This window comes from Vibrio sp. WZ-1 (genome assembly GCF_052037695.1).
Taxonomy (GTDB): Bacteria; Pseudomonadota; Gammaproteobacteria; order Enterobacterales; family Vibrionaceae; genus Vibrio.
Window position 1 is genome coordinate 1 of sequence record NZ_JBQEQR010000080.1, and the last position, 230,686, is coordinate 230,686.

At 44.6% G+C, this 230,686-nt stretch carries 197 protein-coding genes, 4 tRNA genes, 1 other RNA gene, 2 pseudogenes and 1 riboswitch (1 of these 205 cut by a window edge); of the genes and pseudogenes, 76 read left to right on the forward strand and 128 right to left on the reverse strand.

The window, feature by feature from the left end; genetic code table 11:
- The 3 genes from ACTS60_RS16635 to ACTS60_RS16645 all read left to right on the forward strand — a co-directional run.
- Nucleotides 1–252, forward strand: a 252-nt coding sequence (locus tag ACTS60_RS16635) for a hypothetical protein (RefSeq protein WP_440889166.1), incomplete at its 5' end; no start/stop codon positions are given.
- Nucleotides 253–300: 48 nt separating this feature from the next.
- Nucleotides 301–597, forward strand: a complete 297-nt coding sequence (locus ACTS60_RS16640; protein WP_440889167.1) for a YciI family protein — start codon at nucleotides 301–303, stop codon at nucleotides 595–597.
- Nucleotides 598–600: 3 nt separating this feature from the next.
- On the forward strand, nucleotides 601–1,002 hold the full coding sequence (locus tag ACTS60_RS16645; RefSeq protein WP_440889168.1) for a GspS/AspS pilotin family protein: 402 nt from the start codon (nucleotides 601–603) through the stop codon (nucleotides 1,000–1,002).
- A 100-nt stretch (nucleotides 1,003–1,102) separates the two neighbouring features.
- Here ACTS60_RS16645 and metE read toward each other — a convergent pair whose 3' ends face one another.
- Nucleotides 1,103–3,385, reverse strand: a complete 2,283-nt coding sequence (gene metE / locus ACTS60_RS16650) for a 5-methyltetrahydropteroyltriglutamate--homocysteine S-methyltransferase (protein ID WP_440889169.1) — start codon at nucleotides 3,383–3,385, stop codon at nucleotides 1,103–1,105.
- A 264-nt stretch (nucleotides 3,386–3,649) separates the two neighbouring features.
- Here metE and metR point away from each other — a divergent pair, with 264 nt between their 5' ends.
- Nucleotides 3,650–4,561 (forward strand): HTH-type transcriptional regulator MetR, encoded by a 912-nt coding sequence (metR, locus tag ACTS60_RS16655; protein ID WP_440889170.1) that lies wholly within the window; start codon nucleotides 3,650–3,652, stop codon nucleotides 4,559–4,561.
- 22 nt (nucleotides 4,562–4,583) lie between these two features.
- Here metR and ACTS60_RS16660 read toward each other — a convergent pair whose 3' ends face one another.
- From ACTS60_RS16660 to ACTS60_RS16670, 3 genes are all read right to left on the reverse strand, one after another.
- Nucleotides 4,584–4,784: a DUF4250 domain-containing protein gene (locus ACTS60_RS16660; RefSeq protein WP_440889171.1), complete on the reverse strand. Its 201-nt coding sequence runs from the start codon at nucleotides 4,782–4,784 to the stop codon at nucleotides 4,584–4,586.
- Between the two features lie 183 nt (nucleotides 4,785–4,967).
- Nucleotides 4,968–5,678: a hypothetical protein gene (locus ACTS60_RS16665; protein ID WP_440889172.1), complete on the reverse strand. Its 711-nt coding sequence runs from the start codon at nucleotides 5,676–5,678 to the stop codon at nucleotides 4,968–4,970.
- A 71-nt stretch (nucleotides 5,679–5,749) separates the two neighbouring features.
- Nucleotides 5,750–8,206, reverse strand: coding sequence for an EAL domain-containing protein (locus ACTS60_RS16670; RefSeq protein ID WP_440889173.1), 2,457 nt, complete (start codon nucleotides 8,204–8,206; stop codon nucleotides 5,750–5,752).
- Between the two features lie 282 nt (nucleotides 8,207–8,488).
- Between ACTS60_RS16670 and ACTS60_RS16675 the strand changes: the two genes are divergently transcribed.
- Entirely contained in the window at nucleotides 8,489–10,864 is a 2,376-nt protein-coding gene (locus ACTS60_RS16675; protein ID WP_440889174.1) for a YgiQ family radical SAM protein, read from the forward strand.
- 86 nt (nucleotides 10,865–10,950) lie between these two features.
- Here the strand turns inward: ACTS60_RS16675 and ACTS60_RS16680 are convergent, their stop codons facing one another.
- The 7 genes from ACTS60_RS16680 to ACTS60_RS16710 form a co-directional block, all read right to left on the reverse strand.
- Nucleotides 10,951–12,273 (reverse strand): CoA-disulfide reductase, encoded by a 1,323-nt coding sequence (locus ACTS60_RS16680; protein ID WP_440889175.1) that lies wholly within the window; start codon nucleotides 12,271–12,273, stop codon nucleotides 10,951–10,953.
- Between the two features lie 76 nt (nucleotides 12,274–12,349).
- Nucleotides 12,350–13,756, reverse strand: coding sequence for a cation:dicarboxylate symporter family transporter (locus ACTS60_RS16685; RefSeq protein WP_440889176.1), 1,407 nt, complete (start codon nucleotides 13,754–13,756; stop codon nucleotides 12,350–12,352).
- A 40-nt stretch (nucleotides 13,757–13,796) separates the two neighbouring features.
- Nucleotides 13,797–14,180: a RidA family protein gene (locus ACTS60_RS16690; RefSeq protein ID WP_440889177.1), complete on the reverse strand. Its 384-nt coding sequence runs from the start codon at nucleotides 14,178–14,180 to the stop codon at nucleotides 13,797–13,799.
- Nucleotides 14,181–14,204: 24 nt separating this feature from the next.
- Nucleotides 14,205–14,873: a helix-turn-helix transcriptional regulator gene (locus tag ACTS60_RS16695; RefSeq protein WP_440889178.1), complete on the reverse strand. Its 669-nt coding sequence runs from the start codon at nucleotides 14,871–14,873 to the stop codon at nucleotides 14,205–14,207.
- 495 nt (nucleotides 14,874–15,368) lie between these two features.
- Complete coding sequence (locus tag ACTS60_RS16700; RefSeq protein ID WP_440889179.1) at nucleotides 15,369–15,752, reverse strand: GtrA family protein; 384 nt, start codon at nucleotides 15,750–15,752, stop codon at nucleotides 15,369–15,371.
- A complete protein-coding gene (locus ACTS60_RS16705; protein WP_440889180.1) occupies nucleotides 15,745–17,163 on the reverse strand; it encodes an ArnT family glycosyltransferase in 1,419 nt (472 codons plus the stop codon). The genes ACTS60_RS16700 and ACTS60_RS16705 overlap by 8 nt, the downstream gene beginning before the upstream one ends.
- A gap of 2 nt (nucleotides 17,164–17,165) precedes the next feature.
- Nucleotides 17,166–18,206 carry a glycosyltransferase family 2 protein gene (locus tag ACTS60_RS16710; protein WP_440889181.1) on the reverse strand — a complete coding sequence of 347 codons (1,041 nt, stop codon included), beginning with the start codon at nucleotides 18,204–18,206 and terminating at the stop codon, nucleotides 17,166–17,168.
- Between the two features lie 152 nt (nucleotides 18,207–18,358).
- Here ACTS60_RS16710 and ACTS60_RS16715 point away from each other — a divergent pair, with 152 nt between their 5' ends.
- The 3 genes from ACTS60_RS16715 to ACTS60_RS16725 all read left to right on the forward strand — a co-directional run bounded on the left by ACTS60_RS16715 (nucleotide 18,359) and on the right by ACTS60_RS16725 (nucleotide 21,314).
- Entirely contained in the window at nucleotides 18,359–19,036 is a 678-nt protein-coding gene (locus ACTS60_RS16715) for a response regulator transcription factor (protein ID WP_440889182.1), read from the forward strand.
- The gene (locus tag ACTS60_RS16720) at nucleotides 19,033–20,310 is read left to right on the forward strand and encodes a sensor histidine kinase (RefSeq protein WP_440889183.1); all 1,278 of its coding nucleotides are present in this window, start codon (nucleotides 19,033–19,035) and stop codon (nucleotides 20,308–20,310) included. Before ACTS60_RS16715 ends, ACTS60_RS16720 begins: the two co-directional genes overlap by 4 nt.
- Before the next feature lie 107 nt (nucleotides 20,311–20,417).
- Nucleotides 20,418–21,314, forward strand: a complete 897-nt coding sequence (locus ACTS60_RS16725; RefSeq protein WP_440889184.1) for a 1-aminocyclopropane-1-carboxylate deaminase/D-cysteine desulfhydrase — start codon at nucleotides 20,418–20,420, stop codon at nucleotides 21,312–21,314.
- 19 nt (nucleotides 21,315–21,333) lie between these two features.
- Here ACTS60_RS16725 and ACTS60_RS16730 read toward each other — a convergent pair whose 3' ends face one another.
- Both ACTS60_RS16730 and ACTS60_RS16735 read right to left on the reverse strand, forming a co-directional pair.
- A complete protein-coding gene (locus ACTS60_RS16730; RefSeq protein ID WP_440889185.1) occupies nucleotides 21,334–21,876 on the reverse strand; it encodes a hydrolase in 543 nt (180 codons plus the stop codon).
- A gap of 129 nt (nucleotides 21,877–22,005) precedes the next feature.
- Nucleotides 22,006–22,866 carry a LysR family transcriptional regulator gene (locus tag ACTS60_RS16735; protein ID WP_440889186.1) on the reverse strand — a complete coding sequence of 287 codons (861 nt, stop codon included), beginning with the start codon at nucleotides 22,864–22,866 and terminating at the stop codon, nucleotides 22,006–22,008.
- Nucleotides 22,867–22,980: 114 nt separating this feature from the next.
- On the opposite strand from ACTS60_RS16735, the gene ACTS60_RS16740 reads away from it, so the two are divergent.
- The 7 genes from ACTS60_RS16740 to ACTS60_RS16770 all read left to right on the forward strand — a co-directional run bounded on the left by ACTS60_RS16740 (nucleotide 22,981) and on the right by ACTS60_RS16770 (nucleotide 31,720).
- Complete coding sequence (locus tag ACTS60_RS16740; protein ID WP_440889187.1) at nucleotides 22,981–24,045, forward strand: HlyD family secretion protein; 1,065 nt, start codon at nucleotides 22,981–22,983, stop codon at nucleotides 24,043–24,045.
- A gap of 9 nt (nucleotides 24,046–24,054) precedes the next feature.
- Entirely contained in the window at nucleotides 24,055–25,071 is a 1,017-nt protein-coding gene (locus ACTS60_RS16745) for a DUF2955 domain-containing protein (RefSeq protein WP_138956379.1), read from the forward strand.
- 518 nt (nucleotides 25,072–25,589) lie between these two features.
- Nucleotides 25,590–26,564, forward strand: coding sequence for an autoinducer 2 ABC transporter substrate-binding protein (locus ACTS60_RS16750; protein ID WP_010447437.1), 975 nt, complete (start codon nucleotides 25,590–25,592; stop codon nucleotides 26,562–26,564).
- Between the two features lie 62 nt (nucleotides 26,565–26,626).
- Complete coding sequence (locus ACTS60_RS16755) at nucleotides 26,627–28,120, forward strand: sugar ABC transporter ATP-binding protein (RefSeq protein ID WP_440889188.1); 1,494 nt, start codon at nucleotides 26,627–26,629, stop codon at nucleotides 28,118–28,120.
- Nucleotides 28,113–29,111: an ABC transporter permease gene (locus ACTS60_RS16760; RefSeq protein WP_002162592.1), complete on the forward strand. Its 999-nt coding sequence runs from the start codon at nucleotides 28,113–28,115 to the stop codon at nucleotides 29,109–29,111. Before ACTS60_RS16755 ends, ACTS60_RS16760 begins: the two co-directional genes overlap by 8 nt.
- Before the next feature lie 3 nt (nucleotides 29,112–29,114).
- Nucleotides 29,115–30,074, forward strand: a complete 960-nt coding sequence (locus ACTS60_RS16765) for an ABC transporter permease (protein WP_440889189.1) — start codon at nucleotides 29,115–29,117, stop codon at nucleotides 30,072–30,074.
- Nucleotides 30,075–30,085: 11 nt separating this feature from the next.
- Nucleotides 30,086–31,720 (forward strand): FGGY-family carbohydrate kinase, encoded by a 1,635-nt coding sequence (locus tag ACTS60_RS16770; RefSeq protein ID WP_010447431.1) that lies wholly within the window; start codon nucleotides 30,086–30,088, stop codon nucleotides 31,718–31,720.
- Between the two features lie 77 nt (nucleotides 31,721–31,797).
- Here the strand turns inward: ACTS60_RS16770 and ACTS60_RS16775 are convergent, their stop codons facing one another.
- The 4 genes from ACTS60_RS16775 to ACTS60_RS16790 all read right to left on the reverse strand — a co-directional run bounded on the left by ACTS60_RS16775 (nucleotide 31,798) and on the right by ACTS60_RS16790 (nucleotide 34,327).
- Nucleotides 31,798–32,145, reverse strand: coding sequence for an SH3 domain-containing protein (locus ACTS60_RS16775; protein WP_440889190.1), 348 nt, complete (start codon nucleotides 32,143–32,145; stop codon nucleotides 31,798–31,800).
- 53 nt (nucleotides 32,146–32,198) lie between these two features.
- Entirely contained in the window at nucleotides 32,199–32,615 is a 417-nt protein-coding gene (locus tag ACTS60_RS16780) for a GNAT family N-acetyltransferase (RefSeq protein WP_171053759.1), read from the reverse strand.
- 297 nt (nucleotides 32,616–32,912) lie between these two features.
- A complete protein-coding gene (locus tag ACTS60_RS16785; RefSeq protein ID WP_252041888.1) occupies nucleotides 32,913–33,266 on the reverse strand; it encodes a hypothetical protein in 354 nt (117 codons plus the stop codon).
- Between the two features lie 587 nt (nucleotides 33,267–33,853).
- The gene (locus ACTS60_RS16790) at nucleotides 33,854–34,327 is read right to left on the reverse strand and encodes a MarR family winged helix-turn-helix transcriptional regulator (protein ID WP_440889191.1); all 474 of its coding nucleotides are present in this window, start codon (nucleotides 34,325–34,327) and stop codon (nucleotides 33,854–33,856) included.
- Nucleotides 34,328–34,793: 466 nt separating this feature from the next.
- Here ACTS60_RS16790 and ACTS60_RS16795 point away from each other — a divergent pair, with 466 nt between their 5' ends.
- Nucleotides 34,794–35,684: a DMT family transporter gene (locus ACTS60_RS16795; protein ID WP_440889192.1), complete on the forward strand. Its 891-nt coding sequence runs from the start codon at nucleotides 34,794–34,796 to the stop codon at nucleotides 35,682–35,684.
- Nucleotides 35,685–36,321: 637 nt separating this feature from the next.
- On the opposite strand, the gene ACTS60_RS16800 is transcribed toward ACTS60_RS16795, so the two are convergent.
- The 4 genes from ACTS60_RS16800 to ACTS60_RS16815 all read right to left on the reverse strand — a co-directional run bounded on the left by ACTS60_RS16800 (nucleotide 36,322) and on the right by ACTS60_RS16815 (nucleotide 41,873).
- The gene (locus ACTS60_RS16800; protein ID WP_440889193.1) at nucleotides 36,322–37,350 is read right to left on the reverse strand and encodes a methionine synthase; all 1,029 of its coding nucleotides are present in this window, start codon (nucleotides 37,348–37,350) and stop codon (nucleotides 36,322–36,324) included.
- A gap of 30 nt (nucleotides 37,351–37,380) precedes the next feature.
- On the reverse strand, nucleotides 37,381–38,355 hold the full coding sequence (locus ACTS60_RS16805) for a DUF1852 domain-containing protein (RefSeq protein WP_440889194.1): 975 nt from the start codon (nucleotides 38,353–38,355) through the stop codon (nucleotides 37,381–37,383).
- Between the two features lie 607 nt (nucleotides 38,356–38,962).
- Entirely contained in the window at nucleotides 38,963–39,637 is a 675-nt protein-coding gene (locus tag ACTS60_RS16810; protein WP_440889195.1) for a DUF2290 domain-containing protein, read from the reverse strand.
- Entirely contained in the window at nucleotides 39,630–41,873 is a 2,244-nt protein-coding gene (locus ACTS60_RS16815; RefSeq protein WP_440889196.1) for a DEAD/DEAH box helicase, read from the reverse strand. Before ACTS60_RS16815 ends, ACTS60_RS16810 begins: the two co-directional genes overlap by 8 nt.
- A 457-nt stretch (nucleotides 41,874–42,330) precedes the next feature.
- Here ACTS60_RS16815 and ACTS60_RS16820 point away from each other — a divergent pair, with 457 nt between their 5' ends.
- On the forward strand, nucleotides 42,331–42,945 hold the full coding sequence (locus tag ACTS60_RS16820; RefSeq protein ID WP_010447410.1) for a 3'-5' exonuclease: 615 nt from the start codon (nucleotides 42,331–42,333) through the stop codon (nucleotides 42,943–42,945).
- 55 nt (nucleotides 42,946–43,000) lie between these two features.
- Here ACTS60_RS16820 and ACTS60_RS16825 read toward each other — a convergent pair whose 3' ends face one another.
- The 12 genes and pseudogenes from ACTS60_RS16825 to ACTS60_RS16880 form a co-directional block, all read right to left on the reverse strand.
- On the reverse strand, nucleotides 43,001–43,693 hold the full coding sequence (locus tag ACTS60_RS16825) for an ABC transporter ATP-binding protein (RefSeq protein WP_039842270.1): 693 nt from the start codon (nucleotides 43,691–43,693) through the stop codon (nucleotides 43,001–43,003).
- A 22-nt stretch (nucleotides 43,694–43,715) separates the two neighbouring features.
- Nucleotides 43,716–44,999, reverse strand: a complete 1,284-nt coding sequence (locus ACTS60_RS16830; protein ID WP_440889197.1) for an ABC transporter permease — start codon at nucleotides 44,997–44,999, stop codon at nucleotides 43,716–43,718.
- A gap of 2 nt (nucleotides 45,000–45,001) precedes the next feature.
- On the reverse strand, nucleotides 45,002–46,216 hold the full coding sequence (locus ACTS60_RS16835; protein ID WP_440889198.1) for an ABC transporter permease: 1,215 nt from the start codon (nucleotides 46,214–46,216) through the stop codon (nucleotides 45,002–45,004).
- Complete coding sequence (locus ACTS60_RS16840) at nucleotides 46,213–47,484, reverse strand: TolC family protein (protein WP_440889199.1); 1,272 nt, start codon at nucleotides 47,482–47,484, stop codon at nucleotides 46,213–46,215. Before ACTS60_RS16840 ends, ACTS60_RS16835 begins: the two co-directional genes overlap by 4 nt.
- Complete coding sequence (locus ACTS60_RS16845) at nucleotides 47,477–48,613, reverse strand: efflux RND transporter periplasmic adaptor subunit (RefSeq protein WP_440889200.1); 1,137 nt, start codon at nucleotides 48,611–48,613, stop codon at nucleotides 47,477–47,479. Before ACTS60_RS16845 ends, ACTS60_RS16840 begins: the two co-directional genes overlap by 8 nt.
- Nucleotides 48,614–49,061: 448 nt before the next feature.
- Nucleotides 49,062–49,910 (reverse strand): MBL fold metallo-hydrolase, encoded by an 849-nt coding sequence (locus tag ACTS60_RS16850; protein ID WP_440889201.1) that lies wholly within the window; start codon nucleotides 49,908–49,910, stop codon nucleotides 49,062–49,064.
- A gap of 262 nt (nucleotides 49,911–50,172) precedes the next feature.
- A complete protein-coding gene (locus tag ACTS60_RS16855) occupies nucleotides 50,173–50,697 on the reverse strand; it encodes a GNAT family N-acetyltransferase (protein ID WP_440889202.1) in 525 nt (174 codons plus the stop codon).
- Nucleotides 50,694–51,128, reverse strand: coding sequence for a GNAT family N-acetyltransferase (locus tag ACTS60_RS16860; protein WP_440889203.1), 435 nt, complete (start codon nucleotides 51,126–51,128; stop codon nucleotides 50,694–50,696). The genes ACTS60_RS16855 and ACTS60_RS16860 overlap by 4 nt, the downstream gene beginning before the upstream one ends.
- Before the next feature lie 17 nt (nucleotides 51,129–51,145).
- Nucleotides 51,146–51,902, reverse strand: a pseudogene (locus ACTS60_RS16865) (class I SAM-dependent methyltransferase).
- 113 nt (nucleotides 51,903–52,015) lie between these two features.
- Nucleotides 52,016–52,528: a protein disulfide oxidoreductase gene (locus ACTS60_RS16870; protein WP_038889907.1), complete on the reverse strand. Its 513-nt coding sequence runs from the start codon at nucleotides 52,526–52,528 to the stop codon at nucleotides 52,016–52,018.
- The gene (locus tag ACTS60_RS16875) at nucleotides 52,525–54,636 is read right to left on the reverse strand and encodes a protein-disulfide reductase DsbD family protein (protein WP_440889204.1); all 2,112 of its coding nucleotides are present in this window, start codon (nucleotides 54,634–54,636) and stop codon (nucleotides 52,525–52,527) included. Before ACTS60_RS16875 ends, ACTS60_RS16870 begins: the two co-directional genes overlap by 4 nt.
- Before the next feature lie 61 nt (nucleotides 54,637–54,697).
- Nucleotides 54,698–55,096 carry a hypothetical protein gene (locus ACTS60_RS16880; protein WP_440889205.1) on the reverse strand — a complete coding sequence of 133 codons (399 nt, stop codon included), beginning with the start codon at nucleotides 55,094–55,096 and terminating at the stop codon, nucleotides 54,698–54,700.
- A gap of 139 nt (nucleotides 55,097–55,235) precedes the next feature.
- On the opposite strand from ACTS60_RS16880, the gene ACTS60_RS16885 reads away from it, so the two are divergent.
- The 4 genes from ACTS60_RS16885 to ACTS60_RS16900 all read left to right on the forward strand — a co-directional run bounded on the left by ACTS60_RS16885 (nucleotide 55,236) and on the right by ACTS60_RS16900 (nucleotide 59,774).
- On the forward strand, nucleotides 55,236–56,135 hold the full coding sequence (locus tag ACTS60_RS16885; protein WP_440889206.1) for a LysR substrate-binding domain-containing protein: 900 nt from the start codon (nucleotides 55,236–55,238) through the stop codon (nucleotides 56,133–56,135).
- A gap of 99 nt (nucleotides 56,136–56,234) precedes the next feature.
- Complete coding sequence (locus ACTS60_RS16890) at nucleotides 56,235–57,566, forward strand: PqiA/YebS family transporter subunit (protein ID WP_440889207.1); 1,332 nt, start codon at nucleotides 56,235–56,237, stop codon at nucleotides 57,564–57,566.
- Entirely contained in the window at nucleotides 57,559–59,205 is a 1,647-nt protein-coding gene (gene pqiB / locus ACTS60_RS16895) for an intermembrane transport protein PqiB (protein WP_440889208.1), read from the forward strand. Before ACTS60_RS16890 ends, pqiB begins: the two co-directional genes overlap by 8 nt.
- Nucleotides 59,205–59,774 (forward strand): PqiC family protein, encoded by a 570-nt coding sequence (locus ACTS60_RS16900; RefSeq protein ID WP_440889209.1) that lies wholly within the window; start codon nucleotides 59,205–59,207, stop codon nucleotides 59,772–59,774. Before pqiB ends, ACTS60_RS16900 begins: the two co-directional genes overlap by 1 nt.
- Before the next feature lie 61 nt (nucleotides 59,775–59,835).
- Here the strand turns inward: ACTS60_RS16900 and ACTS60_RS16905 are convergent, their stop codons facing one another.
- From ACTS60_RS16905 to ACTS60_RS16935, 7 genes and pseudogenes are all read right to left on the reverse strand, one after another.
- Nucleotides 59,836–61,464: a HAMP domain-containing methyl-accepting chemotaxis protein gene (locus ACTS60_RS16905; protein ID WP_440889210.1), complete on the reverse strand. Its 1,629-nt coding sequence runs from the start codon at nucleotides 61,462–61,464 to the stop codon at nucleotides 59,836–59,838.
- 640 nt (nucleotides 61,465–62,104) lie between these two features.
- Nucleotides 62,105–62,557: a MarR family winged helix-turn-helix transcriptional regulator gene (locus tag ACTS60_RS16910; RefSeq protein ID WP_440889368.1), complete on the reverse strand. Its 453-nt coding sequence runs from the start codon at nucleotides 62,555–62,557 to the stop codon at nucleotides 62,105–62,107.
- A gap of 624 nt (nucleotides 62,558–63,181) precedes the next feature.
- Entirely contained in the window at nucleotides 63,182–66,343 is a 3,162-nt protein-coding gene (locus ACTS60_RS16915) for an efflux RND transporter permease subunit (protein ID WP_440889211.1), read from the reverse strand.
- A 2-nt stretch (nucleotides 66,344–66,345) separates the two neighbouring features.
- Nucleotides 66,346–67,482 carry an efflux RND transporter periplasmic adaptor subunit gene (locus ACTS60_RS16920; protein WP_440889212.1) on the reverse strand — a complete coding sequence of 379 codons (1,137 nt, stop codon included), beginning with the start codon at nucleotides 67,480–67,482 and terminating at the stop codon, nucleotides 66,346–66,348.
- Nucleotides 67,483–67,818: 336 nt separating this feature from the next.
- Nucleotides 67,819–69,456 carry a methyl-accepting chemotaxis protein gene (locus ACTS60_RS16925; RefSeq protein ID WP_440889213.1) on the reverse strand — a complete coding sequence of 546 codons (1,638 nt, stop codon included), beginning with the start codon at nucleotides 69,454–69,456 and terminating at the stop codon, nucleotides 67,819–67,821.
- A gap of 367 nt (nucleotides 69,457–69,823) precedes the next feature.
- Complete coding sequence (locus ACTS60_RS16930; protein WP_440889214.1) at nucleotides 69,824–70,159, reverse strand: zinc ribbon domain-containing protein YjdM; 336 nt, start codon at nucleotides 70,157–70,159, stop codon at nucleotides 69,824–69,826.
- Between the two features lie 51 nt (nucleotides 70,160–70,210).
- Nucleotides 70,211–70,453 (reverse strand): annotated as a pseudogene (locus tag ACTS60_RS16935) (carboxymuconolactone decarboxylase family protein); the annotation flags it as partial.
- Between the two features lie 272 nt (nucleotides 70,454–70,725).
- Here ACTS60_RS16935 and ACTS60_RS16940 point away from each other — a divergent pair.
- Nucleotides 70,726–71,364 (forward strand): glutathione S-transferase family protein, encoded by a 639-nt coding sequence (locus tag ACTS60_RS16940; RefSeq protein ID WP_440889215.1) that lies wholly within the window; start codon nucleotides 70,726–70,728, stop codon nucleotides 71,362–71,364.
- 215 nt (nucleotides 71,365–71,579) lie between these two features.
- On the opposite strand, the gene ACTS60_RS16945 is transcribed toward ACTS60_RS16940, so the two are convergent.
- The 8 genes from ACTS60_RS16945 to ACTS60_RS16980 form a co-directional block, all read right to left on the reverse strand.
- Entirely contained in the window at nucleotides 71,580–72,176 is a 597-nt protein-coding gene (locus ACTS60_RS16945) for a dTMP kinase (RefSeq protein WP_440889216.1), read from the reverse strand.
- A gap of 146 nt (nucleotides 72,177–72,322) precedes the next feature.
- Nucleotides 72,323–73,189: a viperin family antiviral radical SAM protein gene (locus ACTS60_RS16950; protein ID WP_440889217.1), complete on the reverse strand. Its 867-nt coding sequence runs from the start codon at nucleotides 73,187–73,189 to the stop codon at nucleotides 72,323–72,325.
- Between the two features lie 63 nt (nucleotides 73,190–73,252).
- Complete coding sequence (locus tag ACTS60_RS16955; protein ID WP_440889218.1) at nucleotides 73,253–73,954, reverse strand: hypothetical protein; 702 nt, start codon at nucleotides 73,952–73,954, stop codon at nucleotides 73,253–73,255.
- Nucleotides 73,945–74,298, reverse strand: a complete 354-nt coding sequence (locus tag ACTS60_RS16960; protein ID WP_440889219.1) for a hypothetical protein — start codon at nucleotides 74,296–74,298, stop codon at nucleotides 73,945–73,947. Before ACTS60_RS16960 ends, ACTS60_RS16955 begins: the two co-directional genes overlap by 10 nt.
- Nucleotides 74,295–74,786: a hypothetical protein gene (locus tag ACTS60_RS16965; protein ID WP_440889220.1), complete on the reverse strand. Its 492-nt coding sequence runs from the start codon at nucleotides 74,784–74,786 to the stop codon at nucleotides 74,295–74,297. Before ACTS60_RS16965 ends, ACTS60_RS16960 begins: the two co-directional genes overlap by 4 nt.
- Nucleotides 74,787–75,029: 243 nt before the next feature.
- A tRNA-Ser gene (locus ACTS60_RS16970) sits at nucleotides 75,030–75,117 on the reverse strand.
- 144 nt (nucleotides 75,118–75,261) lie between these two features.
- Nucleotides 75,262–75,711, reverse strand: a complete 450-nt coding sequence (locus ACTS60_RS16975) for an L-alanine exporter AlaE (protein ID WP_440889221.1) — start codon at nucleotides 75,709–75,711, stop codon at nucleotides 75,262–75,264.
- 379 nt (nucleotides 75,712–76,090) lie between these two features.
- Nucleotides 76,091–78,511: an ATP-binding protein gene (locus tag ACTS60_RS16980; protein ID WP_440889222.1), complete on the reverse strand. Its 2,421-nt coding sequence runs from the start codon at nucleotides 78,509–78,511 to the stop codon at nucleotides 76,091–76,093.
- 53 nt (nucleotides 78,512–78,564) lie between these two features.
- Here ACTS60_RS16980 and ACTS60_RS16985 point away from each other — a divergent pair, with 53 nt between their 5' ends.
- The gene (locus ACTS60_RS16985) at nucleotides 78,565–79,176 is read left to right on the forward strand and encodes a YecA/YgfB family protein (protein ID WP_440889223.1); all 612 of its coding nucleotides are present in this window, start codon (nucleotides 78,565–78,567) and stop codon (nucleotides 79,174–79,176) included.
- Nucleotides 79,177–79,500: 324 nt separating this feature from the next.
- On the opposite strand, the gene ACTS60_RS16990 is transcribed toward ACTS60_RS16985, so the two are convergent.
- The 18 genes from ACTS60_RS16990 to aspS all read right to left on the reverse strand — a co-directional run bounded on the left by ACTS60_RS16990 (nucleotide 79,501) and on the right by aspS (nucleotide 97,273).
- Nucleotides 79,501–80,544 carry a potassium channel family protein gene (locus ACTS60_RS16990; RefSeq protein WP_440889224.1) on the reverse strand — a complete coding sequence of 348 codons (1,044 nt, stop codon included), beginning with the start codon at nucleotides 80,542–80,544 and terminating at the stop codon, nucleotides 79,501–79,503.
- 398 nt (nucleotides 80,545–80,942) lie between these two features.
- Nucleotides 80,943–82,004, reverse strand: coding sequence for a quinolinate synthase NadA (gene nadA, locus ACTS60_RS16995; RefSeq protein WP_010447305.1), 1,062 nt, complete (start codon nucleotides 82,002–82,004; stop codon nucleotides 80,943–80,945).
- A gap of 164 nt (nucleotides 82,005–82,168) precedes the next feature.
- Entirely contained in the window at nucleotides 82,169–82,933 is a 765-nt protein-coding gene (gene ybgF, locus ACTS60_RS17000) for a tol-pal system protein YbgF (protein ID WP_045388130.1), read from the reverse strand.
- Nucleotides 82,934–82,948: 15 nt separating this feature from the next.
- Complete coding sequence (gene pal / locus ACTS60_RS17005) at nucleotides 82,949–83,467, reverse strand: peptidoglycan-associated lipoprotein Pal (RefSeq protein WP_010447301.1); 519 nt, start codon at nucleotides 83,465–83,467, stop codon at nucleotides 82,949–82,951.
- Between the two features lie 30 nt (nucleotides 83,468–83,497).
- Complete coding sequence (tolB, locus tag ACTS60_RS17010; RefSeq protein ID WP_081641217.1) at nucleotides 83,498–84,850, reverse strand: Tol-Pal system beta propeller repeat protein TolB; 1,353 nt, start codon at nucleotides 84,848–84,850, stop codon at nucleotides 83,498–83,500.
- A gap of 12 nt (nucleotides 84,851–84,862) precedes the next feature.
- On the reverse strand, nucleotides 84,863–85,930 hold the full coding sequence (tolA, locus tag ACTS60_RS17015) for a cell envelope integrity protein TolA (protein ID WP_440889225.1): 1,068 nt from the start codon (nucleotides 85,928–85,930) through the stop codon (nucleotides 84,863–84,865).
- 13 nt (nucleotides 85,931–85,943) lie between these two features.
- A complete protein-coding gene (gene tolR / locus ACTS60_RS17020) occupies nucleotides 85,944–86,387 on the reverse strand; it encodes a protein TolR (RefSeq protein ID WP_038885846.1) in 444 nt (147 codons plus the stop codon).
- Between the two features lie 3 nt (nucleotides 86,388–86,390).
- Nucleotides 86,391–87,089, reverse strand: a complete 699-nt coding sequence (gene tolQ, locus ACTS60_RS17025) for a protein TolQ (RefSeq protein WP_010447293.1) — start codon at nucleotides 87,087–87,089, stop codon at nucleotides 86,391–86,393.
- The gene (gene ybgC / locus ACTS60_RS17030) at nucleotides 87,079–87,498 is read right to left on the reverse strand and encodes a tol-pal system-associated acyl-CoA thioesterase (protein ID WP_010447291.1); all 420 of its coding nucleotides are present in this window, start codon (nucleotides 87,496–87,498) and stop codon (nucleotides 87,079–87,081) included. Before ybgC ends, tolQ begins: the two co-directional genes overlap by 11 nt.
- Before the next feature lie 172 nt (nucleotides 87,499–87,670).
- A complete protein-coding gene (gene ybgE / locus ACTS60_RS17035) occupies nucleotides 87,671–87,973 on the reverse strand; it encodes a cyd operon protein YbgE (protein ID WP_010447290.1) in 303 nt (100 codons plus the stop codon).
- The gene (gene cydX / locus ACTS60_RS17040; protein WP_000270285.1) at nucleotides 87,966–88,073 is read right to left on the reverse strand and encodes a cytochrome bd-I oxidase subunit CydX; all 108 of its coding nucleotides are present in this window, start codon (nucleotides 88,071–88,073) and stop codon (nucleotides 87,966–87,968) included. The genes ybgE and cydX overlap by 8 nt, the downstream gene beginning before the upstream one ends.
- Before the next feature lie 12 nt (nucleotides 88,074–88,085).
- Nucleotides 88,086–89,222 carry a cytochrome d ubiquinol oxidase subunit II gene (gene cydB, locus ACTS60_RS17045; protein WP_010447280.1) on the reverse strand — a complete coding sequence of 379 codons (1,137 nt, stop codon included), beginning with the start codon at nucleotides 89,220–89,222 and terminating at the stop codon, nucleotides 88,086–88,088.
- 17 nt (nucleotides 89,223–89,239) lie between these two features.
- A complete protein-coding gene (cydA, locus tag ACTS60_RS17050) occupies nucleotides 89,240–90,826 on the reverse strand; it encodes a cytochrome ubiquinol oxidase subunit I (protein WP_010447279.1) in 1,587 nt (528 codons plus the stop codon).
- Nucleotides 90,827–91,287: 461 nt separating this feature from the next.
- On the reverse strand, nucleotides 91,288–92,292 hold the full coding sequence (gene ruvB / locus ACTS60_RS17055; protein ID WP_440889226.1) for a Holliday junction branch migration DNA helicase RuvB: 1,005 nt from the start codon (nucleotides 92,290–92,292) through the stop codon (nucleotides 91,288–91,290).
- A gap of 21 nt (nucleotides 92,293–92,313) precedes the next feature.
- Nucleotides 92,314–92,928, reverse strand: a complete 615-nt coding sequence (gene ruvA, locus ACTS60_RS17060; RefSeq protein WP_440889227.1) for a Holliday junction branch migration protein RuvA — start codon at nucleotides 92,926–92,928, stop codon at nucleotides 92,314–92,316.
- 78 nt (nucleotides 92,929–93,006) lie between these two features.
- The gene (locus ACTS60_RS17065; protein ID WP_440889228.1) at nucleotides 93,007–94,458 is read right to left on the reverse strand and encodes a methyl-accepting chemotaxis protein; all 1,452 of its coding nucleotides are present in this window, start codon (nucleotides 94,456–94,458) and stop codon (nucleotides 93,007–93,009) included.
- A 117-nt stretch (nucleotides 94,459–94,575) separates the two neighbouring features.
- The gene (gene ruvC / locus ACTS60_RS17070; RefSeq protein ID WP_071235695.1) at nucleotides 94,576–95,097 is read right to left on the reverse strand and encodes a crossover junction endodeoxyribonuclease RuvC; all 522 of its coding nucleotides are present in this window, start codon (nucleotides 95,095–95,097) and stop codon (nucleotides 94,576–94,578) included.
- Between the two features lie 397 nt (nucleotides 95,098–95,494).
- Complete coding sequence (gene aspS / locus ACTS60_RS17075; RefSeq protein ID WP_038885842.1) at nucleotides 95,495–97,273, reverse strand: aspartate--tRNA ligase; 1,779 nt, start codon at nucleotides 97,271–97,273, stop codon at nucleotides 95,495–95,497.
- Nucleotides 97,274–97,545: 272 nt separating this feature from the next.
- Here aspS and ACTS60_RS17080 point away from each other — a divergent pair, with 272 nt between their 5' ends.
- From ACTS60_RS17080 to ACTS60_RS17110, 7 genes are all read left to right on the forward strand, one after another.
- Complete coding sequence (locus ACTS60_RS17080) at nucleotides 97,546–98,412, forward strand: DUF72 domain-containing protein (protein ID WP_440889229.1); 867 nt, start codon at nucleotides 97,546–97,548, stop codon at nucleotides 98,410–98,412.
- Nucleotides 98,413–98,516: 104 nt separating this feature from the next.
- Complete coding sequence (gene cmoA / locus ACTS60_RS17085; RefSeq protein ID WP_440889230.1) at nucleotides 98,517–99,254, forward strand: carboxy-S-adenosyl-L-methionine synthase CmoA; 738 nt, start codon at nucleotides 98,517–98,519, stop codon at nucleotides 99,252–99,254.
- Nucleotides 99,255–99,323: 69 nt separating this feature from the next.
- The gene (gene cmoB, locus ACTS60_RS17090) at nucleotides 99,324–100,295 is read left to right on the forward strand and encodes a tRNA 5-methoxyuridine(34)/uridine 5-oxyacetic acid(34) synthase CmoB (RefSeq protein ID WP_440889231.1); all 972 of its coding nucleotides are present in this window, start codon (nucleotides 99,324–99,326) and stop codon (nucleotides 100,293–100,295) included.
- A gap of 221 nt (nucleotides 100,296–100,516) precedes the next feature.
- Nucleotides 100,517–101,263: an ATP-dependent zinc protease family protein gene (locus ACTS60_RS17095; protein ID WP_440889232.1), complete on the forward strand. Its 747-nt coding sequence runs from the start codon at nucleotides 100,517–100,519 to the stop codon at nucleotides 101,261–101,263.
- 11 nt (nucleotides 101,264–101,274) lie between these two features.
- Complete coding sequence (locus tag ACTS60_RS17100) at nucleotides 101,275–102,780, forward strand: inactive transglutaminase family protein (RefSeq protein ID WP_440889233.1); 1,506 nt, start codon at nucleotides 101,275–101,277, stop codon at nucleotides 102,778–102,780.
- A 3-nt stretch (nucleotides 102,781–102,783) separates the two neighbouring features.
- Nucleotides 102,784–103,752 carry an alpha-L-glutamate ligase-like protein gene (locus ACTS60_RS17105; protein ID WP_440889234.1) on the forward strand — a complete coding sequence of 323 codons (969 nt, stop codon included), beginning with the start codon at nucleotides 102,784–102,786 and terminating at the stop codon, nucleotides 103,750–103,752.
- 195 nt (nucleotides 103,753–103,947) lie between these two features.
- Entirely contained in the window at nucleotides 103,948–104,097 is a 150-nt protein-coding gene (locus ACTS60_RS17110) for a hypothetical protein (RefSeq protein ID WP_088881076.1), read from the forward strand.
- A 117-nt stretch (nucleotides 104,098–104,214) separates the two neighbouring features.
- Here ACTS60_RS17110 and mukB read toward each other — a convergent pair whose 3' ends face one another.
- The 4 genes from mukB to cmoM are packed head-to-tail and all read right to left on the reverse strand — an operon-like array spanning nucleotide 104,215 to nucleotide 111,517.
- The gene (mukB, locus tag ACTS60_RS17115) at nucleotides 104,215–108,678 is read right to left on the reverse strand and encodes a chromosome partition protein MukB (RefSeq protein WP_440889369.1); all 4,464 of its coding nucleotides are present in this window, start codon (nucleotides 108,676–108,678) and stop codon (nucleotides 104,215–104,217) included.
- Nucleotides 108,679–108,680: 2 nt separating this feature from the next.
- Nucleotides 108,681–109,406, reverse strand: coding sequence for a chromosome partition protein MukE (gene mukE / locus ACTS60_RS17120; RefSeq protein ID WP_005532796.1), 726 nt, complete (start codon nucleotides 109,404–109,406; stop codon nucleotides 108,681–108,683).
- The gene (mukF, locus tag ACTS60_RS17125; RefSeq protein WP_088881080.1) at nucleotides 109,387–110,724 is read right to left on the reverse strand and encodes a chromosome partition protein MukF; all 1,338 of its coding nucleotides are present in this window, start codon (nucleotides 110,722–110,724) and stop codon (nucleotides 109,387–109,389) included. The genes mukE and mukF overlap by 20 nt, the downstream gene beginning before the upstream one ends.
- Nucleotides 110,717–111,517 carry a tRNA uridine 5-oxyacetic acid(34) methyltransferase CmoM gene (gene cmoM / locus ACTS60_RS17130; RefSeq protein ID WP_440889235.1) on the reverse strand — a complete coding sequence of 267 codons (801 nt, stop codon included), beginning with the start codon at nucleotides 111,515–111,517 and terminating at the stop codon, nucleotides 110,717–110,719. Before cmoM ends, mukF begins: the two co-directional genes overlap by 8 nt.
- Before the next feature lie 114 nt (nucleotides 111,518–111,631).
- On the opposite strand from cmoM, the gene elyC reads away from it, so the two are divergent.
- Nucleotides 111,632–112,417 carry an envelope biogenesis factor ElyC gene (gene elyC, locus ACTS60_RS17135; protein WP_440889236.1) on the forward strand — a complete coding sequence of 262 codons (786 nt, stop codon included), beginning with the start codon at nucleotides 111,632–111,634 and terminating at the stop codon, nucleotides 112,415–112,417.
- Nucleotides 112,418–112,504: 87 nt separating this feature from the next.
- On the opposite strand, the gene torR is transcribed toward elyC, so the two are convergent.
- Nucleotides 112,505–113,218: a two-component system response regulator TorR gene (gene torR, locus ACTS60_RS17140; protein WP_440889237.1), complete on the reverse strand. Its 714-nt coding sequence runs from the start codon at nucleotides 113,216–113,218 to the stop codon at nucleotides 112,505–112,507.
- 232 nt (nucleotides 113,219–113,450) lie between these two features.
- Between torR and torD the strand changes: the two genes are divergently transcribed.
- The 5 genes from torD to ACTS60_RS17165 all read left to right on the forward strand — a co-directional run bounded on the left by torD (nucleotide 113,451) and on the right by ACTS60_RS17165 (nucleotide 117,744).
- Nucleotides 113,451–114,098 carry a molecular chaperone TorD gene (torD, locus tag ACTS60_RS17145; protein WP_440889238.1) on the forward strand — a complete coding sequence of 216 codons (648 nt, stop codon included), beginning with the start codon at nucleotides 113,451–113,453 and terminating at the stop codon, nucleotides 114,096–114,098.
- Between the two features lie 447 nt (nucleotides 114,099–114,545).
- Nucleotides 114,546–115,550, forward strand: coding sequence for an HTH-type transcriptional repressor PurR (purR, locus tag ACTS60_RS17150; protein ID WP_440889239.1), 1,005 nt, complete (start codon nucleotides 114,546–114,548; stop codon nucleotides 115,548–115,550).
- A 271-nt stretch (nucleotides 115,551–115,821) separates the two neighbouring features.
- Nucleotides 115,822–115,912: riboswitch (cyclic di-GMP riboswitch) on the forward strand.
- A gap of 116 nt (nucleotides 115,913–116,028) precedes the next feature.
- On the forward strand, nucleotides 116,029–116,619 hold the full coding sequence (locus ACTS60_RS17155; RefSeq protein WP_010447229.1) for a TfoX/Sxy family DNA transformation protein: 591 nt from the start codon (nucleotides 116,029–116,031) through the stop codon (nucleotides 116,617–116,619).
- Between the two features lie 115 nt (nucleotides 116,620–116,734).
- Nucleotides 116,735–117,430, forward strand: coding sequence for a TVP38/TMEM64 family protein (locus ACTS60_RS17160; protein ID WP_440889240.1), 696 nt, complete (start codon nucleotides 116,735–116,737; stop codon nucleotides 117,428–117,430).
- Nucleotides 117,427–117,744, forward strand: a complete 318-nt coding sequence (locus ACTS60_RS17165; protein ID WP_440889241.1) for a putative signal transducing protein — start codon at nucleotides 117,427–117,429, stop codon at nucleotides 117,742–117,744. Before ACTS60_RS17160 ends, ACTS60_RS17165 begins: the two co-directional genes overlap by 4 nt.
- Before the next feature lie 32 nt (nucleotides 117,745–117,776).
- Here the strand turns inward: ACTS60_RS17165 and ACTS60_RS17170 are convergent, their stop codons facing one another.
- The 4 genes from ACTS60_RS17170 to topA form a co-directional block, all read right to left on the reverse strand.
- Complete coding sequence (locus ACTS60_RS17170; protein WP_440889242.1) at nucleotides 117,777–118,580, reverse strand: alpha/beta fold hydrolase; 804 nt, start codon at nucleotides 118,578–118,580, stop codon at nucleotides 117,777–117,779.
- A 121-nt stretch (nucleotides 118,581–118,701) separates the two neighbouring features.
- Nucleotides 118,702–120,159, reverse strand: a complete 1,458-nt coding sequence (gene glgA, locus ACTS60_RS17175; RefSeq protein ID WP_440889243.1) for a glycogen synthase GlgA — start codon at nucleotides 120,157–120,159, stop codon at nucleotides 118,702–118,704.
- Nucleotides 120,149–121,366 (reverse strand): glucose-1-phosphate adenylyltransferase, encoded by a 1,218-nt coding sequence (gene glgC / locus ACTS60_RS17180; protein WP_440889244.1) that lies wholly within the window; start codon nucleotides 121,364–121,366, stop codon nucleotides 120,149–120,151. Before glgC ends, glgA begins: the two co-directional genes overlap by 11 nt.
- 486 nt (nucleotides 121,367–121,852) lie before the next feature.
- Nucleotides 121,853–124,480 (reverse strand): type I DNA topoisomerase, encoded by a 2,628-nt coding sequence (topA, locus tag ACTS60_RS17185; RefSeq protein ID WP_440889245.1) that lies wholly within the window; start codon nucleotides 124,478–124,480, stop codon nucleotides 121,853–121,855.
- A gap of 479 nt (nucleotides 124,481–124,959) precedes the next feature.
- On the opposite strand from topA, the gene ACTS60_RS17190 reads away from it, so the two are divergent.
- On the forward strand, nucleotides 124,960–125,208 hold the full coding sequence (locus ACTS60_RS17190) for a YciN family protein (RefSeq protein WP_010447215.1): 249 nt from the start codon (nucleotides 124,960–124,962) through the stop codon (nucleotides 125,206–125,208).
- A gap of 64 nt (nucleotides 125,209–125,272) precedes the next feature.
- Here the strand turns inward: ACTS60_RS17190 and aroA are convergent, their stop codons facing one another.
- Entirely contained in the window at nucleotides 125,273–126,553 is a 1,281-nt protein-coding gene (aroA, locus tag ACTS60_RS17195; RefSeq protein ID WP_440889246.1) for a 3-phosphoshikimate 1-carboxyvinyltransferase, read from the reverse strand.
- Nucleotides 126,554–126,714: 161 nt separating this feature from the next.
- Nucleotides 126,715–127,191, reverse strand: a complete 477-nt coding sequence (locus tag ACTS60_RS17200) for a glycine zipper 2TM domain-containing protein (RefSeq protein ID WP_440889247.1) — start codon at nucleotides 127,189–127,191, stop codon at nucleotides 126,715–126,717.
- 41 nt (nucleotides 127,192–127,232) lie between these two features.
- Here ACTS60_RS17200 and aat point away from each other — a divergent pair, with 41 nt between their 5' ends.
- From aat to infA, 3 genes are all read left to right on the forward strand, one after another.
- Nucleotides 127,233–127,943 (forward strand): leucyl/phenylalanyl-tRNA--protein transferase, encoded by a 711-nt coding sequence (gene aat / locus ACTS60_RS17205; RefSeq protein WP_440889248.1) that lies wholly within the window; start codon nucleotides 127,233–127,235, stop codon nucleotides 127,941–127,943.
- Complete coding sequence (locus ACTS60_RS17210) at nucleotides 127,940–128,641, forward strand: arginyltransferase (RefSeq protein ID WP_440889249.1); 702 nt, start codon at nucleotides 127,940–127,942, stop codon at nucleotides 128,639–128,641. The genes aat and ACTS60_RS17210 overlap by 4 nt, the downstream gene beginning before the upstream one ends.
- Nucleotides 128,642–128,721: 80 nt before the next feature.
- Nucleotides 128,722–128,940, forward strand: a complete 219-nt coding sequence (gene infA / locus ACTS60_RS17215) for a translation initiation factor IF-1 (protein WP_001040192.1) — start codon at nucleotides 128,722–128,724, stop codon at nucleotides 128,938–128,940.
- A gap of 59 nt (nucleotides 128,941–128,999) precedes the next feature.
- Here the strand turns inward: infA and ACTS60_RS17220 are convergent, their stop codons facing one another.
- The 3 genes from ACTS60_RS17220 to clpS form a co-directional block, all read right to left on the reverse strand.
- Complete coding sequence (locus tag ACTS60_RS17220) at nucleotides 129,000–130,037, reverse strand: serine hydrolase domain-containing protein (protein WP_440889250.1); 1,038 nt, start codon at nucleotides 130,035–130,037, stop codon at nucleotides 129,000–129,002.
- A 129-nt stretch (nucleotides 130,038–130,166) separates the two neighbouring features.
- Nucleotides 130,167–132,437 (reverse strand): ATP-dependent Clp protease ATP-binding subunit ClpA, encoded by a 2,271-nt coding sequence (gene clpA / locus ACTS60_RS17225; RefSeq protein WP_440889251.1) that lies wholly within the window; start codon nucleotides 132,435–132,437, stop codon nucleotides 130,167–130,169.
- A gap of 48 nt (nucleotides 132,438–132,485) precedes the next feature.
- On the reverse strand, nucleotides 132,486–132,806 hold the full coding sequence (gene clpS, locus ACTS60_RS17230; RefSeq protein WP_010447208.1) for an ATP-dependent Clp protease adapter ClpS: 321 nt from the start codon (nucleotides 132,804–132,806) through the stop codon (nucleotides 132,486–132,488).
- A gap of 699 nt (nucleotides 132,807–133,505) precedes the next feature.
- Here clpS and cspD point away from each other — a divergent pair.
- Complete coding sequence (cspD, locus tag ACTS60_RS17235; RefSeq protein WP_010447207.1) at nucleotides 133,506–133,724, forward strand: cold shock domain-containing protein CspD; 219 nt, start codon at nucleotides 133,506–133,508, stop codon at nucleotides 133,722–133,724.
- A gap of 148 nt (nucleotides 133,725–133,872) precedes the next feature.
- Here cspD and ACTS60_RS17240 read toward each other — a convergent pair whose 3' ends face one another.
- Nucleotides 133,873–136,098: an NADP-dependent isocitrate dehydrogenase gene (locus tag ACTS60_RS17240; protein ID WP_440889252.1), complete on the reverse strand. Its 2,226-nt coding sequence runs from the start codon at nucleotides 136,096–136,098 to the stop codon at nucleotides 133,873–133,875.
- Between the two features lie 371 nt (nucleotides 136,099–136,469).
- Here ACTS60_RS17240 and ACTS60_RS17245 point away from each other — a divergent pair, with 371 nt between their 5' ends.
- Nucleotides 136,470–137,174 carry a pseudouridine synthase gene (locus ACTS60_RS17245; RefSeq protein WP_440889253.1) on the forward strand — a complete coding sequence of 235 codons (705 nt, stop codon included), beginning with the start codon at nucleotides 136,470–136,472 and terminating at the stop codon, nucleotides 137,172–137,174.
- 70 nt (nucleotides 137,175–137,244) lie between these two features.
- On the opposite strand, the gene ACTS60_RS17250 is transcribed toward ACTS60_RS17245, so the two are convergent.
- The gene (locus ACTS60_RS17250) at nucleotides 137,245–137,922 is read right to left on the reverse strand and encodes a DUF2057 family protein (RefSeq protein WP_440889254.1); all 678 of its coding nucleotides are present in this window, start codon (nucleotides 137,920–137,922) and stop codon (nucleotides 137,245–137,247) included.
- Nucleotides 137,923–137,997: 75 nt separating this feature from the next.
- Nucleotides 137,998–139,029, reverse strand: coding sequence for a porin (locus ACTS60_RS17255; RefSeq protein ID WP_440889255.1), 1,032 nt, complete (start codon nucleotides 139,027–139,029; stop codon nucleotides 137,998–138,000).
- 515 nt (nucleotides 139,030–139,544) lie between these two features.
- Here ACTS60_RS17255 and dinG point away from each other — a divergent pair.
- From dinG to xthA, 5 genes are all read left to right on the forward strand, one after another.
- Nucleotides 139,545–141,620, forward strand: coding sequence for an ATP-dependent DNA helicase DinG (gene dinG / locus ACTS60_RS17260; protein WP_440889256.1), 2,076 nt, complete (start codon nucleotides 139,545–139,547; stop codon nucleotides 141,618–141,620).
- Nucleotides 141,621–141,634: 14 nt separating this feature from the next.
- Nucleotides 141,635–142,420: a sulfite exporter TauE/SafE family protein gene (locus tag ACTS60_RS17265; RefSeq protein ID WP_440889257.1), complete on the forward strand. Its 786-nt coding sequence runs from the start codon at nucleotides 141,635–141,637 to the stop codon at nucleotides 142,418–142,420.
- Nucleotides 142,417–142,962 (forward strand): primosomal replication protein, encoded by a 546-nt coding sequence (locus ACTS60_RS17270; RefSeq protein WP_182025699.1) that lies wholly within the window; start codon nucleotides 142,417–142,419, stop codon nucleotides 142,960–142,962. The genes ACTS60_RS17265 and ACTS60_RS17270 overlap by 4 nt, the downstream gene beginning before the upstream one ends.
- The gene (gene rsmS / locus ACTS60_RS17275; RefSeq protein WP_038887825.1) at nucleotides 142,962–143,126 is read left to right on the forward strand and encodes a pleiotropic regulatory protein RsmS; all 165 of its coding nucleotides are present in this window, start codon (nucleotides 142,962–142,964) and stop codon (nucleotides 143,124–143,126) included. Before ACTS60_RS17270 ends, rsmS begins: the two co-directional genes overlap by 1 nt.
- Nucleotides 143,127–143,242: 116 nt before the next feature.
- Nucleotides 143,243–144,049, forward strand: a complete 807-nt coding sequence (gene xthA, locus ACTS60_RS17280) for an exodeoxyribonuclease III (protein WP_440889258.1) — start codon at nucleotides 143,243–143,245, stop codon at nucleotides 144,047–144,049.
- 83 nt (nucleotides 144,050–144,132) lie between these two features.
- Here the strand turns inward: xthA and ACTS60_RS17285 are convergent, their stop codons facing one another.
- The 5 genes from ACTS60_RS17285 to ACTS60_RS17305 form a co-directional block, all read right to left on the reverse strand.
- Complete coding sequence (locus ACTS60_RS17285) at nucleotides 144,133–144,810, reverse strand: ABC transporter permease (RefSeq protein ID WP_440889259.1); 678 nt, start codon at nucleotides 144,808–144,810, stop codon at nucleotides 144,133–144,135.
- Nucleotides 144,811–144,813: 3 nt separating this feature from the next.
- Complete coding sequence (locus ACTS60_RS17290; RefSeq protein ID WP_440889260.1) at nucleotides 144,814–145,554, reverse strand: ABC transporter permease; 741 nt, start codon at nucleotides 145,552–145,554, stop codon at nucleotides 144,814–144,816.
- 81 nt (nucleotides 145,555–145,635) lie between these two features.
- The gene (locus ACTS60_RS17295; RefSeq protein ID WP_440889261.1) at nucleotides 145,636–146,406 is read right to left on the reverse strand and encodes an ABC transporter substrate-binding protein; all 771 of its coding nucleotides are present in this window, start codon (nucleotides 146,404–146,406) and stop codon (nucleotides 145,636–145,638) included.
- A gap of 79 nt (nucleotides 146,407–146,485) precedes the next feature.
- Nucleotides 146,486–147,256, reverse strand: coding sequence for an ABC transporter ATP-binding protein (locus ACTS60_RS17300; RefSeq protein WP_208443921.1), 771 nt, complete (start codon nucleotides 147,254–147,256; stop codon nucleotides 146,486–146,488).
- 238 nt (nucleotides 147,257–147,494) lie between these two features.
- The gene (locus ACTS60_RS17305; protein ID WP_440889262.1) at nucleotides 147,495–148,961 is read right to left on the reverse strand and encodes a 54K polar flagellar sheath protein A; all 1,467 of its coding nucleotides are present in this window, start codon (nucleotides 148,959–148,961) and stop codon (nucleotides 147,495–147,497) included.
- Nucleotides 148,962–149,419: 458 nt separating this feature from the next.
- Here ACTS60_RS17305 and ACTS60_RS17310 point away from each other — a divergent pair, with 458 nt between their 5' ends.
- The 9 genes from ACTS60_RS17310 to ACTS60_RS17350 all read left to right on the forward strand — a co-directional run bounded on the left by ACTS60_RS17310 (nucleotide 149,420) and on the right by ACTS60_RS17350 (nucleotide 162,384).
- Nucleotides 149,420–150,967, forward strand: coding sequence for a DUF3360 family protein (locus ACTS60_RS17310; protein ID WP_010447182.1), 1,548 nt, complete (start codon nucleotides 149,420–149,422; stop codon nucleotides 150,965–150,967).
- Nucleotides 150,968–151,273: 306 nt separating this feature from the next.
- Nucleotides 151,274–153,550 (forward strand): formate C-acetyltransferase, encoded by a 2,277-nt coding sequence (gene pflB / locus ACTS60_RS17315; protein ID WP_440889263.1) that lies wholly within the window; start codon nucleotides 151,274–151,276, stop codon nucleotides 153,548–153,550.
- Between the two features lie 151 nt (nucleotides 153,551–153,701).
- Nucleotides 153,702–154,679, forward strand: a complete 978-nt coding sequence (locus ACTS60_RS17320; RefSeq protein ID WP_440889264.1) for a lipid A deacylase LpxR family protein — start codon at nucleotides 153,702–153,704, stop codon at nucleotides 154,677–154,679.
- Between the two features lie 145 nt (nucleotides 154,680–154,824).
- Nucleotides 154,825–155,565 (forward strand): pyruvate formate lyase 1-activating protein, encoded by a 741-nt coding sequence (gene pflA, locus ACTS60_RS17325; protein WP_440889265.1) that lies wholly within the window; start codon nucleotides 154,825–154,827, stop codon nucleotides 155,563–155,565.
- A gap of 185 nt (nucleotides 155,566–155,750) precedes the next feature.
- Nucleotides 155,751–156,416, forward strand: a complete 666-nt coding sequence (locus ACTS60_RS17330; protein WP_440889266.1) for an energy-coupling factor ABC transporter permease — start codon at nucleotides 155,751–155,753, stop codon at nucleotides 156,414–156,416.
- A 157-nt stretch (nucleotides 156,417–156,573) separates the two neighbouring features.
- Nucleotides 156,574–157,074 (forward strand): YfbU family protein, encoded by a 501-nt coding sequence (locus ACTS60_RS17335; protein WP_440889267.1) that lies wholly within the window; start codon nucleotides 156,574–156,576, stop codon nucleotides 157,072–157,074.
- A 487-nt stretch (nucleotides 157,075–157,561) separates the two neighbouring features.
- The gene (locus tag ACTS60_RS17340) at nucleotides 157,562–159,496 is read left to right on the forward strand and encodes a PrkA family serine protein kinase (protein ID WP_440889268.1); all 1,935 of its coding nucleotides are present in this window, start codon (nucleotides 157,562–157,564) and stop codon (nucleotides 159,494–159,496) included.
- 45 nt (nucleotides 159,497–159,541) lie between these two features.
- Nucleotides 159,542–160,813, forward strand: coding sequence for a YeaH/YhbH family protein (locus tag ACTS60_RS17345; protein WP_440889269.1), 1,272 nt, complete (start codon nucleotides 159,542–159,544; stop codon nucleotides 160,811–160,813).
- 11 nt (nucleotides 160,814–160,824) lie between these two features.
- Nucleotides 160,825–162,384, forward strand: a complete 1,560-nt coding sequence (locus tag ACTS60_RS17350; protein WP_440889270.1) for a SpoVR family protein — start codon at nucleotides 160,825–160,827, stop codon at nucleotides 162,382–162,384.
- A 77-nt stretch (nucleotides 162,385–162,461) separates the two neighbouring features.
- Here ACTS60_RS17350 and kdsB read toward each other — a convergent pair whose 3' ends face one another.
- Genes kdsB through ACTS60_RS17375 form a run of 5 tightly spaced genes read right to left on the reverse strand, consistent with a single transcriptional unit; the run spans nucleotide 162,462 to nucleotide 168,428 of the window.
- Entirely contained in the window at nucleotides 162,462–163,220 is a 759-nt protein-coding gene (kdsB, locus tag ACTS60_RS17355; protein WP_440889271.1) for a 3-deoxy-manno-octulosonate cytidylyltransferase, read from the reverse strand.
- Nucleotides 163,220–163,399 carry a Trm112 family protein gene (locus tag ACTS60_RS17360; RefSeq protein ID WP_005378451.1) on the reverse strand — a complete coding sequence of 60 codons (180 nt, stop codon included), beginning with the start codon at nucleotides 163,397–163,399 and terminating at the stop codon, nucleotides 163,220–163,222. The genes kdsB and ACTS60_RS17360 overlap by 1 nt, the downstream gene beginning before the upstream one ends.
- Complete coding sequence (lpxK, locus tag ACTS60_RS17365) at nucleotides 163,380–164,387, reverse strand: tetraacyldisaccharide 4'-kinase (RefSeq protein ID WP_440889272.1); 1,008 nt, start codon at nucleotides 164,385–164,387, stop codon at nucleotides 163,380–163,382. The genes ACTS60_RS17360 and lpxK overlap by 20 nt, the downstream gene beginning before the upstream one ends.
- A 5-nt stretch (nucleotides 164,388–164,392) precedes the next feature.
- Nucleotides 164,393–166,141, reverse strand: a complete 1,749-nt coding sequence (msbA, locus tag ACTS60_RS17370) for a lipid A ABC transporter ATP-binding protein/permease MsbA (RefSeq protein ID WP_440889273.1) — start codon at nucleotides 166,139–166,141, stop codon at nucleotides 164,393–164,395.
- Nucleotides 166,142–166,172: 31 nt separating this feature from the next.
- Nucleotides 166,173–168,428 carry a DNA internalization-related competence protein ComEC/Rec2 gene (locus tag ACTS60_RS17375; RefSeq protein ID WP_440889274.1) on the reverse strand — a complete coding sequence of 752 codons (2,256 nt, stop codon included), beginning with the start codon at nucleotides 168,426–168,428 and terminating at the stop codon, nucleotides 166,173–166,175.
- An 8-nt stretch (nucleotides 168,429–168,436) separates the two neighbouring features.
- On the opposite strand from ACTS60_RS17375, the gene ACTS60_RS17380 reads away from it, so the two are divergent.
- Nucleotides 168,437–168,946 (forward strand): DUF2062 domain-containing protein, encoded by a 510-nt coding sequence (locus tag ACTS60_RS17380; RefSeq protein ID WP_440889275.1) that lies wholly within the window; start codon nucleotides 168,437–168,439, stop codon nucleotides 168,944–168,946.
- A 200-nt stretch (nucleotides 168,947–169,146) separates the two neighbouring features.
- Here the strand turns inward: ACTS60_RS17380 and lolE are convergent, their stop codons facing one another.
- Genes lolE through lolC form a run of 3 tightly spaced genes read right to left on the reverse strand, consistent with a single transcriptional unit; the run spans nucleotide 169,147 to nucleotide 172,302 of the window.
- Nucleotides 169,147–170,391, reverse strand: coding sequence for a lipoprotein-releasing ABC transporter permease subunit LolE (gene lolE, locus ACTS60_RS17385; RefSeq protein WP_440889276.1), 1,245 nt, complete (start codon nucleotides 170,389–170,391; stop codon nucleotides 169,147–169,149).
- 2 nt (nucleotides 170,392–170,393) lie between these two features.
- Nucleotides 170,394–171,101, reverse strand: coding sequence for a lipoprotein-releasing ABC transporter ATP-binding protein LolD (gene lolD / locus ACTS60_RS17390; RefSeq protein WP_440889277.1), 708 nt, complete (start codon nucleotides 171,099–171,101; stop codon nucleotides 170,394–170,396).
- Entirely contained in the window at nucleotides 171,094–172,302 is a 1,209-nt protein-coding gene (gene lolC, locus ACTS60_RS17395; protein ID WP_440889278.1) for a lipoprotein-releasing ABC transporter permease subunit LolC, read from the reverse strand. Before lolC ends, lolD begins: the two co-directional genes overlap by 8 nt.
- Nucleotides 172,303–172,567: 265 nt before the next feature.
- On the opposite strand from lolC, the gene ACTS60_RS17400 reads away from it, so the two are divergent.
- The 4 genes from ACTS60_RS17400 to ACTS60_RS17415 all read left to right on the forward strand — a co-directional run bounded on the left by ACTS60_RS17400 (nucleotide 172,568) and on the right by ACTS60_RS17415 (nucleotide 178,008).
- Nucleotides 172,568–173,137 (forward strand): PilZ domain-containing protein, encoded by a 570-nt coding sequence (locus ACTS60_RS17400; protein WP_440889279.1) that lies wholly within the window; start codon nucleotides 172,568–172,570, stop codon nucleotides 173,135–173,137.
- Between the two features lie 5 nt (nucleotides 173,138–173,142).
- Nucleotides 173,143–176,604: a transcription-repair coupling factor gene (gene mfd, locus ACTS60_RS17405; protein WP_440889280.1), complete on the forward strand. Its 3,462-nt coding sequence runs from the start codon at nucleotides 173,143–173,145 to the stop codon at nucleotides 176,602–176,604.
- 7 nt (nucleotides 176,605–176,611) lie between these two features.
- Nucleotides 176,612–177,382 (forward strand): peptidoglycan binding protein CsiV, encoded by a 771-nt coding sequence (locus tag ACTS60_RS17410; protein ID WP_440889281.1) that lies wholly within the window; start codon nucleotides 176,612–176,614, stop codon nucleotides 177,380–177,382.
- A 77-nt stretch (nucleotides 177,383–177,459) separates the two neighbouring features.
- On the forward strand, nucleotides 177,460–178,008 hold the full coding sequence (locus ACTS60_RS17415) for a GNAT family N-acetyltransferase (protein WP_440889282.1): 549 nt from the start codon (nucleotides 177,460–177,462) through the stop codon (nucleotides 178,006–178,008).
- Between the two features lie 86 nt (nucleotides 178,009–178,094).
- On the opposite strand, the gene ACTS60_RS17420 is transcribed toward ACTS60_RS17415, so the two are convergent.
- The 7 genes from ACTS60_RS17420 to hinT form a co-directional block, all read right to left on the reverse strand.
- Complete coding sequence (locus ACTS60_RS17420) at nucleotides 178,095–179,384, reverse strand: NAD(P)/FAD-dependent oxidoreductase (RefSeq protein WP_440889283.1); 1,290 nt, start codon at nucleotides 179,382–179,384, stop codon at nucleotides 178,095–178,097.
- Between the two features lie 516 nt (nucleotides 179,385–179,900).
- Nucleotides 179,901–180,440 carry an alpha/beta hydrolase YcfP gene (ycfP, locus tag ACTS60_RS17425; RefSeq protein ID WP_440889284.1) on the reverse strand — a complete coding sequence of 180 codons (540 nt, stop codon included), beginning with the start codon at nucleotides 180,438–180,440 and terminating at the stop codon, nucleotides 179,901–179,903.
- A gap of 78 nt (nucleotides 180,441–180,518) precedes the next feature.
- On the reverse strand, nucleotides 180,519–181,397 hold the full coding sequence (thiK, locus tag ACTS60_RS17430; protein ID WP_440889285.1) for a thiamine kinase: 879 nt from the start codon (nucleotides 181,395–181,397) through the stop codon (nucleotides 180,519–180,521).
- A gap of 63 nt (nucleotides 181,398–181,460) precedes the next feature.
- Nucleotides 181,461–182,051, reverse strand: coding sequence for a penicillin-binding protein activator LpoB (lpoB, locus tag ACTS60_RS17435; RefSeq protein ID WP_440889286.1), 591 nt, complete (start codon nucleotides 182,049–182,051; stop codon nucleotides 181,461–181,463).
- Nucleotides 182,052–182,115: 64 nt separating this feature from the next.
- A complete protein-coding gene (locus ACTS60_RS17440; RefSeq protein WP_440889287.1) occupies nucleotides 182,116–182,508 on the reverse strand; it encodes a YcfL family protein in 393 nt (130 codons plus the stop codon).
- The gene (locus ACTS60_RS17445; protein ID WP_440889288.1) at nucleotides 182,508–183,902 is read right to left on the reverse strand and encodes a COG3014 family protein; all 1,395 of its coding nucleotides are present in this window, start codon (nucleotides 183,900–183,902) and stop codon (nucleotides 182,508–182,510) included. Before ACTS60_RS17445 ends, ACTS60_RS17440 begins: the two co-directional genes overlap by 1 nt.
- Before the next feature lie 66 nt (nucleotides 183,903–183,968).
- Nucleotides 183,969–184,319, reverse strand: coding sequence for a purine nucleoside phosphoramidase (gene hinT / locus ACTS60_RS17450; RefSeq protein WP_440889289.1), 351 nt, complete (start codon nucleotides 184,317–184,319; stop codon nucleotides 183,969–183,971).
- A gap of 232 nt (nucleotides 184,320–184,551) precedes the next feature.
- On the opposite strand from hinT, the gene ACTS60_RS17455 reads away from it, so the two are divergent.
- Together ACTS60_RS17455 and ACTS60_RS17460 are read left to right on the forward strand one after the other, a co-directional pair.
- Nucleotides 184,552–186,543 carry a methyl-accepting chemotaxis protein gene (locus ACTS60_RS17455; RefSeq protein ID WP_440889290.1) on the forward strand — a complete coding sequence of 664 codons (1,992 nt, stop codon included), beginning with the start codon at nucleotides 184,552–184,554 and terminating at the stop codon, nucleotides 186,541–186,543.
- 166 nt (nucleotides 186,544–186,709) lie between these two features.
- Nucleotides 186,710–187,870 (forward strand): DUF1887 family protein, encoded by a 1,161-nt coding sequence (locus ACTS60_RS17460; RefSeq protein ID WP_440889291.1) that lies wholly within the window; start codon nucleotides 186,710–186,712, stop codon nucleotides 187,868–187,870.
- Nucleotides 187,871–188,024: 154 nt separating this feature from the next.
- Here ACTS60_RS17460 and udp read toward each other — a convergent pair whose 3' ends face one another.
- From udp to ACTS60_RS17485, 5 genes are all read right to left on the reverse strand, one after another.
- Nucleotides 188,025–188,783, reverse strand: coding sequence for a uridine phosphorylase (gene udp, locus ACTS60_RS17465; RefSeq protein ID WP_010447108.1), 759 nt, complete (start codon nucleotides 188,781–188,783; stop codon nucleotides 188,025–188,027).
- Nucleotides 188,784–189,089: 306 nt separating this feature from the next.
- A complete protein-coding gene (locus tag ACTS60_RS17470) occupies nucleotides 189,090–191,396 on the reverse strand; it encodes a zinc/cadmium/mercury/lead-transporting ATPase (protein WP_440889292.1) in 2,307 nt (768 codons plus the stop codon).
- A gap of 100 nt (nucleotides 191,397–191,496) precedes the next feature.
- Nucleotides 191,497–192,948 carry an MATE family efflux transporter gene (locus ACTS60_RS17475; protein ID WP_440889293.1) on the reverse strand — a complete coding sequence of 484 codons (1,452 nt, stop codon included), beginning with the start codon at nucleotides 192,946–192,948 and terminating at the stop codon, nucleotides 191,497–191,499.
- Between the two features lie 62 nt (nucleotides 192,949–193,010).
- Nucleotides 193,011–193,430 (reverse strand): CBS domain-containing protein, encoded by a 420-nt coding sequence (locus ACTS60_RS17480; RefSeq protein ID WP_440889294.1) that lies wholly within the window; start codon nucleotides 193,428–193,430, stop codon nucleotides 193,011–193,013.
- Between the two features lie 343 nt (nucleotides 193,431–193,773).
- A complete protein-coding gene (locus ACTS60_RS17485; protein WP_440889295.1) occupies nucleotides 193,774–195,393 on the reverse strand; it encodes an NAD(P)/FAD-dependent oxidoreductase in 1,620 nt (539 codons plus the stop codon).
- Between the two features lie 233 nt (nucleotides 195,394–195,626).
- On the opposite strand from ACTS60_RS17485, the gene fdxA reads away from it, so the two are divergent.
- The gene (gene fdxA, locus ACTS60_RS17490; protein ID WP_005431654.1) at nucleotides 195,627–195,950 is read left to right on the forward strand and encodes a ferredoxin FdxA; all 324 of its coding nucleotides are present in this window, start codon (nucleotides 195,627–195,629) and stop codon (nucleotides 195,948–195,950) included.
- 242 nt (nucleotides 195,951–196,192) lie between these two features.
- Here fdxA and ACTS60_RS17495 read toward each other — a convergent pair whose 3' ends face one another.
- The 4 genes from ACTS60_RS17495 to ACTS60_RS17510 form a co-directional block, all read right to left on the reverse strand.
- On the reverse strand, nucleotides 196,193–196,927 hold the full coding sequence (locus ACTS60_RS17495; protein WP_440889296.1) for an RNA methyltransferase: 735 nt from the start codon (nucleotides 196,925–196,927) through the stop codon (nucleotides 196,193–196,195).
- Between the two features lie 123 nt (nucleotides 196,928–197,050).
- Nucleotides 197,051–197,147, reverse strand: an RNA gene (gene ffs, locus ACTS60_RS17500) — signal recognition particle sRNA small type.
- Nucleotides 197,148–197,282: 135 nt separating this feature from the next.
- Nucleotides 197,283–199,289, reverse strand: coding sequence for a GGDEF domain-containing protein (locus tag ACTS60_RS17505; protein WP_440889297.1), 2,007 nt, complete (start codon nucleotides 199,287–199,289; stop codon nucleotides 197,283–197,285).
- Between the two features lie 166 nt (nucleotides 199,290–199,455).
- Nucleotides 199,456–200,199, reverse strand: coding sequence for a hypothetical protein (locus ACTS60_RS17510; protein ID WP_440889298.1), 744 nt, complete (start codon nucleotides 200,197–200,199; stop codon nucleotides 199,456–199,458).
- Between the two features lie 271 nt (nucleotides 200,200–200,470).
- On the opposite strand from ACTS60_RS17510, the gene ACTS60_RS17515 reads away from it, so the two are divergent.
- Nucleotides 200,471–200,773 carry a DNA base-flipping protein gene (locus tag ACTS60_RS17515; RefSeq protein ID WP_440889299.1) on the forward strand — a complete coding sequence of 101 codons (303 nt, stop codon included), beginning with the start codon at nucleotides 200,471–200,473 and terminating at the stop codon, nucleotides 200,771–200,773.
- Nucleotides 200,774–200,803: 30 nt separating this feature from the next.
- Here ACTS60_RS17515 and ACTS60_RS17520 read toward each other — a convergent pair whose 3' ends face one another.
- Nucleotides 200,804–201,238, reverse strand: coding sequence for a YbaY family lipoprotein (locus ACTS60_RS17520; protein ID WP_440889300.1), 435 nt, complete (start codon nucleotides 201,236–201,238; stop codon nucleotides 200,804–200,806).
- A gap of 168 nt (nucleotides 201,239–201,406) precedes the next feature.
- On the opposite strand from ACTS60_RS17520, the gene tesB reads away from it, so the two are divergent.
- The gene (tesB, locus tag ACTS60_RS17525) at nucleotides 201,407–202,267 is read left to right on the forward strand and encodes an acyl-CoA thioesterase II (RefSeq protein ID WP_440889301.1); all 861 of its coding nucleotides are present in this window, start codon (nucleotides 201,407–201,409) and stop codon (nucleotides 202,265–202,267) included.
- 317 nt (nucleotides 202,268–202,584) lie between these two features.
- Here tesB and ACTS60_RS17530 read toward each other — a convergent pair whose 3' ends face one another.
- Nucleotides 202,585–205,635 carry a cadherin repeat domain-containing protein gene (locus ACTS60_RS17530; protein ID WP_440889302.1) on the reverse strand — a complete coding sequence of 1,017 codons (3,051 nt, stop codon included), beginning with the start codon at nucleotides 205,633–205,635 and terminating at the stop codon, nucleotides 202,585–202,587.
- 413 nt (nucleotides 205,636–206,048) lie between these two features.
- Nucleotides 206,049–206,519 (reverse strand): Lrp/AsnC family transcriptional regulator, encoded by a 471-nt coding sequence (locus ACTS60_RS17535; protein WP_440889303.1) that lies wholly within the window; start codon nucleotides 206,517–206,519, stop codon nucleotides 206,049–206,051.
- 143 nt (nucleotides 206,520–206,662) lie between these two features.
- Between ACTS60_RS17535 and ACTS60_RS17540 the strand changes: the two genes are divergently transcribed.
- Nucleotides 206,663–207,757 (forward strand): PLP-dependent cysteine synthase family protein, encoded by a 1,095-nt coding sequence (locus tag ACTS60_RS17540; protein WP_038882747.1) that lies wholly within the window; start codon nucleotides 206,663–206,665, stop codon nucleotides 207,755–207,757.
- 73 nt (nucleotides 207,758–207,830) lie between these two features.
- Here the strand turns inward: ACTS60_RS17540 and ACTS60_RS17545 are convergent, their stop codons facing one another.
- Nucleotides 207,831–208,148 carry a DUF1244 domain-containing protein gene (locus ACTS60_RS17545; RefSeq protein ID WP_252041775.1) on the reverse strand — a complete coding sequence of 106 codons (318 nt, stop codon included), beginning with the start codon at nucleotides 208,146–208,148 and terminating at the stop codon, nucleotides 207,831–207,833.
- Nucleotides 208,149–208,281: 133 nt separating this feature from the next.
- On the opposite strand from ACTS60_RS17545, the gene ACTS60_RS17550 reads away from it, so the two are divergent.
- Nucleotides 208,282–208,857 carry a porin family protein gene (locus ACTS60_RS17550; RefSeq protein WP_440889304.1) on the forward strand — a complete coding sequence of 192 codons (576 nt, stop codon included), beginning with the start codon at nucleotides 208,282–208,284 and terminating at the stop codon, nucleotides 208,855–208,857.
- 62 nt (nucleotides 208,858–208,919) lie between these two features.
- On the opposite strand, the gene ACTS60_RS17555 is transcribed toward ACTS60_RS17550, so the two are convergent.
- The 3 genes from ACTS60_RS17555 to ACTS60_RS17565 form a co-directional block, all read right to left on the reverse strand.
- Complete coding sequence (locus tag ACTS60_RS17555; protein WP_440889305.1) at nucleotides 208,920–209,102, reverse strand: type II secretion system protein; 183 nt, start codon at nucleotides 209,100–209,102, stop codon at nucleotides 208,920–208,922.
- A 225-nt stretch (nucleotides 209,103–209,327) separates the two neighbouring features.
- Nucleotides 209,328–212,441 carry a multidrug efflux RND transporter permease subunit VmeF gene (vmeF, locus tag ACTS60_RS17560; protein WP_440889306.1) on the reverse strand — a complete coding sequence of 1,038 codons (3,114 nt, stop codon included), beginning with the start codon at nucleotides 212,439–212,441 and terminating at the stop codon, nucleotides 209,328–209,330.
- Entirely contained in the window at nucleotides 212,441–213,538 is a 1,098-nt protein-coding gene (locus ACTS60_RS17565; protein WP_440889307.1) for an efflux RND transporter periplasmic adaptor subunit, read from the reverse strand. The genes vmeF and ACTS60_RS17565 overlap by 1 nt, the downstream gene beginning before the upstream one ends.
- A 282-nt stretch (nucleotides 213,539–213,820) precedes the next feature.
- Between ACTS60_RS17565 and ACTS60_RS17570 the strand changes: the two genes are divergently transcribed.
- From ACTS60_RS17570 to ACTS60_RS17580, 3 genes are all read left to right on the forward strand, one after another.
- Nucleotides 213,821–213,905 (forward strand) — tRNA-Tyr (locus tag ACTS60_RS17570).
- A 100-nt stretch (nucleotides 213,906–214,005) separates the two neighbouring features.
- Nucleotides 214,006–214,090, forward strand: a tRNA-Tyr gene (locus tag ACTS60_RS17575).
- A gap of 84 nt (nucleotides 214,091–214,174) precedes the next feature.
- Nucleotides 214,175–214,259: transfer RNA gene (locus ACTS60_RS17580), tRNA-Tyr, on the forward strand.
- A 558-nt stretch (nucleotides 214,260–214,817) separates the two neighbouring features.
- On the opposite strand, the gene ACTS60_RS17585 is transcribed toward ACTS60_RS17580, so the two are convergent.
- Nucleotides 214,818–215,690, reverse strand: coding sequence for a Tim44 domain-containing protein (locus ACTS60_RS17585; protein ID WP_440889308.1), 873 nt, complete (start codon nucleotides 215,688–215,690; stop codon nucleotides 214,818–214,820).
- Nucleotides 215,691–215,949: 259 nt separating this feature from the next.
- On the opposite strand from ACTS60_RS17585, the gene ACTS60_RS17590 reads away from it, so the two are divergent.
- From ACTS60_RS17590 to ACTS60_RS17600, 3 genes are all read left to right on the forward strand, one after another.
- Complete coding sequence (locus ACTS60_RS17590) at nucleotides 215,950–216,540, forward strand: TetR/AcrR family transcriptional regulator (protein ID WP_440889309.1); 591 nt, start codon at nucleotides 215,950–215,952, stop codon at nucleotides 216,538–216,540.
- 13 nt (nucleotides 216,541–216,553) lie between these two features.
- Nucleotides 216,554–218,428 (forward strand): MFS transporter, encoded by a 1,875-nt coding sequence (locus ACTS60_RS17595; RefSeq protein WP_440889310.1) that lies wholly within the window; start codon nucleotides 216,554–216,556, stop codon nucleotides 218,426–218,428.
- Nucleotides 218,429–218,588: 160 nt separating this feature from the next.
- A complete protein-coding gene (locus tag ACTS60_RS17600; RefSeq protein ID WP_440889370.1) occupies nucleotides 218,589–219,494 on the forward strand; it encodes a YeiH family protein in 906 nt (301 codons plus the stop codon).
- On the opposite strand, the gene ACTS60_RS17605 is transcribed toward ACTS60_RS17600, so the two are convergent.
- A complete protein-coding gene (locus tag ACTS60_RS17605) occupies nucleotides 219,480–219,680 on the reverse strand; it encodes a hypothetical protein (protein ID WP_440889311.1) in 201 nt (66 codons plus the stop codon). The two genes, ACTS60_RS17600 and ACTS60_RS17605, sit on opposite strands and share 15 nt — an antisense overlap.
- Before the next feature lie 96 nt (nucleotides 219,681–219,776).
- Nucleotides 219,777–220,658 (reverse strand): LysR substrate-binding domain-containing protein, encoded by an 882-nt coding sequence (locus ACTS60_RS17610; protein ID WP_440889312.1) that lies wholly within the window; start codon nucleotides 220,656–220,658, stop codon nucleotides 219,777–219,779.
- Nucleotides 220,659–220,814: 156 nt separating this feature from the next.
- Here ACTS60_RS17610 and nagE point away from each other — a divergent pair, with 156 nt between their 5' ends.
- A complete protein-coding gene (nagE, locus tag ACTS60_RS17615) occupies nucleotides 220,815–222,269 on the forward strand; it encodes an N-acetylglucosamine-specific PTS transporter subunit IIBC (protein ID WP_282065811.1) in 1,455 nt (484 codons plus the stop codon).
- A gap of 50 nt (nucleotides 222,270–222,319) precedes the next feature.
- Here nagE and menE read toward each other — a convergent pair whose 3' ends face one another.
- The 6 genes from menE to ACTS60_RS17645 form a co-directional block, all read right to left on the reverse strand.
- Nucleotides 222,320–223,753 carry an o-succinylbenzoate--CoA ligase gene (gene menE, locus ACTS60_RS17620; protein ID WP_440889313.1) on the reverse strand — a complete coding sequence of 478 codons (1,434 nt, stop codon included), beginning with the start codon at nucleotides 223,751–223,753 and terminating at the stop codon, nucleotides 222,320–222,322.
- Nucleotides 223,738–224,727: an o-succinylbenzoate synthase gene (gene menC, locus ACTS60_RS17625; RefSeq protein ID WP_440889314.1), complete on the reverse strand. Its 990-nt coding sequence runs from the start codon at nucleotides 224,725–224,727 to the stop codon at nucleotides 223,738–223,740. The genes menE and menC overlap by 16 nt, the downstream gene beginning before the upstream one ends.
- Nucleotides 224,728–224,856: 129 nt before the next feature.
- Nucleotides 224,857–225,723 carry a 1,4-dihydroxy-2-naphthoyl-CoA synthase gene (gene menB, locus ACTS60_RS17630; protein ID WP_038887944.1) on the reverse strand — a complete coding sequence of 289 codons (867 nt, stop codon included), beginning with the start codon at nucleotides 225,721–225,723 and terminating at the stop codon, nucleotides 224,857–224,859.
- A 26-nt stretch (nucleotides 225,724–225,749) separates the two neighbouring features.
- The gene (gene menH, locus ACTS60_RS17635; protein WP_440889315.1) at nucleotides 225,750–226,544 is read right to left on the reverse strand and encodes a 2-succinyl-6-hydroxy-2,4-cyclohexadiene-1-carboxylate synthase; all 795 of its coding nucleotides are present in this window, start codon (nucleotides 226,542–226,544) and stop codon (nucleotides 225,750–225,752) included.
- Entirely contained in the window at nucleotides 226,531–228,237 is a 1,707-nt protein-coding gene (menD, locus tag ACTS60_RS17640) for a 2-succinyl-5-enolpyruvyl-6-hydroxy-3-cyclohexene-1-carboxylic-acid synthase (RefSeq protein WP_440889316.1), read from the reverse strand. Before menD ends, menH begins: the two co-directional genes overlap by 14 nt.
- Nucleotides 228,234–229,541, reverse strand: coding sequence for an isochorismate synthase (locus ACTS60_RS17645; protein ID WP_440889317.1), 1,308 nt, complete (start codon nucleotides 229,539–229,541; stop codon nucleotides 228,234–228,236). The genes menD and ACTS60_RS17645 overlap by 4 nt, the downstream gene beginning before the upstream one ends.
- A gap of 216 nt (nucleotides 229,542–229,757) precedes the next feature.
- On the opposite strand from ACTS60_RS17645, the gene ACTS60_RS17650 reads away from it, so the two are divergent.
- Nucleotides 229,758–230,686 carry the 5' portion of a pyridoxal phosphate-dependent aminotransferase gene (locus tag ACTS60_RS17650; RefSeq protein WP_440889318.1) on the forward strand. 286 nt of this gene lie beyond the right edge of the window, so 929 of the gene's 1,215 nt are visible here — the first part of the coding sequence; its start codon is at nucleotides 229,758–229,760; its stop codon lies beyond the right edge, outside the window.

Consider the following 230,686-nt stretch of genomic DNA (forward strand, 5'->3'; position numbering starts at 1 on the left):
ATTCTAAGCAAAATCCTCTCAACAAAGAGTAAAACGCTTTTAGCCGAACCCTTTGGGCAGCGTTTGTGGCTCCTTTCTACTGCGTTATCGGCTTATCAGGTAGGGCAACTACATTTCAAAGCCTCTGCCTTGTATAAAGAACCCACAAACTGCTGCAAAAATCAGCTCAAAAGGTCAACAGACCCTAATCTATCGCACCTAAATGCTAGGAATAACTTCACAGTTTCTCATGTAAACTTGTTCGTGGTATAAAAAAGGCGTTAAATTAATACTTTACCCTACCAATTAAGGAACTATGCTATGTGGTATGTCATCTTTTCTCAGGATATTGAGAATTCGTTGGAAAAACGTCTAAGCGTTCGCCCTCAACACCTTGAGCGCTTACAGCAATTACAAGACGAAGGTCGCCTACTAACAGCAGGTCCAATGCCAGCGATCGATTCTGATAATCCAGGTGATACGGGCTTTACCGGCTCAACCGTGATAGCGGAATTTGCTTGTTTGGAAGATGCCAAAGCATGGGCAGATGCCGATCCTTACATCACGGCAGGCGTTTACGCAAACGTGATTGTAAAACCATTTAAGAAAGTTTTTTAAGTTATGAAAAAATTACTGTGTCTCTTCCTCGTATTTGGTGCGTTAGCTGGCTGTTCATCCAACGATGATCAACAACGTCAGCTTGAGCTAATGGCATCTAACCGTGCAGGCGTTCTTTCTGCCGGTCTGCCACTTGAGTATGGTCCGCTTAAGATATTGCGTGTGTCATCCAATAAAAATGTGGTTGAGATGATGATGATCTATAACGATGATGCGCTAGGCGCTAAACCGTTAAATCAAGTACTCAACACAAGTATCTACACATACTGCAACACGCCTGCAGTACGTAAACAAATCGATATGGGTTTGATGTACCGTATTAAGATTCGCAATTCTCGCGGTCAATTGATAGCAGATGAATTGGTATCAGAGCAAAAATGTACTGCGACTCAAACGCCACAGTAATTACAGCATTGGTATTCTGAATACCAATCAGAATGAACGAAACAAAAGCGAGGGCAAACGTCCTCGCTTTTTGCTTCTCTACAATGCCTAGGCAAATGATTTATGCTAATTCAGCACGCAACTTCTTAGTTGCTGACACTAGATTGGCCAATGCCGCTTCAGTTTCTGCCCAGTTACGAGTTTTCAGTCCACAGTCTGGGTTCACCCACAAACGCTGTGCGGGGATTTTTTCCGCAGCTTTCTTGATCAGGCCTTCAATCCAATCTTCTGTTGGGATGTTTGGTGAGTGAATATCATAAACGCCAGGACCAATTTCATTTGGATAGTTGAAATCTTCAAACGCTTTCAATAACTCCATATTCGAGCGAGAGGTTTCAATGGTGATAACATCTGCATCCAGCGCTGCTACCGAATCTATGATTTCGTTGAACTCACTGTAACACATGTGCGTATGTATCTGCGTTTCTGGCTTCGCAATGGCAGCAGAGATCTTAAAGGCATCAACAGCCCAGTTAAGGTATTCTTTGTGGTCCCGCTTTTTCAGTGGTAACCCTTCACGAATCGCAGGTTCATCAATTTGAATGATGTTGATACCAGCATCTTGTAAATCTGACACCTCATCTCGCAGCGCGAGAGCAAGCTGGTCAGCAATCTCTTTACGAGTAATGTCTTCGCGTGGGAATGTCCAACACAAAATCGTTACTGGGCCAGTCAGCATGCCTTTCATTTGTTTACTTGTTAATGACTGCGCATACGTCGACCACTCAACGGTAATTGGCTTCTCACGTTCTATGTCTGCGACCACAATTGCTGGCTTTACACATCGGGAACCATAGCTTTGCACCCAACCAAACTTGGTGGTTTGGAAACCTGCTAAGTTTTCTGCAAAATACTCCACCATATCGTTACGTTCAGCCTCACCATGTACCAATACATCGAGGTCCAGTGCTTCCTGTCTTTTCACAGCGTCAGCAATATGACCTTTGAGCGCTTGATGGTACTCTGTCTCAGAAAGCTGCCCACTTCGGAATGCACTGCGCTGAACACGAATTTCACCCGTTTGTGGAAAAGAACCAATAGTCGTCGTTGGTAATAATGGTAAACCTAATACCTCTTCTTGATGCACTGCACGCTCGATATATGGTGCGCTACGCTGAGTCAGAGCTGCAGTAATGCCATTCAAACGATTTTGCACATGTGGTTTGTTCACATGGGTTGCAGTTTTGCGGTCTTTAATTGGCTGACTGTACGTATCACAAGCGAGGATCGCATTGTGGTCACCATCGAGTGCGCGTCCAAGCAGTGCTACTTCGGTCACTTTTTGTTTTGCAAATGCAAACCAGCTTTTCACTTCTTCACTCAGTGCTGGTTCCAATTCCAAATCCACAGGGCTATGGAGAAGTGAACAAGAACTCGCGATCCAAAGCCTATCACCAAGTTTGTCTTTGATTGGTTGCAAGCGCTCTAGCTGAGAGCTTAAATCTGAGCGCCAAACATTACGGCCATTCACAACACCCGCAGAAAGAACCCAATGTTCAGGTAGCGTTGCCAGCACGTCGTCTAACTGCTCAGGCGAAGCCGATAGATCAATGTGTAAACCATCGACGTTAAGTTCGATAATCTTATCTAGGGTATCGCTGACCGAATCAAAATAAGTTGTGAGAAGCACCTTCACGTCACTTCGGATAACTTGGTAAGCCAGTTTGAACGAGTCAGCCCATTTATCTTCAAGTTCAAGTGAAAGGATCGGCTCATCAATTTGCACCCATTCAACACCTTGGCTTGCCAACTTAGACAAAATCGCTTGGTACGCTGTTAGTAATCTTGGCAGCAAGGTAAGGCGGTCAAAGTCTTCTTCTACTTCTTTGCCTAAATAGAGGTAGCTAATAGGGCCTAGCAGAACAGGCTTTACTTTATGCCCCGCTTTGATTGCTTCATTTACTTCTTCAAACAGCTGTGGCCAACTCACTTCAAACGTATCATCCTTGCTAAACTCTGGCACAATATAGTGATAGTTGGTATTGAACCACTTTGTCATGTCAGAGGCCGCAGCACCTGCACAACCGCACCCCGATTGAGACTGACCGCGCCCCACTTTGAACAAGGTATCGAGATCAGGGAATCCTGTCGCGTGGCGCTTAGGTACATGCCCCAGAAGCAATGTCGTTGTGAGAACATGATCGTACCAAGCAAAGTCGCCAGCAGTTGCGAAGCTCAAACCTGCTTCCGTTTGTGTATTCCAGTTTTTCTCGCGCAGCCCAGCCCCCACCAGTTTGAGTTCAGCTTGGTCGATTTCACCTCGCCAGTATTTTTCCTGCGCAAACTTCAGTTCACGTTTTTCACCAATGCGTGGGTAACCAAGAATATGCGTTGTCGTAGCCATGTCCGTATTCCTTATTCATTTTCTGATATTGAGGTCAGTACATCGGGAATGAAATTCACCAAGATGTCTGGATGGCTAAAACTATCGCTCTCATGCACGGATTGAACAACATCCAATTATTCAACTTGTTTATTAGGAAAATTCATGTTGAGCGATCTCACTCGCACTAGGTTGACAGAAATAGACGTCTAGACGTTTACATATCCATTTTTTATCGGTAAGTTAATATAGCTCATGGAAAATGCATAAGGATGAAAGGGATTCATGATAGAGTTGAAACACTTACGTACCCTCACCTCGTTAAGAGATACTGGGTCACTCACTGCGACGGCGACGGCGCTGCACCTGACACAATCCGCCCTTTCCCACCAAATCAAAGATCTTGAATCTCGCATTGGTGGTCAGTTGTTTTTGCGAAAAACTCGCCCAGTAAAATTCACTTCTGAAGGAGAGATCCTGCTTCATCTTGCTGATGAAGTTTTACCAAAGCTTGCCAGAGCAGAAAATGAGCTCGCTAGCCTGAAAGAGGATGTGAATGGTCGCTTACATATGGCGATTGAGTGCCACTCATGTTTCCAATGGTTGATGCCGGCGTTGAAGGAATACCAATTGACTTGGCCAAGTGTCACGCTCGATTTCTCTTCCGGCTTTGGCTTTGAGCCACTCCCAGCCTTGCTAGCTGGCGAATTGGATTTGGTCATAACCTCTGACATTCAACCAAGATCTGAAGTTCATTATGAGCCACTGTTCGATTTTGAAATGCGCTTGATCACCTCCACCAGCCATCCGCTAGCCAATAAAGACATCATTGAGCCAGAAGATCTTGCTGACCAAACAATGCTTTGTTACCCGGTACAGAAACAAAGGCTTGATGTGGTCAAACACTTCTTACAACCGGCAGGTGTGGAACCAGCCAAATGGAAGCAAGCGGATAATACCTTAATGCTGGTGCAAATGGTGTCTGCTGGGTTAGGTGTTGCTGCTTTGCCAAATTGGGCTATTTCGGAATTCTCACGCCAAGGTTTGATTACTAGCAAGCCTTTCGGTGATGGTTTATGGCGTCGCTTATTTGCTGCGACCCGAAATTCCGAGAAAGAAAAACGCTACCTACAAGCCTTCTTCTCGACAGCTCGTCAGCAATGTAAAAGCCACCTTGACGGAATCAAGATGGCCTAAAAACGTAGGAGTAGATACGACGTTAGCGTTCGTAAGATTTGAATTGATTAGTGAGTGGGTCGTATTGATAGCCGAGCATATCAAGTTTGCCCACTACCGATTCAACATCCATCTCATACATAGAAACTAGCTCTTCAAAGCTCTCACACTCTAAACGTAGCTTTTCATTTACGATACCCAGCAAGATAATGCTGTCCCAGTTAGTAACATTGCTTAAGTCCATCGCGACACTCCTCTAAAACTAGGTATTCGGCCTCAATCTGTTGAGCACCAGCGTCTTGGCACGCTCTAAACCAATAGAGGCTATATCTAAAGCGTAGACTTAATCTTATGATTTGAAAGTGAGCTCGGTCTAAATCCCGAGCTCATCAGTAGGAATTCTGAAAGAAATTTTAAGTAGGCAGGCCTATGCACCAAGTACAAACAGCCCCTGTAGGCTAGTCATCGAAGCCAAAGCAAGTAGCAAAGCCGCGGCAACCTGAACTTTGCTTGGAACCTTATGTGTGAAGATATGCCAACACCAAACCACGATGGCCATAATCAGCATCGCTAATGATGCCAAGATATGTTGAGTGACAGAGTTAAGCGTCGCTTCATCTAATTGATATGCAGAGAACAAGGTCATTACAACCAAGAGCATTCCTGAAACGACACCACTCACAGGCAGAATACGATGGAACGCTTGTAAACGACTACGCGCAATCACCAGTAGCAGCTGCGCAAATACCGCACCTAAGAAGAAAACCATAAGAGCCACTGACGCAGATGCTGCCCAATGGGGCTGTTCGAACACTTGAATACTCACATAAGCAAACGCCAAACCATTAGCCAAGTGCAATGCCCAAAGTGGCCCTTTCTCACGTGTTTTCTTAGTTTGAACTTGAGAGTAGAAATAGAAGATGGCAAATACAACCATGAATGCTTCAATACGAAGCGATGCTACTGCTAACCAAAGAATACCTATTGAAGGGAGCATCTTATGCAGACGACCACGTTGACCCGGACAAATATCACCTTTAATCAGCAGCAAGGTCAACAGCGCTTGTGCGCCAAATAGCATTGGAGGAAAAGTTAACAGCAGTTGTTGAATCATATTGAATACAAACTCAAAAGTCATTTTGGGGTGGCGATAATAACAAATAGCCTTTGTTCAGACTACTGCTTCGCCACCCATCGAATAATGGTTTGTTAGCTATTTGCTAAGTAATGTAAAACATCTCCTTGTGTAATGACACCTCGATAGTGATGCTTCTCGTCACATACCACCCACGGAAAGGCAATATCTGCTTGCAGCAACTCTGGAATATTTTTGAGTTGTGTACTTGCTTCTACACTTTGGAATTTAGTACTCATCACTTGATTGACAGGTTTCTTCCAAACTCTAGCTTCTCTCTCTGTTTCTAAATCGGTTCCCATAGAGGGTGTTAAATGCAAACTTATGTGCTCTCTTAATACCACTCCTACACATTGCTTCTCATCCACAACCACAAGTGGAGAGTCAGGGTTCAAGTTCATAAACTCTACCGCAAGAGACAACGGATCACCCGGGTCAAGGTGGTGAACGTTTGAATGACACAGCGAAAGCAATGTTGCATTTGGGTTTGGCTTTGATTGCACATCCTCAAACAGATGCTCATAACTGATAGCTTTATCGTACGCCAACAAAGGTAATGCCTCTGAGAACACAAAACCTTGCATATAGTCCACGCCAATTCTGGATAGTGCCCTCAGCTCACTCACGGTTTCAACACCTTCAGCTATCACTTTTACATTCAGGCTATGAGCGAGTTGAGTGATCATTTTGACAATATTGTATTTTGTACTACCTTCCGTTAGGTTCTGAACAAATTTTCTATCAATTTTAAGGACATCAAATTGACCATCCTCTAAGTATGAAAAAGAAGAATACCCCGTCCCGAAATCGTCAATAGCAATACTAATACCGTGCTGACGTATTTGCTCCAAAGCCAGCTTATGCTCAGCGTCTTGCTCAAAGTAAGCGGTTTCAGTTAGCTCTATCGTGACCGCCCTTGGATCAACCTTGCTAGATTGAATAATTTCAAAAGAGTTTTGTATTACTTGGAGAGAATCTAATCGTGTATTCAACGAACGATTGATCGTTAAACCTACATCCTCACCATAAACACACTGTAAGTAAGGGAACTTCTCAATAGAGATTTGACACACAAGATCATCAAGTGCAGACACCAGCTCTAAGTCCTCAATGATAGCGATCACTTCTTGAGTGTTACACTGCCTAGCCTTTAAATGGAAACGAGCAAGCGCCTCAAACTTAGCCACTCGACCAGTTCTTGCCTCCACGATCGGCTGGAAATAAACATCAACATTCCTACTGGCGATCTGGTCTCTCAGTATACTTTCTAATTGCAACCTTTTTACTAGCTCGGTGTGCAAATCACTGTTGTAAAAGTTAAAGTAGTTTTCAATTCCAGATTTAGCAGAAACCATTGCTTGCGCAGCTTGTACAATCGCTTTGGTTGGATTATCTGCATCGTAACCAATGACCGAAACACCTGTGCGACCAGCAACTACGGAATCGTGCATCTCAGAACCAACTTCCGCCCTCAGTTCAGTGAAGAACCCTCGAATAGCAATTTGTATCAAACGTAATGGACTTAGCCATCGACATTTGGGGGTCTGTATACAAATGGAAAAGACATTTTTGGTGAGTTGACTCGCTACGCTGACATGTTTGCTGCGCATTAAGAAATCAGAGAAACCCAGCTGTTCTTCAACCATAAATTGAGCGCTAAACTTGGGTGCAATAGTCATAATGATCTTAATATCATTCGTTATATCGTCAGCGCATAGAGCATTAAGTTTTTTTTCAAACTCGTTTTTATTGGGTAGGTAACTGATCCAATGGGAGTTGGTTTCCTTCGCACTTTTAAGCCTGAATAGTGCAGCAGAAATATCGGTTGAAAAACCAATATAAAAGACTCGCTCATCCGACAAAGCAAGCTTATAGAGACAAAGGTGGTGAGCCTGATCGCCACCTGTAGCATTAAGGCTGAGTAAATTACCGCTCCAGACCCCTTCTGTTTCCACCTCTCGCCAGATATTCTCGTAAAACTCTTGGCTGTGTAACTCAGAGCTGAAAATTTGAGTTTTTAAACCGACAATATCAAGGTTCTGATAACCCATTTGACTTTCAAACGCAGCATTACATCCAAGTATTCTCGTCTCGGAGTCAGCAATCAAAACACCAACGTTTGGTAAATTGAAAATCGTCTCTAGTATTTTGGCCTGCTCTTGCTGACCTTTTACTTTAATTTGAGGGATCAGTGAGCCTTGTATGTAAGAACGATTGATCTTTTCAAATCGACATTCAATATGAATGAACACATCAGGCCGTGGCACAATACAGCACGAAAAAGACTCTTCTCCGCCCAATGCTTTCACTCGACTAAACCGAATTGATGCCTCTTCTTTTTGTTCTTGTGACATGTAATCGAACAATTGTTCAAAACAAGTCAGCGGCGCCATTATTTCGCAATTTTCCATCAAGGCTTGCTGATCACATTCGAACACTTGAGTTTCCATGTTCAGCGACCAATTTATAACCTTAGTTTCACTTTTTAGCGTGGGTTCAGATTGCGACATCATGTTAAGTAGTTCTGTCATCACTTAACCTCACTTCCTTACCTAGCACATCTTATGCGTCAATTTGAGTATAGACATACAAGGCAGTATGAACACTTTGCTTGTTGGCAAAGTTTGAGCTCGATCAACACCTTTAACCCTATATGAAATAAGGACAAAATCACACTGCTGCTCATTTAAGCTACAACTTGCTCTTCACTCTATTAGCAATACGACTCGAACTAAGGGAGATATGTCACTTGCCTGTAGATACCTGATAATCAAATCGCTATAATTCGCGCTCCCTGGAACAGAGAGCAAAATATGACCAACGACATTACTCCTATTCATGAGTACAAAAAATACTGGGCTGAGTGTTTTGGTACGGCACCTTTCTTGCCGACCAGCCGCAAAGAAATGGACGCCCTAGGATGGGATAGTTGTGACATTATCATTGTCACGGGTGACGCATATGTCGACCACCCGAGCTTTGGTATGGCGATCATTGGTCGTCTACTGGAATCTCAAGGTTTCCGTGTCGGTATCATTGCTCAACCAGAATGGCAAAACAAAGACGCTTTCATGCAACTTGGTAAGCCAAACCTGTTCTTCGGGATCACAGCGGGCAACATGGATTCCATGATCAACCGATACACCTCTGATAAAAAACTTCGTCATGATGACGCGTACACCCCAAATAACGAAGGTGGGAAACGTCCAGACCGTGCCACATTGGTGTACTCACAGCGTTGTCGTGAAGCCTACAAAGGCACTCCAATCGTACTAGGTGGTATTGAAGCTAGCCTAAGACGTGTTGCGCACTACGATTACTGGTCTGATAAAGTTCGTCGCTCTGTTCTGTTTGATGCCAAAGCCGACATTCTTCTCTTTGGTAATGCTGAGCGTGCTCTCGTTGAAGTGGCTCATCGTCTAGCCGATGGCGAAGATATTTCGACCATGACCAACATCCGTGGTACTGCGGTTAACCTACCAGCAGAGCCAGAAGGCTACACTGTTATCGATTCCTCTCGCATTGAGAAACCTCGTAAAGAAGCGTTCGTCCCTAAGAACCCATACGAAGTTGAGACTGAGTGCGATACCAAAAAAGAAGAGCCAGAAGCGAAGCCAATTACGATTCGTCCATCACGCCATGATGCTGCGAACACCGCGGTACGCCTACCGGCCTTTGAAAAACTGAACAACGACCGCATTTTGTATGCACACGCAAGCCGCGTAATGCACTTGGAAACCAACCCATATTCGGGTCGTGCTCTGCTACAACGTCACGGTGACCGTGAGCTTTGGGTAAACCAGTCTCCGATTCCACTGACAACAGAAGAGATGGACTTCGTATTTGGCTTGCCTTATGCGCGTGTCCCTCACCCTATGTATGGCAAGGCGAAGATCCCTGCTTACGACATGATTAAAACCTCGGTTAACATCATGCGTGGTTGTTTTGGTGGCTGTTCTTTCTGTTCGATTACCGAGCACGAAGGTCGTATCATCCAAAACCGTTCTCAAGACTCGATCATCAATGAGCTAGAAGAGATCCGTGACAAAGTTCCGGGCTTTACTGGTACTATCTCTGATTTAGGTGGACCTACTGCGAACATGTACCGCCTTGGCTGTAGCGACCCGAAAGCCGAAGCGAACTGTCGTCGTCCTTCTTGTGTTTTCCCAGGTATCTGTAACAAGCTAAACACGGACCACAAACACACCATCGATCTTTACCGCGCAGCTCGCAAAGTAAAAGGTGTTAAGAAGGTCATGATCGCATCTGGTGTACGTTACGACCTTGCAATTGAATCACCAGAATACGTGAAAGAGCTTGTGACTCACCACGTAGGCGGTTACCTGAAGATTGCTCCTGAGCATACCGAGAAAGGTCCACTGGATCTGATGATGAAGCCGGGTATGGGCACTTACGACCGCTTTAAAGAGATGTTTGAGAAGTACAGTGCGGAAGCGGGTAAGAAGCAATACCTGATCCCTTACTTCATCTCTGCACACCCAGGTACCGAAGATGAAGACATGTTGAACTTGGCACTATGGTTGAAGAAGAACAACTTCGAGTGTGACCAAGTACAGAACTTCTACCCATCGCCAATGTGTAACGCAACGTCGATGTATTATTCAGAAACCAACCCTCTGAAACGCGTGAAGTACAAACAACGTGAAGATGTACCAGTGGCGAAAGGTGAACGTCAGCGTCGCCTACATAAAGCACTACTTCGCTACCACGATCCAGCTAACTGGCCAATGATCCGCGAAGCGCTGATCAACATGGGTAAAAAGCACTTGATTGGTGACAAGCCGAACTGCTTGGTTCCGGCAGAAGACATTGATGCACAGACACCTGCGCAACGTCGTAAGTCTGGTCGTCACGGCGCAAACCGTTTTGCAACCAAACACACCAAGAATCAACCGGGCTTTGGTGGCCACTTGAACAAGCGTTCAGAAGGCGGCTCTCGTGATGGTAAACCATCTGGCAACCGCAACGGTTCAGGTAAAGCGCAAAGCGGTCACAACGGCCAAGGTCGCGGAAACCAAAACAACGGTGCGACTGGTCAGCGTCCAAATACTGGCTCACGAACAAGCGGTAACAACCAAAACCGTTCAAATGGTGCTGGTTCACAAGGTCAAGGTCGCCCTCAAGGTCAAGGTAAACCAGCGGGCCAACGTAAACCAAAACGCCGTTAATTTAATAGCACTAAAATACTAAAAAGGGCTCCAGAGGTAACTCCGGAGCCCTTTTGTTTTGTCTGTATTTACTTAAAAAAGGCAGATTATTTCGCTACGTTACCTGCAACGTTTAGTGCATCCCAAGTACGTGCGAATGGTGGTGCGTAGCAGAAGTCCATGTAGCCTAGTTGCTGTGTGGTCATCTTCGCAGTGATAGCAACAGCAAGTGCGTTGATTCGCCCTACTGCGCCCTTCTTGCCCACGATTTCGCCACCAAGCAGTACATTAGTTTCTGGGTGGTAAACCAGCTTCACTTTAATGTCTTCTTGGCCTGGGTAGTAGTCGGTTTGGTTCTTATCTGAAATGGTTGAAACCTTCACTTCCAAGCCGTGTTCTTTGGCAAGTAGTTCGGATACGCCCGTACATGCCAGTTCATAATCCAACACTTTCAAGCAAGATGAACCTAAGAAGCCACTCATGTAAGTGTCTTTGCCAGCAAGTTTGTCTGCCATCATGCGCGCTTGTTTGTTGGCTGTGGTTGCAAGTGGAACATACACTGATTTGCCTAGCGCCATGTGGTGAACCACTGCACAGTCGCCGACGGCGTAGATGTGCGCATCTTCTGTCGCGCCAAACTCGTCCACTAACAATGCGCCGTTAACTGCTTTTGGTAACTCGAATGCTTCTGTGTTTGGTTTAAAACCAAGTGACATGATCACAACATCTGTTTCTACATCGCCATTGTCGGTTTCTACGATGTAACCGGCCTGCTCTGCGTCGCGAATGGCTGATACGCTGCAACCAGTTTTAAGCTCAGCGCCAGATTCACGAATCGCGCCTTCTACCACTTCAATCATTTCTGGGCTAAACTGGCGGCTCATCACGTGTTGTTCACGCTCGATAATGGTGACGTGCTTACCTAGTAAGTGTGCTGCATCGAACACTTCTAGGCCGATAAAACCACCGCCGATAACGCAAACGCGTTGTTTGTTGCTGTCCTTAAGGGCTTCTTTTACTGCCAAGCCATCTTCCATGCTGGTTAGCGTGTATACGTGCTCTGGGTTGAACTCGCCAAACGATGGCACGATTGGACGCGCGCCCGTGGCAATCACCAACATATCGTAATCGATGGTGCTTTCTTCACCTTGGTGACGAACTTTAATCTGCTTTTCAGTGCGGTCTAGTGCCACCATTTCAGTTTCAATGCGCACGTCTAAACCAGATTTAATCGCTTGTTCTGGCGTACGAGAAATCATGCGCTCAGTGTCATCAAACATGCCACCAGCAAAGTAAGGTAAACCACACGCACCGAACGAGATGTAATCGCGCTTATCCAGCACAATCACTTCATCTGATGGCTGATTACGTTTGTATTTCGCTGCGAAACTCATACCAGCAGCGCTACCGCCTACGACAACAACTTTCATATTTATTACCTAAATAACCTGAACTCAGGAAAACGGAAGAGCACCCGCGATGGGTGCTCTTTATTAAGTTTGGAAATTACACTGCTGCTTCTTTTGTTACTGTTGCAGCAACATCAGCGTTGTATTGCTCAGTATTCAATGAGCCGTTCTTCTTCGCGGTTAGAACACCTGACAGCATAGAGCCAGAGATGTTAAGCGCCGTACGTGCCATGTCGATAAGCGCTTCGATAGAAACTAGAATCGCCACAACCGTGATGTCTAGCCCCATGATGGTTAGCACCGCTACTGCTGCGAACGTTGCACCACCACCAACACCTGCGATACCGAATGAAGCAATCGCGATTACAGCAATCAGTTGTAGGATGAAGCCTAGGTCAACTGGCATACCCATTACTTGTGCTGCCATGATAGCTAGCATCGCTGGGTAGATACCTGCACAGCCGTTCTGACCGATACTGGTGCCGAATGTTGCTGACATATTTGCTGTTTCTTCGTCCACACCTAGACGTTGAGTTTGAGTTTCAACGTTTAGTGGGATTGCTGCCATGCTTGAGCGAGAACCGAAGCCAAATACGAGTACTGGCCAGATTTTCTTCATGAACTTCGCCGGAGACAGACCGAACATAGACACCATCACAAAGTGGATAGCGAACATTACACCGATTGCCACGTAGCTTGCTAGTAGGAAGCGACCCATTTCTGCTAGTGCGAACAAATCGTTTGTCATCATGAACGTGGTCATCAGAGCGAATACACCGTAAGGCGTCAACTTCAGAATCTCACGTACCATTGAAAGTACCACTTCTTTTGCAGAGTTGATGAAATCAACGAAGTTTTGTACTTTCTCAGGCTTACGGTTTTTCACTTGCAGGATACAGTAGCCAAGGAACATACCGAACAATACAGTCGATAGTGTCGATGTACGCTCAGAACCCGTTAGCATGTCGAAGATGTTAGTTGGGATAATAGACAGCGCCATACCAGACAAACCGCTGCTCGCCATTGCATCTTGTGTTGCAATCAGAGAGTCACCACGTGCTTCGATAGCACTGTTCGTACCAATTGTGCTGACTAGTGCGTTTGCATCGATACCGAATAGGTAAATACTTGCGATACCCACTGCTGCAGAGATAGCACAAGTGAAAAGTAGAATACCGATGATTTTTGGTGCGATGCGCGATAGTGCACCACCGCCTTCTACGTTCATGATCGAAGAGATCATCGCCACAAATACTAGCGGGATTACGATCATTTGTAGAAGCTTGATGTAGCCTTTACCGAACACAGAAATCAGTTCAGCAAAACCTGCCGTTGCAACGTTGCCTACACCGAATACGAGCTGAATCACACCACCGAATAACAGGCCGGCAGCAAGCGCACTCAGTACGCGGAAGTTAAAGCTTTTCTTTTGTTTTTTGAAGTTCGCGAGTAACGCGTAGAACCCAAAGAACAGGATGCTCAATCCAATAAATGAAACGCTCATGAGAATCTCCTATTGATACCCATTTATGTCCGAAAATCAGTTATTTTTTGTATGCAATGGCTTCAACTTCAACCAATGCGTCTTTTGGTAATCGTGCTGCTTCAACGCAAGAGCGAGCTGGTGCGTTTTCTGTACCAAATACCTCGGTGTACACTTCGTTAAATGCCACGAAGTTTTCCATATCTGATAGGAAGCATGTTGTCTTCAATACCGTGTCTAGGCCCGCACCGCTTGCTTCTAGAACTGCTTTTAAGTTCTCTAGAGACTGACGCGCCTGCTCTTTGATGCCGCCTTCAACAAACTGCATGGTTTCTGGAACCAGTGGTAGTTGGCCTGATGTGTAAACCATGTCGCCGTAAGCCGTACCTTGAGAGTAAGGACCGATAGCTGCTGGTGCTTGTTCAGTGGCAATGATCTGTTTCACAATATAACTCCTAAGTTATTAATTTTATTCTGATTTAAATTCACGGATAAACTTGTAAACCGCCTGACGGCTGATCCCAAGTTGCTCTGATACTTGTGTGGTCGTCTCTTTTAGTTCAAATACGCCGTTATCAAACAGGCAACGAATGATGGCTTTATTACGACCTTTTGCTGAAATCGTCTCGTCTTGTTCCACTTCTTTTGTCGCTGCACTCAACGCTTGCTTGATAACATCGTTCGCGTTGTTGCTGAACGTTTCGCTGACTAGGGTTTGCGATACATTGCATTGCGGCATCAGTGTTTTAACGATTTCAGGGAATGGGAAAGATAAGTTCATGTTGATGCACAGCATGCCAATCGGCTTTTTCTCTGGACCAGCCAAAATGCAAGTGGTCGATTTCAGTAGCGAGCCATCGGCTGCATTGGTGAAATAACTCTTCGGAGAAACCTCGCCCGTTTTCTCGAATGTGCTCCACATACGTAGACCCAAATCGGTGATTGGCGAGCCAATTTCACGTCCGGTATGATGACCATTAACAATCTTCACGACTGAATTTTCTAAGCTTTCAAATGAATGAATAACCACTTCGCAGTAAGGGCCAATCAAATCAGCAATTGTGTCTGCCAAGCGAAAATAGTTGCTTAAACATTCTCTGTCTTCATCGGTGAATCGAACTTGCTTTACACTCTTCATCTTGGTTTACATTTTTGAACTCAATGACTGTAAATTACTTCTTTCGGGTTAGTTGAGCAATACTGAGTAAACTTCTGTAAACCATAAATTCGCGCCTAAAACACCAACAAAAAGCGAAGAATTGATCGAAATCACGCGCAATAGTTGAACAAGATCACCAAAAACATATGAGTCAGGTTTAATTTCTTAAACTTCATCAAAGTTTAAATATTTAAAATCAAAGATTCCATTTTTGAACATTTTAATGATCTAAAGCAAGTTCTAAAACCTACTAAGAACAGCATACGGCATCATTTAAATCAAATGCAGATTAATTTATAAAATTAAACACACCTAACCATTCACAACAAAAGTAAATGTGAATAAAACATCACGAAAATTAATCTAACCAATTCTCTGTCTAATAAGACGAACGGAGTTTCAAAAAGACGTCCAAAAATGAAAGACGTTAGCTTGAAAATAGATAAGGCTTCCGAATAGAAGCCTTGAAAAGAACTATTTAGCAAATACCCAACGAGAGCTAAGGACAAAATTACTACACATACCCACAAGTATTCCCATCACCAGTGCGATGTAAACCGCGATTCCCTGCTCTCCTAGCCATAGTGTCGTACCTTTAAAAACAACGAAATTTGGTATGGCACTAATGCAGGCCGAAATCATAAATTTTCGCCACTGCCGAAAAGGGCGGTCTTTTTTAGATTGGGAGAACGTGAGATAGCGATTACCAAGCCATGTCGTTGTCGCTGCAAATAGAAAGGCACAAGCACGAGCTAGCATGAGTTCTGAGCTCAGCCAATGAAATAGCAACGCGAAAATCAAGGTATCGACCGCAAAGCCGATACCTCCGATAAACGCAAACCGAGCAAATTTATCCATTCGCACCACTATTAATGCAGCTATACAGGGAACGCTTAGAGTTCGCAGTAAACTCATTCATGCAACTCAATGAACTGTCCTTGATGAGCACATCCACCTCGTGAGACTTACCAACCAAGTGGAAGCGTGGCAAAGACTCAAGTTCGGCAGAATCTTCTAGCTTTTTGGCTTGGCCTTGGCTGTAAAACTGTCCAGAGAATGGACGCTTACCAACATAAAAGATTGGGACATCATCTTTTACCTGCTCTAAGATCACACGATCGCTGCGGCTATCCGCCTTACCAAGATTCAGAACTAGCATCGCGATCATCAAAAGAACCGGAAGAACAGTTGCGGTTCCAGAAAGCCACTTGAGGTCTTGCTTGTCGACTAGCATCGCGATGATTAACCCAAGCGCGGGAACTCCTGGAAGCACATATGCAGGTAAGATGTTGCCTGCCATCGTAAACAAAATCATTGGGGAAATTAGCCAACAAAGCAAAAAGGTAAATAAACCCTGATGATCGGTTTCGATCTCCTTCAGTGCTTTTCTACGCTTCAAAGCTAAAACGGGTAAAACGATAGACCATGGCGCTGCTGATTGTAGCCAGAATAACCAAATCATACCGCGAGGTTGGTCGTGGGCAGAGCCATATAAGTCCCCTTCCCAACCACTTACCACAAAGCGCTTAAAGTGTTCACCAACTATAAAGTAATCAATAAAGCCAGGGGTCGCCATCTCTGCCATGATGTACCATGGCAATGCAAATGCTAGCATCAGTGCCAATCCAGAAACAATTGGGAAACGCTGCCACAACGTTTTGAAAGCCCCCAAAAAACCATGCTGGATGATAAGCCACGGGAATACAGCTATACCCATGATCACAATCGCCACTGGTCCCTTAGCTAGCAGACCGCACGCTAAACCAAAGAAGCCTAAATAGCCCCAAAGTCGGCTGTACTTATCTTTTCCAAGCCAGCAGTAATAGAAACCTATCATTGCTATGGTCATCGCAAGGGTAAGAGCCATGTCAGTCATGACCGCTCCCGCTGCGATAGAAAAAATGCCACAAGTCGCCAAGACGAGAGAAGCGATCAGCGCACTGAAACCTGCTCGATGAGCCATAAATGCAATAAGGCCGATTGTCAGTACACCCGCTAACCAATGGGGCGCACGAACTGCAAATTCGTTCAAGCCAAACAGCTCAATACCGTATGCACTCATCCAAGTAAATAAAGGTGGCTTACCCCAGAAAGGCACGCCGTAGTCAAATTGCGGGGTTAACCAATTACCAGTTTCCACCATTAAGCGCGCCATTTCACCATAACGGGCTTCCGTGGTGTCCATTAGAGGATAAGTAGCTAGTGAAATAAGACGGAGTAAAAGAGCAAACGCCAATAACAACCACAGGTGGGTTTTATTAATACTCATGATTACGCGGTTTCTCCCAATTTAAATTTCAGAGATTGGATGGATTGATGTTTTGCTGGCTGCTCGTAAACAGACTGAACAAGATAGAGAGGACGTTGCTTGGTCTCGACGAAAATACGCCCGATGTATTCACCCAAAAGGCCAATAGACAGAAGTTGAACGCCACCCAATGCGAGTTGAACCACCATCATGGATGGATAACCGGTGACGGGCTCACCGAATACAACGGTTTTCATCACTATGAAAGCACCGTAAAGAAATGCACTAAACGCAACTAAAGCACCAGCCAGCGTCGCCAAACGAAGAGGACGGATTGAAAAGGACGTGATGCCATCCATAGCAAGCCCGATTAGCTTGAGATAGTTCCACTTAGTTTCTCCACTATGTCGAGCATCGCGTTCAAACTGAACCGTGACTTGCTTGAAACCAGGCCAAGAGAAAATACCCTTCATGTAACGGTTACGCTCTGGTAAGGCGTTGATGTGTTTTACCACTTTTGCACTCAACAGACGGAAATCACCTACGTTCTCCGGCACATCAAGCTTCGCCATACTGTTTAGGAGTTTGTAGAAGCAAGCCGCAGAGAAACGTTTAAACCACGTTTCACCATGACGCTCACTACGCTGCATGTTCACCACGTCGTAGCCTTCACGCCATTTCGATACCATAGAAGGGATAAGCTCGGGAGGATCCTGCAGATCCGCATCAATCACAATGATTGCTTCGCCTTGACAGTGCTCTAAGCCAGCAGTCATCGCAGATTCCTTACCAAAATTTCGACTTAGGGCAATACAACGAACCACGCTAGAGGATTGAGAAAAGTTTTGCGCGATCATTAAACTGCTATCTTGGCTACCATCATCAACGTAGATAATTTCGCAATGCTCCGGCATAGCATCTAATACATCGGTTAAGCGGCGATGAAATTCAGGTAACACTTCCTGTTCATTGTAAAAAGGGACAACGATGGATAAAACTGGTTGAGGGTCAAAGTCTTGGAGAACCTTTGCAGTGGTTGCGGCGTGAAAATTTAAAGTCGGCATGCTACTCTTCCACTTGTATTTAAGAATAGCTCTAACCTACTAGTTACACCGTGAAAGAGTTGTTGTTGACATCTTTTTCACGTTATTAATGCATAATGTTCGGTTAATAATAAAATCCGTTTTCTAAAATCTGCAATATTGGAGAGTAATACATGAAACGCGTACTTTTAGTTGAAGATAATCGAGAAATAGCTGGCATGCTTTTCGATTATTTTGAGTGTGCAGGTATGGAGCTCGATTATGCAGATAATGGTGAATTGGGGTTGAAACTTGCTTTGGAAAACAGCTTCGACCTTATTCTCCTCGACCTTATGCTGCCTCGCATGGATGGCTTGACGGTATGTAATAAACTCCGTGACGCTGGTAACAACACGCCTGTTCTTATGCTAACCGCATTAGACAGTCGTGAAGACATGCTCAAGGGCTTCAAACACGGTGCTGATGACTACCTCACTAAACCTTTTGACTTAGATATTCTTGAAGCTCGAATGGCCGCATTGATTCGTCGCTATCGAGGGACAGTCGCTTCTTCTAAACTCGAATACGGTGAAGTGTCCATCGACCAAAAAACGCGCAAAGCGTACCGAAAAGATAAATTATTAGCCCTTAACCCAACGACTTATACCATCTTGGAAATGTTGGTTAAGAGTGCTCCCGATATCGTCACTCGCAACGAAATTGCATTTAGTCTTTGGCAAGAAAATGAGCCGAACAATGACGTCTTACGCAGCCATATTTATCAACTTCGAAATCAACTCGACAAACCATTTGAAACTCAATTACTAAAAACGATTCCCAAAGTCGGCTTTCGATTGGAGTCTGGTGAATGATCCGTCGATTGTTCAACAATACCCAGAGCATGACTGGGAGATTAGCGCTATTTTTCTCTCTTGTATCCGTGGTAGTCGGAGTGTTCTGCTTTACCTTAATTACTGTCGCACTGCTTTGGTCTGAAGATCGTGTCGGCGAACGCCGTATCTTAATCGATAAAAAAGAAGCCATTGAGCATTTCCAACGCCATCCGGACGACGGCAGTATCAAATTGGACTTGCTAACTGTCGCGTATAATAAACTCGAATTAGTACCGACCCCATTTAGACAGCATCTCATTGGGAAAAAGAGATTTTTAGATGAAATTGGTGATGACTCTGAATCACGTATGGTCTATATGGATACGTATACCCACAACGGTGAAGAACAACCTATAATTCTGATTTCTCTTATTGATGAAATTGAAATCACTTATGACGAGCTGGTTGTTGTGGTTGCGTTGGTATTGAGTGTAGTTGCCCTTTTAATCTTCCTTTTTGGCAGTCTATTGCTACGCCTATCACAAAGCTTGATCGAACCCGTAAACGCAATAAAAAATCAATTAGATCAGCACCATGGCGACCCAACCCAAATTTTCACCATTCCAGAAGGCTCCGCGAAAGAATTTCAAACACTAGCTTCACATTTAAACGAATACCGTAGCGAGATCAACAAAACCATTAAACGCGAACAAGCCTTTGCTCGCTATGCAAGCCACGAATTGAGAACACCTCTTACCGTGATGAAAGGCTCCAGTAGCTTGTTAGCAAGAAGCACAAATACAGACTTCCAGACTCGCCAAGTCAATCGAATTCAAGATGCAACACAGCAAATGTCGACAATGGTTGACGCCCTTCTTGGGTTAGTACGTTATGAACGAAACACAGACGACTCTCCTATGAGAACCATCTCGAATACCGAGTTGGCACATATCGTCTCACTTAGCCAAGCGCAAGCAGATGAAAAGAACATAACATTCAATATTCAAGTGACAGGGAACCCAAAAACACAGGCTACAAATGCTGTTCTTACCATAGTACTAGGCAACCTAGTCCGTAACGGCATCGCCGCGACCCCTACTGGCACAATTCATGTAATGATGAATGAAACCTCCATTTCTGTTCTCGATGGGGGTGAAGGCTTCTCAAGCATCCCTCATTCAGAAGGACATGGGCTGGGACTAATGATTGTCGATGACTTATGCCAACGCTACGGCTGGCAGTTTAAAATAGGTACACATCCTGAGGGTGGCTGCGAAGCAATTATCAATCTAGCGTTAGAGCGCACCGAATAATAGAAGCTCTCAGGGTATACCGAACGCTTTTTATCTGGGCTTAATGGCGTTACACTACGCGCCCTTTTTTACGGCAAGGTCACGTGGTTGGACACGTCAGCAGTAGCATGAAACTCTCTGAAAGCCCGATAACTCAACACAACTTTAACGGTCACACCTTTTTTCTTAAACGTGATGACATGCTGCACTCCCACTTTTCTGGGAATAAAGCACGTAAGTTTATGGCGTTGATGGAAACGCAGAACAGCGATATCAAAACGCTTATCAGTTATGGTTCAGCCCAATCCAATGCGATGTATTCCCTTGCTGCTCTGGCACAAATCAAAGGCTGGAACTTCGAGTTCTACGTTCACCATATTCCTTCGTGGTTGGCTGATTCACCAATTGGTAACTACCGCGGCGCACTTGATCTGGGAATGACCATCACTGCAATGCAAAACATGGGTTCTGAGCTTCACCCTCTGGAGTATATTGAACAAGTGCGCGGGGTGGACGAAACCACCCTTGTGGTGCCAGAAGGTGGACGAGCTTCTATTGCCGAACCAGGTGTGAAACAGCTAGCGATGGAAATTCTAGAGTGGACGCGTTTTGAAGGCGGTAAACAGTTTGTTGTCGCTTTGCCATCCGGAACGGGCACAACCGCTCTCTATTTGAGTAAACACTTAAAACCGCATGGAATAGGCGTAGTGACTTGTGCTTGCGTGGGTGACGCACAATACCTGACTGAACAATTCAATACTTTGGAAACGGATAACCACCCTACTATCCTATCTGTTCGTGACAAGCACCACTTCGGCCGTTTATACCAAAGCGATTACGAAACATGGAACGCGTTACACGACCAAACTAACCTTGAGTTTGACCTGCTTTATGACCCATACATGTGGCAGTGTTTACAGCCATGGTTGGCAGAAAATGAAGACAAGACTCTCATCTATATCCATCAGGGTGGATTACTTGGCAACGAGTCCATGTTGCCAAGATATCAACGAGAATTTGAATAAACGCAGTAGCGCAATCTGGTTACTTAATGAGCGCTAGGATTGATTTAAATTCTGGCGCTCGGCAATCTTCAACCATTTCATACAAGCACATTTCCACACCAGTTAGGCCAACACCATTGGCGGTCAGTTTGGCTAGCGCCAGCGCTTTGTTAGCTGGTGTTCGAGAAGAAACACAATCAGTCACAAGTTCCACTCGGTAACCCATCTGCCGCAGCGAGACCGCAGTTTGATACACGCAAATATGAGCCTCGATACCACAAACCAACCAGGTATCGACTTTGGCATTTTCCACTGCAAGCTTGAATGTTGGCTCTTTGCAACCATCAAAGGTGAACTTGGCGATCGGCAGATGCTCTTGCGCCAACACTTCACGAATTGGCTCTACCGTTGGCCCCAAGCGCTCTGGATTTTGCTCTAGCCAAACAATAGGCAAGTTGAGTGCTTTCGCTCCTTTGACTAATTTGGTGGTGCTTTCAATCAGTGCTTCGCTTTCGTGCATGAGCGTTGCCAACTTACCTTGTACATCGACAACAATCAGACCGGTGGCATTTTTCGATAACATTCTCATCTCCTATGAGTCGCTTGAGAATCCGCATATTCAAGTGTTTGATTAAGATAAATGTACCAGAACCACTAGACAATCAGATAAGCAAATTCGCAAAGTTATTGCCCGCGCACGCTATTCCTATTCCTATTGAAACTTTTCTCTAAACAGATCAATCAGTACCTTAACCTTGTTGGGCAAAAACAGGTTGGATGGGTAAATTAAAGTCAGATGCTGCTTAGGATGCGTAAACTCAGGTAGTACCTCCACCAGCTGACCATCTTCCAAAGCTGGCTTGGAATGCACTTGAGGGATAAATGCGATGCCATTTCCAGCGATCGCCATTAAGCGCAGCAAGTTTAAATCATCTGACCTAACCGCAACATGTAACTCCGGATCCAACAAGCCTGCGTTGTACCTGTTGGTTAGTAGACGATGATGTTTTAAGTCATCCAGCGTTTTCAAAGGTGCATGCGCATCTAGGTATGCTTGGGATGCCACAAAATGACTACGATACGGCAATAAACTGAACTGAACATAACTGTCATCAGAGACTTTCGCCACGCTTGGGAGAAGCTGAAGATCGAACGCTTGACGCTTAAGATCGACACTCTCTTGGTGGTTTTCAATTTCTACCGACATATCCGGATAGCGGGTAGTGTATTCGTTGATGATCGAATTGAACGCCGCTGAGCTCATCAACGCAGAAGGTATTGCGACACGCACCTTTCCCGTTAGCTCTTGCTGATACTCGTGCATTACATTCAAGCCTTGCTGAATATGCTCCATTGGCTGCCCCACCAGCTCAAACAAGCGCTTACCGTGTTCGGTGAGCTCAATAGTTCGCGTGGTTCGAATCAGCAGTTGGCAACCCAAGGCTTTCTCTAATTCTTGCAATCGCCGGCTCACTTTAGAGCGTTGCAGCTGGTTGGCTTCTGCCGCAGCACTGATACCACCGTGCACGACGGTTTGGCTAAACAGATGAAGATCATCAAAACTTACGTTCATTGTCCTACTTTTAGGTCATTTGTGCGCTTATTGTCATTCTACTGAATTGTGATCAACTTCTCTATAATTCGTTATCTTATTTGCTTGATAGAGCCATAAATTCAGGAATTTCTTATGACAGCGGATCATAAATTCAAACACTGGATGCGAACACTTATTGTCCTGTTCATTGTACTATTTTTCTACATCATCATTGCTGACCGACACGCGCCAATCACCACCGAAGGGCGAGTGCAAGGTTACGTAGTTCAAGTTGCTCCGGAAGTATCGGGCAAAGTAACGGATGTCCTAATTGATAATAACCAGCCAGTACATAAAGGCGATGTATTGTTCAAAATTGATGACCGAAAATACAAAATAGCGCTAGAGCAAGCCGAGTTGTCACTGCAATCGGCCTATGAGAAAGAAGCCACCCTATATTCACAACGTGAAGCGGCATTGGCAAACATTGCGCGCGCTCAAGCAACTTACAACAACGCGCACAACGAATACTCCCGTCTGCAAAAGCTGTCTCAACAGAAAGTCATTTCACAATCGAACTTAGACAACGCCTACGCACAAAACCAAGTATCGCGTGCAGCCCTAAAGGCTGAGCAGCAAAACCTGAAAGTGATTGAAGCTCAACTTGGCGATAAAAAAGGCCAAAGTACCGCTGTGCGCATTGCTAAAAATGGTATCGAGAAAGCACAGCTCGATCTTGCAAATACCTCAGTACTTGCACCAAGTGACGGTGTTGTGACTAACCTGCAGTTGGAAGTGGGAACCATGGCAAACACTAACATGCCACTACTGACATTCGTGCCAACAGGTTCAATGTGGGTGGCGGCTGATTTCCGCGAGAAGTCGGTTGCCAACGTCAATAACAGCTATCACGCAATGGTCGCGTTTGATGCTAATCCAGGCTCAGTCTACGACTTCGATCTAGCTAGCCGAGATTATGGCGTTGCCGCTGCTCAGCAAACTCCAAATGGCGCACTGACCAAAGTCGAAGTGAACAACCGTTGGGTACGTGATGCGCAGCGCACTCGCGTGAACCTGACCAGCGAAGAAGCTTTGCCTTCCTCTCTGTTCGTTGGTTCTCGTGCCACCATCGTGCTTTACCCAGACAACAGCCCGTTCTGGGCGCTGATGGCACAAGTACAAATCTACCTTGCTAGCTGGTTCCACTTTATCTACTAGGCGGCTACGATGAAAACCTTACGTATTTGGTTTGGCTGCTCAATGGGTTTGGCGTTGAGCATGATCTTTGGTTGGTCTTACGGTTTCTTTGCCGTCATGCTGCCACTGTTCGTGCTCGGCCGTATGGATCACTTCAGTCTGCCCTTAGTATTGATGGTGCTGTTCTCTGCGGTTTGGACAACGGTTCAAGCCACCTTTATTCTTGAATACCTGCAATTTCATCCCACCCTGATGTTTGCTGCTGTTGGCATCATGATGATGTTCAAATGCATTGCAATGATGAACCAGAAAACCTACTTGTTTGGTTATATGGGATTGCTGGTCGGCTCTATCGTGCTTAACTTTGCAAGCTACGATTTCATGGATATTGAAGAGTTCAACGTCAACCTTTGGGTGATCTCATTCAGCAATATCTTTGTTTGCGCCCTTGCCTACTGGCTGTTCCCAGAGCCTGAATCAAAGATCCTGCAAACAGAGATGACCACGCCAGTGAAAAGCGATATCGACTACATTAGCCAAGTTGCAATGGGTTGGGTCGTCGCTATGGCAGCGTTTGTGGTGTTCCAAGTAGGTGATTTGTACGACTCACTCTCTGCACAAGCTTCGATACTCATTATCCTAACGCCAATGACACTGGCTGGCTCAATGGCAATGGCAAAGATACGTATCATCGGTACTGCCCTAGGCTGTATTGCAGGTATGACAGTACAGTTAATTTTGGGCAGTTGGTTTGGGCACGGTTTGTTGTTCTGGCTAGCATTTACCATCGCGATGGGACCATTTTGTCTGTGGCTCACCAAGGGGCAAGCCAAAGCCGCCATTGCATTCTCGGCCATGTCTGCTCTATCCGTGCCACTAACAACATCGTTAGTTCCCGAGCAAAAAGACGCGTTCTTTTCCATCTTGTACCGCTTTAGCTCTATCTTCATTGCGGTGCTGCTCACTGCCATGGTGATGTGGGTCGTACACCACTGGATTCGAGTCATGTTATTGAAGCACCCAGAGATTCAACATGTGGAAATGTAGTTGTGCATGAGCATGGTGAACCGAACCTGGTTCTGGACGGTTTACGTCAGTAGCCGCTTGTGAAAACTACGCACTATTATTCGTTATATAATTACAAACTGCCTGCGTTCTCTCTTTTTCTTACCATGAACGCAGGTGATGGCCATCACCTGAAAACCATGTAACAAACAGTTTGATTGCTAATTATTGTGATTGAACGTCACTATTTATCAATTAATCTCTCATTAAGAGCCAGTTCTGCTCGTAACCATCTGCCTGCATTTTCAAAACCCAACAAATATGTAAACAATATGATCTAGTTGTTGTATTTTTAATAACCACAATGGCGAAAACTGATCCTTAAATTACGTCACACTTTCATACTCACAATTCATTAACACAAATCGCTAGAGAATTTTTCATTAACGTGTGTAAATCACACTTCAATCTCTGGTGATCAATCTTCTATTGAAATACACCTTAAGATCACCTCATCGATTCAACTTACCCTACACATAACGAATAAAGGATTGATGAAGATGAAAAAGGTCTTACTAAAAGCGGCAGCTTTAACGCTAGCCCTTGCTGCTGCAGGCGTTCAAGCTAAAGATTATGAAATCGTAAACGTAGTTAAAGTGTCTGGCATTCCTTGGTTTAACCAAATGAATAAAGGGATCGAGCAAGCAGCTACGGATTTCGGCGTGACAGCTCGCCAGCTTGGTCCTTCCACTCCAGATCCAGCGCAACAAGTTAAAATTATTGAAGACTTAATTGCCAAAGGCGTTGATGCAATTACTGTGGTACCGAATGATGTAACTGTATTGGAGCCAGTATTTAAAAAAGCTCGTGAGAAAGGGATTATCGTATTAACCCATGAGTCACCAGATGGACATGGCGCGGATTGGGATATCGAAACGATTGATAACCAAGCCTACGCGAAAGCAACCATGGATGAGCTTGCAAAAAATATGGACAAGCAAGGTGGTTACGCGGTTTATGTTGGCTCATTAACGGTGCCACTGCATAACAACTGGGCAAATCTAGCGATCGATTACCAAAAGAAAACCTACCCAGACATGTATGAAGTCACTAGCCGTATGCCAGTTGCTGAAAGCATCGATCAATCTTATGCCGCAACGAATGACCTGATGAAAGCACACCCAGATATGGCAGGTATCGTTTCTTACGGTTCATTAGGTGGCATCGGTGCAGGTGAAGCCATTAAGAAAAAACGCGCAAAAGACAAAATCAGCGTCGTGGGTATTATGATGCCAAGCCAAGCTGCTCCGTACTTAGCTCGTGGCGAGATTGATAAAGGCTTCTTGTGGAACCCAGCAGATGCGGGCTACGCCATGGTTGCCGTTGCTAAGCAAATGCTCGAAGGCAAAGACGTATCTCAAGGGGTCAATGTCCAAGGCCTAGGCGATGCAGAAATCGATACGCAAAACCGCGTGATCAAGTTTAACAAGATTCTAGAAGTGGATAAAACCAACGCACGTCAGCTCGGTTTCTAAGCTAAACAAACTCTGTTCTAAATTGGGCGGTGCAACGCCGCCCTACCATATTGGAAATGATCATGTCTGGAACTCCTTTTATTACCCTCAAGCAAGTATCCAAGCACTTTGGTTCCGTGAAGGCATTGGATGGGATAAACCTAACATTCAATCAGGGTGAGGTGCACTGCTTAGCCGGCAAAAATGGCTGTGGGAAAAGCACATTATTTAAAGTGATATCTGGCGTTCACGCACCAGAGAAAGGCGCTGAAATCACATTAGCGGGCAAACGCTACTCTCGACTCACTCCACAGCAATCAATAGAACACGGCATTCAAGTTATCTATCAAGACTTATCCCTATTCCCAAACTTAACTGTCGCAGAGAATATTGCCATTCAGGATCATGTTGAATGGACAAAAGGGCTGGTGCAACAAAAGCGTATCCAGATCATTGCAACTCAAGCAATGGCAAAAGTAGGTGTCAAATTACCACTGGATAAACGCGTTGAGCAGCTTTCAATTGCCGAATGTCAGCTCGTCGCCATTTGCCGAGCCATGGCATCTGATGCCAAATTAATGATCATGGATGAGCCAACCGCCTCACTCACTCGCACCGAAGTGAATCACCTCATCGAAGTGGTCGCAGACCTTAAATCCAAAGGCGTCACTGTGGTATTTGTGAGCCACAAGCTTGATGAAGTAATGGAGATCTCCGACCGGATCACTGTCATTCGTGATGGCCGCACCATCGGGACCTATCAAGCTGATGAAGTCGACAGTGACGAATTGGCTTTTCTAATGACCGGACAACGATTCGAATTCACTCCTCTTGCCGATTACCACCAGCAAGGAGCCGTCAAACTTGAAGTCGAAAAGCTGTCAAAACGTGGCCAGTTTGACGATATTTCATTTCAAGTTCGTGCGGGAGAGATCGTCTCCATCACCGGCTTACTTGGCGCAGGCCGAACCGAATTGTGCATGGCACTGTTCGGCATGACTCAACCAGACAGCGGCGTTATCCGCATAAACGGCCAACCGACTACATTCAAATCTAACCGTGACGCGATTTCTCAAGGCATCGGTTATGTCTCTGAAGACCGCATGTCGACTGGGTTGGTGATGGAACAAGCGATTCAAGACAACATTACGGCCTCAGTGATGCACAGACTGAAGAAGCCCTCAGGTTTTCTTGACCATCTAAAGGCAAACAAGCTCGTCGATAGATTGATTTCTTCATTGTCCATCAAAGTCGCAGATCCAAAACTCCCAGTAACAAGTTTATCCGGTGGTAATGCGCAGCGTATCTCTATCGCAAAATGGATTGCCGCAGAGCCAGAAGTGCTCATCCTTGACTCTCCGACCGTGGGTGTCGACGTTGCCAACAAAGAAGCAATCTACACCATCGCAAAAGACCTTGCCGCAAAAGGAATGGCAATCATCATGGTCAGCGATGAAATCCCAGAAGTGTTCTACAACAGTCACCGCGTGATTGTGATGAAAGAAGGACGTTTTACTCATGACTTCCAACCCGCTCACTCTACCGAGCAACAAATCATGGAGGCAGTCAATGCTTAACCAGTTTCGTTGTTCCTTATCTTCATTCACCAAGCGTCATGAGTTCTACCTCTCATTGATGATTGTGTTGATTGTCGCAGTGCTGACTTTTACCTCTGAAGATTTCCTCACTCTTGGGAACATCTTTGATATGTCAGTCAGCTCTGCATTACTAGGCATCATGGCTTGTGGTTTGTTTGTCGTGCTTATCGCTGGCGGCATCGACATCTCATTCCCAGCGACCGCTGCGATTGCGCAGTACATCACCGCGACGTACATTTTGACGATTGGTGGTAACTTCATGATTGCGTTTGCTATTGCAACCGTTGTGGGTGTGTTACTGGGCATGATCAACGCCACACTGGTATACAAACTCAAGGTGCCAGCGATCATCATTACCATTTCAACATTGAATGTGTTCTTTGGCTTACTGATTTACTTTAGTAACGGCGAATGGTTGTACGGTTTTCCTGACTGGTTTATGGATGGTATTGAGCTGTTCACGTTTACCGGTAGCGACGGCTATGACTACGGTTTATCACTGCCAATCTTAACCTTAGTTGCAATGATTGCCCTCACCTCATTCCTGATGTCTAAGACCCGCTTAGGTCGTCAGATTTATGCAGTAGGCGGCAATGCAGATGCGGCGAGTCGTATTGGTATTAACCTCTTTGGTATTAATCTGTTCGTTTATGGCTACATGGGGGCACTTGCAGGCATTGCTTCAGTGGTTCAAACCCAAATTACCCAATCAGTCGCTCCAAACTCTCTTATGGGGTTTGAGCTTACGGTACTGGCTGCAGTTGTACTTGGTGGCACGAGTATGACAGGAGGCAAAGGTACGCTGTTTGGCGTGGTCCTCGGGGTGATCTTGCTCGCCGTTGCTAAGAACGGCCTGACGTTGCTCGGTGTACCTTCATATTGGCACACGGTCGTAACTGGCTTAATCATTGTTTGCAGCATCAGCATGACGGCAATCAATGAGAAAAAACAAGCGCTACAAGAGGCATAAACCATGGAACAAGTGCTAAATAGTTTAAAGCTACCGACAGACAAGAACATTCGTTACTTACTGGTGATTTTAGTTGGCATTCTCGCCGTTATGGCGTTCTCAAGTGGGCAAGCATTCTTCTCCATTGATAACTTACAATCGATGTCATCGCAAATGCCACTGCTCGGTCTACTGGCACTGGCAATGGCCGTGTGCATGCTGACTGGTGGTATCAACCTGTCGATCATTGCAACAACCAACGCGTGTGGTTTGGTAATGGCGAGCATCATTACTCAAGCTCCTGATAGCTCAACAATGCTTATCTTGGCGCTTTTCGGAGGCCTCATTACCGCTACGGTTATCGGCTTGCTCAATGGTGCATTGATCGCGTACGTTGGCGTTTCACCAATACTCGCAACCTTAGGGACAATGACCCTGATTAACGGTCTGAACGTGTTGATCTCTGGCGGTAGTGTTATCTCTGGTTTCCCAGAAACCCTTTTGGTACTCGGCAACGGCTCTATCTTTGGCGTACCTATGCCGCTGATCTTGTTCGTTGGCTTTGCAATCGGCTTATGGGCACTATTGGAACACACCAGTTTAGGTCGAACCATCTACCTGATAGGGTCGAATGAAAAAGCCACTCGTTTCTCTGGTATCAACACACAAAAAGCGACCTTGTACGTTTATGTCATCTCTTCCGTGCTTTGTTGGGTCGCAGCTATTGTGATGATGGCAAAATTCAACTCCGCGAAGGCTGGCTACGGAGAATCCTATCTTTTGACGGCCATTCTCGCTTCAGTACTGGGGGGAATTAACCCAGACGGTGGTTTTGGACGCATTATCGGAATTGGTCTTGCGCTTATCGTATTACAAACATTAGAAAGTGGCTTTAATTTGCTGGGAGTGAGCAGCTATCTCACTATGGCGCTATGGGGCGGCATCTTGATCTTATTTATCTTCTTACAAAAAAATAAGGCTTAACGGAGCAGTATATGAGTATTTATTTTATCGGCGTTGATGTAGGCAGTGGCAGCGCGCGTGCGGGTGTCTTTAACGCAGAAGGTCGTAAAGTGGGTGAAGCCAAACGCGACACCATGATGTTCAAACCTCAAGCTAACTTCGTTGAGCAATCTTCCGATGACATCTGGCAATGTGTATGTCTTGCGGTTAAAGATGCGGTTTCTCAAGCCAACATCGACCCTATCCAAGTCAAAGGCATCGGTTTCGATGCGACTTGTTCATTAGTCGTGTTGGATAAAAGTGGCCAGCCGCTAACGGTGAGCCCTACTGGGCGCAGCGAACAAAACGTCGTAATGTGGATGGATCATCGCGCTATTGCGCAAGCCGATCGGATCAACAAAACTCAGCATCCTGTATTGGCTTATGTGGGAAACCGTATCTCACCAGAGATGCAAACACCTAAGCTGCTTTGGCTCAAGCAAAACATGCCAAATACATGGGCAAAAGCGGGTTACTTCTTCGACCTACCCGACTTTTTAACTTGGAAAGCAACATTCGATGCCAGTCGCTCCCTTTGCTCAACCGTATGTAAATGGACATACCTTGGCCATGAAAACAAATGGGATCGAGGCTTTTTCGAACTGATTGGTTTGGAAGACCTACTGGAAGACAATGCAAAAACCATTGGTGATAGAATTCTACCTATGGGCCAGCCTGTCGGTGACGGTCTAACCGTGCACGCAGCCGATGACTTAGGTTTAACCCCAGGAACCGCCGTGGGCACATCCATCATCGACGCCCATGCCGGTGGTATTGGTGTTCTTGGTGCCTCAGGGATGACGGGTGAGAAAGCCGACTTTAACAAACGCCTCGCTTTGATCGGCGGAACCTCGTCTTGCCATATGGCAGCATCAAAGACTGCTCGATTCATTGATGGTGTTTGGGGAGCGTACTACAGTGCAATGATCCCAGGTTACTGGCTCAATGAAGGTGGGCAATCAGCTACCGGTGCTTTGATTGACCACATCATCACCTCTCACCCACTGTATGAAAACGCGAAGGAGCTAGCCGACAAGCAAGGCAAAACCGTTTATCAACTATTAAACGATCGTTTATTGGAACTTGCTGGCAACAAAGAAGACATCGCCTTTTTGACAAAAGATATTCATGTTCTGCCTTACTTCCATGGCAACCGCTCACCGAGAGCGAATGCTCATTTGACTGGCACAATCACCGGACTAAAAATGTCAAAAACGTTGGATGATATGGCATTGCAGTACCTTGCGACCATTCAAGGCATCGCACTCGGCACACGCCATATTATCGAAGTGATGAACGACTCAGGCTATGACATCGATACCATTATGGCCTGTGGCGGTGGTACGAAAAACAGTGTCTTTCTACAAGAACACGCCAACGCGACTGGCTGTATGATCCTACTACCAGAAGAGAGTGAAGCCGTACTTCTTGGCTCTGCAATGTTGGGCTCCGTGGCTGCAGGGTTCTACAGTGATATTCCAGATGCGATGAATGCGATGAGTCGGATAAGCAAAAGCGTGATGCCTCAGACAGAGAAAATAAAACACTTCTATGATGCGAAGTACAAAATTTTCCACAAAATGTATGAGGACGATGCTCAATACAAACGTCTAATGGAAGCGTTTTAAAACACTAAACCCAAGGCTCATCACCTTGGGTTTTCTAATTCTGGGTACAGATAAGCCATACCATCACATTAGCTCGCTCATCCCTTAGATAAATGATTTAAAGGAGCCCATCCCCATCCACCTAACGCCCCAACCTTCTCGCACCATATCCAGCCATTTAGCTCATATTCTTCGACAAGTTCATCGCCCACTGACAGCGTGTGTTCTTTTGCAAAGTAATCTTTGCGCACCAGAACATCGCAGCCTTCAATTGTAAGTATTTGCTTTGGCACCCAGCCTTCTTTCCCGACGCCTTTACAGAATACCCAATTGGCCCAATCCCCATTTGGGTCGGACTCTTCAATAAATTGTAATTGTTCACCTTCAGACACCTGTATCGGATCCTTTGGTGCATCTGTGTACTCTTTGATTACCTTATATTTCATGGTTTTATTCCTGATCGGTTCTTAGCGCCTGTTGATTGGCTTAGCAATGCAACCTAAACGTTGCTTAGCTCAGAGGAATTGAAGGAAAACATACGGACTTCATCACGTGGGAACCACCCCAACTTCTCATAAAATGCTTGCGCATTAAGGTTTTCATTAGCAACAAAAAGGTGAGTTTTCGCAATCCCTACTTGAGACAACGCATCCACTGCACTTGAGATAAGTCGAGCACCAGTACCCAAGCCTCGGCACTCAGGCTTAACCGCTAAATGTTGAACATAACCTCTACGCCCATCTGTCCCGACTAAAATGGCGCCGACAATCACATCACCATCCAACGCCACAAAACTCAAACCAGGATTGCGTTCTAGATATTTGGCGATATTTTCTTTGGAATCGGCATCCCTTAGCAGCATGGCTTCTGTTTCAGACCACAACGCAATAACCTGATCATAGTCTGAGATTTCCATTTCTCTTATCACAGTAAACTTCCCTAAAAACAAAATGATGCAATTGCTCTTTACTCTATAGACACATCAAGCGGCTTACCAGCCAGTTTTGTATAAAAATGCCAATAGTTACGCATCAATACGAAGGAGTCGAAAATGCAGGTTTAACTTGAGGGTGCTTGAATTCGGTCGAATAAAAGATGAGATATTTGAGCCTATTAAGCTATTGTTTTTGCGCAATCAGAAAGTCTTTTTGCAAGCGCAATAGGCTCAAGTGCAAGTAAGAACATAGTGTGACGCACTTACCTGTTAACGCGATTACCAGTTACAAGTATCGTTTCGTTTTGGATCTAGCTTTAGGCTGGTTTCAGTGAACCACTGTGAGGTAAATCCATCAGCAGGAAATAACTCTGTTCTGTCGTCTGAGATCTTAAAAGTGAACTTGCCGTTCGAGTTCAACACGACGTAGTTACCATCGTCTTTCACCTCAATTTGGTACAGTCTTGGAGCCATGCCAGCGTATGCTTTACCGCTATCACAGAAGATAGCTTCATCCATCAAAGATGACTCATCTTGGTTAACATAAACCCCTTCCAACCATTCAGCAGCAAAACAGCCATTAGCAACCAAACCTAGCGAACAAAGCGATAACAACAGTGATAATTTTTTCATTGTTTCCTCTATATAATCACTTATCTATCCAAGTGGCTTCATCACAAATAATTTAGCCACCGCATATGAATCGTGATTAATATACTAATTTTATATATTCAGCTCTAGTTGATTAAATAGGCATTTTTTGTTTCCGAATTAAAATCACAAAGGGGCTGAATTTTATTAGATGCCTTATCTAATACTAACTTTTATAAACCGAATGCTAACTTTTTATAAACCGAAAACAATCTATACTGTTGATTTAATAGACAAAAATAACCAAGATCTGAGCTCTTGGGTTTGTTGTGAACGACATAATTCCCAGCATCTGTCATCCTGAACAGCGAGGGACGAGCGTGATTCAGGATCTACTTACGGAGCGCTGTGAAGTTCGAAGGCTATCGACACTTCCCAGCGAGTGGTTAGCAGATTCCTAGTCTCGTCTAGACTCGCTGGAATGACCCGACCTTGGGTTTATTGCGTCGAACCTAAGTTCTGATATTAACCCGCCAACTCTCTGCGAATAATCTCTGCGCCTGCACTGCAAGACATGAAACTTTGAGAGCACCGCTCCCTTTTTACATCCGTGTCGCTCAGATTATGTATTAAGACTGAAGTGAGCTCATCAAGCTCAATAGCGATTGTTGCTGATCATTAGAAAGAACCTCAAATAGCGTTGCCATTTCACCAAAAAACTCAGGTCCCATCGCGGAAACCAACCCTAACCCTTGCTTTGACAACGAGATTTTGACTGAGCGCTTATCAACTAAGTCATGTTTGCGTACGACAAGAGCTTTTGCTTCTAAGCGTTCCAATCGGTTTGATAGTGCACCTGAAGATGGTAGCAATGTCTGCTCTTTGAGTGCTTTTGCCGTCAGCTCGTAAGGCTCCCCTGAGCGGTATAATGTAGCTAGAACATCAAACTCTGACGGATTTAATCCATGCTTCTTGCAAAAATCGCTTCTTGCATCTGAAAGTGACGTACCGAATCGAACGAATAACGTCACTAGTTCAATGATGCTCCCGTCCAACTCTTTGTTTATTGATATCCACTGCTCAGCAACTTGCTTGCTCGTCATCTTCAAAATAATGAATCCATGTAATAACGCTCTATACTATTTTATTCTCGTCACTTGCTACTACTTTGCCATAACCGACGACGCCATCTCTTAAACGTCAGCTTTGCATACAAGTAGAGAGACTCAAGAATAAGACCTAACGTAGATAGTACCATTACTAAAATTGCGAGAACATCTACGAAAAAGGCTATGAGCGCTTTAATCACTGCTTTAACTAAATATATCGCCTTCATTATCCATCACCTCCTAACTATCTGAGACTAAACCTTCTTCCTTCTAAACTACGCATCCACTAGCACTAACTTTAGAATCAAAACCTACTGTTAAAAGAAAACCTCAACCTTCTAAAATCACCTCAAGAGGATCAGAGAAAAGATCAATGAGGGTGACTTTACGCTTAATTTGTGTTTAAGTAAATTATGTTTATATAAACACAAATTAATAAAAATACAGTTGAGGGAGAATCATGAAAATCATCTTGGCGATATTAGCCCCGTTACTTTGGGGAACGACCTACGCTGTTGTTTCATCGGAGTTCGTTGGTTGGTCACCGTTCGCGTTAGCGGTATGGAGAGCCCTGCCTGCCGGCTTCATTCTATTAATTTTAAAGCCAACACTACCGAAGGCATCTGAGTTACCCGCTTTGTTATTAATTGGCTTTCTCAATATCGCTTTGTTTTTTGGTTTATTGTTTGCTGCGGCATTAAAACTACCGAGCACATTAGTGGGAGTCGGAATGATCGCCTTGCCAGTCGTGAGTTTGGCAGTCATGGGGATTGCACATCAAATCAAACCATCAATTATCCAATTGGTATCAGCAGTCGTGCTACTGGCATCTTCTGCCTACCTCTTCTTGACCAGCAGTTCACCAATTAGTTGGTCAGCAGTATTACTTTTAGTTGGAGCAATGAGCGCATTGATTGCGGGAAGTGTTGTCGCTAAACATGTGATGAAAAAAATCCATTGGTGGAAACTACTGACATGGAAGCTCATTTTTGGCGGCATCATTTTGTTACCGCTCGCCTACTGGGATGTTTTTTCCGGCGGAATCGTCGTGCCTTTAGTGCCAGAAAACTTAGAACAGTGGCTCGCTATGGGTTGGATTATTATCGGGCTCACTTCTGTAGCATACGGGGCTTATGTCTATACCATCCCATTAATTACAACGAATGAGCTCAGTTTCTTTGGCACCTTTAACCCAATTCTGGCGATGATCTTAGGCGTCACACTCATGGGAGATTCACTGACTCACGTGCAGATTGGAGTAATGGCATTGATGGTTGTCAGCAACTTGATTGCTCAGTTCTTCGAATATCGTAAAAAGCTTCCGACCGAACAGGAAGTAATCAACTACTAGCGTCTTCTATTTTCGTGATCTTATAGATAGAAAAAACCAAGACCCGAACTCTTGGGTTTGTTGTGAACGACATAATTCCCAGTATCTGTCATCCTGAACAGCGAGGGACGAGCGTGATTCAGGATCTACCCACCAAGTGCTGTGAAGTTCTGAGGTTATCGCCATTTCCCAGCGGGTTGTGAGCAGATTCCTAGTCTCGTTTAGACTCGCTGGAATGACCCGACCTTGGATACAAAGCGAATAGTTAAGTAGGTGAGCAACGTATCTCCCAACGTCCGTCATCCTGAACAGCGAGGGACGAGCATGATTCAGGATCTACCCGCAGAGTGCTGTGAAGTTCGAAGGTTATCGCCATTTCCCAGCGAGTTGTTAGCAGATTCCTATTCTCGTCTAGACTCGCTGGTATGACCCGACCTTGGGTACAAAGCGAATAGTTGAGTAGGTGAGCAACGTATCTCCCAACTTACGTCATCCTGAACAGCGAGGGACGAGCGTGAATCAGGATCTACCCACCGAGTGCTGTGAAGTTCGAAGGTTATCGCCATTTCCCAGCGAGTGGTTAGCAGATTCCTAGTCTCGCTTGGACTCGCTGGAATGACCCAACTTTAATTTATTGTGTCGAACCAAAGTGTTGATATTAGCCAGCCAACTCTCTACGAATGATCTCTGCGCCTGCGCTGAGTGCATTGAGCTTCGCAGTTGAGACTTCGCGAGATAGAGGCGCCATGCCGCAGTTGGTGCATGGGTAAAGTTTGTCAGCGTCGACGTACTTAAGAGCTTCGCGCAGAGTTTCTGCAACCTCTTCTGGTGTTTCAATCTCGTCGGTTGCTACATCAATTGCGCCAACCATCACCTTCTTGCCGCGGATAAGTTCTAGTAGTTCGATAGGTACGCGCGAGTTATGACACTCAAGCGAGATAATATCGATATTGGATTTCTGCAACTTCGGGAATACCTCTTCGTATTGTCGCCACTCAGTGCCCAATGTTTTCTTCCAATCCGTATTGGCTTTGATGCCGTAGCCATAGCAGATATGCACGGCGGTTTCGCACTTTAGTCCTTCAATAGCGCGTTCTAAGCAAGCAATGCCCCACTCGTTCACATCATCAAAGAACACGTTAAATGCGGGCTCATCAAATTGGATAATGTCGACACCTGCCGCTTCAAGCTCTTTTGCTTCTTGGTTAAGAATCTTTGCGAATTCCCAAGCCAGCTTTTCTCGGCTGCCGTAGTGATCATCATACAGCGTGTCGATCATCGTCATTGGCCCCGGAAGCGCCCACTTAATCGGTTGTTTAGTTTGCTGACGCAAGAACTTCGCATCTTCGACAAACACAGGTTTGGTTCGGCTAACTGAGCCAACAACCGTCGGCACACTCGCGTCATAGCGGTTACGAATGGTCACGGTTTTTCGGTTCTCGAAGTCTACTCCGCTAAGATGTTCAATAAAGGTCGTCACAAAGTGTTGGCGAGTTTGTTCTCCATCGCTGACAATATCGACCCCTGCCAGTTCTTGCTCTTGTAAAGAGACACGCAGCGCATCGCGTTTGCCATCAATTAGCTCGTCGCCTTGCAGTTTCCACGGTGACCAAAGCGTCTCTGGTTGAGCCAGCCAAGAAGGCTTAGGTAAGCTGCCCGCCGTTGAAGTCGGTAATAATGTTTTCATCGTCATTCCCTTCTAGATTCTCATTTTCGATTACGCGTAATTTGCAGACCATTGCTCTAGGACCGCTTGATAAGGCTTGATGAAGTGCTCCTCAGCAAACTTCCCTTGCTCTTTTGCAAGCTGGCTGCGCTCTTCGCGGTCATAAACGATTTGGGTTAACGAGTGATCAAGATTCTTCAAGTTCGGTTGGTAGCACTGGCCGGCTACCGCGTTCGCGTTGTAAATCTCTGGGCGATAAATCTTTTGGAACGTCTCCATGGTACTGATGGTACTGATCAGCTCTAGATTCGAGTAGTCATTCAACAAGTCGCCGAAGAAGTAGAATGCCAACGGAGCGACACTGTTTGGCGGCATAAAGTAGCGCACCTGTAAGCCCATCTTTTTGAAGTACTGTTCGGTCAATGACGATTCGTTTGGCTGGTATTCAAAACCCAACACTGGATGCTGGTTGTCAGTACGGCGGTAAACCTTGTTGTCCGACACACTCAAACAAATCACTGGCGGCTTTTGGAAATGTTGTTGGTACGATTCCGACTTCACGAACGCTTTAAACAGCTTGCCGTGTAGCTCACCAAAATCAGCGGGGATGCTAAATTGAGGCTGGTCTTTGTTGTGGTCTAACAGTAGAACGCTAAAGTCGTAATCACGCACATAAGAAGAGAAGTTGTTACCCACAATACCTTCAATTCGTTCGTTGGTTTTGCGGTCAATAATGTTGGTTTTAAGCACTTCGATAGAAGGGAACGCTTCACCACTGCCTTGAATATCCATATCCACAGAGATAATTTCCAACTCGACACTGTAACGATCGCCATTCGGGTTATCCCAATGCGCTAAAGCATTAAAACGATTGTCGATCATACGCAGTGCATTGCGAAGGTTATTCTGGCGGCTGTCACCACGAGCTAGGTTGGCAAAGTTGGTCGTGATGCGCGTGCTGTCTGATGGTTGGTAGTTCTCATCAAAACGGATGCTCTTAATAGCAAAGTTGAAATCGTTATTCATGGTGAGTTGGTATCCTATTTCCTTAGATAAACGCTGACTGATTCCTACTCTGTTCTTGGGGATGGTTGTGTTTTTTTGATTTTCCCAATCGTCAGTGTGTGCAGCGTTTACTTCGAAAATTCAGTTCAAAAACAGCTGTCACAGTGCCTAACACCAGAGCAGTCTGTTTTTTATACTTGCTTCGTTACTTGAATAACATTGGTAATACTTCACGTTGAACATGAAGGAATTTCATGGTTTGAGTTTTTGGTGTCCATTTATCGCGTGGAAAACTGCTTCAATTGCAATTCCAGAAGCATGGCAAAGCGATTCATCTGACTTTAGCGGCAACGCTACTTTACTGTGCAGTGTAGTTGTTTGCTTTAGGTTCAGGAGATGAGACGCAGAAATTTCCGCGTCTCAAATTTGTGGAAAGAGAGATGGTTAGTTTTAGGTGTACTAACTCAAAGTGGCAAAACACTATGTTTTTCGTAAGTTTAAGGGTGGCTTAACGGTTTAAGAAAAATATGGACAAGTTCTTAGATTTATAAGCACGACTTGCAGAAGGCGAGATAAAGACTAATGAAAAAATAGGCTCATAAAGAGCCTATTTTCAATTTTGGTGGAATCAAGTAGTAATCACGAACAAATCATTTTCTTGGAAAGAGTATGCCTTGTTAAGGCTATGCTTCAAGGAAGCAGTTTGTATCTTAGGGGACTTTGCTTCAGTCAGCCACAACGGATGAAAGTCAGAGATTACCTTAGTGAAGAATGCGAAGGGTAATACCAGCTTTTGCGATGCAATTCGAAAGTCATTGATACCACCAAACTGCAAATGACATTTAGAGTGCGACTGTACATTGGCATCATAATCAAACCGAATATGAGAGTTTTGAGTGAGCTTAGCATCATTTTCAAGCATATCAATGGAAACCTCATCCAATATATCGCAAAGCCAATCAGTGGCAGATTTTCGGTATTCTTCGATATTTTCAAGACTCTCTTTTGTAAATGCTGGAGCAGGATAGTAAGCAAGTCTGCATTTAGTAAGCTGATCTTGATCGTCATAACCAAAGTAGAACTGAAAAAAAGAGTTATCTTTTAGCAAATAACTGTACTGCCCCCCATCGACGAGAAGTTGATACTCTCTTGGATAAGATATGTTTGACAAGATGCCCGGACGATATTTTTCCCAAGTAATGACCTTTGGATTAGTTAGATCCACATTTGTAGTCATGATGAGTGTCGGATATACCTTATCTATGTTGTGTAAGCTTTGAATCACATGAGCCTTACTACTCATCACCTAATCCCTCAGAAATGTACTTAGCCAACTCCGGATTATTTCTTAGTTCTTGAAGCAGTAATTCAGGATTAGATTTTAGCTTATCAAGAGACTTCTCAATTGCATTAAACTCCTCTGAAGAGGTGTGGATCAATTGACGAACATAAGCAATCTTATTATCACTAGGGCGCACGAAGCCAAAATTAGGAAAATCCCTTTTAATCTGGTCGATTTCTAACTTAAGAATATCCATATTGTTTGAATGACCCGTAATATAACAAAAGCCTCTAGAGCGAGTTAGAGAAGCAAAGAATGCATTCCTAGCTCGAAGCGATGCATCTTCAACTACTTTTTGGGAGTTAAAGACAAACACAATATTTGATTCGTTTCCTTTCGCTCTGAATGGTGTCGCAAGCGTTACTGAACCGGGAACCTTGAATACATCAGCACTCTCAACATATCCGGGAGATACACAGCGAATTCCACGCTGATTCAATTTAACTCTTAATTCAGCTAATTGCTCTTTCCCCCCTCGACGATTATTAATATTAACGACGATAATCTCTTCAGGTGGAACATTATTCTTTGTAATCAGCTCTTGAATTTTATAGGCAACATACTCTAACTCTTCACCCAGTGAATTTTGTTTAACGCAGTTGACCAAATCAGTTGGCTTATAGCCATAATTTTCGATAATTGACTCAAGGTTATTCTTAGAGTTTTCTTTCGGTCGAGTTAACTCAACAGCATCACCCTCCACTAGAGTATCTTTCTGTGGTTTTAATAGCGTATAACCTATAGCGTTCCAGTCAGCTTTATTGTCGAAAGGTTGCATAATCTTGTCTTTGTTATACAAGCCCATTGCCACACCGTGCGCTGTCATAAGAACAGGTCTAGGCGTGCGATAACAGTTTGGCAATACGAAATCTTTATCAATCCCCCCAAGATACTGGCCATTTAAACTATCTTGTCCAATATTTGGTTCATTTGTCGTTGGATTAATCCCAAAAAGTGATTCAGGTCCTTTGATTTTCATGTCGGTAAGTGATTGAAAATCGTCATACGCCCAAATGATACGTTTTGGATCTTTTGTTATTTTATAAATAGTCTCAAACAAAGATGGAGGAAGATCTTGCGCCTCATCAATAAGAACCATGTCATAAATAGGCTCTAAGAGGTGACCTGCTTTATCAAGAAGGTCTTTATAAATAAACTCAAGTGGTTGCGTGTATCCCTTTACTTCACCAAAAGTCTTAGGAGCCAGTCCTAGTTGACTACATAGAGATGAATATAGCCCCTGTCGGCTTTTCCCGCCCCATGCATGATAAACATTTAATTTATCTTCAAAATCTGGTGCTTTCTTAGCCTCTGCAACATAGTATTTACTAATATATTGTGTGATGATCCCATACAGGCTTTGAGTATTAAACAGAAACAATATCTTGTAATCTTTCAATCGCTTATGAGTAATAGCAGCTTTTAAAGACAACACAATTGTTTTACCAGTCCCCGCTAAGCCTCTTATGCGTTGTGGACCATCAGGTATTTGCATTGAAATTACGCGTTGAGCTTCATCTTGCTTAAACGTTCTGTGTAAAGACTCTTCAATGAAATCGTTAATTGTTTTGAGAACTTTCTCTTCTTTGATCTTATATTTGTCTTCAAATATATATGTACCTTCGATGAGGCTTACTATTTTATCAAAAGTAGCGTCATCGCAATCGAACTTTTCTAATGAAGATTTAAAGTCAAACAGTTCATTTTTAAGATCTTCTTTAGTAACGTAACTTGAAAACAGATCGTCATCAGGAAACAAACTATCTATTTCTTCGTTGCTGTTCAAAGAAAATACTAAAAGGCTGCTGGTAGGAACAATAATCTTTCTTTTCTTGCGAGAATAAAAAGAAGGCTCATTTTTTAGCCTACTTTCGATTTCATCTGTGAAGACATCATTGAAGTAATCACGAGAAACAATCTTTTCATTGTCACCAACGATCCAAACATCTAGATCAGTATCATAATTAACTGCTGTTACTTTTTCTTCGAGTACATCAATCAAAGTGATACCGTACTCTTTCGTAATCAAGATAAATGTTGGAGTTTCGTCGTCACTATCTCTACCAAGCGTGGTTAGTTTGTATCCAAAATAGCCATGACATTTCGAGAAAACGTCTTCAATAAGGCTACTTACAACTTTTGTATGAACCTTATCTTCAACAGCGATACTGCCGGGTAAGAATTTGAGAGTTTTCATTGATTAACCTTACAAGATGTAACTTTTCTTATCCCTCAATTGTTGCTCAAATCACCTTGCAAGACAATAAATTAAACCTGTAGATGGAGAAGTTTAAGGAGGAGAAAGACAACTAATTGCTCTTTTTCAATATCTCCTTTAACTACGACAGCCCGTAGCTTCACTATAGTGAGTACAGTTCCTCTTTCAATGTCGTTCAAAACTAAGTCAATAGATTCACACAGAAACACCGCAGACTTTCGAGTGTTGTGGAATTTCCCCGTAATACCAACTGGATAACTTTTCGTAGGTCAAAGCCTATGAACAGGATTTGAATTTGTAAAAGCCTAGCTTACAAATAAGCACCTATTTTTTCTCGGCTTTCCAAATTTCTCACGTAACTAACACTTCCCACTCCTTCCCTTTTCCCACTCTTTCAACGATACTCTTGCGCCTTATTGTTCAGTTGGAAAACTTCATGCCTCAAGCTAACTCCGTTGTCGTACTCGACTTTGAAACCACAGGTCTGTCTCCGAATATGGGTGATCGCGCGATTGAAATCGGTGCGGTTAAGATCGTTGATGGTGAGGTGGTCGATAGTTTTCAGCAACTTATGAATCCAGGCTTTCGTGTGAGCTCATTTATTGAGGGCTACACAGGCATTACCAATAACATGCTGCGCACCGCGCCGAGCTGCGATGAAGTGATGGCATCGTTCAGTGAATTTATTGCGGGTGAGAATCTTATTGCGCACAACGCGTCTTTTGATAAGCGCTTTTTGGATGCGGAACTGGAGCGAATCGACTGCGGTTATTCTGGCGAGTTCGCGTGTTCTTTATTGGTGGCAAGACGCCTGATTCAAGATGCGCCGTCACACAAGTTGGGTGAATTGGTTCGTTATAAGAATATTGAAAACGACGGAGTGTTCCACCGCGCGTTAGCCGATGCACAGGTAACAGCCAAACTGTGGTTGCTGATGGTAGAAGAGCTTGAGCAATCCGGCATTGCAGCGCCAAGCTTCAAGTTTATGCAGACGGTAAGTAAGACAGCAAAAGGAAAAGTGGACCAGCTACTGGCTAAAAGCCGCGCTTAATCCACTCGAGTACTCACGCTTCATCGTTCAAGAGTTTATCTCCAACGCTAGAGCGTTATTGCGGCACTCTATCCGAAATCACCTTGCCATCTTTGATGGTGATTATGCGTTTGGTGCGCTCTGCTAGGGCGTTATCGTGCGTCACGATGATCAATGTTCTGCCTTCGGCGTGGAGTTGATTGAACAGCGCTTCAATCTCTGCGCCGGACTTCGAATCCAATGCCCCTGTGGGTTCATCCGCTAAGATGATTTGCGGATCATTGACCAAGGCTCTTGCAATCGCGACCCTCTGTTTTTGACCGCCAGAAAGCTGGTTTGGTTTGTGGTCGAGACGATCCCCTAGCCCCACTTGCTCTAACAGCTTCGCGGCACGTTGACGGCGCTCTTTGGCTTTGATGCCAGAGTAAACTAACGGCAGAGCCACGTTATCCAACGCTGTCGCGTATTCCAACAAATTGAAGCTTTGGAAGACAAACCCAATCTTTTGGTTGCGAATACCCGCTAACTCGTTCGCGCTTAGACTTGCCACGTTTTGACCACCCAGTTGGTATTCGCCATCGGTTGGTTTGTCTAAGCAGCCAAGCATGTTCATTAGGGTTGATTTTCCCGAACCAGACGGGCCAAGAATCGAAAGAAACTCACCTTGGTTGATGGTTAAGTCGACGCCGTCTAGTGCGCGCACTTCCGCCTCTCCGCTTGAGTAGTATTTGCAGATGTTGGTTAGCTCAACAAGTGGTTTGTTCGACATCTTCTCTCCAGAATTCTTATTATTATTCACTTTGCAGTGCCTCCAACGGGCTCACTTTTGCAGCGCGGTTTGCAGGTAACCAAGCGGATGCGACACCGATGATCACCAAGGTGGTAATCACAATCGCGACTACAATCCACGACAGCTCTGGAACTGGCTTGCCAAGGTGCTCATAAAATACGTTGCCTTCTAGGTTGATGGCGCTGATTGCCGATACCAATGCGTAAGTCACGCCTAATCCCAAAACGCCACCTAACATCATGGTCATCAGTGATTGCACCAAGTAGTGCAAGCGAATCGCCGTTGGTGTAGCACCGACCGCCATTCGAACGCCGATATCTCGGGTTGAACGCTTCACGGTCGCGTACATAACGTTGGCGATCCCCACACCCGCGACGGCAAGGGTGACAAAACCGATGATGCCGAGGAAGCTTTGCAGGCCAATCAAAAACTGCTGCATGCTTTTCTGTTTAAGGAACATGTCTTCCACTTGCACCACTTGCTCATCACTGACACTCGCGCCATGTTTGCGAGCAATGACTTGGCGAATGGTCTCTGCGAGCTTTTTACGGTCGGTGTTGGCTTGCGGCTCGACGTTGATGCCACCAATATCGCCATTGGTATGGAAGCGTTGCCATGTTGCTAACGGTACAAAGCTGGAATAGTTGATTTGGTCGCCCTGCTCAATCTCGGCACTGCTCTTCTTCAAAACACCAATAACCGTGAATTCCTCGCTGCCAATCTTGACCTTTTCCCCCACGGGATCGGTTTGCAGTGTCACTGGCGCGAACCAGCTAAAGTCATCGACAGGGTTGAACAAGTCCGCCGCGAGCGAATAGCCCAATACGACCACTTTGCGCATCTGCTTTTGATCGAGTGGGTTTAGCCAGCGTCCGCCATCCATTGGCATTAGGTTGGTCATTGATGCGAAGTCTGTAGTGACGGCCAATGGTTCTTGCCATGAACCTCGGTCGCCCACGGTAATGCGCTCATTCCAAATAGCGGTGGGTGCGACGCTCTTCACTTCTGGAAGGGCTTTGACCACATCAGTATCGTCGACTTTTAAGGTTAAGAACTTACCTTGATGAAAAGCGCCATAATCGACCGTCGCCATACCACCCGTTAGGTAAATCAGGTTCCCGTTACCATTTTGCGCGGTTCTTAAAACGCCCTGACGAATGCCCTCGCCCACGGCCAGCATTGCAGCGATACACAAGGTCGCCCATGCCACAGCTAGAATGGTTAAGCCTAAGCGAAGCTTTTCTGCCGCCATTTCCTGAAAAATCTGTCTCATTGGTAGCAACATGATTATGCCCTCGCGCTCAAAGCGATTACTGGAGTGAGCCGCGATGCTCGTCTCGCCGGGAAGTAAGACGCCAACAACGCCAGAACCAGCGTGACTAACAGTGACCAAGCAATGGAATCCAGTGTGATAACAGGAAAACCTAACCACTCCGGTAAGGTAATGGAGCCTAACAACGCCACCACCATATACGCGACTAACAGGCCAAGTGCTGTACCGACAGCCACCAAGAACAAACCTTCAAGAATGAACTGACTGAGGATCGATTTTTGTGTCGCGCCTATCGCCAAGCGCACGCCGATTTCTCGCGTTCGCTCTGTCACTGAGAGGAACATAATGTTTGCGACGCCGAGCGCCCCAACAGCCATGGTCATTGCGCCACTTGCCCCAAGGAAGATTTGAATGCCTCGGAAAATGCCCGTGATTAGCGCGGCGCCTTCACTAAAATCTGGTAGGTTGATCGCTTCTCTATCAGCTGGGTCGAAGTGCAGTTGCTTAGCATAGAAGTTGACGATCGCTTGTCGGAAAGCGGGACCATCCATACCTTCAGTCGGCTTAAGTAGTAGCATCCACGGTTTGGCATCCCACAAATCGAGATACGTGGTTTGCGGAATAAAGACTTTGCGGCTGTCGCCGAATGAAATGCCTGCGTCCTCATCTTTGATGATACCAATCACCAAGAAGGGAATGCCGTTCACTTTGACCATTTGCCCAATGCCGATTTCACCCATCTTGGCAATTTGATCGCCAAGCACGGCAACACGCGTATGGTTAGCGATATCAGTTGGTGACAGGTTGCGCGAGCCAGACTCCAACTTACGTTGAATAAGGGAGAAGTAAGACGGGTCAATACCGCTGACGTTACTGGTCAGGTTCTGCCCTTTGTCATTGGTGACGCTCGCATCCCATTTGGCATAAACGCTCGATGCCGCTTCGACAAAACCAGACTGCTTAATCATATCGACTTTATCTTGCGGGATCTGAATTTGACGCCTTGAGGGTAAGCCGTGCCATGGTTTGCTGGTGCTCGACGGAAACGCGATTTGCACGTTGTTGACCATAAACGACAACTGCTGGGTTTGATGGCGATAAAAGCCCTCACCCAATGCAATCAGCACCACCACGGATATCACGCCCCAAGCAATGGCGATGATGGCAAGCATGCTTTTCATGCGATGCGCCATCAGCGTTTGCCATGTTTGTTGCAATAAACTGGTCATGAATTAAAAGCTCGGGAGATCAGTGCCATGGTGTCGTCGTCTAACTTGCCTGCGGTTTGCAGCAGACCGATACGCTGACGCCAGTAGTTGTACAAGTTGCTTTGCAGGCTATTTTTGGCCTCAAACAAGTTGTTGTGCGCGCTAATGACTTCCGATACTTCTAACATACCCGCATCGTAAAGTTTTTCTTTGCTGCGCAGCACTTTCTCACGTGAAGTAACCAGTTCGTTTGCCATCAAGACTTGGTTCCAGTTGATGTCTACTTGGGTAAACTGCTGGATAACGCGCTTTTGAATGTCGATTTCGACTCTGCGTAAATCTTGTTTAGCACTGAGGATATTCAATGAGGCTTCGTCAACTCTTGCACGCGTTGCACCATTCAAATCGATCGGTACGCTTAGGGTAATGCCCGCGTTGAATTCACCATCTTTGCGTCGGTCATCATCGCTGTAGCCGACGTTACCTTTCACCGTTGGGTAGTAACCACCTTGGGCTGAGTCTTTAGCAAACTCACTGGCTTTTACGTTTTGCGCAGCCACCAACAGCTCAGGACTGCTGTCTTTGGCAAGCTTTAACCATTGCTCTTGAGAGTCCACCATCATTGGCGGTTGAATAAGAGAATCGGTGCGAATTTGGTCAACGCTTTGTGGGATCTGGTTGATCAGTGTAGCTAGTGCGGCGCGTTTGACTTCCAGATCAGAGCGCGCACTCAAAATGCCTGCTTTGTCTGCGACTTGAGTTGCACGAATTTCTTCCACGTCCACCGATTTAACCTTCCCCGCGAGGTAACGCTTCTCGATGATCTTCAGCAGTTTATTGCCTTCTTCCAACTTAGATTGCGCCAATTGCAAATCGCCTTGTGCGCTCGCGACATCCAAATACGATGACAGCAGTCTTTGTGCTAATTCATTGTGTGATTGAGCCAGTTCTAATTGAGCCTTGATGTAGTTGGCATTGGCTTGGTCTAGATCGGACCACAAGCTGCTGTCCCAAATGGTTTGAGACAGCGATGCACCGTAGCTGTTGGTGTTATCGGCAGATTCACTCCAATCCGCCGATGCCGTCGCACTTAAACCTGGCAGCAATGAACTGCGGCTCGCATCCACACCGACTTCACCGAGTTGCACGCCAATCTTGGCTTTCTCGTAATTTGGGTCACTCTGTTTCGCTTGTTGCCATGCTTGTTCAATCGAAATCGCATAGCTTGGTAAGCTGAGTGTTGCGGCTAATATCGCGCAACCAATTTTAGACAAATGCAGCTTAGCCATGCGCGACTCCCATCATCATGCTGTTATCGATGATCTCTTCGTTCAGCTCAACGCCATCCAATACTTCAACGTTAATGCCGTCTGATAAGCCAAGTTTCACTTGTTGTTTATGGAAGCCTTGCTCAGAGCTATCTGGAACCAACACGCTCGGCGCATCACCATCAAACTGTAGTGCTCGCTCTGGCAGCGTTAAAACGTTCTCTGATTTCTTCAGCGTGATTTGCGCTGTCGATGAGAAGCCCGAACGCAGCATCACTTCTTTAGGGATTTTCAACTCACCCACTTCAACCCCAAATCCGTTATCGAAGCTTTTTGCCGATGCATTGCCTTCTGGCGAGTTTAAGTTCTCTGATTGAATCGCCACTTTAGTCAGCACGCCGGAGATTTCCACATCGGGATACGGCGCAACGGTTAGCAAAACGGGCATGCCCGGTGAAAGCTGCGCGGCATCATGCTCGCTTACGCTGCCTTTGAAGATCAGGCTGTTCATGTCGGCCAGAGACATCATTTCTGTCGCGGCTTGGCTTGATTCGGTTGAAATAATTGGCTCACCGACTTCCACTTTACGATTTAGTACCGTGCCATCAATTGGCGCATAAATGGTGGAGGTCAGACGCGCATTGCCAATCGACGCCTCGCCGCTGCGGATAAGTTCAAGGTTCTGGCGTTTTTGCAGAACGTTCGCTTGAGCCGATTTCACCGTCGAGCGCGCACTAACGTATTCATCGTAGTTGTTTGGAATGATGTCTTGCTTTACCAAGCTTTCGAGGTTGGCGAGCTTTTGCTTGGCAGATTCTAAATCCGCTTCACTGCGCATCAAATCCGTTGACGCATCCGTAAGTGCCTGTGGGGTCGGGTTAGGACGAACCTTAATCAATGGCTGGCCTTGCTTCACTTTCTCGCCGACTTTCACATAGATCTCGCCGACGATGCCGTCGATTTGGGACTTAATAGAAACTGAGTGAGCAGGGACAATATTACCGACAGCCACCGCTTGTTTTTCGATGGTTCCAGTTTCCACCACGAGTGTCGGTAAAGCCTCTGGTTGATCAGAAGATTGCAGATAGAAATACGCACCACCGCCAAGCAGTGCAACGCTCGCAGCAGAGACAAGCCAAGTTTTTGCCATTATTGATACCAATGATTGTTGTGTAGTCTTGTGACCATCTCCTGATCACAAAGTTCTAGGATAATATCGGCTTTAACGTCCTGAATTTGTCGTATTTGGTAAGACTATGTAAGGCAGGATTGACAATAAACAAAATGAATAACTGGATTTAGGGTCTGTTGACCTTTCGAGCTGATTTTTGCAGCGAATTGTTGGCTATTTATACAAGGCAGAGACTTTGCTGTGTAGCTAGCCTACATGAGAAGTCGATAACGCAGTAGAAATAGCCAACAAGCGCTGCCCTAAGGGTTCGGCTAAAATCGCTTCATGCTTTGTTAAAGAGTATTTGCTTAGAATGACTAGGCTACACACTCCTTGCCTCGCCTAAAACGATTCTGACTAGGCGTCCCCATCCGAACAAAATTTAACCACGAAAGAACAACAGACCCTAGTAAATCACTATGAAAATTTATAGGTTTACGCTGCGACCTGTCGGTAAATGTTCTAGACGCTCCCCTAGCACTTCTTTTAACAGCCCGTACGCCTTCATGCCAGTGCAATGCCCCGTATAAAACTTATCAATCGAATACTCTGATAATGCTCTACCCAGTGCTCTAATATCGTCTTTGGTGCCACCAATACCATTCAACACGGGCAGGCCTACGAGATGAAAGCCACCAACTACCGCTTTAATTGTGCTGTTTGGAAACAACTCAATGGCGGTTTCAACCATGTTCAGTACTCCGCTGTGGGCACATCCCGTGAACACAACCAAGCCATCTTCTTCCTTGATCACCAAAAGTAACTCGTGTTCAAAAGCGTCTTGCTCATAGCTGCCAACTTTCGATTGGGTATAAAGGTACTGATTGCCTTTAGGTTGTGGGTACTTGTCGCTGATCTTGGTAATAACATGAACATTCGGGGCAACTTGCGTCGTTTCGCGTACTTGCACTATGCGGTCATTTGTTTTGTCTAACAAAGCTTTGTCGATGCCAACATCGCTTTTAAAACCAAAGGCGCGAAAGTAGTAATCCTGTTCTTTACATGCCTTCAAGTAAATGCGAGCGGTGTCATTCTGCTTCAAGAAGTGGGACGCTCCGTTGCAATGGTCATGATGTCGATGAGAAATAACGGCGAGATCCACTTCTTGAATATCAATATTTAGTAAAGGCGCGTTATCGCAAAACGTTCTACCACTGCCCATATCGAAGAGCAGCTTTGTACCTAAAGTTTCGATATGCAGTGATAAACCGCGTTCGACACAGAGATCGGTTCTGTCCTCAACACGAGAATTATCAACGAGAGTGGTAACGATCATGGTGTCTCCTAGTGACGTTGAACAGCTTTAGTGGGAGGGACAATAACGAGATTTGATACTTCTAGAAAAAAGTAATGCTAATTGTGTGATTAGACAGAGGTTTGCGACATCAGTTCTCAATCACCTTCGATTCTTACTCTATTTTTAATCCACTTAGCCCATCAAGGGACCTTTTTCTGATCCATTGATGTGGAGTCACCCAGACGAGCAGGTGCAATAAAGCCTAAATAACAAAAGCCCAAAACACATATTTTGGGCTTAGTTAATCTTCTAACCACATATCTAAGCAGTCTTGTGGATTGGCGCTGAGCGCTGGAAACACAGCATGTTCCTTCAACACCCCTTGTTTCTTAAATCCACACTTTTCGAGCACGCGAATACTGGCTCGATGGTCGATATGTGGAGCTGTATGAATCTGCTCGATTCCGATACTTTTTAGATACTCAATACCAAGCTTACACGCCTGAGTCGCATACCCTTTACCTTGATAATTTCTAGAGATCCCAAAGTGAATTTCGCTACTGCTTTTTTCAGGGATTAACACCAAGCAACCAATGGGGACTTGAGAGGCAATTTCTTCGATTGCTAGTACCAAGATATTAGGGTGAGCCAACTCGTACTGGCTTCGCCATCTATTGATAGCTTGCAATGTTCGAGTTGAGCTTAGATGGGCTTGTCGATTGAGATACAAACACGTTTGCTCATCGCCAAGGTAGTTTTCAAACAAAGGCACCGCGTCCGATTCTTCAATATGACGAATTGCCACGTGTTGCGCTTCTAATCTCACTGACTCTCACCTTGATACACGTCTGGGTTCCATATCTGCATAAAATTCTCGACAGGCTCGATAGGCTTAAAGCCGCACTGCTCATACAGACCATGAGCATCACGCGTTGCAAGAATCATCCTTCGCAAACCTTGAAGGTCTGGGTGGGAGACAATTTCAGAAACCAACCATTTACTAATGCCTTGCCCACGGAACTCTGGGAGCACGAAAACATCGGCAAGATAAGCGAAGGTGGCTTTGTCAGTAATAAGGCGAGCAAATGCGACTTGTTGATTCGACGCAGTGAACACTCCGAAGCAAAAGGAGTTTCGTACCGCTTTATCTAGCGTGTCTCTCGGCACTCCTTTCGCCCAATAGCTCTGTGAAATGAAGTGATGGATGCAATCCAGATCCATGTCTTCAAAGGCAGTGCTAATACGATATCCTTGCATGGTGTACTCCCCATAAATCAAAGCTTCTCTGCGACGCAAATTAGGTTGTTTGAATTTTCAGAAAACTTCTCTTCTGCCCAAGAACTGTATTTTTCGGTAATACTTAGCCCCGCCTGAGCAAGAAATGCTTCAATTTCAGATAACTTTCGATACTTCAAATCAATGCTTGAGTGTGTTGTTGATCCATCTTGGTAGTGACGTTCTTTCTTCAAATAAAGGATTGCACTTTCAGCGTCATAACGTTCGCTCATCCCCATGTACTTCACTTCGCCTTTGTCGGGCAATTCATAGGCTTGCCACAGCGACATTTCAGCATCAATTTCCAAGTTATCTGGCGTTGGTAAACGGGTATCAAAGATGAAACACCCACCGTTATTAAGGTGATTAGAAATCGAATTAAGGACACCAACTAGCATCTCATCGGAGAGGAAAGCTTGGAAAGCGTTGCCCGTCATGATCGCAATATCAAAGCGTTTATCGAGAGAGAATTGAGTGGCATCCTGATGCAAAAAAGAAAGGTTATCTAACCCCTGCGCTTTATTTTTAGCATGTTTTAACATCCCCTCGGCAATATCAATACCGGACAGCATTATCGAGTTGCTTTGCGACAGGTATGGTGACAATACCCGTACCACAGCACACATCCAACAAACTTCGAGCCCCTATCGCGGTGATGTGCTTTTGTATCAGAGCGATATCGTCTTCGTAGTGTTTATCATACTGCGCATCGTATTCCATGCCCGATGCGAACTCACTCAGGTCTTGTGTCTTCAAAAACAGTCCTTGTTTATTATCTACATCAAGAGCCCGAATGTAGCACGCCATACTCACTTAAACACCTATGTTATTGTAAAAGCGTGAAAAAAGTCGACATGCTACACATTGATTTAGGCCATCCAGATCCTTGCTAAAATGCCTATTGGTGTCGTAACACCTGTGGTGATTGAGCTTACCTTTCCATCTTTTAATACATAGATAGTCGGCGTCACGCTGATGCTCCATTCTTGCATAATGCTGCTTTTCGGATCGTTGATGTTGTCGAACTGGTAGTCTTTCGCCTGCATGAACTTTTGTACGCGCTCTTCCGGTCCGGATGCGCCGGATACTGCAACCACTTCATAGTAATCGCTTAACCAACTCACGCTTGGGCTAACAAACTTACACGCCGGACACCAAGTTGCCCAAAAGTACACAACCACTGGTTCTTCATGACTTTTGGCAATCACATCGACAAACTCGCCATCGGCCATGATCGCACTCAGAGGCGGTGCTTGCTCTTTAGGGATGTCTTTGGTGCGGTACCAATCCATGGCGACCGAAATCACGGTCACCATGAGCACCATTTGCAACGCTTGACTAAGCCAGTATTTGAGCGACTTGCGCTTTTTTACTGTGTTCACTTAATCGTGCCTCCGCTCGCTTGTTCGATGGCTTTCACCACTACATCGTCAGTCAGAATCACTGGTAGAGGAATCCCCTCTGGCGCAGCTGGACCATAAACGATATTGAATGGCACACCAAAGCGACCATGTGCACGCAAGAAGTCGGTCACTGAGCTATTCGGATGTGTCCAATCGCCTTTCAGTGTCGCCACGTTCGGGCTTTGCAACAGTGAGTAAACCGGATCTTGCCAGATCACGCCGATCTTGTTGGCTTTACAAGTCACACACCAATCTGCGGTAACATCGACGAACACCACACGGCCATTCTTCACGTGGTCTGCAATCGCTTCGTTTGACAGTTTTTCCCAAGCCAAATCTTGTGGCAATGGCGTTGCCCAGTGATTGGCAGTCACACTGCCTAGTACCAGACCACCAGCAATCAGAATCAATGATACTGTGCCGGAAATTGTCAACGCTTTATTGCCATAAATACGTTTAACACGCGTCATGATAACGATGAACGCAACCAAGCCGATCAGGATGACCCAAAATACTGGCAAGTGATTCGCCATCAATGACAACAACCATGCACTGGTTGCCAGCATCATGATGCCGAATACGATTTTCACGACATTCATCCATTGGCCTGGTTTTGGCAGTTTCAACGCAATGCCAGGGAAAATAGCCACTAAGATCCAAGGCAGTGCCATGCCCAAAGCTAAAGCAGTGAAGATAGCAAACAGAGTCACCACTTCTGCACCCAGTGCAAACGCCACCGCAGTGCCTAAGAAAGGTGCTGAACAAGGCGTTGCTAACAGAGTCGCGAACATACCTTGCACGTAATGCCCAAATAGCGAGTTATCACCCTTCGACGCTAACCAAGTGTTGGTACCTGATGACAGGCGAATCTCAAACAAGCCAAGCATGTTGGCACCAAACAATCCGGTAACCAACAGCATTAGACCTAAGAACCAAGGGCTTTGGAATTGAACGCCCCAACCGATGGCGTTACCAGTGAGCTTCAGCACTAAGATAAAGCCAGCCAGTAACCAGAACGACGTCAGAATACCCAGCGAAGAAGCCACGAATTGAGTGCGAATTTGGCGACGTGCAACCCCTTGTGCCGCTACGATGCTGCTTAGCTTCATGCCGAGAACTGGCAATACACAAGGCATTATGTTGAGAATCAAACCGCCGAGTAACGCGAACAAGAAAATGTTCACCAGTGATGTACTTGGTAAGGCTTCAGTAATCACACCTGCTTTGGCTTGCGCGGTTTCTTGCGCCAATAAGTTGTTGTCTTTGATTGAGACGTAAACCGATTGGTTATCCAGCTCTACATCACCCAACCAAGTATTCACTAGGTAGTTTACGGTAAGTGTATTGCCCTCTTGATGCTGCCCTTCTAATTTGAAGCTGTAATCACTGGTTGCTTCATCGACGCCATCAACCAACACTTCTGGTTTTTGCCAACCTTGTGAGTTAGTCAGTTTGATTTGTAGCTTAGATTGGTTTGCATCCCAATTTGCTTCTGTCACTTCAATAAATGGCGACGCTTGAGGCACACTGCTGACCGCTTGCGCGTAAGTGAACATCACTCCTTCATCAACTTGTAGGTCGGAAGGTAGGAAAGACAGTTGAATGTGGTAATCGGTTAGTACACAAATGGTGGTACATGAAGACAGGGTCAGCGTCGCATCAATCGTCACTGGTTTGTTCATGTCTTCGACGTGCAACGTCATTGGAAAGACAGTGTCACCTTTGTAGCCTAGCGTCTCGATGCCAAGCAGTTCGTATTTCTGTGGGTACGGCCATTGCCAATCCACTTTGGTCAGGTTTTGTGATTTTTCCCAATCAATGGAAGGTGCAACACCGCCCTCACCTGGCGAACGCCAATAGGTTTTCCAGTCACCGGTCAGTTTGACATCAAGGTAACCTGTGATGGTGTTGGTATTCGGGTCTTGCTGTCCGGTTAAGACAAAGCGCGTTTGCACAGGTGGATGCTGCGGGTTGGTCAGCCATCCCGTGTCTGTCGTTTGTGCTTGGGCAATTAGCGAGAATAAGCTCAGTGCCAGCGTCATGATGAGCATCAACGCGGCTTGAGTCGTTTTTTTCATGTGGTTCATAGTTATTCCTAGTTAAAACAAGTGTAGAAAATCGCTGACGAAACTCGTCAGAAATCACTTGTCATTCGCGGAATACACACAAGGTGAGATGGACTCGATACTTTCGGGCTATCGGTTCGGTCCATTGCCTTTTGCTGGCGAACGCACAACAGCGCCACACGACAAGCGCGAGAATGCCGACAAACAAAACAACGACCAAGGTTTCCAGTTGTTGCTGAGCAAATTGAATCAGCTTTTCAGACAATTCACATTTACTCGTGTCATGCCCTTTTTCTGCTTTTACGATTTTAACTTCATCGCCAACAACCGCAGAAGTCGAGCTCGCGTCATATTGCATGGCACAACTGAACATCAAGCCAGAATTTTTCATCAGGCACACCACAATCACCCAGCCTATTAGCGCTAGGAGCCATTTGCCCTGTTGTCGGGACGCAGCAGATTGTAAAGTGGATGAATGCATTCTAACTTCGATAAATGTGGAAACGCCGGAAATCATACGCAAGTTAGCATAAACCTCAAGTGGTATGATTTTTTGAACAGCGCGTTTTCGTAACTAACTGTGATAGTCTTATGACTACCGTTTCTGTAAATAATTCAACATGCTCAATAAAGTTAATCTTGCTGATATTCGCTCCTTCGTTTTGATCGCTCAACTGGGTAACTTCACCAAAGCGGCAGAAGCGCTTTCCGTCTCTCGTTCTCATGTGTCTCGCCAAATAAGTGGGCTTGAAGCACAGATGGGCGTGACCTTACTGACTCGCACCACGCGTACTCTGCGTTTGACCCATGCTGGTGAACGTTTTTACCAAGAATGTGAGAAGGCACTGCGCGATATCGACCAAGCGTTGATCGCCGCAGTCGACGACACACAAGAAGTTCGTGGCTTGATTCGCATAAACTGCGTGGGTGGTTACATCGGCGAGGACATCATTGCCAAATACGTCAACGAATTCATGTTGGAGTATCCAAATGTAATTGTGGACTTGGATTTCTCTTCACCGCGAATTGATTTAATTGAAGACCAATTCGACGTCGCGATTCGTATGGGCGAACTAGAAGACGCAGGATTCGTCGCACGTAAACTGATGATGATTGATATGGTCACGCTTGCCAGCCCGAACTACCTCAAAACACATGGGGAACCAGTAACGCCAAAAGAACTGGCAAAACACCGCACTCTGACTGGCTCCGTCACTCGCTGGAGTTACCGTAACGTCGCTAACCCGAAAGAACACAGTGATGTGATAGTGAAAGGCAATCTGCGCTGTAAAAACGGCCGAGCACTCGTTATGGGTGCACTACACGGTAACGGAATTATTCGTGTGCCACTAAGTTACTGTGACGAGGAAGTCGAGCAAGGCCAACTGGTTAAAGTTATGCCGGAATGGGAGATCCCGTCTGTGCCGCTATCCGCCATTTTCCATCGAGATCGCTACCAGCCTAAACGCCTGCGCACCTTTATCGACTTCGTTAAAGCCAAATTTGAGCAGGATTTTTAGTAACGAATGTAAGAAGAGAGCAAAACAACCCAGCTAAAACAAGCGCATATCGACAAAAAGGGTTATTCTTAGTGATTAAAAGTACGAAATAATAATTGAATGAGCATTCAACCTAATTCTCGCCAATTGATCGCCTGTGAAGAATGCGGCCTAGTTGTCCGTATTCCAGACATACAGCAAGGTCAAAAAGCACAGTGTCCACGCTGCGAGCACTCACTAACAAAAGTTAACGCTAAACCCTATCAAAGTGTAGTGGCGGTATCGATCGCTAGTTTGATCATGTTGGTTTTGAGCATTTCATTTCCATTCATGTCATTTAGCGTTCAAGGGCTCACACAAGAAATAACGTTAATGCATGCAGCCAAAATGCTGGCTGAGTTTCACAACGTTTTACTTGGTGTCCTTTTACTGGCTACCGTAGTCGTGTTACCTGCCATTTATGTTGGTCTGATATTGTTCCTTCACTTGGAAGCATTGAAATCAACGAAGCACCCATTAAGCAAAAAGAAAACGCGCATGGCAAAAGTGCTGTGCCGAATTTTATTCCGGGTGGAACCTTGGCTAATGGTCGATGTATTTCTGATTGGTGTATTGGTTAGCCTGATTAAAATCGCCTCTCTCGCAGATGTCGGTATGGGCAGCTCATTCTGGGCATTCTGCGTGTATACGGTGTTAGTTGTAAAATGCATCTCCATGGTCGATAAAAGCTGGCTCTGGGGTCACTTCATTAGCGCTGTTGAGCTACCAAGTGTAAGAGAAGGCGATACCCATCACAGTGAGAATCACATTGGCTGTCACACTTGCCATCAGTTGAACCCGATTGAAGATAAGAAACACCAAAAGTGCATTCGCTGCCATAGCCCGATTCATCGATACAATCCAACGAATAACCTACAGAAAGCGTGGGCGCTGTTGTTCGCATCGATCATATTCTATATCCCAGCGAACCTATATCCGATGATGTATACCGTCAGCCTTGGCCATTCCGAAGGCTCAACCATCATGCAAGGGGTCGTTTTGTTGTGGCAATTAGGCTCGTATCCTATCGCTGCCGTCATTTTCTTTGCTAGTGTGTTTATTCCCATGGCGAAAATGTTGGCTTTAGCTTGGCTCTACTACAACGCCCAGAAAGCACAGTACTTACCTCCAGAAGAGAGTATCTCGCGCTTAAAAATCTATCGGATCACTGAATTTATTGGCCGTTGGTCTATGATCGATATCTTTGTTGTTGCCATCCTAGTGGCTTTAGTACAACTACAAAATTTAATGGCAATATACCCAGGCCCTGCAGCACTCTCTTTCGCCGCAGTGGTCATTTTTACCATGCTCTCTGCAATGATTTTTGACTCGCGTTTATTGTGGCAACTACCACAAAAAGAAGCGCAGGAGCCACTAACAGATAACTTAACTGAGAAAGCCAAATATGAGTGATGAGAAAAAAACAACCGCTCAAATAACACCACAAAAGCAGATCTCTGCAATTTGGATTATCCCGATTCTTGCATTGGCAATGGGTGCATGGATGTTGTTCCAGTACATCAATAGTACCGGACCAGAAATCACCCTAAAACTCCCGACAGCTGAAGGTATCGAAGTAGGTAAAACCGAGATCAAAGCGCTAAACGTAAAAGTTGGTGTGATTACCGATGTAAAACTGAGCAAGGACTATGACCACATCATTGCCACCGCGCAGATGAATAAAGACGCTGACCGTATGCTTCGTGAAGATTCGATGTTTTGGGTGGTGAAACCACGCATCGGTCGTGAAGGGGTATCGGGGTTAGAGACTTTACTTTCTGGCGCTTACATTCAGCTTCAACCTGGTAAGTCTAAGATAGAGCAAGAGCATTTTGATGTGTTGGATGTGCCACCCGTTGCCGCTCCTGATGCAGAAGGTCTTCGAGTAGTGCTAACTAACCGTGAAGCAGGCAAGCTAGGTGTTGGTGATCCCGTTATTTACAAAGGCTTTACGGTTGGTCGAGTTGAATCTACCAGCTTTGATGTCGATACACGTAGAGCTCTGTATCAGCTATTTATCTTCAAACCCTATGACAGCCTAGTTCGTACCAAGACCCACTTTTGGTTAAGCTCGGGCGTCGATCTTCAACTAAATGCAGAAGGCTTTGAAGTGAAGTTTGGCTCGCTAGAAAGCTTAATCACTGGCGGCGTGACTTTTGACACGATTCCTGGCTTGGGTGATGGAAAAGAAATCACTGAAGACATGGCTAAATTCCGTTTATTTGATGACGTAAAACAGGTTCGCGAAGGCATGTATGACGAGTACATCCAGTTCGTTATGATGTTTGAAGAATCGGTTAGAGGCTTGAAACGTAAAGCGCCTGTTGAGTACCGAGGTCTAAGAATTGGTACGGTAATGAAAGTGCCAATGCGAATGCCAACGCCAGAAGAAGATTTTTCTGCGAAAAAAATTCCAGTATTAGTACGTATCGAACTGGGCCGAGTTTATGACAACCTTCCAGCAGACAAGCTTGCACTGTTTAAAGACAAGTTAAAGGATGAATTTAAGAAGGGTCTTCGCGGTACACTAAAAACCGGAAACTTATTAACTGGTGCATTGTATATTGATACTGACTTCTACCCTGACGAAAAGCCTTACATGGCAAGTACTTTCGAAGGTTTGGACGTATTTCCGACAAAACAAGGTGGCTTTGCTCAAGTTCAGCGACAGGTAAATGACTTCCTAAATAAGATTAACAACCTACCTATGGAAGATACGTTGCACTCGTTGAACAAGACATTAAAGACCTCAGAGAAGACACTGGCATCTGCTGAGCGTGTTGCGAACAGTATCGATAAGTTACTGAATCAACAAGATACTAAAGCTATCCCCGCTGATATTCGCCAAAGCCTGCAACAGCTGCAAAACACACTTGATGGCTATGGTCCAAACTCAACGATGTACAGTGAAATGGAATCAACGCTGAAAGAGCTAGAAAAAGTGATGACAGAGTTCAGGCCTGTATTGCAGCAATTAAACGAAAAGCCAAACTCACTTGTATTCGGAAAAGATGATGTGAGCGATCCTATGCCAGTTAGAGGACAAAAATAATGAAATGTAGAATCTTATTGCTCTCTGCCCTACTCGCTGGCTGTAGTAGCGCGCCGCAAAATACCGATGCTTTATATGTATTGCCAGAATTCGACACGACTACTGTGAATAACACCATTGCTGTCGAGCGACCTCAACTCATCGTGCGTCCTGTCGAGTTAGCCAGTTATCTCGCTGATAGCGGAATTGTATATCGCACTTCAGAAACTCAGGTTGTTCAGGCAAAGCACAACCAATGGGCACATAACATTTCTGAGCAAATCACATCTCGCGTGATTAACGAGCTACGAACCAAACAAGCGCAATACTGGCCAGTTGAAGTCAATAACTTGCTGGATCAGAGTAATGAAAGCAAACTTCAGCTCTCTTTAAGCAAGTTCAACGGTAGCTTTAAAGGCAATGCAGAAATTGAAGGCGAATGGCTAATTATTGGTGCAGATGGCAAAGTAAAAAACAGCGCCCCCGTAAAAATTACCACGCCTTTGCAAGATGAAGGCTACGACGCGCTTGTTGATGCACTTTCTGAAGGCTTAAGTAATCTAACAGACCAAATAGCCGCTAAGCTGTAATCGGCCACGTCAAAAAAGAAAGCCCTAGCAATAATGCTAGGGCTTTTTATTCTGCCTTCTCTTAGAGCTTAAAGGTTTCCATTCTTGCTTTCAGATTATGGGCAAGACTACTAATCTGCTGACAAGCCACCGCTGTTTGGGATGCTCCTTCGGCCATTTCTGTTGATGCACTATTGATGTGCTCGACACTACGATTCAGTTCCTCAGAGACTGAGTTCTGCTCGCTACACGCCGTCGCAATTTGAGTACTCATTTGAGCAATGTTATCTACCGAGTGCTCAATTTCATTGATCTGATTACCCGCTTCATTTACCTGATCGACACACTGTGCAATGCCCGCTTGGCAATCTCGACTTGAGTGTCCAATCTTGCTGGTATTTTCTTGCAGTTGATTCACTATTTCGATGATTTGTGAGGTCGAATCCTGTGTACGTTGAGCTAATGAACGAACTTCATCAGCCACCACTGCGAATCCTCGTCCTTGCTCACCCGCGCGCGCCGCTTCAATTGCTGCGTTAAGCGCAAGAAGGTTAGTCTGCTCCGCGATGCCACGGATCACATCAACAACCATGTTGATGTTATTCGAGCTCGATTCAAGCTCTTGTGCCAAATCATCCGACTCTTGAATTGTCTGCGATACACGCTCGATAACAGCAATCGTTTGTTGAAGCGTTTCCGTCCCCTGCTTCGCTACCTCGGTAGCTGAGTAAGCAGAAGTCGCACCTACTTCGGTATTTTGTGCCACTTCCCCTACAGCGGCTTGCATCTCTGTCATTGCAGAAGCAACAGAACTCAATTCCAGTTGTTGATTTTGCATACCGGAAGCAGTTTGAGAAGAAATTGCACTCACCTCCTCTACCGCAGCAGTTAGTTGAATGGTTGAGTCACTAATTTCGGACACTAATGAATGCAAATTGCCTTGCATCGTCACAAGCTCTTTCAATAAAGTACCCAATTCATCTTTGGTGAGTTCTTCCTCGTCAATCGTGTTGTTCAACTGACCTTGCGCGATCTTAGAAGCAAACGCCAATGCACGATCTACCGGGCGACAAATCGCTCGAGAAAGCAAAACTGAAGACAACCCGATAACCACGATAATAACGAGCGCACCAATACCTGCACTATATTGAGTGGAAAGTGCTTCTGCATGCACTTCTTCACCTATATGGTTGACCAGATCATCATTTAGGGCAAGCGTATCATCTAAGCTACTTAGTGCTTTTGAGTAAGTAGAGAAACTAAATAAAACAACTTTGTTGGCTTCATCAGACTTCCCTTGGCTCAGCAAATCATTGTAAGGCTTGGTCTCTTTTATATATTGATTCCAAGTTTCCTTGAAGACGTTAAACGATTGCTTTTCTTCCGTATTTAAATCCAAGGCTTCAAAAGCGACAATCCCTGACTGTACATCTGCACGCCATTGATCGAGATCTTTCAGCCATTCACCAATCTTTGGGTGATCCCCATTTGGAAGCAACGAAAACTCATCTTTTCGCACTTTAGTGATGTCGACTTGGATCCCCTTCAGAATAGCAACCGACGGTAGGCTCTTCTCTGTAAGTACTGCAATATTCTTATTCAGAGTCGATAGGCTCAGTACCAACATAATAGATACCACTACAAATACGACAAACACAGTCAAATAACTCAACCATATTTTCTTTACGACACTTAAGTCTTTAATACTCATAAACTTCCTCGCGACAGCGTTAATGAGATGTCTCAAAAATGAAACAGCATCAAACGCAAAAAACAATACTTACTAACAATGTAACTACTTCACGCCTCTTTATAACTGGGGCGTTACACGCCAACTTTAACCATCCATTGATAAAGTTGTTATCACTATTTTCTGAATTTGATACGTAGCTCGACTTATATATACCGCTTCAATAATCAGCTATTTTTCTCAGTAATACTTCATGACGAATTTGCAAAATCTCATCAATCAATTGCGCTTTTAAGAAGACGCCGCAACTTTCGGCATAGCTTTTTACATGGGTCGCTTAAATGAAACTGATACACCTCATTTTGGCGCGGTGCCTAAATGGGCCACTGTGGTTGTATATTCTGCGATAGGTTTGGACGGGTCTATTGCCAGTCGTAGTAAATCACTGGTCATTCTAGCTTGCTATAACACTCAATAACGTCGTTAACTCAAAGTAAGATGATTCTGAAAACTAGTTAATCATCGGCAAGTGAACCACTTAGCAACTAGTTTATATACTGGAGTTCAAACGAGAGATATATCAAAGGAAGTCCGTAATACAGATAACTTAACAACAGAAAAACTCCGTGCTCTTCTGAGATGTCTTCTATTTAATTAACACCTAACTGTGATTAGCAAGTGTCATCTTTCTCACTATACGAAAGAACTCTTCTGATTCCTTTTCTGAAAGGCACGAAAAAAAGTCTGCTTGTAGATTATTCATGATGCGATGAACCTTTCGTACTGCAATGCCTCCCTCTTTTGTCAAGGTAAGGATTTTCAATCTTTGGTTAGACTCGCTTTTAGACACCTTGACCAAGCCTCGTTTTTCAAGATTATCAACCATGCGTTTTGCCACGCTTCGCTCAGTAAGTACTGCATCTGCGAGTTCTTGCTGACTCATAGGTTGAAACTCTTCCAATGCCGCGAGTGCACTGGCCATCTCCAAGGTCATTAAATTTTGTCGGGACAGCTCCGCTTGCGCTCGGTTTCGATACATTCGTTGCATCACGCCGCATACAAACATTGGGCTCTTATCTAACACTGAAATTGGAGATATCTTCTGCTCTTTCATACTTACTTGTTCTACTTTCGGCTTTGCTTTCATTTGGGTAGTCTGCGTTTATAAGAGATTCCCGACTACGCTCCTTCGTCGCTTTCGGGAATGACGCGTTATTTAACGATGAGCACAAGCCCACCCTCCATCATTCCGACGAGCCTAAGCGAGATCAGAAGTCTAATTACCACGCACTCTTGGCTCAATATTTCACATCAAGTCACAGCACTCGGTGAGCAGATTCTGAATCATGCTCGTCCCTCGTTGTTCAGAATGACGAGAAACATAACTGGGAGCTCAATACCTACCCTCTGTCATTCCGACGAACCTTGGCGAGCTCAGGAATCTAATTGCCACGCACTCTTGGCTCAATATTGCACATCAAGTCACAGTACTCGGTAAGCAGATTCTGAATCATGCTCGTTCCTCGCTGTTCAGAATGACAAGAAACATAACCGAGAGAGCAACACCCCGTCATTCCGACGAGCCTTGGCGAGATCAGGAATCTAACTGCCACACGCTCTCACTCAATATTTCACATCAAACCCAAACTATCCAATTGAATCCAAAAATAAAGGACGCCGAAGCGCCCTTTTATTGTACTTATTAGCAATAGTATAACTTAGTCTTTAGGGCTAAGTCCTATTCTTGGCTTGCCGTTGGTTGTGAAGTAGATTCCACTTGCTCTTTTTGTGCTTCTTTTCTTGCGCGGCGGTCAAACAAACGCTCAACCACGACGAAGAACACAGGCACGAAGAAGATACCAAGCAAGGTCGCACTCACCATACCGCCAAGTACGCCCGTACCTACCGCATTCTGACCCGCAGAACCTACACCCGCACTGATCGCTAGCGGCACTACACCCAGACCAAACGCAAGTGAGGTCATGATGATCGGACGAAGACGAACACGTACCGCATGCAGTGTAGCTTCAATTAAGCCCGCGCCTTTCTCATAGTATTCCTTCGCGAATTCCACGATAAGAATCGCGTTCTTCGTTGCCAAACCAACCGTAGTCAACAAGCTAACTTGGAAGAATACGTCGTTATCCATACCGCGAGTCATGACCGCGAGTACTGCACCTAGAACACCTAGAGGCACTACAAGCACAACCGCGAATGGCACTGACCAGCTCTCATAAAGTGCTGCTAGTACAAGAAAGACAACCAGAATCGACAGTGCGTAAAGCATTGGCGCTTGGTTACCAGACAGGCGTTCCTCGTAAGAGATGCCGTTCCAGTTCACCGTAAAGCCTGGAGGCAATTTTTCTACCATGGCTTCAATTTCTGCCATTGCTTCACCGGTACTTACGCCCGGAGCCGCGCCACCTTGGATGTTCATCGCAGGTAGACCGTTAAAGCGTTGCAATAGCGGAGAACCGTAAGTCCACTCGCCCGTTGCGAATGCCGAGAATGGCACCATTTCACCTTGTGAGTTACGCACGTACCATGAGTCGAAATCTTTCGGCTGCATGCGGTACTCAGAATCACTCTGCACCAGAACTTTCTTCACACGTCCGCGATCGATGTAATCATTGATGTACGCGCCACCCCATGCTGAAGATAGGATTTGGTTTACATCATTGATGCTCACATCAAGTGCACGCAGTTTGACGTGGTCGATGTTTACTTGGTACATCGGCGCATCAGCTTGGCCGTTTGGACGCACACCCACTAATTTCGGGTTTTGAGCAGCCATACCTAGGATTTGATATTGAGCAGCAACCAATGCTTCGTGACCGTTACCCGTTGAATCTTGCAAATAGAAGTCAAAACCGGTGGCGTTACCCAACTCTTGAATCGCTGGTGGCGCAAACGCAAACACCATGGCTTCTTTAATGGTTGAGAAGTAACCCATCGCACGACCAGTTAGCGAAGCCGCATCCGAACCCGGAGCTTCACGTTCTGACCAGTCTTTCAGACCGATAAACGCCATACCCATGTTCTGACCTTGACCTGCAAAGCTGAAACCTGCTACTGAGAAGACAGATTTAACATTGTCTTTTTCTTCTTCTAAGAAGTAATCACGAACTTTTTCTAGTGTCTTTTCGGTCTGCTCTTGAGTCGAATTCGGCGGTAAGATTGCCATTGAGAACACAGTACCTTGGTCTTCATCCGGTAGGAACGACGTTGGTAGATTCATGAATAGCCAACCTGCGCACGCACTCATTGCTGCGAACACCAACAACATACGACCAGTGCGTTTGAGCATTTTCGCAACGCCCGCTTCGTATCTCGCCGTTGCCGCATCAAACTTACGGTTGAACCAGCCGAAGAAGCCTTTCTTATCCGAAAATTCCGCGTCGCCTTTTTTGAGTAAGCTTGCACAAAGTGCCGGAGTAAGAATGATCGCCACCAATACCGATAACGTCATTGCCGCTACGATAGTGATAGAAAACTGACGGTAGATAACACCTGTTGAGCCAGACATGAACGCCATCGGTACGAATACCGCAGACAGCGTCAAACCAACACCCACTAGCGCGCCAGTGATCTGCCCCATCGACTTCTTCGTCGCTTCTTTTGGATCGAGACCGTCTTCGTGCATCACACGCTCCACGTTCTCGACCACAACGATCGCATCGTCCACCAGCAAGCCGATTGCCAGAACCATCGCAAACATGGTTAAGGTGTTCACACTAAAGCCAGTTGCATACAAGACGGCAAACGTACCTAACAATACAACAGGTACCGCAATCGTCGGGATGATCGTTGCACGGAAGTTCTGTAAGAACAGGTACATAATCAAGAATACCAACACGATCGCTTCAAGCAGTGTCTTGATTACTTCTTTGATCGACGCATCAACAAACGGCGTTGTCTCAAATGGGTAAGCGATCTTCAAGCCATCTGGGAAAGTCGCACTTAGCTGACCAAGACGTTCTTTTACTGCTTCTGCTGTTTCTAGCGCGTTGGCACCGGTACCAAGCGAGATACCGAGACCCGCAGCTGGGAAGCCGTTGTACTGGCCTTTGATGTCGTAGCTTTCTGCACCACGCTCGACACGTGCCACGTCTTTCAGATAAACGTTCGAGCCGTTCGCTTCTGATTTCAGAATGATGTTTCTGAATTCAGCCACACTGGTTAAACGGCTTGCTGAAGAAATAGTCGCGTTAAGCAATTGACCTTTTTGCGCAGGCGCAGCACCCAACTGACCAGAAGAAACCTGTGCGTTCTGCTCACGAATAGCGTTTGCTACGTCGATTGCAGTAAGATTGAACTGAGTCAGTTTGAATGGGTCTAGCCAAATACGCATTGCGTATTGAGAACCAAATGCTTGCACTTGACCTACGCCCGTTACACGGCTGATCGGATCTTGAATATTGGTAACAACAAAATCACCGATGTCATTTTCCGTGAAGTCAGGGTCTTCAGAGTAAACCGCCACAACCATCAAGAATGAGGTGTTAGATTTGTTTACAACGATACCTTGGCTTTGTACTTCCATTGGAAGTGATGTCATCGCCAATTGCAGCTTGTTCTGCACCTGAACTTGCGCGATATCTGGATCAGCTTCGCTATCAAACGTCAGCGTAATGGTCGCGTTACCAAACGCATCACTGCTCGAGTTTAGGTAGCGTAGGTAGTCCAGACCCGTCATGTTTTGCTCGATAACCTGAGTCACAGAGTCTTCTACGGTTTTCGCAGAAGCACCTGGGTAACGAGCACTAATAGAGATCGTGGTCGGCGAAATCGTTGGATATTGAGAAACTGGCAAGTTGAACAAAGACATTACGCCTGCCAACATAGTCAGAATCGCAAGTACCCAAGCAAATACCGGACGATCGATAAAGAATCGTGCCATGATTATGTCTGCTCACCTGATTGAATCGTCACTGGGCTTCCCGGGCGGATCATCTGTAGACCAGTGGTAATCACCTTATCACCCACCTTTAGGCCTTCTGTAATACGCCACTGGTTACCGATAGACTCAGCCGTGGTCACCGGTGTGATAGATACTTTGTTGTCAGTACCCACTGTCATGACTGAGGCTTTGCCCGTTGCATCACGCGTTACTGTATTTTGCGGTATAAGAATTGCCACAGGGTCCACACCAACCGTAACCGTTGCGCGCACAAACATGCCTGGTAGCAACAAGCCATCTGGATTCGCGAATTCTGCACGTAGCGTAACACTACCCGTACTTTCATCTACATTCACTTCGGTAAACTTCATGGTGCCTTTGTGCGCGTAAGTCGAACCGTCTTCAAGCGTTAGTGTTACTTGAGCTGATTCGTCTTTTTGCAAGTGGCCTTGTGACATTGCTGCTTTCAAACGGAGTAGCTGAGCAGAAGATTGCACAATATCAACATTGATTGGGTCGAGCTGCTGAATAGTCGTTAGTGTTGCAGCTTGGTTTGCCGTTACAAGTGCACCCGCAGTGACGTTAGACTTGCTGATCACACCGCTGATTGGTGCTTGCACTTTCGCATAAGACAGGTTGATCTTCGCCGTATTGATCTTTGCTTTCGCAACGAGCACTTGTGCTTTCGCTTCTTTGTACGCAGCTTCCGCTTCGTCTAGTGCTTGTTGGCTGATTGATTTCTTAGTGATCAACGCGCGGTAACGACGAACCGTCGAGTACGTTGATTCTTCAGAAGCCTGAGCACGAATCAACTCAGCTTCTGCACTCAATAGATCCGCTTGGAACGTAGAATCATCGATTTGGTACAGTGATTGGCCTTTTTCAACCACACCGCCCTCTTCAAAATTTCGCTCAGAGATAATGCCAGTTACCTGAGGACGAACTTCCGCTTCTTTAAATGCTCGGCTACGACCTGGTAACTCTACCGTTAATGCCTGATAAGTCGGCGCTACCGTCATTACGGTAACTTCCGCAGTTGGTGCTGGGCCAGCTTGAGCTTGTCCTTCTTGGCTTTGCTCACACCCAGCCAACAAAAGACTCGACGCAATCAAAAGCGATAGCGTGGTTCTACGTGTCATGAAATTCTCTCTTCCTACTAAAAAGTGACTCAATAAAAAGTCAGCAAATATTATTCGGAATGATAATTACCAGATGTTGCACATACAACAAAATTTACAGCTCTTTACGATAGACAAAAATGTTTGTTCTAAAGGTGTTATTCAGTTCTCAATTTGATTGTTATCTTATTGGAAAACTCAGTATTCTGTGTGCAAGTTAAACTATAGATTTATCAATAAAAACTAAAGATAAGATTGACAACAAACGTTAAATCGTCACAGCTTAATACCTTTTAAACGGAATAAAAAAGCCCGCATATTGCGGGCTTATATAATAAAGGAACATCAGGAAGAAAATTAAACGCGGAACTGACTTACTTGGTTAGCTAATTGTTGAGTTTGTTCAGATAGCATAGTAAGCGACTGCTGCGCTTGATTCACAATATCTACAATCGAGGTACTGCTATCTGCAATACCTTGAACGTTTCTATTCACATCATCGCTCACGGTACTCTGCTGACTTGCAGCTGTTGCGATGTGGGTATTCATCTCGTTCATTCGCGCAATCGCGTTTAGGATCTCCGCCAATGAATCACTAGCGTGCCCAGCAGAACTAATAGTCTCTTCACTGCTTAGTTGGCTACCTTGCATAACTTCTACAGCCTGCTTAGCACCTGACTGAAGCTTCTCAATCATAGATTGGATCTCTCCAGTACTTTGTTGAGTGCGACTTGCTAGTGAGCGGACTTCATCTGCTACCACAGCAAAGCCACGACCTTGTTCACCTGCGCGAGCAGCCTCAATCGCCGCATTCAATGCTAGTAAGTTCGTCTGCTCTGCAATACCACGAATGACATCCAACACTGAAGCAATATTGCTTACGTCGTTATCCAGTGTATTGATAACCTCACTCGCACTTTCAATATCTGTTGCAAGTAAGCGAATCGATTGAACTGTTTTATCCAAGGTAACATTGGTATTAGTAAGTTCTTCGTTTGCAGTTTGGCTCGCCATCGCAGCTTCTGTCGCACTGTCGCTTACATTGCGGCTAGTCACCTGCATTTCGTGAACAGCAGCAGCTACAGCTTCACTGTCTTTTTGCTGGTGCAAAGTAGAGTTCGCAATAGTCGCTGTCAGCTCATTCAAGTGCGACATCTCGTTACGTAGTGTGTTCGTACTCTCGACTACTTGAGAGACCGTCGCTTGTATCTTAGAAACAAACTCGTTAAACGCAGCCGCTAGTTGCCCAACTTCGTCTGTCGCGTTCATATTTATACGTTGACTCAAATCACCGTTACCCGATGCAATTTCTGTCATTGCATCTTTAATATCATTGATTGGTTTCATAACGGTACGAAGCAGTACCATGACCATTCCAAGAGCGGCAATAATAACGATTGCAATGCCAGCTCCCAAAATAAGCTCTGCGCGAGCAGAAGCTGCACGAATTTGGTTATTAAGGGATTTTTGCTCAGCTTCTATTGCATCTTTAACCACATTAAGCTGCTTACGAACTGCACCGAACTGTTTATCAAATTCGCCTTTGTGCTCCATGTAGTAGCTTGGCCATTGAGCTTGTGGCGAATTGATCATCTCTTCATAGCTGTTCAACCATGTTTCGCCCAAACTTACAAGCTGATGAGTTTCACGAGCTTGATTTGCTGGTAACAAGCCGACCTGGGTTAACTCCAGAGACTTTTTCATGCGCGGAAGGGCTTTATACGCGTTGTCTTTATACTCGAACAGGTGGTGCTCAATCTCCGCTTGAGTCTCTGCAAGTGCTAAACCTTGAATTGCTGAGGTCGCTTGGTACAGATCGCGATAAGCATCTTCAATCGTAAATAAGTTTGGAATAATTTGCTCATTGAGCGTATCGGTAAGTTCTGCCTGCTTCCACATCGTCAGAACATTCAGAGCAGAGCTGATAGTTAATAATGCAATCATTAAAGTAAGAGGAAGCACTATCTTCTGCTTAATAGACATGTTGTTGAACATAAAAGATGCCCTTTGTTATTGTTTAAATTGCATCCGATTATATCAGAGGTATAACACAAGTAATTCCAGATACCGTGCAACATGTTATAATTATTTTTATCTTTACGATGAATAATTCAAATTCAACAAATAATTGAATTTAATATGTTGATTTTTAGGAAGTAAGGTCACAGATCGTATGGTTGCATACACATAAAACTCTGTTGAGAGGTGAGCAGTAGAGAAAAGCATATAACCGAAAGTGGCCGATACAAACCAGCTCAGTGACCTTCCGACGGAGAATTAAAAAGAATGAAACTAAAAAGAAAAACCTCGGTATATAAGCCGAGGTTTTAATAGAAAAAGATTAGTTATCGTACTAACTAAATTAGGCTTTTTTCACAAACTGCGCGGTTACCATCATTTCACCAGCGCCATCGACTTTACAATCTAGCTGATGGTCTTTGCCGTCTTTAATACGACGAATCACTGCTTTGGTGCCGATCTTTAGCACCAGCGAACTGCCTTTTACTTTTAAGTCTTTCGCTAACGTGACCTTATCACCTTCCTGCAGCAAAGTGCCGTTGGCATCTTTCACGTTTACAGTATCCTCTTCAGCAGCCTGCATTGGATTCCACTCGTGAGCGCACTCTGGGCAAACAAGGTGGTCTTGGTCTGGATAAACGTATTCTGAGTTACAGTTTGGGCAAGGAGGTAGAGTCATAAGTAATTACTAGCTAATGAATTTAGCGCTATGGTAATGGGTATTGCTTGTCTAATCGAGTAAATTTGTACGCTCACTCTTTTCTTCAAGAACTTCTTTAAAAGCGAACATGCCATTTAATACTGCAGGAAATCCGGCATAAACAGACATTCGTAAAATAACCTCTTTCACTTCTTCCGCATTGCAACCCACATTAAGCGCCGCATGAAGATGAACCTTTAATTGAGGTCGACACGTTCCCAAAGCAGTTAAAGCCGCCATAGTCGCAATTTCTCGGGATTTGATGTCTAACCCAACTTACTTTAAAAACTCACTCAAGCTCATCATTATTTTTTACGCTCAACTGCCTTTTTAAGAATCGAAAAACCACTAAGCGCAACAAAACGACATATATTGTCGTCCATCCCACTTCAAAGCTCCACGCCTTTAAATTTCGACTAATTTTCAACACCTTCTAACATATAGAAATAAGTAATGTATTGCTCATAAAACAAATATAATCAAAATCATGACAAGCAGCATTGGTAAATGATGCCTTCAATAGAAAAATCAAAGATTGATTCCCCATGCTTAAACTTTATTACTACCCGAATAACGCCAGCTTAGCGCCCCACTTTTTGCTTCATCATGTCAAGGCGGACTATGAGTTGGTTCTCGTGGATAGAAAACTGAACGCACAAAAATCAGAAGCGTATTTGCGTTTAAACCACAGTGGAAAGATCCCAACATTAGTAGACGGTGAGCAGGTTATCTGTGAGTCTGCCGCTATTTGTATTCATATTGCAGAAACGTTTCCTAAATACGATCTCATCCCCAAAATCGGTGAAGCAACCCGACCTTTGTTCTTTCAATGGCTGACATTTCTTACGAATACACTCCAAGCTCAGTTGATGGTTCGTTTTTACCCTCACCGAAACACGACCGACGAAACGATGATCGCAAGCATTGTAGAAGCGCAAGATATACAGGTTGCAGAGACACTTTTAGTAATCGATAGGCAGCTTGCGAATGACCCGTATTTAGTTGGAGAAAAACTGACTGCGTGTGATTATTTTCTCTTTATGCTAGCAGGTTGGTGCATCCCTTTAGAATCAGGACCTTCCAAATACCCTCACCTTTTAGGCTATTTAATCCGCTTATCCCAAAATACCTCAATTCAAGCAGTCTATAAGAAAGAAGGCCTCGATATTTCTCGATTTACGTAATCCGAGAACAGCTAGCCAGAATGTAAGCACAAAAGAATAGGAGCACTATAGCAGCGTGTAGCAAAGTGGGGAGAAGATATTATTCTCCCATTAACTCAACACTTGAAAGAGCTAGTATCTTAAGGTGCTTAGAAGTCATTCTCTAGCAAGACATCAATATAATCGAACTAGATGGAAGACAACTTGCAGCACCCCGGCCAAATAAAACACAAAAATTATAAAGAAAGGGACCTATCAATTAGTTCTTTCATCCGTTGATAGTTTTCTTCAACAGATAACCCCAATTTATTTGATGTATCAATCTCAACAACTGGAATATCAAACCACTCAAAAACCCTCTTGTACGCAGTTTCCACACAATTTTTTTGTGTTACTTCATCACCATACCATTGAGTCTTTCCACCTCTAGTTTCTATCCTGCTGTTTATAGTCTCGGCATCAGCCTTAACAAAGACTATAAGCTCTGGAAGTAAAATATTATTAACAATTTCAAGTGCATCAAAAATTTTCTTAACTTTACCTTCACCAAGCATAATTGTCTGATATGCCAATGTTGAAAATATATATCGGTCTAGTATGACATCTCCAGACACTAATGCTTCTTCGATTTCTTTACTTTTCAAGAAATTGTTTAGCATGAAGAACAGAAGAGCACTCTCCTTCGACTGATTGGAATCGATAACCTTCCTAAGACTCAGAGCCTCATTCACTACCGCAGAATGAACAACCGAGTTTCTCTCTTCTGCGTAAAGCGTGCTTAACGTTGTTTTCCCGCACGCATCTAACCCTTCATAAACGATAAATTTTTTCATTTTTTTCTCAAATTTGGTGATTATTTTAATCCATTCCGATAATGGCATACCTAATTACGATTCATCCGATGATCAAACTCCATATGACTTCTATTCTCGCTCTACCTTTAATTGTGCTTTTTTGATGATTCGTTTCATCTGCCCCGTTAATAGCGAAGGGCAAATTTTTCGGCATCAAATCCTGTTTCAGCTAACGCAACATCAATTGAAGTAGTAAGCACGGAGCGACTCTTGAAGTAACCTTGAGCTTTGTTTCCATTTTGGAAAAAGGATCCATCAGGGCTAAGCATCAAATAAGAATTTGTCATTGAATCATTGTTTTCGACGGACATAAGATGCGCGACTGATTCGTGACGTTCAACGTAGCCGTAAAACTGCTGTTCACTGATAGTTTGAATATCATCAAAAACTGGTAAGACACGGAGTACTTTCCACTTCTTCGGCTGAAGCTCTCCTATTAAATCAGATATATTATCCTCGGCGTTGTATTGATTAACAACGGTGTTGATTTTCAACTCTGTATCCGGCGAATATTCTTTAACTTGTTGAAATATGGATTTTAGACGCGTTTCAGACAACACATTACCCGAACGGGTTGTTCTTCCAATTAGCTGCTGTCGTGAATAACTGTTGGAGTCATAACTGATTCCCAGTAGATCGAGCTTGTGACTATGCTCAGCGATAAATTGCTCAGAAAGTAAGTGGCCGTTTGTAATCATTGACACTTTAAAGCCAAGCTCGATAGCATAATCTAATGCTTCAATAAATCGTTCTTTAAGAAGCAGTGGCTCTCCACCAGCAAAGTTTAACCGCACGCTTTTGTAATTGAGTTGGTGTTGAATTGGATTGGGCGACAGAAAATACTTTGCGAGCTTGAATAAGACTTGCTTCAGTTCATTGAGATCACGATGAAGCTCATTTGGTTTTGCCCATTTAGCATAGCAATAGTGGCAGTCATAATTGCACTTTTCAGTGATGTGGTAATTGATAACTAGTTGATTTACTGAGTTCATAACACTACTCCTTTTTGGTAACAGGAGTAGTGTTAATTTGTGCACTGCACAAAAAAGCTTTTTTTAATCAGGAAGACTATTTAACAATGAATTAAACTTTTGTGCTTCTTGAAGCTCTTGACGGGCCTTCTGAATGATTTCCTTCAACATTGCATCATTTTCTACCAACGATATGTCTACTTTATCTAAGAGTATGGACATTGCTGACAAGTCTTGCGCTACCCAACAAAGGATTATCTCCTCTTTCACTGACAACGAAAGACGTTGTGATCTGAGCATTTGATATAGTAAGCCAGTATTTTGCATCGCCATATCAACTTGAGGTAGGCGCTTAGTTGAAAATGGACAAACTAAACGAACTTCTCGCAAATCAAATGATTCATCTTTTAGCTGATTCAGAAATTGCTGTGCTATGTTAGATAGGTGATCTACTGCAGTTACGGATTGTGCCTTAAGTAAGACTTCTTCACATAAAGCTACATTTATTGCCCTAGTCGCCTTGTTGTCAAAGATAGCTTTAACCAATTTTGAATCGTAGAAAAAAGCATCCAACACCAATGCGTTAAACAAGCAATTTACTCCGTTAGAATTGAGCAGCTTTTTGCCTCGTTTCCCCATACTCGCATCACTAAAACCTTGCTCAACAACTAACTCTGATGGGATGACGCCATTACGTAGATAAGTGTTCGCTTTAGAACGTAACGACTCACTCCCATCCAGACCAAATAGATCTTTTACAGCTTGATTAGTAGTAACTAGCGACATACAACTTCATCCAATAAGCGAGCTTCTGAATAAAACTGATCTTTACTAACTGACGCAATTGCTTCTGCAAAACGGTAAACCGATATAGTATGCGAATAAGCGCACGTGTTATTTGCATGCATAATAGAGCCAAGGCAATAACCAGCACGGAAACTCTCTTCTTTTGATGTAGTAAGAAAAGCTCCAAAACGAGAATCGCCTTTTTTCTTAAATAGCTCAGTATATTCCTGACAAGCAGAAATAAGGAATTCAGGGCTTCCTGGTTCCGCATCAGACTGAATCAACGCATAACTTGGAGAAGCAAACAAGAAGAGATAACTTGTTAAGTAATGAATAGGCTTCATTCTGTTGCTCCTTCTCTACAAACTGTCACTGACGCTTTCCGCGGTTGATTATCGAGTGTTTTAACTCTGTAATAGCTATACCCCATAGTTCCGACCATTATCAGGTACTCAAACAAGTCGAGCAGAGGTATTCTCTCAAGATCATCTAATTTCAGCTTAAACTGCTTAATACTCATAAAGAGCAAAACGATAAAAACTAAGAACACATGTGCTTGATGCACCCATGGAGTAATAATTTTTCGCACCAATGAAACCTTGCTCTGAAAACAAAGCTTTATGTATTGGTATACAAAAACTAGCAAAAGCGTAATAAACAAAGTTTCTATTAAGTCCAACTCAGAAAGAGAGAAGGAATATTCAAAAATTACGAATGGCATTACAAGAAACACAGCAATACCTAAGAGAAACATAGTTAATAACCAGGACCATTTAAGAAATAGCTTTAAACCTCTCCAGATTTTCGAAGCGACATTTAATTTATTCTGCATATAGCTAACCAACGTAGTTATTCATTCTTTGTATAATTATACTAATGAAAACCACTACACAACTAGTTGCATTTTCGAGAGTTTAGTTGGCATTATTGATACTGCAGGAAGTTGTTAAACTAGCGCCCCTACACGTCTATCCAACTAGAACATCTTTGGACGTTGTCGGATGATAACTTATTGATTTAGAAATATAATAGACATAAAAAAAAAGACGCCCTAAGACGTCTTTTTTCAAGAATGTGGCGGTGAGTGAGAGATTCGAACTCTCGATACGTTGCCGTATACACACTTTCCAGGCGTGCTCCTTCAGCCACTCGGACAACTCACCGAATCAAATTGTGGTTGGTATCGTTAACCAACGAGGCGCTAATTTAATGATTATGTGCCTGATGGTCAAGGCTAAACATAAAAAAAAGCGCCCTTTCGCGTTTGTTTGCTCACTATCTAGCTAAATTGTGCAAAACAGGGACAATTAAGCCCCTTGGTAGTAGCCAGGAACGCGGAACCAGCGGCGACATTGATCTAAGAAGTAACCGTAAAGAACACCCATGCCACAAGATACAACCGCGTTACTCGCCACAGCTGTAATGATTTGATCAGTAGAAGCGCCAACGGCCAACAAGATGCCCGCATAAACCGGAGATTGGAATAATACGTAGGCAACCAAGTCAGAGACGTTTTTCATAAACGATGAAGGTGAAAGCTTGTTACCTTGGCGCAATACCCAATCACGGAACATACCATAAGGCCACGCAATCGCGATATTGACAGGGATAGACAATGTACGTGATGCCAGAGACTGCTCGAACGTCATTCCCGAGATCAAAATCTCGATGATCATCCCGGTGATAAAACAAAAAACCACCATAGCGAAAGTATCTGCTGCTGCATTACGAATACAGAATGGTCCACGAGCCTTCATTACAACCTCTAAAATCAAACACCAATTTAAGTGGCATCTATAAAATCTTTCACTACACCAAAAGCGACATAGCAGTTCATATCGCCATTAGAGCACAACAATTGCAGTTTATGATCTCGTTTTTAAAATATAGAGGTAAATTAATGACTACTTTCAAAAGCCAAACTAGTCAAAATCACTAAAAATAGGACCTCAGGCCAAAAAATCGTGCCAAAACGGTCTTAAATAACGTAATTTAATTACTTAATAAGAACTTAGATGAGGAAAAATATAAGAAAAGTAGTTGTAAATATGGCAAGCAAGAAGAAAAAAGATCGCCTCATGCTGCTTAGCGAGATGAAATCAGGATAATCGCTATAAAAGTGATTATCCTTGTGTATTAATGGTTTGCTAGCAATACTGTCAAGCTGTCGACATCTTCTTGCTGTGGTTGCTGTGCTTGAGACAAGTATGACTCAATACTTTCGGCTAATTCCGCGAGCTCTTGCTGTAAGCTCTGAGGAACAGAGGCATGAATCCTTGCGAGCGTTTGGCTAGCGCCCTCTAAATCACTGTCTTCTAGCGCGACATAGAACTCAAGCAACAAAGACTCCGTGTTTAGTGGTTTTTCTGAAGATTGAACACCTTCAAGGTGATATTGGTAAAGCCGTTGAGAGTGACGATACAACGCGTCATCCAGTTCTGATTCAACAATAGGTTTCGCGATTATATGATCGGCGCCTACCCCCATCATTCTTTCTTGAGTTTCTTTGAACACGTCTGCGGTACATCCAAAAATCAGCACCGACTTAGAAACTGATCCTGAGTTTCTGATTGCAGATATAGCACCAATACCATCAAGGACGGGCATATGGTTATCCATTAAGATCAGATCGAACTGCTGCTTGAGTGTAATATCAACTGCTTGTAGGCCATTTTCTACAGATGTACATTCGAAGCCTTTGTCTTTTAAAAAGCTCTCCATGATGATGGTGTTGGTTCGGTTATCTTCAACAATTAATGCTCTCAGTCCTTCACAATTGATTTTGTGTTTATTGGTTGTCTCTAATTTACCTGGTTCACAAACATCAAGCATCAACTCAACCGTAAACTTGGTACCTACACCTTCCCTACTTTGGACATAGACCCCACCTCCCATATGTTCAGCGATCTGCTTCACTATCGCTAAACCGAGGCCAGTGCCACCATAGCGACGAGTTGTGGAAGATTCTGCTTGCTCGAATGGACGGAAGATCCTCGCTTGTGCATCGGATGAAATACCAATACCTGTATCTTTTACGCTAATGATCAGCTTACAGTCTCTTTCCTCAAGTTTTTCATCTAATTCTACTTCGACAAACCCAGAGTCGGTGAATTTCACTGCATTGTTCAACAGATTAAACAGAACTTGCCTTAATCTTGCTTTGTCATTGTTGTACCAACGACCATGAGGCAGGTTTGAGGTAATTTTGAACTGTAAGCCTTTTTCGGCACAAAGTGTATGGTAAACACTATTGATACTGCCCAGAATGGATTCTATAGGGAATGGTGTGTGCTCTAGCTCGATATGACCTTGCTCAATCTTTGAGTAATCCAAGATCTCGTTGAGCAATGTCATCATATGATCACCAGAATCGTAAAGCGTATTGAGGTGCTTACGTTGCTCATCATTTAACGGTGTTTTAAGCAGAATTTGGGCGGTACCCAACACTCCGTTCATCGGGGTGCGAATCTCATGAGATAAGGTGGCTAGAAATGCCGTTTTGGCATTGGTTGACGCTTGTGCTTTTACACGCTCTTGCTCTAAATAGACGGTTTTTTCATTGAATTTACTGATCAAGTGACCAATCTCATCATCACTCTCATAGTTGATATCGATAATGCCGCCCGTTTTTGAATCATCGACTTTTTGAGCAATTCGCACAATTGGTTCTACGACATAGCGGTTCAGCAAGTAATAGCCTACTAACACACACAATAGTAGGAATGGAATGATCCCGCGTTCCACATTCATTACTTGTTCAAACACCTGATCCGCAACTTTCTCTTTGGCGTTAACAACATCAAGCTGCCAATTGAACTCACCAAAATCGAGTTCACTGATGTAGATGTTTTTGGATAGGTTGAAGTTGTGCTCAACAATTACTTGTTCATCCGCGTCACGGATCACAACGCCCAGGGAGTACTGATTGGTATGTTCACGGATAAATTGGAATAACGCTTCCAAAGAAAGGTCGACTGTCGCTACGCCTGCAAACTCACCATTGCGATAATAAGGCGAAGAAGCCGTAATCATCTGTACTTGCGTAAACGTGTCGATATATACGCTAGACCAACTCACTGCCCCTGCTGGAGCTCCTGCTACAGACTGATACCAGGGTTCATTGTCATACCCGCCTGTTTGAGGATTATTATAAGATTGGATCTGGTCGAGGCCACCAGCGTCATTTTTATTGAAAAATAGACTGGTATAACGCCATTCCTCGTTTTCTAAAAATGGTTTAGGCCACAGCCCCCCACTCACAATAATGTCATCGCTAACGGCAAGCAGTTGGGGAATGGTATGAACTAAGCTCAATTGATGTGAGTCTGTTTGGCCGAGACCGACTAAGCTTTGAACTAATCCAATAGAACTCGTTAGTGGCTGCTCAATTTGTGAGGCGAGTAATTGAGTTCTTAAATCGAGGTTTTTTTCGAGCTTGGCACGGACAGGAGGCTCCACAACTAAATAGGCCACACTACCAATAGTTGCGATAAAGAACCCCAAATACACGGTTAATGCGAGGATACTTTTCTTTCTTAACGAGGAGCGTATTTCCATAGCAGTTAACGAATCCGTCCCTAATATCGATTTATCTAAAATTGATTGGTAAGATGTTCGCAACCAACCAGTCCATTAACAAATGGTATTCTATTTTGAAACTACAAGACATCCTTTCTCTTCCAGAACTTGATGGAAAACTACTAAACCTAGCGAAAACTCAAGGCTTCGTAACGGCAATGGCATCCGCACCTAACGTTTTGAATCCTCAAGAGTGGCTACCGTTTCTATGGGGTGGCGAAGAAACCGCACCTTTTTCTGATGGTGAACAACTAGAGCAGTATATTGATGAAATTGTTCAAATGTGGAATCAAGCTCGTCCTGCACTTCTAGAGGGAGCTTGGCAGTGGCCAGAAGGCTGCGCACTAGACGAAGGTGAAATCGTAACGGAAGCAACTCGCGATTTCTGTGAGGGTGTTCTTCAGGGATGGCAATTGGCTCGTGATGATTGGGAAACCTTGATGCCAGAAGACAGTGAAGACAGCGCATTACTTGGCGGTGTACTGCTATCTCTAACCATGCTTTACGATCCAGAAACAACCATCACAACTCTTGCAGAGCAAGGCATGGAAGGCTTAGAGCAATTTGAAGAGATCTTCAATGCGATGCCAGTAATGCTTTCAGGTCTGACTCAACGTGGTGTCACGTTAGCAGAACAAGAGTAATCAAATCGATTTGAAGCCACTGACATTCAGTGGCTTTTTAATGGCAGTTTATGTCATTGCCGCTTTGCTATTTCAGAGCCACCTATTGGGGTGCGATTAGAATAACGTTGGCAGCCCTGAACGTTACTTAATCTCAGCTCGGGATAAGAAAGTCACCAATGTTAAAACAATCATATAGTTAGCCTATCAATTTAGTCAGTGCTGCTAATTAAGATGCCATACAAGGCAAAATCACAAGTCAATAGCTGTTCTATTGCGTTGATTTTAACGAAGTTAGGCGCTTAAGTAGCTGTACTGAATGGCTTAAATTATCCCGAACTGAGGTTACTTACCTTTGTTCATATCTGCCCAAGCGAAGTCGTCAATTCGCTCGTCGGCAATGTAAAACAGCTTAGTGCTTGGCGGCACTTGGGCATTTAAGTCTGGGTTGAGTTCAATCCCGTCGCCGAGATCGAATGCGATCAACGTTGCTTGGTGATGCTTCTTGATAAATCCGAAGATCTTTTCCACGCTGGTCGTCGTTTGATCTTGTGGGTAAATCACTGAGTACTGCGTCATACCTCGTGTAGAGGCAAGTAATTCTTGGTGTAACGCGCTTGAACCTGGATCCACTGCAGCTTTGGCAAGCATCTCTGCGCCTACCGCTGGAATGCACTCTGCCTTAGGGCAATGCTGACTGAGCAATCGTCCCAACGCTTCATCTTTAAAGTAGGCGAGCAAGTGTGCATCAGGGTTGACCGAAGCACAATACAAGGCGGCCGAGAGAGTAATATCATCGCTAAGATTATCAACAATAATACAGTTAGCTCCGGTAATGTTGGCATTCTTCATCTCTTGCGCATCGGTGTAACTGGTCACCTTAATAAAACCAATTTCACCCGGTAATGGGTTTTCAATATCTGAACGACTACATAACACGATTGGACGTTTGCCCGCTTCTTCATGCTGTAACATGCGGATAAGGTGCATAGTGCGTGCGCCATTCCAGCCCAGTAATACGATATGGTTTTCCACTCTTACTCTCCGTTTACCCAGTATGCCTGCTCGCCAATAGTCAATCGCGCCACCTGCAACTCGTCCCAAAATGGCAGCAAATAAGCTCAAACCGCCAGGGATAATAAATAACACCACTACCCACTTACCCATATCACTTGAGGGTGATAAGTCGCCATAGCCAACCGTTGAAGCGGTCACCATGAGGTAGTAAATGAAGTTTGAGAAGTTATCGGTCAGTGCATGCTCTCCTGCAAGAGCCAGCAACAACCACGAGATGGCAATGTAGGCGCCACTAATGACGAGAAGATTTCGGTTGCTCAACTTAAAAAGATGGGTACTTAGCCACTTTTTCAGTACTAGCCATACAGCCATAAGTTTCCGATTCCTTTCTGATTGCTATAACTAAATATACCCAAGTGACTTCAAGATGCAGGATTCAGAGCGTTGTCATTGATTCGAGAGTAAGGAAAACAACGCAGTGTAATAGCTAGCTCTTTCCAAGTTGTTTGACGCAGCAATCGGATCAATGACACGCTCCCAAAGGGCGAGCTGCCTTGGCTTGTATACTTTGTTGCCGATTCTTGATTTAGAATGACTAGATCTTTAAATCGCCGCCGCGCCTACAAACCAAGTCATTCTCGCTGAACCTAGCATCTCGAGGTTACTTGGGTATACTAACCTATTGATTGTAAGAAATAAAAAAACCAGCCACATTCGGCTGGTTTTTGCGATTTGTCTTAGCAAGCTTTTGCCTAAACAGGACTGAGCAACTAAGCGTTGCCTTTTACTTGCATGTTTAGTTGCTCTGCGAAGTCCAACATGCGGTTCAGCGGGATGAGTGATTTCACACGCAGTGCTTCATCAACGAAGATTTCGTGCTCTGCACCGCCTTCACTCAGTGCTTTTTCAATCGCTTTAAGACCGTTCATTGCCATCCAAGGACAATGTGCACAGCTGCGACACGTCGCGCCCGCACCTGCTGTTGGCGCTTCTATCAGTTCTTTTTCCGGCACTAGCTGCTGCATCTTAAAGAAGATACCTTTGTCAGTAGCGACGATCATTTGCTGATGAGGTAGCTCTTTCGCCGCTTTAATTAGCTGGCTAGTCGAACCAACTGCATCTGCAAGCTCAACCACACTTGCTGGTGACTCTGGGTGAACTAGGATTGCCGCATCTGGGTATACGCTCTTCATCTTGCGTAGTGCATCTGCAGAGAACTCGTCGTGAACAACACACTCACCTTGCCATAGCAACATGTCAGCGCCAGTTTTGTTCGCAATGTAAGAACCTAAGTGACGGTCAGGGCCCCAGATGATTGGTTTATCTTCCGCGTCTAGGTGCTCAACGATTTCAAGAGCGATACTAGAAGTCACAACCCAATCTGCGCGTGCTTTTACTGCCGCTGAAGTGTTTGCGTATACCACTACCGTGTGGTCAGGGTGAGCGTCACAAAACTCGCTGAACTTGTCCGCCGGGCAACCAAGGTCAAGCGAACATTCCGCTTCTAGCGTTGGCATTAGAATGCGTTTTTCAGGCGTTAGGATCTTTGCTGATTCACCCATAAAGCGAACACCACCGATGATCAGTGTGCTTGCAGGGTGGCGGTTACCAAATTTTGCCATTTCTAGCGAATCACCAACAAAACCGCCGGTTTCTTCAGCTAAAGCTTGAATTTCAGGGTCGGTGTAGTAGTGCGCGATTAATACCGCGTCCTTCTCCTTAAGCAGCTTTTTGATTCGCGCGATGTAATCGGCTTTTTCTTCTTGGCTTAATGGGATTGGTTTTGGTGGGAATGGGTAAACTGTATCGATTTTATCTAATATGTGGCTCATTGCTCTTGCTCTACGCAACTTCCTTTAATCCGAGTATTGTAACCTTGTTGATTTTCAAAAACCAACCCGTAACCGGAATTTGTAGCAGTCTAGCCGTATATCTTTGTTATACCTTGAAAAGAGCGAGCAAAGAAAAAGGGAGCTAGGCTCCCTTTTGACTTTGTTTACTTCAGCTTAGAGCTTGCGACTTTCGCCGAAGCACTGCCTGGATACTCATCCACAACTTGCTGATAGTATTTTTTCGCCTGCGCAGCATTGTTGTTACGCTCAGCGATATCACCTAGCTTAACCAATGCGTCTGCACGCTTGTTAGATTCTTTGTAAGAAACAACCGCCGCAAAACTCTTCACCGCTTCTTTGTCCTGCTTCTTAGCAAAGTACAGCTGACCTAGCCAATAGTGTGAGTTCGCTGAATAGGTAGAATCAGGGTAATCTTTCTGGAACTGCTGGAAAGCGGCAATCGCGCCGGTGTAGTCACGTTTTTTAAGGATAAGGTCAACCGCATTTTGATACGCGGTTTGCTCATCTACATTAGAACTGTACTTACCACCTGTTTCAGCTGGTTTCTTCTCTGCCGCAGCTGGAGCCGCTTTCATTTCACCACGAATACGATCAAGCTCTACAAACAACTCTCGCTGTCTCTTAAGCATTTGCTGCATTTCATAGCTGTTGCGCTCTAACTCACCACGAAGATCACTGATTTCCTGAGACATCTGATCAATCTGTCCCTGCATTTGTACTTGAACGCGATTGCGATTTTGTAGCAAACGCTCTAGACGTTCGATATCAGTTTCTGGACCCGAGCGAGTCTGTGATGCGGTCGATGAGGTGCTGTTGAGGTCTGATACTGGAGCTGGTGCAGCGAACGCGAAGTTCGCTGCACTTGCCAGTAACGTAAGCGTAACAGCGCGCTTAGTGTTACTGAACATGAGGTTTACCTCAGATTAGTACACTAGAACCGCACGACGGTTCTTAGCGTAAACTTCTTCAGATTGACCTAGAAGAAGTGGTTTTTCTTCACCGTAAGAAACGATAGAGATTTGATCTGCTTGTACACCTAGTGCTTGTAGGTAGTTAGCAACTGCTTGAGCACGACGCTCGCCTAGAGCGATGTTGTACTCAGGAGTGCCGCGCTCGTCTGCGTGGCCTTCAACCGTTACTTTAAGCGCAGGGTTCTTGCTTAGGTAAGCAGCGTGAGCAGCTAGCATCTCTTCGTAATCACCAGCGATTGTTGAGTTATCAAACGCAAAGTAGATTGTTTGAGTTTCACGTAGTGCTTGCTCTTTTAGCTCTTGCTCTGTTAGCTGACCATTTGGGTCAATTGGAGTTACTACTGTAGTCTCCGCAGAGTTGTTAGTTTCTGCGCCAGTGTTAGAAGCAGCGTCGTCACTAGAACTACACGCTGTAACAGCCATTACAGGAAGTGCGATTAGTAGTCCTTTTAGAACCTTGTTAAGTTGCATCTTATTTTCCTTCATTAATCAAACTTATTGCTACAAAAACGGAGACCATGCGGGAGCTCTGACACGCCCATTTGTTGCCGGTAATCTAGCTTTAAATCGACCATCAATAGACACCATCGACAGTACATTTTTCTTGTTGTAAATCGAGCTGTAAATCACCATGCCACCATTTGGGGCAATGCTCGGTGACTCATCAAGTAGGGTTTTAGTAAGTACTTGCAATGAACCAGTTTCCAAATCTTGCTTAGCCAGATTAAAGCCTGAATTGCTTCGATTCACCATAATAAGGAATCGGCCATCAGGAGTAATTTGACCACCCAAGTTTTGACTACCTTGCCACGTCAGACGATTAATTGAACTATCGCCCAAATTTACTTGATAAATCTGTGGTTTACCACCCCTATCCGATGTAAAAATCAACGATTTTCCATCCGGATGCCAGAATGGTTCTGTATTATTTGATCTGCCACGCGTAATTTGTGTCAGCTTGCGAGTTTTTAGGTCTAAAGTGTAGACCTGTAACGATCCCGTCTTAGACAACACTAACGCCAGCTTACTACCATCCGGTGAGAATCTTGGCGCACCATTATGACGAGGGTATGACGTAACCTTCTCACGCTCACCCGTATAAATATTCATAATGAAGATTTCAGCTTGGCCGTTCTGGAAGCTTACGTATGCTAGTTTTTGACCATCAGGCGACCAAGCTGGTGACATCAACGGCTGCTTTGAACGAAGGACTAATCGCTCGTTAAAACCATCATAATCAGCAACTCGAAGCTGGTAAGGGAAGCGATCTTTATCATTCACCACCACGTACGCAATGCGAGTCATAAACGCACCGCGTTCACCCGTCAGTTGCTCGTATACCAAATCGGAGATACGGTGAGCGTATTCACGCATTCGTGGGGCTTCAACCGTTGCAACCTTGTTGAACAGTACATGGTCCTTAGACAGAACAAGTTCACCATCTTCACCAAGCGCTCGACTTTGCCCACCGGTCAACTGACCACGAACGACGTCAACTAGCTGGTAGTTGATAACAAAATTGCCTTGCGCATTTTGAGTAATGCTACCAGTTAACAGAGCATCAACGCCAAGACTGGTCCAAGCATCAAAGTTAACCTCAGATTCGTTAAAAGGCGTTTGAGGCATCTTGTTGGTAGGGATCGGGCTAAATTTACCACTACGCTGAAGGTCTGATGCGATAACAGCAGAAACATCTGTCGGCAGTGGTTGGCTTCCTTCCCATTTAAAGGGAACAACAGCAATTGGTCGTGCTGAATCAATACCATCAGTAATGACCAGCTCTAATGCAGCGTGAGCCACGTTCGTTATACTGCCAAGCAGTACAAACATTCCTAGTAAAAGGCGTTTAATCACGTCTTATTCCTTCTAGTCTAAAGCAACGGTTAAGTTGATATCTTTAAGTCTTTCGTTCACAGAAGCTTCGGTAGATTTTGGGAAAGTACCCACTTGAGCGATCGCACTTTTTGCAGCGGCGCACACCCTTGAATCTCCACCAAGGACCGTAACTCCTGAAACCATCATATCTGTCCCTGTCGGAATGAGTTTGATGTTTACCCTACACTCCTTTCCCAACAAGTAATCATCCTTAATCAGCCTTTGCTGAATGTTTTGAGTATAGATTGAAGACATACGCGCCAATTCATCATCAACGAACTGGTTTCGAGCTGCGGTATTCTGACTCGCTTCACTTTCTAACCCCGAGAAGATATCGTCAAGCGCAGCTTCTTGCTCTTTACGTTCACGCTCTAATCGCTCAAGACGCTCTTTTTCTTTACGCGCTTTTTCAGCTGCCTCTTTGGCTGCCTTTTCTTTAGCAATGCGCTCTTGTTCCGCTTTCGCTGCCGCTTCACGTTCGCGTCGAGCCTTTTCTTCCGCTTCTTTCGCAGCCTTCTCACGCGCTACACGCTCTTGTTCTGCCTTAGCAACTGCTGCTTCTTTAGCGATGCGCTCCTGCTCAGCTTTTCGAACCGCCTCTTCTTTGGCCTTACGCTCTTTTTCGGCCTTAGCTGCGCGCTCTTTCTCTTTGCGAGTGCGCTCTTCTTCTGCCTTGCGTTCTTGTTCTTTCTTCTTGCGTGCAATTTCAGCTTCACGAGCGGCTTTGGCATCTTTCGCCTGCTGTTCTTTCAGCTTGCGAATCTGTTCTTCTTCAGCTTTGCGGTTTTTTTCAAGCTGCTCAGCTTCTCGTCGCAACTTATCAAGACGATCTTGCTCTTTCTTCGCGGCTTTTTCGCGCTGCTGACGAATCTCTTTCGCCTGCTGCTGAACAAGTTTTGGATCAATCACCACCGCCTGAACCATTTGCCCTGTTGGCTCGGGTTTAGACATGGTGAAATCCGTCCCCCAAAGCAACGCCACGACTAACAGCGCATGCAAACCCACCGATATCGCTATCGGTTTGGTATATTCTTTGGCTTTTTTCTTGTTATCTTTCATAGATCTTCGATGTCTATTCCCTGATATCAGTCATCAGACCAACTTTTGGAATACCAGCACGACTTAGCTCATCAAGCAGAATTACTACGTCTGCGTAAGGCGTTGCCGCGTCACCACCAACTGCAACTGGCGAATCCGGTTTGATTTCACGCTCCGCTTTTACTCGAACAATGACATCTTGCAGAGATAGACCGCGCTGGACTTCTTCATCATTCACGCTTAGTCCTAAATTACCGTCACGATCGATTTCGATGATGATGAAACTGCTATCAGTATCACCCGCCAGCTCTTGCATCGATTCTGCAGTCGACGTTTTTGGAAGATCAACGTCAACCCCTTGAGTAACAAATGGAGCCGTTGCCATGAAAATAATCAACAACACGAGCATGACGTCTATATAAGGAACGACGTTGATCTCTGCTGTCATTTTACGCTTTTTAGGTTGATAGCCAGCCATCGACTATTCCTTATCCGAGCCATCTCTGCCTGCCATTGCTTGACGATGCAGGATACTGTGGAATTCTTCAGAGAAAGTCGCGTATGTGTGCTCAAGCTTACTCACTTTATTGCTTAGACGGTTGTACGCCATTACCGCTGGAATCGCCGCAAACAGACCCATTGCGGTTGCAATCAAAGCTTCAGCAATACCAGGTGCTACCATAGAAAGCGTCGCTTGTTTTACTTCGCCCAAAGCAATAAAGGCATGCATGATGCCCCAAACCGTACCAAATAGGCCGATGTATGGGCTAATAGAACCGACTGTCGCAAGGAAAGGCAGGCTTGTTTCTAGCTCATCGACTTCACGAGCTACAGAAACACGCATCGCTCGGCCAGTGCCTTCCATTATGTAAGCAGGAGAGTTAGCGTTGCTCTTACGTAGTCGAGCAAACTCAGTGAAACCTGCGTAGAAGATTTCTTCTGTACCGCCAATCTCGTCTTTACGAGCTTTTACTTTCTGGTATAGCTGTGAAAGATCGGTACCAGACCAAAATTTGTCTTCAAACGACTCAGCGTCTTTTGATGCTTGAGATAATACTTTGCTGCGCTTAATGATCATCGCCCATGACGCAATTGACATGCCTAACAGGGTCAACATCACAAGCTTTACCAACAGACTGGCCTGAAGAAAGAGATCTAAAATGGAAATATCAGCAGTCACTATTTGTTAGCTCCGAATTGATAAAAGATGGGATAGCTATTGGTTTCATTTTCTTATTATCGATACATGCTACCTTAACAATTGTCTTGCACAATGTTTTGCCTTCATCATTGACTAATTCTTGACAGAATTGCAGGGATGCACGTTTTATTTCTGACACTCGGGTAAGAACGGTCAAATGCTCGTCCAGTCTCGCCCCTTGGTTGAAATCGATATCCATGTGTCGGACAACAAAGCCAATGTTTTGTTCCAATAACACATGCTGAGAAATGCCTTTTGCACGCAACATCTCAGTGCGTGCACGTTCAAAGAATTTTAAATAATTAGAGTGATATACAACGCCACCCGCATCGGTATCTTCATAATACACGGTGATAGGCCAGCGGAAGGGATTTGATGTGCCTTGCAAGGGAGTACCAGTAATTTCAATTCTTTAAAGCAATTACTATAACTGAAGCGGCAGTAATTGGTACTGAGCGAAGGGAATATTTTTGAATTTTGTAGAAAAAATAAAAGCCAGACAATAAGTCTGGCTTTTATTTCGATGATTTAATAACCGACTTTATTTCAGAACGTAACGCTTACATGAAATACAGTGCAGTTAGATAACTTAAGATAGCAAGTGAGAAATAAGGACTGAACAACACTTGCCAGTACCAGTTTCTTGGTTTGAAACCTACCCCATATACCATGCTGGAGCATAATGCCCAAATCAGCGCTGGTGCAATAAATGCGTTAAAGCCACCAATCTCTCGATGATACGCATTTGGGTCCCACATCACCAATCCAACATGCATAAAGCCGAGGATTAAGGCCAAGACTCTCAACAGAGTCTTGTCCATTGGTTCGTGAAGCTTTGCTACCTTGTCAGCGAGATTACTCACTGTCTTTATCCATCATTTCAGTGTGCTCTAACCAAAGAGCATTGATGATACCGAATGCACAAGCAAGTAGTACACCTAGAATCCATGCGAAATACCACATAGTGATCGCTCCTTAGTAAAGTGAGTTTTTGTTTTCTTCAATAAACTTGTCATCCAAGCGACCGAACATCTTGTAGTAAGTCCAAGATGTGTAAGCCAGGATGATTGGAACCATAACAAACGCAACGCCTGTCATTAGGTTCAACGTTAGCTCAGATGAAGTTGCATCCCACATTGTCAGACTTTGGTTTGGCATTAGGTCTGAAGGCATTACGAATGGGAACATTGCAAAACCAGCAGTGAAGATAACACCAGCATTACCAAGGCTTGACGTTAGGAACGCAATACCACACTTCTCTAGGCGAGATGCCAATACCGCTAGAAGTGGCATTGCAACACCCAGTACAGGTGCAGCCCATAGCAGTGGGTAAGCTTCGAAGTTGTTCATCCAAGCACCAGCTTCACGGATAACCTCTTTGTTTAGAGGGTTAGAAGCTGCTGCTGTGTCGATACCACCTACGATTACGTAACCTTCGATGCTTTGGATCCAGAAACCTGCTACTACAAATGCAACTACTGTTAGTAGACCAGTTAGCTGAGCTACGTTACGAGCACGAGTATGTACTTCGCCAGTTGTCTTCATTTGAAGCCAAGTTGCACCTTGCATTAGGATCATAAACAAGCTCACTAGACCACAAAGCAGAGCAAATGGGTTTAGTAGACCAAAGAATGAACCATGGTACGTTGGCATTAGGAAATCGTTCAATTGGAATGGTACACCTTGTAGAAGGTTACCAAACGCAACACCGAAGATGATTGGTGGAACGAAGCCACTGATTGAGATACAGATATCCCAAGTGTTGCGCCACTTTTTATCTTCAATCTTTGAACGGTAATCGAGACCGATTGGACGTAGCCAAAGTGCCGCTAGGGTAACGATCATCGCTAGGTAGAAACCAGAGAACGATGTTGCGTAAACCAAAGGCCAAGCTGCGAACAATGCACCACCAGCGGTGATAAGCCAAACTTGGTTACCATCCCAGTGCGGAGCGATTGAGTTAATCATTACACGACGTTGAGTGTCGTTTTTACCGATAATAGGTACAAGCGCGCCTACACCCATATCGAAACCATCAGTAATTGCAAAACCAACTAGTAGAACACCGATCAGTACCCACCAGATGAATCGCAAGATTTCGTAATCAAACATCTTGTTGTCTCCTTGCCTTACGCTTCTACTTGGCGGCTAACTTTGTCTTCAACAGAGTCAGCATTCTGCTCGAAGTGGTAGCGACCAGTTTTCAGGCTGCTTGGACCTTTACGAGCGAATTTCACCATTAGGTATACTTCTGCAATTAAGAACGCAGTGTATAGCGCTAGGATTGCAAATAGTGAAGTCCAGATTTCACCAGCGGTTAATGCTGACGCTGCTACGTGCACTGGTAGGATTTCACCAACAGCCCACGGTTGACGACCGTATTCTGCAACAAACCAACCAGCTTCAATCGCAATCCAAGGTAGAGGGATGCTGAATAGCGCAGCTTTAAGAATCCATTGTTTCTGCTCAATTTTCTGACGACATGTCTGAACGAATGCAGCACCAAAGACGAATAGCATAATGAAGCCACACGCAACCATGATACGGAACGACCAGAATAGCGGCCACACTGTTGGGATAGAGTCATCCGCAGCAGCTTGGATTTGGTCTTCTGTCGCATCAACGACGTTGTCTGTGTAGCGCTTCAGAAGTAGACCGTAACCTAGGTCACCTTTCACTTCGTCAAACGCAGTCATGTTTGCTTCAGATTTGTCACCTGCACGCAGTTTTTCAAGCAATTCATACGCATACATACCCGTGCGGATGCGGTCAACGTGCTCCTCACGCAGATCATGTAGGCCTGTTACTTGCTCGTCAAATGAACGAGTCGCGATAATACCCATTACGTAAGGGATCTTGATTGCGTAATCAGTGTTCATCGTTTCTTGGTTTGGAAGACCGAACAGCGTAAATGCCGCAGGCGCTGGCTCTGTGTGCCATTCTGCTTCAACTGCTGCCAGTTTCACTTTTTGTACTTCACCAAGCTCGTAACCAGATTCGTCACCTAGCACGATTGTCGATAGGATTGCTGCCATACCGAATGAAGCTGCGATCGCGAATGAACGACGAGCAAATGCGATGTCACGACCTTTAATTAGGTAGTATGAACTGATACCCAACACAAACATTGCACCACACGTGTAGCCAGATGCTACTGTGTGTACAAACTTAACTTGCGCTACAGGGTTTAGTACAACTTCTGCAAAGCTCACCATTTCCATACGCATGGTTTCGAAGTTGAATTCTGCACCAACTGGGTTTTGCATCCAGCCGTTTGCGATAAGAATCCAAAGTGCAGAGAAGTTAGAACCAAGCGCAACCAACCAGGTTACCGCTAAGTGTTGACGTTTTGATAGACGATCCCACCCGAAGAAGAATAGACCAACAAAAGTTGACTCCAGGAAGAACGCAACCAGTGCTTCGATCGCCAATGGCGCACCGAAAATGTCACCCACGTAGTGCGAGTAGTAAGACCAGTTCGTACCAAACTGGAACTCCATGGTTAGGCCGGTAGCCACACCAAGTGCAAAGTTAATACCGAACAGCTTACCCCAGAACTTGGTCATGTCCTTATAGATTTGCTTGTTCGTCATTACGTACATTGATTCCATAATGGCCAAAAGGAAGGCCATACCAAGAGTCAATGGTACGAATAGGAAGTGATACATCGCTGTCAGTGCAAACTGCAATCGCGACAGATCAACTACGTCAATCATGGTAACTCCTATGTGTCGGCTGAATGACACTCTCTACATATTGCATTCCATACACAAGTGTTATTTACACTTGAAAGATGTTGAATTATCACAGCATCTTGTTGCAAAAATGTGCTTCATTGGTTAGTTAATTGTTAAGCATCAGCTAATATAGCTAGGGCTAATATTACTTCTAAAAACAGATTGTTTCAAAAGGTTTATGGCGGGATTCCGCTTTGATGTATATCAATGTTTCATCTGTGAATTTGCACAAAAATCCATCACATTGATCCAGATCAACCGATATTCGATGAGTATGTTAACGAGAGGTAATCAGGAGAGTTTTGTCAGAGTTAGGTAAGAACATAGTATTAACAATCTATAAAATGCTCTTACCTAAAAAGTATTAGTTGGGATTTGATAAATGAGACTCTCATCACTCTTGGTGAAATATCAAGCGTACATTTGTCAAATATGGAATCTTACTTTTCAATTCCAAAATGCAGATAAGCACGATCGGTGGCAATTCTCCCACGCGGGGTGCGTTGTAAATAGCCTTGTTGGATTAGATATGGTTCAAGAACGTCTTCGATGGTGTCTTTCTCTTCACCAATCGCCGCCGCCATGTTGTCCAAACCGACAGGACCACCGCCAAATTTCTCCATGATCGCTAATAGCAGCTTACGGTCCATATAATCGAAACCTTCAGCGTCCACATCGAGCATGTTCAAGGCTTTGTCTGCCGTTTCTGCACAAATATGCCCATTGCCTTTAACTTCGGCATAGTCACGAACGCGGCGTAGCAGGCGGTTAGCGATACGAGGTGTACCACGAGCACGGCGAGCAACTTCCAACGCCCCTTCCGATTCCATCGACAGCCCTAAGCAATCCGCACTGCGCTGAACGATATCTTGCAAGTCTTTTACTTTATAATACTCAAGGCGTTGCGTAATACCGAAGCGATCACGAAGTGGCGAAGTCAAAGAACCAGCACGCGTCGTTGCACCGATCAAAGTGAAAGGTGGCAAATCTATTTTGATAGAACGCGCTGCAGGACCTTCACCAATCATGATGTCTAACTGGTAGTCTTCCATTGCTGGATACAGCACCTCTTCAACCATTGGGCTTAAGCGGTGGATCTCGTCAATGAACAGCACGTCGTTTTCTTCTAAGTTGGTCAACAGCGCTGCTAAGTCCCCTGCTTTTTCAAGCACTGGGCCAGATGTGGTGCGAATATTCACTTCCATCTCATTAGCAACGATGTTCGCAAGCGTGGTTTTACCCAAACCTGGAGGACCAAATATCAAAAGGTGGTCGAGTGCTTCATTTCGCAATTGAGCGGCTTTGATGAAAATCTCCATCTGACCACGCACGTGATCCTGGCCTTGGTAATCCGACAGCTTCTTAGGGCGAATCGCACGATCAATGACATCTTCATCACGAAATGAGGGATTTTCTGGCGCTATTAAACGATCGGCTTCAATCATATTGTTCCCTTGGACTTTCCGTTACACCATTGATTTTAGTGCTTCACGGATCAGTTGCTCACTGGTCATATCCGGTTTAGCGATCTGAGAAACCACTTTCGACGCTTGAGTCGGCTTGTAGCCTAGAGCAAGAAGCGCACTGATTGCCTCTTCTTCTGCGTTGTTAGAAGCCGCAGAACCAGCGTCTTCAGGTGTTGCATCGGTAAACGGAGTAAATAGATCGCCAGCACCCCAACCTTTCAGACGGTCTTTCATTTCGACTACTAGGCGCTCAGCCGTCTTCTTACCAACACCCGGCAGCTTCACAAGCGTTGAAATGTCTTCACGCTCTACGCAAGAAACGAATTGGCTTGCCGTCATGCCAGAAAGGATACCTAGACCTAGCTTAGGACCAACACCGTTCGCTTTAATTACTTCACGGAAAAGTGCACGCTCTTTTACTGTATTGAAACCATAAAGCAATTGCGCGTCTTCACGCACAACAAAGTGAGTATAAATAATGGCTTCTTCGCCGACATTTGGCAGTTCGTAGAAGCAGCTCATTGGCATCTGAACTTCATAACCAATGCCATTAACTTCAATTAAAACTTCAGGTGGTTGCTTTTCAAGCAGAGTGCCGCGAAGACGTCCAATCACTATAAATACTCTTTGGAAATGAATTTGCGACAGGATAATAAAGAACTGGATAGACATCCAGTCCTTTATGCAGTGGGTTTAGATTTTTGAGACAACTTGATCAAGCTGTTGAGTGAGGTTACGCACTGCGACTACTTGGCCGTTCAGCTCAGCACCGTATTGCGCTACCGTCTCAGCGATGGTTTTGGTGTTAACTACCCCATTGGCGACCTCACTGCTCGCTTCATCCAACTCTTTGAGTGCCGTCATTTGTGTTGCCATGATACTGGACAGGCTCTGTACATCATGAGAAATAGTGGTCACTTGCTGAATAATGGTGTTCATCCGCTCGGTACTTGACGTCACAACACTTTGACCATGCTTTACTTCTTGCTCACTGCGATCAAGTAAGTTGCGAATTTCCACCGCGGACTCACTGCTCTTGGCAGAAAGATCGCGTACTTGGTCGGCAACTACAGCAAAGCCCCTACCTTGCTCGCCCGCTCTCGCCGCTTCAATCGCCGCATTGAGTGCCAACAAGTTGGTTTGTTCCGCAACCGACGTAATTAAGTCCGCCACTTTCATGATGTCTTCATGGCTGCTGATTATTTGGCTGATAGCTTGGGTGGAGTCTACGAGCAACTCAGAACTTTTCTCCGCTTGTTGGTGAACCTCTTCACTTTTCTCACGCAGCTCTTCAACGAATTTGCCCGACTCTTCAATCCCCGTCGCCATATGATGCACTTGCTGGCTCATCTGCTCTGCCGCGCTGGCTTGGGATTCACTGTTTACATTAAGTGCATTCACTTGAACATCTAGCTGAGAAGATTGTTTCTCGAGCACTTGGGAAACTTGCTTGAGCTCAGTCGAATTCTGATTCGCTTGCTCTAGTACCTCGGCCAAACGCAACTCCCCTTCTGTTGCCTTTTGCGCCACCAACTCACTCTCTGCTTTGGCTTTCTCTGCACTTTCAATCGCAATATCTCGCTGCTTGGCAGTAAAAGCTTGTGCAATACAAATCACCACCAGTGGTAGCACAGTCCCCGACCATATCTCTACACGCTGCGCAGATTCAGACAACACGAGTTGAGGGAAACTAACACCAGACACATGCTGGAATGTCATGAACGCAGAAACCGCTATCACTAACGCACTCCAAGAGATCGCTATGATGCGAGTGCCAGATAAGAAGAAAGCGACAACTAACAAAGGTACCCAGTAAGTTTGGGTTGAATCAACCACACCACCACTTTGGTAAATGATATTGAGCGCGTGTACCGACATGCCGACAAAGCCAAGATTGAGCGACAATGCCGGTTGCTTGAACCACTTCAGGCTGAAAGCGGATACCAGTTCGAGTGCAATTAAGAGTACTGAGGTGAAGATTAAGCTTTCATGTCCATGTTTGGACCATTTGATCAGGCTGTAGATCCCGACGAGAAAAGCGATGAAAGTGAATAGAGAAAGGATGTCAGCTTGACGTTGTTGTGTTCTTGTCCATTGAGTTTGGCGCGGCATAAATGCACTGCGCCACAGCGTGGCTGGATTCATGTTCAATCTTCCTTGATTGATTTCTTATTAGACCTCTGACCACTATAGTTTTGTAACATTTTATCAACAAATTTAATCCTTAAATCTGTCTGAGATGTCTCATTTTTAATAATACAATTAACGGTAACGACCTTTTCTTGCACTGGTTGCTTTGCCAGCGAGCGCCACCAGCGTCTTATTGGTATTGGCATGACAAATGGCGACGCCTAGCGCATCGGCAGCATCGGCTTGAGGCTTGGCTGGCAACTTAAGCATGTGTTGAACCATATGCTGAACCTGTACTTTGTCTGCACCACCAGTGCCTGTTACCGCTTGTTTAATAAGACGAGCTGCGTACTCATGCACCGGAAGATCGGCATTTACCGCCGCTACAATCGCACTGCCACGTGCCTGCCCTAGCTTTAGTGCAGAGTCGGCGTTCTTTGACATAAAGACTTGCTCAATCGCAAACACATCTGGTTGAAACTGGGTGATGATTTCCGTTACACCTGCGTAGATTTGCTTGAGTCGACCTGGCAGCTCTTTTTCAGAAGTACGGATACAGCCACTTCCCAGATATTGCAGATGACGACCTTGTTGGCGAATCACGCCATAACCAGTAATACGAGAGCCTGGGTCAATGCCCAAAATAATTGACATGAAGAGTCCTAATCAATAACTCACTAAATTTATGAGAATTATACCCAAGTGACTTCAAGATGCAGGATTCAGAGCGTTGTCATTGATTCGAGGTCAAGGAAAACAACGCAGCGGAATAGCCAGCTCTTTCCAAGTTGTTTGACGCAACCATTGGTTTAATAAAAAAGCGAGTCAATGAAACGCTCCCGAAGGGCACTCTTTACAAATAGTAAGGGACTTGGCTTGTATACTTTGTTGTCGATTCTTGATTTGGACCCACCAAACCTTTAAATCGCCGCCGCGTCTACAAACCAAGTCATTCTCGCTGAACCTAGCATCTCGAGGTTACTTGGGTATATATGCCATTAAAACAAAAACTCCCGCAGGTGCGGGAGTTTTTTCTTTAATTGTTGTGCGCTTATTCTGCGTCTTTTTCTTTCGCAACTGTTACTGCAATCGCTAGCTCTTCTAGAGCCGCTGGGTTTGCAAGGCTTGGTGCGTCTGTTAGTAGACACGCCGCCGCAGTTGTTTTAGGGAACGCGATAACATCACGGATGTTCTCTGTACCACATAGCAGCATTACTAGACGGTCTAGACCGAATGCAAGACCAGCATGCGGAGGCGTACCGAATTTCAGAGCGTCCAGTAGGAAGCCGAATTTCAGTTGTTGCTCTTCCGCATTGATACCTAGGATATCAAATACTGCAGCTTGCATTTCTGCGTTGTGAATACGTACAGAACCACCGCCTACTTCGTAGCCGTTTAGAACCATGTCGTATGCGTTTGAGTTCGCCGCTGCTGGGTTCGCTTTTAGCTCTTCCGCAGTCACACCTAGAGGTGATGTGAATGGGTGGTGCATTGCGTGTAGGTTGCCTTCGTCGTCTTCTTCGAACATTGGGAAGTCAACAACCCATAGAGGAGCCCAAGTGCCTTCTTTCGTTAGCTCTAGGTCTTTACCAAGTTTAAGACGAAGTGCGCCTAGTGCTTCAGCAACGATGTTTGCTTTATCTGCGCCGAATAGGATGATGTCGCCCGATTCCGCTTGAGTGCGATCTAGAATACCGTTGATCACGTCTTCGCTTAGGAATTTAGCTACTGGAGATTGGATACCTTCCATGCCTGCTGCACGGTCGTTAACCTTCATCCATGCAAGACCTTTCGCACCGTAGATACCTACGAATTCTGCGTAGCCATCGATTTGCTTACGAGTAAGCTCAGCACCACCTGGTACACGGATAACTGCAACGCGACCTTTCTCGTCGTTTGCTGGGCCAGAGAATACTTTGAACTCAACGTCTTTCACTAGGTCAGCGACGTCTACTAGCTCTAGTGGGTTACGTAGATCAGGCTTGTCAGAACCGAAACGACGAATCGCTTCGCTGAATGGCATTACTGGGAACTCACCTAGGTCAACGTTAAGTAGCTCTTGCCACATTTCACGAACCATTTTCTCAGTCGTTGCACGAACTTGGTCAGCCGTCATGAATGACGTTTCGATATCGATCTGAGTGAATTCTGGTTGACGGTCAGCACGCAAGTCTTCATCACGGAAACACTTAACGATTTGGTAGTAACGGTCAAAACCAGACATCATTAGAAGCTGTTTAAATAGCTGTGGAGACTGAGGAAGCGCGTAGAAGCTGCCTTTGTGAACACGGCTAGGCACTAGGTAGTCACGAGCACCTTCTGGTGTCGCTTTCGTTAGTACAGGAGTTTCAATGTCTAGGAAGCCGTTGTCATCTAGGAAACGACGAACAAAGCTAGACGCTTTAGCGCGTAGCTTGATACGGTCGCTCATTTCTGGACGACGTAGGTCTAGGTAACGGTATTTTAGACGTTGCTCTTCAGAGTTCTTTTGGTTGAAGTCTAGAGGCAGAACGTCAGAACGGTTGATGATTTCAAGACCTTTCGCAAGGATCTCAACTTCACCTGTTGCCATGTCTTTGTTTACTTGGCTTTCTGGACGAACGCGAACTTCACCAGTTAGCTTGATACAGAATTCATTACGAAGTGTGTTCGCCACTTCATACGCATCTGCCATATCTGGATCAACAACTACCTGAACGATACCTTCACGATCTCGCATATCGATAAAAATAAGACCGCCTAAATCACGACGACGGTTAACCCAGCCGCAAAGTTCTACAGTTTGTCCTGCAAGGGACTTGTTCAGGTGACCACAGTAATGGGTACGCATAATGAAATTCCCAATCTCTCAAATATTGTTAACTACGCTCTGTCAGCCTCATTGCCGAGCAGAGTAAAGATCCATTTATACGCTGAAAGCCTATGAAAATCGACTACTCAACATACAATTAAGTGTGTTTTATCATTCATTGGTGGTTTTTAGTACAACAAATGTTCAAAAGCGCACCAAAGCGAAAAAATTGATGGGGATTATAGCGTGAAATTACCTATTTCAGCAAAACTCTCGTAAAGTGGGCTCAGGAAAAAACGTAAAGCAAAGATATGGATAATTTACCCCTTCGACTTGGATTAACCATGTGGTCTCACAACCAATGGCAACAGAGCTTTTATGGCAGTGGAACCAAGCCTGCAGAGCGACTCGAAAAGTACGCGCAGGTATTCCACACCGTAGAAGGCAACACCACCTTTTACGCCACACCGACGCTCAACACAGTGCAAAACTGGAAAGCCGCGACTCACGACGATTTCAAATTCACCTTTAAGTTGCCAAAAGCCATTACTCACGAACAAATGCTCAGAGGTTGTGACGAACAGTTGCGTGACTTTATGAAAGTCATGGAACCGCTTCATGAGCGTGTCGGGCAATGGACGATTCAGCTCCCCGCCGCTTTTGGTCCCGAGCACCTTGTTCGCCTAAAGAAGTTCTGTGCCTGCTTTCCACCGAATTTCCCACTTGGGGTGGAAGTTCGCCATATGGCGTTTTTCTCCAAAGGTGAAGAAGAGCGTGCGCTAAACCAGTGGCTATTAGAAAGTGGCATTGACCGCATTATTATGGATAGTCGCCCAGTGTTTGCCGCGCAGCCGACGACCGAAGCGGTGATTGACGCCCATCAGAAAAAGCCGCGCGTCCCGGTACATGCAATAGCAACGGCCAAGCACCCAATGATTCGTTTTATCGGTCATCCCGACATGGACGACAACTTGCGCTTTTTCGAACCATGGTTGAAGAAATTGCCGATGTGGATTGAACAAGGGATTCAGCCTTACTTGATGATCCACACTCCGGATAACGTCTTAGCGCCAGAACTGGCTGAAAAGCTCTATAAACAGCTACAACTTAAGCTCTCCCTGCCAGATTTGTCTTCGTTTCCTGCCAACGATGGCAACTCGCAAATACAGATGTTTTAGGTCTCCGTATAATTAAGAAAATGACAGAGGCGCGAATTTCCCATAAAATACGCGCCTTTTTTGATGCCTGACGTTTCAGGCAGCTTGTATGCAGAGATTTGGTTATGAACCCTAAGAGCAATCCAGATACTATTTTTTCGGCTCCAATCGATAAAATTGGGGATTTCACGTTCGATGAACGCGTAGCGGAAGTTTTCCCTGACATGATTCAACGATCGGTGCCGGGTTACAGCAACATCATTTCTGCAATTGGTATGTTGGCAGAGCGTTTTGTTAAGCCTCACTCAAACATCTATGACCTCGGTTGTTCTTTGGGTGCTGCTACGCTTTCGATGCGCCGTCATATCAAACAAAAAGGTTGCCAAATCATTGCAGTGGACAACTCTCCTGCGATGGTTGAGCGCTGTAAGCTTCACGTCAACGCGTACCGCAGTGATACGCCAGTTGACGTGGTAGAGGCAGACATTCGTAATATCGAAATCGAAAATGCGTCCGTTGTGGTGTTGAACTTCACGCTGCAGTTCCTTTCTCCAGAAGATCGCTATGCGCTACTAGAAAAAATCTACGCGGGCCTGCGCCCAGGCGGTATTTTGATTCTGTCGGAAAAGTTCGTATTTGAAGATGAAGTATCCAACGAGCTGTTAATTGACCTTCACCACGATTTTAAACGCGCTAATGGCTACAGCGAACTAGAAATCAGCCAAAAACGCAGCGCGATTGAAAACGTGATGCGTCCTGATTCAAAGAAAGACCACAAAGAGCGTTTCGCAGAAATTGGTTTCTCAAGCTACGACGTTTGGTTCCAATGCTTTAACTTCGGTTCGATGTTTGCGATTAAATAGCGAGAAGCGAGAAAGTCTTAACGTTTCGCATTAGTGTCAATTTTTTAATTTATTACTCAGTGAAAAACTATGTTTAATTTTGCTAATTTTTATCAGTTAATCGCTCAAGACACTCGTCTTCAGCCGTGGCTAAACGTATTACCTCAACAGTTAACAGATTGGCAAAATGCTGAGCACGGTGACTTTGGTCGCTGGCTAAAAGCGCTGAATAAGATCCCACAAGGTGCCCCAAACCAAGTGGACATCAAAAACTCAGTGACCATCAGCAACGATACGCCTTTCCATGAAGGTGAACTTAAAAAGCTTGAGAGCCTACTGCGTACGTTCCACCCTTGGCGTAAAGGTCCGTATACAGTGCACGGTATTCATATTGATACCGAGTGGCGCAGTGACTGGAAATGGGATCGCGTACTTCCACACATCTCACCACTGAAAAACCGCAGCGTACTCGATGTGGGTTGTGGCAACGGCTACCACATGTGGCGCATGCTGGGTGAAGGTGCGCGCCTAACGGTTGGTATCGACCCTTCTCATCTGTTCCTAATTCAGTTCGAAGCCATTCGTAAACTAATGGGCGATGATCAACGTGCGCACCTCTTGCCACTGGGTATTGAGCAGCTACCTAAGCTAGAAGCATTCGACACTGTATTTAGCATGGGTGTACTTTACCACCGTCGTTCGCCACTGGATCACTTAGTGCAACTAAAAGACCAACTGGTATCAGGTGGTGAGCTAGTACTAGAAACGTTGGTGGTTGAAGGTGATGAGAACGCTGTGCTGGTTCCGACTTCTCGCTACGCACAAATGCGTAACGTGTACTTCTTCCCTTCAGCAAAAGCACTGAAAGTGTGGCTAGAGCTAGTTGGCTTTAATGACGTTCGTATTGTGGATGAAAATGTAACGTCTGTCGGTGAGCAGCGCACAACAGACTGGATGACGCATAACTCTCTACCGGATTATCTTGATCCAAATGACCCAAGTAAAACAGTAGAAGGCTACCCTGCCCCTCGTCGTGCGGTGCTTGTGGCAACCAAGCCATAATTAACTGAGATTTCTGACATTGTCTTAACTCACTCCCTCCTTTAAGACATTAACCTCTTTTCAATTCCAGTTAAGGATGCATATCGCATCCTTAATTTTTTGCTATTTGTCGCTATTCCTCACTATATAAGACAATCGAAAAGATTCTTACTTGTGAGCCTTTAGCGATATACGCTAAACTCTTAAAAAACAAACAACTTAATCCAGCCCCAAGGTTATCAATGTTTATACGATTGACTCCGATTGTTGTAGTCGCGCTACTATCCGGATGTACGCTTACCAAAGGTGAACAGTACCACCAAGAAACGTTAGCGGCCATCCAAGCCTCAGAGACCAACTTTAATAACAAAATTAGTAATTTAGAGCTTCAACTTAGTAACCAATCTGACTACATAGAAAGCCTAGAGGGTCAAGTTGACAAGTTAGAAGGTGAACTTTCCAGTTTTCGTAAAGAAGCGATGGATGAAGTAAGAAAGCCAAAAGATCCGATCATCGTCCAAACGCCAGCGCCAATTCAAGCTACACCAACTCACGATATTGTTCTTGGTTCTATTGAGCGCGTTACGATTGACTCCATTAAACAAACCTTCGATGCGCGTGTTGATACTGGCGCTGCAACGTCTTCACTTAATGCTGTTGATATCGAAGAATTCGAAAGAAACGGGAAAAACTGGGTTCGCTTCCATCTAGAAGACAGCACCAAGTCAAAAGATGAACAGCAAGCTTGGATTGAAGCCCCTATTATCCGTTACGTAAAAATCCGTCAAGCAACCACTGAAGAACTAGAGCGACGCGCTGTTGTAGAACTTTGGGTGCGCGTTGGAAAAATTCATGAAAAAGCGCAATTTACGTTGGCAGATCGCTCTCAAATGAACCATCCTGTGTTACTAGGTAGAGAGTTTATGCGTGACATCGCATTGGTTGATGTGAGCCGTAAATATATCCAAACACAAGAAGATAAAAAATAATAAGGTAGATTATGACGTCAAAAATACCGTTTTATCTGTCTGTCATCTTATTGGTGGCAGCGGGTATCACTTTGAGTGTTTTCAGACACCAAAATTACGGCGTTCCTTGGACTCCAGGAGAAACCCGTCAGATTTGGGATGTCGAGGCTCGAATTGAATTCAACGCCAATGGTAATGAAGTTAAAGCTTCTTTAGCTGCACCTCATACTCAAAATGGCTACACACTTATTGGTGAATCTGCTTCCTCTCCAGGTTACGGCGTATCCTACGTTAATACAGATTCTGGTCGCCGAGCTGAATGGTCTATTCGCCAAGCGACAGGGCCTCAAACTATCTACTATAAAGCGCAGTTTCTTGTTGACCCTCAAGCGAAAGTGACGCCTATTCCACCAACAGGTGATATTGTTCCTCCTACATTATCAGCACCGCAGCAGGCAGCAGCCAATGCACTTATTGAACGCGCAATGAGCCGTTCTGCAGATAATGTTACGTTCGCTCGCGAACTGATCAAGACATTAAACGATCCTGATAGCCAAAACTCAGCACTAATCCTCAACGATTTTGACCGAACCGACGCACTACACAAGATGCTACTCACAGCTGGGGTGCAGAGCAAAATTGTTGGCGTTATTGAATTGGAAGATGGCCGTCGTCGCCAAACTATTCAACAGATGGTTCAAGTATGGTCTGGCGAGGAGTGGGTGCTGTTCTCACCAAACTCAGAGCAAGCTGCAGCGCAGCCTAATCTTCTGGTTTGGGATGAATCCAACGTATCACTGCTTGATCTCATTGGCGGCCAAAATAGCCAAGTTCACTTCTCGATGATCAAACAAGAAGTGACGCCACAGCAAGCAACCCAAAACAAAGTTGAAGCAGACGGTCTACTCAACCTATCGATTCACAGCTTGCCTCTTGAAGAGCAAGCGATGTTTAAGACCATCATGCTAATTCCGATTGGTGCGCTTATCGTTGTATTCCTGCGTGTCATTATCGGGCTTAAAACATCTGGTACCTTCATGCCCGTTCTAATCGCAGTAGCCTTTGTACAAACGCAACTTGTGACAGGTATTGTGGGCTTCCTACTGATTGTTGGTACAGGCCTCATAATTCGAAGTTACCTATCGAGACTGAACTTACTTCTGGTAGCAAGGATATCTGCGGTCATCATCACCGTAATCATGATCATATCTGTGTTCACCGTTGTGGCATTCAAGATTGGTTTGACTGAAGGTCTAACGATTACCTTCTTCCCTATGATCATCTTGTCATGGACAATCGAACGTATGTCGATTCTATGGGAAGAGGAAGGCGCGAAAGAAGTAGCTCTTCAAGGCGGTGGCTCACTACTGACTGCGGTACTGGTTTACTTGGCAATGACCAATACCTACATCCAGCACCTAACGTTTAACTTTATCGGCCTACAGCTTATTGTTCTGGCAGGTATTCTACTACTAGGTACATACACAGGTTACCGTCTAACTGAGCTACGTCGCTTTAAACCACTAGCGGAGGACTAAACGATGTTTGAACGTTTTACTTCGCCAGCAAAACTTCGCCATAAAGGCATTATGGGCATGAATAAGCGTAACCATAGCTACATTGGTCGCTACAATGATCGTTCCAAATACCCTTTGGTGGATGACAAGCTAAAAACCAAAATTATTGCAGAAGCGGCAGGGGCAACCGTCCCTGCTCTGATTGGGGTGATAAATAGCCAAGCGGAAGTGAAGACTATTCATAAGATGGTCGAAAAATGGCCAGGCTTCGTTATCAAGCCCGCACAAGGCAGCGGTGGTAAAGGTATTTTGGTAATTACGTCGCATAAAGACGGCGTTTATACCAAGCCATCCGGCGCAACCTGCAATAAAGAAGAGGTAGAGCGTCACATCAGTAACGCACTAGCTGGCCTTTTCTCTCTTGGCGGTAAGAACGATGTAGCTGTAGTTGAGAACTTGATTAAGTTTGATGACTGTTTTGATGGTTTCAGTTATGAAGGCGTGCCAGACGTACGAATCATCGTATTCAAAGGCTACCCTGTGATGGCAATGATGCGTTGCTCAACGGCGGCTTCTGATGGCAAAGCTAACCTTCACCAAGGTGCAGTTGGTGTTGGTATCGACATTGCGACAGGCAAAGCCATTCGTGCGGTACAATTCGACCAACCCGTGACCCATCATCCTGATACAGGTAAAGACTTGTCGACACTACAAGTGCCTCACTGGGAGCGTTTACTAGAACTTGCTTCTAGCGCGTGGGAGATGACGGGACTGGGCTACATGGGTACCGACATGGTTTTGGACAAAGAAGAAGGTCCAATGGTGTTGGAGCTAAATGCACGTCCTGGCTTGGCTATCCAAATAGCAAACGGTGCTGGTCTGCTTCCTCGTCTAAGACACATCGAAAACCTAGGTACCCCTGCCGAGTACCCAAAACCTAAAGAGCGAGTGGCCTATGCCGCAGAGCAGTTTGGGGTAAAATCTCAATTCTAACTAAGAGCCAGCCTGAGAGCTGGCTCTTTTTTTTACTAACTCTCTCGGCAACTCTTACAAAGCAAATGAGCTTATTTGCACACTTTTACTTTGTTAAATGATCAAGCTAACATTTTGGTCATTAATCATTTCTTTTTATCCTCGAAATTTGTCTATGATTACAGCTCCCCTAACTCAACTCAGAGAGGTTGGGCAATGCATACGACAAATGCAGATAATAATAATACCATCCCAGAGAATGACGATATTGACGAGCAGCTTCAACGTTTGTCAGAAATCTCATTCCAAGCACTTAATGAACTCGCTGAAATGATCGAAAAAGGAAAAGATTATTCAGACGAGTAGCACTTTGCTGCCATGCAACGAAACCAAGCCGAGACTATTGCCCTATAGTCTCGGCTTATTTTATACCAGATACAAAAACGCCCGCGTTCATTGCGGGCGTTTTGCTAGACTCGAAGATTACGATTCAAACTCTTCAATCATCTCTTGTGCTTCGGTCTTAGGCTTATCCGTTTGACCAAAACCACGCAGACCAACTACGTGTACGTGTTCGTGGTCTTTAAACACCTTACGCACCAGTTTGTAGGTGGTACCTTTCTCTGGGCTGATGTTTTCTGGTGCCGCGATAAGAAGCTGCATATCCAGACGGTCACACAATTCGAACAATGTCGCGATTGATTTCGCATCCAGACGCGCTGCTTCATCCAAGAAGAGCAAACGACAAGGCACAATGTCTTTGCTGCGCAGGCGACGAGACTCTTCTTCCCAGCTTTGCACAACCATCAGTAGGATTGACTGACCGGTACCGATCGCTTCACCTGTTGATAGCGCGCCAGATTCAGCTTGTAGCCAACCATCTGTACCACGGTTCACTTCTACACTTAGCTCTAGGTAGTTACGGTAATCCAGTAGCTCTTCACCTAGAACCTGAGGAGAACGTTGACCCATATCGATATGTGGGTTCACACGTTGGAACAGTTTCGCCATTGCTTCAGAGAAGGTAAAGCGAGTCGATTCAAACAGGTCTTTATGCTGCTCTTGTTGTGTCGCCAGACCGTTCAGTAGTACTTCGTGACTTTCGCGGATCTTCACGTTTAGACGCACACCCTTCACCTGACCGAACGAGATGTTCGACAAGCCTTGGTTTAGCATACGGATACGGTTTTGCTCACGCTGAATCGTCTTCTTGATGATGCTTGCTACTGACTCAGAGCTGATCGCTAGGCGGTTTTCACGTTGCGTTAGCTCTTCCGTTAGACGCGCTAGCTCTACTTCCATCTCTTCGATCGCTTCCACTGGATCATCAGTACGGATGATATCCTGACGAATACGTTCACGAAGATGTTGGTAAACCGCGATGTAGAACAGAACTTTACGCTCTGGACGTGCATTGTCTTCTGATAGACGCAGCGCATCACGCAAGTCATCGTTGTTCGCAACCGCTAGACGTAGTGCACCCAATGATTTATCCGACATTGAACGCAGTTCATCCGCTGACATGTAAGCCAGTTCACGCTTGTGTAGACGACGCTCAACATCGTTCTCACGCGCCAGACGAAGTACCGAGCACCAGCCAGCTTTCGCGGCAACCACGAAGGTACGCAGCTCAACGTATTCTTTCTGAACTTTCTTCAGACGTTTCGCCAAACCTTTCATCTCTAGTTCGGTAGAGGTGATTGTACGCTCGTATTCGCTCTTACGGCTGCGAGAGGTGTGTAGACGCTCATGCAGTTCATCACGACGACGCATTGCACGCTCTTCTGCACCTTCGTCCGCGTTAACGCCAAACTCTTGCAGTTCTTGTTTGAACTCTTGAACCGTTTCCAGTTTCGCTTGGTGTGAACTCTTCAGTGACGCCAATACTTGGTTGTATTGGTTCATTTGACCTTGCGATTGTTTCAACTCTTCACGAGAGCGAGTACGCATCTGCTCCGCTTGAACCAATTTCGCTTTTAGCTGCTCGCTCAGTTCGCTGCTCTTGTTCAGCAGGTCTACTGAATCTGAGTAAGCGAAGTAGTGACGACGTTCAACGAGATCTGAGAGTGCAAAGATTTGCTTCTTAAGATCTTGTAGCTGCTGATCTGCCGCTTTGTATTCTGCTTCTAGCGCATCGAATTGCTCTGGGTCGGCATCTAGGGAAACTGCGACTTTTTCCAGTTCCGCCACCGCTTTCGCGTGGTTATTTAGGAAAGCTTTTGCATCTGAAAGTTGGGCGATTTTCTCTTCCAACTCATCAAAGCGCGCTTGCAGCGACTCATCTTCAATCAGCGCCATATTTGGTGCCAACTTGTCTAGAGAAGACAACGCTTGCTTGCTGGTTTGAAGCTGAGAACGTTGCTGTTGCTCTTTTGCATCCAGATCAGCCAGTACGCGACCGATTTGGTTACGCTTGTCACGAATGGTTGCCAGCGCTTGCTCTGGGTCAGCTTCGAATGCTACTTGAATGTGGCTTGCCACAAACTGGTTGAACGCTTGGTAAAGACGCTGCATTTTTTGCGAATCGAATGCTGCTTTCGCGTGCTTCTCAACCACTTCTTCACGTTCGTTACGCAGTAGCTCTAAACGCTGCTCACGTGCCGCACGACCAAACAGTGGGATTTCAGGCAAGCGAGAGTAACGCATTTGGCGATCGTTCATGCGAACACAAACCGCGCCTTCTAACTCTTCTGCGTCGAATGAGCTGTCATCAAAGGCATCGATGTCACCTTCAATGATGTACAAGTCTTCAGGACAGTCGTCTAGCTCTACCAGTTTCTCTTCGATACCAGACAGATCAGAAACGACGATAGCGTGACGAGCCGGACCGTACATCGCACTGAAGTAAGGCGCGTCATCAATTGTGATGTCATCGTAGATCTCAGACAGCAATACGCCGCCTAGAGTATCTGCCAAACCTTTCAGGCGAGGGTCGTTTGAACCACCAGGAGAAGCAAGACGCTCAATCTCAGTGTCAAGTTGGCTGCGACGCTCTGCCAGTTTGTCTTTCGCCAGAGAAAGAGTTTTCTCTTGCTCAAGCACCACTTGCATTTGGCTCATGACTGACTGGCTATCTTCTAGCTCAGCGCCACTTTGTTCACGCAGTTTTTCTAGCGCATCGTTCGCCGCAATCCAAGTTGGAGCAATAGCTTCTAGCTTGTTGATTTCCGCTGCTGCATCTTGCTCTAGACGACGCTGTTCGCTGCGTTGCTCACGCACGTCTTCCTGCGTCATTTCTAGTGAGTCGATTTGCATCGCGTGACGCTCACGTTCTTGTTCAAACGTGATTTCGTCAGTCAGTTCAACATGGAACTGCTTTTGGTATTCGTTGACTAGCTCACGCGCTTGACGTTGCTGGTTAAGGCTACGCTCAAGGTCACGGTGCTGTGCACGCCATTGTTGTTCGTTTTGCGCAACTTGCTGAGATTCACGCGCTTTCGCAATTGCGGTTTTCGCATGTTCAGACGCGTCTTTACGCTCAACTTGACCAACGATGCTCTGTACCAGTTTAAGCGCGGTTTCGAACTGCTCTGCTGCTGCAGAAGACATGTCCAGTTTGTGCTTAACCGATAGCAACGCGTTAGTGCTTTCTGATTCTTTGCTCTTAAGCTCAGAGACAAGCGCTTGTGCCGATTCTGCCGTTAGGCTGTCATCGCCAAGTAGCTGTTTCGCTTTCTCCAGCGCTTGAACCGCTTGTTGGTATTGAAGTGCACGAGTTTGCTGAACGTCGAGTGCTTGTTGGTAGTCCGCCAGTTGCGTCTTAAGGCTGTCCACCTCTTCTTCTGCAACGGTCGCTTGCTCTTCTACCATCATCACGCGTTCTTGCGCTTCTTCCACTACCATCATCTGTTCTTCAAGACGCTCACTTAGCTCTTCAAGATCTTCTTGATAGCGTTCGATCTTCTCTTGCTGGCGCAGTGCGTTTTGCACCAGTTGCAAGTGATCCGAAGCCGCTTGGTAATCTTGCTCTAGCGCAGATTCCGACTCGATCAACAGTTCTAACTCTTCTTGAACGCGGTTAAGCAGGTTGTTTTGCTCAACGAGAGTTTCACGAGAACCGAACAACTCTGAACGCAATGACAGCGTTTTATCCAGCTTGTTACGACGATCGTTCGCGTGACGCATGTAGTCCGCCGCCACGTAGTTAGTCGACTCTGTGATCAAGTGTTTGAACAAGTCACGGTCTGCTTGCGTGGTTTTGATCGCTTCTAGCGTCATGCGGTTTTCGCGTAGCGCCGATTCCATATCTTGGAACGCTTTCTTCACGCCGCCGTTTTGTGGCAGAAGGTAGTCACGTAGTGAGCGTGTAATCGCACTTGAGATACCACCGTAAAGCGATGCTTCGATCAGGCGGTAGAATTTAGAACGGTCACCAGAGTTACGCAGTTTCTTCGGAATCACACCGAATTCAAACATTTGTGCGTGGTAATCCACGATAGAAGAGAACGCTTTGAATTGAACACCTTCAAATTCTGCGATCGATTCTTTTACTTCGTTGATTTGACGTACACGAGCTTGAGTCGCTGATACGCTTTCAATCAAGATATCCGTTGGTTTCACATGGCTTGGAAGACCCTGGATAACAAACGGTTTGATGTCTACTTTCTTATCACGACCCGCAACTTGCTGCAGTTTTACTGCGAACAATAGGCGTTGGTTACGTGAGTTCACCACGTCTAGCGCCGCATAACATGCGCCCGGCTGTAGCTTACCGTACAGACCTTTATCGCGAGACGATTGGCTGCTGCCTGCTTCTGTGGTGTTACGGAAGTGCAGTAGCGTTTGGTCAGGAATCAATGCGGTGATGAATGCCGCCATTGTGGTTGATTTACCTGCACCGTTACCACCTGATAGCGTGGTGACCAGACCATCGATGTCAAACGTACGGGCAAAGAAGCCGTTCCAGTTGACCATGGTCAGCGATTGGTATTTACCGCGTTCAATCATGCTCATGCTTCACCCTCTTCTGTTGTTTCTTCTTGGGCTTGGTCGTCTTGATCTTCTTCAGACAATAGGCTGCCTTGGCTTGGCTCTTTAGTGTGCACTACCGCCTCACCATCACGGATCAGACGTAGCTGCGCTTCACGCATATCATCGCCAACACGTACATCGGCACCAAAGCGGAATACCGCTTCACTGATGCTGAATTTGCCTGTTTCACCGATGTTGATGATCATGCCTAGTCGGCGTAGACGACGAAGTGACGTACGTACTTTTTCAAACAGCTTTTCTTTATCAAGGTCAGAACCGGTAGCACGGTTCGTCACTAGCTTCATCAGCTTGTTTTCATCTGCTAGAGCAAGCAGTTCGTCGTAAAGCTCTTGGTTAGTGAAGATGCCTTCGTGCGCAAGACGTTCTGGGCTTAGGTAAAGGAAACACAGTACCTTACCCACCAGCATGTCCAGCTCAGAAAGTACACTACGGCCAATCAGAGACGTTGAACGTGGACGCAGGTAGAAGAAGCCTTCTGGCGCTTTCACCAATTCGGTGTTGTAGCGCTGGTAAAAAGAAGAAAGCTCAAGTTCGAAGTCTGACAACAACGCGTGGTTGTCTAGATCTTCACTTGAGATATGACGCCCTGCTCGAAGCATGCTATCTAGCGCTGGGAACAGAGGGTTAGAAATTGCTTTTGCCAGATTCTCTGACATGTATTCATTAGTATCGGTCGATGACATTCGCTTGTACCTTTGCCCCAAATTCGTTGATTGCTTTCCAGTCTGGCTGAACAGCTTGGTAGTCGGATTCGGAATATCCCATACGTACCGCCTGATCAACGACAATGCGAGCTAAATCAAAGTGATGAGTGTGAGGGTGTTGTGCAAGGTAATCTCGCAGTACCACGCTCAAGTCAATTGGCACGCCTTGGTCTTTATGCGCTTTCAGCATGTCACCAATACGCTCTGCCAACTCATCGTTGACTTGTTGAAACTCTTCGTATTCCACTTCCATCGGAACTTGACCTGTTACCTCGTCATCACGCAGTACTAGGGCTTCGTCACGAAGGTCAGAAAGCCTTTCTGCATCTGCATAAGTCAGATACCAAGGCGAATCAAAGTAGTCTTTAACGGACTGGCGCAGACGCGAGCTAAACGCACGGTTCTTATCCATATCGATCGCGGTACGGATAAACTTGTGCACGTGTCGGTCGTAACCAATCCAAAGGTCGATCGCTTGCTGGCCCCAGCTTGTGATTCGGTCCAGCTTCATCTGCAGACCAAACAAGGCTTCTTCAATAAACTCAAGCTCAGGGTCACCATAGACAATCTCTTGGATATCTAGGATCTGAGTTTGCAGTTCATCACTGGCAGCTTGCAGCGTATCTTGAAGTTCACGCAACGTGCTGGATGTTTCTGACAGAAGCGCTTCACAGTTGTTGATTGCTTCACGCCAGTCTTTGTTAAGCAGGTCAGCAATCTGCTGTTTCACAGACTGTTGCTGCTCATCCATCACACGTTGGTTGAGGTCAATTTGGTCGAAGATTTCGCCTACAGAATATTTCAAGATCCCGTATACGTTCTTCTTCCAATGGCCTGGAGTGCCACCCTTTTGTGCAGCTTCAATCGCTTTCGCCATTTCGTCCGCTACCATGGATAGCTGGATAGAAAGACGTAGCTTTGAAAACTCACGATGGCGCACGTAGTAATCAGTAATTCCTATCGCTAATGGCGATAAGCGATAAATGCTCGCTCCGTCAGTAATTTCACTGACAAAACGGCTCATAAGACGCTGCTTAACCATCTCATTGATGGCATTGTTTGCGCGGAAAGCCGAAGCTTCGCCCGTCTCATCAAATAGTCGAGTGACGATGGCAAATGCGTCGTGCAATTCACCTTCACCCAATTCTTCATCGAACCTTTCATTACTTAGTACAGCGATAGCGATCAAAAACGCCAGTCGCTCAGTGGTCAGGTTCAACGAGAAATCGTGCTGCTTTACCCAGCCAACCAATTCGTCGATTGGTTGCTCTGCAGCATTGAGAGTCATCTCACTCATCGTTATTCCTGTTATCGTTCTTCTTAGCCCACACGTGAATATAGCGGCCTAATGAGAGGTATGGCTCTTGTCGACAAAGTTGTTTTTCTAGCGCCAACACATCTTCAAACTCGTAATCGCCCATGTATTGCATATTGCCTATGTAATCACTAAAGGAACGAATACCAGATTTACCACAAACACTAAAACCAGAATCTTCTATCCACTGATAGACCTCTTCGGGTTTTAGGCCTTTTTGTGGCTGTAGTTTAAATCTTTTCCGGTGAGGCATGCCGTCTAAAATATGAGGAATGTTGCCACAAACCACATTTTTATAGACTAAGCCGTGGTGGTTATAGAACATAACCGATGCAATGCCCCCCGGCTTGACCTGTTCCAATACCGTTTCGAGTGCCGTTTTGGGATCAACGAGCCACTCCATCACGGCGTGGAACATGACAAGGTCCACCTGTTCTTCCATATGGTCACCAATGGATTGGACAGGCGAATGAATCAGGCGATACTGCTCAAGCAAACCGTTTTTTTCAATATCCTGTTTTGCTAGTTGCAGCATTTCCGAAGATAGATCACATAAAGCAACGTGATGTCCGAGCTTAGCAAGCTTTTGCGACATTTGCGCTAAGCCACCACCAGCATCAAGAACCTGCAGGGCTTGCTGGTCGGTATTCAATTCACTTAGAATCTGTAGAAAATCTTCCCATACAATGATTTGGCGGATCTCACCTTTATCAGATCCGTAAATATTTTTTGCAAATTTGTGGGCGATATCGTCGAAATTACGGTCTTCTGTCACGTCTACTGGGTTATCATATCGGATTGTGCCGCTATTCTGGCACAAGAAAAGCAGGAATAAAGAGGGTCTCCCTCATTTTTATAATCAATTGATGTTTTTTCGGACTATTTAAGTATGTTTGAGCTGAAAAAAGTAATATCAGCCTTGCTCATGCCCTTACCGGCCTTACTGCTGATTGGTCTATTAGGCCTATTTTTAATTAGTTTTACTAGCAAACGTAAAACTGGTTGTTTCATTGTTCTATTCACCTTTGCAGGCATCTTCCTTGCCTCATTTCAACCTATTGCAACCAAGTTGCTTATGCCTTTGGAACGCGAGTACAAAGCCTTCTTACCGGTATCGGAATCTGTCGATTACGTGATGGTTTTAGGAAATGGGCATGTTGTCGATGACGAAATACCACCCACCTCACAACTAAGTCGCGCTGCTTTAATGAGGCTCACTGAAGGCATACGTATTCTTCGTATGTACCCGGGCGCAAAACTCATTTTGTCAGGCTACGCGGGAGGTTCAGAACTCAGTCACGCTCGTATGATGGCTAACGTAGCCCTTTCTCTTGGTGTTGCTAAGTCTGACATTATCTTGCTTGAAGATGCTAAAGATACCTGGGAAGAAGCAAGACAAGCTGCCGCATTTGTAAAACAGAAAAATATTGTACTGGTAACGTCAGCAAGCCATATGAAGCGCGCAATGTACGAGTTTCGTGCAGCAGGGATTCAGCCAATTCCTGCCCCAACCAACTTCTTGGCTGTTGCAGATGTCAACCAACCTTGGCATCGTTATGCACCAAAAGCACAGTACCTAGAGCAAACGGAGCGATACTGGCACGAGACTATGGGTATTATCTGGCAGCACTTGCGAGATAATATTGGCCAGGCACCTGTCGAAGAAGCGCATTAAGCCGGCTTCAAAACGAAACCTACAGGCACAAAAAAGGAGAGCATTGCTCTCCTTTTTCTTTATCGCGTTGATTTAAGTCAACAGACCCTAGTCACCTGCGAACATGTAGCCTTCACCATGAACGGTCACAAAAATTTGTGGGTTCTTTGGATCAAACTCCATCTTAGCGCGCATGCGTCGAATCAATACATCAATTGTACGGTCATTTGGCGCATCCACTCGGTGGCTGATCATATTCAAAATACGCTCACGGCTTAATACCTGATTTGGGTATGAAGACAGTGCGACCAGCAGTTCATACTCTGCTTTGGTTAATTTCACCGGCTCACCGTTACGGCTTAGAGCACGACGTTGAATATCAAACATCCACTCACCAAAACGCACAATGTGTTCTTCATTTGTGTCGTTCGCTGCTTTTTGTGAACCGTTACGAGCCGCTGAAATACGCCACAGCAAGTTTTTAACGCGAACTAATAATTCCCTTAGTTCAAAAGGCTTTGTTACATAATCGTCTGCGCCCATTTCTAGACCAACGATTTTGTCAATGCTATCCGTGCGTCCTGTCACTAATATGATGCCGATATCTGATTGGCTGCGTAATTCACGCGTAAGCATAAGGCCATCTTCACCCGGCAGGTTAATATCCAGCATGATCAGGTCTACGTCGCCCTCTTGAAGCACTTCGCGCATTTCAGCACCACTTTCTGCTTCACTAACTTTGTAACCTTCATTTTGGAAATAGCCCGCAAGCTTACTGCGAGTTACAACATCATCTTCTACGACTAATACGTGATAGCTCATTTACACCACTTCTGTCTTTTTTATCTTCCAAGACGTATTCTATTCATAACTAGTAACATATCTAGTAATAGTTACAATAAAAAGCAAGATTTTGTGGATTTATTGATGCAAAACAAGCTTATTTGCCGCCATTCATAAACATGCATATTTCCCAATAAACCATAACAATTATAGTTACTGCTATTCATTTTAATTGTTTACACTTAGGGGATAACTATTTGGGAGCAAAAAAATGCAAGAAGTGAAAGCTTTTAACGAAAAACGAGCTGAGATTTATTGGTGGTTTTCTAGCCTGTTTGCAAAAGAGCTGACAGACAAGGAACTGGAATCTTATCATAGTGTTGAAATTCGAAGCTTTTTAGCTGGTTTAGGTGAAAATGAAACACTCAAACCATCCGTTAATGCCCTTGTTGATGCGCTTAACCGCCTACAAGATCGTGAAGATGCTCAGTTAGAGCTAGCTGCGGACTTCTGTGAACTTTTTCTTAAAACAGAAAAGCACGGTGCGCTACCTTATGCCTCAATGTACATCGGTGAATCTGGTTTATTAAACGATAAACCAGCAGAAGAGATGGAAAGGCTGATGGCAGACTTTGGTGTGCAAGTTGACGAAAATCTAAAAGAGCCTGCGGATCATTTAGCAGTCGAGTTAGATTTTTTAGGCAATATGATTATCCGCTCAAATGAACTCGAGCAGGAAAAACACATGGAAGATGCATTCGAAAAGCAAAATGAGTTCATCCAGCAACACCTTTTGACATGGCTACCTCAGTTTGCCGCTAAATGTAAGCAATTCGATGAATTTGGCTTCTATGTTAGTGTCGCGCAACTATTAATTGCATTTTGTAAACTGGACAGCACCTACCTTCTTGGTGAATAATTGCCGCCTATTTTGGGGAGTCTGTCATTCAGACTCCCTATTTTATTCGTTTGTTTTTAATCTGGCGCAGAGAAATACAATCCATTTAGCCGTTAAACTGTGACCTCCGAGGCACAAAACAGCTGCTTAAAACATTGCCAGCTTGCCCGCATCAGTCTAAAATGTGAGCGCAAACGATTAAATATGATTTATATGTAAACCGCTGAAATAAAGCGGTTTTTGTGTTTTCTTAACAGGATTGCTGACCAATTCCTCACTTAGTATAAGAAAGGAATATGAGACTCAGCGATAAATGTTGCTACAAACCTTTTTATACCGATTTCGGAACAACCGCTGCCAAATATCTCAGCAATGCCCCTATTCGCAGTTGCTCGGTTTGCGCAAGACCCTAAGCGTATGGTTGTCTTCACTACGGTATTTACAGTAGCTCGATACAGGACATCATTTATGGCCACTATTAAAGACGTTGCTCGCTTAGCCGGCGTTTCTACCACTACGGTTTCGCACGTAATTAATAAAACTCGCTTTGTTGCAGAAGCAACTCAAGAAAAAGTAATGAAAGCGGTGGATGAACTTAATTACGCACCAAGTGCCGTTGCACGCAGTTTAAAGTGCAACTCAACTCGTACCATCGGTATGCTAGTAACTCAATCTACCAACCTGTTCTTCTCTGAAGTAATCGATGGTGTTGAGAGCTACTGTTACCGTCAAGGTTACACTCTTATCCTATGTAACACGGGCGGTATTTACGAGAAGCAACGTGACTACATCCGCATGCTCGCTGAAAAGCGTGTAGATGGCATTCTAGTAATGTGTTCTGATCTGACGGAAGAACTAAAAGAGATGCTTGACCGTCACTCAGACATACCTAAAGTTGTGATGGACTGGGGTCCAGAAAGCTCACAAGCAGACAAGATCATTGATAACTCAGAAGAAGGCGGTTACATCGCGACAAAATATCTGATCGACAATGGTCACACAGACATCGCGTGTTTAAGCGGTCACTTCGAAAAAGCTGCGTGCCAAGAGCGTATTGCGGGTTATCGTCGTGCAATGGCAGAAGCAAACCTTGCGGTTAACGAAGATTGGATTCTTGAAGGCAACTTTGAGTGTGATACCGCTGTGCTAGCGGCAGATAACATTACTGCAATGGAAAAACGCCCTACCGCAGTTTTCTGTTTCAATGACACGATGGCACTTGGCTTGATGAGCCGCCTTCAGCAGAACGGTATCAAGGTACCAGATGATGTTTCTGTTATCGGCTATGACAACATTGAGCTGGCAGAGTACTTCTCACCACCACTAACGACTATCCACCAACCAAAACGTCGTGTGGGTAAAAACGCTTTTGAGATCCTACTAGAGCGTATCAAAGATAAAGAACACGAAAAACGAGTGTTTGAAATGCAGCCAGAGATCGTGATTAGAAACACGGTTAGAAAGATCAACTAATCTTTAGTGCTCGTTTACTCATCATCAAAAAGCATCCATATGGATGCTTTTTATTTAACAACCCATCCATGACAACAGTTCTGTATGTAGAACTTTGCAGACTTGTTATTTCTTCGTACAGTCAACTCTCTAGCGCTGACAATTTCCTGGTAGACCACTTTGTTAATCTATGAAACTTAACTCACGAAAAAATAACTATTAACTGAACCAAGATCACATTTACAAGCGCAGAATGTGATATTAGTCCAATGTAGGAAGTATGCTTTCAGTGTCACGCACAGGGCAAACCACTCTAAAGAGTGGGACGCAAAGCTTCCGGCCTAAACTATCGCATGAGATAGCATGGTAGCGGGGTTACCGATGGCAAGTATGCATATGACGAGTTTACCCTTTAATGACATTGTGTCTGCATGCGTTTGCTAATCTCTCGGACCTGATTTTTGGTGGCGTAATTTAAATTACACCGAGATAACACATCATGGATAAACCGATACTCAAAGACTCTATGAAGCTTTTTGAGGTGCTTGGTACGATCAAGTCACGCTCAATGTTTGGCGGCTTTGGCCTTTTTGCTGATGAAACAATGTTTGCATTAGTCGTTAACAACCAGCTTCATATCAGAGCCGATAAAAAGACATCTTCAGACTTTGAAACTCAGGGACTTAAACCTTACGTATACAAGAAGCGTGGATTTCCTGTAGTCACAAAGTACTATGCCGTTTCACCAGACCTTTGGGACACACCACAACACTTAGTGGAAGTAGCCAAAAGTTCGCTCGAAACTGCAAAGCTTGAAAAAGAACAGCAAGCCAGCTCTAAACCGACTCGTTTAAAAGATCTACCGAACCTTAGGCTAGCAACAGAGAGAATGCTTAAGAAAGCAGGCATAGATTCTGTTACGCAGCTTGAAGAACAAGGGGCGTTAAACGCGTACAAGGCGATCCAAGAAACACATACAGCTTCTGTAAGCATCGAGTTACTGTGGGCCCTTGAGGGCGCCATTAATGGTACTCATTGGAGTGTTGTACCTCAATCTCGTCGAGAAGAGCTAATTAACCACCTCTCATAACACAAGTTTGAGCTCCAGGAATTCATAAACCGCAGTTTTACACTGCGGTTTTTTTGAAATTTTTTCTCACTCCATTCTGTCTTATTATCTAAGAAGCAGAAATGGAGTGATAGATATGAATAAGAAACTGATTTTAGGACTGATCCTACTCGCGACGATTGTCTTTTTAGGTGTGAGTTTTGGTCAATATCTAACCCTAGAAAACGCCAAGGCACAGCAAGAGGCGTTGAACACTTTTATTAGCCAAAATTTCGTACTTGCTGCAGCAACTTATTTCTTTGCGTATATAGCTATCACCGCTTTCTCCATTCCCGGAGCTGCCGTAGTAACGCTTCTGGGTGCTGCTCTATTTGGTTTCTGGACCAGTCTCTTATTGGTTTCTTTTGCCAGCACCATTGGCGCAACAGTTGCCTTCTTAAGTAGCCGTTACTTATTGAGAGAATGGGTACAAAGTAAGTTTGGAAACAAACTGAATGCCATTAACCAAGGCGTTGAAAAAGATGGGGCCTTTTACCTGTTTTCTCTACGCTTAATTCCCGTCTTTCCATTTTTTCTTATCAACTTGCTGATGGGATTGACACCTATGACGATTGCACGGTTCTATTTAACCAGCCAAGTAGGTATGTTACCGGGTACAGCTGTTTACCTGAATGCGGGGACTCAATTAGCCACCATAGATAGCCTTTCAGGTATTGTGTCTCCCACCGTATTAGCATCATTTGCACTACTTGGTTTGTTTCCAATCATCGCCAAGTGGGTAATGAATAAAATCCGCCCAACTCAAGTACAACAAAATGGAAATGCGCAATGAAGGTATTCATCGCAAAAAATCCCGCTGAAGCTCATATCGTCTGTGAGCTTCTCAAGACCGAGCAGATAGGCTGTGAAGTAAGAGGCGAAGGGATGTTCGGATTAAAGGGGGAATTGCCATTTGGTAATGATACAGACCCTTATGTTTGGCTTTTATATCCTGAGCAACAATTGAAAGCTTCAGCCATTGTCGAAGACTATCAAAAACAAGCAGAGCAGAGTTACCAAGATTGGCAATGTCCTAATTGTTTGGAGCAGAATGAAGGGCAGTTTGGTGCATGTTGGCAATGCGGGTATCAAATAGGAGAGCCTTAATGGCTCCCCTTATCTTTTCAATCATTTCGGATTTAGGCAGCTAAACTCTGCTGCTTAATGAACTCGATGGAGTGTTGATTAAAGTCATCTGGCCTTTCTACATTACACACATGACCACAGTCAGGGATCTCACGTAAAACACTTTGCTTGTGTACCGCAACCATCTCTTTAACTGGTTTGATAAACATGTAATCTCTATCGCCCATCAAGTACAGCGTTGGAATCGGGAGTTCACGATCTTTAAAGTATTTCATCAAAGGGTTAACGTCAGCGGCCAAGATAAACCAGCGTTTGAACTCTTTTTGACACAACTTCTTCGCTTCACGAATGAATAAATGTCGCGATTCACGTTGGTTTTTCTGTGGCATCACAATGTAGGCAAACAGCTTATATAGCCACATATAAGGCAGAATATGTTTTCCAAGGTTGCCAAGTTTCACCAGAATTTGAGAACGTGTATTCAGACGTGTTACCGCCCCACCGAGAACCATAGAACGTACGCGTTCCGAGGCTAGTTCAGCAAGGTTACGAACAATGATGGTCCCCAGAGACATACCAACAAAATGAGCCGATTGAATCTTAAGGTGGTCCAAAACTTTTAGAATGTCTTGCGTAACTTCCGTAAAAGTATAGCGACTTGTCATCAACTCTTTGATTAACTGATTTGATTTACCATGTCCACGCAGGTCAATTAAAACTAAATTAAAGTGTTCTTTATATGCCTTAAGTTGCTTAAACCATATTGACGAACTGCCACCAGCACCATGTACGAAAACGACCCACTCATTACTGGTGGGATGTATATAGGTTTTATGGAATAGAAGTGGCTGAGTCATTTATCAGTCTGAAAACATTCTGTATGAAAAAGTGTGAGTAAATCCTACCACACTCTATAAGTACAAGGTAATAAAGGCACCTCATTCGGTGCCTTTAGTTACAATTTTTAAAAATTTTGCGTTAATTTAACGCAGCCCTATACAGCTGCAAATATTCTTCTGCAGCTTTGTGCCAACAGAAATCTTTTTGCATAGCTTGGAGCTGAACACGCCTTACTTCGTTCGTATTTTGTGCATAAAGCAACAACGCTCTCAACATCGTCAGAAGTAATCCTTGAGGTGTTGGTTCGTAAAAAACAAAACCTGTCGCATCCGCGGAATCAACATCGTAATCATTGACACTATCTTTAAGCCCCCCCACTCCACGAACGATTGGTAAGGTGCCATAAGCCATGCTGTAGATCTGATTCAAACCACAAGGTTCAAACTCTGAAGGCATCAAGAAGAAATCAGAAGCGGCCTCGACTAAGTGGGCGAGCTCGTTATCGTAGGCTTCAACAAAAATAAACTTATTGGCAAACTGTGCTGACACATCTCTCAACTGAGCCGCTAAGATAGGATCACCCGTTCCAACAACCACAACTTGAACATCGTGCTTAAGAAAGTCTGCTAACGCTGGTAGTAAGTAATGCACACCTTTTTGTTGAGTTAGGCGGCATACCATACCAAACATCGCACAGTCGGATTCTTCTAGCCCAAGCTTTTCTTGAAGCGCTTTCTTACACGCATTCTTACCACGAACCATGCTTTGACGATTCGCTTTGTAGTTCAATGGCAGGTTAGGATCGGTTTCTGGATTCCACGCACTGTAATCACAACCGTTAAGAATACCAACCAAATCCGTCGAGCGTTGCTGAAACTCCCATGCCATACCGTGACTTCCAAGCTCGGTTTTAAGCTCTTCAGCATAGGTAGGACTTACAGCATTGATCTTATCTGCATTCATCACACCTGCTTTTAGCATCGTGATGTGTGTAGCACTAACAGCTGCGTCAGGCACGTTTCGGCTATGGAACTCAGGAAGGCACTGGACATCATCGTAGCTAAATACCCCTTTAAATACCGCATTATGAATCGAGATAACACTGCGAGTATTTGCAAAAAAGGCGTCGTTTCCATATCGATGTTTGAGTAGGAATGGAACTAAGCCCGTATGCCAGTCATTGGCATGAACGATGTCTGGTTGGAAGCCAAGCTTTGGTAACATATCAAGGCAAGCTGCGCTGAAAAAAGCAAAGCGCTCGCCGTTGTCAGTGTAGGCTTGGTTATTTTCTGCATACATGGAAGGACGATTGAAATACGGCGGACAATCTATCAAGTAAACTTGATTATCCCCAAGCATTAGCTTTAAAACTCGATAAGCGGTATGAGGCCAACTCGTTAATTCTGTTTCTAGTACAGTCTCAGCTTCCGACAACTGTTCTATGCCTGTATAGGCAGGAATAGAAATTCGTACATCTTGCTGATGATTTTGAAGCGCTTGCGGCAGTGCCTTGGCTACATCAGCCAAGCCACCACTTTTAATCAGCCCTTCGACCTCAGATGCTACAAACAGAACAGACAAATTGTTAGTAGCCAACACGTGCTCCTTTTGGAATAACAACAACACCATCCTCTGACACATGGTAGTGTTTCTTGTCTTCTTGCAGATTAACACCAATTTGTGTACCAGGTGCGATATCGGCATCCTTATCTACGATCACGCGATGAAGCACACAGCCTTCACCCACTTTAACATCACCTAGCAATATGCATTGGCTGATGTCACACGCTGAGGCAATGTTACTGCGGAAACCCAGCACCGATTTTTCAATACGAGATCCACGCACATAGCTGCCATTACATACCAAACTATCGATGATCTGGACTCGACCATTATCTGAGTCGGTAAAGGTCGCTGGCGGTAATGGTGGGTAGTAGGTGTGCAGTGGCCATTTACGGTTGTATAGCGAAAACGGAGCGTCTTTCTCAAGTAGATCCATATGAGCTTGCCAATAGGCATCAATCGTACCTACATCACGCCAGTACACTTCTTCCTTTTCACCAGTAATACGGTTTGTACTGAAGTCATACACGAATACGTCGCCGCGCGGGAACATCTTAGGAATGATGTCTTTGCCAAAATCGTGCGTAGAGGCTTCATTGTCGGCATCTTCAATCAATTCAGCAAATAGAGTCTGTGCTTCGAACACGTAGTTGCCCATAGATACAAGCGCGTGTTCTGGGTCTCCAGGGATGGATTTAGGACTTTCTGGTTTCTCTTCAAAACCGACCATACGGCCTTCTGCATCCACTTCGATAACACCAAATTGAGACGCTTCAGATAACGGCATTCGCAACGCTGAAACCGTTAAAGACGCTTCTTTTTCTTCGTGGAAAGCCAGCATCTGTTTGATATCCATTTTATAGATATGGTCTGAACCGAAGATACATACCTGATCAGGTTCTGCCAGTTCCATAAAACGTAGGTTTTGATAGATCGCATCAGCTGTGCCTTCATACCAACGCTTACCTGTGCGCATTTGTGCAGGAATTGGATCGATAAAGCGATCTGTGATGCCATTGATGTTCCACCCCTTTTTCATGTGATGAAACAAAGATTGAGATTTAAATTGAGTTAGGACGTAAATGCGCATCAAGTCGGCATTCACGAAGTTGTTCAAAGCGAAATCAATAAGTCGGTAACTTCCGCCAAAAGGGACCGAAGGTTTACTGCGGGATTCCGTTAAAGGTCTCAGACGAGAGCCTTCACCGCCAGCAAGAATCATTCCCAAAACACCAGCCATTCGTTGTTCTCCATATAGTTATAGCTTGGATTTCCATATCCACTCGATCATGATAAGCCTCAGGGGTAATCGAGCGGATACCTTATAGTATCTACTCCACCAACTCTAACCGTGAGTTAGCGAGCAAAATTAAGCTATTGTGCTTTCCTTTGTGCTGCCGCATTTATTCGATATATTTTTGTACTAATTGGCAGCAAGCAGTTGCACTTATTAGGTATTAAATTATCGAATTGGAATTAAATTACAATTTTAAATATGCCATTCTGTGTCGCGTACAGATGTTACTTGCTCAAGACGATAATCCGGTCACACTAAGTCACGCAATCGTTTACATCATGAAAACAATTTACACACAGCGAGGGTACAAATCAGTACGCTCAATTAAAATACGGCACCTTGATGAAAACTCTATGACAATCAAAAAATGAAGAACTATGGCAATAAAAAAGGCAGCTTTTTCGCTGCCTTTATCGTTATGGAATCGAATTACTTCGCTTTTTTGCGCTTATCCGTGATTTCCCACTTACCGTCAATAAACAAGGCTGTCCAGCCACTTGGCTTGCCATTATCTTCAGTACGCACGTAGTTTTCTTTGCTCTTACGGCTAAAGCGAACCACTGCAGGGCGACCATCTGGATCTGCTGCTGGCGCTGTCGCTAGATACTTAAACTTCTCAGGAAGACGTTCTTCAAAGCGAGCAAGTTCAGATACTAACGGAGCACGAGTTTCACGTGATTTAGGGAAGTTGCTTGCCGCCATAAATAAGCCAGAAGCGCCATCACGTAGAACGAAGTAAGCATCCGAGTTTTCACATGGTAGTTCAGGGAAATGAACGGGATCTTCTTTCGGAGGCGCAACTTCACCGTTCTTCAGAATCTTACGAGTGTTCTTACACGTCTCACTCGTACAATCCATGTATTTACCGAAGCGACCGTTCTTAAGCACCATGTCAGAGCCACACTTGTCACACTCAACAACAGGACCATCGTAGCCTTTCACTTTGAACTCACCGTGCTCAACGATGTAGCCTTCACAGTTTGGGTTGTTACCACAAACGTGCATTTTACGCTTATCGTCAATCAGGTACGCATCCATCGCTGTTTCACAAATAGGACAGCGCTTCTTCGCACGCAACGCAGCGGTTTCCACATCTTCTTCTAGAACGTTGATGATGCCATCTTCGTCACCCAAGTTGATCGTTGTTTTACAACGCTCTTTAGGTGGTAACGCATAACCAGAACAGCCAAGGAAAACGCCTGTAGATGCAGTACGAATACCCATTGGGCGGCTACATGTCGGACATTCAATGTCTGTCATCACAATGTGATTCAGCTTCATGCCGCCTTCAGTTTCATCTTGTTCTGCTTTTTCAAGATCGCCAGTGAAGTCGGTAAAGAAGTTGTCTAACACTGACTTCCACTTCACTTCACCTTCAGCGATTTGGTCAAGCTTCTGCTCCATACGAGCAGTAAAGTCGTAGTTCATCAGATCATTAAAGCTGTCATCTAGACGGTCAGTAACGATTTCACCCATCTTCTCTGCGTAGAAACGACGCTGCTCAACCTTTACGTAGCCGCGATCTTGGATCGTAGAGATGATTGAAGCGTAAGTAGAAGGACGACCAATGCCGCGCTTCTCAAGTTCTTTAACCAATGCAGCTTCTGTAAAACGTGCAGGTGGCTTAGTAAAGTGCTGTTTAGGCTCTAGTGACTCTAGGTCAAGTTTTTCGCCTAGTTGAACAGCAGGAAGAATCGTATCTTCGTTTTTACCCATTGGACGTTGTACACGAGTCCAACCGTCAAACTTAAGGATACGACCTTTCGCTTTTAGCGTGAATTCCGCTGCTTTAACACTGATTGTCGTTGAATCGTATTCTGCTGGCGTCATTTGACATGCAACGAACTGATTCCAGATCAATGAATAAAGTTTGTGTGCGTCCGCATCAACACCCTGTAGGTCTTCTGCTTTCACAGCAACATCGGAAGGACGAATCGCTTCGTGGGCTTCTTGTGCGCCCTCTTTGCTACCGTATGTTAGCGGTTTAGCAGGAAGGTACTTGTCACCATACTCAGAGCCGATGAATCCACGAACCGCATCTACCGCTTCCGTACTCAAGTTGGTTGAGTCGGTACGCATATAGGTGATGTAACCCGCTTCATACAAACGCTGCGCTAGCATCATTGTCTTCTTAACGCCGTAGCCAAGACGAGTACTTGCCGCTTGTTGAAGTGTTGAAGTGATGTACGGTGCAGACGGCTTACTCTTCGTTGGGCGGTCTTCTCGCTTACAGACTTCGTAGCTCGCCTTTTCCAGCACAGAAAGTGCTGCTTTGGTTTCTGTTTCGTTAACAGGCTTAAACGCAACGCCATCTTTTTGCGCAACAAGAAGTTTGAATGCCGTCTTGTCTTTAGTGTTTGTATTCGCGTTGATATCCCAGAACTCTTCTGGAATGAAAGCGTTGATTTCACGCTCACGCTCAACCAATAGCTTCACCGCTACTGACTGCACTCGACCAGCAGACAAACCACGCGCGACTTTCTTCCATAGTAATGGAGAAACCATGAAACCTACAACGCGGTCCATGAATCGACGTGCTTGCTGTGCGTTAACACCATCCATATTTAGCTCACCAGGTGTTTGGAAAGCTTGTTGGATAGCATTCTTAGTAATCTCGTTAAAAACTACGCGTTTGTATCGCTCTTCATCACCGCCGATGATCTCACGAAGGTGCCATGCGATTGCTTCCCCCTCGCGGTCCAAATCGGTTGCGAGATAGACATGGTCAGCATCTTTGGCTAATTTTTGCAGTTCGCTTACGACTTTTTCTTTGCCTGGAAGGATTTGGTAATTCGCTTCCCAGTCATGATATGGGTTAATCCCCATTTTCTTGATCAAAGCTTTACGGTCTTTTTCTTTTTTGACTCGCGCTTTTTCTTCTGGGCTCATTCCTTTTGTAGAAATTGCCGCGGCTTTTTTCTCACCAGTGCTTTGACCGGCCGTAGGGAGATCACGCACGTGACCAACACTAGACTTAACAATAAAGTCTTTACCAAGGTATTTGTTTATCGTCTTTGCCTTGGCTGGTGACTCCACTATAACGAGTGATTTACCCATAACTGACTCTAACGTCCTTCATAATAATGCGGGTTAAAACTCCCAAAGGAAGCTACCCGCATAATGTTCTATTTCATTGCTTCTTTTTTTACTATTGTGCGAGATGAAAAGAAGATCAACTGCTTTTTTGAAATTCAGATCCGATTGGTTGACAATTCATCGCCTTTATACTTTGACAAGGCAGGGTTCTGCAAAAGGTCTTGAGCGGCATATACTAAGCAGGCAAAGTTTCCTCTCGCTAGTCGAATTCGATAAATTTTGTCTCTCATCACAAAATAATTTGTCTTATGCGATTAGAACGTAACCTTAAGTTATGACAATGAAATATCGGCGATTTGCAGATGAGAATCGCTTCGCTACTCCCTCTATATTAACGTGCGATGTTCGTAAAACACGCAATCACAGTTTTTAGCCTGCAAACCTAAGACTATTGAGGGTATACTGCGCTCCATCAAGTTTCATTGAATGATGAGAGTACCATGTCTGATAGAAAACACATTGAAGAGTTTGACCTTCTTTTAATTGCAAACCAAATTATCCAAGAGCACGATGACTTTATCGAAGGGATGCGTGCAACGAGTGTTGAAGAAAAGGACGATGTTTTGGTATTTAAAGGTGAGTATTTCTTGGATGAGAAAGGCCTACCGACACCGAAGACAACTGCGGTATTCAATATGTTTAAATACCTAGCACACCATCTTTCTAAAGAATTCACATTGAATAAATAAGTAACTAAAATTCAATAAAAAAGCCAGAGTACTCACTCTGGCTTTTCATTTTCAATAAGACGAATTAGCAGCTCAATGCTTTCAACTTATCGAAGTAGTCTGGGAAGGTCTTTGAGGTACACTTAGGATCATTAATCGTCACCGGCGTATCACTTAGCGCCACCAACGAAAAGCACATCGCCATGCGGTGATCATCATAGGTATCAATCGCAGCATGCTTAAGCTGTGATACTGGCTTCACGATGATGTAATCTTCACCCTCTTCCACCTCTGCACCGACTTTTCGAAGCTCTGTCGCCATAGCGGATAGACGGTCAGTCTCTTTTACACGCCAGTTGAATACGTTACGAATGGCGGTAGTGCCTTCAGCAAACAGCGCAGTCGTCGCAATGGTCATAGCCGCATCTGGGATATGGTTGTAATCCATATCGATGCCTTTCAGTTGGCCAACACGAGAAATGACATAATCATCCCCCCATTCGATTTCAGCACCCATTTTTTCTAGTGCGTCAGCGAATTGGATATCACCCTGAATACTATTTTTACCAATACCAGTGACTTTAACTTCACCACCTTTGATAGCAGCGGCAGCCAAGAAGTAAGAAGCCGATGAAGCATCACCTTCCACCAAGAAATCACCCGGTGCGATATATGACTGACCAGCAGGAATGACAAATTCTTGGTAATCATTGTTGATAACATCAACGCCAAATTGCTTCATGATGTGCAATGTAATGTCGATATATGGCTTAGAAACTAATTCGCCTTCGATATTGATACGAATTTCACCTTCAGCCAATGGCGCTGACATAAGAAATGCGGTCAAGAATTGGCTAGATATTGAGCCATCAATCGACACAGAACCAGACTTAAGCCCTGTTCCTATGATTTTTAGGGGTGGGTAGTTTTCGCTCTCTAGATACTCAACCTCTGCACCAGCCGCTCTTAGCGCAGTAACAAGGTGACCAATTGGGCGCTCTTTCATTCGAGGCTCACCAGTAAGAACGTATTCTCCTTCTCCTAGACAGAGCGCTGCAGCAAGTGGGCGCATCGCCGTGCCGGCATTACCCAGAAAAAGCTCTACAGGCTCAGAGACAGAAAATGGGCGACCAAGACCTTCTACGACACATTCCGTTTTGTCTTCAGATAGTGTGTATTGAACGCCAAGAGTCGTTAACGCGTTCAACATGTGACGAATATCATCACTGTCGAGAAGGTTGGTTAAGCGAGTCGTGCCTTTTGCGAGAGCAGCTAACAGTAAAGCTCGGTTGGAAACGCTTTTAGATCCAGGAAGATTCACTTCCCCTTGAATTTTAGTGATAGGTTGTAACGTTAGGCTTTCCATTAAAAGTTGATAATCCTTTGTGCTCTCAACTTCACGTTTTTTGAGAGCTAAACAATTCTTCGTGAATTCAGACTAACGAAAAAACCCTCACAAAACCAGAGCAAATACACGCTAATTTTTGAATAATTAATCAGCTATGATTTTGTTGCGCAAACGTTGACTTAATAAGCGATATCCACTCTAACGCCATCATCAAAGTACAAGATACGAACATCATCTCCACGGGTAAACAACATACTATTATCGACGTCTTGAATTACGTTGATAAGCGTGTCGCCATCGACCCTTATTAACAACTCTACCAGCTTGTATTCAACGGTATATTCATAATTACCGCGGTTTCTGACTACCGCTGCACCAGCAAGCGCACCAACAGCAGTCGCTACTTCTTTGCCAGTACCACCACCGAATTGGTTACCAACTAAACCACCGATAGTGGCACCTAATAACGTCTCCCAGCCATTGCTTTGTGACTGTTTCACTTCTTGCTGCGTTATGTACCGCACTGAATCCACTTTACCATACACAACTTGATTAACCGGCTTTGCTACATTTCTTTCATAAGCCGCATTGGCGAAAAATGGCAAAAACAGTATGATCAATGCCCATCGTTTTATATTAAGTCTTACTCCACGCATAATAAGCTCCTATAGGCTCTGATGTTGGTAATCTTTTCTTTATGGCTATTTATCTAACTGAACTTGGTGATTCGCTTTCTTTTCCATCGCCTTACGAAGCACTAAGCGATCCAAACGGTTTGCTAGCATTTGGTGGCGACCTTAATCCTGATCGTATTCTTAATGGCTACTATCACGGCATTTTCCCTTGGTATGGTCCAGGAGAGCCAATTCTTTGGTGGAGTCCGTCGCCACGCGCCGTCTTTGACCCTTTGACATTTAGGCCTTCAAAAAGCTTAAAAAAGTTTCAGCGAAAACAACAGTATAAAGTAACAATAAACAATGCAACTGAACGCGTAATTCAGCTATGCTCCTCAACTCGCTCCGCAGAAGAGACTTGGCTTAACCTAGACATGCAAACATCGTATATTGAGTTAGCCAAACGAGGTCATTGCCACTCTGTTGAAGTATGGCACGATGACCAGCTCATTGGAGGGTTATATGGCATCAGCGTAGGGCAACTCTTTTGTGGTGAGTCTATGTTCAGTCTTAAAGACAACGCGTCAAAGGTTGCATTGTGGTATCTATGCGAACACTTGGCGTCAAATCACGGTCAATTAATCGATTGTCAGGTAATGAATCCACACCTTAAATCACTTGGCGCATTTGAACTTGAACGTGACGACTTCATCCAAAAACTACTATCTTTAAGAGATAAGAAAATCAATCTAGGAACATTCGAACCACAAATTCTTCAAGGCGCCGCATCATGAGCTCGGATCTTCAACAAATTCGTATCGGTTTAACGAACAATCATCCATGCAGCTACTTACCTGAGCGGGAAGAGCGCGTGGCTGTTGCACTTGATGCCAATTTACACAACGAACAGAATTATCAGGTTTTAATGGCTAATGGGTTCCGTCGTAGCGGTGATACGATTTATAAACCTCATTGTGAAAACTGTAATGCTTGCCAGCCTATTCGTATCGCTGTACCTGATTTTGTTGCCTCAAAAAGTCAAAAACGCCTGCTCAAGAAAGGCAAAGCGTTTTATTGGGAAATGAAAAGTGAACTCGATGATGGTTGGTTTGAACTCTACAGCCAATACATTTGCCAAAGGCACAAAAATGGCACGATGTATCCGCCAAAAGAAGATGAGTTCGCACGATTTGCTCAAACGACATGGTTAACGACAGGATTTCTCCATATTTATGACGAGAGTCATCGCTTATTAGCCGTTGCGGTTACTGATATAATGGAACACTGTGCAAGTGCATTCTACACCTTCTTTGATCCTGACTTTCCTTTGTCTCTTGGTACATTAGCCGTACTTTTTCAGCTGGAATACTGCCAAAAACAGAGTAAACATTGGCTATATTTGGGTTATCAGATCGATGAATGTCCAGCAATGAACTACAAAACTCGCTTTCAGCGACACCAAAGGCTAGTAAATCAGCTTTGGCAAGGGTAGAATACGCCCCAACTTTACATAATTACTGTTTAGCGGCAATATTAGTCCGCTAATACCGCCTAATTTCTAAAGAGGATTAAATGGCTAAAGAAGACGTAATTGAGATGCAAGGCACTGTGCTTGACACTCTACCAAACACTATGTTCCGCGTTGAACTTGAAAACGGTCACGTTGTGACTGCACACATCTCTGGCAAGATGCGTAAGAACTACATCCGTATTCTTACTGGTGATAAAGTAACTGTAGAGATGACTCCATACGACCTTTCTAAAGGCCGCATCGTCTTCCGCGCTCGTTAATCATAGATTTTCGGATGCAAATAAAAAACGGAGCTCATTGCTCCGTTTTTTAGTTAATGCTAAAGCAGTTCAGCCAACTCCTTCGTGAGTTGTAACACGGGCCTGTTACTAACATCGTAGTTACCTGCTGTCGTTACAATGACCGCTTTTTTGCTTGGTAGCATCATAATGTATTGCTCACCGATCCCTACCGCTGCAACCGCATTATTAACATTTGATACTTGCCAAAAATGCAGACCGTAGCCCATCTCATAGCCTGAGAATTGGCTCAATTTCAGTTCATCAAACCACGCTTCACCAACGACTCGTTTACCCTCGTATACGCCTTTATTCAACCACATAAGACCAAACTTACCCATATCGTTAGAGGTTAAGCGTAAGCCCCAATCCGCTCCGGCCTCACCACTTCCTAGTTGAGTTAGCCATTGATATTGGACGATGCCAAGTGGAGAAAATAACTTCTCTTTCATTACCTTGGTAAAAGGTTTTCCATAGACTTTCTCTATTACTTTGGAGAGTCCGATGGTGGAAAGTCCGCTATACGCAAATCGAGTTCCAGGTTCAAAAGAGAGTGGTGTCGAAACAAACTGATCACGTAAGTTTTTGGCGTTGTAATGTCGAGCGAAAATATTGCCCTGCTTATACGGAGAGCTTAATTCATCAAGTGCGAAACCAGTAGACATGTTCATGACATCTCGAATGGTAATGCTCAGTTTCTTGTCACGGTCATGAGCTTGATACTCAGGAAAAAAGCTAAAAATTGGCACATCTAGACTGTCTATTTTACCTTCGTCAATAGCAATGAAAATGAGAGTTGCAACAAACGACTTGGTGACAGAGTGAACATTATGAAGAACATCGCGACCTACGGCTAAGTTAGCGGTTTGGTAATTACCATCTCGCCCACTTCCCTCTCGATAAAGTTCGAGCACTAAGCGATCATTCTGCCAGACTAACAAACTATGGATGTTTGCCGCTTTACCTCGTTCTATGCGAGCGACTATAGGCTCAAAAACTGCGGTATTTTTCTCTATATACAAATGACCATTGTCACACGCAACCAACAACAAACACAGCACTATTAATAGTCGTTTCATTGAATTGACGCTCCAGCCTATATCCTACCCATGACTAAAGCAGAATTAGTTTGCGACGTCAGCGTGCTATAAAAATAAAAAAAAAGCGTGCGACTCGTCGCACGCTTTTATCGGAACTAATTGATAATGTTAGTGAACTGCAGCTTCTTTCTCGCTCAAATACTCAAACTTAAGCTCGTCTTTCACTAGCGTCACTTTCACTGTACCACCGTCGACCAATGAACCAAACAGAAGCTCATTCGCCAGAGGTTTCTTAAGCTGCTCTTGGATGACGCGCCCCATAGGACGAGCTCCCATCGCTTTGTCGTAGCCCTTGTGCGCTAACCAATGACGAGCATCTTGTGACACTTCCATTGATACACCACGAGCATCCAGTTGTACTTGTAGCTCGACAATGAACTTATCAACCACTTGATGAATCACGCTTTCATCTAGGCTGTTAAACCAAATGATATTATCTAAACGGTTACGGAATTCAGGAGTGAACACTTTCTTAATTTCCGCCATCGCGTCATGGCTGTTATCTTGTTGGATAAGACCAATCGATTTTTTCTCAGTTTCAGCCACACCTGCGTTGGTTGTCATCACAAGAATAACATTACGGAAGTCTGCTTTACGACCGTTGTTATCTGTCAGCGTGCCGTTATCCATCACTTGAAGTAGCAAGTTAAAGATATCTGGGTGCGCTTTTTCTATTTCATCAAGCAGAACGACTGAATGAGGGTGCTTAAGCACAGCATCGGTCAACAGACCACCTTGGTCATAGCCTACGTAACCAGGAGGCGCACCAATCAAGCGGCTTACTGAGTGACGCTCACCGTACTCAGACATATCAAAGCGCAGTAGTTCAATACCAAGTAGTTTTGAAAGCTGAACGGTGACTTCTGTTTTACCAACACCAGTAGGACCAGCAAACAGGAATGAACCTACAGGCTTGTTATCTACACCAAGCCCTGCACGCGACAGTTTAATCGCTTCAGAGAGTGCATCAATCGCGTTGTCTTGACCGAATACCAACATCTTCATCTTGTCATCAAGATTCTTCAGAATATCTTTATCAGAAGACGACACTGATTTTTCCGGAATACGCGCCATCTTAGCAACCATCGATTCGATATCTGCCACGCCAACAGTTTTCTTACGGCGACTTGCTGGTGCTAGACGGCTGCGAGCGCCCGCTTCATCGATCACGTCGATAGCTTTGTCTGGTAGATGGCGTTCGTTGATGTATTTCGCCGATAACTCTACTGCAGCACGCAACGCTTTGTTGGTGTAACGCACTTCATGGTGAGCTTCGTACTTAGGTTTCAGACCAATCAAGATCTTCGTCGTATCATCCAAAGAAGGCTCTACTACATCGATCTTTTGGAAACGACGAGACAAAGCGCGCTCTTTCTCAAAAATGTTGCTGTACTCTTGGTACGTCGTTGAACCGATACAACGCAGCTTACCACTACTAAGTAGAGGCTTGATCAGGTTAGCAGCATCGACTTGACCGCCAGAAGCCGCACCCGCACCGATGATAGTATGAATTTCATCAATAAATAGAATGGCATCGTCTTCTTTCTCAAGCTGCTTCAGAATCGATTTGAAGCGTTTTTCGAAATCACCACGATATTTGGTACCCGCAAGTAAAGAGCCAATATCCAGAGAGTAAATCACGCTGTTCTGAATCACTTCAGGCACTTGGCCTTCAACAATTCTCCACGCTAGGCCTTCTGCAATTGCTGTTTTACCCACACCAGCTTCGCCTACGAGTAATGGGTTGTTTTTGCGACGACGGCACAGCACTTGGATCGTGCGCTCTAGCTCTTTATCACGACCAATCAGTGGATCGATATTACCTGCTTTCGCAACTTGATTCAGGTTAGTTGCAAAGCTTTCAAGTCGCTCTTCAGGGTTGGTTTCTTCAACGCTCTCTGAGCCAAAAGAATCAGGGGATGAAGAGTCTTCATTCGCACCAGAAGCTTTGGTAATACCATGAGAAATGAAATTAACGATATCTAAACGAGAAATATCGTTTTTCTTAAGTAGATAAGCGGCATGAGACTCTTGCTCACTGAAAATGGCGACAAGGACGTTTGCCCCGGTCACTTCACTTCGTCCAGACGACTGCACATGGAAAACGGCACGTTGAAGCACGCGCTGGAAACTTAATGTCGGCTGCGTTTCTCGAGTCTCGTCACTCTCAGGAATAAGGGGAGTTGTTTGATCAATGAAGATATCCAGCTCATTTCTAAGCGCTTCAAGATCAGCTTTACAGGCTACAAGGGCTTCCTTAGCTGCATCATTTTCCAACAATGCCAGTAGGAGGTGTTCGACAGTCATAAACTCGTGGCGTTTGTCACGTGCACGAGCAAATGCACCGTTAAGGCTTGACTCTAGTTCTTTATTTAGCATAAGTACCTCCCGAAAGAACAACTTGGGTTGCTCGAGCAAGTCTTCTTATTACGCTTGCTCCATAGTACATAGTAGCGGATGCTCATTTTCCCTTGAGTACATCGTCACTTGCGCTACTTTAGTTTCGGCAATCTCTGCGCTAAATGTTCCGCAGACTGCCTTTCCTTCATAGTGAACCTTGAGCATAATTTGTGTTGCTTTGTCGATATCATGTGAAAAGAAACGCTCAAGTATCTCTATGACGAAATCCATAGGGGTATAATCATCATTATTTAGTACAACGTTATACAGCTTAGGAGGCTGAATTTTTGTACTTTCTTTCTCCAGAAGATCGGAGTCTGGAGTTACCCATTCAAAATTTTTACTCATGGCTATCTAAAAGTTATCGTATCAAAGGGTTGATGGTTTTACCTGCTTATCAACAGACTACCATAAGCATGCCGTTCGGTGTAGTGAGATAAGGCACCTAAATGTACTTTGATTGATAAAATTTTTCTCTTACATAGAGCCTAATCCACCTGTTCATTCGCTGCAAATAAAAGATTTCTGATCCGGACAAATGCCGGTTATGAAAAGGCAACTGAGTGCCGCTTCATCGCAGACTTCCGGCGAAAACCTTCAGCAAAAGATGGAGATCACATTTACATCACTGCCCGCTTCGTATTTTCACTATTTATGCAGTTTGAACTCTTACCGCACATCTTTCTAATATACCTCCTACCAATGGTATCTTTTATTGCCATTCGTAGTGTTTATAGACCTATGCACTAAATCTCAGATTATACTGACAAAAAAACATTGCAAACTTGTAATCTCAAAAGTGATTTGTTTTCAAATATGTGTTTTTTTGTACGCGTTTGCTATTGACTGTCACACCTCTTTGACTACAGTGGAATGTGTTGATGCATATTTTTTCATTAGAGTGGTAGCGGGAAGCTTGCTGCTTTGATGAAAGTCTGCGCAACAATGACGTGTATTAGCATTATTGCTAAAAGAAGTACTTTGGCTAAAGGTATGGCCAAAGTGAAGTAACAACATCAGTAAAAAATGCATGAGGGATGTAAACGCATGGCTACAGGTACAGTAAAGTGGTTTAACAATGCCAAAGGATTTGGGTTTATCTGTTCGGATCAAGAAGAAGGGGATATATTCGCCCACTACTCAACTATCCAAATGGACGGTTATCGTACACTGAAAGCAGGCCAACAAGTCTCATACGAGGTTGAAAAAGGTCCAAAAGGTTCACACGCAAGTAGCGTAGTGCCAATAGAAGACCTAGCCAAATAAGATAGAGCGCTGTCGGAAAGACAAACCATTTGCTCTCATCGAAGCAAAATATCAACTGCTTTTATGAAGAGAAAAATAAACCCGCTTAAAGCGGGTTTATTGTTTCTATCGGTCTTGGACACACGCTACCGAAGTAGCGCGTACATAATTACTTATTAATGATAGCGTTCAACGTTGCGCTTGGACGCATCAATGCTGATGCTAGAGTATCATCTAGAGAGTAGTAACCACCTAACTCACCTTTCACACCCTGAGCGTTGTTTAGCTCAGAAACAATCGCTTCTTCTTGCTCTAGCAACACTTTTGCTATTGGTGCAAATTCAGCTGCAAGATCGGCATCCACTGTTTGCTCAGCCAATGCTTTCGCCCAGTACGATGCCAAGTAGTAATGGCTACCGCGGTTATCTAACTCACCGACCTTACGAGACGGTGATTTGTTTTCATCGAGGAACTCACCTGTCGCTTTATCAAGTGCATCGGCGAGAACTTGAGCTTTTGCATTGCCAGTAACTGTACTTAAATGCTCTAGAGATGCAGCAAGTGCAAGGAACTCACCTAGAGAATCCCAACGTAGGTGGTTCTCTTTCTCTACCTGTTGAACGTGTTTAGGAGCTGAGCCGCCCGCTCCTGTTTCGAATAGGCCGCCACCATTCATAAGTGGAACGATAGACAGCATCTTCGCTGATGTACCTAGCTCTAAGATTGGGAACAAATCAGTTAGATAGTCACGAAGCACGTTACCTGTTACCGAGATCGTATCTAGACCTTCTTTAATACGTTCTAGAGAGAACTTACACGCATCAATTGGAGCTAGGATCTTGATCTCTAGGCCTGATGTATCATGATCTGGTAGGTACGCATTCACTTTTTTGATGAGTTCTGCATCATGTGCACGGTTTTCATCTAGCCAAAATACGGCAGGAACACCAGTCGCTCGAGCACGAGTGACTGCAAGTTTCACCCAATCTTGAATCGGAGCGTCTTTTACCTGACACATACGGAAGATGTCGCCCTCTTCTACTGCTTGCTCAAGAAGAACTGCGCCAGAAGCATCTACAACACGTACAGTACCTGCTGCATCTAGAATGAAGGTTTTATCGTGTGAACCGTATTCTTCAGCCTTCTGAGCCATTAAACCTACGTTCGGTACGCTACCCATTGTTGTTGGATCAAATGCGCCGTGCTCTTTACAGAAATCGATAACCGCTTGGTAAATACCCGCGTAGCTACGATCTGGGATCATTGCTTTGGTATCTTTCTGTTTACCATCTGGTCCCCACATTTGACCAGACGCACGAAGCATTGCTGGCATAGATGCATCAACGATAATATCGCTTGGTACATGTAGGTTAGTAATGCCGCGATCAGAATCCACCATGGCTAGTGCTGGTTGTGTTTCATATACCGCAAGAATAGTTGCTTCGATTTCTGCTTTTTGTTCAGCAGGTAGCGCTTCAATCTTCGCGTACACGTCCCCGATACCGTTGTTCACATCAACGCCTAGCTCTTCGAATAGCTTGCCGTATTTCGCGAATACGTCTTTGTAGTAAACCTTAACCGCGTGACCGAAGATAACCGGATCCGACACCTTCATCATGGTCGCTTTCATATGTAGAGAAAGCAGGACGTCTTGCTGTTTTGCTTCTGCAATTTCTTTTTCAAAGAACTCGACAAGCGCTTTCTTGTTCATTACCGAACAATCGATCACTTCTTTATCTTGCAGAGGAAAAGCCGCTTTTAGCTCTTTCACTGCACCATTCGCAGATACGAATTCAATTTTAACGTCAGTCGCACCAGAAACCGTTGTCGACTTTTCGCTACCGAAGAAATCGTTGTCAGTCATACTTGAAACGTGAGATTGAGAACCAGCTGACCACGCGCCCATTGAATGTGGGTTTTTCTTTGCATAGTTCTTCACTGAAAGAGGCGCACGACGGTCTGAGTTACCTTCACGTAGAACTGGGTTAACCGCACTACCTTTGATCTTGTCGTAAGTCGCTTTGATGGCTTTTTCTTCGTACGTACTCGGTTCTTCTGGGTAGTTTGGCAGCTCGTAGCCTTTTGCTTGTAGCTCTTTAATAGCGGCTTTTAACTGTGGGATGGACGCTGAAATATTTGGAAGCTTAATGATGTTTGCTTCCGGTGTTTTAGCCAACTCGCCAAGTTCTGCTAACGCGTCACCAATACGTTGCTCTTCTTTTAAATGCTCTGGGAAGTTAGCGATGATGCGACCCGCTAACGAAATATCACGTGTATCTACATTAATGCCAGACGATGCAGTGAACGATTGAATGATTGGTAGTAATGAATAGGTTGCTAACGCCGGGGCTTCATCAGTGATTGTGTAGATAATTGTAGGTTTTTCTGTAGGCATGAAATTTCCCTATTTTTTACTCAACTAAGCTGAACAACTCAGCAACTGAGTTCGTTGAATTGACGCATTGCTAAACGTTAGTAGTGCATTTCTCCTCACCAACGCGACATGCGGTTTGCACTCTTTTTTATAGTTTGAAGCTCTATGGCTCTCTATCCATGAGTGCACTTTGTGCCAAGTTTACTTTTATGCTGTGCTTATGTAGAAATACTGCCCTAAAAGCAACTTGGCTATATCATTAAACAAATAACACCAAATAGTCTATTATTCTGTGCGCTTTTGTTAGTTTTAGGCGCGCAAATGATAGCCGATCGGAAGAAAACTTAAAACTTTCAAACACAGTTCATTTACATTTTTGCAAGGTAGTTAACATGTCATCTCGCACGGGTCATGAGAAAGGTCGCCGCAGCAACCAATCTAAATCAAGCCATTTTAAACGCTCAAATAAGCCAAACTATTCGAATGGACCAGCTAAAAATAGGCCAGGCCGCACCACCCGCTCCTCAAAACCTGCGAAGCCACGGATTGCACCTGAAGATCGTAAAGTGATTATCTTCAACAAGCCATATGACACGTTAAGCCAGTTTACTGATGGGGATGGTCGCAAAACCCTAGCGGATTACATCCCAGTAAAAGACGTATACGCTGCAGGGCGATTAGATAGAGACAGTGAAGGTCTTATGGTGCTAACAAACGATGGCATCTTGCAGGCTAAGTTGACGCAGCCTCAATCAAAATCACCAAAAACTTATTGGGTACAAGTAGATGGTGCGCCTCAAGAAGAAGACTTAGAGAAGTTACGAAAGGGAGTTGAACTGAAAGACGGCATAACATTACCAGCAAAAGTTGAAGTGATGCCTGAACCAACGATCTGGGACAGAACCCCACCCGTTCGGTTTAGGGCAAATATCCCTACAACTTGGTTAGCCATTACCATCATTGAGGGTCGAAACCGTCAAATTAGGCGTATGACAGCGCATATCGGTTTCCCAACGCTGCGTTTAATTCGTTACTCAATGGGCGATATACAGCTTAATGATTTAACGCCCGGAGAGTGGAAAGAAATCAAGCTCTAGCTTTAAACATCAAAAAACATAAAAGCAGGCATTGGCCTGCTTTTTTAGTTTTTACTACCAGAAATAACGACTATTGTTGAGCGACCCACTTCTTAAATGTTTCTTTTTCTTGCGGAGTTGCTTTGTTATACATCGTTTTTAACAAATCGACCATTTGGCTGTCTTGAGCGGTGGATTCTTGGCTGCTCTTAATCTCATGAGCTTTAGGCTCTATTTCGCTTACCGCTTGTTGGTGTTGGTTAACCGTCACATAAGTAACCGCTACACTAGCAAGACCACCAGCAATATTATAATTACGAGCCTCTTGAGGGTAGTTACGACCGATTTGAACGCCATCAGATTCTAATACGTCTTCAACCAAATCAATTGGCTGCCCTTTAGAATCAAGCAACTGCCACGCCAAAGGCGAAATGCTTGTTTGTGCTTGGCGATAAGTTTTAAATTTAGGTAACTCGAACGTTAGCTCTTCACCTGTTGCATCGAATTTGGCAATGATGACGTCACCATAAACGCCTTTGATGTCATCACCGATTTCAAACTCTGGCTGATATTTGAAAACAATCTGGTTTGTTCCGTCCGGGATCTCCATCGTTTTCTCATCTGAAAATAAGCCGCCCTCTAACTTTGGCTTCTCCATATTTACAGACAATAATTTCACATCCTCAGGCACTACCAGAGTTGTCGCAGCGTACAAGTTTGCACTTGCAAACAAAGACAATACCATTGCTGCTTTGAGTGATAACTGCATAGACTTATATTCCTTATCTTCAATAAAAAAGACCCAGCACTAGGCTGGGTCTTACAATATCAAACTGGGTTTTGATTACCAGTAGAAACGTGCACCAACACCGAAGTCAGTCTTAGAATCTGTTGCCACAGTCGCTTTACCAGCTTCTAGCTTATCACCATCGAAGTTGTAGCCAGCTTCAGCGAATACGCGAGCCCATTTAGAGAACTTGTATTCAACACCAGCGTAGAACTTAGACTGGTCGCCGTCTTTCTTACCAGCTTTGTCAGAAGAAGATGCTACTAGCTCGTAACCAGAGTAAAGAGTTGTTTTAGGAGCAACTGCGAACATACCTGCTAGAGATAGACCGTGAGAGTCGATTGTTTCGCTTGCAGCTTTGTCGTCGTTCTCGTTGTAGTAGTAAGTCGCACCTAGAGTGTGTTCACCTAGAGCGTACTCAGCAGTTACTTCGAAAGATAGGTTTTCGCTGTTGTTACCTTTTTTAGCGATCTTGTTCTCAGAAGATAGAACGCCCGCGTGCATAGATAGGTCACCGAAAGACTTACCTACAAATACTTCGCGAACTTCTTCGTTCTTGTCGTTCTCACCAAGAGCGTAACCCGCTTTTAGCCAGAATGCATCGTTTTCGAATGCGTATTTGATTTGAGAAGAGTTGTTCCAAGCGTGTCCGTAAAGAAGTGCAGAGCCGCCGAAGAAGTATGAGTAATCAGCACCGTAAACGTCATCCGCGAAAGTACCTTCTTTACCAAAGCGGATAGTACCCATTTCACCCATGTCAAAGCCGATGATGTGACGACGAACGTATACTGTATCGTCTGTACGTTCGCTTGAGTTTTCTTCAGCGCCGTAGTTGTCACCTAGACCTACACCTAGTTCAACTTCACCTAGAACTTTTAGGCTGTCGTTTACAACGTAAACGCCGTTAACACCCATACGTGAAGAGCTAGTGTTTAGCTCAGCGGTGTGATCTGTTTTGTCTAGGAACAGAAGAGTTGGACGTAGTTGACCGTAAAAATCTACAGAACCACCTTCTGCTTTGTATACTTCTGCTGCATTTACTGAAGTTGCAGACGCAACTACAGCTAGAGCTAATAGAGTCTTTTTCATAATTAATCCACTGCCTTTTCTTAGTTTGGGATATCCTTGTCCGATTCCCTTTTTTATATTTTTGAAACCGCTTGTTATCGAAACGTAACAATGATTGGTCTGCAAAATCTGGGCACTAGAGTGCAAAAGATTATTCTGCCTGTCAAATTTTCTAAAAATTCATATCAAAAAACAAAAATAACCTTAATAAACAATGATTTGACATTTTACATTTAAATTATTCGATGAACTTCTAAACAATCGACTTGATTTTTATTAATTTATAACCTCATTAATAATCAGCAAAAATAACTACAAAGAAAGAAAAAAAAGATTACATTTAGAATTAAAAACTATGAATATGGTATTTTTGAAGCTTTATATATTTTACACCATGAAATTATTTTCATTTAAATTAGGTTCAATATTTTTTTGTGAACAAGATCTACATTCCATACAAAAGCATTCAATTTTGTGAACTACTGTACAGCTAGTGAAGTGTGCTACTATGCGCCACCAACGCATTTGAGGCCCGTATGCTAACCAGTAACATTCAAAAATCGATTAGAACCAGCTATCAGAACTTACAAGCTCAACTGGACAACTTTGTTCCACGTCGAGCACAAAATTACCTGGTTGCTGAGATTGCAAAAACGCTATGCGGGCAGTACCACAAGTCAAATCGTATGCTGATTGCTGAAGCTGGTACAGGGATCGGAAAATCTTTATCTTACTTAATGGCTGCAATCCCCGTTGCGGTATATAACAACCGTAAAGTTGTGATATCGACAGCTACTGTTGCTTTACAAGAGCAGTTGGTAAACAAGGACTTGCCCCTTTTCCGTCGTATTACAGACCGAGAGTTTTCCTTTATTTTGGCTAAAGGACGCCAACGCTACTGCTGTGCAGAGAAGCTTGCTACCGCTAGCGGTGTTGATGGCGGTCAGCTCGCGATGTTTGAGACAAAACCAAAAAAGAAAGATATCGAGCTTCTAGAGACCATGTACCGTTCTCTTGCTCAAGGTAAGTGGGATGGTGACCGTGATTCTTGGCCGAAACCAATTGATGACCATATATGGCAGCTTATCGTAAGTGATAAGCACAGCTGTAATAACAGCTTGCCAGCTCATCGCAACTGCCCTTTTCAGAAAGCTCGATCAGAGTTAGACAAGAATGACGTCATCATTGCGAACCATTCTTTAGTTATGGCGGATGCAGACTTAGGCGGTGGCGTGATTCTTCCTGAGCCAGAGAACACGATCTATGTATTTGATGAAGCCCATCACCTTCCACATGTTGCACGCGATCATGCATCTGCGTCTGCAAGTTTGAAAGGTGCAGCAGCTTGGCTAGAGAAGCTCAATCAATCGACCAGTAAGTTTTCATCTTTAGCAGACGAGAAACGTGTTGCGCGTTTTCGCAATGATTTGCAGGAATCGGTGCAAGAGCTCATCCCTGCACTGAGCCACCTAACCAAACAGTTCGACCCTGCACAGTTTGAAGAGAACATTTATCGCTTTGAACATGGTGAGCTGCCAGAGTGGTTAGAAAACCAATCTAAAGACCTCAAACAACTCAGTAAAAAAGCAAACCAAAGTGTAGCGAAGATCGCCGATCTTATTGCTGAAAGAGTTAAAGATGGTGAACTTTCATCACGACTGGCAGAACCAGCCCTCGCGGAATTAGGTTTTTACATTCAGCGCCTGGAAAACCTTGCGCAGGTGTGGAATCTGATGGCAGAGCCTACCCGTGACAAAGGAGCCCCTCTGGCTCGATGGCTGGAAAAACACCCAGACCGAGAAGGCGATTACATTGTGAGTGTATCTCCGCTAGAAATTGGCTGGCAACTCGATCAACAAATTTGGAGCCGCTGTATTGGTGCAGTCCTCGTCTCTGCGACAATGCGCGCGCTAAACTCGTTCAATTATTTCTGTCATCAAGTTGGTGTCGATGCGAAACCTGAGTCAGGCACTCAGTTCTTAGCATTGGCTTCTCCGTTTGACTATCAAAACCAAGCCGAGCTTTTGATTCCAGCAATGAGGTACGAACCTCAAGCACCGCAATTTACCGAATATCTTATTGAAATTTTGCCTAAGTATTTAGAAGACAACAAAGCAAACTTAGTATTATTCTCCTCTTATTGGCAAATGAACCAAGTGGCGGATGCGTTAAGTTCAGACTTCATAAAACGAGGCTGGGCACTACAAGTTCAAGGCGAAAGTTCACGCGCAGAAATTCTAAAAAAACATAAAAAGCTCGTAGATCAGCAGAAAACCAGCATTCTTTTTGGTACAGGAAGCTTCTCGGAAGGTCTTGATTTACCGGGAGAGTTACTAGAAAACCTCATCATCACTAAGATTCCATTTGGTGTGCCTACTTCTCCGGTAGAGCAGGCACACTCGGAATACATAGAAAAGAAAGGAGGGAATCCGTTTATGCAGATCACCGTGCCTGATGCGAGCAAAAAGCTGATTCAAAGTGTCGGTCGTTTACTGCGCAAAGAACGTGATTCTGGTAGAGTGACCATCCTTGATAGACGCTTAGTAACAAAACGCTACGGGCAAGCTTTAATTGACTCGCTTCCGCCGTTTAAACGCAAGATCGAATATTAGAAGAATAACTATTTATGGAAATGATTGAGCCAACCATGCTGTTGGTGTTGGCGCTCGTCGCTTTTGTTGCTGGATTTATTGATGCCGTAGCCGGTGGTGGTGGTATGCTTACTGTGCCCGCTTTGCTATCACTAGGCCTCCCGCCTCACATCGCATTGGGCACTAACAAGTTAGCCGCATCATTTGCTTCTTCCACTGCCGCATTTACTTACTACAAGAAGCGCTTGTTCAAGCCACAGTGTTGGGGACGAGCGTTTGTAGCAACACTCATCGGTGCAACATTAGGAACTCTGTTTGTCGATGCGATTAGTACAGAATGGTTAGAGAAGGTTTTACCTCTTATTATTCTTGCGGCCGCTATGTATACCGTGTTCCATAAAACGCCTCAGCCTACACATCAAAGTCCAACTCCTGAACCCTGCCCAATGCTTCATAAAAAGCAATATATGCAAGGTTTTACAATCGGGTTCTATGATGGTCTCGCCGGTCCGGGAACTGGTGCTTTTTGGACAGTAAGCTCGATGGCACTTTATCGATTGAACATCTTGCTTGCGTCAGGCCTAGCAAAAGCAATGAACTTCACCAGCAACTTTACTTCTCTCATCACTTTTGCTGTTTTAGGTCATATCAACTGGGTGCTAGGCTTAACCATGGGAGTCTGTTTAATGGCTGGCGCTTTTGTTGGCGCACATTCCGCTATTCGGTTTGGCTCCAAATTCATTCGCCCAGTGTTTGTCACTGTGGTCAGTGTGTTGGCGATAAAACTTGCCTATGACGCGTGGTTTGTGGGATTAACATGAACATTAAGCAACTTTCTGAAAGCTTAGAACAGATGTCTAACCAAGCAGCGGCACTTGATCGCCAACGCGGTGAACATCATGTCCCTCTCTTTGATGAACGTTTGTTCCACTGCCGTTCTCGGTTATTGGTTCCTTGTGTTAAAGAAGCAACTGCAACACTTGATTCTATTGTCCGTGAACAGAAAGAAGAAAAGCTCACAGCACTTCGTGCAGAGTACCTGACCGAAAGACTTGTCGCTCAAATAACAGCTATTCAACGCGAAATTTCTACGACCAAAATCCGTAAAGGTGAAATCAAACACAGCAGCCATTTCAGAAAACCAATTAACGTTCTCTACCAAGAACTGGCTCAGCACCAAGAATGGGCTCGTCGTTTACGCGAAATGGTATTAGAAAAAGAACGGGCCGTCGAAATGGCACCAAGCTTTGCAAGGGCTGAAGCTCAGAAAGTCCTATTAGCAACAGAACAACGACTACAACGTTGCGAAGCTGCACTTCTTAAATTGGAAAACCAAATTACTCATAGGGAAAAAAACCAGTAATGCCTGAACAACCAAAATCCCCTCTTGATGACGCGCCAGCAGAGATCAAACTCGCTGTCGATTTGATTTACCTGCTAGAAACCAACGAGATCGATCCTGAGACTGCACTTAAAGCGCTAAAGATCGTGCAAAGTGATCTAGAGAACAAACTTAAGGCACAGTAGCAACTCGCCATTTAACCATATCTTTCTACTCTATTCCCTTACATGAGAACCATTTGCACCTTCCTTTTGCAATGGTAACATCATACGCAAACACGCCCCCTTGAGAAGGATAAAAAATGAAAGTAATTAGCTTTAACATCAATGGACTTCGTGCGCGTCTGCATCAACTCCAAGCGCTTATCGACAAACACCAACCAGATGTGATTGGTCTTCAAGAAATCAAAGTACACGACGAAGCATTCCCTATCGAAGATGTCGAAGCAATGGGATACAAAGTTTACTTTCACGGCCAAAAGGCCCACTACGGTGTGGCAATGCTCTGTAAACAAGAACCAATCAGCATTCAAAAAGGTTTCCCAACTGATAATGAAGAACACCAAAAGCGCATGATCATGGCGACATTTGAAGATGATAATGGTGAGAAGGTAACGGTTCTAAATGGTTACTTCCCTCAAGGCGATAACATTGCTCACGAAACCAAATACCCATATAAGCGTCAGTTCTACAAAGACTTGATGACTTACCTGAACGATCACCACACTAACGATGAACAACTGATTGTCATGGGTGACATTAACATCAGCCCTATTGACTCAGATATCGGCATTGGCGAACCAAACCGTAAACGTTGGTTGAAGACAGGTAAATGTTCTTTCCAACCAGAAGAACGTGAATGGTTGCAAACGTTATTAGATTGGGGCTTCGAGGATACTTTCCGCAACTTACACCCAGAAGTCGATGACCGTTTCTCGTGGTTTGATTACCGCTCACGTGGTTTCGATGACAACCGAGGGCTTCGCATTGACGTTATCCTGGCAACACCATCGCTAGCGCAAAAATGTGTTGAGTCGGACATTGACTACGAACTACGTGGTATTGAAAAACCTTCTGACCACGCCCCAATTTGGTCGACTTTCAAATAGCCGAATCACTTTCCCAAATACCAAAAGAGCGCCAACCGGCGCTCTTTCTTTTCGTTCGCAATCAAGATCAGGTGACTGAAGATTTAGCTTAATGGCCTTAGATATGCTAAGAAGCGCTTCTCTGCCATTTTAAAGCACCACAAAATGATGAAGGTCAGTGCCATATAGAACAGCCCCGCCGTTAGGAATGACTCAAATGGCGCATAGTAACGAGAGTTCACCAAACGAGCCGCCCCTGTAAGATCCATAATGGTGATAATACCGGCAACCGCACTGCCATGGAGCATGAAGATGACTTCGTTGGAGTACGCTGGTAATGCGCGACGCAAAGCACTTGGCAAAATAATACGACGATAAGTCATAAACTTGCTCATACCGTATGCTTTAGCTGCCTCGACTTCACCTTTAGGCAAGCCATTGATAGCCCCGCGAATAATTTCCGCTGTGTAAGCAGATGTATTCAATACGAAAGCCACCAGCGCACAGAACCACGCATTCTCCCAAAGAGTGTCTTTCACCGGGAAGAATTGGTCCATACCGTAGTAGATAAGGTAAAGCTGCACGAGCAAAGGTGTTCCACGGAAAAAGTAAATAAACGCCCATGATGGCAGGCTCAATGCATAGTTCGTACTATTGCGTGCTATCGCGAGAGGAATCGATACACATAGACCAATCACCAGCGCTAAAGCAACAAGCCATACTGTCGTCCACAATCCATCTAGGTAAACCGAAAAACTTTCAATGATCAATGAAAAATCCATGGCTTACCTCGCGTGAATACTGAATTTGCGTTCTACCAGCTTAAGCAAGCCTGTCGAAACACTAGTAAAGAACAAGAAGATGATCGCCACTGCCATATAAAAAGTGAATGGCATTTTGGTCGTACCTGCTGCTAATGAGCTCATTCGTACCATATCTTCCAAACCAATGATGGATACTAATGCCGTCGTTTTCAGTAGAACCAACCAGTTATTACCAAAACCGGGTAACGCATGTCGAATCATCTGAGGTAACAAGATTCTGTGAAACGACATTACCGGGCTCATGCCATAAGCTTTTGCCGCTTCTAGCTCGCCTTTATCCACGGCCATGATCGCACCACGGAACGTCTCAGCCATATAGGCACCAAAGATGAATCCAATGGTCAACACACCTGCGATAAACGGACTGACATCGATGTAGTCAGGTAAGTACGAAGTCCACTCATGATTTGGGTCACTTGCGGTAAACCACTCATTGAGTGTCTCATTGATAGAATAAAGGCTGTTATTTAATAGAATTTGACCACCAAAGAAGATCAACATCATCAGAACTAAGTCTGGTATGCCACGAATAATGGTGGTGTAAAGTGTCGCTATAGCCCTCGCCCACTTGTAAGGCGCCAGTTTTGCTAACGCACCAAGCATACCGAGAATCATGGCTAAAAGTAGTGAAAGTACAGCGACTTCTATGGTTACTAGAGCCCCTTTTAAGATCGAGGCTTCATATCCTTGTAGATCCAGCATAGGTGAGTTCCTAATCCCTAAACTCAAAAGATCGACCGTTGGCTACTTCTAGGAACAAGCCAACGGTCGCTTAGTTACAGCTTACTCGCCGTAAACATCGTAGTTGAAGTATTTACCTGCGATTTCTTGGTAAACACCTTTTTCACGTAGTGACAAGATAGCCGCATCTAGCTTTTTAGTTAGCTCTTTGTCTTGCTTACGAACCGCGATACCAAAGCCATCACCGAACCATTTAGGATCCGTTAGAGAAGGCCCAACAAACTCATACCCTTCGCCTCCTGCTTTATTTAGAACACCCTCTTCTAGTGCAGATGCATCACCAAGAACCGCAGCAACACGACCATTTGCAAGATCTAGGTATGCTTCATCAAATGAACCGTAACGAACAATATCAACTTTATCGCCGTAGTTGTCTGTCAAGTATTTGTCGTGTGTCGTTGCTCTTTGCACCGCAATCTTTTGACCATCAAGGTTATCAAAATCTAGATTTGCACCTTTCTTCGCGATGAATTTATTTGGTATCAATGCATATTTGCCTGTGAAGTCCACCTTCTTCTTACGTTCTTCAGTAATCGACATTGCCGCAATGATCGCATCATATTTACGAGCTAATAGAGAAGGAATGATACCATCCCAGTCTTGCGCAACAATCTTACACTTCACTTGCATTTCTTCACAAAGTGCATTTGCCATATCAACATCAAAACCTTTTAGGGAGCCATCCGTCTCTGTCCAACTAAACGGAGGGTATGCACCTTCAATACCGAAGCGAACTGTTTTCCATTCTTTTGCTTGAGCTAAACCGGATACCGCTGTCGCAGCAAGTGTTGCCGCCAATAACCACTTTTTCATTTCCATACTCCTGTGATCGTTATTTTGTATCGTTTTGTTTGTTGTGTTTACTCATGTGGCATGCGCCACTTTAGAAATATTAGTAAATTGATGAGATAAATTGCTGTAAGCGTTCTGAATCTGGATTAGTAAAGAGCTTAGCTGGATCCCCTTGTTCTTCCACTAAGCCTTGATGTAAAAACATCACATGGTTAGAGACATCACGCGCAAATGCCATTTCGTGGGTAACTACTAACATCGTTCTCCCTTCATCTGCCAAATCTCGCATGACCCCCAGCACTTCACCTACTAGTTCTGGGTCTAGTGCAGAGGTTGGCTCATCGAACAGCATAACTTCTGGATCAACCGCAAGTGCACGAGCAATAGCTGCGCGTTGTTGCTGGCCTCCGGAAAGGTGCCCTGGGTAATAATCTTTGCGCTCATAAAGCCCTACTTTCTTCAGAAGCAGTTCTGCATTTTCGATTGCTTGAACTTTAGGTACACCAAGTACATGAACTGGTGCTTCAATCACATTTTCTAGAACGGTTAAATGGGACCAAAGGTTGAAGCCTTGGAAGACCATGGCTAAGCGAGAGCGAATGCGTTGTACTTGTTTTTCGTTGGCAGGAACGGATTCCCCTGCTCGATTATTTTTCATCTGGATAAGCTCGCCGTTTACCCAAATTTCACCGGCAGTTGGCGTTTCAAGAAGGTTGATACATCTTAGGAAAGTACTCTTACCGGAACCAGAAGAACCAATAATAGAGATAACGTCCCCTTTATGTGCGGCAAGTGAAATACCCTTTAGTACTTCATTCTGGCCAAATGTTTTGTGCAGGTCTTTTATATCTAGCGCTGGTACATCATTCATTGCGCTTTACTCCCTGTGTAATGTCACTGCTTAGAGGGACTCCGCCCTCCTTATTTTGGAACAAATTATCACCACACAAAAAAACATGCAACAAATTATTAACCTAAATATTTAGAATAGATAGATACAACAATCAAATGAATATGCAATAATTAGCAATTTATTCTTTTTAACCTGAATAAATGACATAAAAAAGCCCCTCATAAGAGGGGCTGAATTTTGTAAAAATGTTAACACGCTACTTAATCAATACCATAAAGTCTGATTTCTGAGCGTTAGTATTAACCTTCTCTGAATCCACTTCGCTAATCACAAGGCCATCATGATCAACTTTTAAGTCGGTGACATCACCATGAGAGAAAAGAGAAACAAAGTCGTAACTATTTAGCTCTGCCTCTGCAGACTCCAATATAACAGTCTGTGAGTAATCACTCGCTGAAGAGACTTTCAAATCCTGCTTTACGCTGTCATCGAATGTGTAGTAATACAGTTCAGGAACAACGACATCACTTTCTAGAGTCGTAAAGATCTTGTGTGTTACTCGGTGTAACGATCCAGAGCTTGACTCAGAACGGTAAGCAACACGGCTAAAGCCTTTATCTTGGTCATTGAAAGCAAAATCAGTATCAATAGTTGAACCTCTCACCACATGCGACGTAGGCAGAGTATTTAGATTGTAGTAAGCGCTTGGATCAATTGAGATATCCCAATTTGCGTCCTGGTACATCTTTTGGTTCAGTGCAACTGTCCAACCATTAATCGGTTTTTCAGCTGAAACACTGTAAGTCCAAGTTTCGGTTCTAGGTTCAAGCGGGTGATAAAATTTTGTTGTAGTAATAGGAAGCTCTGCAACTTCGTAGCTGTAGTCACCAACAAGTACACTGATATCTAATGAGTCATATTTAAAAGACGTTGGGTTCAAGACAGAAGATGAACCATTCATACCCACCAAAGGCAATGGTGACTCATTGGACCAATCACGAATACCATACTGATGCAATTCTGTCTTCGCTGCATCTGCGTATTGCAGTACTACTGTCGACTCCATCTTCGGACCTACCGCTCGTACCTCCAATGAATCAATTGAATAGGTAGGCTTAGGCTCTTTCGCGACTTGAGATATGAAGTTGTATTCCAGACCACCAGCTTCTGTCGCTTCATACTTAAGGTCTGTGCGGTTAACAATGCTGAAGTTACTACTTTTAATACAAGAAGATACAGCTTCGCGATTCATCGAAAATGTAGAGTTTCTGAGTTTGTTATCCTTCAGAAACTCACGGCTGAAGCTATTTGCTGTAAATACAGTATTGGAAGCATCAAGTAGTTGGTATGTAAAGTAGCCGTCAACAGGGATGTCTTCTAGGACAAATTTCAAGGTTGTACCTGACGGATAGATAAAGTCGCCTTGGCGAACACCGTTCTTATCAGAATAAAAACCAACAACTTTATCCCCTGTTAGCTGTGTACTTACTGCAGGCTGATAAGTCAATACCTGGTTGATGTCATTGCCATCCAATCTTCGATCATAAACGGTACAGCCATCTTGTTGCGCAGTTACCTCATCAATAATATTTGGAGCCGAAAAGGTAAAAGTAAAAGTGGTTCTCGGTGCAGGGGTGCTACCACCACCACCGCCACCGCCGCCACATCCGACCATTAAACCTGAGATAATTGCCACAAGTGGCAGCACTTTAAGTTGTTTCATGTAATGTTCCTAAACTGAGCGGCAATGATTAGCCAAAAAAACGTCTCTAACCGATAACAAGCAAGAATGAAGCCAAAGTTACAATTAAACTTGTGACTTATCTCACCTGCTGTTTACTTACTTATCACTAGCAACGAAACCCTCTAATTTTATGCAACTTGTGTAATCAAATTACGGCAAAAAAACCAAGTCATTCGCATATCGGACACTTTCTGTAGTTTTCTTTCACATCTATTCTTAAAGTGATCTAAATCAATCACCCCAAAGGGCTATCTTGTTAGACTCCGACTCAATGCTGAGGAATTTTTTGTGCCTCAACACAACAGGTTATTAGCTATGCTTAGGCACGAGGTATGCGTGCAACAAAATCTAATAATAGCTAGCATAGGAAGTACCGCAGGATGCGGATTTTAAAATTCAATTCAGAATTAATAACTTTTTAAACATATGAGGAATCTATGTCAGACGCAGTAAATAAAGCGCACTCTGATTCAGATATTGAGACAAAGAGCTATAAAGAGCTTCATCGTCCATCTTCTGAGTTCGCAAGCCGTTCAGACTACCTAGACCACGAACTACAAATTATGAAGCCACGTCGATTTGGCTTGAACTTGCCAGGTCGTGACTTCCGCTTTGAGCTTGAAGACCTTGTTCCAGCACTTGCTGGTACTATCGGCATTATCGCAATGTACTCTGCGGTAATGATGTCTTGGGCTGAAGGTCTTACTGCAGCATGGGACCACGTCAACTTGGGCAAAGATTTTGCTATCGAAGTTGCACGTGTAGAAATGCTTATCCCTGCACTTCTTTTCTGTGTACTTGCTTCTGGTTTTATTAACCCTAAAGCCAACCTTGCAGGTAACCACGGTCCAATGATCCCTCTTATTGGTACCATCGCTCTAGCTGGTGCTCACCCTCTTGCATTGGCAATTCTAATCGGTGTATTCGGTCTTTTATTGAGCGCCTTGAAAGGCGGTTCAAAACTAGTGAACCTCACCTCAGAAGGCACGGCCGGTGGCTTGCTTATCTTCTTGGGTTTAACGGGTACTATGAGCCAGATTACTTCGATACAAGATTGGGCAGTTGGCCTACAATCTTCTACTGTTGAAGCTGGCAGCATGGGCTACGTTGGTCTTATTGTACTTGCAGTCACTATCGCGCTATACGCATTCCTTGCAAAAGTAAACAAACGTTGGTTAGCAATCCCAGTGTGTGCTTTCACCGGTCTTGCGATCGCACTAGTGCTAGGTGCTGGTTTCGATATTAAATTCGTAACTGAAACAGGTCTTCCTAACCTAAACCCGGTTTACTGGTGGGGCAGCACTGAAGAAGGTTGGATGCTAGGTCTTCCTAACATGGAACACTTCATCGCATCGCTACCATTTGCAATCCTTGCCGTGGCAATGTGGTCTCCTGACTTCCTAGGTCACCGTATCTTCCAAGAACTGAACTACCCTAAAAAGACTGAAAAAGTACTGATGGACGTTGATGACACGATGACTATGTGTTCTATCCGTCAGATGGTAGGTACAGCAGTAGGTGGTGGTAACATCACTTCATCTTGGGGTACTTACATGATTCCTGCAGCGATCGCAAAACGCCCTATCCCTGGCGGTGCTATCCTTCTAGGTCTTCTAGTTATGATCATCGCTATCCTTGGCTTCCCAATGGATATCGCGGTATGGCCACCAGTGATGCGTGTTGCTCTTCTAGTAGGTGTATCTCTACCGCTACTTGAAGCAGGTATGCAGATGGTAAAAGACTCAAAAGACTCTCAAGCGGCAGGTATCTGTATCTTCGGTTCAGCAGTTGTTAACCCTGTACTTGCTTGGGCGTTAACTATGTTACTAGACAACAATGGTCTAATCGGTGACAAAGAGCGTGCATCACGCCTATCATTCGTAGACAAGATTGTGATCCCTGTAGGCGTACTAGTTATCTGTTTGGTCGCTATGCTTGCAGTAGGTATGCTAGAAGGACAATATGGCATTAAAGCTTGGCTTTAATACCATTCTTTCAAAAATTGTGTGGGTAGCGCTTGTCGCTACCCCATTTTTATCGAGTTTTTTTAGTATTTATTGATTTAGTTTAAGGTTTGCAAAATTTTTTTAGTGTAGCCTTGAATTGTGGTTGGGAAGAACCCACATTAGTATCAGTGACAATATTTATAGTTTTATTACCCAAATCTTCTTATTTAAGACTATAAATATTGTTATTCATTAAGAGTGTACTGTTCTCCATGTAACAGTGGAGATAGCTGGCTCAACGGCGAAGCAGTACGTATTTTTTTCTACTAAAAAGGTAGGTATGTCATGGCAGAGCAATTTGCTAAAGCTTGGGAAGGTTTTGCTGCAGGCGACTGGCAAAACGAAGTAAACGTTCGTGATTTCATTCAGAAGAACTACACTCCGTACGAAGGCGACGAATCTTTCCTAGTTTCTGAAGGTACTGAAGCGACTAACAAGCTTTGGGCTAAGGTAATGGAAGGTATCAAACAAGAGAACGCGACTCACGCTCCTGTTGATTTCGATACTTCAGTTATCTCTACCATCACTGCTCACGATGCAGGCTACATCGAAAAAGATCTAGAAACTATCGTAGGTCTACAAACTGAAGCTCCGCTTAAGCGTGCAATCATCCCTAACGGTGGTATCCGTATGGTTGAAGGTTCATGCAAAGCTTACGATCGCGAGCTTGACCCACAAGTTAAGAAAATCTTCACAGAATACCGTAAAACACACAACGCTGGTGTTTTCGACATCTACACTCCTGACATCCTAGCTTGTCGTAAATCAGGTGTTCTAACAGGTCTTCCTGATGCTTACGGCCGTGGTCGTATTATCGGTGACTACCGTCGCGTTGCTCTATACGGTATCGACCGTCTGATGCAAGACAAACTAGCTCAATTCAAGTCTCTACAAGAGCGTTTTGAGAACGGTGAAGATCTACAGATGACTATGCAGCTTCGCGAAGAAATCGCTGAGCAGCACCGTGCACTTGGCCAAATGAAAGTTATGGCAGCTAAATACGGCTGTGATATCTCTCGCCCAGCTGAAACTGCACAAGAAGCAATCCAATGGACTTACTTCGGTTACCTAGCAGCTGTTAAATCTCAAAACGGCGCAGCAATGTCTCTAGGTCGTACTTCTACGTTCCTAGACGTGTACATCGAACGTGATATCGCTGCAGGCAAGATCACTGAAGTTGACGCACAGGAAATGATCGACCACTTCGTAATGAAACTACGTATGGTTCGTTTCCTACGTACTCCTGAGTACGATGATCTATTCTCTGGCGACCCAATCTGGGCAACAGAGTCTATGGGTGGTATGGGTCTTGACGGTCGTACGCTAGTTACACGTTCAAACTTCCGTTTCCTAAACTCTCTATACACAATGGGTCCTTCTCCAGAGCCAAACATCACTGTTCTTTGGTCTGAGCAGCTACCTGAAGGCTTTAAGAAGTTCTGTGCGAAAGTATCTATCGATACTTCATCAATCCAGTACGAGAACGATGACCTAATGCGTCCAGACTTCGAGTCTGATGACTACGCAATCGCATGTTGTGTATCACCAATGATCATTGGTAAACACATGCAGTTCTTCGGCGCTCGCGCTAACCTAGCTAAGACTCTTCTATACGTTATCAACGGCGGTGTGGATGAGAAACTGAAGATCCAAGTTGGTCCTCAAATGCCTAAGATCACTGACGAAGTTCTAGACTTCGACGATGTATGGGGCAAACTAGACCACTTCATGGATTGGCTAGCTAAACAGTACGTAACTGCTCTAAACAGCATCCACTTCATGCACGACAAGTACAGCTACGAAGCTGCACTAATGGCTCTACATGACCGTGACGTTCGTCGTACTATGGCTTGTGGTATTGCGGGTCTATCTGTTGCAGCTGACTCACTATCTGCAATCAAATTCGCGAAAGTTAAACCAGTTCGTGACGAAGATGGCGTAGCTGTAGACTTCGAAATCGAAGGCGACTACCCTAAATTCGGTAACAACGATGCTCGCGTAGATGACATCGCTTGTGAACTTGTTGAAGTGTTCATGAACAAGATTCGTCAGCTTAAGACTTACCGTGACGCAATCCCTACTCAGTCTATCCTAACTATCACTTCAAACGTGGTATACGGTAAGAAGACTGGTAACACGCCTGACGGTCGTCGTGCAGGTGCTCCTTTCGCACCAGGTGCAAACCCAATGCACGGTCGTGATGAGAAAGGTGCTGTAGCGTCTCTAACATCTGTAGGTAAACTACCGTTTGCTCACGCTAAAGATGGTATCTCTTACACGTTCTCTATCGTACCTAACGCACTAGGTAAAGATGAAGGTTCACAACGTGCTAACCTTGCTGGTCTAATGGATGGTTACTTCCACCACGAGTCTGGCATCGAAGGCGGTCAACACCTAAACGTGAACGTTCTTAACCGCGAAACTCTAGAAGACGCAGTTAAGCACCCAGAGAAGTACCCTCAGCTAACAATCCGTGTATCTGGTTACGCTGTACGCTTTAACTCTCTAACTGCAGAGCAACAAGCTGACGTAATCGCACGTACATTCACTGAGTCTCTATAAGACTTATTGAATTAGCACTTTAAGTGATAAGTAAAAGGCTGACGCAGCAATGCGTCAGCCTTTTTTATTATCTTGGTTCTAAGTTGTGACCCACCCTGAGATTTTCTCGCATAAGTTGAGTATGATGCGGAAAATCCTCACAAAAATGCCTATGAAACTTAATAAATATATCATTTTGGCTTTGATAGCTTCTCCTGCCTTTGCATCTTCGAAATCCACAGTTTCCTTCACGTTAGATAACGATGGAATATTTGGTGTGGACCAAGACTATACCAACGGTATATTCCTCTCGTACGCTACCGAAAAACTACGAGAAGACTCAGAGTGGAAGTGGCTCACATTAAATAACAACAGTCAAAATCACGTCGATAAAATTGAATTAGTACTCGGCCACAAAATGTATACACCAAGTGACATTGATGCCGACTACCCTCTCATCAATGATCGCCCATACGCCGGTTACTTGCACACCGAAATTAACTACCTTTCACTTACCGCAGACAAAGCTGTTCGCTACAACTTTACTATTGGCGCAACGGGTGAAAGCTCATTGTCTGAAAAAGCACAACAAATCGTTCATAGCATTACGGGATCGACTGACCCTCAAGGCTGGGAATACCAAATCGATGATGAGATTGCATTCAGCGTTGGTTACCGTGCATTCAACAAACTAATGCGCAGCGAAGACGAAAATACACAGTGGGAAATCACCAACGTGAATGACATCAATGCAGGTAACTTCCGTAGCGATGTTTCTCAAGGTGTGATGTTCCGTTGGGGTACAAACCTAGCAAACAGCATTGGCGCAGCAAACATCAGTGTCGAGAGCCCATTCCACGCAAGTATGCTAGCTAAAAGCACTACTAGCTGGTTTTTATTTACTGGCTTTGAAGGCCGCTACCGTTTCAATGACATCACAATTGAAGGCGATCGCTCCGGACTACCAGAACCTTCTGGACAATACGACGTAACTTTACAAAACTGGCAAGCAAGCGCGGTGGCGGGCGCGACTTGGTACAACAGAAATTATGGCGCAAGTTTAACCTTCACCATAAAGTCTCCGGATTATAAAGAAGCTCAAACCGACGTATATGGCACAGGATCTCTTTCCTTATTCGCCTTCTTCTAAATAAAACTTCGGATGCGGCGTGAGAGCATTCTTTCGCCGCTTTCTTTACCGACTATAATAACTATCGAAAGCCCTCTTAGACTGTTTTAACCCTTCAATTTGTAATAAAATAACGGTCAGAATTTATTAAAAATGAGAGCAAAAGATGTCAACAACTGGTCGTATTCACTCATTTGAGTCATGTGGTACCGTAGACGGACCTGGTATTCGTTTTATCGTCTTCTTGCAAGGCTGCTTAATGCGCTGTAAGTATTGCCATAACCGTGATACGTGGGATACTCATGATGGCAAAGAAGTGACGGTTGATGAAATTATTTCTGAAGCAAAAACCTACCGTCATTTCATGAACGCATCAGGTGGTGGCATCACTTGTTCTGGTGGCGAGGCTATGCTTCAACCGGAGTTTGTTCGCGATTTCTTTCGAGCTGCTCAAGCCGAAGGGATCCACACCTGTTTGGACACAAACGGCTACATCCGCAAACATACTGACATTATCGATGAAGTACTGGATGCGACAGATTTAGTCATGCTTGACCTAAAACACATGAAAGACGAAATCCACCAAGACTTTATCGGTGTGTCTAACCGTCGTGTTTTAGACTTTGCTCGTTACTTACATAAGATTGGTCAAAAGACGTGGATTCGTTATGTAGTGGTTCCAGGCTACACAGACGAACCAGAAGCGGCCCACATGCTTGGCGAGTTCATCAAAGATATGGACAATATTGAGAAAGTAGAGCTTCTTCCTTACCACAAGCTTGGTGCACATAAATGGGAAGCGTTGGGTATTGAATACCCACTTGAGGGCGTAAATCCGCCGTCAAAAGAGACAATGGATGAAATCCAGTCAATCCTTTCCCAATACCATTCAAATGTGAAATACTAAGTCGCATTAGATGATTGAACAAATACCAGCGATTCGCTGGTATTTTTTTATCTTATCGCTGATCCGGCATCACTGAACTAGGGACAACGATTACCTTATTCTTGTTAGGTTGGGTCTACACCAAGATGATAAGAGTAGAATCTACAAGTACAAGTCACGCATGGAAAGAGATAAGGATATCAAACATGGATTGGTTTAATTTTGTATCAGCCATCGTTGTCACCTGGGTTGTGCTCGCTTATTGTCTCCCTGACTGGCACAAAGTAGTCTGGCCTAAGATGGAGCAAGAAAAACCATTCCAACACTTGGTCTTTGCAACCCTCTTTATCCTTAGTGTTTTATGGTCTGCTCAGGCAGGTATAAAGGAAGGATTGCAGATTCACTTTCTCGCCCTCACGACACTTACTATGATGTATGGTTGGCGCATGGCATTTCTGCTCTGTATTCCAGCCATGTTAATTAATCACCTGATTCACGGCACATCACTATTAATGTTGCCAAGCACACTGGTACTTTCAGCATTAATACCAATATTAATTAGCTACTTCACTTTTCTACTTAGCTATCAATATCTTCCTCGCAACATTTTTGTCTTTATCTTCGTGGCTGGTTTTTTCAATGGCGCGCTTACTGGCAGTCTCCACCTACTGATCAATTCTTTCTATCATCTCTATATTGGTCACTATGAGTGGCAAACCATCCAGCATAACTATTTCATTTTTGTTCCACTGCTTGCTTTCCCGGAAGGTCTACTCAACGGAATGTCGCTAGCTATACTGACCGTATTCAAACCAGAATGGCTTAGGGTATTCTCAGACCGAGATTACATATACAATCACTACCATAAATAAGCAGTAATTCCATATTAACACGGCATTTATAGCTGGTTAAATTCGATAATTATTGCCATTTTTCATATTAAATATGTGTTGAGATCATGTTTCACGGCTATCCGAAACGTTAACCTAAGCACATTAAAAATGTATTAGATTATTTAGTGAGGTCATCATGGAAATGTCAAACGCTCAACGTTTGATCCTATCAAACCAGTACAACCTAATGTCTCAACTTGACCCTAGCAACTCGGCAAAATACAAGCGTCTACAAACCATTGTAGAACGTGGTTACGAGCTGCAAATGCGCGAGTTGAACAAAGATTTTGGCTGCATCACTGAAACTGAATGTCGTGAAATCATCGACATCATGGAGATGTACCATGCGATGCAAGAATCAAACAAAATGCTGGATGATGAAGAGCGTGGCAAAGTAGACCAACGTCGTTTGCAGTTCCTTGGCTTTGATATCGCAACGGAAGCACAACAAGTGCATTACGTACGCTTCCTAGTGGATTCAGAAGGTCTTTACCCTCAATTTGACAAGGCAGATCACCACTTCAACAGCCAAATGCCAATGCTAGAAAAATACCGTCGAATGCTAAGAACATGGCGCAACTGCCCTCGCCAATACCACTTATGTGCAAACGAGCTAGCACAAATCTTTAGTGCATAATTCAGCAAGTATTTGAAAAGGAGGGCGAAGGCTCTCCTTTTTTCTTTTCCCTTGTCACAACTAAGCCTCATTCTTTCAACACGGTTTTATCTTTCATTCTCTAGACTTGTATACGAATCACTAATATCCGTGATTCAAAGCCAAATATCTGATTTCTATCACTGCTATTCACAGCATAAATTTTTCATTCTCCAAACAGTGATTCAAATGTCACTTTTGCAATAAATTCATAATTGTTAAGCAAAATTGGAAATCCCCGACTAGGCTTAGAAAGAGAAAGGGAGTGATTGAAAGGTACTTATCCATCGTTCTCAGTTGCTGTGAAAAGTTGTCCATAAAGCAAAGTCTTTGGTGTTGTCTAGCTAACCTTGAGTACAAACCAAACGTGATAATAGGACGTATAAGTTCATACAACGAAGAGCATATCGAATGTGGATAAGCCTGCGTCAACGTTCGTCGGTAGACTGACTATAAAGGGGAAAGCGACATGAGTATTTTCGACCACTATCAATCAAGATATGAAGCTGCAAAAGATGAAGAGATGTCGTTACAGGATTTTTTAGCCCTGTGTAAAGACGACAAAAGTGCTTATGCTAATGCAGCAGAAAGGCTATTGCTGGCCATTGGAGAACCTGAAGTAATTGATACTGCTCAAGATCCAAGATTGAGCCGGATCTTCTCAAATCGCGTTATCTCACGTTATGAAACCTTTAAAGATTTTTATGGTATGGAAGATGCGATTGAACAAATTGTTTCTTACCTCAAACATGCCGCACAAGGCTTAGAAGAGCGTAAACAGATTCTCTACCTATTGGGGCCAGTAGGTGGCGGTAAATCGTCTCTTGCAGAAAAACTTAAAGCATTGATGGAAAAAATGCCTATTTACGTTTTAAGCGCAAACGGCGAACGAAGCCCAGTTAACGATCACCCATTCTGCCTTTTTAACCCGATAGAAGATGGTGAAATACTTAAGAAAGAGTATGGAATTGAACATCGCTACTTGCGTTCAATCATGTCTCCTTGGGCTGCAAAACGTCTGCACGATTTTGGTGGTGACATCACTAAATTCAAAGTGTTGAAGGTCCGCCCATCCATCCTTGACCAAGTTGGTATCGCTAAGACCGAACCAGGTGACGAAAATAACCAAGACATTTCGTCCCTAGTTGGTAAAGTCGATATTCGTCAGTTAGAACATTACTCACAAGATGACCCAGATGCCTACAGCTACTCTGGCGCGCTATGTAAAGCGAACCAAGGCTTAATGGAATTCGTTGAGATGTTCAAAGCGCCAATCAAGGTGCTACACCCACTATTGACGGCAACTCAAGAAGGCAACTTTAACGGTACAGAAGGCCTGTCCGCGATTCCATTTGACGGCATGATTCTGGCTCACTCAAACGAGTCAGAGTGGCAAACCTTCCGCAACAATAAGAACAATGAAGCATTCTTAGACCGTGTGTATATTGTGAAAGTGCCATACTGCTTACGAGTGTCTGAAGAAGTGAAAATCTACCAGAAACTGCTTGAAAACAGCGAACTATCTCAAGCACCTTGTTCACCAAGCACACTAGAAACTCTGGCTCAATTCAGTATTCTTTCACGACTTAAAGAGCCTGAGAATTCATCCATCTTCTCGAAGATGCGAGTGTACGATGGTGAGACATTAAAAGACACCGATCCGAAAGCGAAGAGCTACCAAGAATACCGTGACTACGCCGGTGTTGATGAAGGTATGAATGGTCTATCTACGCGTTTTGCGTTCAAGATCCTATCTCGTGTCTTTAACTTCGACCAAACAGAAGTCGCGGCGAATCCCGTTCACTTATTCTATGTTATTGAACAACAAGTGGAACGTGAACAGTTCCCTTCCGAGCTTGCAGAAAAGTACCTTGAGTTCTTGAAAGGCTACTTGGTGCCTCGCTATGTCGAATTCATTGGCAAAGAAGTTCAAACGGCATATCTAGAGTCTTACTCTGAATACGGCCAAAACATCTTCGACCGCTACGTCACTTATGCAGATTTCTGGATCCAAGACCAAGAATACCGCGACCCAGAAACAGGCCAACTGTTCGATCGTGCTTCTCTAAATGCTGAGCTAGAGAAGATCGAGAAAACAGCGGGCATCTCTAACCCGAAAGATTTCCGAAACGAAATCGTTAACTTTGTGCTTCGTGCGAAAGCCAATAACAATGGTCAAAACCCAGTTTGGACCAGCTACGAAAAACTGCGCACGGTAATCGAGAAGAAAATGTTCTCCAATACCGAAGAGCTACTTCCGGTTATCTCATTCAATGCGAAAACCTCTTCTGAAGATCAGAAGAAACACGACGACTTTGTCGCTCGCATGATGGAAAAAGGCTATACCGAGAAACAGGTTCGCCTACTTTCTGAGTGGTACCTACGAGTACGTAAGTCATCCTAACCAGTCTGAGTTAGGTCGCTTGTGAAACATGAAGAGGGCTATTTCATGGCGCAATTTATAGACCGAAGGCTCAATGGCAAAAATAAGAGCGCTGTTAATCGGCAGCGCTTCTTGAAACGCCATAAGGAGCAGATTAAAGAGTCGGTAGCTGACGCAGTGAATCGACGCTCGATCACAAACACGGAAACGGGCGAAGACGTCTCTATACCGCACAAAGACATAAACGAACCAATGTTTCATCAGGGTAAAGGTGGGATACGTGAACGCGTGCATCCGGGCAATGACCAATTTATCACTGGCGACAAAATTGAACGTCCAAAAGGTGGCGGTCAAGGTGGCGGTTCTGGTGAAGGAAATGCCAGCCCGGACGGAGAAGGCCAGGACGAGTTCGTTTTCCAAATATCAAAAGACGAGTATCTCGACATCTTGTTTGAAGATTTAGAGCTACCGAATCTTGAGAAGAACCAAATTGCCAAAATCACAGAATGGAAAACGCATCGCGCTGGCTATCAAACCGCGGGGATTCCATCTAACATTGCTGTCGTCCGTTCGTTGCAACAATCTTTAGCACGACGCACCGCAATGACGGCAGGTAAGAAACGTCTTCTTAACGAGTTGGAGGAAGAACTTACTCGCATCAAAAACATCGAGCCTGCTCAACAGCTCGAAGAAAATCGCCTGAAGAAGGAAATCGAAGAGTTACGTAAGAAAATCGACAGCGTACCCTTCATTGATACCTTCGACTTACGTTTCAAAAACTATGAGAAGCGCCCTGTTCCATCGAGCCAAGCGGTGATGTTCTGTCTAATGGATGTTTCTGGTTCAATGGATCAGGCCACCAAAGATATTGCAAAACGCTTTTACGTACTTCTGTATCTTTTCTTAACCCGCACCTATGAGAACGTGGAAGTGGTCTTCATTCGCCACCATACCCAAGCGAAAGAAGTAGACGAGCATGAGTTTTTCTATTCGCAAGAAACGGGGGGCACTATCGTATCGAGCGCGCTCAAACTTATGAATGAGATCGTTCAAGACCGTTACCCTGTGGGTCAATGGAACATATACGCGGCTCAAGCATCCGATGGCGATAACTGGGCAGACGATTCACCTCGCTGTCGTGATCTACTCGTTAATAAGCTACTACCAAATTGTCAGTACTATTCATACATAGAAATCACACGACGTTCTCATCAAACACTGTGGCATGAGTATGAGAAGCTCTCTGAAGCCTTTCCAAACTTCGCCATGAAAAACATCCGCTCTGTGGAGGATATCTTCCCAGTCTTCCGTGAACTATTCCAAAAAGAAAATGTGTAAGGAGGCTAGCGATGAATACCGCAACGACAAACCTTTCGGGGGAAGCCTCGAAAAAGCGCAGAGAGAATATGCTGCCAGATGGTCCAGACTGGACCTTTGAGTTGCTGGAGCGTTATCACAAAGAAATCAAACGTGTCGCCGAGCATTATCGTCTTGACACCTACCCCAACCAAATCGAGGTGATTACCTCAGAGCAAATGATGGACGCGTACTCGAGCATCGGTATGCCTATCAACTACAATCACTGGTCATTTGGTAAAAAGTTCATTCAGACTGAACAAAATTACAAACACGGTCAAATGGGGTTAGCGTACGAAATCGTAATCAACTCTAACCCATGTATCGCGTATTTGATGGAAGAGAACACCATTACTATGCAGGCTCTCGTTATTGCTCACGCATGTTATGGGCACAACTCGTTCTTCAAAGGGAACTACTTGTTCCAAACATGGACTGATGCGAGCTCGATCATCGATTACATATTGTTTGCGAAAAACTATATTGCTGAGTGTGAGGAGCGCTATGGTGTACACGAAGTCGAACAACTACTCGACTCTTGTCATGCACTCATGAACTTTGGTGTAGACCGCTACAAACGTCCAGAAAAGATTTCGATTAACGAAGAGAAGGCTCGTCAGGAAGAGCGTGAAGCTTATCTTCAATCACAAGTGAATGAGCTATGGCGAACAGTGCCGAAATCAAAAACTAAAGAAGAAGATATTAAAGTACGCTTTCCAAGTGAACCACAAGAAAATCTGCTCTATTTCTTTGAAAAACACGCCCCACTGCTTGAGCCTTGGCAACGTGAGATTGTTCGTATTGTGCGCAAGATAAGTCAGTACTTCTACCCCCAGAAACAAACTCAAGTGATGAACGAAGGTTGGGCAACTTTTTGGCATTACACGATTCTTAACCATCTCTATGATGAAGGCTTGGTTTCTGAGAAGTTTATTCTCGAGTTCCTGCACAGCCACACCAGTGTGGTAGCTCAACCGCCATACAATAGTCCTTATTTTAGTGGTATTAACCCTTATGCGCTTGGCTTTGAGATGTTTCGTGATATCAAACGCATCTGTGAGGAACCTACTGATGAGGACAAAGAATGGTTCCCAGAGTTAGCAGGAACAGACTGGTTAGATGCGGTTCATTTTGCCATGCATAACTTTAAAGATGAGAGCTTTATCAGCCAGTACTTGTCTCCGAAGCTCATGCGCGACTTTAAGCTCTTTGCAATCAATGATGATGACCGGAAAAACTTCATCGAAGTTGCCGCAATTCATGATGAAATGGGCTACAAGCGCATCAGAGAAACGCTCGCAGCACAATATAACCTGGCAAACCTAGAGCCCAACATTCAAGTGTTTAATGTTGACGTGCGCGGCGATCGTTCTTTAACGCTGCAGTATGTTCCTCACAACCGAATACCTCTCGATAGTAGTTATGATGAGGTACTAAAACACGTTTATCGCTTATGGGGCTTTGATGTGATTCTTGAGGAAGTTAAAGACACGGGGCATCGAGAGATTTTATCTACCTGTCCAAAGCGTAATCAATACGATACGAACATCTAAACGCCTTCCCTTACCTACGTATAAAAGAAAAGGCTCCTAATTTAGGAGCCTTTGTATTTTCCAATCCGTTCGTACTATCAATTTTGCTTGTTTCGTACGATAGCTCTTACAGCTTCCAAATCTTCTTGCGTATCTACTCCCGCGGCAGGTGCTTCTTTTGCAATCTCAACGTGAATCTTTTCACCGTACCAAAGCACACGAAGCTGCTCTAAACACTCGATTTGCTCAAGCGCACTTGGCTGCCAATTTACGTAAGTATTGATGAAACCCGCACGGTAAGCGTAGATACCGATGTGACGCATTAATGGGTTCGCGATCGTTTTATCTTTCTTGGCGAAGTTGTCACGATCCCAAGGAATGGTTGCACGGCTGAAGTACATGGCATAACCACGCTCATCCGCGACAACTTTAACCGCATTTGGGTTAAACACTTCTTCTTCTGATTCAATTTCAACGGCAAGCGTTGCCATCGGAGCATCACAACCTGCTAGGTTGTCAGCCACTTGTCGAATGATAGAAGGTGGAATCAATGGTTCATCGCCCTGAACGTTCACTACAATGTGATCTGCAGGGATAGCCATATTTTCTACCACTTCTGCTAGTCGTTCAGTACCAGATTCATGGTTTGGCGAGGTCATGCAAACCTTACCACCAAACTGCTCTACTGCTGCAGATACGCGATCATCATCCGTCGCGATAATCACATCTTCAGCCCCCGCCTGTAGTGCTTGCTCATAAACCCACTGGATCATTGGCTTACCACCAATGTCTGCTAATGGCTTACCCGGTAAACGGCTCGACGCGTAGCGCGCAGGAATGACAACCGTAAAAGACATTATCGTCCCTCATCCATGCTCATGGTTCGTGCTTCTGGCTCAAGCAGAACAGGAATACCTTCTTTGATTGGGTAAGCAAGGCGATCCAGTTTGCAGATCAACTCTTGATTATCTTTATCGTACGTCAGCTTACCTTTGCACACAGGGCAAGCTACAATCTCAAGCAGACGGTGATCCATAAGTCGCTTTAACCTCTTTTATTCGATTTAAAATGCGTTCTGCATCAGTTATTTCAAACTGAGCAGAAACGGGCAGATACCACCAATTGTCTTGCGCATAACTGTCGCACTTGACGGCATCCTTTTCTGTCATAATCACATTCGCTCCTTGCTGAGCCAATGCTTGTAATTCTTGCTGGTCAAACTCTTGATGATCGGCAAAGCCTTTCGTCACTTTGATATCCGCATTCATTGCATTAAGTGTATTAAAAAATCGTGGTGGGTGCCCTATCCCCGCAAATGCAACGAGATCTCGTAACTCACTCACCTCGACTTGTTGCTTTGTTTTGAGGTTAATGGCCTTCGATGGTGCCAAAGACATTGGCATTTCGTTTCGCTTCGCTTGACCACCATTGGTAATGATAAAGTCGACTTCCTTGAGACGCTCTATCCCTTCACGCAATGGGCCTAGTGGAATGAGGCTTTCATTACCAAAACGTCGATTGCCATCAACGATAACGAACTCGATATCTCGGTCAAGAGCGTAATGCTGAAGACCGTCATCAGTGATGATGATATCCACGCCTCTGCTTAGTAGTGCTTTAACGGCATTTGCGCGCACCGGATCCACAGCGACAGGAGCTCCCGTTCGCCTATTAATAAGCTTAGGTTCGTCACCACAGTGTTTCGCTGGCGTATTATCATCCAGGACTAGCGGATATTGTGGAGCCTTGGCTCCGTATCCTCGTGATACGACTCCCGGCGTATAACCCTGTTTCTGTAGTTGCTCCACCAGCCAAACCACCACCGGTGTTTTACCATTGCCACCGGCAGTAATATTACCAACAACCACAACAGGAATCGGCGCTTTGTAGGCTCGTTTTTTACCGGATTGGTATTGGTTACGCTTAGATTTGCTTATCGCACCAAACAACAAACTAAGTGGCCACAACAGTGGCCATAGCAAGTATTTGAGGGGATGGTTTTCAAACCAGATTTTTTCAACCACAGCGCTTAAGCACCAAATTGAATTCGATGCAGCTGAGCGTAGGCACCATCTTTAGCAATTAGTTCAGCATGATTACCACGCTCAACGATAGCACCTTCATCCACAACTAGGATTTCATCGGCATTTTCGATAGTCGATAGACGGTGAGCAATAACGAGTACCGTCTTATCTTTTTGTAACTCATCCAGCGCAGATTGAATTGCACGTTCAGATTCTGTGTCTAGCGCTGATGTAGCCTCATCAAGAACAAGGACAGGCGCATCACGCAGCAGAGCACGAGCTATCGCGACGCGCTGACGTTGACCACCCGACAAGCTTGCACCGTTTTCGCCAATCATAGCATCTAAGCCACCATCCATTTTACCAATGAACTCCATCGCATGAGCTAAGGTTGCGGCTCTTTCAATGTCTTCACGTGTATATTTTTCTTCTGTCGCGTAAGCAATGTTATTCGCGATGGTATCGTTAAATAGGTGAACGTTTTGCGAAACCAATGCAAACTGCTCGCGAAGATTCTTAAGCTCGTAGTCTCGAATATCATGGCCATCGAGTGTGATAGCACCGCCACTTACATCGTAGAAACGGTTGAACAAGTTGGCAATGGTACTCTTACCAGAACCAGACCGCCCGACCAAAGCAACTGTTTTACCACGTGGGATATCGAAGCTCACATTTTCGAGCGCTGGTTTTTCAGAGCCTTCGTAAGTAAAACTCACGTCTTTTACTGAAACATCACCATTCGCACGTGCAACCTTAAACTTACCTTCATTTTTCTCTGGTTCTAAATCTACAAGTGCAAATAACGTTTGGCTCGCCGCCATACCGCGTTGGAACTGTGACGTTACGTTGGTCAACGCTTTAAGCGGACGCATCAAACCAAACATTGCTGAGAACACAACGGTAAACGTACCCGGAGTCAATTGTTCTTTAATAGAATCAATACTTGCTAGGTAAAGAACAACTACGATCGCGATAGAAGCGATCATCTGAATAATCGGGTTCGCTGCGGCTTGAGCAGTCACTAACTTCATGCTTTGTTGGCGCATTTGGTTACTGACTTTTTCAAAACGTTTGCCTTCAATGTCTTGACCACCGTAGCTTAATACGACTTTATGACCTTTCAGCATTTGCTCAGCAGAGGCCGTAACATGTCCCATCATGGTCTGCATATTTCTTGAGATCTTTCTGAATCTTTTCGAAACGATACTGATCCCTAAAGCAACCACTGGTGCAACGGCAAATAGAACTAACGATAGCTGCCAGCTGTTGTAAAACATTAATACCAGTAAGCCAATAATACTTGCACCTTCTCGGACAATACTCACGAGCGCAGAACTGGTAGCCGCGGATACTTGCTCAGAATCGTAAGTAATACGAGAGAGCAGATTCCCCGTCTTTTCTTTATCAAAGTAAGACACTGGCATGTGCATAAAGTGATTAAATACCATGCGGCGAATTTGCATCACCACATTGCCAGACACCCAGCTCAAGCAATATGTGGAAACGAACCCACTCACACCACGAATAAACATCATGGCGAAAACAATCAGTGGAAGTGTGCGAAGAAAATCTGACTCCGCATTGCCAAAGCCTTCATCAAGAAGTGGTTTTAGCAAGGAGATCATGTAGGTATCTGAAATAGCATTAATAACTAATGCAACAACAGCAACGACAAGACCTGATTTATAGAGGCGAATAAATTGCCAAAGACGCTTAAACGTCTGCCAGGTCGTTTCATCAGTATTTATCGACATAGAAGTGCTTTATTTTCTTAGATTAAGACTCTTATTCTACCCCCTTACGCAGCATCTGCCTATACCAAGGCTCAAACATCTTGTCCCGTTGAGTTTTTAATCGCCAAAATTCCGGCCATACATAAATACTAACTTGCCCCGATTCACCAGTATCAAACCACACCGCCCCCAATGAAGTGTAGGCCTGTTGTACCATTGGTGAAGGCATCCCCCACCGATTACTTTTAGCCAAAGAAGCGATGGCGACTTGAGGGTTTACAGCTTCAATAAACCTGGGGTTAGAAGAGCTTTTACTACCATGGTGTGGAACAACCACAATATCACTCTCTAAAAGGTCTGGTCGTCTGATTAAAATCCATTCGCTTATTGCCTCGATATCTCCAGTGAGTAATATTCGAAACTTAGAGACGGAATCAACAACTCTAATGACGCACGAGTGAGGATTAAAAGCCCGTTTTACTAGCTTAGGTGGCCAAATAGCTTCAAACTTTAGCCCTTGCCAGTACCAGACTTCACCTTCGATACAAGGAAGGTAATCCGGTAGAAGTTGACTACTAAACTTGCGCTTAGGTTCAAAGCTCTCTTCTAAGTACCTTCGCCCCCCAGCATGATCATCATCCAAATGACTTAGAATTAGAGAGTCAATATGGGAGTAGCCTCTTGAATGTAGAATGGGAGCGATAACTCTTTCTGCAATACTCCCATCACCCCAGGATTTACCCGTATCATAAAGCAAGGTCTTTCCTTCTTTCTCGAGCAGCAATGATAGACCGTGACCAACATCTAAAACATCAACGCGCCAATAGTACTGCTTAAAAGGAAAAGCGAGGCAAAGCACTGCAACACTGATTATCAATACCACGCTGTTTGCAGCTAGAAAGCGAAGCCAAAACAAACTCAATAACATCAATACGATAAAAATAAGTGAGTCGTCACTAACTGGAAACCAAGTGCCCTCTGCCAGCCCTAGAGCCCAATTTAAAGGCCAAAGTGACTTATCAACGAGTACCCATCCCCAACTAAAAGTATCTGTAGCCAAGCAGGTAAATAGCAGCGACACAAATATCATTGGGACGACGATCAAACTAAACCAAGGAATAAAAACCAGATTAAAAAGGGTCGATACTGCGCTAAAACCCGAAAAAAAGTAGCCACTAATTGGCAAAATAAATAGCGATAACGCAATCTGAACAACGATGATCTGCTTTAAAGTATGAAACCAACCATATTGGTTCATTCGAACAATATTAAGGACAATGAGTACCGCTATTACCGACAGATATGACAACCAAAAACTACTGCCGAGAAAGGAAAAAGGCTCGAACAAAAGCTGCCCACTAACGGCGAGCAGTAAAATCCGCCAACTTGACCAGTAAATTTTGTGGCATTTAAGAAACAAGTAGATCACGCAAACACTTAGTGCGCGTACAGTTGGCAATGAGAAGTCAGCTAACCAAGCATAAGCGACAGCAAAGATTGCCCCTAAGATGTAGGGTAAATGATTGCCTGAGGGGATAGCGAGACGAAACAAAAAGCCCAGAAAGCAGCCAAATGAAAACGCCATGCCAATATGTAAACCAGATATAGATACTAAATGAATAAGTCCACTGTCTCGCAAACTCTTCCATAAACCAGGAGTTAGCAATGAGCGATCGCTGTAGCTCAGAGCCCTTATTAAAGGTTCATTATGTAGGCCCACAATACCAGTGTTAATGCGCGTGATGAGAATTTGTCTGAGAGAGCTTTTGGAACGAACAATCCAATGAGTTGCTTTCATTGAGGTTGCCCTTGCAACGATCCCCTGACTTAAAGCAAAACTTTCTAAATCGAAACCAACTTCGTTTTTTAAGCCAGTAATAGGCTTAAGCTCTACATCCATCTTAATTTCACTGTTAACACCAAGTGGAATTGACGTTATCAACCGAACTTTTGGTTTAAAAAATGGTAAGAGAGATTTAGAATTTACGTGGCTAACAGCGACAATTCCTTCATATCCGTGACTTATTTGCGTAAAAGGGCTGTCAACTTTGCCATTTATGGTAATATTCACCCCTGCTTTAAACAGGGCTTGTTTTTGTTGTTCTATGATATTGCCGTGAACAATAACAACCATACAGCCCCAAATTACGCCTATGCTCATTAAGCCCCGACGTAGTTTGATTATTGAGCCACTGGCAAACATTCCTAGTAGCAACCAATGCCAACTCGGCATCATCGGCCACCAAGCAGATGAAAAAATGCTCGCTACAAATAACGCCAAGGCCAAACTTTTTTCTGAGAGAGTCATGTCGTCCTATGCCTAGAAAGCTGATAAAACGCTTCATGCCAGATCATGAAATGATCAAGCGCCAAAAAGCACTAAAAGTCTTCGGCAACGTGTTGTATAACCCGAATCTGTGGTGTTTAAATCGTCGCTCTGCATCAGGTGCTTTTGCTGTTGGTCTTTTTATGGCGTTTGTTCCGCTCCCTAGCCAAATGATTATGGCTGCCGGTCTCGCTATTTTGATGGGTGTAAATTTACCCCTTTCTGTCGCCTTAGTTTGGATCAGCAACCCAATCACCATGCCCGTGCTGTTTTACTTCGCGTACAAACTTGGCGCACTTGTCATGCACGTACCACCTCAGCCATTCCACTTTGAATTATCATGGGAGTTCATCATGGAACAAATGAACACCATTGGGCCCCCATTTTTACTTGGTTGCGCCATTTGTGGTGTTGGTTCTGCCATTATTGGCTACTTTGGTATTCGTGGTCTTTGGCGCTATTCAGTGGTAAGAAGCTGGCAAAAACGTAAGATACGATAAGTACTTATTCTTCGATTGGTAGGTTGCAGAACATCGAATGGAAAACAGTTAACGTTCGACGTGAAAGGCAATGTAACTCAAGCATGAAAGTTGCCGAGCCACAGCAAGCAGAGATTGCTAGAATCATAGATAAGAGAAAGGACCGAGATTCGGTCCTTTTTTATGTCTGTTATTTACGAGCAGTTCGTAAAGCTCGTCGATTACTTGGAACTCAATACCGCGGCAGGGTTAAGTTTCGCCGCGCGGGATGCTGGATACCAAGTTGCGAGTAGGCTCAAAATAATGGCGGTACTTGAAACCAGCACAACATCAGGCCAATGCAATTGCGATGGCAAAAAATCAACAAAGTAAATGTCACCGGAGAGGAATTGGTGACCAACTAACGCTTCGAGCCCTTTAATTATCGGTGTAAGGTTAAGAGCGACTAAAACACCAATAACACTACCGGCAAGGCTACCAAACACGCCAGAGAAGACACCTTGCCAGACAAAGATGCGCTTGATTAGTCCATCTTTAGCGCCCATGGTACGAAGAATTGCAATCTCAGCCGCACGATCTTTTACCGCCATCATCAAAGTAGAAACAATATTGAAGCTAGCTACACCAATCACGAGCACCATAACCAAGTACATAATGGTGCGAACCAATTGGATATCACGATACAAAAAGCCAAACTGTTGCTGCCAGCTTTTTAGATAGACATAGACATCGATCAAGCTTCCCACTTCACGCACAATCGATGGCGCATTTAACACATCGTCGGTCTTGAGAGAAATACCCGTCACGCCATCGCCTAAACGTGCGTATGCTTGGGCATCTTTTAATGGAACCAGTACTAATGAATGATCGATTTGACCATTCAGCGTTAAGAATCCAGCGACCTTAACGCGAACACGTTTTGGTGCTTGAACCTTGTTGGTACTTGCTGTCTGAGGAATCATCAATGTGATGTAATCACCGACATCCACTTTAAGCTCATTGGCCACACCACGACCTAAGATAACTTGCTGTTGACCTGCGTAAAAATTTTGCCAAGCTTGGGGTTCGATAAACTCCGACATACTGGACACAGCTTGCTCAAAAGCGGGATCGACACCACGCACTTCTACAGCTTTAAGCTTACTGCCCTTCTCTGCCAAACCAGTAAATCGAACATAAGGCGCCGCAGCGACAACGTGTTCATGCTTCAAGGCTTGGTTCATGGTCTTGGTGTAGTTATGTAGCGGACCGTTTACCCCTTCCAATTCCCCATGAGGGATTACCGATAAAACACGTGACTGTAGCTCACGCTCAAAACCGTTCATGGCAGACAGACCAATGATGATCACCGCAACACCAACCGCAATACCGATGGTAGAGGAGAGAGAAATGAACGATACCATCTTGTTGCGCTTTTTCGCGCGACTAAAACGGCCACCGATCATCAATGCTAAAGATGAAAACAAAATTAGCCCTCCACAGACGCTGTTTGAGTCGTAAAGCGATCCACCAGCAAACCATCTTGCATGTGCATTTGACGATCCATTTTCGCAGCTAACTCGTTATCGTGGGTCACCACCAAGAAAGCGATGTTTGACTCCTGGTTTAGCTCTCGCATCAAATCGTAAATCGCCAATGCGGTATTGTGGTCTAGGTTCCCCGTGGGCTCATCCGCCAATACTAAATCCGGCTTGTTGACCAAAGCACGAGCAATCGCAACACGTTGGCGTTCGCCACCTGATAGCTCCGAAGGACGATGATCCATACGGTGTCCTAGGCCAACCTTCTCAAGTAGAGCTTTTGCTTCCGCTTTGGCATCCGCTACTTTTGCGCCACCAATTAACAGTGGCATCGCAACGTTTTCTACTGCGGTAAAGTCAGCCAATAGGTGATGGAACTGATACACAAAACCAAGGTGTTTGTTTCGTAGTGCTGCTTGCTTGTTTGAACTTAGCGCAGACAAGTTCTGCCCTAGAAAATCCACCTCACCTTGAGATGCATCATCTAAAGCGCCAAGGATGTGAAGCAGCGTACTCTTACCTGACCCCGATGAGCCGACAATAGAAACCAGTTCACCTTTGTCGATATCAAAACTCACGCCTTTCAACACTTCCGTATCTAACGAGCCTTCTCGGTAGACTTTACGAATATCACGACATTCTAATAGCTTATTCATAGCGAAGTGCCTCAGCAGGTTTAACAGAAGATGCTCGGTAAGACGGGTAAACAGTGGCCGCTAGACTCAGAGCAATTGCCAGCACTACCACTAATAAAATTTGGAATGAATCAATCACGATTGGTAAATGACCACCGAAACTAAACAAGGCGACGCCTGCCGCTTCTAAAATCGCATTGAGATTGAGCGATAAAGCAACGCCTACAGCACCACCCACAATCGCACCAATCACGCCACTACTCGCGCCCTGTACCATGAAAATCGCCATCACTTGGGATTGCTTCATACCTTGAGTTTTGAGAATCGCGACTTCCGATTGCTTCTCCATCACCACCATGATCAACGCAGAAATGATGTTAAACGCCGCAACGCCAACGATCAGGCCTAGCATTAAACCCATCATGTTCTTTTCCATTTTAACCGCTTGGAAAAGCTCGCCACGCTGCGCTCGCCAATCGCTCCACTGCCAACCATCAGGCATTGGCTTATCTGCAAAATCGGTAACCATAAATGGGTCAGAGAAAAATACGCGCCAGCCCGACACCGTATCTTGTGGCAAACGCATCAGCTTGGAAGCATCGGTCATATTGACGATCATGAGCTGACCATCGACATCAGAGCCAGTATTGAAGATGCCTGCCACCGTAAAGTTACGTTGACTTGGGATGCGACCTAATGGGGTAAATTGTGTTGCGTTAGTCACCATCAAACGCACTTTATCGCCCATAGATACTTTTAGTGAACGCGCTAAGCTGTGACCAAGGAAAACTTTATACTCGCCCGCTTGCAGTGACGATAAACGACCTGCAATCAGGTGGTTTGAAATCGGGTCCCCGAGCTTAGGCTCAATACCAATCAAATAGCCAGCTGTCAGTTGCGCAGAGCTCTGGATCACCGCTTCACCACGTACGATGGGTTCTGGCTTCGCTACTGACGACATGTCTTGAATGAACTGAGGGGCACTTTCGCTAACTCGAGTTTTGCCATCATGTTGCGAAATAACAGCATGAGGAAGAACACCTAAGATGCGCTCTTTAAGCTGAGCTTCAAAGCCATTCATTACCGACAGTACTGTCACTAGCGCCATCACACCGATCGTGATGCCTGCTGTCGACATATAAGAAACAAATCGACTGAATCTATCCCCGGAGCGCCCCCGCAGATACCTCAAGCCAATAAACAAAGAGATAGGATGATACATATAGGACAAACCAACTGGTTTTCTAATAATGGAGCCAATACTTAGCTAATTAATACTGGTTATCTTACCTTACTCTTACTATGAAGAAGACAAGATAATCGCTAAATTTGTCAACGACATGCAATAAGTCCATTTTTCGCTAAGAAAGTTCAGCCTGACAGAGCAAGGAAACTTGATAAGTTAAGTCAGTTAGCGATAATCAATGCCTTACCTTCCTCTTTCACTATAAGAAAGGAAGTGCTCGTTTGGCAAAAGGACACTAAATATGACTGAGCAAGAATACTTCACCGTACACCACAACCTCACTATTAACGTTGAGGCCATGGGTGAAGATTACCTTTTGCCAAGTGAAGAATCATTTCTCGCAGAAATTCCTGCACCATTCATTGTTGCTAGCGAGTTTAGTCAATTAGATATGCTCGCTGATAGCGCTCGTTTAGAGCTACAAAACAAAGATCTTAAGCACGTGATCAGCCTGTTGGATACACAAAATTCAAAACTCAACCTTTTGCTTAGCTTTATGTTGTCTCAGCAAGATGATCCAACACAGCGTTCTCAAACCACGCAGTTTGGTGCCAGCCAATTAAGCTATCGCTCTAACTTCGTGATGAAGGTAGGACAGTTGGCTCGGGTGAAACTCTTCTTAGACCATCCAGCCGCTGCAATTTACTGCTACGCTGAGGTTATAGAATGCGAAATCGCAGAACAAGGTTATTTGGTCACACTCAAGTACAAGTTACTTAGAGAAGCAGATCAAGACTTATTGATTAAGGCCGCGCTATACCAGCAGCAAAAACTACTCCGTCAGCGCTCATTAGAGCGAGATAACAAATAAGTACCATGACAAAAGCAACGATTCTCTCCGTCACGAATCCGTCTGAGCGTGGCGATAAAAAACAGCTGGGTAACCTACCCGGTGCAGCATTACCGATGGCAATTGCAGAGCTGGCGAAACAACACGCTAGTCACTCTCTACTTGTTGTGCCAGATCCGCAAATTGCACTGAAACTTCAAGCAGAAATTGAACAGTTTACCGATCAGCCAGTGAGTCTATTTCCTGATTGGGAGACACTGCCTTACGATAACTTTTCTCCGCACCAAGAAATCATCTCTGATCGAATTGCACGCTTATACCAACTGCCAAACCAACGCAGTGGTGTAACCATCGTACCTGTCAGTACCATCTTACAACGCCAGTCTCCTCGCGACTTCTTGCTGCAACATACTTTGATGGTGAAGACTGGAGACCGATTCTCACTAGATAAGCTGCGTGCTCAACTAGATAATTCTGGTTACCGTCATGTGGATCAAGTGTTTGGACCGGGGGAATACGCTAGCCGTGGTTCAATCCTAGATTTGTTCCCGATGGGCAGTTCCGATCCATATCGCATTGACTTCTTCGATGATGAGATCGATACCATCCGTACCTTTGATCCAGAAAATCAACGTTCGATCGACGATATTCAGCAAATCCAATTGCTGCCAGCGCACGAGTTTCCAACCACAAAAGAAGCAATCGAAGATTTCCGAACTCGTTGGCGTACGCAATTCGAAGCGCGTCGGGAACCTGAATCTATCTACATGCAAGTAACCAAAGGAACATGGCCAGCGGGTATCGAATACTGGCAGCCACTGTTCTTTGAGCACACAGAAACACTGTTTGATTACTTACCAGATGATTCACAACTTATCGTTTATGGGGACATCGAAGCTGCTGTAGATACGTTCTTGAATGATGTCGACTATCGTTACGACCAAAAGAAAATCGATCCACTTCGCCCGTTATTAGCCCCTAATGAACTGTGGCTAAAAAAGGACGAGCTATTCAAGCAGATTAAGCAACTGCCTCAAGCCCTGTTAAGTCTAGATAAAGTTGTAAAACGTGCTGGTCGCCAAAACCTCGCAGTACAGTCTCTGGCTGAACTGGGCGTGCAACAACAAAACAAAGAACCACTTTCTCGTCTACGCCAGTTTAGTGAGCAGTTCACAGGAAAAATCGTCTTTTCGGTCGAATCAGAAGGCCGCCGAGAAGCACTAACTGAGTTACTTCAAGGCATCAAAGTTCGCCCTGTCGTGCATGAATCAATTTACCAAGCTTTGGATTCCAATGATCGATTCAGCTTGATCTTAGGCGCAGCAGAACATGGCTTTATTCACGATGAGCTGAACTTTGCGCTTATCTGTGAAAGTGACCTACTGGGCGATCGCGTAATTCAGCGTCGTCGTAAAGACAAAAAAAACGTCAACAGTGACACCGTCATTCGTCACCTAGCTGAGTTAAAGCCAGGTCAGCCTGTCGTACACATTGACCACGGTATCGGCCGCTATATTGGTCTGCAAACGCTTGAAGCCGGCGGCATGAAAACCGAATACGTAACCCTTGAATATCAAAACGATGCCAAGCTTTACGTTCCTGTTTCATCACTAAACCTAATTAGCCGTTACTCTGGTGGCGCCGAAGAAAGTGCGCCACTGCATAAACTCGGTGGTGAAGCATGGGCGAAGGCTCGTCGTAAGGCCGCTGAAAAAGTCCGTGACGTGGCCGCCGAGCTTCTCGACGTTTACGCTAAGCGCGAGTTGAAACCGGGTTACAAGTTTGCTCTCGACCGTGGTCAATACGCGACCTTCAAAGCGACTTTCCCGTTTGAAGAAACTGATGATCAGTCGATGGCAATCAATGCTGTTCTGTCTGACATGTGCCAAGCGAAAGCCATGGACCGCCTAGTGTGTGGTGACGTAGGCTTTGGTAAAACAGAAGTCGCAATGCGCGCTGCATTTGTTGCTACTGACAACAGCAAACAAGTCGCAGTATTGGTGCCAACCACCCTGCTGGCACAGCAACACTTTGAAAACTTCCGTGACCGCTTTGCCAACTTGCCAATTCGCGTTGAAGTACTATCGCGCTTTAAATCGGCAAAAGAGCAGAAAGTCATCCTCCAAGATGTTGCTGACGGCAAAGTTGATATCGTGGTCGGTACTCACAAGTTACTTTCTAGCGACATCAAGTTCAAAGACCTTGGCCTACTGATCGTCGATGAAGAACACCGCTTTGGTGTACGTCAAAAAGAAAAAGTAAAAGCAATGCGTGCCGATGTCGACATCTTAACGCTTACCGCAACGCCTATTCCGCGTACGTTAAATATGGCAATGAGCGGCATGCGTGATTTGTCTATCATCGCAACACCACCAGCCCGTCGTTTGGCAATCAAGACTTTTGTACGTCAACGTGAAGATTCAGTCGTTCGTGAAGCAGCATTACGTGAAATAATGCGTGGTGGTCAGGTTTACTTCTTGCACAATCAAGTCGAAACCATCGAGAAAACCGCAGAAGATTTGCAGAAACTGATTCCGGAAGCACGCGTAACCGTCGCTCATGGCCAAATGCGTGAGCGCGAGCTAGAGCGCATCATGAATGATTTCTACCATCAGCGATTCAACCTGCTGGTGTGTACCACCATCATCGAAACCGGTATCGACGTTCCGACGGCAAACACGATCATCATGGATCGTGCTGACAACCTAGGTTTGGCGCAATTGCACCAGCTTCGTGGCCGTGTTGGTCGTTCACACCATCAAGCTTATGCTTACCTGCTGACACCGCATCCGAAAGCGATCACCAAAGATGCCATCAAGCGTCTTGATGCAATTGCTTCACTGGAAGACCTTGGTGCAGGCTTCACTTTAGCAACGCACGATCTTGAGATCCGTGGTGCTGGTGAGCTTTTAGGTGACGAACAAAGTGGTCAAATTCAATCAGTTGGCTTTACACTGTATATGGAGATGCTTGAACAAGCGGTTGAAGCATTGAAAGAAGGTAAAGAACCATCGTTAGACGACTTACTTCGCGAGCAGACGGAAATTGAAATGCGCATTCCAGCTCTGCTACCGGATGACTATATCCCAGATGTAAATACTCGTTTATCAATGTACAAACGTATTGCGAGTGTAAGTGACAACGAGGGGCTGGCGGAGCTTAAGGTAGAGCTGATTGATCGTTTTGGCTTATTGCCAGATGCAACCAAGAATCTTCTCGCTGTCTCAGAATTGAAAATTGGAGCAGGAAGTCTCAAAGCGAAGAAAATTGAAGCCCATGATAAAGGCGGATTCATTGAGTTTTACCCTGATGCTGACATAAACCCAATGTATTTGGTTAAACTCCTGCAATCACAGCCGCAAAAATTTGCAATGGAAGGTCCAACTAAGTTCAAGTTTAGCGTACCATTAACGGACCGACGGAAACGCATTCAGTTTGTTCAAGACTTACTGAATGATTTTAAACAGAATTTATTACCAACGAGCTAATAGTCGAATGAGAATACTGATCCCATTATTGCTTCTTTGTGTCTCAATGCCATCTTGGGCTGCGCGTCAATTTGATATTGAAGTAATTATATTCAAGCGAGCAGTCGACGCTGAGAACACCACTGAATCTTGGCCAAATCAGCTTCCACAAATTGAGATGGATAATGTGGGCAGTTTGGAGAGTGATTCATATCGCCAAGCGAAAGGCGTCACGTTGCTTCCTCGTTCAGCTTACCGATTAAACAGCCAAGAATCAGCACTACGTAATCACGCTGGCTTTAAAGTACTGAAACACGTAGCTTGGAGACAAGGCGATCGCGGTAAAGCAAGTGCACCTATTTTTCGCATAGTCGGGGGAAGAGACTTCTCTGGTTCTTACAACTCTGACGGTAGCCAAAAAAATGGTAACGCTACATCATTACAAAGCGATGGGTACACGGAAGAAAGCATCACAGGCCCGCTTTATGAGCTAGATGGTAAGTTACAGATTTATGTTCAACATTATCTTTTCGCTGAAACGACAATAGACATCAGAGAACCAAGCGTACGTGAAGTCCGCTTTGAGGCACAACCTCTAGACGAGCAATCGCAAGAGTTTGGCGAGGTTGAAGGCAATGTTCAATTAGGAAACCTTGCAGAAATAACGCCTACCGTGACCGAGGAAACTTTCTTAAAGAGCTTCCGAATGGATCAGAAGCGCCGTATGCGCAGTAGTGAAACTCACTACCTAGATAACCCATTAATGGGAATGATCATCCAAGTACGTCGCGTTCAATAATCTTTGAGAACAAATAAAGCGCAGCACTTGCTGCGCTTTATTTTATCTAGAATCTAGCATGGAAGTTGTATTGATTCATGACTCCTGATTTCGAAATCATCACCCCTCGCTTAATACTTAAACTGATTCCTTCAGAAGAAGCGCACACCCTAAGAGATTTACTAGCTGAATCCCCTTCTCTGCATCATTGGCTTGATTGGTGTGATAAAAATATCACACTCAAAGAAGCCCAAGATTTCTTGCTAGCAACACGATTAAATTGGGTTAAAACGGAAGCATTTGGTTTTGGTATTTATGAACGTAAAGATAATTGCCTTGTAGGCATGGCTGCAGTGAATGAGCTGTATCATACCTTCAATATGGCAAGCATTGGTTATTGGGTTGCAGATCGCCATCAACGTAATGGGTTTGCACAAGAAGCCATTGGTGCTCTGGCAGAGTTTTGTTTTGCCAAGCTAAGTTTGGCGCGAGTAGAGATCGTCTGCGATCCAGATAACATCGCAAGTCAGGCATTAATTGAATCTGTTGGTGCACAGAAGGAAGCCATTGCCAGAAACCGTTTTATCTTCCATGGCAAGCCGAAAGATGGCGTAGTGTATTCACTGCTTCCTAGTGACTTAAAATGAAAAAAGCCACCGACATGCGGTGGCTTTTGTTTTGACCTTTGTTTCGCTCTCAACCAAATCAGCTTAAAGAGCCAAATCATCAAATATTAGTGCAGCTTCAAGTTCGGACGCAATACGCGGTTGATGCGACCAACCAGCATCATCAGGCTGGTCTTAATCACACCATGCAGCGCCATTTGGTGCATGCGGTATAGCGAGATGTACACTACACGTGCAATACGACCCTCAACCATCATGGAGCCCTTGGTTAGGTTACCCATCAAGCTGCCTACTGTAGAGAAACGGCTTAGAGAAACCAAAGAACCGTGGTCTTTGTATTCGTAAGCTTTCAGTTCACGACCGTTTAGCTTAGCAACAATGTTGCTGAACGCTTGGCTTGCCATTTGATGTGCCGCTTGAGCACGTGGCGGTACAAATGAACCGTCTGGTTGAGTACATTGTGCCAAATCACCAATAACGAAGATGTCATCGTCACGTGTGGTTTGCAACGTGTTTTTCACCACAAGCTGGTTAATACGGTTCGTTTCTAGACCCGCAATATCTTTGATGAAATCCGGAGCCTTGATACCTGCCGCCCATACCATGATTTGCGCAGGGATCTTCTCACCATCTTTGGTCGTTAAACCATCTTTGTCAGCTTGCGTCACCATGGTCGCAGTGCGTACGTTTACACCTAACTTCACTAGCTCTTGATGCGCAGCAGAAGAAATACGTGGTGGAAGCGCCGGAAGAATACGTTCACCCGCTTCAACTAGGTTTACGTTTAACTTACTAGAATCTAAATCACCAAAACCGTAAGTGCGTAGCTCTTTAACGGCATTGTGTAACTCTGCTGAAAGTTCAACACCTGTTGCACCTGCACCAACGATCGCGATGTCTACCGTGCCGTTACCATTTTTGGCGTGTAGTTTTAAGAACTCGTTGTTCATTTCACTACGGAAACGATGCGCCTGCTCAGGGCTATCCAGGAAGATACAGTTGTCGCGCACTCCTGGTGTGTTGAAATCGTTTGATGTCGAGCCGATTGCCATGACTAAAATATCATATTCTAGTTCACGGCTTGGCATAAGAAGCTCACCATGCTCGTCTTTAAGCTCACTTAGAATGATCACTTTACGTTCACGGTCAATGTCTTGAAGACTGCCCATTTGGAAGTCAAAGCTGTGGTTCTTCGCATGAGCACGATAGCTCAATGCATCCACGCCTTCGTCCAAAGAACCTGTTGCTACTTCGTGCAACAATGGTTTCCACAAGTGGCTCGCTTTACGGTCTACCAGTGTAATTTGCGCTCGGTTCTTACGACCCAGAGTGCGGCCCAGTTTGGTTGCCAACTCAAGGCCACCAGCACCGCCGCCTACAACGATAATGCGTGTCACAATGTTATCCTCTACAAAAATGAATATATGGGTTCAGCTCGATGCTGACTCACAGTCTCACTGCGGCCATACACCCAACCGATGAATTCTTTGGTCTCTAGAGGTGAGCTCACTTTTGGATAAAATACCGATATCTTCTTGTTTGCGCGTAGTGGCTTTGTTGAGTATCGGTTTTGTCTGATACACACGATCTCAGACAATAAATGGGCAAGTTTTTCACTCGCTCTCAATTTTTTTTGATATTTATCAAATTATTTTTACTAAGTTCATTATATAGAGCATTACTTTGATGGCAACAAAAATCCTTACTAGAGCTACGGATTGACTAATTTTCATCTGCTTTACGGTATCGTTTTCGTGCCACAAAAGGTTAAATCAATAAATCAAGATGATAAATCAATACAAAATGTAAAATTTAGCAGAATGGATGTCGTGGATTTGAGCCATGCTTGAAATCAAAACAGCACTTAGATAAGTGCTGTTTAAAATTAATCAAGTTGTTCATTGTCGTACAAGCTATTTATTTTTGAATGCTTTCATTGCTTGCAGATGGTGAGAGATCTTTTTGAACTTGTGTGTTTGAGATTCATCCCAAATGATTTGGTAATAACTATCCAGCTCTGCTGCCGTCTTTGAATTATCATGGATTTCATCTTCTTTGGATAAAATCACCAAACAACGCTCTTGGTTTTTGGTACGAAACTTATCAACACACTTGGTTGCGATGTCTTCGTACTCTTCAGGGCGGTCAATTCGACCTTCCATTGTCTTCTCTGGGTGCAAGTTTGGATTGAACATGACTTGCTTAATACCACAGAGGAAACCAATACGCTCTGACCAGTAAGCGCCTAAACCCACACCACAAATTAGCGGGTTTGGATCGTCAGACTGGTCAATTACTTTAGAGACTTCTTTAAGTAAATGCTGCATATCATGTTTAGGATGAAGCGTGCTGTAATTGATGAAGCGAACATCATCATCAATGAACTGAAGTTGAAGAACTTTTTCGTGGTTACCTGGGCTTGTGCTATCAAAGCCATGCAAGTAAATAATCATTTGTACCTCTCCCTGTGTGTATCTGGTACTTCACTTTAAACTACCACTATTTCCATGTGGTTAAAGCGACAAATGTCATTATGTCTCAAAACAGTGATCTTCCATACATAATGAGTCTTTAAATTCATTCGCACTGCTTAAGTATTGTTCATCACCCCATAATTTATAGGCGAGTAAATACCACAGCATAGCCATCATGAGCGTCCTTGGCTGCCATGCTTTTACGCCATCAATCCAAAGCTGGGTATCTTCTATCTCTCGAATAGCGCAATACCTCTCAACACCGTTAACAATTGGCGCCTCTGCCAATTGAAGAATCAGCGTCAGATCTAAACGTGGATCAGCCAATCCAGCATACTCCCAGTCAATCACTTTTAACCCATCCTGACCTCGAACAAGGTTGTAGCAACCAAGATCAAAGTGACACAAAGAGATAGGGACTGGGGCAACAGATGGTTCAGAACGCCACTTTTGGTAGAGCCGTTCAAACTCAGTGCCTTCATAAACACCTTCCAACTGCATCCAATAGTGATCAACGCGTGATATATAGGAAAATGGAACCAGAGGAATCGCACCAGCTGGATATTGGTGGATACGCGCTGCAACAGGCAATAGCTCCTTGAGATCTATCCCCGATCGTGTGAGCGTTTCTCCTTCGACCCACTCCACCAGCAAGCCAAGTTCATGGACAAAAACAGGCTTAGGGCCAATTTGCAAAGGCTCGATAGTGTTGAGAACTTGGTACTCGTTATGGCGAGAAATAGAAAAGGCCTTGCAAACAATACTGGCTGGCCGCCAGACATATGCAAGACCTTCTGAAGTTTCCAATCGCCAACAGCGGTTGGTGAGCCCTCCAGTAACAGTTTGAACCTTTACTGGAGGAACAGCGAAGAAGCCGTCTAATATGCTTAAGCTCGGATCAAGTTGCTTTGCTTGCTGCCAAGAAAACCATGCCATTCATAACTTCTCCACTTTAGTTCCTACTACCTTACTCAGTAAATAGTCAGGTATTGGGAAAGATTAAAGGCCAAATAAGCTTTTAGATTGCTCTTTACGAATTTCTGTTTCGTCCGCCCATTCAATAAGACCAGTTTCTAGATCCATCAGGCGCATCGTCATTTTGTAATATACGTCTTTATCACTGCCGGCATTTTTCACGATGCTAGAAAGGTTACCGTAAAGCATGTATTGCGCACCGACCATTTTACCAAACTGAATTGCGGTACTCTGGTTCACTAGCTGATCATTGTTCTGAAAGTTCAGTTGCTCACGAACAGACTCAACACGGTCCATATCTACGAAACGAAACTTACCAGAGTTTAGCATCTTAGTAGAGATAGTATCGGTGATGGATTCAGTATCAATGTGTTCGCTGGTTTTATTTTTAATACGTTCTACAAATACGATTGGACGCTGATCACGAGTAATTGCAGCAACAGAGCCCGACATCATCATGCTATCAACCATTTCACCGGCTATTTTTTGTAGATCCGTTGAGCCAAAGTCAATCGTCGTTGTTTCTGTCGCTTGAGCATCGCCGTACGAGACTTTATTCGAACAGCCACCCAGAATGACAGCAAGACCTAAAAGAGCAATAATACTTTTTTTCATGAGAGTTCCTTAGTTTACTCGATACCAAAACCAGTTGTTTTGGTTGCCCAGTTTGACTGGTGAATTAATTATCTTCCGCTTCGCGAATTTGGAGCCTAAATTGAGTTCCTGCAGGGTTAACCGTGACTTCAGAAAGCGATACCTGCTCAAAACCTCGAACGATCATTTTCCGCCAAGGTCCCGGTTTGGTGTTAACCTCTAACCCGTTAGCATCGTACCAATAGAAGCGATATAGAATGTGCTGATCACCCTTGTAGTTGCTACTCAACTGAACAACGCCCCTTGGGCGATCATCAACATAAGTCGTGATAATGTCGTCAACTAATAGACGCCCACCTAACACGTTATCACTGAAAAAAACTTTCTGGGTTTGGCCATCAATGCGAATACCTGCTGTATTGTCAGCACAACCAGTTAAACCAACCAATACCACAATACCAATAAGCCATGCTTTCATTACAACCTCCCTAGTTGCTTGTGCCACACAGTGGAACTCGTACCTTGCCTCGACAACCAAACTAGTGTGGTTTGCTGTGCAGGCACTTCAAACTGGTAAACTTTACTGCCAATATTTAATGTTTGTGGTCCAGCATGAACCACCTTAGATGCTGTATCAACGTGACCTGGCAATGTCTGCCAACTACGCGTATCAGGCTGCTCTGTTAAAGTATTCCATACATTAAACAGCAAGTTGCCGACATCATCGCCTTTGGCTGCCTCTTTACGAATTCTGTCTTTTGCCCACACTCGTAAAGCTTGACGAATAACAATATTAGGCAGACGCTCATTTAAATCATTGCCAGCCATCGCGTTCACATTAACTAATTCACTGGAAGGCAGCTTGTTACCATTCAACGTGACATCACCAAAACGTTGCGTTCCACGTTTCGGGTAGTAAGGCAGTGCAAGCGAATAAATTGCACCATCGCCTCGGCTGTCATAAATCGGTAAATCAATACGCCAACCGTGAAGTGCTTCGACGACACCTTGTTCATCAATGATAATCACCCGGCCTTTAGATTTGCTGAGCTTAGGTGGTGTTTTGCCATATCGCTTTTCTAACATACGCAGATCTTCACGCATGCCCAGCTTTCTTGCTGCTAGCATAGTGCTCTCAATGACTTGCTTATTGTTAGGCATAACAGCGAGTGCTCGACGATAGTCTACATAGGCACTATTCAAATCTCTTGATGCTTCATAAAGCAGTCCCGAAAGGTAGAATAAGTAACCATTTTGTACTGAGCTAAGCTTCTTTCCAGCATCTGGATAGTTTGCGAGTACGCTACCCAAGTTGGCAGACATACCTTGCTTGTTAAGATCCTTTTCGGCCTGCTTTAGTTCCTTTTCACGGGCTTTCTTTGCAGCTTCTTGAACTTGGTTTGCACGGCGAATTTCAACCAACGCCCCCTCTAGATCGTTCTTTTGTAGGTAGTTCAGACCTAGATACAAATGCAAGAAACCGAGCTCGTAGTCGGCGGGTTGGTATTCGTTCAGATTGTCGTTAACAGCCAGAGAACCGACACTGGTCGCTGTTTCCGTAACAGAAATGGTTGCACGCTCTTGTTGTTTGCGTACCGCACGATCGCTGTCTTCGAGTGCCCCCAAGCTTGTTGGATAGTCTTGCGCAAGAAATGAGATTCGACCTCGCTCAAAATTACCAAGTATATCTCCACCAACATCAACCGACTGTAGTTGCTCAGCCTCTGCATAATCACCCGCAACAACAGCCTGATACACTTGCTGATTTTGATCGCTATAGTGACTAAACAGGTTTCCAGCAGAAAGGTTGGCACACCCAACAGCAACCACCATCCAGCTAATTAAACCAATTAGCTTCAAACCTTGTTTCACATTCATCTCCGCAAATGTGGTTGGACAAGAAAACATGGGTGGGAATGCCCACCCACTTTTATACAATTAGCTCAATACCATTGGGCCTAACGGGCGTCCACCCACTAGGTGCATATGGATGTGGTATACTTCCTGACCACCATGCGAGTTACAGTTAACAATCAAACGATAACCGTCTTCTGCAATACCTTCCTTTTTAGCCAGTTTTTTCGCGACAGTGAACATACGTCCCATCATCGCCTCATCTTCTGCTTCTACATCATTCGTTGTTGGAATTAGCTTGTTCGGAATGATAAGAATGTGGCTAGGCGCTCGCGGATTGATATCTCGAAATGCAGTGACTAAATCGTCTTGATAAAGAACATCTGCTGGGATCTCTTTACGGATAATTTTGCTAAAGATGGTTTCTTCCGCCATGGGTACTCCATTTATATAGTGTGTAACCGCTTTAGTATGCGCCAACCCTAGGCTTAGCTCAATAAAAAACAGTGTTCACTTAACATTATCAATATAAGTTGTTACAGAGAAGTTTTTTTTGTCGTGTGCGTCATAAAACGTGCGTCTCAAACTCAATACAATTCAAAGAATTTTGTTAATTTTTTAAGACATAACTATTTTTTTGTCTTGTTTCTGGGAGAGGACGCTAATTATGCGTGGGTCAGTAATTAAACGGATGTATGCAGGCTTTGCACTGATCATAATTCTGTTTGCCGTCACCATTACCATTATGATGAGTGGGATGAGTGATATTCATAACAAGTTTGAAACCGTATCAAAGAATTCTTTACCGTTGGTTTCATTATCAAACCAAACCAGTGTTGAGCTTCTGTCTGCCGACAAGTCTTTTAAAGACTTTCTCACAACAGAGAATAAGCAACGAATGGATGAAATGCGTCAGGAGTTTGCTAAATCTCAAGAACAGTTTACCTCTACGTTAGGGAAACTTGAGACGGCCAGCCGCATCTACCCTTCTTTGAAACAACCTTTTGCCCAGCTCAAAGAAATCGAGCAAAGCTACTTCTCTGAAGCTAAAGAAGCCATGGACAACTATGAGGCGATGTTTGCGGCACAAGAAGAAGTACAAAAATCCTCTCGTCGCTTCCAAAAACTTAACACTGAACTATCGGTTGGTATGAAGGAGTATGTCGCCGATCAATCGAGTATTTCCGTTAAAGTGATGGCAAAAAGCTACTTCATCAAGCTAAAAGACGCTGAGGTAATTACGTCTGATGCATTGGCTAGCAATAACCCAGAGTTTGTAACGAAAGCAGTGACCAAAAACCGCAAAGCGGTAACACATTTAAACTACGCATTCCGTGGATTAGTCACTCAATTACCTGCGCTAAAAGATGCCTTTGGTGAATCTGTTGAACAATTTACTCGTGACGTTGGTCAACGAGGAGGAGTACTTGATCAACACAACAGCTATCTAAGCGCTCGTTCAGCTTTGTACGATAATATCGCTAACCTAGCAACCAAAGTTGATACATCGATGGGTATCCTCGAACAATTTACCGCGACTGCGACAGATAAATTGGAAGAATCACTGACAGATGCCGGAAACATCTACTCGAATGGCGTAACCAAAGCCATTGTTATCGCAATTGTTGTCGTACTATTTGCAGCTGCAATTGGTTATCACATTGCGCATAGCGTTCGTGAGCCATTGACTCGCATTCTAAAAGTGCTAGAGGGCTTGACTGAGGGTGATATGACCCAACGCATTGATAACCGTTACAACAACGAATTCAGCCGCGTCAGTGGACATATCAATACTCTTGCTGACAGCTTGCACAATATTCTTGTTAAGCTAAATGACGCTTCTGACAACCTTTCAAACACGGCTTCTGAAAATGAACAAACGTCATCAGAGGCACAAATGCAGCTTAACAATCAACGTGAGCAGACGGCAAACGTAGCAACAGCAATGACTGAGATGTCTCATTCTGTTCAAGAAGTGGCTCAAAGTGCGCAAGGTTCACTGGAAATGGTGCAGCGAGTGGAGACTGCTTCTGATCAGGGTAGAAATATCATGAACAGCAATATTTCTACGATCAATCAACTAGAGACAAGATTGAATGAGTCTGTATCAGCCGTCGCTGAGTTGCAAAAAATGAGTGGCCAGATTGGCTCAATCTTAGACGTAATTCGTAACATTGCAGAGCAAACCAACCTACTCGCTCTAAACGCTGCTATTGAAGCAGCACGTGCTGGTGAGCAAGGCCGTGGATTCGCGGTGGTTGCTGATGAAGTACGCGTGTTGGCCTCTAAGACCACACAATCGACGACTGAGATAGAATCTATGATTAGCAATCTTCAGACAAGCTCACAATCAGCAAGCCAAGTCATTGAGAGTTGTATGAGTGATATGGAGATGTCGGTTGAACAAGCATCCAAAGCCAACAGTTCGATGGAAGAAATTCAAGCTCTGATCATCGAAATCAGCCAAATGAGTACACATATTTCCCAAGCGGCAGTAGAGCAGAGCGAAACCTCAGCTGATATCGCACGAAATATCGAAGACATTAATAACATCGCAGACAAGAGCTACCATGCAATGGCAAGTATTGCCGCAACTAGTGAGTCACTCACTCACTTGGCTCATCAACAAAATGAATTGGTTCACCGCTTCAAACTATAGATAAAGATATAGGTTATACCGTTTTTAGATAGCAACTCACTGTATGAGGGCGACTTTTTATAAGGTCGCCCTTGTTTTTTATGGACCTTGTCTACATATGGTTATTATGGCTTGCTCATCCCTTTTACTTTCTCTTTTCGAGCAAGCCAAAAAAGAAGGAAAACCTATGGCTGTTCATGTTGGTATTATTGACCAAGACCCTGTGAGATTGGTTACTCCTCTATTGGATAATCGCACTGTCAGTACCCATATCGTCTTTATCGGCGATAAGAGTCAAGCTGACATCTACGAGCGACTGAGTGCCGTGTTAGAGCAGCGAGAAATTACGTCCGAATTTTTTGAAATTCCTTCTGTTGTAAACACTTCTCTGATTAAACAATCGATTCATAAATTAGCAAAAGATCTCCACGATCGAGGCGAAGAAGTAAAACTGAATGCGAGTTGTGGCCTACGTCACCGATTACTGTCTGTATATGAAGTATTCCGTACATACCGTTGGCCAATCTTTGTCGTTGAACCAAACAGTGACAAACTTTGCTGGCTATATCCTGATGGTAAGGAAGACACCCAAGTAGAAGACCACATCACTATCTCTGACTACTTAACCATTTTCGGTGCTCGAGGTGAGTTCCATCATGTTGACCTTCCTCCTCAGCTCGACCAAAAACTGTATGAACTTGGCGAACGTTGGGCGTCTAACGCGTTAGAGCTTGGTCCTGGTCTTGCTACGCTAAACTACCTTGCAACGACTTGTCGTAAAGAGCAGAAGCTAGATGTTGAGCTTTCGGAGAAACAGCAAGGTTACCGTGAACTGAACATGCTGCTGACCGACTTGGTCGAAGCACAAATCGCCACTTACGAAAATGGTGTACTGACGTTTGCTGACGAAGATGCTCGTCGTTTTTCAAATGGTGAATGGCTAGAGACCTTAGTTCATAGTACGGTTAAGCAGATCCAAGATACGATGCCAACGATTCAAGACCGTTCTTTAAATGTGCAGGTTTATCGCAAACTGGGTGAAAGTGAGGTTCGTAATGAACTGGATGTTGCGACCGTAGTAAATAACAAGCTGCACATCATCGAATGTAAGACTAAAGGTATGCGTGATGATGGCGATGACACCCTGTACAAACTTGAATCACTGCGTGACCTTCTAGGCGGTCTGCAAGCACGTGCTATGTTGGTCAGCTTCCGTCCGCTACGCCATAATGATATTACTCGAGCAGAAGATTTAGGCCTGGCGCTAATTGGCCCTGATGAGCTAAAAGATCTGAAGACACACCTGAGTGCATGGTTTGAAGCCGCTGGCGGTTCTGACGAAATCTAATCGTCCATATCCGATCAAAAAAGCAGCCTCGAGCTGCTTTTTTATTGCGTCAGATTCGCTGTCTTTAGCACACAAACAAAACTGACAGATAGAAAAAGCCAGAGGCGAACCTCTGGCTTTTCCCGTTTGTTTAAATGCCAACTAACCGTTGTACTTAAAGCATCTTACGAGCAGCTTCAACTACAACCTTAATTGAGCGAGCTTCCGTTTCTTTCAGCGTTGAATGATCTGGAATCTCTTTTTGTGTACGGTTGATAATTACACCCGCCACACAACCTGCTTTTAGGCCTGAGCTTGCACACATAGTTAGCAGTGTTGCTGACTCCATTTCGAAGTTCAGAACGCCCATGTCCTGCCACTCTTGCATAGAACCTTGGAAACGCTTAACAACACGACCAGAGAAAGTGTCGTAACGTTCTTGGCCTGGGTAGAAAGTATCACTTGAAGCTGTCACACCCATGTGTACTGCAGCACCAGATTCTTCTACTGCCGCTTTCATTGCTGTAGCAATTTCAAAATCAGCGACCGCTGGGAATTCCATTGGAGCAAAGTGTAGGCTCGCACCGTCTAGGCGAACAGAACCTGTAGTAACGATCATATCACCTACGTTTACGTGTGGCTGGATCGCACCTGTAGTACCTACACGTAGGAAAGTACGAACACCTAGTTGCGCTAGCTCTTCTACTGCAATAGACGTAGATGGGCCACCGATACCAGTAGAACAAACCACAACAGGTTTACCATCTAACTCTGCACGGTACAGCGTGTATTCACGATGGCTAGCTAGGAATACTGGGTTTTCCATTTCTTCTGCGATTTTTTGAACGCGCGCTGGATCACCAGGAATAATTGCTAGAGTTGCACCATTAAGATCAGCTTCAGTAATACCTAAATGGAATACAGCTTGAGACATAAGTCGCTCCTTGTTGTGGCTTATTTTGTAAACAATAAGCTCATTAATAAGTTGTTGGGTACAGATGCACTGTAGCGAACCTTTCACCAACATAGAGTGATCGCAATCACAATGAAACAATGTAATAAAACCACACTTTCAAATAAAAACGGTTTAGATCACAGTTTAAGGAGCTCAAGATCATTTCGTTGCATGGGAATAAGTGATTTGCCAAACGAAACAAACACCAAAGCTGTTTCGATTTAATAGGCATAAAAAAACCTGAGACACTTCTGCCTCGGGTCAGTTTTCATTTCACTTTAATGGTTATTTTACTTGCTTAGATTCAAAACGAAGCAATCTCAGAGCGTTCAAAGTAACAAGAGCTGTTGCTCCACTGTCGGCCAACACAGCTACCCACAAGCCTGTTATACCTAGCAAACTCGTTACCAAGAACACGCCTTTCAGTCCTAGAGCCAACGCAACGTTCTGACGGATATTATTGAGCGTCGCACGTGATAGTTCGATCATACCAGCGAGTTCGATCAAACGGTTGTGAGTCAGCGCGGCATCAGCCGTTTCGAGTGCAACGTCAGTACCACCGCCCATTGCAATGCCAATGCTTGAAGCTTTCATCGCTGGTGCGTCGTTAATACCATCGCCTACCATCGCAACCGTGTGCTGCGCTGAAATCTCTTCTACATAGTGCACTTTGTCTGCTGGTAGCAAACTTGCTTTGTAATCAAGGCCAATTTGGTTCGCAATTGCTTCGGCACTGCGAGGGTTGTCACCTGTTAGCATCACAGATGAAATACCCAGTTTCTTCAATGCAGCAACGGCTTGTTGAGCATCTTGACGAAGCGTGTCTTGCCAAGCAATCAAACCTATCACTTCGTGATCGTGGCGTGCGATAACCACAGTTTTACCCTGCCCTTCCAACGCCAAGACTTGCTGCTCTACCTGTTGTGAGATTGGGAAGTCCGCTTTCGATGGTGCAATCACCTGTACCAATTTGCCTTCAACTACGCCAGTTACACCAGAGCCCACTTGCGCGGTTTTATCTGCCGCTTCTGGGATGTTGATGCCTTGTTCTTGCGCTTTGTTCACCAATGAAATGGCCAGTGGGTGGCTTGAGCCAATCTCAATCGATGCCGTTAAGCGAAGCAATTGCTCTTCAGTCACACCAAACGGCACGACATCAGTGACTTGTGGTTTACCTTGTGTCAGCGTACCCGTTTTGTCGAAAGCAACAGATTCAACGCGGCCTAATAGTTCAAGCGCAGCACCACCTTTGATCAGTGCGCCTCGTTTTGCCGCGGCCGCTAAGCCAGAAGTAATCGCCGCAGGCGTGGAGATAACCAAAGCACATGGACATGCGATCAACAACAATGCTAAACCACGGTATACCCACGTTTCCCAAGGCTGAGCAAACAACAATGGTGGCGTGATAATGACTAATAGAGAAACAAGCATCATCAGCGGTGTGTACCAACGGCTGAACTTGTCGAGGAAGCGTTCAAGTGGCGCTTTGCGTGATTCCGCCTCTTCAATCAAATGCAGGATACGGTCAATCGCGTTCTCACCTTGGCGAGAAGTCACTTTTACTTGAACGACTTTATCGACAACCACAGCGCCTGCCATGATTTTACCGCCTTCGTTGTGCTCTACCGGAACAGACTCGCCCGTTAACGCACTTTCATCGAAGCTTGCAGCTTGAGTCATAAGCAGGCCATCCGCAGGCATGCGGCCACCAGGCGCAACTTCAATCACGTCACCGGGTTGAAGCTGTGACGCTGGCACTTCTTGACGTTCACCATCAACAATCAGCGTTGTATTCTCTGGAACGAGATCCATCAATGCTTGAACACCGCTGCGAGCACGAGAGGATGCATATGCTTCTAACTTTTCACCAATAAGGAAAAGCAATAGCACCATCGCCGCTTCCGCGGTTTCACCAAGGTACAGCGCACCTAACGCCGCCACACTCATTAATGTTTCAATCGCAAATGGCGTACCAGTGCGGGCCAACTTGACCGCTTTCATCGCAACCGGATACAAGCCAAGCAAACAGGTCAAAGTAAACAACCAAGTACTTAGCGTTGGATTGAAATCAGAAATGATGCCAGCAAACGCCATCGCACCTGCAATAGAGAGGATCTGAACATTGTCTTTGATAACGCCCAGCCAACCCTTTTTCTCGGCTTTTGGTTTTGGCGCATCTGTCGAAGTCAGTGGGAATCCGGTTTGCTGAGAAACTTGCTCGATAACAGGCGCAAGTGCTCGGTTATCAAAATCGACCACTAGCTTTTCTGTTGCGAACAAGACTTTGGCATTTGTGACCCCCTCAACAGAAGAGATGGCCTTTTCTAGCTTTTGCGCACAGGCAGGACAATCCATGCCTGACACTAGCCAACTATGACGACTGGTGGACTCGAGAGGTTCAGCAGGGCCTTCGTCGTCAACAGAATCCGAACTACAGCTTCCGCCGCTACAACAAGATTCTTCTGAGACAGCAACGGTTGCTTGGGTAATGTTTAGCGTTGGCTTTGCCGGTGCGCAGCATGAGTCACTTGCACCTACTGCCACCGCAGATTTGACTTTGCCTGATTGGCAACCTTGATGTTTCGAACACATAATTCACTTTCCTTATTGGTGATAAACCTTTATCTACCACTAAGAATAAACCTTGGAGCTAACTCCAAGGTCAAGCATATTTATGTCAGATAAACAAAATTTACGCTTTTTCTTCTTCCAAAGCGGTTGCCACTTCATCAATCAATACCGCATCGTGAGAGCAAAAAGGTTGAGTATTGACGCAAGTGATCGCTGGATCGTCTTCTATATCTTCTTCTCCGAAGTTTTGCATCAGGTCTTTAATGTGTTTGTTCAGGACAACTAACGCCAGCAACCCAAACACTATCGTACCCACCGCTTGTCCATATAACACGCCAAGTGCTCCGTACCATTGCGATCCAAAGTAAACGAAAGGCAGAGTGCCAATTGTTGCTTTACCTAAATTGAGTGCTGTCGAGTAAAGTGGCTTACCCAGATTATTGAAGGAGGTATTGGCGACAAACAAAGTACCGTTGAAAACAAAACTGATTGCAACATACGTGCAAAACGCCGCCACAATAATTGCAGCATCACCAGTAAGGCTGAACATAGCCACAATGTAGTCTTGCAGCAAATACAGCACAACGCATACAGCAAGCGTATAAATCGTGGTAACGAGTAAAGAATCCGTCAGTGTCTTTTTCACCCGGTCCATTCGCTCAGCACCAAAGTTCTGTCCAATAATCGGCCCTACTGCACCAGACAGAGCAAAAATCACCGCAAAACAGACAGGCGTTAAGCGACCAATCACAGCAAAACCTGCAACGAAGTCTTCACCAAATTGTGCTATGTGCGTGGTGACAATCGCATTGCCTATGGGTGTAGCCGTATTGGTGATAATTGCAGGCACAGCAATGGCCAAAATTGGTTTTAGGTTGTTTTTAAGAATATCGAGATTGGGAAAGGAAACCAGCTTATGTACTTTGACCAGTGGATATAATGCGAAGGCCAACACCGTGAAACGGGCAATAACAGAAGCAGCCGCGGCCCCTTCCACATTCCATTTAAAAACGAAAATAAACCATGGGTCGAGAATCGCGTTAACAATACCACCAGCCAACGTTGCCCACATAGAGCGCTTTGCATCACCAGCGGCTCGCAACCCGGCACCCGCCGACATACCCAACGCCAGAATCGGCGCGCTTGGCAATAGAATGTTGAGATACGCTTCAGCACGCTCAGCAGCAACACCTTCTGCACCAATCGCAGCTAAGAGCTCTGGTATATGAACATACATACCCACAGTAATCGCTAAGCTGATCATAAAAGCCGTCAGCATAATACTGCCGCTCATCAACCTAGCGCGGTCAAAGTCTTTTGCACCAATAGACTTGGAAACTAATGCTCCCATCGCAATCGACGTACCAATAGAAGCAGAAGTAGAAAAGAAAATCAGCGTCCCTGCAAAGCCAACGGCAGCTGCCAGCTCGACTTGCCCTAACATACTGATGAACAACATATCAAGCAAGTCGACCACAAACAGTGCCATCAAGCCTACTGAGCCCGCACCTGACATCACTAAGATATGGCGCATCGTGGAACCTTGGACAAACTTCGCCTCTTGGGTAGACATATTCTTCCTCAACGACAAAAAGACGCCGAGGCGTCTTTTATCTTAATATTAATTGTTTGATTTTAGACAGGGTGCTGGAAACATTCGTTTAGAGACATACCGATCGCTCTAAGCACATCACGTCTTGTAATGACACCGACCAACTTCTCGTTGTCATCCACTACAGGATACATTTTCGGTTTGCCTATCTTCATCATGTCGGCCAGCTCAATGATCGACATCTCCGGTGATACAGAAAGTACATCATCATGCATACACTCTTCCACCGTATGAGTGTCTTGGCAGTGGTAGCTCGCTTTAACCAACTTATCCAAAAGGTCTTGTTCAGAAAGGAATCCGATGACCTTCTCGTTTTCGTCAATGACAGGTCCACCTAGAGTAACACTTTGCATCACCTTGTCCAAAGCCGCTGTTAGCGACATATTTCTGGTGAACGTCACCGCTTGCAATGTCATGTAATCTTTAACTTTTAGTGAGTGCATTTTTATCTCCTTAGCGGCACGTTTTTGCTGCCTTTAAGATAAGTGTCGTCTAATTTCTTGATTTTACTAAATTGAAATTAGCAATTTTATTTATAGATTTAGGCTATTGATCTCTATCCGAACTGATACATAAGACAAAACAATAAATACACAGTTGCATATTTATTTACCTCGGGTGCAAAACTCAGTCTGGTGATGAACAGTGAAAATATATTGCGTGCACAGAGGTCGAGATAAAGTCGAGTTAATAAAAACTCAAGTTAGAAATAATTAGCTATGCAGTGCAAACAAAAAAGCCAACCTCAAATGGGGCTGGCTTTCGAAGTATTATTACTCGAAGAGATTAAGCATTTTCCATCGCTTCGACGATATCACGAGCAACCGCTTCAGCCACTTTAATACCATCGATACCTGCAGAAAGAATACCTCCAGCGTAGCCTGCACCTTCACCCGCAGGGAAGAAACCTTTTAAGTTAATACTCTGGAAATCTTTACCACGCTTGATACAAACTGGAGAAGACGTACGCGTCTCAACTCCCGTTAGTAGACCATCTTCTGATGCAAAGCCTTTGATCTTACGATCGAATGCCGGAATTGCTTCACGAATCGCTTCGATAGCAAATGCAGGCAGTGCTTTAGATAGGTCAGTCAGTTTAATACCTGGAGTGAATGACGGTTCGACATCACCCAGAGCACTTGGATCGCGGCCTTTCAGGAAGTCACCGATTTTCTGTGCTGGCGCGTCGTAGTTTTCACCACCTAGCATGTAAGCGCCTGACTCTAGCTCACGTTGGAAACGGATACCCGCTAGTGGATCGCCTGGGTAATCTACTTCGGGAGAGATACCCACTACGATAGCACTGTTCGCGTTACGCTCTGCACGAGAGTATTGGCTCATACCGTTAGTTACTACGCGACCCTCTTCTGACGTTGCCGCTACTACCGTACCACCAGGACACATACAGAAACTGTAAACTGTGCGACCATTTTTACAGTGGTGAACCAGTTTGTAGTCTGCCGCGCCAAGAATTGGATGACCAGCATTTGGACCAAAGCGCGCTTCATCGATCATCGATTGCTTGTGCTCGATACGGAAGCCAACAGAGAACGGTTTCGCTTCCATGTAAACGCCACGATCATGCAGCATTTCAAACGTATCACGGGCACTGTGGCCTACCGCTAGCACCACATGACGAGATTTGATCTCTTCACCGTTTGATAGCGTTACGCCTGTGATTTGACCATCTTCCATGTGTAAATCATCAACGCGAGTACTAAAGTGGATTTCACCACCTAGTTCAATGATTGTCGCGCGCATCTTTTCGATCATGGTTACCAGTTTAAAGGTACCGATGTGCGGTTTGCTTACGTATAGGATTTCTTCTGGTGCACCAGCTGCTACAAACTCAGTGATCACTTTACGACCGTAGAAGTTTGGATCTTTTACTTGGCTGTAAAGTTTACCGTCAGAGAAAGTACCCGCACCGCCCTCGCCAAACTGTACATTTGACTCTGGGTTTAGTGTGCGCTTACGCCAAAATCCGAACGTGTCTTTAGTACGTTCACGTACTTCTTTACCACGCTCAACGATGATTGGGTTAAAGCCCATTTGAGCCAAAACCAAACCCGCGAACAAGCCACAAGGTCCAAAACCGATCACCACAGGGCGTTCTGTTAGGTTTTCTGGTGCTTTCGCAACAAACTTGTATTCCATATCTGGTGTTTGGCGAACGTGCGGGTCTTTTTCAAACTTCGCTAGCAACGCTTCTTCATCACCTTCAACAATGATGTCTAGCGTGTAGATAAGATGAATATTGGTTTTCTTACGAGCATCATAGCCGCGTCTAAAGACATTAAAAGAGATAACTTTCTCAGCAGCAATGCCAAGCTTTTTAGTAATCGCGTCTAGTAGCGCGTCTTCCTCATGATCAAGAGGAAGTTTAATTTCATTAATACGAATCATAGGATGTCTCGTTTGGGTCGGTGTCTTAGCCAGAACCGCCATTTCCTTCCCATTGAAGTTAAGAACGAAAAAAGCAGTCAGCTCACAATGGCGCGCATTTTACGAGAAATTGAATTGGCTGTCATACTAAATCCAAGTTGCGCGGCGGAATTAACGTAGCGAATGTTGAATTTTACCTTGGGATGAGTATTATCCCCATTCTTCAATTTTGACTAACTTAAGAGCTGATTATCATGGCGTTTGTCGTAACCGATAACTGTATCCAATGTAAATACACTGACTGTGTCGCGGTATGCCCTGCTGATGCCTTCCACGAAGGCCCGAACTTTATGGTAATCAACCCGATCGAATGCATCGATTGTGGCTTATGCGTGGATGAATGTGCCGCAGCCGCCATCTTCCAAGAAGACGAGCTACCAGAAGATCAAGTGATCTATAAAGAGCTCAACGCAGAACTTGCGGAAATCTGGCCAGTACAAACTGAAGTAAAGCCAGCAATGGATGAAGCAGAAAAGTGGAATGGTGTGCCAAACAAGTTGGACATGCTAGAAAAATAAGCCACAAGCAAGAGATCCCCGACTCGGTCGTCCCTCCCTCTCGAGGATGACATTCAAAGGCGGGGTGATCTTTTCGATGGGTAAACACAAACACCATCAAAATCCTTCGATGATTTCCCTAGGATACGTTTAGCAACGGCACCTAGCTTCCCATTTGACCCCGATTAAAAATAGGCTCGTCATTCCCGATAGCGACGAAGGAGCTCAGTCGGGAATCTCGTTTTTCTGATCGAATGTTTCTTCTAGCTGTGTTGACGACGCATGTTATCCAGAATAATACCTGTCGCCATTGCCACGTTTAGTGATTCTGCACCGCCAAAGGCTGGAATGGTTATTTTGTCAGTCACAAATTTAGACGCGGCTTCACGTACACCGTGAGATTCGCTGCCCATCAACAAAATGCCTTCTGCTGAAAACTCTGTCTTATGCACGCTCTCCCCTTCAAGGAACGCGCCATATACTGGCAAGTTTGCTTCTTCTAAGTAGCTTGGTAAATCCACAAGGCTAACTTGCACACGACCAAAGCTGCCCATAGTTGCACTGATGGTTTTTGGGTTGTAAGGATCGGCACAATCTGTGCTCGCAATGATGTGCTTAATGCCGTACCAATCCGCAACGCGGATGATTGTGCCCAAGTTACCCGGATCAGAAACACCATCCAGTGCAATCATCAAACCTTGAGCTTGTGGCACTTTTACATTTGGAATATCCACCACGGCGATGGCTGCGTTGTTACTCACAAGTGTACTTGCTTTGGTCAAATCATCGAGTGACGCTTCAATGCATTCGAAGCCATTTAGCTCTTGGCGGTGCTGCTCTAGAAACTCAGCGGTTGCAAAGATCTGTTTTACCGTTAGCGAGCTGTTTGCCAATTCCAGTACGTTCTTTTCACCTTGAACCAGAAATAAGCCGTGCGCTTTACGCTGCTTCTTTTGACCAAGAGCACGAAGCAGTTTTAGTTGGTTTTTTGAAATCATGAAATATCCCAGATGAAAATTGGCATGGACTAAAGCACCAAATTATAGAATAAAGTGAAATGAACAAAAAGAGACGCCGGAAACGAAAAAGCCTCGCTGTATAAGCGAGGCTTTTAAAGGGTGGGACCCCAGCCACATCCCGGCACACAAGTCACACGCTGCGGCTGCTTCCTTCCGGACCTGACCGAGTTCACGAGCTATTGTTGCGAGAGGACCAGAGCCCCATAATTCTGTTTTGAGAGCGTGTCTCAAATGATGTGAGGATTATTCAGTATCGCCTCTAAGATTGCAAGGGCTAAAGCAATGAATTTCCCCATTTCACTTCCGTTTGCACAAAAGTCGGTCAATTCAACAATTAAACCCCAATATCATCGATACTCTTTTGCATCGTCTCTTGCCGTGATGCTTGCTTTCTTTGGTACATATCCTCATCGGCAAGATGGAGAGCACTCTCTAAACTCAATGTCTTTTTACGATTAACCGAGCAACCCACAGAGACTGATATAGGATGAGCTTCATCTAACATTTCATCCTGTAAGGTAATGGTTGTCAGTTTTTCTATTGCCAGCTCTAACTGTGCTTGAGTCGGGTTACCAATAAGAATGAACTCATCTCCTCCAAGACGATAGCTTCTGCCATCCCACAAGGTTTTAATGTCATTTGAGAGCTTTTGTAACACTAAATCACCAGCTCGGTGACCGTATGTATCGTTGATTTGCTTGAAACGATTAATGTCTAGATAGAGGATTGCCAATTCTGGAGAGACTCCCTGGCGAAAACGCAATTGCAATGACCTGCGATTGCGTAACCCTGTTAAATTATCGGTATTGGATTGACGATAAAGGTAAATCGATACACAGATTGCAAATATCAGTACAAATAGGAATACCGCTTGAGTTTGGGTTGCAAGTCTCACCTCGTACTCTAATGCTGTGCGCCAATCTGGCCTTAAATCATATCGAGCAACAATATTGTCCAAATTCAGCATGGATATCGCTCTAGAAAAGTATGGCGCCAATAATTCACCTTTAGTGGACTTTGCTAAGCCAACTGAAAGCTGTGATTGATAAAACTCACCAATCGCATTGTCCTGCTCGATGGGCAATAACTCACTTAGACGAAGAAAATGGTTGAGCATCGCAGTATCCATCGCGATATAGTCCACCTCTCGCTCAAGTAGTGCATCGATGAGGGCTTGTTGATTTTCATATCTTTTCAAACTTTTTAGCGGCAACATTTGGCTCAAAAGATGATCAAAAAAGTCTTCTTTCACCACACCAATACGTTCAGAGATTAGCTGGGAGACATGAGAATAGACATTGGGTTTGTATCCTAGGCGCCTTACCATGACCGAACTTGGCGAATAATGCGGCTGGGTAAAGTAGCTAAATGCACGGCGGTCACGGCTTATCGTTAGCGGTGCTATCATGTCGATGTCACCTTGAATGAACTGGCTATACATACTTTCCCAGCTTTCATCCTTTTGACTCACAATCTCACACTTTAAGTTCAAGATATCGCAGCTTTTGTGGACTACCTCAGCCGTCATGCCCTCAATGGTTCCATCATCGTTGTAAACCACGTAAGGGAAGATAGGCTCAAGCTTAATGATTATCGGCTGCTTCAAATCAATTGGTAAGGTACTTAACCCTTCCCGTAAAGCGCTCTGACGAAGATCAAACTGATATTTTGCGACCCTTTCCCGAAGTAATTTTTGTACTTCTTCACTATGGATATACTCAGAAAAAGCCTCTAGCTCATGTAAATGCAGACCTTTAGGGCTAACAATGGAAACAGGCTTAATCGATATTTGATCATTAAGTAATTGCGCATCAAACCCATCTAACAACATGGGCTTGAGTTGGTTGATGGCATCGACAACACCATCAACCCTACCACTATTCAGTAGTTCAACGGCTTCATCGTGGCCTTGATAAAACACCTGCTCGATATCCGGATAATAGTGCCTGATAAGCTCTGAGTATATTGTATCCTGAGGCACGCCAACGTTATGAATGTCATCCAAGGTTTTATCTGTGTGACCGAATAGGTAGGTGTATTCGATATTCGTTGGGCGGGAATAACTAAAGCGTTTTGCTCGCTTATCTGTGAAGGTTATATTTGCGGCAAAATCGCTCTCACCTTCTGCGACAGAGTCCAGAATGGCGTCAAAACTAGAAAAATTGACGTATCGTATCGATACATCAAACTCTGCTGAAATCGCATCAAACAAAGCTCTTGTAACGATATCATCCGCTTCGGTCGCAACTTTATATTCTTTCTGGTGCACCGACTGAGCAAACAATAACGGACTGAACTGCAGTAAATAAGCAAATACCAGCCCTTTAAAAATCTTAACCATGACCAACTAATTATGCATACGGTTGGTTGGGCCACTCACCCAACAACATGTAACTGACATACCGAACAAATATGAAAATCCGAACATATACTATTCGGCTTCATTTTTCATTGATTGATGAAGAGACTGTAGAGAGTATCACTCTTTCTCGTTAAATTTCTGTACGTTACAATTCTGCCTGTTCATCACTACTGCGCAAGATATAGTCTGTCATCCAAGCCGTACCCAACAAACAAATCCAGACCACAAATACGGGATTAGGGACATCGATATTTGGGTTAACAACCAATGCAGCAAAGCCTACAGTTGGTAATGTCCAACAGAGTAACTTTCCCCAACGCATTGAGTTTTTAATCTTAGTCAGCGCTTCCATAGAGGCGAGGATCCCCGTGACACTGAGCGCAACTAATACAGCGTATGGCAAATCCGCCAACCATAATGGCAACAATAACAACAGTGACCACCAGCTGTGTTTCTCTGACGGTTTCCAATGGTTAGCTGCCCACCACATCACGATAACCGACAGCGTTTGAACAACGGTTATCCAAGGAGTCCCATCTAGCTTACCAGCTTGTTGCGTTACCATGATACCGACCTGTAACGTGAGCACTATTAGACCTGCAGTAAGTAAAACCCCCAGTGAACTGCGTCTCGAAAACACCACCATAAGTAATGGAAATAGAATCAACACACCAATCGACAAAGCAATTGGCTGCATTGATAACGTCAATCCATAAACGGTCATGGCTCCTAGGAGTATTAATCCGGCAATACCACCTTGCGGTAGTATCCACAGTGCAGGAATCATCAATGCAAGAACGGGAATGTCTCCTTCGCTCAAACTGATGGCACGAGCACACACCACGGCAAGAAGAGTCGTAACGAGAAATTGAAGTGTCGAAAAAATCATAGCGCCTCCTGGCTTCCCCAACCAACCTGGTAACTCAACGGCATATCAACCTAGGCCTTTAACGTCATTGAGCGGGTCTATATAAACTAAGACTGAGCTTGTTTTTGTATTTCCAACTTGCTCTTAGAGATCAGCTGCGGCTCACAAAAGAAACAACAAAACACGATGAAGACATATGAGCGGCAAATGATGTTAAGGAGCAAGAACTGATAGTGAAGTACAAGTCTTGTGTATTACCATTCCTTGGTAAACAACAGTGGACACTTTCAGTATGGACCAATTTCTAATGCAAATCTTTGCTGTAATTCACCAAATTCCTATTGGACGAGTTTCAACTTACGGCGAGATCGCAAAAATGGCAGGCTATCCTGGTTATGCAAGGCACGTAGGTAAAGCATTAGGGAATCTACCAGAAGGCAGCAAACTTCCATGGTTTCGTGTGATTAACAGCCAAGGAAAAATTTCGTTAAAAGGTCGCGATCTAGAAAGGCAAAAGCAGAAGCTTGAAGCAGAAGGCATTGAAGTGTCTGAGATCGGAAAAATCTCACTTAAAAAATACAAATGGCAGCCTTAAGCTGCCATTTACCATCAACTGGGCTAACGATTAACGCGTCCCAACTAGACGAATATTTGCTTCGTGCGTTTGCTCAGCATCTGTGATCACGGGAATGCTTGTGTCGTTGATGAAACGTAGTTTGCCGTCCACTTCAATTCGCGCACGTAGGCTGTAACGGTGGTTTGGTTTAATATCGTTGCTGTTGTAGCTTAATTCAAATGACAAAGGGACTTGTTTACCCTCTGTCTCGAATTCCTGTTTTGCGAGAACTTTCGCAGGAGCATCCGCTAAAGACACGTCCTCTAAGGCTATCGTTACGACCGCATGAGGAGGAAGAGCAATACGCTCACGATAAGCCACTGTACCCGTAATCGTCTTCATTGATGCCTCAGCTGTTGCAGATTCTGTTGTTTGAGAACTTTGACAACCCACTAGAGCTGCGCCAAGTAGTAGAGAAGTAACAAGTAGTAGTGATTTTTTCATATATTCCTCAATAGGTGTATAAATTCGAAGCAAGTATAATCTTAGACTATTAAACTGTCTGCTATACCGCGCATTATTTGACAATAGTTTGACTAAGTTAGAAATTACCAAACAATTGATTTTGTTTCATAATTGAAGCAATCAAAAATCTTAAGTTGAGGAGAGAGCATGAGTAAACCACTAAAAGAGTTGCTGAGTCTATTACAGCTCGAAAAGTTAGAAGAAGGTTTATTCCGCGGTCAAAGTGAAAACTTAGGACTACCGCAAGTCTATGGTGGGCAAGTTATCGGACAAGCCTTATCGGCAGCCCGCTATACCGTAGAAGAAGCTCGCACGGTACACTCATTCCATAGCTACTTTCTTTACCCTGGAGATCCAGAAAAGCCGATCATCTATGATGTTGAGAACCTGCGAGATGGCCGCAGCTTTAGTACTCGTCGAGTTAAAGCCATTCAAAATGGCCGACCAATTTTCTACCTGACGGCGTCTTACCATGGTGACGCACCTGGGTTTGATCACCAAAACACCATGCCCGACATTCCTGGGCCGGAAAATTTCCCTTCCGAAACGGAGCTAGCAAGCCACATTGCCGAGTTCTTACCAGAACGACTACGTAAAACGTTCTGCGGCGAAAAACCCATTGAAACGCGCCCGGTGAACATCGTTAACCCACTAAATCCTAAGAAAACAGAACCAAAGCAGTATCTGTGGATTCGTGCAAATGGCGAGATGCCTGACAACCAGCTGATTCACCAATATCTACTGGCTTACGCATCTGATTGGGGCTTCTTGACCACGGCTCTTCATCCACACGAAGTATCGCTGATGACACCAAACTTCCAAGTAGCGACTATTGACCACTCAATCTGGTTCCATCGTCCATTTAAGATGGATGACTGGTTGTTGTATGTAATTGAAAGTCCAACGGCGAGTAACACTCGCGGCTTGGTTCGTGGTGAGATATACAATCAACAAGGTCACCTTGTTGCAACAGCAGTCCAAGAAGGCGTCATGCGTTTTACTAAGTAATTTGGCTTCTAGCCCCAAAAACAAAGGAGTGCTTATGCACTCCTTAGGGTCTGTTGATCTTTCACGGTTAAATTTTGTTCGAGATAAAATCGTTTTGGGCGAGGCAAGGAGTGTGTAGCCTAGTCATTCTAAGCAAATACTCCTTAACAAAGCATAAAACGATTTTAGCCGAACCCTCCGGGCAGCGTTTGTTGGTCATTTCTACTGCGTTATCGACTTCTCATGTAGGCTAGCTACACAGCAAAGTCTCTGCCTTGTATAAATATCCAACAATTCGCTGCAAAAATCAGCTTGGAAGGTCAACAGACCCTAATTATTTAACTCTTTTGGTAATTGAAGTTCACTACAGCCCACTCATATAACGATTTAGGAAAGCCGTATTTCCCCTCACCCGTAATTTCATTTTCCGCTGGATAGAAGCCACCATGATCATCCGCTAAGAACTTGCGCGCACCACGACGATAATGGATAAGCGGACTAACCAACTCATAATCCGTATTGTCTTCTAACCCTTTATCATCAATGACTAAAAATCGGGTCATACGGATCGTGCTACCGCTCTCACAATAGCCTGAATCCGCGTAATCAATCGCTTGGAATGGCTTAGTATCATCCTCACTCAATTGCGAGTAACAACCATCAAAGCGCGCAATGTGCATCCATACTCCGCGGTACTGAGTTGGATCTTCGCTCCCCGTCGGCTTCATTTGCAGATAAACCACTTCGCCTTTGCCATAATCAACGAGTTCTGTATCGGTTGATCCACGGACAGTTCTTGCTCCCATTAAACCGAATGAGCTTTCTTGAAGATTCGAAAATTCTGGAGCACTTAGTGTACTGATTACCACGGTCTGCTCACTTTCAAGATCCGTATATTGGTCAGCCTCTCCAGACGCTGCCAGTTCTAGCGGTATAGTGACGAGTGTTTTTGCCAATGCTTTATAATCTCGAGTTTCACTTTCTGAAACTTTTAATTGAACCGCATGGCCATATTGGTAACCAACTAAAGTAAGAGCACCTTTCGCTGGGTCGAGCGTCGCCAGCTCTTCACTTACGGTGTTCGCAAACTCATAGCTTCTTGTACCAATTGCAGTACCTAAATCTAACTCAACCCTTTTGTAAGGTTCGAATGACACCGTCTGACGAGTCCTATCTAGACCTGGATGATTCGCCTTCTCAATGGAGCCAGTTACCGTCATAGTTTTAGTTAGGTAATTACGGCTTGTAAGCGTAACTTCCACGGCATAATCTCCAGCATGAAGAATATCTAACTCTCCAGAGTCCGTTGATTTTATCTGCACGACAGGTGAGGCTTGGTTTATCAAGCGATATGAAGCTTGAACATCGTTGTCCGTCACAACGGGAGTAAGGGTTTTGTCCGTATCAAAAACAGCATTTGGATAGCTTACCGATGCCTGACTCTCGATGGGCTTAATTGAAACAGTAAAGCTGGACTCGCCTGGGGTAAATTTATCGTCACCTGAATCCGCTACGACAACTTGCGTACTACCCACATTAAGAATATGCATTTCACCCGTGTTTACATCTAAAGAAACAACATCGGTGGGCGCACCTTCAGCGAATTTGTAGGTCACATTTCCTACCGTGCCAGTAATAGCAGGCTTATCCAATAGCGGTTTGTATGGATTCCAAGAATCTTCAATATTCGATGCTATATTAATACGACTTGGTGCACTCAGTATTTTGAATTTTACTTGCTGTTCTGGACCTGGCGTATGATTGACGTCCCCTTTACGACGTAGAGTCAAGGTAGTTTCACCTGCCTTGTATACATGGACAATACCATTTGCAATCATATTGGCGACGTCGGAAGACGTGTTGCCTGTCATTTCAATTTCATCACCGGAGGCAAGTTCATCAAAATCTTTCAACAGATTGAACTGATAGTCTTTACTATACACAACCTCATAATCTCGAGTCGAAAGCGGTAAACCTTGTGCTTTCGCAACTTGGATATTGGCTTTGAATTGCGTTGATTGGTAGTAATCTCCACCATCATCTTCAAACGTGAGCGTGTAGTCTCCAGCCTGCTCAAGGTACAGGGTATCACCAGACATGCCGAGGCCTTGTGGTAACTCTCCCTTCAGTTTTAATGTTCCTTTTTGTCCTTTAAATGCAAGTGGGATCGACAAGCCATCTTGGTATGTAAATGTCAAATTTACATCATCGATAGTTGGATGAGGGGCTTGCTCAATATCCACTGTCATCCTTGCTTTTGTGGAAGGAAAGTTGCGAAGATCTTTCTCAATAACATCTACTTCAGAGCGGCCAACCCCTTGAATCAATAGTGCGCTACCATCATCAGAGATTCGAACAACATCTTGACCTGATACAACATCAAAATAATAATCGCCAAGAGCTTTGCTCACCTGCGGATACAGTGGTGCATTTGCTTGGTAATTTTCAGAAATATTAGAGACAGTAACGGCTTCGCGCACCCCTTGATTAATAACAACATTAAATTGAGCCGTCTGCTGTTGTTCAATATACCCTTCACTATAGGTTGCGGTCGCTTCTATCGTCACTTGCCCTGTATTCTTAATCAGAAGCAAGCCTGAATGGGGGTCCAGTATTTCTGCCACCTCATCATCAGGCACACTATTAATCATTGTGTAACGAACACCTTGTGTCTCGACCTTATCAAGACGAATAGGCTCTAATGTTAAGCCTTCGCGGTAATCGCGGCTAAGGGAAGCATATTGGAGTTGCTCTGCGCCAATCTGATAAAGATGAACATCGACCATCAGATCTCGCGGTTGATAATAATCATTTCCCGAATCATGAACACGAACTTGAGCTTGACCAGAGCCGCTAATCGCAAAAACTCTTCCATCTTGATCCACTCGAATTAAATGCTCACTGCCGTTTACTACTTCAAAACTCAGATCCCCTTTTTGACCACGCACAGTGATCAGCTCTCCACCCGATGAAAGCACATTAAGATTGAGCTCATTAGCGACAAGGTCAGTATTGATACCTTTGTCCACTGTAATTGTGAAAATCACATCTGAGGACTCATAAATAGTGCTAGAGTCTGTAGCTTTTATCGTTGCAGTCCCGGGACGAAGGAGTTGCAACTGCCCAAAATCATCGACTTGAATCACATGAGAAGGAGTTGAAGATAAAACTTGGTATGTGATCGTGCCTTGAACATTGCTTATATTGGTATAAACAATACTCCCTACTTCGTTGAACACAAACGTAGCATCTTCAGCGGTGAGCTGAGGTCGAGCTTGCTTTGTCGTCTGACTAGAAGAAGTTGAATCATTAGGTTTGGAATCTCCGCCCCCGCCACCACAGCCTGCAATAACAGCAGCAAGAAAAAGGATAGAATAATATTTTTTCATTTTTTGTAACAGTTTATTACACCTTGAGAAAGTTGATAATAATACGATGTTTTATTAATCAACAGCTTTATATTTGACAACTCACTCACTTATAAAGAGCTGAAAAATTACGCCAAATTCATAAAATCAACTCAAATTCGTCAAACCTAATGAAATAATACATAGGCAAACGTTTGCAATCCTTTATCAGAAAACTTGAATATATAAATGCAATAGATATTTTTTTACAGAAAATCTCACATTCGAGACGATTAAAGGTGGAGGGCCTTAGATATGTACATGAAAAATTGAATAATGAAACAACGCTATTTTACTAAAACATCCACAAGGCTGAGTGTCTAGACGCCTTCAACTACGCACTTTTTCCGTTTTAAAAAGGAGTTTCCCGCGCAATAGGTCATGACTTGCTGATATTATCCGAAGTCTCTTATAGGTAACTCAGTCGTGTACTTAATCGGCTCCATAGCAAAGGTTGAAGTAACATTCGATAAGCCTTTCACGCTGTTGACTAATCGCTTATAAAATTCATCAAAGCGCTTCATGTCTTTTACAACAACCTTCATCATGTAATCATACTCCCCCGCCATTCGATAGAACTCCATTACTTCAGGGAAATCACTCACCGTGGTAACAAAGTGGTGATACCAACCTTCTGAGTGATCACTGGTCTTGAGTTGCACAAAAGCAATAAATGACAAGTCGAGTTTTTCCGCGCTCAGTAGCGCAACACGCTTCTCGATATAGCCTTCATCTTCTAGCTTTTTCAATCGCTTCCAACAAGGCGTCGTAGTCAGACTCACCCGATCAGCCAAGTCATTTAACGACAAGGTTCCATCGTTTTGGAGTAAAGTAAGCAACTGCCTATCTATTTTATCTAAACTCATTTCTATATTTCCCTAATTAGGAGAAAAATTTTCTACCAAAGACGAATAACAAAACAATAATAGCAAATTTTTTCTCTGCATTTATAGGTAGATTATCTCTATAGACAAAAACAACTACCCTACAAGTTTCGAGGAGTCACGTTATGTGTACTGACCACAATTGGATTAATAATGCTGTACGCAAAATTGAAGCCGACTTTCAACGTTCAGCGGATACTCACCTATTCAAACTAGATCTTCCTTCACTTGAAGGCATCGACATCTATCTAAAAGATGAAAGTACACATCCAACGGGTTCATTGAAGCACCGATTGGCACGTTCGCTATTTCTTTATGCAATTTGTAATGGTTGGGTTGGCCCAGAAACCACTGTGATCGAAGCATCGTCAGGTAGTACAGCAGTTTCTGAAGCGTACTTCGCGCGTCTTCTAGGCTTACCATTTATTGCGGTGATGCCAAAAACCACTGCACGTAAGAAAATTGAACAAATTGAATTCTACGGTGGTAAAGCACACTTGGTTGACCGTTCAGACCAAATTTATGATGAGTCACGTCGTCTAGCGAAAGAGCTAAACGGTCACTACATGGACCAATTTACCTACGCTGAGCGTGCAACAGACTGGCGTGGTAACAACAACATCGCGAACTCTATCTTTAGCCAAATGCAATTAGAAGATCATCCAATCCCAAGCTGGGTTGTGATGAGCCCAGGTACAGGTGGTACGTCTGCAACGATTGGTCGATTCATTCGTTACCAAAAATACGACACAAAACTGTGTGTAGTTGATCCTGATAACTCTGTGTTCTACGATTACTTCCAATCTGGCAACGCGGACATCAAGGGCGAAAACGGCAGCAAGATCGAAGGTATCGGTCGTCCACGCGTAGAGCCAAGCTTTATCGCTGGCGTTGTAGACGAAATGCGAAAAATCCCTGATGCAGCAAGTGTTGCAACGGCGCATTGGCTATCTGGCTTGATCGGTCGTAAAGTGGGTGCATCGACAGGTACTAACCTATATGGCGTGCTTCAGCTTGCATGTGAAATGAAGCAACGTGGTGAGACAGGTTCTATCGTGACACTACTTTGTGATTCAGGTGAACGTTACCTAGACACTTACTACAACACAGAGTGGGTAAAAGAGAACATCGGTGACATTCAACCTTACCTTGCACAGCTTGAAATTATTCAGTCGAAAGGCTGCGTTGAGCCAGCATGCTGCGGTCCAATCACTGAATAAAATCAGACTTCACATACAAAAACAGCCCGCTCATTCAGCGGGCTGTTTTTTATTATCTTTGCTCTAAGAAGCGTTACTTCTTCTGACGAGCCTCAAATGCAGCCAACTGTTCGGGCGTCGCTTTAGGCTGATGGTTTTGTTTCCACTCATCGTAAGTCATGCCGTAAACACGCTCACGAGCATCATCAATATCGATCTCAACACCAAGATCTTCAGCTTCTGCTTTGTACCATTTACTGAAACAGTTGCGGCAAAAACCAGCAAGGATCATTAGATCAATATTTTGCACGTCTTTATTTGCATCCAAATGCGCCAACAGTCGACGAAATGTTGCTGCGTCAAGTTTATCTTGCTCTTCTTGGGTTAGATTTTTGTATTTGAATTCAGCCACTTTACTTTCCTTTATTATTAGAATTGAGATCACTGCTAGTTGACTAACCATCTATGCAGGCTGTTAAGATACCCAACCTCTATCTCATTGATTAAACTCAACTGCTAGTACCACCAAAGGTTATAGTCATATTATGAAAAATGCCATCTTCTTGCTGTCTACAATCGCATTAAGCACTTCTGCTTATGCTGCTCAACCGAAAGATCAAGACATGTACTTCTACTTAGGTAGCGGTAATATTGGTTACGAAACACCTAAATTTGGCAGCAATACTGAAAGCGAGCTGGCAAACCCACACATTACTATCGGTTGGGGTAAGAATATCAATGAATACTTTTCAGTAGAGGGTGTAGCACGTTACACACAAAGCGAACTGAAGTTTCAGCCAACCAATGAGAAAATCAATCTGCACTACTATCAGTTTGGTGTATCTGGTTTAGCCACATCGCCTTACCTTGGTGATACTCCATTTAAATTATTTGGCCGCGTGAGTGCATTGCTGACTCAAGCAGAGATGTATATCGAGTCACTCGACAACGTTGATGACAATTCCGGCGTGATGTTCAACGTAGGTGGTGGTTTGCAATGGGATATTGACCAAAACTTTTGGCTAAAAGCAGAATACGTATACGGTTTTGCTGATATGGAACTAGACGACTTTTATGACAAGTATGATGGTTTCCAAATCAGTATTGGCAAGAACTTCTGATTTAAAATTCTGCAAAGAACACCAAAGCCGAGGTGTGTAACCTCGGCTTTCTTTATTCTGCTCTATAGCTCTATCGTATCGGCATTTTGATCGGTATGAGTCTTATGCTCAATTGAAGTAAGTGTTTTGTCACTCTGTGTTTTTAGTGCATTGGTAAACTGGGGGAAAACTGTTGTTGCAAACAATGCAATCAAGCCCATTACTGCAACCATTTCAACTAGATAACTACCACGAATTTTTTTCAAGAGACACCTCTTACCATCTAGGTACAGCACCATTCCTTACTAAGGCAGTACCTAAAAAAAGACCAAACGCTCAGTCAGATACGATGAGCAAGTCCTGCGCCCTCGAAAAGCGGTGAAATAATAGCCAATAGTTATCATTAGATCTATAAGAAATCAGGCACAAAATACAAAAAAGCCGAACAAAAAACGTTCGGCTTTTAATTTCAAAATCTTAGCATGAATAACCTACGGATGCGCAATACGCCCTTTTGTATCGTGACTCAGTGCTTTGTTCAACTCAGCCTCGACATGACCAGGTGATCGAGTCTTCGCAGAGATCAATCGGTACATCGCTGGAATTACGAATAAGGTTACCAATGTCGCAAATCCCATTCCAAAGAAGATAACCGTACCAACGGCCACACGACTTTCGTAACCTGCCCCTGTAGACATAATCAAAGGGATTGCACCAGCAAGCGTCGTGAAGGCTGTCATCATGATCGGGCGAAGGCGACGTGCAGCCGCATCAATAATCGCTTTTTCAAACTCAATACCACGGTCACGTAACTGGTTAGCAAACTCAACGATCAAAATACCATTCTTGGTTACCATACCGATCAACATGATCATGCCGATCTGGCTGTAGATGTTCATCCCTTGGCCCATCACAACTAAACCAAGGAAACCACCAAATACCCCCATAGGTACAGTGAACATCACAACCAACGGGTTAACGAAGCTTTCAAACTGCGCAGCTAGCACTAGGTATGCCACCAGCAATGCCAAGGCAAACACAACAGCAACACTGGCTTGGTTCTCTTTAAAGTCTTTTGACTCTCCCGAGTAACTTACTGAGATATCACTCGGCAGGTTTTCAATCGCTTGTTGGTCTAAGAAATCGAGTGCCTCACCTAAGGTGAAACCTTCTGACAAGTTAGCCTTGATAGTAATCGATTTTTGTTTGTTGTAGTGCGATAAACGAATAGATGCCGCGACCTCTTCAACTTTTGTCACGGTATCCAAAGTGACCAACTCGCCACTGCTTGTACGCAAGTAAATTTGGCTTAAGTCTGCTGCGTTGTTAAAGCTGTTCTCATCCCCTCGTAAATAAACATCATACTCTTCCCCACGATCAACATAGGTAGTTTCACTTTTACCACCCAGCATGATCTCCAACGTATCTGAAATGTCTTTTACGCTAACGCCTAACTCTGCTGCACGGCGTTTATCAACGGATACGAGTAGTTCAGGGGTTTTCTCCGAGTAGTCAATCTCAGCACCTTCCATCATCGGGGATTCCTCTGCTTTGTTTTTGAGCAACTCAGCCCAAACCAGAAGCTCATCGTAATCCGACCCACCCAATACAAACTGCACTGGTTCGCTCGATCCACCACGGAAACCCGGCATAAATGGGAAGACGCGCACATCGGGAATGCCAGCCAATGACTTACGAACTTGATTCAATGCTTCTTGCGCCGTCACATCACGTTCATTCCAATCTTCAAGAATCATGATAACGAAGCCAGTTTGGTCTCCCGCTTGACCACCAAAAGCCGGTGTTTGAATACTGAAGGACTTCAAAAAACCTTGTCCTAATAACGGCATCAAACGATCTTCAACAATGTCCATATTTGCCGACATACGGTTATAAGACGTCGCATCCGCACCGCGAACAAAGGCAAAGATTACACCTCGATCTTCTTGCGGAGTTAACTGTGCAGGCACTTGGTTCATCAAGAAGTAACTGCCACCCATACACGCAAGGATAACCATAGGTGCAGCCCAACGGATCTTTAATGCTCCGCGTAACGTGTTACGGTATCCCGACTCTAGCTTGGCAAATAACTTATCAACAGCTTGATTGAATCGGTTAGGCTTCACGTTTGCTTTTAGGACCTGGCTGCCTAGAACGGGGGTCAGCGTTAATGCGATCAATGAAGAGAAGATCACCGACATTGCCAACAACACTGAAAATTCGGTAAACAGAAGACCAACCATGCCGTCCATAAAGGAAATCGGCAGGAACACCATCACCAACACCAACGTTGTTGCGATAACGGCAAAACCTACTTCTCGGGTACCTTTATAAGCCGCAAGCAATGGCGATTCACCACGTTCAATATGGTGGAAGATATTTTCTACAACGACGATAGCATCATCCACTACCAAGCCGATAGACAGGATAAGCGCCATTAAGGTAATCAGGTTGATAGAGAAGCCAAAGTAATAAGCTGCAATAAATGAAGAAATGAGTGAGACTGGTACCGTTACGGCAGGGATCAATGTCGCGCGAGCCTGACCAATAAAGATGTACAAAACCAGAATAACCAAACCGCCAGTAATGAAGAGCGTGCTGTATACCTCGGCAATCGAACGTTCGATAAAAACTGTCGCGTCATAGTCAATCGCAAGACGAGTGCCATCCGGCAAGAACTTTTGAATCTTATCGACCTCTGAGCGGACAGCCTTCGCCACTTCTAGCGGGTTTGCATCTGATTGAGGCACCACACCTAAGCTGACGTTTACGACACCATCGCTTTTAAAGGTCGAGTTTTCGTTTTCCGCTCCGATGAAAACATCTGCCACATCTTTTAGATAAATTGGCGTATTGTCACTTGCACGTTTCACTACCAAGTATTGAAAATCTTCAGGTGTGTTGTAAGTGCGAGCCGTGCGAACTGACATAACTGTTGAGTCGTTTCGTACTTCACCACCCGGGCTTTCCAAGTTCTCACTACGGAGTGCGGAAGTAATATCTGAAGCGATCACCGAGCGTCCCGCCATCAAATCTGGTTTTAGCTTCACGTACATGACTTTGTACAAGCCACCAGAAAGATCGATTGAACTTACGCCCGAAATCAGACTAAAGCGATCCATTAGCACTCGCTCGGCATAATCCGTTAGCTGAGTACGGTCCATCTCAGAAGAGCTAAGGTTAATATAGAGAGACGCTTCACCAGAACCATTGTTCTTGTACACCACAGGGTCGTCTGCTTCATCCGGTAACGAGCGCTGAGCACGAGCCACCGCATCACGAACGTCACTTACCCCCGTATTTAGGTCATAACCTAGCTCAAAAGTAATCGTGATTCGCGACATACTATTACGTGTCGTCGAGCTAATCTCATCAATGCCACTGATACCCGAAAGTTGGTCTTCTAATACCGAGGTAATTTGACTCTCGATAATCGTCGCAGAAGCGCCTTCATAGCGCGTACTGATCGAGACCACTGGACTTTCAATATCTGGCATTTCACGCACTGCAAGCTTGGTAAACGACACAAAACCGAATACACATAGCAACATGCTCAATACCAGCGCGGCAACGGGGCGTTTTACAGAAACGTCAGAAAGTAACATTAGTTTGCTTCCTTAGCCGCTTTATCCTGCGCACCTTGACCACCTGAAGCACTCGAAGAGTTTACTTTTCCTGGTGCGACAATTTCTTTTACTTCAACACCATCGCGCATATTCACTATGCCTTGCACCACGATCTTGTCACCTATTTCTACGCCAGATTCAATCACAACTTCGTTATCAACACGTGCGCCAAGGAACACTTCTTGACGTTGTGCTCTATTGTTTTCATCAATGACGTAAACATAACGTTTTGTACCAGAGTACTCTAACGCTTGAACAGGGATGATTGGCGCTTCAATCGCAGGGAATGCCAAAGAAGCATTCATAAGCATACCCGGCTTAAGATGGTTTTCTGGGTTATCAAATTCAATACGAATACGAAGGTTCAGAGTTTCTGCACTGATACGGGTATCAATGCCTGTTACTTTACCGACAAAGCCCATACCGCTCCACGCACTGGTGGTCGCATCAACTTCCATCCCTACTGACAGCATAGAAAGGTAACGTTCAGGAACTTGCAAATCCAGCTCCATTATTGACAAGTCATCCAAAGTCAGTAGCTCAGACCCTGCACTGACCATTTTTCCTCGACTGAAATCAATAAAGCCAACCGTACCGGCAAAAGGAGCTGCAATATGAAGGTCCGCTAAGTTGGCTTTTGCTGCGTCAAGGCGCGCTTCCGCAATCTCCACGCTGGCTTTTTGTGCATCAATTTCTGTTTGAGTGATCGCATTACGTTTCACCAAACGCTGAAATTCTTTTAACTTACGTTGCTCATCCTTTAAGTAAGCTTTTGCTTCTACTAAAGCTGCTTGTGCTTTGTCGTCATTTAATAGAATAAGCAATTGGTCTTGTTGAACGTTCTGATTGGCTTTGACGGCGATTTGTTTCACCTTACCAGCAACCTCAGAAGCTACAATGACCGATTCCGCAGCTTCAAGCTTGCCGATTAACGATAAAGATTGATTGATTTCATGCGTTTCTACTTGTTCAGTAACAACTGTTACTGCTGACGGTCCACGCTTTACTGCGAAAGCTGCGGGTGATGCCATCAATATAGAAAGCGTCAAAATGGATAAAGTGGCTTTCATGCTCATAATCGTAACTACTAAAGAATAAATTGATATTACTTAACTGCATACAGTTTATCAGTAGATACGTTGTATAACGTCAAGTAGTGTAAATTCCGGTAAATAGTAAGTTTCCTTTTTGTTTAAAGGACATACAAAACGCTGACTTTCTGCCATCTTTGCCCAAAAAGGCAGCATTCAACGTAAAAACGTAAGAAAAACGCTTTACAGCCGGAGCGAGTTTGCTATGATGCGCTCCGCACTTGAGAGATGTGTTGGGAAAACAAATCTTAAGTATAAAAATACCCTGTAGGGGTTCCCAAGTGGCCAAAGGGGGCAAACTGTAAATGTGCCGGCACTGCCTTCGATGGTTTGAATCCGTCCCCCTACACCATATTCTTTCTTGTGTTTCTCCTTTGAACATAAGAACAACTTGGAAGCTAGGTTGGGAAACTAACTTTTAAGTATACTCTTTGTAGTATGAAAATTACCCTGGAGGGGTTCCCGAGTGGCCAAAGGGAGCAGACTGTAAATCTGCCGGCACTGCCTTCGATGGTTCGAATCCGTCCCCCTCCACCATATTCTTTCTTGTGTTTCTCCTTTGAACATAAGAACAACTTGGAAGCTAGGTTGGGAAACTAACTTTTAAGTATAAAACACCCTGGAGGGGTTCCCGAGTGGCCAAAGGGAGCAGACTGTAAATCTGCCGGCACTGCCTTCGATGGTTCGAATCCGTCCCCCTCCACCATATTGAAGAAGCCAGCTCATTGAGCTGGCTTTTTTCGTTCTATATCTTTCTATTTTTCATCATGTAATACCAATCACAGTAAGTAAGCGATCAGAGTTAGCGCAGGACAAATGCTTGAAGACAAGGTGAAGGTTTGCAATAAGTCGTTCTTTTTGAACACAGTTACCGAACATTGAAATCAGTTAGAATGAACCGCTATTTAGTCCGATAGATATCATCGTAAGTACGTCAACGATGATTGAGCTCGTATTCACTGCAACTAATTGAAGAGCTTGTGACTCTAAATTAACTCGATAGCTTTGCTTGGTTGCCTTTCGTTTTAGTAATAAAGGCAGTGAAGCAGGAGAGTTACACTATTGATCTCACTTTAGCTTCTAAAACCTTTTGCCCTCAGCCTCCCCTATCTTAGTAGGTGAACATCTTCAGATAAAGCCAGCTCAGATGCTCGCTCAATAAGATGTATTTCCGCAGGTTAGCCTTGCTTCTCGGTTCATCAGATATAAAAAATCCCGCTCGAAAGCGGGATCTTACTAAGACTAAATTGAACGATGTTGGTGATTAACCTTGAATACCAACAATCAACCAAGGTGCGTTTGGCACAGTTAGGTCTCGTTCTAGGTGCCAGATATCTTCGATGTCTTCTTCGATACCTTCTTCTGCATCTCGGTAACGACCGCTAAATTGCAGACTAAGCTGCGCTTTATTCGCGTCATAGTCAGCACGAACGATTTCAGCGTCTACATACATCACATCAGTGTGCTGCTCACCATCTAACTTCGCACGTTCTGCTTTCAAGTCTTCGAATAGGCTTGGAGAAACATACTCTTCAATCGTGTGCAGTTGGTTGTGGTTCCACGCACCTTGCAGGATTCGGTAGTGCTCACGAGAGCCATTAATGAATGCTACTTGATCAAAGCCCGGTGGGTAGTTATGTGGAATATCAGTTTGAGAACCGAAACCACCAAAGCCACCAGCGTTTGTATTTGGCTGCTGTTCAAAATTCTGCATGTTTGGTTGCTCAAACTTAGACGCATTACCACCAAATGCAGGCTGTTGACGGTGCTGATTCATGCTGCCTTGCTTGGCGCCAAGCATACCACGCATCAGTTTGAAGATAACGAACGCAATCAAACCAATGATTAGGATATCCATGAACTGGATACCTTCGAACGCACCACCAAAGAATGCGGCCAGAAGACCACCAGCAAGAAGACCACCAAGTAAACCACCCATCAAACCTTTTTTGCTTGATGTTTTAGCACCTTGTTCCTTACCTATGGTATTTGTATTTTGTTGCTGCTGTTTAGGAGCAGGTGCAGTTTTATAACTCTTACCAAAAGATTTACCACCACCGAACTTCTTCGCTTCCGCGATAGGCGTTACAGCAACCGTAAACATCAGTAAAGCAACAATCGAAAATAAACGTTTCATCGTTATCCTTAAAATTGACGATAAGTATCTAAGTATATGCATCTAACCATCCGAACACTCTGTGAGTTCAAGCAGTAGCACGCCAAAGATGAATATGGAGTCATCATACTCGCTATAATACGACAATGAAACTACCTACATCATTCGACATGTATCAGAATATTGCCAAGCTCATAGGTTTCTGACTTGATTGCCTTATTGACGCCTATTACCTAGCTGTCTATTATATTGAACAATGTTCAATATGTAGTATTAGATTATGGCGCGCAGAAACGATCACACCCGAGAAGAATTGGTAAATTTAACTCTTTCCACTGTCCAAGAATTTTTGGCGGAAAACTCATACCACGATCTCAGCCTTCGTAAGATCGCAAACATGATCGGCTATGTTCCAAGTACCTTGGTTAACGTATTTGGTAACTACAACCTGCTACTTTTACATGTTGTTGCACAAACGCTTGATGAGCTTCAACAACAAGCCACTGCCGCAACCAAAAATAGTAAAGACTCCCATCATGCACTATTTCAACTCGCTTACTGTTATCATGACTTTGCGCAGCAAAACCCATACCGTTGGCAGTTAGTATTCGAACACAATATGAATGGTGCCGAATTACCCCAGTGGCACGCGAAACGTATCGATGGTATGACTGGCATGTTAGAATCACTGCTAGCTGCGATTGCTCCTCAAAGGACTGAGCAAGAGGTGCTGCAAGCAAGCCGCGTCTTATGGTCAGGCGTTCATGGTATCACCCTACTGAGTGTGGATGATAAGTTCTTCTCTTCTGAACCTATCGACGGTAAAGAGCTGATCGACAACTTGCTTTCTAACTACTTAATGAACTGGTAATAAAGGATTATTCATGTCATCAGACAGCCAGTCGTCTTTGCTCAGACAACGAAAGTTCCTCCCCTATTTTGTCACCCAATTTTTTGGCGCTTTTAACGACAACATTTTTAAGAACGTTCTGCTGTTGTTTGTGGCTTTTGCAGGGTCAAGCGCTTTACCTATATCTAGCAACCTGTTCATTAACTTAGCGGCTGGCTTGTTTATTCTTCCATTCTTCTTATTCTCTGCATCAGCTGGCGTACTGGCAGATAAATACGAGAAGTCATGGTTTATCCGTAAAGTGAAACTGTTTGAAATCGGCATCATGATGTTGGGAGCGATTGGCTTTATCACCGAAAGCTATGGCGTCTTACTATTACTTCTGTTTTTGATGGGTACCCAATCGGCTTTCTTTGGTCCAGTTAAATACGCACTGCTTCCTCAGCAACTCAACGAAAGAGAATTGGTTCCTGGTAACGCCTTAGTCGAAGCCGGTACGTTTATCGCGATTTTGGTTGGTACACTTGGCGCTGGTCTTATCGCATCTGCAGACAATTCAAAATATCTTGCAGCATTCTGCGTCGTTATCTTTGCAGTTTTAGGCTACCTCTCTAGCCGCTTTATTCCATTTGCATCGGCAAGTGCACCGGACATCCAATTCAAATGGCAGCCATACAAGCAAACCAAACACACGCTTTCAATCGCTAAATCTGATCGTATTGTCTTCCAATGCATCATGGCGATCAGTTGGTTCTGGTTCTTGGGTGCGGCCTATCTGACACAATTCCCAAACTTCACTAAGCTCTACTTGAACGGTACTGAAAGCGCGGTTTCTTTCCTTTTAGCGCTCTTCTCGGTTGGTATTGCTGTGGGCTCTATGGCGTGTAACTGGCTCTCCAATCATCGTATTGAAGTGGGCATCGTACCTATTGGAGCTTTGGGCATCACAATATTCGGCTTCTTGATGGCGACATCGATTCCAACCGACTTACCCCGTTTCCACACATTCGCTGAATTTGTTAGCTATGAGGCATTCTGGTCACTGTTCTTTTATTTATTGATGATTGGGGTGTCCGGCGGTCTGTTTATCGTCCCGCTATACGCCTTAATGCAATACCGAGCGAAAGAAACTGAGCGAGCGCAAGTCATTGCAGGCTTGAATATCTTCAATTCTCTGTTCATGGTGGGCAGCGCAATACTAGGTATTGTTTGTCTGAGTGTGCTTGAAATGAGCATCCCTCAATTGTTCGCACTGCTCGCGATCCTAAACTTCTTAGTTGCTGCGTACATCTTTCTGCAGATTCCTATCTTCGTTGTGCGCTTTGCAATGTGGGTGGTTACTCACACCATTTACCGTGTAAAGCATAAGAACTTGCATCACCTTCCTGAGCACGGGGGCGCGTTGATTGTCTGTAATCATGTTAGTTACATGGACTCTCTGTTATTAAGTGCTGTTTGCCCTCGCCTTATTCGATTTGTAATGGAAGAGGACTACGCAAACCTTCCTCCTCTGCGACGTTTCCTTCGTCGAGCGGGAGTGATTCCGATCTCTGCAAGTAATCGAACGTCTATTCGTCGTGCATTTAATGATGTAGAAAAAGCACTAAGTGAAGGTCATATCGTGTGTATTTTTCCTGAAGGGCGTTTAACGTCAGATGGAGAAATTAACGAGTTTATGCGTGGTATCGATATCATTCTTCGTCGCAGCCCAGTTCCTGTTATTCCGATGGCGTTAAAAGGTTTGTGGGGAAGCTACTTCAGCCGAGCGAAAGGTCGCGCATGTAAAGGGTTGCCAACTCGTTTCTGGTCTAAACTGGAAATCGAAGCGGGTACTCCGGTCGATCCAAAACAAGCCAGTGCGCAAGTCATGTTTGAGAAAGTGAAAGCACTTCGAGGCGACTGGCGCTAAACTCAAACATCGTATTTTCTATTCTTGAACATGCGTTTAGTTTTACTGAACGCATGTTCAATTCATTAAGACTTTCTGACCGAACACGTTACTGTATACTCTACGCTTTAATTCACAACAACGAACGACGCCCTTGAATACAAAGAATATCCCCTTTGGATTGGCACTACTGTTTTGTTTAACCCCTTTCGTGTCCTCTCCTATCGCACTTGTGATCGGTTTTCTATTGGCGAGCTTTAGCCTAGTTCCGACCGAGCTCCCTATCGCCTCTTTTACCAAGAAACTGCTTTCCTACTCAATTATTGGCTTAGGTTTCGGTATTCATTTTGAGCAGGCTCTAGCAGTTACCTCCGACGGCATTGGCCTGATCATTGCGACGATTCTTGGCACGCTAGTGATCGGCATGATGATCGCAAAAGTCATCAAGCTCGAACGTACCACGGCCTACTTAATCGCTTCTGGTACCGCCATTTGTGGTGGTAGTGCGATTGCCGCTGTAGCGCCTGCTATCAAAGCTAAAGATGAACAAATTGGCCTAGCTCTCGCGACCGTTTTTGTTCTGAATTCGTTAGCACTGTTTATTTTTCCTGTGATTGGTCATGCCATCGGTTTGGATCAGCATACATTTGGAACATGGGCAGCAATCGCAATCCACGATACCTCTTCTGTTGTGGGCGCAGCATCTGCATACGGTGAGGAAGCGCTCACAACAGCAACAACATTGAAACTTGCTCGCGCGTTATGGATCATTCCTGTCGCCCTAGTCAGTGCGGTGATCTTTTCTCGTGGAAACGGTGAGGAAGGCAAAAGTAAGTTAGTGATCCCTTACTTTATTTTCTGGTACTGCGCTGCAATTGCGTTTAGCGATTTCTTCCCTCAATTTGAAGTGGTATATCAAGGCATCTTTGCCATTGCAAAACAGGCACTTGTGGTGTGTTTGTTCTTGATTGGTTGCAGCATTTCAGTGTCAAAGCTGAAATCGGCAGGCGCAAAGCCACTGTTATTTGGCGTTACCTTGTGGGTGCTCATTTCCACGACATCTTTAGGATGGCTACTTTTCAGCTAGCCCGTGGTTAATTTTTTGTGGCTGAGTTAACTCTGCTTTTCGAGTGCTTTGACTTCTGTGCACCAACACCAAAGCAATCGCAATCAGAAAAGCGGTTAACTCAGCTAATGAGCGCATTAAGCCCTCACTGCTGACAGCAATGCCAATTTGCAATAACACCGCTGCTTCTAGCACTAACTTGATCATCCTGAACCTTATGCTTTATTCCTTTATCTTTAAGCATGATTATGATTCAGAGTTATAAGAATGCGAAATTCCCTTTTCGACTAATTCATTGCGAAATCAACTAATATGACTTTCTATCCAAGAGATAAAGGTTTTCACTTTAGGTCGGTGCTCGTAGCCTGAAGGGCAAATTAAGTCGTATCCCAACTGGGTATCCATCATCGGATAAGGGCTGACCAGCTCACCTTTATCTAAAAAATCTTTCACGAATCGATAGCGCCCCATCGCGACCCCGACGTGATTTCTTGCCGCTAGCAGAGCCATATCACGGTGACTTACGCAGTAAAAATGCTGAAAAATATCAATATCCAGCTCCATATAAGTCACCCATCGCTGCCATACATCCGAACCGAGAGCATGAATAAAGTTAATCCGTCGGAGTGACTTCATGCCATCTTCCAGAATATTCAGTTCCTTCATGTACTGAGGCGTACAGACCGGAACGTACTTTTCACCAAATAGTCGCTGGCGATACACATCAACCAAATGATCCGTATCGTAAAAAATCGCCACATCAATCTGGTTGGTCACCAAGTCGAGTTGGTTTTCTTGGGCGAAAAGGTTGAGGTTAAACCCCGGGAAATGACGTTGGAAATCCGCAATACGAGGCATCAGCCATCCATTCAAAAAACCTGGCGATGCAGCAATGTTTAATTCCCCCACCAAGTCCGTCGACTTAATCTCTTCAATCTCATTAAAAATGGTACTGAGTGACGTAGATAACGTTTTTTGAAATCGATGCCCTTCTGATGTCAGTTCTAGTTTGCGGGTGCCTCGAACAAACAGAGAGAAACCAAGCTCCTGTTCTAAGACTTTGATGCGATGGCTTACAGCTCCTTGAGTTAAGTGCAGCTCTTTTGCTGCCTGCGTAAAGCTAAGATGCTTCGCTGCAATACTAAAGGTATGAAGGTTTCGAAGCAGTAACTGTTGGTTTGCCATGATCGACCATTCATTAAAAATATTAATTCATGATAGTAGTGAATTCGTTTGTTTGCGTCGATAATTAAGTTTTAAATAGCCCTTAGAAACTTAATAAAAACGTCACTTTCAAACATAGATCATGTTTTAGGTGGCATTAAAATTATAGGGGCAAATATGAATATACTCGGCTACATGCAAAAAGTCGGTAAGGCATTAATGGTTCCGGTAGCGACCTTACCCGCTGCGGCAATCTTAATGGGGATTGGCTACTGGATAGATCCGGTCGGCTGGGGTTCTGAGAGTGTTTTGGCGGCATTCCTCATTAAATCAGGCGGAGCCATCATCGATAACATGGCGGTACTGTTCGCCGTCGGCGTCGCATTTGGATTGAGCAAAGATAAAAACGGCTCAGCAGCACTGTCTGGCTTCATTTGCTTTATGGTACTGACGACGCTACTCGCACCGGGTGCCGTCACACAGCTAATGGATGTCGCTGCAGATGAAGTGCCGGATGCCTTCAACAAAATCAACAACCAGTTCATCGGTATCTTGGTGGGTATTATCTCCGCTGAAATCTACAACCGTTATTCAGGCGTAGAGCTACCAAAAGCGCTGGCGTTCTTTAGTGGCAAACGCCTAGTACCAATCCTCACCTCTATCGCAGGTATGGCGTTGGCTTTTGTTCTGCTTTACGTATGGCCTGTGATTTACGATGCATTAATTATTTTCGGAACCAAACTTGAATCCATGGGGGCGGTTGGCGCCGGTTTATTTGGCTTCTTTAACCGTCTAATGCTAACAATCGGCATGCACCACGCGCTTTATCCTGTCTTCTGGTTTGATGTGGTTGGCATCAACGACATTCCTAACTTCTTAGGCGGCGCACAGTCTATTGCTAATGGCACAGCTGTAGTCGGCCAGACGGGTATGTACCAAGCAGGTTTCTTCCCAATCATGATGTTTGGTCTGCCGGGCGCTGCTCTTGCGATTTATCACTGTGCTGATAAGCAAAACAAAACCAAAGTGTTCTCTATCATGCTAGCTGCGGCAATGGCGTCCTTCTTCACTGGTATTACAGAGCCTCTAGAGTTCAGCTTTATGTTCCTAGCGCCAGTGCTGTACCTAATTCACGCGGTACTGACTGGTATCTCAATGTACATTGCAGCAAGCATGCAGTGGATGGCGGGCTTTGGTTTCTCAGCAGGTTTTGTTGACTTCGTACTATCAAGCCAAAACCCACTGGCAACCAAATGGTACATGCTGATCCCACAAGGTTTAGTCTTCTTTGCGATTTACTACAGTGTATTCCGCTTCGCAATCATCAAGTTCAACCTGCGAACACCAGGTCGTGGCGAAGACATGGAAAAAGAAGTGACTGAGAACGTTGGCGAACTTGCAAAAGACTATATTGCAGCGATTGGCGGTGCAGACAATATCCTAGAAGTGGACAACTGCATTACTCGACTTCGTTTGACCGTAAAAGATTCATCCCTAGCTGACGAAGCAAAACTGAAACAACTCGGCGCAGCAGGCGTGGTTTGTATTGGTAAAGGTGGCCTGCAAGTCATCATCGGCCTAGGCAAAGTAGACAAAGTAGCTGAGCAGATGAAACTCGCGCTCGCTAACTAAAGAATTGTGGTGACTCACCATCACCACATCCCCCTGAAGTGCAATAACGCTTAGTCACCGTTTTGCACTTCATTTTTTAACCAGTCTTTCACTGCTTTGCGCGACACTTTAATACCACCACCCAACAGGGTTTGAGGCATTGCGTAATACGCTACTGGCCATTTGAATTTCTCTAGCTTAGTTTTTAGGTATTGCTCGTACTGTACTTTGCTCAATAACGATTCTGTTTGAATCACAGCCACTGGTCGATGTCCAAATTCAACATCTTCTACTGGAACAACGATGCTTTGTGAAACACTCTCGAGTTGGTTCAGTACCGCTTCAATTTCTTCACAGTGAACATTCTCACCGCCCGAGATAAATTGGTTATCTGCTCGACCAATGATCTTGAGTTCGTCGCCTTGCCACTCTCCGAGATCCTTGCTGTCGAACCAACCATTTTCATTCAGAAGTGAGGTAACTGAGCCTTGCTTGAAATAGCCTGCCGCTAGTGTTTTCCCGCCGATATAAATACGCTCTTCCACCAGCTTAATATCGCGATTTCGTAATAGATGGCCCGCGTTACTGATGCTATCAATTTGCTTTGCAGTTACGGTTGAGGCCGCTTCTGTCATGCCATAACCTAGCCAAGTTTCAATGCCTTGCTGTGTTGCTCGCAGTGCCAACTCATGAGCAACATGACTACCGCCCAGTAAGACATGCGAGAGAGACAATTCGACTTGTTCATCCAGTAAACGCTTAAGTTGTGTCGCAACTAAAGAAGCATGAGAGACACCAACAATGTCTTCAGCAAGATTTCCGCCCCCCACTTTGAGCGTTGCGCCAGCAAATAGCCAGCGATAGACAATCGCTAAGCCTGACACGTGGTAAAGCGGCAAGGAAAGCAGCCAAGTATCTTGATGGTTGAATTGGAATTCGCTTAACAGACCTTGAGCAGAAGCCAGGTGCTGACGATGAGTATGCACCACGGCTTTAGGGATGCCTGTCGAGCCAGAGGTAAACACAATAGATGCTAAAGCATCATGTGCGTAGCCTTCGTTTGAAGTGCCAACGTCACTTTGCGATTCGCTATCCAGATTCGAAAGCTGGATGATACCTAGTTGCGATAACTGCTGTTCAGAGTAGCCACTGGCAACACCATCAGCAAACCACACAAAACGTTGTTGAGTTGGCTTATATAGCGTCGTTAACTTACCTGAAAGAGCCTCAAAAGGCTGCGGCATGGTCAACGCGGCAATTGCACCTATCTGCTGAGCGGCAAGATAAAACCACAGGGTTTCAACTTGGTTCTTACCGACCAAAGTCACCACATCTCCGCTCATCACACCTTGCAGTTGGAGGGAGTCAACATACTGGTCAACACGCGCCATCAATTGCTGCCAGTTGAATGACTCTGTGTTTGTTTCAAGCGCAATAGAAAAAGGGCTCACTTGAGCCCAGTATTTCCATGGTGCAATCGCAATATTATCTATGCTGAATGCCACACTAACTCCTGCTCTGAAAGCGGAATAATTGGAAGGTCGCACTTCGGCCAACCTTGCTCTAGCTGTGCTTTGAACAAGCTAATGGTATCCAAACCTGGGAGCTCATTTGGAAGTTGCCATTGTGCTAATCGCGCAAGCTGGTTAAGGCCAAGACTTGATTCAATGCTTGAACTGATCACCGCTTTGATACCCAGCGTCTTAGCCTTCTCAATCAGCTTAATACAAAAATCAACCGAACCAATCAATGTTGGCTTAATGATGATGGTTTTTACGCCCGTAAGGTCTTCTAAGCTGAAGTCTTCACGGCGAACCGCGTCTTGCAGCGTCTCATCCCACGCGATTGCGATACCGGTATTAATAGCAAAAGATAGGCTGTCACCCGGAGAGCGGCATGGCTCTTCCAAGAAGGTGATACGCTGGCGCAGTGATGGTGCAATGTACTTAGCAAACTGCTGTGCTTTTTCTGGCGTCCAAGCACGGTTTGCATCAAGACGAAGAGTAAGTTGTGGGATCGACTCAAGGAACAAGTTCACCAGCATACCGTCACGAATCGGCTCGTAAAGACCCACTTTTACTTTTGCAACTTTCTCACCTTCCATCTCGTTCAGCTTAGGGATTAAGTCATCTGGGTCACCATTACACAGTGGTGCAACTTGGTACTTACCAGCCTCTGGCAAACCTCCTTCAAGCTCCAATTGAGCCATCGACAAGCCAAACGCAACCGATGGGTACATATGGTTGTAATCCAAAGGTAAGTTTGCTACCCAGCGCTCTGCTTGCGCTTGCAGTTGAATCCCGGCTTCTTCAGTACGTTCCAAACTAAAGCCAATCAGAGGAGCGACTTCACCACGACCGACTTTATCGCCTTCAGATAATTCAACGATATAACCTGTACGTTCAGTTAGCTTGTTATCACGCAGTATTACGCCACTGTCCATTGGTAGGCAGTAACGGTAAATCTTCGCTTTACGCATAATTCGAATCCTATGTAATGCCGTATATTCTGAGCTTTTTAACGAGACAACCCGTTAGCCTCCCAGAGGGCGAGGCGCTCAGGACGAAAAACGAAACAGAGGAGCACATGGCTCCTCTTCTTATACGGATTATGGGTTACGAGGGAATTTGTCGAAGTCTGGACGACGTTTCTCGTTGAATGCGTTACGACCTTCTTGGCCTTCATCCGTCATGTAGAACATCATAGTCGCGTTACCCGCAAGTTCTTGTAGACCCGCTTGACCATCACAGTCCGCGTTCAATGCGGCTTTCAAACAACGCAGTGCCATTGGGCTGTGTTGAAGAACTTCACGACACCAACGAACGGTCTCTTTCTCTAGATCCGCTAGTGGTACTACTGTGTTTACTAGGCCCATATCTACCGCTTCTTGAGCGTTGTAGAAACGGCATAGGAACCAGATTTCGCGCGCTTTCTTCTGGCCTACGATGCGAGCCATGTAAGATGCGCCCCAACCACCGTCAAAAGAGCCTACTTTAGGGCCAGTTTGACCAAATTGAGCGTTATCTGCTGCAATCGTTAGGTCACACATCATGTGCAGTACGTGACCACCGCCCACAGCCCAACCTGCTACCGATGCAATTACTGGTTTTGGACAAGTACGGATATCACGTTGGAAGTCTAAGACGTTTAGGTGGTGCGTACCTTGGTCATCTTTGTAGCCGCCGTAGTCGCCACGGATCTTCTGATCACCACCTGAACAGAAAGCGTCTTCGCCTAGACCAGTTAGGATGATCACACCAACACCAGAGTCGTAGCGCGCGTCTGCTAACGCATCAATCATCTCTTTTACCGTTTGAGGACGGAAAGCATTGCGCACTTGAGGGCGTGCAATGGTAATTTTCGCAATACCATCTTCAGATTTGTGGTAGTGGATATCCTCGTATTTGTCGCCGCAATCTTTCCATTGAACCGGAGCGTAAAGTTCTTCTTCAGAAATGCCTACTGTTTTAGCCATGGTGATTCCCATTGTTCTCGTTGCTCTCACTCAAAGTGAGAATGAATTATTTGATTAACTTGCCTCGCAAATCGCTGTGGTTGCTCTTGGTGGACGTTATGTCCAGCACCTTCGATTTGTCGATACGCCAACCCGCTTGTCTCAGCCAGTTGGCAAAATTTTTTGTCTTTCGTACCACAGATGTAATGCAGCGGAACCGCTTGTCTTTGCAATGCTGGCAGCAAGTAAGATTGCGTTGCCAAAGAAGTCGCAAGCAGCATGTCCGCAACCGCAGAGCCAAGATTAGCACTTCGTTTCGCGATTAATGTTTGTCTTTGCTCATGGTTTAGTGAAGAAAAGACCTGCTGTTGGTACCAATCGTTCAAAACACAGGCAAGAGGCTCTGTTTTAAAACGCTTTGCCCAGCGCGAATCGTTATCGAATCGTGCTTGTTTCTCTGACTCACTTTGAAGCCCGAAGTTTCCTCCTTCAACAATGCTTCCACAAATATTGAGATCTGGAAAACATTGGTGAGCAAGGCCATGCATAGCAATGCGTCCACCCATTGAGTAACCAATCAGGATAAGCGGTTGTTGCGAAGGAAATAGTAAAGATAGTGCGGAATTGAGTAATTTGCAGCAATCATTCAGATCGCTGCAAAAAATAGATTGGCTGCGCCCGTGCCCGGGTAAGTCAATCGTTACTCGGTCATACTGAGGTAAAGCGCTCAAGCACTGTTGCCAATCCTCGCCACTGCCGAGCAAACCATGCAAAAACACCAGAGTCGGCAAAGTGCTCCCTTGCTGTATTTCAGTTGCGGGAAAATGTTCAGAATAGAGCATGCAAATTCTTATTGAAGGCTCTTAAATGATCAGTCGCTTGATTTGGTGGCGTTTGAACTTCCAACACTAATGTGCCTTGCCCTGAAGCAAAATGTTCAGAAACTAAAGATTGGTATTCAGCCAGTGTTTCAGGCTTACCGTATTGCAAACCGAATTGCTTCGCAGCATGTTCAAACTGATAACCGTGCGGCATTTGATAGAACTTTTCTCGATGTGAGGCGGGTACTGGCAGCATATCAAAAATAGCACCACCATCATTATTGGTAATCACAATAACCGTAGCCTGCTTAGTATGTGTAAACAAAGCGAGAGAGTTCGTATCATAAAGTGCAGATGTGTCGCCAATGTACATCAACATTGAGTTATTGCGCGCACGTTGCACACCGCTCGCCGTTGCAAACAAACCATCGATGCCAGACGCACCTCGATTAGTAAAGACCTCAGTGTTGTTCAACTTGCCAAACATATCAACCAAGCGAACAAACAAACTGTTACCCATGAACAGGTCGACACCTTGCGCACGTTTCGCCACATCAATAGCTAAAGCAATCTCATTGAGCTCACTCTGAGGATCAGAAATAAATAACGCTTTCGAATTTTGGCTTACCTGCTGAATCTCTTCTGCCAACGTGTTAGCCCACCCCGCATGACAAGACTCACAACAAGACGATTGGGCAACCCAATCAGAAGGCTCTGCAACCCAATGAGATTGTGGTAGATGGCTTTGGTTGTCACGTCCTAAGCGCGGAGAAATCAACCAATAATCAGCTTGAGATGACAAAACCTGCTTCTCTAGCCACTGATTTAAGCGCTTTGAGATAACACGGCTACCAAACTGAACAATGAGATCACAGCACTCTATTTGCTGTTCAAACTTCGAGTGCTGCAGCCATAAATCGTAGTATGCCCAATCAGAACTAATGCCGCTTTGTGGGTCAGATAAAACAGGCCACCCCATCTTGTCGGCAAACTGCTTGGCAGCTTGTGCTTGCTCTAAAGGTAAGCTGCCGATAATCACCAAACCTTTCTTGTCAAAGCAGGCCGGATGCTCGTCGTTAGCCAGTGAGATAAAACGGCGACAATAAGTATCCGAGCTCTCCTGCCAAGATGCTACGGCATCAAGATAGCTTTGATACGTGCTCTTTTCTCCATTGGAGTACAAAGGCTCTGGAAACGCACAGTTAATGTGTACCGCACTGCCTTTTAAGCGCTGAGTAAACATCACTTCATCAACCGACGTTAGTAACCAATTGAGTGGTGTTGTTAGCGAAGGACTCGGCAAGTTCAAACTGTCACAAACGTGCTGCGAAAAAATGCCAAGCTGGTTGATGGCTTGATTAGCGCCACAGCCCACCAGCTCCATCGGGCGATCAGCGGTAAGCACCACCAGTTTTTCACCCGTTAGCTTCGCTTCTGCAATAGCAGGTAATAAATTCGCGACCGCCGTACCGGATGTCACGATAACTACCACAGGCTCGTTACTTGCCTTCGCAAGTCCCAGCGCCATAAAGCCCAATCCACGCTCATCAAAATGGGTATGGATAGTAAAGTTATGGTTATCTACGGCTTCTAGCGTTAATGGTGTTGAACGCGAGCCTGGCGCGATACAAACATGGTTCACACCGAAGCGGTTTAGCTCTGTTAGGAGAGTTTCAGACCAAATTCGATTCAGTATTGCTTGATCCACATTCATGACGCCACTCCAAGTGGAGGATGGTCTGAAATAAGAGAGAGTAGTGTCGACATTTTTTTATCTAACTCAGCCCATTCATGCTCAGCAACAGAACCCGGAACAATACCCGCTCCAGCAAACAATTGAACTTGATCACCAAGAACTAAAGCACTTCTGATTGCGACACAAAACTCTGCTCGCTCATGGCTAATGTAACCCATCGAACCAGCATACCAACCGCGCGCAAATGGCTCGTTGTCTAAAATAAACTGCATCGACTCTTTACGCGGCAAACCCGCGACTGCTGCCGTCGGTTGCAAAGCTGAGAGCAATTGCACACCGTTGATCCCTGCTTTCAGGTCTGCATGAATATTTCTCTTGAGATGCTGAACCTTTCTCAATCGAACCAAACGAGGCTCTTGCTCTACCTCAACATGCTCTGAATGAGGCGACAATCGTTCAATGATGTCATCAACCACATATTGGTTCTCGTTGAGGTTCTTAGTATCTTGTGATAACCAGTTTGCTAGCTCCATATCTTGAGTCGCGTTATCGCCGCGCCCAATAGTTCCGGCTAGGGCTTCAGTAAAGAGCTCATGCCCCACACGTGAATACAAACGCTCAGGAGTCGATCCCATAAAGCTATGTTTGCTATCTAAGCTCAGAAGGAAATGAAAGCTATGGTGGTTGTTTAAGTAGCTTGCCTTTAAAAGCTGCGCCGCAGAAAGGATCGAGTCTAGCTGAATTTTCGATCTGCGCGCCAAAACCACTTTCTTAAAGTCATCTCTTTCAATACCCGTCAGGACTTTCTCCACTAACGTGGTCCACTGAGGTTTAGTCGGGGCGTGCTCAATAGAGCGAATATGAGAGGAAATCGGCGCAAGGCTTGGCACATCACAAACTAACTTCTTCAAGCCTGTTAATGTACGATTTTTATCTTCTGAGATATTGACCGCAAGAGACCATTTCTGATCGAAACGAATCAACTCAATCTGGGGAAGAAAAAAGAAAGATGGCATGCAGCGGCGATTCTTCTCGTGCTGACCATCAAATGAACGACCGCCCCAAACGCGTTGGCCTTCGCCAAGGATCGTATACGCTGGGCCTGGTTCAACAAAAGAGTGAAGCTGACCAAGGGCAACAACTTCTTCACGAGTATCACGGGACTGCCAGTAAAACTTGGGAAAAAGTGGTTGTGCTTCAAGCCAATCAATGAATGCGAAATTGGGTTTCTCGCAGAGTGGCTCTACTAAACGTGTTTGATTGCCTTCCGTTTGCTGAACTCGCTCGATAATTCTCTTTACGGCTTGATGGAACTGTGACAAATCAACCTCGAAACATGTGAGGATAGTGGTAACTGACGGCTACTCTAAGTTTAGACCTAAAGCAAATCAAGGTCGTATGTGATCTTTTGCAAAATCCTGTGATACCAACCGGACAAAAGATAGCCAGCAAACGGATAATTTACAGATTTTTATTCTATTAAAAAACAAATTATTGTATTTTAATAAAGAAATTAACGATTTTTTAGGAATTAAGCAATGCAAAATATCGGGATGTCGTCAAAACTCGACAATGTCTGCTACGACATTAGGGGTCCTGTACTCAAACATGCTAAACGCATGGAGGAAGAGGGGCATAAAATCCTAAAGCTAAACATTGGTAACCCCGCCCCATTTGGTTTTGACGCCCCTGATGAGATTCTAGTAGATGTAATCCGCAATCTACCAACGTCTCAAGGCTACTGTGATTCCAAAGGTATCTACTCTGCACGTAAAGCCGTTGTACAACACTACCAACGCAAAGGCATCCGCTCTCTTGATGTTGAAGATGTCTACATTGGTAACGGTGTATCAGAGCTGATCGTAATGGCAATGCAAGCGCTATTGAACAATGGCGATGAAATGCTAATTCCAGCACCTGACTACCCACTGTGGACAGCGTCTGTTGCACTGTCTGGTGGTAAGCCGGTCCATTACTTATGTGATGAAGGTGCAGACTGGTATCCAGATTTAGAAGACATTAAAAAGAAAATCACACCAAAAACACGTGGTATTGTGCTGATCAACCCGAACAACCCAACTGGCGCGGTATACAGCCGTGACTTCTTGTTGGAAGTGATTGAGATCGCACGCCAGCACAAGCTGATCATTTTTGCTGATGAAATTTACGACAAAGTGCTTTACGACGGTGCAACACACACGTCTGTTGCCACGTTAACTGAAGATGTATTGGTAATGACCTTCAACGGTCTATCAAAAGCGTACCGTGTTTGTGGTTTCCGTGGTGGCTGGATGTTCCTCACTGGCCCTAAACACTTGGCGCAAGGCTACATCAATGGCTTGGAATTGCTTTCTTCAATGCGTTTATGTGCCAACGTTCCAATGCAGCATGCAATTCAAACCGCGCTAGGTGGCTACCAGAGTATTAATGAGCTGATCCTACCGGGCGGTCGTCTTCTTGAGCAACG

Excerpts from the sequence above, each read along its gene's own strand:
- ACTS60_RS17460 (WP_440889291.1), top strand. The coding sequence starts at position 186,710 with ATGGCTGTTCATGTTGGTATTATTGACCAAGACCCTGTGAGATTGGTT.
- ACTS60_RS17595 (WP_440889310.1), top strand. The coding sequence starts at position 216,554 with ATGTCATCAGACAGCCAGTCGTCTTTGCTCAGACAACGAAAGTTCCTC.
- ACTS60_RS17300 (WP_208443921.1), bottom strand. The coding sequence starts at position 147,256 with ATGAATGATGTACCAGCGCTAGATATAAAAGACCTGCACAAAACATTT.
- ACTS60_RS17160 (WP_440889240.1), top strand. The coding sequence starts at position 116,735 with ATGAATAAGAAACTGATTTTAGGACTGATCCTACTCGCGACGATTGTC.
- cydX (WP_000270285.1), bottom strand. The coding sequence starts at position 88,073 with ATGTGGTATTTCGCATGGATTCTAGGTGTACTACTTGCTTGTGCATTC.
- ACTS60_RS16780 (WP_171053759.1), bottom strand. The coding sequence starts at position 32,615 with ATGGAAATCTCAGACTATGATCAGGTTATTGCGTTGTGGTCTGAAACA.
- ACTS60_RS16680 (WP_440889175.1), bottom strand. The coding sequence starts at position 12,273 with ATGAAAGTTGTTGTCGTAGGCGGTAGCGCTGCTGGTATGAGTTTCGCA.
- ACTS60_RS17320 (WP_440889264.1), top strand. The coding sequence starts at position 153,702 with ATGAAACTTAATAAATATATCATTTTGGCTTTGATAGCTTCTCCTGCC.
- metR (WP_440889170.1), top strand. The coding sequence starts at position 3,650 with ATGATAGAGTTGAAACACTTACGTACCCTCACCTCGTTAAGAGATACT.
- ACTS60_RS17340 (WP_440889268.1), top strand. The coding sequence starts at position 157,562 with ATGAGTATTTTCGACCACTATCAATCAAGATATGAAGCTGCAAAAGAT.
- lolD (WP_440889277.1), bottom strand. The coding sequence starts at position 171,101 with ATGAATAAGCTATTAGAATGTCGTGATATTCGTAAAGTCTACCGAGAA.
- aspS (WP_038885842.1), bottom strand. The coding sequence starts at position 97,273 with ATGCGTACCCATTACTGTGGTCACCTGAACAAGTCCCTTGCAGGACAA.
- ACTS60_RS17290 (WP_440889260.1), bottom strand. The coding sequence starts at position 145,554 with ATGCTGGATCTACAAGGATATGAAGCCTCGATCTTAAAAGGGGCTCTA.
- ACTS60_RS16765 (WP_440889189.1), top strand. The coding sequence starts at position 29,115 with ATGGAACAAGTGCTAAATAGTTTAAAGCTACCGACAGACAAGAACATT.
- ACTS60_RS16955 (WP_440889218.1), bottom strand. The coding sequence starts at position 73,954 with ATGTCGCTAGTTACTACTAATCAAGCTGTAAAAGATCTATTTGGTCTG.
- ACTS60_RS16745 (WP_138956379.1), top strand. The coding sequence starts at position 24,055 with ATGAAAACCTTACGTATTTGGTTTGGCTGCTCAATGGGTTTGGCGTTG.
- msbA (WP_440889273.1), bottom strand. The coding sequence starts at position 166,141 with ATGTCGATAAATACTGATGAAACGACCTGGCAGACGTTTAAGCGTCTT.
- kdsB (WP_440889271.1), bottom strand. The coding sequence starts at position 163,220 with ATGTCTTTTACGGTTGTCATTCCTGCGCGCTACGCGTCGAGCCGTTTA.
- nagE (WP_282065811.1), top strand. The coding sequence starts at position 220,815 with ATGAATATACTCGGCTACATGCAAAAAGTCGGTAAGGCATTAATGGTT.
- ACTS60_RS16750 (WP_010447437.1), top strand. The coding sequence starts at position 25,590 with ATGAAAAAGGTCTTACTAAAAGCGGCAGCTTTAACGCTAGCCCTTGCT.
- purR (WP_440889239.1), top strand. The coding sequence starts at position 114,546 with ATGGCCACTATTAAAGACGTTGCTCGCTTAGCCGGCGTTTCTACCACT.
- ACTS60_RS17440 (WP_440889287.1), bottom strand. The coding sequence starts at position 182,508 with ATGAAAGCATGGCTTATTGGTATTGTGGTATTGGTTGGTTTAACTGGT.
- ACTS60_RS16885 (WP_440889206.1), top strand. The coding sequence starts at position 55,236 with ATGCTCAATAAAGTTAATCTTGCTGATATTCGCTCCTTCGTTTTGATC.
- ACTS60_RS17415 (WP_440889282.1), top strand. The coding sequence starts at position 177,460 with ATGACTCCTGATTTCGAAATCATCACCCCTCGCTTAATACTTAAACTG.
- ACTS60_RS17605 (WP_440889311.1), bottom strand. The coding sequence starts at position 219,680 with ATGATCAAGTTAGTGCTAGAAGCAGCGGTGTTATTGCAAATTGGCATT.
- pqiB (WP_440889208.1), top strand. The coding sequence starts at position 57,559 with ATGAGTGATGAGAAAAAAACAACCGCTCAAATAACACCACAAAAGCAG.
- ACTS60_RS16815 (WP_440889196.1), bottom strand. The coding sequence starts at position 41,873 with ATGAAAACTCTCAAATTCTTACCCGGCAGTATCGCTGTTGAAGATAAG.
- ACTS60_RS17610 (WP_440889312.1), bottom strand. The coding sequence starts at position 220,658 with ATGGCAAACCAACAGTTACTGCTTCGAAACCTTCATACCTTTAGTATT.
- cspD (WP_010447207.1), top strand. The coding sequence starts at position 133,506 with ATGGCTACAGGTACAGTAAAGTGGTTTAACAATGCCAAAGGATTTGGG.
- ruvC (WP_071235695.1), bottom strand. The coding sequence starts at position 95,097 with ATGTCAATTATTTTGGGCATTGACCCAGGCTCTCGTATTACTGGTTAT.
- ACTS60_RS17190 (WP_010447215.1), top strand. The coding sequence starts at position 124,960 with ATGTCTGATAGAAAACACATTGAAGAGTTTGACCTTCTTTTAATTGCA.
- ACTS60_RS16725 (WP_440889184.1), top strand. The coding sequence starts at position 20,418 with ATGAAACTCTCTGAAAGCCCGATAACTCAACACAACTTTAACGGTCAC.
- ycfP (WP_440889284.1), bottom strand. The coding sequence starts at position 180,440 with ATGATTATTTACTTGCATGGCTTTGATAGCACAAGCCCAGGTAACCAC.
- ACTS60_RS16945 (WP_440889216.1), bottom strand. The coding sequence starts at position 72,176 with ATGAAAAAATTTATCGTTTATGAAGGGTTAGATGCGTGCGGGAAAACA.
- ACTS60_RS16790 (WP_440889191.1), bottom strand. The coding sequence starts at position 34,327 with ATGACGAGCAAGCAAGTTGCTGAGCAGTGGATATCAATAAACAAAGAG.
- ACTS60_RS16920 (WP_440889212.1), bottom strand. The coding sequence starts at position 67,482 with ATGACACGTAGAACCACGCTATCGCTTTTGATTGCGTCGAGTCTTTTG.
- aroA (WP_440889246.1), bottom strand. The coding sequence starts at position 126,553 with ATGGAAAGCCTAACGTTACAACCTATCACTAAAATTCAAGGGGAAGTG.
- ACTS60_RS17475 (WP_440889293.1), bottom strand. The coding sequence starts at position 192,948 with ATGTCTACCCAAGAGGCGAAGTTTGTCCAAGGTTCCACGATGCGCCAT.
- ACTS60_RS16800 (WP_440889193.1), bottom strand. The coding sequence starts at position 37,350 with ATGAAAACATTATTACCGACTTCAACGGCGGGCAGCTTACCTAAGCCT.
- hinT (WP_440889289.1), bottom strand. The coding sequence starts at position 184,319 with ATGGCGGAAGAAACCATCTTTAGCAAAATTATCCGTAAAGAGATCCCA.
- ACTS60_RS17065 (WP_440889228.1), bottom strand. The coding sequence starts at position 94,458 with ATGAATCCAGCCACGCTGTGGCGCAGTGCATTTATGCCGCGCCAAACT.
- ACTS60_RS17100 (WP_440889233.1), top strand. The coding sequence starts at position 101,275 with ATGACGTCAAAAATACCGTTTTATCTGTCTGTCATCTTATTGGTGGCA.
- pal (WP_010447301.1), bottom strand. The coding sequence starts at position 83,467 with ATGCAACTTAACAAGGTTCTAAAAGGACTACTAATCGCACTTCCTGTA.
- ACTS60_RS16735 (WP_440889186.1), bottom strand. The coding sequence starts at position 22,866 with ATGAACGTAAGTTTTGATGATCTTCATCTGTTTAGCCAAACCGTCGTG.
- ACTS60_RS17530 (WP_440889302.1), bottom strand. The coding sequence starts at position 205,635 with ATGAAAAAATATTATTCTATCCTTTTTCTTGCTGCTGTTATTGCAGGC.
- ACTS60_RS16715 (WP_440889182.1), top strand. The coding sequence starts at position 18,359 with ATGAAACGCGTACTTTTAGTTGAAGATAATCGAGAAATAGCTGGCATG.
- vmeF (WP_440889306.1), bottom strand. The coding sequence starts at position 212,441 with ATGTTACTTTCTGACGTTTCTGTAAAACGCCCCGTTGCCGCGCTGGTA.
- ACTS60_RS17505 (WP_440889297.1), bottom strand. The coding sequence starts at position 199,289 with ATGGTTAAGATTTTTAAAGGGCTGGTATTTGCTTATTTACTGCAGTTC.
- ACTS60_RS17270 (WP_182025699.1), top strand. The coding sequence starts at position 142,417 with ATGAACATTAAGCAACTTTCTGAAAGCTTAGAACAGATGTCTAACCAA.
- torD (WP_440889238.1), top strand. The coding sequence starts at position 113,451 with ATGCAAGAAGTGAAAGCTTTTAACGAAAAACGAGCTGAGATTTATTGG.
- ACTS60_RS17410 (WP_440889281.1), top strand. The coding sequence starts at position 176,612 with ATGAGAATACTGATCCCATTATTGCTTCTTTGTGTCTCAATGCCATCT.
- ACTS60_RS16830 (WP_440889197.1), bottom strand. The coding sequence starts at position 44,999 with ATGTTGCTACCAATGAGACAGATTTTTCAGGAAATGGCGGCAGAAAAG.
- ACTS60_RS17200 (WP_440889247.1), bottom strand. The coding sequence starts at position 127,191 with ATGCGTGGAGTAAGACTTAATATAAAACGATGGGCATTGATCATACTG.
- ACTS60_RS17110 (WP_088881076.1), top strand. The coding sequence starts at position 103,948 with ATGCATACGACAAATGCAGATAATAATAATACCATCCCAGAGAATGAC.
- ybgF (WP_045388130.1), bottom strand. The coding sequence starts at position 82,933 with ATGTTCAGTAACACTAAGCGCGCTGTTACGCTTACGTTACTGGCAAGT.
- ACTS60_RS17335 (WP_440889267.1), top strand. The coding sequence starts at position 156,574 with ATGGAAATGTCAAACGCTCAACGTTTGATCCTATCAAACCAGTACAAC.
- ACTS60_RS16820 (WP_010447410.1), top strand. The coding sequence starts at position 42,331 with ATGCCTCAAGCTAACTCCGTTGTCGTACTCGACTTTGAAACCACAGGT.
- ACTS60_RS16695 (WP_440889178.1), bottom strand. The coding sequence starts at position 14,873 with ATGAAGAGTGTAAAGCAAGTTCGATTCACCGATGAAGACAGAGAATGT.
- ACTS60_RS16640 (WP_440889167.1), top strand. The coding sequence starts at position 301 with ATGTGGTATGTCATCTTTTCTCAGGATATTGAGAATTCGTTGGAAAAA.
- ACTS60_RS17170 (WP_440889242.1), bottom strand. The coding sequence starts at position 118,580 with ATGACTCAGCCACTTCTATTCCATAAAACCTATATACATCCCACCAGT.
- lolC (WP_440889278.1), bottom strand. The coding sequence starts at position 172,302 with ATGTATCATCCTATCTCTTTGTTTATTGGCTTGAGGTATCTGCGGGGG.
- ACTS60_RS17250 (WP_440889254.1), bottom strand. The coding sequence starts at position 137,922 with ATGCAGTTATCACTCAAAGCAGCAATGGTATTGTCTTTGTTTGCAAGT.
- ACTS60_RS17380 (WP_440889275.1), top strand. The coding sequence starts at position 168,437 with ATGCCTAGAAAGCTGATAAAACGCTTCATGCCAGATCATGAAATGATC.
- ACTS60_RS17350 (WP_440889270.1), top strand. The coding sequence starts at position 160,825 with ATGAATACCGCAACGACAAACCTTTCGGGGGAAGCCTCGAAAAAGCGC.
- menD (WP_440889316.1), bottom strand. The coding sequence starts at position 228,237 with ATGAATGTGGATCAAGCAATACTGAATCGAATTTGGTCTGAAACTCTC.
- mukE (WP_005532796.1), bottom strand. The coding sequence starts at position 109,406 with ATGTCATCGACCGATACTAATGAATACATGTCAGAGAATCTGGCAAAA.
- ACTS60_RS16740 (WP_440889187.1), top strand. The coding sequence starts at position 22,981 with ATGACAGCGGATCATAAATTCAAACACTGGATGCGAACACTTATTGTC.
- ACTS60_RS17510 (WP_440889298.1), bottom strand. The coding sequence starts at position 200,199 with ATGATTTTTTCGACACTTCAATTTCTCGTTACGACTCTTCTTGCCGTG.
- tolA (WP_440889225.1), bottom strand. The coding sequence starts at position 85,930 with ATGAAAGATAACAAGAAAAAAGCCAAAGAATATACCAAACCGATAGCG.
- ACTS60_RS16710 (WP_440889181.1), bottom strand. The coding sequence starts at position 18,206 with ATGCCGACTTTAAATTTTCACGCCGCAACCACTGCAAAGGTTCTCCAA.
- pflB (WP_440889263.1), top strand. The coding sequence starts at position 151,274 with ATGGCAGAGCAATTTGCTAAAGCTTGGGAAGGTTTTGCTGCAGGCGAC.
- ACTS60_RS17155 (WP_010447229.1), top strand. The coding sequence starts at position 116,029 with ATGGATAAACCGATACTCAAAGACTCTATGAAGCTTTTTGAGGTGCTT.
- ACTS60_RS16805 (WP_440889194.1), bottom strand. The coding sequence starts at position 38,355 with ATGAATAACGATTTCAACTTTGCTATTAAGAGCATCCGTTTTGATGAG.
- ACTS60_RS16985 (WP_440889223.1), top strand. The coding sequence starts at position 78,565 with ATGTTCGCAACCAACCAGTCCATTAACAAATGGTATTCTATTTTGAAA.
- nadA (WP_010447305.1), bottom strand. The coding sequence starts at position 82,004 with ATGAGCCACATATTAGATAAAATCGATACAGTTTACCCATTCCCACCA.
- ACTS60_RS17245 (WP_440889253.1), top strand. The coding sequence starts at position 136,470 with ATGTCATCTCGCACGGGTCATGAGAAAGGTCGCCGCAGCAACCAATCT.
- ACTS60_RS17080 (WP_440889229.1), top strand. The coding sequence starts at position 97,546 with ATGGATAATTTACCCCTTCGACTTGGATTAACCATGTGGTCTCACAAC.
- ACTS60_RS17210 (WP_440889249.1), top strand. The coding sequence starts at position 127,940 with ATGAGCTCGGATCTTCAACAAATTCGTATCGGTTTAACGAACAATCAT.
- ACTS60_RS16810 (WP_440889195.1), bottom strand. The coding sequence starts at position 39,637 with ATGAGTAGTAAGGCTCATGTGATTCAAAGCTTACACAACATAGATAAG.
- udp (WP_010447108.1), bottom strand. The coding sequence starts at position 188,783 with ATGTCTCAAGCTGTATTCCATTTAGGTATTACTGAAGCTGATCTTAAT.
- ACTS60_RS16700 (WP_440889179.1), bottom strand. The coding sequence starts at position 15,752 with ATGGATAAATTTGCTCGGTTTGCGTTTATCGGAGGTATCGGCTTTGCG.
- ACTS60_RS16720 (WP_440889183.1), top strand. The coding sequence starts at position 19,033 with ATGATCCGTCGATTGTTCAACAATACCCAGAGCATGACTGGGAGATTA.
- cmoA (WP_440889230.1), top strand. The coding sequence starts at position 98,517 with ATGAACCCTAAGAGCAATCCAGATACTATTTTTTCGGCTCCAATCGAT.
- ACTS60_RS17540 (WP_038882747.1), top strand. The coding sequence starts at position 206,663 with ATGTGTACTGACCACAATTGGATTAATAATGCTGTACGCAAAATTGAA.
- ACTS60_RS17165 (WP_440889241.1), top strand. The coding sequence starts at position 117,427 with ATGAAGGTATTCATCGCAAAAAATCCCGCTGAAGCTCATATCGTCTGT.
- ACTS60_RS17265 (WP_440889257.1), top strand. The coding sequence starts at position 141,635 with ATGGAAATGATTGAGCCAACCATGCTGTTGGTGTTGGCGCTCGTCGCT.
- ACTS60_RS16965 (WP_440889220.1), bottom strand. The coding sequence starts at position 74,786 with ATGCAGAATAAATTAAATGTCGCTTCGAAAATCTGGAGAGGTTTAAAG.
- ACTS60_RS16910 (WP_440889368.1), bottom strand. The coding sequence starts at position 62,557 with ATGAAAGAGCAGAAGATATCTCCAATTTCAGTGTTAGATAAGAGCCCA.
- ACTS60_RS16785 (WP_252041888.1), bottom strand. The coding sequence starts at position 33,266 with ATGAAAAAATTATCACTGTTGTTATCGCTTTGTTCGCTAGGTTTGGTT.
- ACTS60_RS16875 (WP_440889204.1), bottom strand. The coding sequence starts at position 54,636 with ATGAACCACATGAAAAAAACGACTCAAGCCGCGTTGATGCTCATCATG.
- ACTS60_RS17495 (WP_440889296.1), bottom strand. The coding sequence starts at position 196,927 with ATGATTTCAAAAAACCAACTAAAACTGCTTCGTGCTCTTGGTCAAAAG.
- clpS (WP_010447208.1), bottom strand. The coding sequence starts at position 132,806 with ATGAGTAAAAATTTTGAATGGGTAACTCCAGACTCCGATCTTCTGGAG.
- ACTS60_RS16975 (WP_440889221.1), bottom strand. The coding sequence starts at position 75,711 with ATGAAGGCTCGTGGACCATTCTGTATTCGTAATGCAGCAGCAGATACT.
- thiK (WP_440889285.1), bottom strand. The coding sequence starts at position 181,397 with ATGGCATGGTTTTCTTGGCAGCAAGCAAAGCAACTTGATCCGAGCTTA.
- ACTS60_RS16665 (WP_440889172.1), bottom strand. The coding sequence starts at position 5,678 with ATGACTTTTGAGTTTGTATTCAATATGATTCAACAACTGCTGTTAACT.
- ACTS60_RS17515 (WP_440889299.1), top strand. The coding sequence starts at position 200,471 with ATGGACCAATTTCTAATGCAAATCTTTGCTGTAATTCACCAAATTCCT.
- ACTS60_RS17590 (WP_440889309.1), top strand. The coding sequence starts at position 215,950 with ATGGCGCGCAGAAACGATCACACCCGAGAAGAATTGGTAAATTTAACT.
- dinG (WP_440889256.1), top strand. The coding sequence starts at position 139,545 with ATGCTAACCAGTAACATTCAAAAATCGATTAGAACCAGCTATCAGAAC.
- ACTS60_RS16905 (WP_440889210.1), bottom strand. The coding sequence starts at position 61,464 with ATGAGTATTAAAGACTTAAGTGTCGTAAAGAAAATATGGTTGAGTTAT.
- ACTS60_RS17455 (WP_440889290.1), top strand. The coding sequence starts at position 184,552 with ATGCGTGGGTCAGTAATTAAACGGATGTATGCAGGCTTTGCACTGATC.
- ACTS60_RS17585 (WP_440889308.1), bottom strand. The coding sequence starts at position 215,690 with ATGAAACGTTTATTTTCGATTGTTGCTTTACTGATGTTTACGGTTGCT.
- ACTS60_RS16915 (WP_440889211.1), bottom strand. The coding sequence starts at position 66,343 with ATGGCACGATTCTTTATCGATCGTCCGGTATTTGCTTGGGTACTTGCG.
- elyC (WP_440889236.1), top strand. The coding sequence starts at position 111,632 with ATGTTTGAGCTGAAAAAAGTAATATCAGCCTTGCTCATGCCCTTACCG.
- ACTS60_RS16770 (WP_010447431.1), top strand. The coding sequence starts at position 30,086 with ATGAGTATTTATTTTATCGGCGTTGATGTAGGCAGTGGCAGCGCGCGT.
- ACTS60_RS17535 (WP_440889303.1), bottom strand. The coding sequence starts at position 206,519 with ATGAGTTTAGATAAAATAGATAGGCAGTTGCTTACTTTACTCCAAAAC.
- menB (WP_038887944.1), bottom strand. The coding sequence starts at position 225,723 with ATGGCTAAAACAGTAGGCATTTCTGAAGAAGAACTTTACGCTCCGGTT.
- lpoB (WP_440889286.1), bottom strand. The coding sequence starts at position 182,051 with ATGAAAAAAAGTATTATTGCTCTTTTAGGTCTTGCTGTCATTCTGGGT.
- ACTS60_RS17400 (WP_440889279.1), top strand. The coding sequence starts at position 172,568 with ATGACTGAGCAAGAATACTTCACCGTACACCACAACCTCACTATTAAC.
- ACTS60_RS16755 (WP_440889188.1), top strand. The coding sequence starts at position 26,627 with ATGTCTGGAACTCCTTTTATTACCCTCAAGCAAGTATCCAAGCACTTT.
- tesB (WP_440889301.1), top strand. The coding sequence starts at position 201,407 with ATGAGTAAACCACTAAAAGAGTTGCTGAGTCTATTACAGCTCGAAAAG.
- xthA (WP_440889258.1), top strand. The coding sequence starts at position 143,243 with ATGAAAGTAATTAGCTTTAACATCAATGGACTTCGTGCGCGTCTGCAT.
- ACTS60_RS16705 (WP_440889180.1), bottom strand. The coding sequence starts at position 17,163 with ATGAGTATTAATAAAACCCACCTGTGGTTGTTATTGGCGTTTGCTCTT.
- ACTS60_RS17105 (WP_440889234.1), top strand. The coding sequence starts at position 102,784 with ATGTTTGAACGTTTTACTTCGCCAGCAAAACTTCGCCATAAAGGCATT.
- infA (WP_001040192.1), top strand. The coding sequence starts at position 128,722 with ATGGCTAAAGAAGACGTAATTGAGATGCAAGGCACTGTGCTTGACACT.
- ACTS60_RS17095 (WP_440889232.1), top strand. The coding sequence starts at position 100,517 with ATGTTTATACGATTGACTCCGATTGTTGTAGTCGCGCTACTATCCGGA.
- ACTS60_RS16840 (WP_440889199.1), bottom strand. The coding sequence starts at position 47,484 with ATGGCTAAGCTGCATTTGTCTAAAATTGGTTGCGCGATATTAGCCGCA.
- menH (WP_440889315.1), bottom strand. The coding sequence starts at position 226,544 with ATGCTCTATTCTGAACATTTTCCCGCAACTGAAATACAGCAAGGGAGC.
- fdxA (WP_005431654.1), top strand. The coding sequence starts at position 195,627 with ATGGCGTTTGTCGTAACCGATAACTGTATCCAATGTAAATACACTGAC.
- ACTS60_RS17220 (WP_440889250.1), bottom strand. The coding sequence starts at position 130,037 with ATGAAACGACTATTAATAGTGCTGTGTTTGTTGTTGGTTGCGTGTGAC.
- ACTS60_RS17520 (WP_440889300.1), bottom strand. The coding sequence starts at position 201,238 with ATGAAAAAATCACTACTACTTGTTACTTCTCTACTACTTGGCGCAGCT.
- ACTS60_RS17255 (WP_440889255.1), bottom strand. The coding sequence starts at position 139,029 with ATGAAAAAGACTCTATTAGCTCTAGCTGTAGTTGCGTCTGCAACTTCA.
- pflA (WP_440889265.1), top strand. The coding sequence starts at position 154,825 with ATGTCAACAACTGGTCGTATTCACTCATTTGAGTCATGTGGTACCGTA.
- ACTS60_RS16950 (WP_440889217.1), bottom strand. The coding sequence starts at position 73,189 with ATGAACTCAGTAAATCAACTAGTTATCAATTACCACATCACTGAAAAG.
- ACTS60_RS16990 (WP_440889224.1), bottom strand. The coding sequence starts at position 80,544 with ATGGCTGTATGGCTAGTACTGAAAAAGTGGCTAAGTACCCATCTTTTT.
- topA (WP_440889245.1), bottom strand. The coding sequence starts at position 124,480 with ATGGGTAAATCACTCGTTATAGTGGAGTCACCAGCCAAGGCAAAGACG.
- ACTS60_RS17480 (WP_440889294.1), bottom strand. The coding sequence starts at position 193,430 with ATGCACTCACTAAAAGTTAAAGATTACATGACATTGCAAGCGGTGACG.
- ACTS60_RS17310 (WP_010447182.1), top strand. The coding sequence starts at position 149,420 with ATGTCAGACGCAGTAAATAAAGCGCACTCTGATTCAGATATTGAGACA.
- ACTS60_RS16670 (WP_440889173.1), bottom strand. The coding sequence starts at position 8,206 with ATGACAGAACTACTTAACATGATGTCGCAATCTGAACCCACGCTAAAA.
- ACTS60_RS17295 (WP_440889261.1), bottom strand. The coding sequence starts at position 146,406 with ATGAAAAAGTGGTTATTGGCGGCAACACTTGCTGCGACAGCGGTATCC.
- ACTS60_RS16940 (WP_440889215.1), top strand. The coding sequence starts at position 70,726 with ATGCTTAAACTTTATTACTACCCGAATAACGCCAGCTTAGCGCCCCAC.
- ACTS60_RS17485 (WP_440889295.1), bottom strand. The coding sequence starts at position 195,393 with ATGATTCGTATTAATGAAATTAAACTTCCTCTTGATCATGAGGAAGAC.
- ACTS60_RS16675 (WP_440889174.1), top strand. The coding sequence starts at position 8,489 with ATGACCAACGACATTACTCCTATTCATGAGTACAAAAAATACTGGGCT.
- ACTS60_RS16730 (WP_440889185.1), bottom strand. The coding sequence starts at position 21,876 with ATGTTATCGAAAAATGCCACCGGTCTGATTGTTGTCGATGTACAAGGT.
- ACTS60_RS16850 (WP_440889201.1), bottom strand. The coding sequence starts at position 49,910 with ATGATCGTTACCACTCTCGTTGATAATTCTCGTGTTGAGGACAGAACC.
- ACTS60_RS16825 (WP_039842270.1), bottom strand. The coding sequence starts at position 43,693 with ATGTCGAACAAACCACTTGTTGAGCTAACCAACATCTGCAAATACTAC.
- ACTS60_RS16795 (WP_440889192.1), top strand. The coding sequence starts at position 34,794 with ATGAAAATCATCTTGGCGATATTAGCCCCGTTACTTTGGGGAACGACC.
- cmoB (WP_440889231.1), top strand. The coding sequence starts at position 99,324 with ATGTTTAATTTTGCTAATTTTTATCAGTTAATCGCTCAAGACACTCGT.
- ACTS60_RS16835 (WP_440889198.1), bottom strand. The coding sequence starts at position 46,216 with ATGACCAGTTTATTGCAACAAACATGGCAAACGCTGATGGCGCATCGC.
- ACTS60_RS16880 (WP_440889205.1), bottom strand. The coding sequence starts at position 55,096 with ATGCATTCATCCACTTTACAATCTGCTGCGTCCCGACAACAGGGCAAA.
- ACTS60_RS16860 (WP_440889203.1), bottom strand. The coding sequence starts at position 51,128 with ATGCAAGGATATCGTATTAGCACTGCCTTTGAAGACATGGATCTGGAT.
- ACTS60_RS16980 (WP_440889222.1), bottom strand. The coding sequence starts at position 78,511 with ATGGAAATACGCTCCTCGTTAAGAAAGAAAAGTATCCTCGCATTAACC.
- ACTS60_RS16845 (WP_440889200.1), bottom strand. The coding sequence starts at position 48,613 with ATGGCAAAAACTTGGCTTGTCTCTGCTGCGAGCGTTGCACTGCTTGGC.
- ACTS60_RS17550 (WP_440889304.1), top strand. The coding sequence starts at position 208,282 with ATGAAAAATGCCATCTTCTTGCTGTCTACAATCGCATTAAGCACTTCT.
- ACTS60_RS17240 (WP_440889252.1), bottom strand. The coding sequence starts at position 136,098 with ATGCCTACAGAAAAACCTACAATTATCTACACAATCACTGATGAAGCC.
- ACTS60_RS17345 (WP_440889269.1), top strand. The coding sequence starts at position 159,542 with ATGGCGCAATTTATAGACCGAAGGCTCAATGGCAAAAATAAGAGCGCT.
- tolR (WP_038885846.1), bottom strand. The coding sequence starts at position 86,387 with ATGGCTGGCTATCAACCTAAAAAGCGTAAAATGACAGCAGAGATCAAC.
- ACTS60_RS16900 (WP_440889209.1), top strand. The coding sequence starts at position 59,205 with ATGAAATGTAGAATCTTATTGCTCTCTGCCCTACTCGCTGGCTGTAGT.
- ACTS60_RS16685 (WP_440889176.1), bottom strand. The coding sequence starts at position 13,756 with ATGAGCGTTTCATTTATTGGATTGAGCATCCTGTTCTTTGGGTTCTAC.
- metE (WP_440889169.1), bottom strand. The coding sequence starts at position 3,385 with ATGGCTACGACAACGCATATTCTTGGTTACCCACGCATTGGTGAAAAA.
- ACTS60_RS16775 (WP_440889190.1), bottom strand. The coding sequence starts at position 32,145 with ATGAAATATAAGGTAATCAAAGAGTACACAGATGCACCAAAGGATCCG.
- ACTS60_RS16930 (WP_440889214.1), bottom strand. The coding sequence starts at position 70,159 with ATGACTCTACCTCCTTGCCCAAACTGTAACTCAGAATACGTTTATCCA.
- ACTS60_RS17565 (WP_440889307.1), bottom strand. The coding sequence starts at position 213,538 with ATGAGCATGAAAGCCACTTTATCCATTTTGACGCTTTCTATATTGATG.
- ACTS60_RS17285 (WP_440889259.1), bottom strand. The coding sequence starts at position 144,810 with ATGGATTTTTCATTGATCATTGAAAGTTTTTCGGTTTACCTAGATGGA.
- ACTS60_RS17330 (WP_440889266.1), top strand. The coding sequence starts at position 155,751 with ATGGATTGGTTTAATTTTGTATCAGCCATCGTTGTCACCTGGGTTGTG.
- glgC (WP_440889244.1), bottom strand. The coding sequence starts at position 121,366 with ATGGCTGGTGTTTTGGGAATGATTCTTGCTGGCGGTGAAGGCTCTCGT.
- cydB (WP_010447280.1), bottom strand. The coding sequence starts at position 89,222 with ATGTTTGATTACGAAATCTTGCGATTCATCTGGTGGGTACTGATCGGT.
- ACTS60_RS16960 (WP_440889219.1), bottom strand. The coding sequence starts at position 74,298 with ATGAAGCCTATTCATTACTTAACAAGTTATCTCTTCTTGTTTGCTTCT.
- ACTS60_RS16660 (WP_440889171.1), bottom strand. The coding sequence starts at position 4,784 with ATGGACTTAAGCAATGTTACTAACTGGGACAGCATTATCTTGCTGGGT.
- ACTS60_RS17375 (WP_440889274.1), bottom strand. The coding sequence starts at position 168,428 with ATGACTCTCTCAGAAAAAAGTTTGGCCTTGGCGTTATTTGTAGCGAGC.
- ACTS60_RS16760 (WP_002162592.1), top strand. The coding sequence starts at position 28,113 with ATGCTTAACCAGTTTCGTTGTTCCTTATCTTCATTCACCAAGCGTCAT.
- rsmS (WP_038887825.1), top strand. The coding sequence starts at position 142,962 with ATGCCTGAACAACCAAAATCCCCTCTTGATGACGCGCCAGCAGAGATC.
- ACTS60_RS16890 (WP_440889207.1), top strand. The coding sequence starts at position 56,235 with ATGAGCATTCAACCTAATTCTCGCCAATTGATCGCCTGTGAAGAATGC.
- mfd (WP_440889280.1), top strand. The coding sequence starts at position 173,143 with ATGACAAAAGCAACGATTCTCTCCGTCACGAATCCGTCTGAGCGTGGC.
- ruvB (WP_440889226.1), bottom strand. The coding sequence starts at position 92,292 with ATGATTGAAGCCGATCGTTTAATAGCGCCAGAAAATCCCTCATTTCGT.
- menC (WP_440889314.1), bottom strand. The coding sequence starts at position 224,727 with ATGCGTAAAGCGAAGATTTACCGTTACTGCCTACCAATGGACAGTGGC.
- cydA (WP_010447279.1), bottom strand. The coding sequence starts at position 90,826 with ATGATTGACGTAGTTGATCTGTCGCGATTGCAGTTTGCACTGACAGCG.
- torR (WP_440889237.1), bottom strand. The coding sequence starts at position 113,218 with ATGAGCTATCACGTATTAGTCGTAGAAGATGATGTTGTAACTCGCAGT.
- ACTS60_RS17305 (WP_440889262.1), bottom strand. The coding sequence starts at position 148,961 with ATGAAACAACTTAAAGTGCTGCCACTTGTGGCAATTATCTCAGGTTTA.
- aat (WP_440889248.1), top strand. The coding sequence starts at position 127,233 with ATGGCTATTTATCTAACTGAACTTGGTGATTCGCTTTCTTTTCCATCG.
- clpA (WP_440889251.1), bottom strand. The coding sequence starts at position 132,437 with ATGCTAAATAAAGAACTAGAGTCAAGCCTTAACGGTGCATTTGCTCGT.
- ACTS60_RS16645 (WP_440889168.1), top strand. The coding sequence starts at position 601 with ATGAAAAAATTACTGTGTCTCTTCCTCGTATTTGGTGCGTTAGCTGGC.
- ACTS60_RS16925 (WP_440889213.1), bottom strand. The coding sequence starts at position 69,456 with ATGTTCAACAACATGTCTATTAAGCAGAAGATAGTGCTTCCTCTTACT.
- mukB (WP_440889369.1), bottom strand. The coding sequence starts at position 108,678 with ATGATTGAACGCGGTAAATACCAATCGCTGACCATGGTCAACTGGAAC.
- ACTS60_RS17360 (WP_005378451.1), bottom strand. The coding sequence starts at position 163,399 with ATGGATCACCGTCTGCTTGAGATTGTAGCTTGCCCTGTGTGCAAAGGT.
- ACTS60_RS17470 (WP_440889292.1), bottom strand. The coding sequence starts at position 191,396 with ATGTGTTCGAAACATCAAGGTTGCCAATCAGGCAAAGTCAAATCTGCG.
- mukF (WP_088881080.1), bottom strand. The coding sequence starts at position 110,724 with ATGAGTGAGATGACTCTCAATGCTGCAGAGCAACCAATCGACGAATTG.